Here is a 230,686-nt window from a genome sequence, read left to right on the forward strand (position 1 = left end):
GCAGCGAGAGCAGCAGGACGTGTTCCCGCGGCCCGATCGCGAACAGATAGACGTGGAGCGGCGGTTCGACGGTGAGGTCCATGCCGCGCTGGACGGCTTCGGACAGCACGTCCTGGAGCTGCTCCTCCGTGGTGTCGATGATGTCGACGACGGGCCGGGCGGCGACCGGGTCGAGCACGACCTGGTGGGGGACGCCGTCGGTCTCGGGGAAGACGGTGCGCAGGCTCTCGTGCCGGGTCACCAGGTCGGCGAGAGCCGCCTGCAGCGCCGCACGGTCCAGGTCGCCGGTGAGCCGCATGGCCAGCGGCATGTTGTACGTGGCGCTCTGGCCGTCGAAGCGGTTGATGAACCAGAGCCGGCGCTGGGAGAAGGAGAGCGGGATCCGCTCGGGCCGCTCCATGGGTTCGAGGGCGGGACGGGCGGGCCGCGTCTCGCTCGTCGCCTCGCTCATGCGCGCGGCGAGCCCCGCGACGGTCGGCTCCTCGAAGACGGCGCGGATCTGCAGCTCGGTGCCGAAGACCGAACGTACCCGGCTGACCAGACGGGTGGCGAGCAGCGAATGGCCGCCCAGGTCGAAGAAGTTGTCGTCGATGCCGACGCCGGGGACGCCGAGGACCTCGACGAACAGGCTGCACAGGATCTCTTCCTGGGGCGTGCGCGCGGTGCGGCCCGCGGACTCCAGGACGAAGTCGGGCGCGGGCAGGGCCTTGCGGTCGAGCTTGCCGTTGTGGGTCAGCGGCAGTACGTCCAGTTCGACGAAGGCGGCGGGCACCATGTACTCGGGGAGCGCGGCGGCGACCTGGTCGCGCAGCTCGCCGGTGTCGGCCGACTGTCCTGCCTGCGGGGTCACGTAGGCGACGAGCCGCTTGTCGCCGGGGCGGTCCTCGCGGACGATGACGGCGGCCTGGGCGACGGCGGCGTGCGCGGCGATGACCGCCTCGATCTCACCGAGCTCGATGCGGAAGCCGCGTACCTTCACCTGGTCGTCGGCGCGGCCGATGAACTCGACGGAGCCTTCGGCGGTGTGACGCACGAGGTCGCCCGCGCGGTACATGCGGCTGCCCGTGGGGCCGTACGGGTCGGCGACGAACCGTTCGGCGGTCAGGCCGGGACGGCCCAGATAGCCGCGCGCGAGCCCTTCGCCCGCGATGTAGAGCTCTCCCACGACCCCGGCGGGAACAGGGCGCAGCCCGCTGTCGAGGATGTAGACGCGCATGTTGTCCAGCGGGGTCCCGATGGGGATCTGCGCGGGCAGTTCGTCCACGGACTCGATGCGGTGACGGGTGGCGAAGGTGGTGGTCTCGGTCGGTCCGTAGCCGTCCACGACGACCGTGCCCGGGCAGGTCTCCATGACGCGGCGCACGGCCTCGGCGGGGACGACGTCGCCGCCGGTCCAGACCTCCTGGACGTCGGCGAAGCAGCCCGGGGACTCCTCGGCGGTGAGCCTGAAGAGACCCGCGGTCATCCACAGACCGGTGACGCCGTTCTCCTTGACGACCCGCTCCAGGGTCGCGATGTCGAGGTCGCCGGGCGGCGCCACGATGGTCCTGCCGCCGTTGAGGAGCGGCACCCACAGTTCGTAGGTGGAGGCGTCGAAGGCCTGCGGTGAGTGCACCAGCACCCGCTCGTGCGCCCCGCCGCGGAAGGAGCGGTCGTAGGCGAGGGCCAGCACATCGCGATGGGTGACGGCCGTGCCCTTGGGGATGCCCGAAGAACCGGACGTGTACATGATGTAGGCGAGCTGCTCGGGGTGCGCCGTGACGTCGGGGGCGGTGTCCGGCAGGCCCCGGGTGACGTCGTCCTCGCCGACGACGAGGGCCTGTGCCCCGTGGGTCAGCTCCTTGCCCTTGAGGGAGGTGTCGGTGAGCAGTACCGTCGCGCCGGTCTCCTCGAGCACCCGCTCCAGGCGCGAGCGGGGCGCCCGTGCGTCCAGGGGCACATAGGCGCCGCCCGCCTTGAGCACGGCGAGGGTGGAGACGACCAGGTCGGCGGAGCGCTCCTGGAGCACGGCGACGGGGGACTCGGCGGTGACGCCGAGCCCGATGAGCCGGTGTGCGAGACGGTTGGCGCGCGCGTCGAGCTGCGCGTACGTCAGCTCGCCCTCCCCCGAGACGAGGGCGACGGCGTCGGGGGTCGCCGCGGCCTGCTCGGCGAAGCGCCGCTCGATGCCGCCGGCGAGCCTCGGCTCGTCGGTGCGGGTGTCGTTCCACTCCTCGACGAGCCGGTGGCGCTCGGCGTCGCCCAGCAGGTCGAGCCGGGCGACCGGCAGCCCGGGCTGGGCCACGAGCGTGCTCAGTGCCTGCACCAGCCGGTCCAGCATGGTCTGCACCTGGTCCCGGCCGAACAGGTCCGGGCGGTACGTCAGGCGCAGGTGGAGCTGCTTGCCGGGGATGGCGAAGAAGGTGAGGGGATAGTGGCTGGCATCGGTGCCGTCGGTCGCGACGACCCGCAGGTCGGTGCCGGGGATCACGGCGGCGCCCTCGGCCACGGGGTAGTTCTCGAAGACCGTGAGAGTGTCGAAGAGCTCACCCTGCCCCGCGAGGTTCTGCACGTCGGAGAGGCCGAGGTGGTGGTGCGGCAGCAGCCGGGTCTGCTCCTGCCGCAGCCGGGTCACCAGACCGATCAGCGACTCCGCGGGCCGCAGCCCGACGCGGACGGGCAGTGTGTTGAGGAAGAGGCCCACCATGTTCTCGACGCCGCGGATCTCCGGCGGTCGGCCCGAGACCGTCGCGCCGAAGGTGACGTCGGTGCTTCCGGTGAGCCTGCTGAGCAGCACGGCCCAGGCGCCCTGCACCAGGGTGTTGAGGGTCAGCCCGTGGCCGCGGGCGAGCCGCGAGAGCGCCGAGGTGGCGTCCTCGGAGAGGTCGGCGTGCACCCGGTCGGGGGTGCCGGTGGCCGGGCCGGGGTCGGCGGGACCGAGCAGCGTCGGACCCTCCAGGCCGTCCATCGCCTCGCGCCAGGCCGCCTCGGCCGCCGGCTTGTCGCGCTTGGCGAGCCAGGCGAGGTAGTTGCGGTACGGGGTGACGGGGGGCAGCACGGACAGGTCGCCGCCCGATGCGTACAGCGTGAAGAGCTCACGCATCAGCAGCGGTATGGACCAGCCGTCCAGCAGGATGTGGTGGTTCGTCAGGATCAGCCGGTGCAGATCGGGGGCGAGCCGCAGCACCACGAAGCGCAGCAGCGGAGGCCGGGAGAGGTCGAAGCGGTGGTGGCGCTCCGCGTCGGCGATGCGCACCGCCTCGGCCTGCGCCGCGTCCTCGTCCAGCTCCGTGAGGTCGGTCTCCCGCCAGGGCAGGCGCACGGTCGAGGGGACGATCTGAAGCGGCTTGACGAGCTTCTCGTGCCGGAACCCGACGCGCAGGTTGGCGTGTCTGCGCAGCACGGCGTCGGCCGCCGTGCGCAGGGTCGCCGTGTCCAGGGTGCCGCGCAGGTCGATGGAGAGCTGCGTGGTGTAGAGGTCGGGCCCCTGCGCGTCGTAGAGGGCGTGGAAGAGCAGGCCCTCCTGCAGCGGCGTCAGCGGCAGGACTGCCTCGATGTCGGACTTGCTCATGCGTCTGCCCCCAGGTCGTCGTCGTCGAGGAAGTCGAGGTCCGTGCCGGAGAGACCGGACAGGGAGAGATCGACGGAGTCCTCGGATACGCGTTCTTCCGCTTCGGTGTGCGCGGCGTCCGCCACGTCGATGTGGCGCGCCACCGCGGCCAGTTCCTCGACGGTCTTGGCGGCGAAGACGTCCTGCGCCGTGATGTCGAGCCCGGCTTCCCGGGCCCTGCTGACCAGTTGGATCGAGATGATGCTGTCGCCGCCCAGCTCGAAGAAGTTCCCGTCGGCGCCGACCTGCGCCAGTCCGAGCACTTCGGCGAAGACTCCGCAGAGCACCTTCTCCTCGCGTGTGCGGGGCGGCCTTCCCACCGCCTCCGCCCCGAAGTCGGGTGCGGGCAGCGCCTTGCGGTCGAGCTTTCCGTTGGGTGTGACGGGCAGGGCGTCCAGGGTGATGAGCGCCGCGGGCACCATGTACTCGGGGAGGCGCTCGCCCAGATAGGTGCGGAGCGAGCGGACGAGGCCGCTCACCGCGCGGGACACCGCGGGCGCGTTCGTGTACGAGGTGAGCGGGGCGCCTGTCGCGGTGGCCGGCACGTAGGGCTCCGCGAGCGGCTGTGCCGCCCCGGGATCGGTGAACACGACGTCCAGGTCTTCGACCGACCCGGCGTTCCAGGTGATGTCCACGTGGAGGCCGAGCTCGGCGCCCAGCGCGTGGAACTCCTCCGGGTCCAGGTCGCCGGGGAGCGCCCGTCCGCCGTTGTAGACGGCGAGCACCGCGTCGATCGACTCGCCCGCCTCCAGGGCCCCGGCCGCGGCGATCTCCCGCGCCAGCCGCCCGTTGGGCACCCCGCTGACGCGCAGTCGCGCGGGCCTGAGCCCGGCGAGGCGGTCGGCGAGCGCGGCCGGGTCGGCCACGTCCGTGCCCCAGTGCACCACCGGGACGTCGGCCGCGGACTGCCGCGCGGCCGACTCCGCGTCCGCCGCGTCCTTGCGGAGCACCACGTCGTAGCGGTGCCGGCTCAGCTCGTTGTGGTGGGCGGCCCGCTTGAGGTGGATGCCGGCGGCCGCCAGCTCGTCGATGACTCCGTGCAGGGCGGGGAAGAGCTCCGGGTCGACCAGGAGTTCCTTCTCCAGCAGGACGCTCTGCTCGATGCTCCCGCGCAGGGTCGCCGTGTTCTGCGGCACTTCCTGGGCGCCGGTCCTGACGGCGGTCTGGAAGAGCTTCTGCGACGAGAGGTTGCGCAGGTCGCCGAGGAAGACGGCGCCGCCGGGCACGATCAGCGCCATCGCCCGGCGGATCACGTCCACCAGGTAGTCGGCGCCGGGGAAGTACTGGGCGACGGAGTTGACCACGACCAGGTCGAAGAAGTCCGCGGGCAGCCCCTCCGTCTCGTGGGCGGCGCTGGTGCGCAGCTCGACCTTGTCGCGCACGTCCTCGGCGCGGGCGACCTGGGCGCTCAGCTCCGCGATGGCCTCCGCCGAGAAGTCGGTGCCCCAGTAGGCCTCCACGTGCGGGGCGACCTTGGCGAGGATCAGGCCGCTGCCGACGCCGAGTTCCAGTACGCGCCGGGGCTTCAGGGACAGGATCCGCTCGACGGTGGCGTCACGCCACTCGCGCATCTCCTCCAGCGGGATGGGACCGCCGTCGTAACTGCTGTTCCAGCCGTCGAAGTTCTCGCCGAAGGCCGCGGGGCCCGATTCGCCGTACTCCGCCTCGAAGATGGCCTGCCAGTCGCCGACCTGGGTCTCCTCGTGGGACTCGTCGCGGCCGTCCCCGCCGCTCGGCACGATGTAGCCCACGAGCTGCCGCTCGCCCGGCCGGTCCTCGCGGGCCAGCACGGCGGCCTGCGCCACCTCGGGGTGGCCCGCGAGCAGGGACTCGATCTCACCCAGCTCGATCCGGAAGCCGCGCACCTTGACCTGCTCGTCGGCGCGGCCCGCGAAGTCCAGCTGCCCGTCGGGCAGCCAGCGCGCCAGGTCGCCCGTGCGGTACATCCGGGTGCCCGGCGGCCCGAACGGGTCGGCGGAGAACCGGCTCGCGGTCAGGTCGGGGCGGCCCAGATAGCCGCGGGCCAGGTGCACCCCGGCCACGTAGAGCTCGCCGACCACGCCGGGGGCGACCGGACGCAGACCGCTGTCCAGCACGTACACCCGGGTGTTGGCCATCGGGCGGCCGATCGGCGGGGTCCGCTCACCGGTGAGCGCCTCGCTCATCGTGGCGCAGACAGTCGCCTCGCTCGGACCGTACGAGTTGATCATGCGGCGGCCCTGTGCCCACGTGGCGACCAGCTCACGCGAGCTGGCCTCGCCCGCCACCGACAGGTTGGTGACGGAGGGCAGGCTGTCGGGCTGCATGGCCGAGAGGGCCACCGGCGGCAGCGTCACATGGGTGACACCGCGCTCGGCGATCAGCTCGGCCAGCGGTGCGCCGGGGCGCAGCCGCTCGGAGGGGGCCATCACCAGGGTGGCTCCGGACAGCAGGCCCATGCATATCTCCCAGAACGCCCCGTCGAAGCTGGACGAGAAGAACTGCAGGACCTTGGAGCCCGGCCCCACGTCGAACTTCTCGACCTGCGCCGCCGAGAGGTTGGCGACGCCCGCGTGGGAGACCAGCACGCCCTTGGGCCGGCCGGTCGAGCCGGAGGTGTAGATGACGTAGGCGGCGCTCTGCGGTGCGGGCGGGCCGGCGACGACGGTCGCTTCCGGCACCTCCGTGGCCGACGCGTCGTCCAGGAGCAGCCTGGGCACACCTTCGGTCTCGGGGAGCCTGGCCGCCGTCGCGGTGTCGGTGACCAGCAGGGCGGGGGCGGCGTCCTGGAGCATGTACGTGATGCGCCCGGCCGGGTAGCCCGGGTCCACGGCCAGGTAGGCGGCGCCCGCCTTGAAGATGGCGAGTACCGCGGTCACCAGCTCGGTGGAGCGCGGCAGCGACAGCGCCACGACGCACTCGGGGCCCACCCCGTGCGCGACCAGGCGGCGCGCCAGTCCGTCGGCGCGCGCGTCCAGCTGGGCGTAGCTCAGGACGGTGCCCTCGCACTCCAGGGCGGGTGCGTCGGGGGTTTTCGCCACCTGGGCGGCGAACAGCTGCGGCACGGTGGCGGGGGCCACGTCGGCCGCGGTGTTGTTCCACTCCTCGATCACTTGCCGCCGTTCGGCGTGCTCCAGGATGTCGATCCGGTCGATGGGCCGGCCGGGGTCGGCGATGACCGACGTCAGTACGCGCTCCAGGCGCCGTGCCATGCCCTCGATCGTGTCGCGGTCGAAGAGGTCGGAGCTGTACTCGATGAACCCGTACAGGCCGTCGGACTCGCCGTCGTCGCCGTACCGCTCGCGGAAGCTGAACAGCAGGTCGAGGCGGGCGACCTTCATCTCCACCTGGTGGCGCGTGGCCTTGAGGCCGGGCAGGTCCCACTCGTCCAGGTCGTTGTTCTCCATGCCCATGGCGATCTGGAACAGCGGGTTGCGGTTGGTCGCCCGGTCCGGGTTGAGGACCTCGACGAGGCGCTCGAAGGGCATGTCCTGGTGGGCGTAGGCGGCCAGGTCCGTGGAGCGCACCCGGGCCAGCAGCTCCCGGAAGTCGGGGTTGCCCGAGGTGTCGGTGCGCAGCACCAGGGTGTTGACGAAGAAGCCGACCAGATCGGTGAGCGCTTCGTCGGTGCGGCCCGCGATGGCGGTGCCGATCGGGATGTCCCCGCCCGCGCCGAGCCTGCTGAGCAGGGTGGCGAGGCCGGCCTGGAGCACCATGAAGAGGCTGGCGCCGTTCTCCCGGGCAAGGGCGGTGAGACCGCGGTGCACGTCCGGGTCCATCCGGAAGATGATCGACCCGCCTTCGAAGGTGGACGACTCGGGCCGCTGCCGGTCCGCGGGGATGTCCAGCTGGTCGGGCAGGTCGGCCAGTTGCCGGCTCCAGTAGGCGAGCTGGCGGGAGATGACGCTGTCCGCGTCGTTCTCGTCGCCGAGCGTCTCGTGCTGCCAGAGCGAGTAGTCCGCGTACTGGACCGGCAGCGCCGACCACTGCGGGGCCCCGCCGCGGCAGCGCGCCGCGTAGGCGGTGCACACGTCGTCGGCGAGCGGGCCCATCGACCAGCCGTCGCCCGCGATGTGGTGGAGCAGCAGCAGCAGGACGTGCTCGTCGGCGGAGACGGAGAACAGGTGGGCGCGCAGCGGCGGCAGGTGCTCCAGGTCGAAGCCCTGGTGCGACTGAGCGGCGAGCGCGGCGGCGAGCCCCTCTTCGGTGACCTCGGAGACGATCAGCTCGGGGGTCGCGTCCGCGACGTCCTTGACGAGCTGCCTCGGCACGCCACCGATCTCCGGGAAGACCGTGCGCAGCGTCTCGTGCCTGGCCACCAGGTCGCCGAGGGCGGCCTGCAGGGCCGCCCGGTCGAGCGTGCCGGAGAGCCGGACCGCGATGGGCATGTTGTACGTGGAGCTCTGGTTGTCGTAGCGGTTGATGAACCAGAGCCGGCGCTGGGCGTACGACAGCGGGATCTCGTCCGGCCGCGCCACCTTGCGCAGTGTGCTGCGGGAGCTGCGGGCGACGAGCACCTGGCGGGCGAGGTCGGCCGGGGTCGGCTCCTCGAAGAGGCTGCGGATCGGCACCTCGACCTCGAAGACGGACCGCACCCGGCTGACCAGCTTGGTGGCGAGCAGCGAGTGACCGCCGAGGTCGAAGAAGTTCGCGTCGGCCGCGACGCTCTCCAGCCCCAGCACCTCCGCGAACAACCCACACAGAATCTCTTCCTGCGGACTCCGCGGAGCCCTGCCCCCCACCACCCGATCCACCTCGGGAACCGGCAACGCCCGACGATCCAGCTTCCCGTTCGCCGTCAAGGGCAACCCGTCCAACACCACGAACGCCGCCGGAACCATGTAATCCGGCAACACCCCCGCCACATCACCCCGCAACACACCCACATCGACCGACCCACCCGACACCGGCACCACATACGCCACCAGACGCCGATCCCCAGGCCGATCCTCACGCACCACCACAGCCGCCCGACCCACCGACGACTGCCCCTCCAACACCGCCTCCACCTCACCAAGCTCAATCCGGAAACCCCGGACCTTCACCTGATCATCAGAACGCCCCACATACTCCAACGACCCATCAGCCAACCGCCGCGCCACATCCCCCGTCCGATACATCCGCGAACCAGGAACACCGAACGGATCAGCCACAAACCGCTCAGCCGACAGACCAGGCCGCTTCAAATACCCCCGCGCCAACCCAGCACCCGACACATACAACTCACCCGCAACACCCACCAACGCAGGCCGCAACGACGAATCCAGAACATAAACCCCAAGATCCGGAATCGCCTCACCAATCAAACTCCCCGCACCCGACCCCGCACCCACCCCATCCAACGCCACATACGTCACATGCACCGTCGTCTCAGTAATCCCATACATATTCACCAACACCGGCGCCACATCCCCATGACGCCCGAACCACCCCCCAAGACGCCGCACATCCAACGCCTCACCACCGAACACCACCCGACGCAACACCAACCCGGCCCCCACACCAGGAGACTCAACATCAGCCTGCATCAACTGATAAAACGCCGACGGCGTCTGATTCAGCACCGTCACCCGCTCACGAACCAACAACTCCAAAAAATCACCAGGCGAACGACTCACCTCATGACCCACCACAACCAACCGCCCGCCCGACAACAACGGACCCCACAACTCCCACACCGAAAAATCAAACGCATACGAATGAAACAACGTCCACACATCATCCGGACCAAACCCGAACCACGGACCCGTCGCCTCAAACAAACGCACCACATTCCGATGCGGCACCACCACACCCTTCGGCCGCCCCGTCGAACCCGACGTATAAATCACATACGCCGGCGAATCCCCCCACACCCGAGGCAACACCACACCAGCACCAGCACCAGCACCAGCACCAGCACCAGCCGGAAGATCATCGACAAACACCACCCCCGGCACCACACCCCGCACCTCAGCACCCAACCCCGCCCACACACCCGACGACGTCACCACCAAGGACGGACCCGCATCCCCCACCACGAACGCCAAACGCTCCGACGGATACGCCGGATCCAACGGCACATACGCCGCACCCGACTTCACCACCGCCAACAACGCCACCACCAGATCGACCGACCGCTCCAGCGCCACCCCCACAAAACCCTCAGGACCAGCACCACGACCCACCAACACACCCGCCAGCACCGACGCACGCGCATCCAACTCCGCATACGTCAACCGCTCATCACCACACACCACAGCCACCGCACCCGGCGACCGCACCACCTGCTCAGCGAACAACTCACCCAACGACACCCCACCCCCCACCACCACAGGCAGGGAGATCTCGGTCTCGATTCCGTCCGGCGCGCCGTTGACGCGGCCGACGGGCAGCCCGGGAGCCTCGACGACCTGCCGCAGCAGGCCCAGCAGATGGGCGCCCGTGTGCTCGGCGTCCCGGCGCGTGACCAGGTCGGGCCGGTAGTCCAGGGAGAGTTCGAGACGGTTCCCCGGGATGACCACGAGGGACATCGTGTAGTGCGTGGCGTTGCGCATCTCCACGTCGGCGACCGAGAGTCCGGTGCCGGGGAGCTCCAGTACGTCCGGGTCCAGCGGGTAGTTCTCGAACACGGCCAGCGTGTCGAAGAGTTCGCCCTGGCCCGCGAGCCTCTGCACCTCGGTCAGACCGAGGTGGTGGTGCGCCATCAGCTCGGTCTGCTCGGCCTGGACGCGGGCGAGCAGGGTGAGCACCGGCTCCGCGGGGTCCAGGGTGACGCGGACCGGCAGGGTGTTGATGAAGAGGCCCACCATGGACTCGAAGCCGTCGAGTTCGGCGGGGCGGCCCGATACGGTCGCGCCGAAGACGACGTCGTCCTTGCCGGTCCTGCGGCCGAGCAGCATCGCCCACAGGCCCTGGACCACGGTGTTCACCGTGAGTCCGTTGCGCCGGGCGGTGTCGGCCAGCCGCGCGGTCAGCTCCTCCGGCACCTCGACGGTGACCCGGTCGGGCACGGTCGCGGGCCGGCCAGCCGCGTCGGGGGCCAGGAGCGTCGGCTCGGCGATCCCGTCGAGCGCCTGCCGCCAGGCCTCCTGGGCCGCGGCGCGGTCCTGCTCCGTGAGCCAGGCCAGATAGTCGCGGTACGGGCGTACGGCGGGCAGGCCCTCGGCCCCTTCGTGCTGCCCGTACAGGGCGAACAGCTCCCGCACGAGCAGCGGCGTGGACCAGCCGTCGAGCAGGATGTGGTGGTTGGTGATCGCCAGACGGCTCCGCTCGGCCCCGAGCCGCAGCAGGGTGAAGCGGATCAGCGGAGGCGCCGACAGGTCGAAACGGCGGGCGCGGTCCTCGTCGAGGATGCGCTCCTGCTCGGCGTCGCGTGCCGCGTCGTCCAGCCCGGAGAGGTCGTGCTCCTGGTAGGCGGGCGGGAGTTCACGGAAGAGCAGCTGGACCGGCTCCTCCAGGCCCTCGTGGACGAAGCCGGCGCCGAGGTTGGGGTGGCGGCGCAGCAGCTGCTCCGCGGCCGCCCGCAGCGCGGTGCCGTCCATCGGTCCCGTCAGCTCGAAGAGGAGCTGGACGTTGTACGGGTCCTGGCCCCGCTGGTCGTAGAGGGAGTGGAAGAGCAGCCCCTCCTGGAGCGGAGCGAGCGGCAGCACGTCGGCCAGCTCGGGCCTTCCGTCCCGCAGCCGGGTCAGCTCGGACGCGGTGAGGTCCACCAGCGGGAGGTCGGCGGGGGTCAGTTCGGCGGAGTCCGTGCGGGCGGCGTGCGCCGCCAGAGCCTTCAGGGTGCGGAACCAGCCGTCGGCCAGTTCGCGCACCGCGTCCTCGGTGAAGACGCCGTCGGGCCAGATCCAGGTGGCCGTCAGCCGCGGCCCGTCCGGGTGGTCCTCGGTGAGCGCGCTGATCTCCAGGGAGTGCGCGAAGGGCATGCGCGGGTCGCCGCTGCCGCCGAGCAGACCGTCCTGCGTGTCGGTCGACCAGCCGGTGGAGCCGAAGGTCTCGTCGGCGGTGAACCTGCCGAGGTAGTTGAAGCCGATCTGCGGCTTGGGGAGCTGTGCGAGCATCGGCCCGGTCTGCGGGTTCAGATGGCGCAGCAGCCCGTAGCCGAGACCGTTGTCCGGCAGTGCGCCGAGCAGCTCCTTGATCCGGTCCACGGCTCGGGGCGCACCGGTCCCGCCGGCGCGCAGGTCGTCGGCGTCGATCCGGCCCGCGTCCAGGCGCACCGGGAACGTGCTGGTGAACCAGCCGACCGTACGGGTCAGCTCGGCGTCGGCGACGGTCTCCTCACGCCCGTGGCCCTCCAACTCGACGAGTACGCCGGTGGTGTCCGCCGCGGCGCCGCGGGCGCGGCGCCAGTCGGCGACCGCGAGCGCGAGCCCGGTCAGCAGGATGTCGTTGACCCGGCCGCGGTAGACCGCGGGGGCCTCGGTGAGCAGGGGCGCGGTGACCGAGGCGGGCAGCGTGAGGCTCAGCGTCCTGGCGTTGCCCGCCACGTCCCGCGTCCGGTCCAGCGGCCGGTCGCCCAGCAACGGGTCGACGCCCGCGAGGAGTTCGGCCCACAGCGTGGTCTCCGCCATGCGCGCCGGGTCCTGGGCGAGCTCGGAGAGCCGCTCGGCCCAGCGGCGGAAGGAGGTGCCGACGGGGGCGAGAGCGGGCTGCCCGCCTTCGGCGAGGGACTGCCACGCCTCGGCCAGGTCGGGCAGCAGGATGCGCCAGGAGACGCCGTCGACCGCGAGGTGGTGCACGACCAGCAGGAGGCGTCCCGCCCGGTCGGGTCCCGCGTCGAACCAGACGGCCCGTACCAGGGAGCCCGCCTCGGGGGACAGGAGTTCGCGTGCGGCCCGCGTGTGCTCGTCGACCGTCGCGCGCAGCGCGTCCTCGTCGAGCCCTTCGACGGACACCCGCTGGATCAGGTCCGCCGCGCCGACCGCGCCGCGCTCCGCCGCCGCCAGACCCCAGACGACTCCGCCGATGCGGGTCAGCCGCAGCCGCAGCGCGTCGTGGTGGTCCAGCACGGCCTGCAGCGCCGCGGCGAGCCGCTCGGCGCCCAGCTCCGCCGGCACCTTCAGGAGCGCGGCCTGGCTGAACCCGTCCACCGGGCCGTTGAGTTCGCGCAGCCAGTGCACGGCGGGGGTCAGCGGCACCGCACCGATGCCCTCGTCCGAAACCACCGTCGCCGTGCCGTCCGGGGTGCCTGCCGTGTCATCGGCCATAGCAGCCAGCGCCTCCACCGTCTTGTGCTCGAATACGTCCCGTGGTGTCAGGGTCAGTCCGGCCTTGCGGGCCCTGGACACCAGCTGGATGGAGACGATGCTGTCCCCGCCCAGTTCGAAGAAGCTCTCGTCCACTCCGACCGAAGCCACTCCGAGCACCTCCGCGAAGAGGGTGCTGAGCAGTTCCTCCACCGCCGTGCCGGCCGCCTTGGCCGCCACCGCGGTCCCCTGCTGGGGCGCGGGCAGCGCCTTGCGGTCGAGCTTCCCGTTCGCCGTCAGCGGCAGCGCGTCGAGCGAGACGAACGCCGAGGGCACCATGTACTCGGGAAGCTCCCGCTCCACGTGTGCCCGCAGCTCCGCGTGGTCGGCCGTGCCGCCCGCGGGCACCACGTAGGCGACCAGCCGGGTGCGGCCCGGCTGGTCCTCCCGGTCGATGACCGCGACGTGCCCGGTCTGGGGGTGGTCGGCCAGGACCGCTTCGATCTCGCCGAGTTCGATGCGGTGGCCGCGGATCTTCACCTGGTCGTCGATGCGGCCGAGGAACTCCATCAGCCCGTCGGCGCGCCAGCGCGCCACGTCGCCCGTGCGGTACATACGTCCGCCCGCCGGGTCGAACGGGTCGGCGACGAACCGCCCCGCGGTCAGCCCCGGCCTGCCCAGATAGCCGCGCGCCAACTGGCTGCCCGCTATGTAGAGTTCGCCGTTCACTCCGGCCGGTACGGGGCGCAGGCCCTGGTCCAGGATGTAGACGCGGGTGTTCCACACCGGGCGTCCGATCGCGACCGGGCCCGGGTCGACGGAGTCCTCGGGCAGCACCCGGTACTCGATGCAGCCCACGGTCGTCTCCGTGGGGCCGTACTCGTTGATCACGGCGGCGCCCGGTCGTGCGGCCCGCCACTCGTCCATGACGTCGCCGCGCAGCTGCTCGCCGCCCACCACGATCTCGCCACTGGGCGAGAAGCGCTCGGGGAGCGCGGCGAGCAGTGCCAGGTGGCTGGGCGTCACCTTGAGGAAGGTGCACGGTCCGGCCTCGGCCGGGGCCGGGGCGTCGTCCTCCAGCGCGGTCACGTGCACCCGGCCCCCGACGGTCAGCGGGCCGAAGAGCGCGGTGACGGTCAGGTCGAAGGAGACGGGGGAGTGCAGCAGCGCCGTGCCGCTCAGGCTCCGGTAGGTGTCCCTGGCCCACTGGATGTACGCGCTGAGGGCGCGGTGCTCGGTGACGACGCCCTTGGGGCGGCCCGTCGAGCCCGATGTGTAGATGACGTAGGCCGGGTGGAGCGTGGACAGCGGGCGGACCCGGTCCGCGTCCGTCAGATCGCCGGCCGCGTATCCGGCGAGCGCGTCCCTGGTGCCCGCCCCGTCGAGGGCGAGCCGGGGCGTGGTGTCCGTGCCGGGCAGGCAGGACCCGGCCACCGAGTCGGTGATCACCAGGGTGGGGGCCGCGTCGGTGAGCAGATAGGAGATGCGGTCGGCCGGGTAGTCGGTCTCGACCGGCAGGTAGCCGGCGCCGGACTTCAGTACGGCCAGTACGCAGACCACCAGGTCCGCCGAGCGGGGCAGGGCGAGCGCGACGAGCTGTCCGGGCGCGACGCCCCGGCCGACCAGGAGCCTGGCCAGCCTGTTGGCGCGGGCGTTCAGTTCGGCGTAGCTCAGCCGGACGGCGCCGTCGACCAGTGCCGTGGCGTCGGGGGTCCGCGCCACCTGCGCTTCGATCAGCTCGGTGACGGTCGTGTCGGACACGCTGTGCGCGGTGTCGTTCCACTCGGTGACCACCTGGTGCCGTTCGGCGGGCTCCAGGACGTCGAGCCGTGCGACGGTGCGCGCCGGGTCGGCCTCCACGGCCTCGAGCAGCCGCCGCAGCCGCAGGGCGATCCGCTCGATCTCATCGGGCCCGAACACATCGGCGCGGTAGCCGAGGCGCAGACGGAGCTCGGCCCCGGGTATCGCGGTGAGCGTCAGCGGGTAGTGGGTGGCGTCGCGTCCGTCCACGCCGGTGACGCGCAGGTCGCCCGAGGGCGAGCGGAGGCTGTCGTAGCCCTCGGGGTAGTTCTCGAACACCGCGAGGGTGTCGAAGAGTTCGTCGGCTCCGGTGAGCCGCCGGATGTCGGCGAGGCCCAGGTGGTGGTGGCCCAGCAGACGTGACTGCTCGTCCTGGATCCGGGTGAGCAGCTCCCGTACCGTCTCCTCCTCGCGCAGCCGTACCCGTACCGGAAGCGTGTTGATGAACAGGCCGAGGGTGGTCTCGATGCCGGGGAGGTCGTCGGGGCGGCCCGACACGGTGGTGCCGAAGACCACGTCGTCGCGTCCGGTCAGCCGGGCGAGCAGCACCGCCCAGGCGCCCTGCACCAGGGTGTTGAGCGTCAGGCCGAGGCTCCGGGCGCGCCGGGTCAGCGCGGCGGTGAACTCCTCGGACAGCGCGGTCATCAGGAGTTCCGGGGGCACCGGGGCGTGTGCCTCGGGCGCGGGCACCAGCAGGGTGGGCTCCTCGACGCCTTCGAGCGCGGTCCGCCAGGCCTCCTCGGCCGCGGCCCGGTCCCGGCCCGCGAGCCAGGCCAGGTAGTCGCGGTAGGGCGTGACGCGGTGCAGGCCGTCGGTCGCGCCGTCCTGGTCGTACAGCGCCAGCAGCTCCTGCACGAGTGCGGGCATCGACCAGCCGTCGAGGATGATGTGGTGGTTGGTGAGCATCAGCAGGTGTGTGTCGCCGTCGAGTCCGGCGACCGTCAAGCGCAGCAGCGGCGCGGCGGTGAGGTCGAACCTGACGGCGCGGTCCTCCTCGGCGAGCCGGGTGACGGCCGCCGCGCGCTCGGCCGGGGCCAGGTCCGTCAGGTCGTGCTCCCGCCAGGGCAGCACGGCCTCGCCGAGCACGACCTGCACCGGCCGGTCGGTGCCCGCGTGGCGGAACACGGCCCGCAGGCTCTCGTGGCGTGCGAGCAGCGCTTCCGCGGCCCTGCGCAGCCGGGCCCGGTCCAGCGCGCCGGACAGCTCGAAGAAGAACTGGACCTGGTAGACGTCCGGCGCCCGGTCGTCGTAGACCGAGTGGAAGAGCAGCCCCTCCTGGAGCGGGGCGAGCGGCAGTACGTCGGTGAGGCCGGGGTGGGCGGCCTCCAGCTCGTCGACCTCGGACTGGTCCAGCGTGACGTGCGGGAAGTCCGACGGGGTACGGCCTCCGGCTCCCGGCAGGTCCGCGTGTGCCACCAGCGTCTCCAGGGCGCGGAACCAGCCGTCGGCCAGCTCCCGCACGTCCGTCTCCGTCAGCAGCTCCCGCGCCCATGACCAGTGGGCGAGCAGCCGGGGGCCGTCGGGGCGGTCCTCGGTCAGCGCGTTGACCTCGATGGTGTGGGCCAGGGGCAGCGCGTCGTCGCTGCCGCCGCCGAGTGCGCCCGCCTCCGCCGCGGGGGTCCAGTCACGGCCTTCTCCCGCACCGGCCGCGGTGAACCGGCCCAGGTAGTTGAACCCGATCTGCGGGCGGCCGAAGCCGGCGAGCTCCGGTCCCGTGCGCGGGTCGAGGTAGCGCAGCCTGCCGTAGCCCAGGCCCTTGCCGGGTACGGAGGCCAGCTGCTCCTTGACGCGCTTGAGGGCGGTGCCGATGGCCGGGTCGTCGGCCGGGACGGTGCCGGGACCGACCGGGCCCGGGTCGAGGCGTACGGGGAACAGGCTGGTGAACCAGCCCACCGTGCGGGACAGGTCCATGCCCGCCACGAAGGGATCGCGGCCGTGGCCCTCCAGGTCGACCAGGAGTTCCGGGGAGTCGCCCAGGCCGCGCTCGCGCCGCCATGCGGCGACGGCCAGGGAGAGGCCCGTCAGCAGGACGTCGTTGACGCCGGCGTGGAAGGCGGCGGGGACCCGGGTCAGCAGGGCCTCGGTGCGGTCGGCGGGGAGTTCGAGCGTCAGCGTCCCACCCGTGCCCGCCGTGTCGCGCGCGGCGTCCAGGGGGCGGTCGGTGAGCAGCGGGTCCCGGGTCGCCAGGATCTCGCGCCACAGGGGCAGTTCGGCGTGGAGCGCGGGGTCGCCCGACTGCTCCGCCAGCTGCTGCGACCAGCGGCGCAGCGAGGTGCCGACGGGCTGGAGCGTGGGCTCGGCGCCTTCGGAGGCCGCGCGCCAGGCCTGTTCGAGATCGGGCAGCAGGATGCGCCAGGAGACGCCGTCGACGACGAGGTGGTGCAGCATCAGCAGCAGTCGGCCGGGCGTGTCCGGTCCCGCGTCGAACCAGACCGCGCGGAGCATGGTCCCGGCCTCGGGGTCGAGTCCGGCCCGGGCCGTCCCGGTCTGCTCGGCGATCAGCCCGGACCGCTGGTGGTCCGTGAGCCCGGCGGTGGGTACGCGGAGTACGAGGCCCTCGGCGCGCACCTGCCCCCGGGGGGCGACCGTCAGCCGCCAGCCGGCGTCGTGCTCGGCCCTGGCCAGGCTCGTACGCAGCGCGTCGTGGTGGTCGAGCACCGTCTGCAGGGCGTCGGTGAGCGTCGCGGTGGTGAGTTCCGCGGGGACCTGGAGCAGCGTCGACTGGCTGAATCCGGCTATGGGGCCGCCGCGTTCGCGCAGCCAGTGCACGATCGGCGCGGGCGTGAACTCGCCGATGCCGTCCTCGGCACGCTCCGCCCGCGGGGCCAGGTCGTCGGCGGGGACGGCGACGGCCGCGAGCGCCTCGACGGTCTTGAGGCGGAAGATGTCGCGCGGGGTCAGGACGAGTCCGAACTTCCGTGCCGCGCCGACCAGTTGGATGGAGATGATGCTGTCGCCGCCGAGGTCGAAGAAGTTCGCGTCGGCCGCGACGCTCTCCAGCCCCAGCACCTCCGCGAACAACCCACACAGAATCTCTTCCTGCGGACTGCGCGGAGCCCGACCCCCCACCACCCGATCCACCTCGGGAACCGGCAACGCCCGACGATCCAGCTTCCCGTTCGCCGTCAAAGGCAACCCGTCCAACACCACGAACGCCGCCGGAACCATGTAATCCGGCAACACCCCCGCCACATCACCCCGCAACACACCCACATCGACCGAACCACCCGACACCGGCACCACATACGCCACCAGACGCCGATCCCCCGGCCGATCCTCACGCACCACCACAGCCGCCCGACCCACCGACGACTGCCCCTCCAACACCGCCTCCACCTCACCAAGCTCAATCCGGAAACCCCGGACCTTCACCTGATCATCAGAACGCCCCACATACTCCAACGACCCATCAGCCAACCGCCGCGCCACATCCCCCGTCCGATACATCCGCGAACCAGGAACACCGAACGGATCAGCCACAAACCGCTCAGCCGACAGACCAGGCCGCTTCAAATACCCCCGCGCCAACCCAGCACCCGACACATACAACTCACCCGCAACACCCACCAACGCAGGCCGCAACGACGAATCCAGAACATAAACCCCAAGATCCGGAATCGCCTCACCAATCAAACTCCCCGCACCCGACCCCGCACCCACCCCATCCAACGCCACATACGTCACATGCACCGTCGTCTCAGTAATCCCATACATATTCACCAACACCGGCGCCACATCCCCATGACGCCCGAACCACCCCCCAAGACGCCGCACATCCAACGCCTCACCACCGAACACCACCCGACGCAACACCAACCCGGCCCCCACACCAGGAGACTCAACATCAGCCTGCATCAACTGATAAAACGCCGACGGCGTCTGATTCAGCACCGTCACCCGCTCACGAACCAACAACTGCAGAAAATCACCAGGCGAACGACTCACCTCATGACCCACCACAACCAACCGCCCGCCCGACAACAACGGACCCCACAACTCCCACACCGAAAAATCAAACGCATACGAATGAAACAACGTCCACACATCATCCGGACCAAACCCGAACCACGGACCCGTCGCCTCAAACAAACGCACCACATTCCGATGCGGCACCACCACACCCTTCGGCCGCCCCGTCGAACCCGACGTATAAATCACATACGCCGGCGAATCCCCCCACACCCGAGGCAACACCACACCAGCACCAGCACCAGCACCAGCACCAGCCGGAAGATCATCAACAAACACCACCCCCGGCACCACACCCCGCACCTCAGCACCCAACCCCGCCCACACACCCGACGACGTCACCACCAACGACGGACCCGCATCCCCCACCACGAACGCCAAACGCTCCGACGGATACGCCGGATCCAACGGCACATACGCCGCACCCGACTTCACCACCGCCAACAACGCCACCACCAGATCGACAGACCGCTCCAGCGCCACCCCCACAAAACCCTCAGGACCAGCACCACGACCCACCAACACACCCGCCAGCACCGACGCACGCGCATCCAACTCCGCATACGTCAACCGCTCATCACCACACACCACAGCCACCGCACCCGGCGACCGCACCACCTGCTCAGCGAACAACTCACCCAACGACACCCCACCCCCCACCACCACAGGCAGGGAGGGCAGGGAGTTCACGGACCGGTCGTCGCCGCCCGGCAGCTCGACGGTGCCGAGCGGCAGCTCGGGGTCGGCGGCACCGACACGGCCCAGGAAGTCGACGAACCTGGCGAGGTGCCCGGCCAGCTCCCGCTCGTCGTAGAGGTCGGGGTTGGCGTCGAAGTCGATCTGCAGACCCGCGCCGTCGGCCCGGTCGTAGACGACGATCGACAGGTCGTCGGCAGGACCGATCGACAGGTTGTGGACATCCGCCCGGTGGCCGCCGAAGCTCAGGTCGTAGTCGAACATCATGATGTTGACCTGCGGCCCGACCAGGGGCTGGTCCTCGTCGAGGAGGCCCAGGTCCTTGCGCAGGTCCTCGTACCGGTAGCGCTGGTGCTTGAGTACCGCGCGCATCTCGCCCGCCACGTCCCGCATCAGCTGGGCGACGCCGACGTGCGGGCTCACGGGGAGCCGCAGCGGCAGCACGTTGGAGAGCATGCCGGGCACCGCCCTGCGCGTCCGGCCGAGCCGGGTGGTGACCGGCATCCCGAGCACCGTCTCGGCCCCGCCGCCGATCCGCTGGAGGTACGCGGCGGTGATCGCGGTCATCGCCGCGGGCCAGGGCACACCGGCCGTGCGGGCCGTCTCGCGCAGCCGCTCCGTGTGCTCGGGCGCGAGCACCTCGCTCCTGCGGACCAGGCCGCGGGCCATGCTCGGCTGCTTGCCCGAGAGGCTCGTCGGCGGCTGGACCCCGGCCAGCCGCCCGGCCCAGAAGCGCCGGTCGTCGGCGAACTGCCCGGACGCCCTGTACGCCTCGTCGTCGGCGACGAGTTCGCGCAGCGGGCCGAAGGGGCTCTCCCCCACGGGGTCGCCCGCGACGAGCGCCGAGTACACGTCGGCCACACGGCGCGCGACCATCGCCACGGTGTAGCCGTCGACGACCACGTGGTGGTAGCGGTAGAACCACAGGAACCGGTCGTCGGCCTCCTGGAAGAGGGCGAACCGGAAGAGCGGGTCGCTCATCGGGTCCACGGGAGCGGCCAGGTCGGCCCGCATCCACGCCTCGGCCGCCGCCCTCGGGTCCCGCTCACCGCGCAGGTCCGCGATGTGCGGCGCCCACGCGTCCTGCCGCACCGACTGCCAGAGCCGGCCGTCCTCCTCCGACAGCACGACCCGCAGCGCCTCCGCCTCGGTCACCGTCCGACGGAGGGCCGATTCGAAGAGCGCGAGGTCGACCGCACCGTGAATCTCCAGATACTCGCCCGCGCTGTAGACCGGGTTCTCGGGGTCCAGCTTCTGGGCGAACCAGATCCCGGACTGAGCGGCCGTCAAGGCAAGTCGATCTTCCTTGTGTTCAAGCACGGTGATATTCCTCAATCGAATCGGGAGATCTGGCGCGAGAAACGGAGCGCAATACGGGATACACAGCGCGGAGCGCGCGATGCGGCGCGCGAAGGCATGAGGGAATGGACGAGCAGCGGCAGGCGTCCCAGTCTTTTCTACAGGGGCGCGCAAACGGCGAACAAGCAACTCTGCAGCAAGCTGCCAGAATGTGAAGCGGGACACCACGCCGTCTGGGGAAACGGCATGGGTCCCGTGTTTCAGGAGACCTTCGAGAGGTCTGAGGGACGGCCCTCAGCCCATGGCCTCCACCAGGCTCTTCGGGCGCATGTCGGTCCAGTTCGCCTCGATGTATTCGAGACAGGCCTTGCGGCTCTCCACACCGAATGCCGACGTCCACCCGGCCGGAATCTCGGCGAATGCGGGCCAGAGGGAGTGCTGCAGCTCGTCGTTGACCAGGACGTGGTAGGTGCCGTCCTCGTCCTCGAATGGGTTGCTCATGGCTGAACCTTCCGTACGGAATGGAATGACGGGCAGTCAGAGGAACCGGCCGGACGGTGACGGAGCCGTCGATCCGCAGGACGGCACCCGTGACGCGGTCGGCCCGGTCCGGGAGCGGAAGCGCGGCGAGGTCCGCGACCTCGCCGGACGGCGATCGAGCCGGCCCGCTGCTTCGTCATCGGGAAGACCACCGATCGGCACAGGTCGCGGACGCCGTCAAGACGGACGTCCAGTACCTGGTGCCACTCCACCCGCACTGCGCGGGCGGCCGGCTGCCGTGGGGCCACGACGCTCGCGGTCAAACGACTCACGCCCCTCCCTGTGGATCGGTGCTGGGCGGCACTCTCCGCACGCACCAACGGAATCCTCCAACGGCCGCGCGCTCGGTGCGAGCGCAGATGAAACATTTGAAAGCAGCCTGTACGGGGGAACCCTCGCGGGCAGGGAGACCGGCGTGACGTCCCGGTCGAGCCGCCGGCCGGACTCGGCGCCCGCGCCCCGAGTGCGCCGCCCGCCCGCCCCGCTCGGCGTCGCCGGCCGGGCGCGGCGGGAGGACGGGCCGGTCGCGCGGTGCCCTCCCGCCAGGACGTTCCGGAACCCCCTTTCACCTTGGTGCCGAGGAACTGCCGTCGTATTCACGTGACACTTCCGCCGAAGGGAAAGAGAACTCCCCATGTCCGACCCATTCGAGGGCGGTCATGGGGAGTTCTCTTTCGCCGGTGCGACAGCCCTCCGACTCCCGCGCGCACCGAAAGGGCCGCAATGCGGGAGGGCAGTATCGCTGGAGGACCGTGTCGTTCTCCGAGGCTGCGCCGACCGCCGTGAATTGATCGTTCACCTCTCCCGCGCGTGCCTGAGGGCTGTCCCGCCCGGAATTGCGGGACAGCCCTTACGCCACGGGCCCCGGTCTATCGCGCATGGTGAAGTCCACGCGCCGTACGCCGCGTACGCGCCGGTCAGAGGAGGACCTGGTCCGTTCCCTGCTCCAGCTTCGTGATCGCGGCCCGGCAGGCGCCGACGAAGCGGTCGAAGACCGGGGTGGTGCTGCCGGCCCGGCCCGCGCGGGTGTTGTTGGTGAACATGGCGGCGCGCAGCTCCGTGGTGAGCTCCAGCTGCCCGCCCTTGTCGAGCATGGTGCGGTTGACCGGGTTGGTGGGGTTGACCCCGGCCAGGTCGGGCACCTCGTTGCCGTCGCGCCAGGCGATGCCGACCGCGTCGAACTCGGCCTTGAGCAGCGTCTTGAAGCGGGTGTTCAGCCCTCCGACGACCACGGCCTGCGGGGCGGTGCCCGCCTGCGCGGCCGTGCAGCCGTGCAGGCTCAGGACGTTGAGGCTGCTCGCCGCCATGGAGAGGGCGATGTGGTCGTCGCAGTTCTTGGAGGTGACGTGCAGATCCCTGTTGCCGGAGGTGCGCAGCCCCTCGAACATCCAGTAGTCGAAGACCCCGTGGCCGTCCGTCAGCGGGGCGAGCGTGGCCGGGTGGTAGCCGGCTATGGCGAGGCAGAGCTCGGAAGTGCCCATCTCGATGCCGCCGCCGTGCAGCGCCATGACGGTGGTCCGGTTGTACGGGAATCTCTGCGGGAGCGAGTGGTCTGCGTACTCGTGTCTGCGGTAGCGGCGGGCGAACTCGACGCCCTCCTGGCCCGCGAGCTTCTTGTAGAGGTCGGTGTTGGAGGTGTAGATGTCCAGGTCACCGGTGGCGTGGGCGTCGGTCGCGGTGAGCGAGCCCAGCAGCGGGCCACTGACGGCTGCGGTGGCGAGGGCGGTGAGGACCGTACGACGGCTGGTGGAAGTCATGATCGATATCGTCGCCGACCCGGGCCCTGCCGCACAGGGGGTCTCCTGTGCCGTAGGTCACGGCCCGGTGTTCCCGGCGCGCTCCAGGAAGGGCTCCAGCAGGCCCGGCACCGCCTCGGCGGCGAAGGCGAGTCCCTCGGCCACGTCGGCGTCGTACACCGTGTAGGCGCCTCCGCCGGCGGCGGTGGTGGCCGTGATGCTCACCAGTCCGGCCCGCCGCTGGAACACCGACTGCCTGACCGTCCAGCCGATCACCCCGGCCCGCTCCAGGGCGGCGGTGGAGCGGCGGACCGAGCCGGAGCGGGTGACCAGGTAGCGCCCGGAGAGCGCGTGCCCGAGCCCCCGGTACGCGTCCAGGGCGAGCGCCACCGCCACGGGTGCGAGAACCACCGTGCAGCCGAGCGCGATCCACAGCAGGACGGGCGTGAGCAGCGCCCCGAGGACGGTCAGGATCAGGACCGGGCCTAGGAGCGCGGCGAGCGACCAGCGCAGTCTGCGCCCCCGGGCGGCGCGCGGGTGGCGCACGAGCGCGGCACCGGTCGGGGCGGCCGTCTCGCGCAGTACGTCGGCGGCGACGGCGTCGGCCCGGGTCCGGGGCACGGCCGGGAGCAGGGTGTTGTGGTCGGCGCTTTTGGCCTCGTTGTCCTTGGCGAGGCCGGTGGTGATGGCGTCCAGCCGGGCCGCGCCGAGCAGCCGTACGCCCAGCGGCTCGACCAGGTCGACGCCGCGCAGCCGGGCCTCCTCGACGGAGATGGACCGGGAGGTGAACAGTCCGCGCCGGACCCGGAGGGTGCCGCCCGGCTCGCGCTCCAGGCGGTAGTTCCACCACATCTCGACCCAGAGGCCGAGCGCCCCGACGACACCCGCGACCAGGGCGGCCAGGACCAGGACGGTGATCGTCCAGAGCAGCGGGGTGTCCCGGAGGCGGTCGCCGATCCACTCGATGACCTCACCCTGGGCCCCGACCCAGTCGCTGACCTGGAGCACGGCCCCGGCAGCGGCTCCCCCGAGCATGGGAGCGACGAAGGAGACCGGGGCGTAGCGGATCCAGCGGGGGTCCAGGACGGCCAGTTCCCCTTCGCGGTGGCCCCCGTCGGCCGGTGCGGTGGCGGCACGCTCCAGGAGGACGCGGCGCAGCCGTTCGCCCTCGGCACGGGCGACCGGGTCCAGTTCGAGCGTGGACTCGGAGCCCTGTTCTCCGGTGCCGATCCGGACGGTGACCAGGCCGAGGAGGCGAAGCATCAGGTTGGCGGTGAGGTCGACGGTGCGGATGCGTGTCCGGGCCAGCGAGCGGCGCTTCACGAGGAGGAGGCCGGTGTGGAGGTCCACGCGCTCCTCGCCGATCCGGTAGCGGGTGCGGTGCCAGCGGACCCGGTCGGCGCCCGCGGCGGTCCCGACGATCAGGACCGCGCCGGCGAGCACCTGGAGCCCGGCGGCCGGGAGGCTGAACCATCGGGTGAGTCCGAGCGTGACGGGGATGGCCGCGCCCGCGACGACCCCGGCGACGACGAGGGCGGTGACCAGGACCGTACGGGGGTCGAGGCGGCGCCAGTCGCCTTCCGGGGCGGCGGTGCTCATGTGGCGTCGCCGGGGGTGTCGCGGGTGATGCGGGTGAGCCGCCCGGCCAGGTCGGCGGCGACCTCGTGGTCCAGGCCCGCGATCCGTACCGCTCCCTTGGAGGAGGCGGTGGTCACCGTGACCGTGGCGAGGCGGAAGAGCTGCTCCAGCGGGCCCCGTACGGTGTCCACGGTCTGGATCCGGGACATCGGGGCGATCCGCCACTCCTGCCAGAAGAACCCGGTGCGGACGTACACCGCGTCCGTGGTGATCTCCCAGCGGTGCGTACGGAACCACCACAGGGGGAAGAGGACGGCGGCCGCCGTGCCCGCCGCGGCGAGGACCGCGGCGGGCAGCAGCAGCCAGAAGCGGGCGGGGCCGATCAGCGCGCCCAGGACCGCGAGCGGCACGACGGGCACGGCGGTCAGCAGCAGCCACTGGGCCCGCCACCAGCCGACGGCCCGCTCGTTCACCGTGTCGCGTGGCGGCCGCAGCACTGCCGTCGCCCCCTCCCCCTGTGGCACCGGTTCAGCGCCCGCGCAGCGTGCGGTAGGCGTCGACCAGGGCGGCGGTGGAGCTGTCCAGCTGCCCGGCGTCCGCTCCCCCGCTCTCCGTCAGGAGCGGTTCGATCTTCTTGGCGAGGACCTTGCCGAGCTCGACGCCCCACTGGTCGAAGGAGTCGATGTTCCAGATGGCGCCCTGGACGAAGACCTTGTGCTCGTACAGCGCGATGAGCTGGCCGAGGACCGAGGGGGTCAGCTTGTCGGCGAGGATCGTCGTCGTGGGGTGGTTGCCCCGGAACGTCTTGTGCGGGACCAGCTCCTCGGGCACCCCTTCCGCCCGGACCTCTTCGGGCGTCTTGCCGAAGGCGAGGGCCTGGGTCTGGGCGAAGAAGTTGGCCATCAGCAGGTCGTGCTGGGCGATCAGCCCGGGCAGCAGGTCGTGGACCGGGGCGGCGAAGCCGATGAAGTCCGCCGGGATCAGCTTGGTGCCCTGGTGGATCAACTGGTAGTACGCGTGCTGCCCGTTGGTGCCGGGCGTGCCCCAGACGACCGGTCCGGTCTGCCAGTCCACGGGGTTGCCGTCGCGGTCGACGGACTTGCCGTTGGACTCCATGTCGAGCTGCTGGAGGTAGGCGGTGAACTTGGACAGGTAGTGGCTGTACGGCAGCACCGCGTGCGACTGGGCATCGAAGAAGTTGCCGTACCAGACGCCGAGGAGGCCGAGTAGGAGCGGGGCGTTCTCCTCGGCGGGGGCGGTGCGGAAGTGCTCGTCGACGAGGTGGAAGCCGTCGAGCATCTCACGGAAGCGGTCCGGTCCGATGGCGACCATCAGCGAGAGGCCGATCGCCGAGTCGTAGCTGTAGCGGCCGCCGACCCAGTCCCAGAACTCGAACATGTTGGCCGTGTCGATGCCGAACTCCTCGACCTTCCCGGCGTTGGTCGACAGCGCCACGAAGTGCTTCGCGACGGCGTCCTGACCGGCCTTCAGCTCGGTCAGCAGCCAGTCCCGCGCGGAGGTGGCGTTGGTGATGGTCTCGATCGTCGTGAAGGTCTTCGAGGCGATGACGAACAGCGTCTCGGCCGGGTCGAGGTCGCGGACGGCCTCGTGCAGATCGGCGCCGTCGACGTTGGAGACGAAGCGGACGGTGAGCGCGCGGTCCGTGAAGGAGCGCAGCACCTCGTACGCCATGGCGGGGCCGAGGTCGGAGCCGCCGATGCCGATGTTGACGATGTTCTTGACGGGCTTGCCGGTGTGGCCGGTCCACTGCCCCGACCGGACCTTCTCGGCGAAGGCGGCCATCCTGTCCAGGACGGCGTGCACGGCCGGCACGACGTTCTCGCCGTCGACCTCGATCACCGCGTCGCGCGGGGCGCGGAGCGCGGTGTGCAGGACCGCCCGGTCCTCGGTGGTGTTGATCTTCTCGCCGCGGAACATCGCGTCCCGCAGCTCCGCGACCCCGGTGGCGGTGGCGAGTTCGCGCAGCAGGCGCAGCGTCTCGTCGGTGACCAGGTGCTTGGAGTAGTCGAGGTGGAGGTCGCCGACCCGGAGGGTGTAGGCGGTGCCCCGGTCCGGCTGCCGCGCGAACAGCTCGCGCAGCTGGGGTGCGCCGAGCTCCTCACGGTGCTTGGCGAGAGCCTGCCACTGGGGCGTCTGGTCGAGCTTGGTTCGGCTTACTGCGTTCATCCCGGATATCAGCCCACTTCTTCTCGTCACTCAGCATCCCCGCTGCCCCTCCAACCTAATTGATCGAGGAGGCGGACGGCGCGGAGGAGCGCGGTGGCGCGGGAACGCGGGACGGCCGGACACCCGTGGGGTGTCCGGCCGGTGAACGACTGGGTGGTCCGTGGAACGGTGGGGCCGCGAGCGGGCGTGCCGGGCATCGCCCGGCGGACGACCGTGTGACGACGGTCAGATCTCGCCCCGGAGTTTGGCCAGCGCCTCGGCGAGGATCGCCTCGCCGTCCTCGTCGCTCCGCCGCTCCCGTACGTACGCCAGGTGCGTCTTGTACGGCTCGGTGCGGGGCGGGTCGGGCGGGCTGTCCTTGTCCTGGCCGGCCGGGAAGCCGCAGCGCGGGCAGTCCCAGGTGTCCGGCACCTGCGCGTCATGGGCGAAGCTCGGCTGCGTCTCGTGCCCGTTCGAGCACCAGAAGGAGATGCGGGCGCGCGGCGCGGACTCGCCCCGCTCCGCCTCCCCCATCGGCCCCGCTCCGACCCGGCTTCCCCGGATCGCGTTGCCACTTGCCACGGTCGTAACTCCCTGCGTGATGGTGCTCGAGCGATGCCCCAGTCTACGTAAGGCCCAACGCGCGTCCAGTGGAAGGAGTTACACCGTCACCGGCAGGCGCGGACGACGGGTCAGTTGTCCAGCTTGATGAGCAGGCCGAGTACCACGACGCACGCGAACCAGACCAGACCGACCACGACGGTGATCCGGTCGAGGTTACGCTCGGCGACGGAGGAGCCACCGACGGAGGACTGCATTCCGCCACCGAACATGTCGGAGAGGCCGCCGCCCTTGCCCTTGTGCATGAGCACCAGCAGCATCAGCAGCAGGCTGAAGACGATCAGAGCGATCTGGAACGCCATAACCACGGCTGGTCCCTACTTTCCGGAATTCTCGACTACTGCGTGTACGTACACCGGGGGCCGAAGGGCGACTGGCCCCTCCGGCCCCCGCAAGGGTACGACGGATCCGCGCTACCGCATACTCACTGGTCGCGGAAGCGGACGATCTTGACGAACTCGTCGGCGTCCAGTGCGGCGCCGCCGATGAGGGCGCCGTCCACGTCGGGCTGCGCCATGATGGCCGCGACGTTGCCGGACTTCACCGAGCCGCCGTACTGGATACGGACGGCGTCGGCCAGCTCCTGCGTGTACAGCTCGGCCAGCCGGCCCCGGATCGCGCCGCAGACCTCCTGGGCGTCCTCGGGGGTGGCGACCTCGCCGGTGCCGATGGCCCAGACCGGCTCGTAGGCGATCACGATGGTCTCGGCCTGCTCGGCGGGGATGTCCTTCAGGGCCCCGTCGAGCTGCGCGAGCGTGTAGGAGACCTGGTCACCGGCCTTGCGGATGTCCAGGCCCTCGCCGACGCAGAGGATCGGGGTCAGGCCGTGCTTGTAGGCGGCCTTCACCTTGGCGTTGCAGATCTCGTCACTCTCGCCGTGGTACTGGCGGCGCTCGCTGTGGCCGACGGCCACGTACGTGCAGCGCAGCTTGGCGAGCATGGGCCCGGAGATCTCACCGGTGTACGCGCCGGAGTCGTGCGCCGAGATGTCCTGGGCGCCGTACTTGATCTTCAGCTTGTCGCCGTCCACCAGGGTCTGTACGGAGCGCAGGTCGGTGAAGGGCGCCAGGACGGCGACCTCGACGGCCTCGTAGTCCTTGTCGGCCAGGGCGAAGGAGAGCTTCTGGACGTGGGCGATGGCCTCGAGGTGGTTGAGGTTCATCTTCCAGTTGCCCGCCATCAGCGGGGTGCGGGTGGTCATGAAAGGTCAGTCCTCCAGTGCGGCGAGCCCGGGAAGCGTCTTGCCCTCGAGGTATTCGAGACTCGCGCCGCCACCGGTCGAAATATGTCCGAAAGCATTCTCGTCGAAGCCCAGGATGCGAACGGCCGCGGCGGAGTCGCCACCGCCGACGACGCTGAACGCCGACGAGTCGACGAGCGCCTGGGCGACCGCGCGGGTGCCGTCGGCGAAGTCGGGGTGTTCGAAGACGCCCATCGGGCCGTTCCAGAAGACGGTGGCCGCGTCGGCGAGCTTCGCTGCGTAGAGCTTGTTGGTCTCCGGTCCGTTGTCCAGCCCCATCCGGCCGGCCGGCATGGCGTCGGCGGCGACCGTGGTGGGGTGGGCCGGGGCCTTGGTCTTGAGGTCCGGGAAGGACGGGGCGACCACGACGTCGACGGGGAGCACGAACTCCACGCCCTTGTCCTCGGCCCGTCGCAGGTACTCCTGGACGGCCGGGATCTGGTCCTCCTGGAGCAGCGAGCTGCCGACCTCGTGGCCCTGGGCCTTGAGGAAGGTGTACGCCATGCCGCCGCCGATGAGGATGCGGTCGGCCCGCTCCAGCAGGTGGTCGATCACGCCGAGCTTGTCGGAGACCTTCGCGCCGCCGAGGACGACCGCGTACGGCCGCTTGACGTCGGTGGTGAGCTTCTTCAGGACGCCGACCTCGGTGGCGATGAGGTAGCCCGCGTAGTGCGGGAGGCGGGCCGGGAGGTCGAAGACCGAGGCGTGCTTGCGGTGCACGGCGCCGAAGCCGTCGCCCACGTAGAGGTCCGCGAGCTCGGCCAGCCGGTCGGCGAAGGCGCCGCGCTCGGCGTCGTTCTTGGACGTCTCACCGGCGTTGAAGCGGAGGTTCTCGACGACCGCGACCTGGCCGTCGGCGAGGCCCGCGACCACGGCGCGGGCGGACTCGCCGACCGTGTCGGTGGCGAAGGCGACCTCGGATCCGAGGAGTTCGCCCAGGCGGGCGGCGGCGGGCGCCAGCGAGAAGGCCGGGTCCGGGGCGCCCTTGGGGCGGCCGAGGTGCGAGGCGACGACGACGCGCGCGCCGGCCTCGGCGAGTTTGGCGATCGTCGGGACGACGGCGCGGATACGGCCGTCGTCGGTGATCGTGGTGCCGTCCAGCGGCACGTTGAGGTCGGCGCGGACGAATACCCGCTTGCCCGCGACCCCTTCGGCGAGAAGTTCGTCGATCGTCTTCATCTGTTCCGTTTACTCCTTGGAAGGACCGATGAGCATGCTAGGCCGTGTCGACAAACTGCCGTCGTCCGGCCGCCCGGCCGGGCCGCGCGGCGTCTGGTGCGTGCGATCGCAAGGCGCCGCAATGGTCTCGTAGCGGAGCTACTTGGCCATTGCGGCAACGCCGCGAGCGTGCGTGCCAGACGCCGCGCGGCAGGCGGAAGTTTGTCGACACGGCCTAGGGGCTCGACCGGCGCGTCGTTGCGCCGGTCGAGCCCCTTGCTCACATCGTGGTGCCGCCGACCCCGAGGATCAGAGCTGCTCGCCGACGAAGACCGTGAGGTCGACGAGGCGGTTGGAGTAGCCCCACTCGTTGTCGTACCAGCCGAGGATCTTCACCGTGCTGCCCTCCTGGACCATGGTCAGGGAGGAGTCGAAGGTGCAGGACGACGGGTCGCCGACGATGTCCGAGGAGACGATCGGGTCCTCGGTGTACGTCAGGAAGCCCTTGAGGGCGCCGTCGTCGGAGGCCTTCTTGAACGCGGCGTTGACCTCGTCCTTGGTGACCTCGCGCTGGAGGGTGACGACCAGGTCGGTGGCGGAGCCGGTCGGGACCGGGACGCGCATCGCGATGCCGTCGAGCTTGCCCTTGAGCTGCGGGAGCACCAGGGCGGTGGCCTTGGCGGCGCCGGTGGTGGTCGGGATGATGTTCTCGGCGGCGGCGCGGGCGCGACGCAGGTCCGAGTGCGGGAAGTCCAGGATCCGCTGGTCGTTGGTGTACGCGTGGACCGTCGTCATCAGGCCCTTGACGATGCCGAAGTTCTCGTCGAGAACCTTGGCCATCGGCGCCACACAGTTGGTGGTGCAGGAGGCGTTGGAGATGACGTTGTGGTTGGCCGCGTCGTACTGGTCCTGGTTGACGCCCATCACGATGGTGATGTCCTCGTCCTTGGCCGGAGCCGAGATGAGGACCTTCTTGGCGCCGCCCGCGATGTGCTTCTCGGCGTCGGCCTTCTTGGTGAAGATGCCGGTCGACTCGATGACGATGTCGACGCCCAGCTCACCCCAGGGGATGTCGGCCGGGTTGCGCTCGGAGAGCACCTTGATGGTGTGACCATCGACGGTGATGGTGTCGGCGGTGTGGCTGACCTCTGCCTTGAGACGACCCAGAATGGTGTCGTACTTCAGCAGGTGGGCCGTGGTCGCAGTGTCACCCAGGTCGTTGACAGCCACGATCTCGATGTCCGCACCCTGCTCCAGCAGAGCGCGGAAGTAGTTGCGGCCGATGCGGCCGAAGCCGTTGATGCCTACGCGGATCGTCACGAACCGATCTCCTCGTTAGGTACGCCGGTTTTCGACGCCGGCGAGTTGTATAGGGATGTCCCCGACCGCTTCCGACCCTACCTCTCCGAGGGCCCGGGGGTGACATCGAGAGGGCCGGTAAGCGCCACCGGAAACGACGAGAGGTCCGTACTCGCCAGTAGGAGTACGGACCTCCGTCCCGTCCCCCGGGACCTGGGTCCCGGGGGATCGGGACCCGGGTCCCGACGGGTGCGGGACCAACGTCCCCTGTCTGTCGCCGTCTCAGCCGACCAGGCCGTCGGCGAGCTCCTCGCTGAGGGTCGACTCGGTGCCCGGGATACCCAGGTCCTGGGCCCGCTTGTCGGCCATCGCCAGCAGCCGGCGGATCCGGCCGGCGACCGCGTCCTTGGTCAGCGGCGGGTCGGCGAGCGCACCCAGCTCCTCCAGCGAGGCCTGCTTGTGCTCCATGCGCAGCCGTCCCGCGGCGGCCAGGTGCTCGGGGACCTCCTCGCCGAGGATCTCCAGCGCGCGCCCCACCCGGGCCCCGGCGGCGACCGCGGCGCGGGCCGAGCGGCGCAGGTTCGCGTCGTCGAAGTTGGCGAGCCGGTTGGCTGTGGCGCGGACCTCGCGCCGCATCCGCCGCTCCTCCCAGGCGAGCACCGCGTCGTGGGCGCCGAGCCGGGTCAGCAGGGCGCCGATCGCGTCGCCGTCGCGGACCACCACACGGTCCACCCCGCGCACCTCGCGGGCCTTGGCGGCGATGGAGAGCCGGCGCGCCGCACCGACCAGGGCGAGGGCCGCCTCCGGTCCCGGGCAGGTGACCTCCAGGGAGGAGGAGCGGCCGGGCTCGGTGAGCGAGCCGTGGGCGAGGAACGCTCCGCGCCAGGCGGCCTCGGCGTCGCAGGTGGCCCCCGAGACCACCTGCGGGGGAAGCCCGCGGATCGGACGGCCGCGGCCGTCCACCAGACCGGTCTGCCGGGCCAGCTGGTCACCGCCCGCCACCACCCGTACGACAAAGCGTGAGCCGCGGCGCAGTCCGCCGGGGGCCATCACGATCAGCTCCGAGCTGTGCCCGAAGATCTCCAGGATGTCGCGCTTGAGGCGGCGGGCGGCGTTGCCCGTGTCCAGCTCCGCCTCGATCACAATCCGGCCGCTCACCAGGTGCAGGCCGCCCGCGAACCGAAGAATCGCCGAGACCTCTGCTTTCCTGCAGCAGGTCCGGGTGACGGGAAGATGAGAGATTTCGTTCTTCACCGCTGGCGTCATCGCCATGGGCCGATCCTTCCATGCATCCGAAAAATACGGTCGTACGCGGCGGCCAACAGCTCCTGATCATGGACCGGAACGCCGTCGGGCGATGCCACCGGCGCCAGCTCGACCGCGGCTCCGAGCCGTAGTGCGGCATCGGCGAGGGAATCACGGTCGGGCACGGCGGCCTCATCGGCCAGCACCACGTCCAAGGCGAGTTTAGGGGCGTGTCGTCCCAAAACCTCCAAATGACGCTGCGGTGAGAAGCCTTCTGTTTCACCGGGCTGGGGTGCGAGGTTCAACGAGAGGACCTTGCGAGCCTTCGTGGTGACCAGTGCGTCGAGCAGTTCCGGCACGAGCAGGTGCGGGATCACGGAGGAGAACCAGGAGCCGGGACCGAGCACCACCCAGTCGGCGTCCAGGACCGCCTCCACGGCTTCCGGGACGGCCGGCGGGTCGGGCGGGACCACGTGCACGGACTGCACCTCGCCGGGCGTGAGCGCCACCGTGGCCTGGCCGCGCACGGTGACGATCGCGTCGGGCAGGTCGGGGTCGTGGCCCTTGACCAGCGCCTGGAGTTCCAGCGGTACGGCCGACATCGGCAGCACCCGGCCGTGCGCGCCGAGCAGCTTGCCGACCAGGTCGAGCGCTTGCACGTGGTCGCCGAGCTGCTCCCAGAGGGCCACGATCAGCAGATTGCCGACCGCGTGCTCGTGGAGATCCCCCTTGGACTCGAAGCGGTGCTGGATGACCTGGGACCACGTACGGCCCCAGTCGTCGTCGCCGCACAGTGCGGCGAGCGCCTTGCGCAGGTCGCCGGGGGGCAGCACGCCCAGCTCCTCGCGCAGCCGGCCGCTGGAGCCGCCGTCGTCGGCGACGGTGACCACAGCCGTGAGATCGCCGGTGATCCGGCGCAGCGCCGCCAGGGACGCCGAGAGACCCATGCCGCCGCCGAGCGCGACGACCTTGGGCTGAGCACCGCGCTTGCGGCCGGAGAGCGCCGAGGTGGCGCGGCTCAGGCGGCGCATCCGCAGATTGCGTCCGGTCACTCTCGCCCCATGTCGCGGTGCACGAGGACGGTCTCGACGCCTTCGGCGGCGAGGCGGGCCGAGAGCTTCTCCGACATGGCGACGGAGCGGTGCTTGCCGCCGGTGCAGCCCACGGCGATGGTCACGTACCGCTTGCCCTCGCGGCGGTAGCCGGCGGCGATCAGCTGGAGCAGCTCGGTGTACTGGTTGAGGAACTCCTTGGCGCCCGGCTGGTCGAAGACATAGTCGGACACCTCCGCGTTGACGCCGGTGAAGGGGCGCAGCTCGGGGACCCAGTGCGGGTTGGGCAGGAAGCGGCAGTCGACGACCAGGTCGGCGTCGACGGGCAGGCCGTACTTGTAGCCGAAGGACATCACCGTGGCCCGCAGCTCCGGTTCCGACTCTCCCGCGAACTGGGCGTCCATCTTGGCCCGCAGCTCGTGCACGTTGAGGCTGGAGGTGTCGATGACCAGGTCGGCGTCGCCGCGCAGCTCGCGCAGCAGGTCGCGCTCGGCCGCGATGCCGTCGACGATGCGGCCGTCGCCCTGGAGGGGGTGCGGGCGGCGGACGGACTCGAAGCGGCGCACCAGGGCGTCGTCGGAGGACTCCAGGAAGACGATCCGCCGCGTGACGTGCTTGGCCTCCAGATCGGCGAGGGATTCGCGGAGGTTGTCGAAGAAGCGCCGGCCGCGTACGTCGACGACGACGGCGATCCGGGCCACGTTGCCCTGCGAGCGGGCGCCGAGCTCCACCATGGTGGGGATCAGCGCGGGCGGCAGGTTGTCGACGACGAACCAGCCGAGGTCCTCCAGACACTTGGCGGCGGTGCTGCGGCCGGCCCCCGACATCCCGGAGATGATCACCAGCTCGGGGATGGCCGCCTCACCCGTCTCGTTCGGGGTGTTCGTACTCACGTCTGCTGCTCCGTCTGCTCGGTCTGCGGTGTCTCGGTCGGTGCGGTCGAGGGCGTCGCGGTCGGTGACACCGCGGTCCGCGACATCGCGGTCGGTGTTGTCACGGTCGGTGATGTCGCGGTCCGCGGTCTCGTGCGCCGCGCTGTCCTGTGCGGTCCCGTGGCTCTTCTCGGTCATGAGCTGCCCCCGTCGTCCTCTTCAATGATCTCTCCTGTGGCCGTGTTCACGGCAGGTGCCGCGGGAGCGGTCGAGGCGAGGGCGGCGGCCACCGATTCCGCCGTCCTTCGCCCTATCCCGGGGACCTCGCAGATCTCGTCGATTGTCGCTTGCCGGAGCTTCTTCACCGAGCCGAAATGCTTGATGAGGGCCTGCTTCCGGGTCTCGCCGAGGCCGGTCACGTCGTCGAGGGGGCTGCTGCGGATGCGCTTGGCGCGTTTGGCGCGCTGGTAGGTGATGGCGAAGCGGTGGGCCTCGTCCCGGATGCGCTGGAGGAGGTAGAGGCCCTCGCTGGAGCGGGGCAGGACGACCGGATCGTCGTCCTCGGGGAGCCAGACCTCTTCGAGGCGCTTGGCGAGGCCGCAGACCGCGATGTCGTCGATGCCCAGCTCGTCCAGGGCACGCCGGGCGGCGGCGACCTGGGGCTGCCCGCCGTCGACGACGACGAGCTGCGGCGGGTAGGCGAACCGCTTGGGGCGGCCGTCGTCCTCCCGGGGCTCGGTCCCGTCGCCCGGCGGGGCGGCGGCCGGAGCCGGGGCGGGGACGGGACCGGTGACGGCGGGGACGGGGCCGGGGACAGAGCCGGTGGCGGCGGGGGCAGGGGCAGAGCCGGTGGCGGTCTCCGGTGTCTCCTCCCATTCCCCCGTGCGTTCCTTGTCCTGGAGGTAGCGCTTGAAGCGGCGGCCGATCACCTCGTGCATCGAGCGGACGTCGTCCTGACCCTCGAAGCCCTTGATCTGGAAGCGGCGGTACTCGCTCTTGCGGGCGAGGCCGTCCTCGAAGACGACCATGGAGGCCACCACGTCGTCACCCTGGAGGTGGGAGATGTCGTAGCACTCGATGCGCAGCGGCGCGGTGTCCAGCCCCAGCGCCTCGGCGATCTCCTCCAGGGCGCGGGAGCGGGTGGTCAGGTCGGAGGCGCGCTTGGTCTTGTGCAGTCCGAGCGCCTGCTGGGCGTTGCGCTGGACGGTGACCATGAGGTCCTTCTTGTCGCCGCGCTGCGGAATGCGCAGGCTGACCTGGGAGCCCCGGCGCTCGGCGAGCCACTGGGAGACGGCTTCGGCGTCCTCGGGCAGGGCGGGGACCAGGACCTCCTTGGGGACGGCGTCGCCGCGCTCTTCCCCGTACAGCTGCTGGAGGGCGTGCTCGACGAGGCCGGAGGTGTCGACCGCCTCGACCTTGTCGGTGACCCAGCCGCGCTGGCCGCGCACCCGGCCTCCGCGCACGTGGAAGATCTGGAGGGCGGCCTCCAGCTCGTCCTCGGCGACGGCGATCAGGTCGGCGTCGGTGGCGTCGGCGAGGACGACGGCGCTCTTCTCCATGGCCCGCTTGAGGGCCTCGGCGTCGTCGCGGAGGCGGGCGGCCCGCTCGTACTCCATCTCCTCGGCCGCCCGCATCATGTCCTTCTCCAGGCGGCGGATGTAGGTGCCCGTGCGGCCGGCCATGAAGTCGCAGAAATCCTCGGCCAGCTCCTGGTGTTCCTCGGGGGTGACCCGGCCGACACAGGGGGCCGAGCACTTGCCGATGTAGCCCAGCAGGCAGGGGCGGCCGGTGCGCGCGGCGTTCTTGAAGACCCCGGCGGAACAGGTGCGGACGGGGAAGACGCGGAGCATCAGGTCGACCGTCTCGCGGATCGCCCAGGCGTGGCCGTAGGGACCGAAGTAGCGCACGCCCTTCTTCTTGGCGCCGCGCATGACCTGGACGCGGGGGAACTCCTCGTTGAGCGTGACCGCGAGGTAGGGATAGCTCTTGTCGTCGCGGTACTTGACGTTGAACCGGGGGTCGAACTCCTTGATCCAGGAATACTCCAGCTGGAGCGCCTCGACCTCGGTGGAGACGACCGTCCATTCGACGGAGGCGGCGGTGGTGACCATCGTGCGCGTCCGGGGGTGGAGGCCCGCCAGGTCCTGGAAGTAGTTGGCCACGCGTTGGCGCAGGTTCTTGGCCTTCCCGACGTAGATCACCCGGCGGTGCTCGTCGCGGAACTTGTAGACCCCCGGGGAGTCGGGGATCTGTCCCGGCTTGGGGCGGTAGCTGGAGGGGTCTGCCATGTCTCACACCCTACTTGCGGGCAGTGACAGCGTGTCCTCCTCGGGTGGTGCCGCGCTCCGGGGTGCCGTGGGGGTGTTCGCACCCCGGGGCGCGGGCCCGCGCCCCGGTGGAGCCCACCGTCGGCGTGTTTCGAAAGCAGCGCCGTCCGCCCTGATGGCGGACGGCGATACTTCGGGGCCACTCCCTAGGCGTCCGTGGCCGGGGGCCGCCCGGCACGGTTCCGGCGGCGCAGCGCGGCGGCCCCGCACAGGGCCAGCGCGAGCAGCGCACCGGCCCCGGCGGTGGTGGAGACGGCGGTCAGGGCCGTGTCCGGCGCGCCGGACGCCGGGGCGGCGAGCACGGGGCTGTCGGCGGTGCCCGGTGCCCGGTCCGGGACCGGGCCGGGAGCGGGCGCGGCCGCCGGGGCTCCCCCGGTGCCGGTGGCCGCGTCGGGGCCGTAGCCGCCGGCCTTGCCGGAGCGGGCGTATCCGGAGCCGGGCAGCTTGTCGCCGTACGCCTCCTGGACGCGGGCCCGGTAGGCGCTGAGCGCGGTGCCGCGGGCGCCCACGGCGGCCTTCGCGTCCTCGTCCAGCGGGAGTACCCGGGAGCCGTTGTGGACGTACCAGGCGTCGATCTGCGGTTCGCGGAACACGGTGCCGCCGGGAAGCGCACGGGCCCCCTGCGCGGTGTAGCGGGCCTCGTCGTCGCCGGTGGCGATGTTCACCACCTGCCACCGGTCTCCCCCGTCCGCCCCGGGAACGGTCCACAGGGAGGCCTTCTGGCCGTCGGAGGAGACGGCGGTGCTGGCCAGGTAGTCCACGGTGCTCGGGGCGGCCCCCCGGTGTCCGGCGACGAAGGCGGCGGAGAGCGTGCGCACGGGAACGGCCTTCCCCTCGATCCTGGGGGCGCTCGCCGCCCTGCTCACCGCGCCCTCCCGGGCGAAGAACCGCGACAGGGTGTCCAGGGTCGCGGACTCGGTGGCGGCCTCGTGGGCCGCTTCGAGGGTGGCGGCGGTCAGCTTCGGCGGGACCGCCCGGCCGTCGTCGGCGAGGGCGGGGGCGGCGGTGGTGAACAGGGCAGCGCCGGTGAGGGCGGTGGCGACGGCGATGCGCCGGGTGGTGGAGTTCATGACCTCACGCCCCGATCCGGTAGAGCGAGTGGGTCCAGGAGAACTCGTTGTTGTTGACGTACCAGGCGTGCGAGGCCCAGTTGTAGCGGTCGCTGGAGGGCCACGGGTCGCCCCAGTAGACCCAGCTGTTGGCGTCGTCGTACCCGTAGATGACATGCATGTGGCCGCCGCCGGACGACCACTGGATACGGGTCTCGATGGGGCGCCGGGCCGATATCTCGGCCTGCACGGTCGGGTAGCGCAGCCAGCCGGTGACGTAGCTGCCGGGCCTGACCCCGGCCCAGGACAGTCCGGTCTGGACGTTGCCCAGGGTGGCCTGCGAGTTGGGGCACTGGGAGTTCTGGCCGCGGTTGAAGGCGGCGTTGCAGAACTGGTTCTGGGAGTAGTTGCGGCCGAACCAGGCGGCGATGGTGGTGCCGCCGGCCGCCCAGCACCAGTTGCTCTGCTGTTGCGCCTGCATGGTGATGTTGAGCCGCTGGGCGGCGGCGACGGTGGAGCCCGTCGCCCCGTCCGGGGACTGGGCGGCGGTGGCGGTGCCCGCGGGGACGGCGAGCAGGACGGCGGCCAGGAGGGCGGTGAACGAGAACCTTCCGGGCCTGACTCTTCGGTTGCGCATGGCGTTCCTCCCAATGCGGGGGTGGGGATCGGAGGAGCGCGTCCGGACGCTGACGATGAGCATCCGGCGTTGTCCGGAGCAGGTCAACACGCTTCAATGCGAGGTGACATCACGGTGTGAACGGCACGGCGTCCGTGTGAACGGTCTGTCCCGGTCACCTGCTCCCCCGCGTCCCCCGGGGGCGGTGTCGCCACTCCCCACGTGAACGTTCACCGGAGGCCCGCCATGCGGCAGACCGAGACCGAACTGGCAGAGGTTCTGCGCACCGGACCGTTCCATCTGGCGTTGCGCACCGCTCTGTCGGTGCGCGGACTGCCGCTCCAGCGGGTGCGGCACCATCTGGCGCACCGGGGCGTCAAACTCGGGGTGACCAGTCTCAGTTACTGGCAGCAGGGGGTGCGCCGGCCCCGGCGGGCCGAGTCGCTGCGGGCGGTACGGGCGCTGGAGGAGGTGCTCGCGCTGCCGGACGACTCGCTGTCGCGGCTGCTGCGCGACGGTGACGCCCCGGCGGACGGGGACCGCCCTGCCGCCCGTTCCTACCGGTCGCTCCTGGAGGCGTCGGGCTCGGTGGAGCGGCTCCTCGCGGCGATGGAGTCACCGGTGGACGGCGGCCTGCACACCGTGGGGCACCAGGAGCGGGTACGGATCGGGGCGCGGCGCGAGCTGGCCGGCCGCACGTCGCAGCACGTGGTGCGCGCGCACCGGGACGGCGTCGACCGCTATCTCGCGGTCCACCGGGGCGACCCCGGCTGCGACCCCTCACGGATCGCGGTGCGGGCCCTGGAGAACTGCCGGACGGGCCGGGTCCGCTGGGACCGCGACGCGGGGGTGCTGGTGGCGGAGCTGCTCTTCGACACCCGGCTGCGGTCCGGTGAGACGTACCTCTTCGGTTACGGATTCGAGGACGGTACGGGCGGGGCCGGCGGTGAGTACGTGCGCGGTTTCACCTTCGGGGGCGGGCAGTACGTGCTCCAGGTCGGCTTCGACGAGGCGGCGCTCCCGGTGCGGTGCCGCCGGTTCGCCCAGGCGTCGGCGGGGGCGGCGCGCGGGGCCCGCGAGGACCTCACCCTGAACGGCCGGCACCGGACCGTGCACCTGGTGGAGGAGAGCGTGCGGCCCGGTCTGATCGGGGTCGACTGGGACTGGGAGTGAGCCTCGACGCGACGGCGGGCCTTTCGGCGCCGGGGCACGGTCACGTGGTGGGCGCCGGGGCCCGACGGCGCGTCGGGGTGCTGTTCCGCGTCAGGCGTCGGGGGCCGCGACGAGCTTTCCGCCCTCGGCGGTGACCGGGACGGCGGGCAGCGGCACGGTCGCCGGACCCTTCACCGGCTTGCCGGTGGTCATGTCGAAGCGGCTGCCGTGGCAGGGGCAGTGGCCTTCGGTGCCCTCGACCTTGTCCAGGACACAGCCGCCATGGGTGCACTGGGCGCTGAACGCCTTGTACTCGCCCTTCGCCGGGCAGACGACGACCAGGCGCTGCTCGCGGTAGAGCTTGGCCCCGCCCACGGGCACCTCGGAGGCGGCCCCGAGGTCGACGGGGGCGGTGGGGGTGGGGTTCTCGGCGTGGCCGAGCTTGGACTCGGTGGAGCAGGCGGCCGCTCCCAGCCCGGCGGCGCCGGCGAGCGCGGCGCCCTTCAGCACGGTACGGCGGGCGGCGGGCAGGCCGGGCATGCGGACTCCACGGGTTGTCGTTCGGGGTGGATCACGGTGGGGCTGGTTGTTCCGGGGGCGGATCAGGGCGGATCCGCGTCGCCCGGCAGGGCGGGGCGGCGACGGCGGCCCTGCGTGCCGGTGACAGAACCGACGATACCGGTGGGGATCCCCAGCCCCGCGACCGGGCCGGAGCGGCCGCCCCGACGGGCGGCGGCGGCCCCCTTGGTGCTGTGGGGACCGCCGTCGGCGAGGCGCGGGCGGCTGCCGGGCCGGGCGACCGCTCGGGCCTCGCCCGGGCCTTGCTCAGGCCTCGGACTCGCTCAGGCCTCGGACTCGCTCAGGCCTTGCGGGCGCGGGTGGTCTTCTTCGCGGCGGCCTTCCTGGTGGCGGCCTTGGCCGTACCCGCCTTGGCGCCCGCGGCGTTCGCCTTGGTCACCGCGGCCTTCTTGGCCGCGGCTGCCGTCTTCTTCGCCGGGGTGGTCCTGCGGGCGGCCGCCTTGCGGGTCGTGCTCCGCCCGGAGGGCACCGCGGCCTCGCTGACGCGGTCCGCGTCCAGGATGGACTGGAGGAACTTGCCGGTGTGGCTGGCGGGGACCGAGGCGACCTGCTCCGGCGTGCCCTCGGCGACCACCAGGCCACCGCCGTTGCCGCCCTCGGGGCCCATGTCGACGACCCAGTCGGCGGTCTTGATGACATCGAGGTTGTGCTCGATGACGATGACCGTGTTGCCCTTGTCCACCAGGCCGGAGAGCACGGTGATCAGCTTGCTGATGTCCTCGAAGTGCAGACCGGTGGTCGGCTCGTCCAGGACGTAGACCGTGCGGCCGGTGGAGCGCTTCTGGAGCTCGCTCGCCAGCTTGACGCGCTGCGCCTCACCGCCGGAGAGCGTTGGCGCGGACTGCCCCAGCCGCACATACCCGAGGCCGACCTCGTTGAGAGTGCGGAGGTGGCGGGCGATCGTCGGGACGGCCTCGAAGAACTCCAGGCCCTCCTCGATCGGCATGTCCAGCACCTCGGCGATGGACTTGCCCTTGTAGTGGACCTCCAGGGTCTCCCGGTTGTAGCGCGCTCCGTGGCAGACCTCGCACGGGACGTACACGTCGGGCAGGAAGTTCATCTCGATCTTGATGGTGCCGTCGCCGGAGCAGTTCTCGCAGCGGCCCCCCTTGACGTTGAAGGAGAAGCGGCCCGGCAGATAGCCGCGCACCTTCGCCTCCATCGTCTCGGCGAAGAGCCGACGGACGTGGTCGAAGACTCCGGTGTACGTCGCCGGGTTGGACCGCGGGGTCCGGCCGATGGGCGACTGGTCGACGTGCACCACCTTGTCGACGAGGTCGTCGCCGTCGACCCGGGTGTGGCGGCCGGGGACCGACTTGGCGCCGTTCAGCTCGCGGGCCAGGTGGGTGTAGAGGATGTCGTTGACCAGCGTCGACTTCCCGGACCCGGAGACGCCCGTGACGGCGGTGAGGACGCCGAGCGGGAAGGAGACGTCGATGTCCTGGAGGTTGTTCTCCCGGGCGCCGTGCACGGTGAGACGGCGGTCCGGGTCGACCGGGCGGCGGATGTCGGGGGTCGGGATGGACCGCTTGCCGGACAGATACTGGCCGGTGATGGACTCCTTGTTGGCCAGGAGCTCCTTGAGCGAGCCGGAGTGGACGACCTTGCCGCCGTGCTCGCCCGCGCCGGGGCCGATGTCGACGACCCAGTCGGCGACCTTGATGGTGTCCTCGTCGTGCTCGACGACGATGAGCGTGTTGCCCATGTCGCGCAGCCGGACCAGGGTCTCGATGAGCCGGTGGTTGTCGCGCTGGTGCAGACCGATGGACGGCTCGTCCAGGACGTACAGCACGCCGACCAGGCCGGAGCCGATCTGGGTGGCCAGCCGGATGCGCTGGGCCTCGCCGCCGGACAGGGTGCCGGCCGCGCGGTTCAGCGACAGATAATCCAGGCCGACGTCGACGAGGAACCTCAGCCGCTCGTTGACCTCCTTGAGCACCCGCTCGGCGATCTTCTTGTCGCGGGCGTTCAGCTTGAGGCGGCCGAGGAACTCGGCGCACTCGCTGATCGACATCGCGGCGACCTCCGCGATGGACCTCTCCATCACCGTCACCGCGAGCACGATCGGCTTCAGCCGGGTGCCCTCGCAGGTCGGGCAGGGCACCTCGCGCATGTAGCCCTCGAAGCGCTCCCGGCTGGAGTCGCTCTCGGCCTCGGTGTGGCGCCTCTTGACGAACTGCACCGCACCCTCGAAGGCGGGGGTGGTGTAGGCGCGCTCGCGCCCGTAACGGTTGCGGTAGCGGACCTCGGTCTGGATCTTGTGGCCGAAGAGCAGGGCCTTCTTGGCCCGCTGCGGCAGCCCGGCCCAGGGGATGTCCGTACGGAAGCCGAGCGCTTCGGAGAGCGCGCCGATGAGGCGGCCGAAGTACTCCTTGGTGTGGCCGTGGGACCAGGGGTGGATCGCGCCCTCGTCGAGGGACTTCTCCTCGTCCGGGACGATCAGCTCCGGGTCAACCTCCATGCGGGTGCCGATGCCGGTGCAGTCGGGGCAGGCGCCGAAGGGCGAGTTGAAGGAGAAGGAGCGCGGCTCCAGCTCCTCGAAGGAGAGGTCGTCGTACGGGCAGTAGAGGTGCTCGGAGAACATCCGCTCGCGCTCGGGGTCGTCCTCGGGGAGGTCGACGAAGTCGAGCACGACCATGCCGCCGGAGAGGCCGAGCGCGGTCTCGACCGAGTCGGTCAGCCGGCGCTTGGCGCTGTCCTTGACCGTGAGGCGGTCGACGACCACCTCGATGGTGTGCTTCTCCTGCTTCTTGAGCGTGGGCGGCTCGGCGAGCTGGATGGTGGCGCCGTCGACCCTGGCCCGGCTGTAGCCCTTGGTCTGGAGGTCGGCGAAGAGGTCGACGAACTCGCCCTTGCGCTCGCGCACCAGCGGTGAGAGGACCTGGAAGCGGCTGCCCTCGGGCAGGCCGAGGACCTTGTCGACGATGGCCTGCGGCGACTGGCGGGAGATGGGGCGATGGCACTCGGGGCAGTGCGGCTTGCCGATCCTGGCGAAGAGCAGCCGGAGGTAGTCGTAGACCTCGGTGATGGTGCCGACCGTGGAGCGCGGATTGCGCGAGGTCGACTTCTGGTCGATGGAGACCGCCGGGGAGAGGCCTTCGATGAAGTCGACGTCCGGCTTGTCCATCTGGCCGAGGAACTGCCGGGCGTACGAGGAGAGCGACTCGACGTAGCGGCGCTGCCCCTCGGCGAAGATCGTGTCGAACGCGAGGGACGACTTGCCCGACCCGGAGAGCCCGGTGAAGACGATGAGGGAGTCGCGGGGCAGATCGAGCGAGACGTTCTTCAGGTTGTGCTCGCGCGCGCCACGGACGATGAGACGGTCGGCCACGCCGGTCCGCACCTTTCTAGAGAGAAGCGGGGGAACTGAGCCCCTCTCCCAGGGTATGGGGGGCGCCTCAGCGGTGTAGGAAGCTTTCGTTTCCGAGCGTATAGCACGCACATTCGATTTATGGCCACGCTCTGACTCCTTCACCCGAATGAGTGTCGGAGCTAGGCTCGGCCGCATGATTGATCATGCGCACGACCTGGGAGCTGTACGCGAAGCGACCGAACGGCTGCTCGACGCAGTCGGCAAACTGGACGACGCCGCTGTCGCCGAGCCGTCACGGCTGCCCGGATGGAGTCGGGGCCATGTTCTGGCCCACCTGTCACGTAACGCCGACGCGATCGGAAATGTTCTCCGGGGACGCCCGATGTACGCGAGCAGCGAAACCCGGGACGCCGACATCGCCGACGGCGCCCCCCGCCCGGCGGCCGAGCAGCTGACCGACCTGCGGGAGAGCGCGGACCGCTTCCTGGCGGGCGCCGCCGAACCCGCCGACTGGTCGCGTACGGTCACCCTGCGCAACGGGGTGACGGACTCCGCGGCCCGGGTGCCCTTCCGGCGCTGGGTCGAGGTGGAGCTGCACCACGTCGACCTGGACGTCGGCTACGAGCTGGAGGATCTGCCGGCGGAGTTCGTCACGCGGGAGATCGCCTTCCTGGCCGAGCGCTTCCTGGGCAACCAGGAGGTGCCCGCCACGGCGCTGACCGACCTGGACGGCCGCACCTGGAGCACCGGCGGCGGCCCGCCGAGCGCCCTGGTCACGGTGCAGGGGCCCGCCGCCGAGCTGCTGGGCTGGCTCTGCGGACGCCGTGACGGCTCCGCCCTGACCGTGGCCGGGGGCCCTCTCCCCGCGCTGCCCCCGCTATAGGCTGATCCGTATGACGTACAGCGGAGCGGTGAGGGTCGGCGGACCGGCGAGCGTGCACGAACTGACGGATCTGATGATCTCCAAGGTCGCGGTCGGCGGGATGAACAACAACGCCTATCTGCTGCGCTGCCGGGCGACCGGTGAGCAGCTGCTGATCGACGCGGCCGCCGAGCCGGAGACCCTGCTGGCGCTGATCGGTGACGACGGAATCGCCTCCGTCGTCACCACCCACCGGCACGGGGACCACTGGCAGGCGCTGGCCGAGGTGGTCGGGGCGACCGGCGCCCGGACGTACGCGGGCCGCTACGACGCCGAGGGCATCCCCGTGCCGACCGACGTCCTGGTCGAGGACGGCGACACGGTCACGGTCGGCCGGGTCGAGCTGACCGCCCGCCATCTGGTCGGTCACACCCCGGGCTCCATCGCCCTGGTCTACGACGACCCGCACGGCGCTCCGCATCTGTTCACCGGGGACTGCCTGTTCCCCGGAGGCCCCGGGCGGACAACAAACCCTAGTGAGTTCACGTCGCTCATGGACGGCCTTGAAGAAAAGATCTTCGGGGTCCTTCCGGACGAGACCTGGATTTACCCGGGGCATGGAAACGACACCACCCTCGGCGACGAACGTCCTCTGCTCGGCGAGTGGCGGACGCGAGGCTGGTAGACGCCTGGGGCCTCTCCGAACAGGAGAGAGGCCCTCATGCAGAACGAACCGAAGTACTTCCCTTACGGCTCGTCGCGCCCACTCACCCGGCTCCGCCAGTACAAGCGGTGGATCCAGAACGGGTGGGCGCTCGACCTGAACGACGCGGTCCGGCTCAACGGGCTGCTGCGCCGTAACGCTCACTACGCGCTGATCAACTACGAGGCCGACCGCTACCCGGTGCGGCAGGCTCAGATCATGGTCCGGCGGCGGGAGCACCTCACCAAGGTTGTGCTGGCCGCGGCTGTGTCGTGCACGGTGTGTGGTGAGACCGGGCCGACCCGGATCACGCACATCGTTCCGCCGTCCCAAGGGGGCACGGACTCGTTGCGGAACCTGGTCCCGTGCTGTGAGGACTGCTGCCAGCAGGTGGGCGAGTGGCCGGAGAAGCCGAAGTGGCCCCAGTCCTCGTTCGCGCGGGACGTGGCGTTCCGGTTGGGGCTGTGATGTTCGCGGCGAAGGACACCGAGACTGGGATGCTGTGGTTCCGGCTGCGGGACTGTGCCGCACTGTTCGGGTCGTTGTTCTGCAACGGGTGGACGTCGTTGGGGGCGCTGGTCCGGACGGACTGCACGTTCCTCCCCGAACAGGGGCCCCGTAAGGACTTCGATCACGCGATGGTCCGGGACCTGGGGCTGACGGTCCTGGCGGAGTGGAACGACCCGGACGTGTGGCTGTGGATGCGCGGCGAAGGGCCCTCCATGCCGCCCCCTCTGCTGAACGAGGTGTACGGGGTGATCCGGGAGCCGCAGCAGCTGTTCCACGGGTCGCTGCAAGGCAAGTCGTTCAGCCCGCAGGCGCAGGGGTGGAGGTGCTCCCGGTGCGGCCGGTTCCCCTCGCGGATGTCGATGGCCGGTCGTCTCGACGGTGTCCCTATGTATGTGTGTTCGGGGAGTGAGGTGTCCCTGTGCCTGTCCTGAAGTTCACGTACAACAAGGCGCTGCACCGCCGGGGAACAAGGGGCTATCAGGGGGTGTGTTCGTGGCATGCCGGGGAGTGCGAGAAGAAGCCGCGGTGGTCGATGTACACGCCGATGGGCTGGCAGGCGGTGTGTAAGGCAGGGCTGGAAGCGATCGAGAGGCGGTACGGGAAGCCGGTGAAGGGCTGACCTGTACGGAGGGGGACACGCACCGTGTCCCCCTCCTGCTTTGTCAGAGGCGCTTGGTGAGGGACTCGAACACCGGGGAGTTCTCGAACGGCTGGATGTCGCCGAGCTTCTCCCATCCCCACGCATAGTACGCCGACCGGGCGGGGGTGTTGTTCGGGTCGACGAGGATCGTTCCCAGCGTCTCGGAACGCCCGGCGAGCAGTTGGTCGTGGAGGAGGTGGGCGATGCCCTGGCGGCGTGCCTGCGGGCGGACCATTAGCTCGGAGATCGCGAAGACCTTCTCCTGCTTCGTCAGGTCCAGAACCTCGGCCGGTACGTCGCCCTTGAAGCCGCCCCACCAGCCGCCTGATGGAGCTATGCCGAACCCGAAGATGTACCCGAGGAGGGTGTCGTCGTCGAGGGCCTGGACGAGTTCGAAGCCGGGGCGCTGTACGTAGCTGGACAGCCGGTCGAGGAACCCGTTGCGGGAGCGGAACGCCCCGTCGAGCTTCTCGGCGTAAGCCTCCTCGTACACATCAGCGAGCACCTCACGGTCTCGGTCCGCTTGTGCACCATCGAGTCGCCGGAACGTCCAGTCCGCCATGGTTCTCCTTCGGTCTACGCCACCAGTGCCCGGGATTCGCTGAGGAAGTCCCGGACCAAAGGCTCATCCTTGTACGGCTCAACGTTCTTTCGGAAGCCCGCCAGGCGTACGAGGGTGCGTGTCGAGGAAACCTCCGCGATCAGCGGGAGGGTGTCGCGGGCGATCTCGCACGCCCCGTACAGGTCGCCGCGCTGCATGTGGGTTTCGGCGAGGACGACGGAGTACCAGGCCCGGTTACGTCCGTACCGCTGGTCCATGGTGGCGAGGGACTTCTCGCTGAGCTTCGCGGCGACGTCCATTTCACCCAGGTCGGCGTGGCACATGGCGGCGATGCCGTCGAGTTCGGCAAGGGAGTAGAAGTCGATCCAGCGGGGGTCTTCGTCGGACGGGCCGTGGTCGAACGACTTGTACGCCCGGGTGAGGGCGTTGCGGGTTTCCTTGGAGTCTCCGAGGCGGGACCAGCCGCACGCTTCCCTCAAGTTGAGGAGGGACATCATGCGGGGCGGTACGTGGCGGGCGGAGACTCGCTGTCCCATGCGGGCGAGTTCGACGGCATCGCGGGGCATGCCGGTGCGGGCTGCGGCCATCGACATCTGGGCGTAGGCGTGGACTTCGACTTCGTGGTCGTCTGCCATGCGGGCCTGGTACAGGGACTGGTTGTAGTAGTTCCACGCGTCGTCGGGGCGGTTCGCGTCGTACGACAGCCAGCCGGTGAGGACGGCGAGATCACCGTAGGCGGACCGCAAATGACGTCCGGTGGCTTCGGTGTAGCGGGCGGTGTTGATGAGCCGGTTCAATGCTTGGAGGGCGCGCAGGGCGTCCTGGGACAGGTTGTCGCCGCCCATGCGTTCGTCCAGCTGCTTCAGCTGCCGGACCATCTTCCGTACGGTCCGGACCTCGGCGGTGCCGATCTTGCGGGGGGTTCCGCGTTCGGGGTCGAGCCCGAGTGCGGCGAGGCCGGAGAGGAAACTACGGCGGTCCACTGGTTGCTCCTGGTCGTCGAGCTGGTCCAACGTGATGACCGTTGGTGTGCGCCCTGACGTGAAGCCGAGCGCGGTCATGTTCTCGCCGGTCAGCTCGGTCAGGATCCTGCGGTAGATCGGTCTCGGACAAGCCACATCCCCGTCCTCCCACGTCGCGATGACGCGGGAGGTGCAGCCGGTGTTCTCCCCCATGCGTAACCCGTGCTGGTTGATGAGCGAGGCGAACTCCGGCCGGCTCATCTGGAAGCGCTCCTCGCGCACAGCCCGGATCTTGCTGTTCGGTGTCTTGTCCCGGACCATCTCTACCCCCGGTGTCCAGTCGGCGTGAGCTGACCGTATGCGGTGGTTGGTAGCTACGCAGATGGATCAGCAGATCAACAAGCCTTAACGGCCGTTCTTGCATCGGAGTTGCATCGCGCGAGCATCGCTCGTGACATCAGTACCCCGGTTATCTGGTGGAGCCGACATCGCCCACCTTCGAGGTCCTGATGACTGTGACCGCCACGCCGCGCCCCACAGGGCACCCCGGGTACACCGAGACGCTGCCGTGCGAAACACAGAGCGCCAGGGCAGCACGTCGTCTCGTCCTCGTCGCGCTCGCCGTATGGGGTCAGGAGCAGCTCACCGACGACGGTCAGCTGATCGTGACCGAGCTGGTTGCGAACGCCGCTCAGCACACCTCCAGCCACCTGATCCGGGTGCGCATCACATACCAGGACGACGCGTTCGTCCGGATCGGTGTGGTCGACAAGTCCCGCCGCCTCCCGACGGCCACCCCCGCGGGCGACGGCGACACCAGCGGGCGAGGTCTGGCTCTCATCAACGCCCTGGCGACCCAGTGGGGCTGCGACCCGCTGCCCTGGGGGAAACGTGTCTGGGCTGATCTGACATGCGAGAGGAACCCGTGACGAAGAACAGCAGGCCATGGGTCGGGGACAAGGTTCACGACATCAGCCAGGGCCGGACCGGCATCATCACCGACGTCCGGCAGGGGAAGTACATCCTTCGCCCCGTGTTCGGTATGGGCCAGTGGGAGAGCGAGCGGGACACGAACCTGAACCTGATCACCCCCCGAGGCGAGGAGGAGCCCCCGCCCGAGGAGAAGACCCCGGCCGAGGACGCCAAGTGACGGAGCCCCTGCCGGTGCGGCTGGAAGCCCTTTTCACCGCCTACGAGTACGAGATGGGTCTCTGCTTCCGCTGCTATCGCAGCAACGTCCAAGTGACCCGCGTAGGGGAGATCACCAGCCCCGACGGCGAGACCCCACTGTACGGATGCCAGCGGTGCGTCCAGGAGCTGACCGTCATGCACGTCCGGGCCCACGACACCCCGGCCCGCCCCTACGTGCAGCTCCCCCGGATCCAGAACCCTTCCTGAACCCCCAAGCCCCCTCACTGGGAGCGGTAGCCCCCCGGCTAACCCCCGCCGCTCCCGGTGAGGGCCTCCCCTCTTGAGGACCTCATGCGCCGATTCTTCGCTGCCCTGATCTGCCTGCTCGCCATCGCCTGCACCACCCCGGCACAAGAGCCGGCTGCCGACCAACCCCGCCGCCGGACCACCCTCGTGCCTGTCTCTCCGGGTGGTGAGGGCACCTGCCCGAGGATCATCAACATCCTCCAGACCATCGAGGTGCCGCTCCAGCTGATAGCAGAGGGCGGCACCCCCGTGTCGTTCAGCGACGACCTGCGCAGTGCCGGAAGGGAACTCCAGGGCGCTACTTACACCACCTCCGGGGCTGTGAAGACCTTCGCGACCGGCCTCGGAGGTGACCTCCTGACCCTGACGGATGCCCTCGACGCCGGAGAGAACGGGGCGGCGGTCGCGACGGGTGATGTCGTCACGAACCGGGTGAGGAACCTCCGCCACGCCTGTACCAGCCCGTAACACCACCATGTGGTCTACGACGGGCCCGAGTTGGCGCTACGATCCTGCCCTCAACACCACCCGGGGGCAGGATCGTGGACTCTGAAGGCGAACAAAAGCGAGTTATTCATACACCGGAGGGGACCTTCTCCATAGGACGCGCCGCGCCCGCCATCACCATCAACCGAAAAAGCGGGCCAGAATTTCCGATCCTTTTCGCGTCATTCGTCGCCGTAGCCGCTAGCGTCGTAGGGGCCATTGGCTCGGATTTGGAAAAGGCAAACATCTCACCTACGGTCCTATGGATTGTGGGGGCAGTTGCTGTCGCCGCGTTCGTCGGTGTCGCCGTACCGTATTTCTTCGCCCGTCGGCGGTATCTCCAGAACGAGAACATGAGATTCGCCGACATCATGAAACACCAGAAAGAATACGAGAAGGAAGCACTCGACAAACTGAAGAAGTCCACTGAGCTGGCCACCTTGATGGAACTCAATCAAGGTCAGATCAAGGACTATCACACGATCGTCACGAATCAAGCGGACAAGTCCTTCCGCTCTTCCCAGACCGCCATGGCCATCGGGATCGCCATGCTCGTCGGGTGCCTCATCAGTGGCTTCTATGTCGACGCTGCACAGCTCCGATGGTTCGTTGCCGCCGTCGCCGCGATCAGTTCCACCATGGCCGCGTTCCTCAACCGAACGTACCTCTCTATGTACCGGGACTCGATCGCCCAGCTGAACCGGTACTTCGATCAGCCGGTTCTGAATAGCTACTACCTGACGGCCGAGCGCCTCAGCGAGAGCTTGGGCCCAGAAGCCCAGCACGAAGTACGCCGCCACATCATCGTCGAGGTCCTCAAGACCAGCGCCTCCATGAGCGACAAGCGCCGCGACACGGAAGAGTCAGCCCCCGAGGAGCCGAAGATCCCGAAGCAGAAGAAACGGAAGCAGAAGGACCCCGCATAGCCTCGAAACGGCTATCCTGAACCCGGGTTACTCCTCTTCTGGCAACCCCCTGAAAGCCCCCGTAGCTCGTCCCAGGCTGCGGGGGCTTTCCCATTCCCGAAAACCCTTGACCGTGGCGCCGCTGGAATACAAGCCCTCAATAATGTCACTCCACCGACCTACGATAAAGACCAGGAGGAAACGCCAGAAGAGAAAAGAGCACCACCGTGACGAAAAAGGTCTTCGGATGGATGGCTGACCGCGCAGGCTGCGGCTACTACCGCATCGCACAACCCCTCACCCAGCTCGCCGCCACAGGCCACGACACGTGGCACCACACCGTGATGCCGGACAACCACACCCGGTACGACGTCATCATCGGGCAGCGGGTCGTACAGCCTGGTCCCACGGCCACGTGGCAGGACCTCGCCCGAGCCGGCCAGAAGTTCCTCGTGTACGAACTCGACGACGACCTGCTGAACGTCGACCACACCAGTGCCGAGGCGCACGCGTTCTTCTCCCAGCCGCACATCAGGGAGAACATCGCCCGCAACGCCTCCATGGCCTCCGCGGTGACCGTGTCGACCGAACCTCTCGCCGCCCAGATGCGGGTGTTCAACCCGAACGTGCACGTCGTCCCGAACTTCATCCCGGCATGGCTGCTGGACCACACCCCGCCCCGGAACAACGGGAAGGTCACGATCGGGTGGGGAGGCTCCGGCACCCACAACATGGACTTCGCGGAAGCAGCACCGCAATTGCGCCGGTTCCTGAACAAGAACCCCCACACCGAATTCCACGCCATCGGCACGGACTACGGGACGTGGATGAAACTCCCCCCGGACCGTTGCCGGTTCACCCCGTGGGTGGCGGACGTCGAGGATTTCTACCGCACCATCGACTACGACATTGCTATCGCCCCTTTGCGGCCCCACGTGTTCAACCAGTCGAAGAGTTACATCAAGTATCTCGAAACGGCGGCGCTCGGAATCCCGATGATCGCTTCCGAAACCGGCCCCTATGCCGAATCGATTCAGCACGGCGTCACAGGGTTTCTCGTGAAACGTGACCACGACTGGGCCGCCTATCTCCGCGCCCTTACCAACGACGCAGAAATGCGACACGAGATGGGTGCGGCAGCGAAAGCATGGGCCAGCACCAAAACCATCGAAGGCAACATCAGCATCCTGGAGAAGGTGTTCACCGCATGAGTAAGCGAATTCTCCTCACCGGGGCAGGCGGGTTCGTCGGATCCCACATCCTCCGACACCTATTGACCCACACCGACTGGGATCTCGTCTGCCCCGTGACGTTCCGCCACCACGGGAACAGTGACCGGATCGCCTCCGCGATCGAAGACCGTCCCGAATGGCACCAGCGGGTCCAAGTCGTCATGTGCGACCTCACCGCCCCCATATCGACGACGACCGCCAGCCGGCTCGGGCCGATCGACTACATCCTGAACGTCGCGTCCGAGTCGCACGTAGACCGTTCCATCACCGACCCTGTGCCGTTCATCCGGAACAACGTCGACCTGATCCTGAACCTGCTGGAGTACGCCCGCATCACCCAGCCCGCTGTGTTCCTCCAGATGTCGACCGACGAGGTGTACGGGCCCGCCCCCGCCGACTACGCGCACCGCGAGTGGGACACCATCGCCCCGTCAAACCCGTACAGCGCCAGCAAGGCCGCCCAGGAAGCCATCGCGTTCTCCTACTGGCGGACCTACGGGGTACCCGTCGTCATCACGAACACGATGAACATCATTGGGGAGATGCAGTCGTCGGAGAAGTTCCTCCCCAAGACGATGCGCGCCGTCGCAGCACGCGAACCGGCGACCGTCCATGTGTCTCCGGAAGGGCAGCCCGGGTCGAGGTTCTACCTCCACGCCCGGAACCTGGCAGACGCGTGGCTGTGGCTGCTGAACCACCACACCCCGCAGATGTACCCCGACCACCCGCTGCCGTCCCGGTTCCACATCGTCGGGGAGCGGGAGATCAACAACGTCGAGATGGTTCACCTCGTCGCGGACACCATGGGCGTTCCGAACCCCGAACTGCACCTGGTCGACTTCCATGCCTCTCGACCGGGCCACGACCTGCGGTACGCCCTCGACGGGAGAAAGCTCGCCGCCGCCGGGTGGAAGGCCCCCGTCCCGTTGGAGGAGTCGCTGACCCGAACGATCGGGTGGACGCTCACCAACCCGGAATGGCTGGTGGCGTGATGCTCCCCGGAGTCACCGTGACGATCGCGACGATCCCCCCGAGAGCGAAGAGGCTCCGGCAGGCGTTCGCTTCCGTCGCCGCCCAGACGCTTCAGCCGCACGCGGTCGTCGTGGAGTACGACCACGACCGGACCGGGGCGGCAGCGACGAAGAACCGGGCCCTGGACAAGGTCACCACCGAATGGGTCGCCCCGCTGGACGACGACGACCTGTTCCTCCCCCACCACCTGGCGGCCCTCCACGCCCATGCCTTGGAGACCGGGGCGGACGTCGTGTACTCGCTGCCCCGAGTGATCGGCCCAGACGGGCAGGAGCAGCCGAGAGCGTGGGACTGGGGTGGCGGCCCCGAGTTCGACCCGGAGCTGCTCCAGACGAAGGCGTACATCCAGACGACGTCCCTTGTGCGGACCGAGGCGGCGTTGGCGGTCGGCGGCTTCGCGTTCATCACCGACCGGACCGGAGCCGTCAACGATGACCACGGCTTCTACCTGAAGCTCCACACGGCCGGTTTCCGGTTCGCGCACCTCCACGAGCCGACGTTCATCTGGAATCACCACGGCTACGGAACCCCAGGACGGCCTGGGAACACGAGCGGGCAGCCAAGCCGCTGGTGACACACGACAGGCCCCCACAGCGCATCGTGGGGGCCTTCGTGGTCAGGCCACGCGGTCCAAGCGGAGTGTCGAGTTCGTTCGGACGATCGTCGCCGTCGCAGACGAAGCGTTCTGGGCCCACCGGAACTGGATGCTGCCCGCCGTGCTGGACGTCACGACCGTCGCCCAGATCTGGAAAGCCACCTGCGTGCTTCCACCGGGGGCGCTGTAGAAGTCCGTGTCCGACGCCAGGCCCGACGTGCCGGTCTGGTCGGCCCACCGCAGCACCGTGCCCGCAGGGACCGCCCAGTCGAACTTGATGTCCCCCGCCGTGTCCCCGGAGAAGATGCACAGCAGGAACAAGCTGTAGCTGGCGTTCGCGACCACCGGGAGAACCAGGTGGTTGTCGTTCTGCAACACCGTCGACGACGTCACCGACTCATCAGCCGTCTTCCTGACCAGCTGAACCCTCCCGACCCCAGAAACGGTCAGGTTCCCGTCGACGTTCGTGTCCCCCGCAACATCAAGGTTCGCGGACGTCTCGATGTTGCCGGTCGCGGTGACCGTGCCGCCGACGATCAGAGAGTCGTCGGTCTTGAGGGTGTTCGCCCCCGACCGGTACAGGTTCGTATCCCTCGCCCCCGACCCCGCACCCCATTCCATCTGGCCGTCGTTCCGCAGATTGAACCGGGACACCGAGTCCCCGACCTGCTGCGCATCCACAGCGGTACTCGCCGCGGTGGCTCGGGACGACAGCAGCCGGCCCGGGAACGTGGCGGCACCGCCGGACCCGCCGACCGTGACGTTCGTGGACGCCAATCCGTTCGCCACCGGGTCGATCCACGACCCGGACAGCGGGGGTGTGCCGTTCGAGAGGAGGAACTTCCCGGTGTCGGTCTCGTAGATGCCCTGGCCTTCGTACGGGGTGGCGGGGCGGGTGCTGGACGTGCAGACCGTCGTCCCGACGACCACGTCCAGGAGGTCGGCGTTGTCGTTGAGGTCGGTGTCGACGTTGACGTTGTCGTCGCCGTCCGGCTTGTACAGGCCCAGGCGCGGGGTCGTTGTTCCGGTCATGGCCCCTCCTTACTTCGTGAACGTGATCGTGATGACGGGGGTGTTCGAACCTGACCCGGCCCCGGCGAAGCGGCCGTAGTCGGTGTAGCTGGACGTTCCGGGGCCGACCGAGATGCCGGTCGAGGTGCCGGTCTTGAACTCGTCGCCCACGCTGGTCGGCAGCGTGACGGTGCGCTTGCCGGGCTTCGGCCACTTCGTGGACGTCCACCGGTTCTGGTTGACCCGCGCGTCGGCCCACGTCGTCGGCCGGGACGTGTAGTTGTGCGTCCCGATCCGGGCCGTGCCGCCCGCGTTGTAGTACCAGTGGTTCGCGTACAGGGTGACCGTGACGTTCTTGATCGTGGCGCCTGCCAGATCGGACACCATCGACGCCGAGTTGAAGCCGATGAGGCCCCGCTGGTTGCCGTACGACGCCGGGGGCGCGTCGCCCTGGTTCGCGCTGTTGCCCCAGTACGAGATGTAGGCGTTCCCCGAGTCGTACGAGCCCGACCATGTCGCCTGGTAGGACTTCGTGTACGTCTGCACGGGCACCGTGCCACCACCACCGGCGGACTGGTCCACGCCCGTGTCGTCGATCAGCGGTCCGAGGTCCTCTACGGACAGCTGGATCGCGTTCACCGTCGCGGAGTTCGTCGTCAACGACAGGGTGCCCGTCCCGGTCAGGCGGGCCAGCGTCAGCAGGTAGTGGTGCTCACCGGAGTGGTAGTTCGTGAACGTCTTGGGGCTGGAGTCGTCGCACGAGATGATCAGGTTGAACGGGCCGACCGTGACACCGCCACCGCTGGTGTTCGTGATCCCGGCGGTGTGCATGGCCAGCTGGTCCGACGATGTCGACGGGGATCCGGCCCCGCCGTCCCGGACTCGGATGGCGGCCGTGTCGCCGATCACCGTGCCGGACAGCCGCATCGTCGATGTCGAGATGCGGTACATCCGGCCACTCACCAGGGTGGTGTCCAGCTCCAGAACAGCGATCTCCGTGCTGCCAGACGTCGTGTCGGAGTCCGCGCTCCGCTCCCCCCGGAACAGCAGGCCCTTCGGGAGACTGTTGATCAGATCCATGACGTTGGTGCCCGCGACGGTGAGGTCGCCGTTGACCGCGACGTTCTGCCCGGACAGGTTGCCGTCCTCGTCGATCGACGCAACAGCCACCCCGGCCTTCGTGAAGGTGATGTAGTTGCCGGTCTCGTCCGGGTCGGCAGACAGATTGATCGTCTGATCGCCTTCCTCCCCGTACGACTGGAGCCCCACAGCGTTCAGCTCGACCCGCTGCCCAGCAGTAGCAGTCTTGATCGAAGCGGCGAGCACCCAATCCGCGGTGATCTCCCCAGCCGTCACCTTCGACACCGACAGATCCGAGATGTGGGCGTCGTCGATGAGGAGCGCCGTAGCCGACGCAGCATCCGAAGCAGGGGACTTGTTGCCCGACCGGTCGACCGCGACGACCTTCACGAACCGTTCGTCGGTCTCCGTCACCGGGAACGTCCCAATGACCGGGATACCGGACTGCAACGCCGCTGCGCACACGAGCCGGCCGACGAGCGTCGTCTCGTCCGGGAGGTACACAGAGTCGTTGGAGACGTGGACTTCGAGGTGGTTGGTGTCAGCCTCCAGGTTGAAGGTGCCGCCCGCGCTGACGCCGAGGTCGTGCCGGACCTGCAACGCGATCGGAGAGCCCGCCACCAGGGGCGCAGCAGGAGTCGACGGGGGCATCGTGTCCCTGGGCGCGGTGAACGCCTGCGTCGACGACCACGTGGACCGGTTCGGCGGTGATGCCGTGTCCACCGCCCGGATCTGGAACTCGTACACCACCGACGGGGTCAGCTCCTGCACAACCTGGCTGTTCTGGTCGAACGGCACCGTGATCGTCTGCCAGTCGGTGCTGGTGATCGGAGCGACCCGAGGCTGGTTCCACGTGTGCAACTCGTTCCACGTGTCCTGCCCTGCCTCCGTCCACGTCGCCGCGTACGGGGCAGTGATGTTGGGCCGGTACCGGATCTCGTAGTGGGAGCCGTCCACGATCGCCGACCCGTCGGTGTTCAGCGGCTGCGCCCACGTGACCTGGATCTGGGCTTTCGTCTCGTCGCCGTTCGCCTGGTACGTGTTCCCGAAGAACGGCCCGAACACCGGGATGCCTGGGGTGGAGGTGTCGCCGTTGACTCGGTCCCCGACCGGGGTCGTGACACCACCGGTGAGGGGCCGGTCGTACCCGGACACCACGAGCGAGGTGACGCCGCCTTCCTGGCCGCCGGTGCGGTTGACCTCGAACTCCACATAGTCCGTCAGGTCGGTCCACGTGCCGTCCTTGGCACGGTAGGCGACCGTCATGCCCTGCTCGATCGGCCACGTGGTCTCCAGGACGCGCAGCTTGATCGGGTTGATCCGCTCGCCCCGGAAGTAGATCTCCTCGTTCAGGTCGATCAGGTCCAGGTCGGGGTGGTACACCCACACGAAGTCCCCGGCGGTGATGTCCCCGGCGAGGTCGTACTCCTCGGCGGACAGGGTGATCGCCCGGCGGATGCTCTGGAAGCGGCCGAGCTGCTGCGCCGCAAGGTTGTCGAGGTTCGCGTTCTCGGCGTCTGCGGCGTCGATCAGCCGCGTGAGGGTCACGGGGTTCCCGAACAGGTCCAAGTACGGGTTTGTCGCCCCGACATCGGAGAGGTCCGCCGACCCGGTGGTGATCGCGTCGCCTTCTCCCTGCGACAGGGCAACGACGCGGGTCGAGTAGTCCTCGACGTCCTGGTCGGCGGAGAACGCCCCCGGCAGGCCGATGAAGTCCAGGTCGTAGCCGGGGTTCCGGGCGGTGATGACACAGGTCGGGGTGGTGTCGTACAGGTCGGAGACGTACCCGGCGTCGACGGTGCCGTCATGGTTCACCCGGTACTCCACCGGGGCCGACGGGGTGCCGAAGATGTCACACAGAGCCGTCAGGGCTTCCCTGGGAGACTTCCACTGGAAGTTGTAGTTCGCGACCCCCGCCACCGAGTGCAGGACGCCTTCCTGCACAGAGTCCGGGAGAACCGCGCGGACCGCGTTCGCGAAGCTGCCGGAGGCCGCGGTGACCGTGTTCTCCAGAACGGCACCCTTGTTGTCCTCGTCGCCGAGCCAGAACGTCATCCCGGCACCGCCGACGCTGATGGACCGTTCCACCGCGTTGCTGCGCCGGTCGTCCTTCTGAATGCTCCGGGAGCGGACGACACCGACGTACCGGGCCATGCCCAGCAGCCGGTCGCCGTACTGGGCCGGATCCACACGGCCCGGGAGGATCGCCATGTGCCCGAAGTACCGGACAGCGTCCGCCACATCCGTCGGGGTCGCCGCAGACAGGGTGACGTTCCAGTCCCCGAGGGCTCCTGCTACCTGGTGAACAGCCATCAGCGTCGCACCCCATGGATCGTCTCGGGCATCGCAGCGAGGTACTGGTCACGCAAGGCCGCAGCACCGTCACCGGAGGCTGGTGAGGAGCCGTTCACGACGGCCCCGAGGAAGAAGTCCAGGCGGGTCGTCGCAGCGAGCGACAGGCCACCGGAGGCGTGCGGGGTGAAGTTCGACGCAGACCCGGCAACGAACCGGTTCCCCGCCGGGTCATCCCCGGTCGCGACGACGTACTCCCCCGACGCCGGGGCCGTGTTGTTCTCCATCGCCGCCAGGCGCACCGTGAGCGTGTCCGCCGTGCCGCGCTTCAGATAGCCCTCCACCAGCCGGGCTCCCCGGCGCATCGTGAGGTCCATGACGAACCGGCCCGGGTTCAGGCCCTTCGTCAGCCTGACCGTGACCATCTCCGGTTCGTTGTGGAGCAGCGTCACCGCATCCCACGACGTGACCTCCGTAGAGGTGTCGGAGAAGACTCGCCACAGCTTCGGCTGCCACGCCCCACCCGAGTACGTCTGCACGTCCAGCGACGCCGACACCGACGGGGTGACGTTCACCAGCCCGTTCGACAACGACCAAGAGGTGGTGGAGCACTCCTGGTCGCAGCCCACCAGCTCCTCACCACCGGAGAGGAACCGGACCCGGCCCCGCAGGTAGTCCGTCGGGTCACACCCCCACCTCGGGGCCGAGCCGGCTGGCACTTCCCGGTACACGAGGTGCGGTCCGTCTGCCCCGGTGCGGGTCATCACCCCGGGGTTCGTGGCCCCCGTGAAGTACCCGTAGTGCCCGATCGGCGGGGCGTGCCACCGCTCCCCCGCCAGGTTGTACGGGTTGGCCCTCACAGCCCCCGTGAGGCGCGACTGAAGGTCCAAGGACCCTTGGGTGCCCAGCCGGGTCAGGTCGAGCTTCCAGGTGCTGGTGACGACCTCTCCGGACCACTCGGCGTAGTCCGCCGACACGGACTTCACCGTGTAGTACCCGTTGCGCTCCGGCTTGTCGGTGAACGTCACCGGGATCACGGAGTCCTGCAACGCCAGCAGGTTGTCGTGCCGGACCACCAACTGGGCGCGCGTGAGGTCCGGGGACGACTCCTGGCCTGACAGGGACAGCTCCCGGCCGTCAAGCCCGGACTCCGTGACCGTGAACGTTTCCCGCAGGGTGATCCGGCCGACGGTGACCGTGCCCCAATCCGCACTCATCGGTACGACCTCTCTACGTTCCGCAGCTCATCGCGCAGGACGACCGCGACCTGGCGCAGCTGCCGGGGGTTGGACGGGTCGATGACGCCCTGGATGTTGACGTTCTCGATGACCGCGCCCCCGCCGCCGTTCGCCAGCCGCTCCAGCTGGTCGACGGCGCGGGCGAAGTTGCCCCACTGCTCGTTCGTGAGGACCGCTTCGGGCTTGCCGGTCTTGTTGACCGCCAACGTCGCCCCCGGCTGCAACAGACCACCCGAGTCGTAACCACCCGGCCGGTTCATCCCCGCCAACGACCCGTACCGCTGGATCGCATAGTTCGACCCGGCGAAAATGTTCGCCATCGGGTCCTTCGACACCCCGTACGCGAACGGGCCCCGGAACAGGTACTTCTTCGCGTACGCACGGAACGTCGGGCCGATCACCTGCATCAACCCGACCGACGGGTGACCGGCCCTCCAGTTCGAGTCCCACTTGTTGACGACGTTCGGGTCACCACCGGACTCCTGGTTCATCCGGCGCAGCACCGTGTCCTGCCAGCCCTGAGACTGGCCCAGCTGCTTCAGGACGTCAGCAACCTGCGGACGCCACCGGCCGACACCAGAGCCAGGGGCGAACACGGTGCCTTCCTTCCCACCGGCCCCGCCCATCGACGGCTTGAACCCGTACCAGGAGTCGAACAGCGAATCCCGGTAGCCACGGGCGTCCTTACCGACGACCACACCCCGCCCGCCCCGCGATTCGACGTTCACCCCGTTCAAGGTGCCCGCCGTGTGGCCCTTGTCCTTATTGGTGATGCCGATCATGAACGGGGCCTTCAGGTTGCGCTTCCAGCCCTCCGGAGCCGTGTTCCCCTGGAACGAGAACGTTGACCACAGCCGGCCGTTCGGAGACTGGCCCAGGATCTTCTTCTGGATGCCGGACATGAACCCGGAGCAGTCCCACGACGGGTTGCCCGCCCCACCCCACTGGTACGGCTTCCCGGCCTGCGTACGGGCCCACTTCAACGCGGCGGCGACCGCAGCACCGCCCCCGGCACCATCGCCCTTCTCACCCGCGCCCAAGAGCAGCTGGACGGCCTTCTTCATTCCGTCCTTCAGCAGGTCCACGAACTTCGTGTTGCCGCCAGGGATCTTGTTGATCAGCGGGTTCACGATGGACTTCGCCCCGGACTTCACGGCGTCACCGAAGGACTCCTTCAGCCAGGAAGCGCCCTTCTTCACCTTGTCCCACGCCCCGGACGCCACATCCCCGATCCCGTCGAAGATGCCGCCCAGGGCGAAGCCGCCAGTCTGGTAGCCGGTGAGGGGCTTGCCCATCATCGCGGCCTTGTTCACGGCGTGGAGGCGGGCCCGCTCGAACGGGTCGCGCATGGCCTCCGACACGTAGACGCCTTCGCCCTTACGCATCGGGACGAGCTGGTCATCACCCTGCCGGTAGGTGGAAGTACCGGGCAGGACACCACCGCGGGCCAGGCCCTTGACCTCGCCGAGGGTCTTCCCGCCGAACGCGCCGACGACGGCGTTCCAAACCTTCCTGATGCCCTTGTTGTAGACCGTGCCGATGATGAAGTTGACCGGCTTCTTCGCCAGGTCCTGGAGCTTCGCCCACGCCGCACCGATCCGGTCCTTGGCGGAGGTGAACGAGGCGACGACGGCGTCCCGGAAACGGTTGGCGCCATCCTTGATGCGGGCCCACAGGTCGTCGGCCTTCGTCTTCAGTCCGGTCCACAGCTCCGACCAAGTGCGGGACACCGCTGTCTTGACGTTCGAGAACGACGTCCGCAGCCACAGCCAGGCCCGGTCGATGGCCGTCTTGATGTCCGCCCAGGTGCTGGTGAACCGGTTCTTGATCGCGTTCCACTGGTCGGTCCACAGCTTCGTGACCGCGTTCTTCGCGTTGACGAACGAGGTCCGGTGCCACGCCCACGCCTTGTCGATGGCGGAGCGGATCAGCGCCCACGTGTCGGTGAACGCCTTCTTGATGGTGTTCCACTGGTCGGACCAGACCTTCGTGACCGCCGCCTTCAGCAGGGCGAAGGCCGTCTTCATCCAGTTGGTGACCGTCTCGATCTTCTTCTTGATGTCGTCGAAGACGTCCCGGGTCTTCGTCCACATCCCGACGAACCAGTTCTTCACGGAGACGGCGATCTCGCCGACCTTCCGCCCGAACTTCACCAGCCAGTCGATCACCTTGATCACGGCGTCGATGGCCTTGCCGATGGCCTTGATCAGCTCGGAGAACACCGGCCCGGCCAGGCGGATGATGATCGGAACGACCGTGCCGAGGATCGCGGCGGCGAGCTTCCCCAGCTCCTTCACGATCCAGATCACGACGTTGATGACCGGCTGGGCCTTCGTGACCAGCTCGCTGAGCTTCGCCCCGATCGACTGGACTGCCGGGACGACGCGCTCCCGGATGAACTCCGACAGGGCCTTCAGGATCGGCGACAGGTTCTTCAGGATCGCCCCGTAGACCTCCATCACCGCGGGGACGATCTTCTTCGTGAACAGCGACCACAGCGTCGACAGGACCGGCATCACCGCGTTCGCGACGGCCTGACCCAGCGCGAGGAGTGACGGCAGCAGCTGGGTCTTCAGCGTGGTCCACAGCTGCTTGATGGGCGGCAGGATCGTCGTCTGGAACTTCGACGCCAGCGTCTGGAGGGTGGCGAGCAGCTCCGACTTCAGCTTCGCCCCGATCTCGGACAGGACCGGGCCGAGCTTCTGCTTGAGGAGCGCCCACGTCTGGTTCACGAAGTCGTGGAACGGCTGGAACTTCTTGTACGCCAGGTAGAACGCCGCACCCAGGGCTGCGACAGCGACGACGACGAGACCGATGGGGTTCAGGGCCAGGAGGGTGTTCAACGCGGCCTGGGCGGTCGCCCACAGCTTCACGGCGACGGACACCGAGATGATCGCCCCGGCCAGCGCGGTCAGGACCGGCACCGGGATCAGCGAGATCAGCTTCGCGAACCCGTTAGCGATGGCCAGGGATATGCCGCCGATCGGGGCCAGGGCCTTCGCCACGTTGATGCCCGTCTGGACCAGATTCTTCAGCAGGTCCAGGACCACGGGGGCGTTCTTCTTCGCGTACGCCAGGAACTCCTGGAACCCCTGGTTGTTCTTGAGGGTCGCCCCCCACTTCGCGAACCGAGCCGTCATCGTTTCGAGGCCACCGGAGATCCCGACGGACATCGGCATGAACGCGTTGAGCATCCCGACGAACCCGGTCGCAACGTTCTTCACCGACCGCAGCAGCGACAGCAGCAGACCACCACCGAGGCGCTCCACGTTCGCCCCGAACTGGCGGAACACCGGCCCCGCATGGTTGTCGCCCAGAGTCGAGAGGAACTCGGTGACGCTGCCGCTGACGGACTTCACGACCGGCGTCAGTTTCGGTATGAGCCCGCGCAGCTTGTCGAACAACGTGATGAAGACGGGCAGCGTCGTCGGTGCGAGGGAGTCCGACCACTCCTTCATCGCCCCGCGCAACCCCAGGTACGACACCGTGAGAGCACGGGCCGGGGCGGACATGCCCTTCGTCGCCTCGGTCAGCGCCTTCGTCGGGGCAATGCCCTTCTCGATCTGCTTGTCGTACTCCTTAACCGCCTCGGTCATCGCCGCGAACTGAGGCTTCACCGCCAAGGCGAACACCCCACCGGCCGCACCAGCAGCTGCGAACGACGCACCCATCGCCCCGACCCCGGCGGTGACCGCAGCAGCCGCCGGAACGATCGCCGGAGCCAGCGCCCCGATCGCCGACGCGATCCCGCCCAAGCCCCGGGACGCCTGGTCGGTGTCCGCGTCGACCCGTACCCGGACCCGCTGCCCTGCCAGGTCGTTGACCTGGCGCTGCAACTCGGCGATCCGACGCTGCGCCAACGCAGTGTCCAGGTCCACGCGCAACGTGAACGGGCCGAGCCGGGACAGCTCCCGCTGAAGCTGCCGCAGCTGCTCCCGCACGGCCTGGGTGCTCAGGTCCAGACGGATCTGGAACGGGCCCATGCGCTGCAACGTGTTCCGCACGTCCCGGGTCTGCGACCGCAGGTGCAGCAGGTCCAGGTCCACCCGGATCTGCGGGAGTCGGCGCAGCGCCGAGCTGATGCCGTCGCGGATTCGGCCGCCGATCGACGCCCCCAGCCGGCCAGCTTCCGCATCGGAGGGTCGGCGGGCATCCCGAAGGGCGCGGAGGATGGTCGGAGTGACGCGGCCGGTGTCCGCGTCGACCCGGACGTAAGCGGAAGCGATCAGGAACGACATGTCACGCCTCCCCTGCCGGGACCGTCACCTGGTCGATCCAGCCGGGGAGCTGGACACTCATCGCGGTGAGCGTCACCTCGGTACGCCCCTGCTCGGAGGTGCGGGCAGGGCTGTCCGACTGCGGTGCCTGCTGCTCGACGCGGGCTGCCATGACGCCTCCGTAGGCCGTGACGCGGTGTGCAAGTGCGAGATATCGGGGGCCGGTGATGTCGTACGTTTCGAGGTCGATGCCGTACTGGGCGAGGAAGTCGGCATCCAGGTCCGCTTCGTGGTCGAGGACCCACAGGACTTCCGACAGGCGCTCGCCCAGACCAGGGATCAGGCTTTTCCCTCGGCTTCGCCCATGACCCGCTTCATCAGGTGGTCGGAGATCGCGTCGAACTGGTCGTCCGTGACACCGGGGCAGTTCATGAGGGCCAGGAACCCGTCCTCGCCCATCACGGCCTCCATGAGTTCCTGGCTGGCCGCCAGCTCTCCGTGGAGGCGGGCGGTGCGCATGACGCGCAGCGACAGGGACTTCGGGACCTTCAGCGGGATCGTGTACTCGACGTCGTCGATGACGAAGAGGGTTTCCCGCTCTTCCTCCACCGGGGTGTCCGAGGACAGCTGAGGCGGGACGAACGCTGTGGGGGCCTTCGGACGGTTGGTCGTCTTCTTACGGGTCGGGGGCATCGCAGTCTCCTTGGGGAGGAGCTGGGGGCCGGGTCGACGGCCCCCAGCGGTCAGGCGGTGGCGTCGACGATGTGGATCGGCGCGATGGACGCGGACACGTAGTGAGCAGCCCACTTGGCCGTCAGGACGGTCATGGTGTCCTTCGTGTACGCGACCTCGAAGGCGTCCGTGGACAGGGCGCGGCGGACGATGACGCGGCGGCGCAGCGACTCGTCGGCGTAGCCGTCGAACAGGAGCGCCCTGTACGCCGGGATCGTCGCCGAGGTCGCAAAAGACGGCTCGAACGACTCGAAGCCCGCACCAGAGGCCGTAGTGCCGCCGTTCATGACGAGCTTCAAGTTGTCCAGGGTCGGTTCGGCGAGAGTCGTCTCGACCATCACGTCCCGCTTGGTGAGGCGGGAGCCGACACGGTCGACGACCTGGTCGACCTCCAGCTCGGTGTACGTCTGGTCGACGGTCAGCTTCACGCCGTCGTTCGTCGCGCCGACGTCCGTCCATGCGGAGGCAGCCGGGGCGGTGTTCACCGCCGTGTCGGCAGGCTCTTCTGTCGGGAAGGTTCCGGTGTAGAGAGTCGCCGGGCCCAGCGTCAGATTGGTCGCAGTCAAACTCATGAGTCAGTCCTCCTAGATGCTTCGCTGCCAGTAGAAGAAGCCGTTGAAGTGGGCCTCGCAGACGAGAGTTCCGCCGCCGCTCTTCGCGGAGACCAGGCCGGGCACGCTGCACGGGTCCAGAGCGGCATGAGTGGGCAGCGGGTCGGGGTGCAGCACGGGCAGCCACACCCACGCACCGCTGAACGTCATCGGCTCGCACGTGACGTCGACCCCGTTCACGTCGGTCGTGAACTCGTATGCGGTGCTGCATGCCTGGTAGACCGCAGGGTCGGTGTCGGCGCTGGCCGTACTTGCGGTCAAGAGGCTGAGAGGCAGCGCCACGGCGGCGGCCACAACTCCGAGCTTGCGGAGCATCAGCTCTCCTTCTTCTCGTTCTTCGCCGCCTGCTTCGGCGGGTCCGGGGTCACGGCGAGGAGGCCGTGCCGCTTGAGGTCGGTGTATTCGGCCTCGTCGACTTCGATTTCCTCGTGGGGGCGCAGGATGGTGCGGACCTTCATCGGAAGGATTCCTTTCGGAGGGGCCACTCGACGGTGGTCAGATTTGGGTGGAGGCGCAGCGGGAACGTCTGCCCTTCAGGAATATCCGATGGGCATTCCACGGCTTTCGCGCCGACGGTCAGGTACTCCAGTTCGGCTTTGTTGTCGTGGACCAGGACGCGCCCCATGAAGGTGAGGAGCGTCCTCGACTTTTCGCCGTACAGGGCATAGCGCTTCATGACGCCTCCACCCAGTGCAGCTGAACGTCCAGGGAGTAATGGGCATACGACGACTGGTCGTCCGTGATCCGCCGGGACTCACTCACCGAGTAAGCCGACAGAACCCGCACGTCCGGAAATCCTCCGGGGAGTTCCAGACGCATGTTGATAGGCCCGTAGCAGGCGGCCTGAACGGTTTCCGCGAGGTTGTTCGCCTTTCCCCACGGCGGTTTCGCCGACTGGGGGTTCACCGCCCAGCAGTCGACCGACACGACCGGGGACCTCAGCGGCACGTACATGCCCGCACCACCGCCGACGACAGCCACGGTGATGAACCCGGTGTCCGCCCACCCCGGGGTGCCGTCGGCGGGCTTCGGAAGGGTCGTCGCGACGATCGGCTGGTCGAACAGGGTGTTGAGCCACGCGGCGGCGACCAGCTCCGTTGTGGCCCGCAGGACGGTCGCCATCAGATGATCACCCTCGGCTTGTGCAGAGCCGGCCGGAGGAAGGGCTGCGCCTGCGTTCCGGGGTGGTTGACCTGTGCGACGGGGTGCGCCGCTCCGGGCCACGACAGGGCCTGCTTGTTGCGGGGCTTGATGACGTGGGGGCGGGTTCCGAATTCGACCATCTGCGCGTACTTCACATCGCGGGAACCGACCCGGAGTTCTCCGTCCTCAACCTCGGCGAAGAGGGAGGCGCGAAGGCGACCGGTGTTCACTGGGCAATACCTCTTGGCGTCTTCGAGGATCTCCTCGCCGAGCTTCTCCATCAGGTCGTCTCGGACCATGTTGAGATGCTTCGGCCACGCCGTTTCGATACGGAAAACCAGTGTCACAGCCGCCCCCTTTTCGGGTGGTGGTAGTTCGGTGGATCCCCCTGCTTTTCGCAGGGTGTTGCATGATCCGGATTCAGTATGTGTTGGCCGGGTTCGACGGGGCTAGGTTGTTTGTTTCAAGTCCAGCCGCAGGTCGTTGACCATGCCGATACCCCCGGTCTGCGAGACGGCCTCCACGATGTAAATGCGGTCTGTGGATTCGTCTCTGATTCGGTCGTCCTCCAGAACATCCACATCAGCGCCAGTACGGGCGATGGAATAGCGAACAACCCGAGGCGTCGGGTTTTCCGGCGTGAAGGCGCGCCGCGTCACCTCGATAAGCGACGCGGGGATACCGGAGGCAACCGTGGTGGGTGCGTCGACAGGGTCGCCGAACTCGTCGGTGGTGGTGCCGCGCAGCACGCTGATGGTGGTGTTCGCCAGAGCTCTCATCGCAGCGGCTCCCACTCTTCCCACCCGTAATCGCGCACGGGGGCCCCTGCGGGCTGGACGCCTTGGCCGGGAAGCAGCCGGGAACGCTGAGTGCGGACCTGGACGCTGCGGGTGCCCTGCCACGACACCTGGTGCAGGGCTCGGCGCGCGAGAGGGGCAAGCGTCAAAGCGGAGGCCCCCATCTGGGCCTGCGCGGTGTCCTGGTTGACGCTCGTGAGGTTCAGGCGGGTGAACATGTCGGGCTGCGCGGCCATCCACGCGGCCTGGTAGGCAACGGCCTGCTTCAGCCACCGCAAGTCGCGGGTACGGCCCTCCTCCACGAGGACCGTGTGGATCTCGTAGGTGCGGCCGGATACCAGGTCGATGACGTACTGAGCGCGGCGCAGCTGGGCATCGGTGACGGTGGCACCGGTGATGTCGACGACGTCCTGAATCGACGCCCACGTGCCCGTGACGGCTTCGGTGACCGTGACGGTCTCGGACGCCTGGACGGCCTCCAGATCGCCGTCCACACCGCCCCAGACCACCAGGTAGTCCCCCGGGGCTGTCGCCGCTGTGGTAGTCCACGTGTAGGTGTACAGACCGTTCGCCGGGTTACTGATCCCCGCCGATACCGGGCCCAGCGTCGGGGTGCTGTCCCCGACCTTCGTGACCGTGACGGTGACCCCGGTCAGCACAGCCCCCGGACCGCCCGCGTACTCGAAGAACTGGGCGGTCAGAGGAATATCGGCACCCTGCAAGAAGGCCATGTCACGCCTCCAGGCTTACGGTCTCGGCGGCGTACACCGGGGCCTGTGTGGCGTCGAGGGCATCCCACTCGACGAGGTAGTCCCCCGGCCCGTCCCGGTCGTCCTCCGACCACGGGTAGCCGTACGCCCCCGCCGCGATGTGACCGATCCCGTCCCCCGTCGGGCCGACCAACGGCTCGCCCTGCCCGTCCTTCGTGACCGTCACCGTCAGCTCGGCGACGTCCGCAGCCGGCCCGCCCTCGTAGGCGTAGAAGTTCGCGTACAACGTGGCGAGCTGCGTGAAGATGAGGCCCTGGCGTTCCAGTTCAGCGAGTTCCCGGTCGGATACGTCGACGAGTTCCCACGGGCGGATCGTGAGGCGCACAAGGCTCATGGCAGCCCGCCTCAGACCGTGTACCGCATCACGTCCGCGACCGGCAGCACGGGAATCCCGTAGCTGTTGATCGCGTCGATGATGCTGTTGAAGTCGGACTGCTTGATGACCCCGGCGTCCCCGCCCTCGGACCCGGTGGTCAGGACGTGGAACGTCAGCTGCAACCAGGCGCCCTGCCGCTTGCACACGTCGAGGGAGCCCCCGGCCTGGGTGACCGAGGCGGGCAGATCCATGCCGACGCTGGCCCCGGAGATCGCGGACTGGGCGAGCATCCGGTAGGGGCGCGGCGGGGGCCACTGCTCCTTCAGGACGTTCGTGGAGGACCCGTAGCCGGTGAGGACAGTCCGGCCGGTCGCGAAGTACCGGGCGACGATCTGCTCGACCGGCACCCCGTCGATGGTGTTCTCGAAGTTCCCGCCCGGGTAGGCAAAGTTGTCGCCACGCAGCCCGTTCGACAGGAGCCACGACCGCAGGTTCCTCAGCTCGTCATCGACCTGCCGGGCGGTGAAGTTCGTGAAACGGCCGTCGTGCATGGCGTTGGTGTACGCGTGCCCGGCGATCTCCATCCCGGACTGGTCCTGCATCGTCCGCAGCTGCGCCAGCGTCATACGGTTCGCTGCGCCGATGGACTGGGCGATCGTGTAGAACGTGCCCCGGTACCCGTACTGGTCCATCTTCGGGCGGGCCAGCGCGTACTGGGAGTCCCACGAGTCATCGAACGTGATCGACACGACGCCGTTGGGGAACGTCGCGGTGATCGCGTCGATGATCTCGACGGACTGGAAGTGAACGGTGCAGTTCCCGCCCGTGGCGACGACCTGGAACCGGATGAACGTGAACCCGGACTTCGCGGACGGCACCCGGTTCGCGTCGAGGGAGAACGTTCCTGCGGCGGAGTGCACGTCCGACCAGCCGACGGTGACCGTCGTCCACTCCCCGGACTTGTAGAGCTTCGACGTTGCCGTGGTGGCGAGGGTCTGCCACTGGAACACGTTCGTCGCGCTGGTGCCGACCCGAATGTTCAGCTGCGACAGCTTCGACACGTCGTCGACCTTCACGACGAACCGGATCGCCTTACCGGTCAGGTCCATCGAGGAGATCCCCGACTTGTCGAGGTTCCCGTTCCCGGAGAAAACGACCTTCGCAGACTGGGTGCCCTTGCAGAAGTCCGTGGTGTCGTTCAGTTCCGAGGACGCCACACCACCCGACGTGGCCCACCCGTGGCCGGTCTGGAAGTGCTCCACGATTCGGGAGGGCTGCCGTACAGGGGTCGGGCGGCCCGGGTAGTGGGCGGGCAGAGCGAACCCAGCCGACTCCAGCCGGCCCGCGACGGACAGGCCACCGGAGATGCTTCCGGACCCGCCGACGGTCAGGTTTGCGGCACCACCGGACAGCACCAGGGGCCCGGTGAGGGTGTCCCCGGTGTCGTTGACCTTCCGCGGGTCTCCGGATGTGTAGCCGACCGCAGGCATGAAGTCCTCCTCCTAGACGTGACAGGGAGGGAAGAGGCGGGCCCGAGCGCAGGGGCCCGCCTCCGCCCGGTCAGGAGTTGTCCTCCAGGCACGCCCATGCCTTCTCGTGGGCGACGACGAAGCCACGGCGAGCGCGCATCTTCAGGACGGCCTCGTCGGTGAGGAATCCGACGCCGGAGTCAGCAGGGGCGGTTCGGGATTCGGGGCCGGAACGGACACCGAGGAACAGGTACTCGCGGTTGCCGACGAACAGGACCGGCTTACCGGTGGGGGCCGACGCTGCGGTCGCCGAAAGACGGCAGCCGTTGGACCATGCGACCTGGTAACCGAACAAGGTGTCCGGAGTACCGGCCAGGCCCTGCACGAAGATCGGCCGTCCCTGCACGTCCACGACACCGCGAAACTTCGCCTTGAACGCCGGGGATGCAATGACGATCGTGTTGCCGTCGTCGAAGTAGTCGGACTCTTCGTAGTCCGCGAGCGTGGCCGACAGGTTCGCGTACGTAGTGCCCCCGGAACCTGTCTGCGTCAGGTTCGAGTTCGCCGTGTATCCGGTGTCGGAGTTGTTCTGGGTCAGGCTGTAGTACAGCGACGCAAACGGAACCGTGGTGCCGTTCGCGGCGGCCGACGTAGCAAGGGTGGCGTTGTCGATGAACTTCGCGTACGACGTCGCCCAGTCGGTCTGCTTCGTCGAGATGATGTCGGCGACCTGACGGGTGTCCTGGAGGTCCTCATCGGCAATGCGGATCGCCCGGGTGAACTTCAGCGCGGTGAGCAGCACATCGTCGTTGACCGAGGTGTCCTCGGTGTACGCGCTGCCCTTCGCGGTGAAGTTGACGTCGACACCAGCCGAACGCGGCACATGCTTGGTGTCAGTGGCCATCGGGACGCGGCGGGCGAGACGCTCAACGGCCGACATCTGCTGGACTCGGGTGATGACCGGCCCGGAGTACTCCTCGGGAATCCAGTCCTCGTAGGTGTTGCGCGCCATGACGGCTCCTGGCTGTGAAGCCACCACCGCACATGACAATGGCGTGATGGCGAGGATTCGGAAATCCCCGGGGCATCACGCCACCTGTCGGGCTAAGTCGGGTTGTTCATCACGAGCAACCTGATATGACAATACCCGGTCATCGACCGCCGGTCAGCGCTCGTGCAATCAACGTCGCACTGGCCTTATCCGCGCCGCGCCGAAGGGCCTTGTCTCCACCGTCCACATCCTTCGCGGAACGGCGTCCAAAGAACTCGGGGAACTCCTTCTTGAAATCGTGGATCTGCTCATCGAGGCCCTCGATCTCACCGTCTTCAGACACTTCGATGTCGTCCATTTCCAGCATGCGGAGTAGCCGGTTCGGGTTCTTGATAAGCCCGGCTTCAGCGAGAGCGGCGCGGGCAGCCTGCTTCACCAGCATCGGCTTCCAGCGGGACTCCGCTTCCTGTGTCGCCTCTTCGCGGGCCTTCCTCTCCGTCTCCTCGACGGCGCTAGCCGCGTCCGTGCCGGACTTCCCGCGCAGGTCGGCAGCTTCCTTGTTGGCCCGCTTCAAGGCCCGCTGGACCTTCTTCCACTCGTACTCAGTGGGGGCCTTCCACGCGTCCTTGTCGTCGCCATCGTCCACATCCTCGGCGTCGTCGTCCTCACCCCCTTCCTCGTCGCCATCGACGTCCTCGTCGTCGGGGGCTCCGCCCGCGATCGGGTAGATCGGGTACAGCTCGTCGAGGCTTTCGCCAGGGCGTGCCTTGCGGTAGCCGACGATGTGGCGGGGCAGGGTGTTCGGGTTCATTGCGCTCTCCTACATGGTTGCTGCGGTGATGACTTCGGGGCGGTTCTGGTCTTCCGGCTCCAGGTCCTGCGCGGCCCCAGGAGCTGTGTTCTGCCGGTCGGGGGCCGCCTGTTCGGGAATGCCCCACGCGTCGAGTTGCTCGGCTGTGTAGCCCGCTTCCATGAGTGCCTGGCGAGCCGGCACTCCGGCGGAGATCTTCAAGGCGACGACTTCCCAGCCCTCCTTGTCGAGGAGAGACACTGCGGGCTTCCACCGCACGTCGACCGTGGCGCCCTTGGTTCCGAGGACCGTCAGGGCGAACTCGAAGACGTCAGCCCACGGGGTGGACAGGGCGGCCTGCCGGTCCTCGACCTTCTTCGTCAGCGTCGCGTCGGAGATGAGGCGGGACACCCCGGAGGGCTGCTCCCCACCGGGGTCGAAGAAGTGCAGCGGGGTGTCGGTGACCTGCGCCATCATCCGCATGTAGAACTGGGCAGGATCGATGAAGTTGCCCGGGTCGGACGGGTTGAACTCCCCCACTGCCTTCGCCCCGTGCAGCTCCCACAGCTGTCCTGGGCCGGTCGTCAGCTTCGACTTCAACGCCTTGGGGTCGAAGCCGTCGTCGTCCGGGTACGCGGCGCTGCTGCCGTCGGTCTCCGCGCCCACCAGGTCGGGGTCCATGAGGGCGTAGCGCTGCCGGAAGCCCTGGTAGTCCGTCGTGGCGAGCTGGGTGGCGAGCTGCTTCGTCACGGCGTTCTGCGCCCCGTAGGCGTCCTTGTGCTCAGGCCGCCCGTACGGGGTGTCGGTGCGGAGGTGGAAGACCGGGAGACGCCCGTACGGGTTCGGCTCAGGCCATACCGGGTCGCCGTCCTCGGACACGGTCCGGGTGTACGGCTCCCACGAACCCTCCTCGGTCTCCTTCGTGCCGGGCTTCGTGATGTACCGCTCGATCCGGTCCGGGTAGTACAGGGTGCAGCGCCACACCGGCTGCTCCCCGCGCTTCTCCTGCCACAGCTTCCCGGCGTACTGCGGGATCTGCTCGGTCTCCGCGTCGTAGAACACCCGGGTTGTCTTCGGGGAGTTGTAGATGACCTGGACTGTGCCGTCCTCGACTCCGTCCCACACGAAGACGTAGGCGTCCCCGTACTCGCAGGCCCGCAGGTTCATCTTCGCGGTGCCCAACGTCAGGTTGTTCGGCTCCCACACCTGCTCCTGCAACAGGCGGGTCGTGGTCTCGTTGCCCCGGACGGTGACCGCCTGGATGACGAGCCGGTTCGCGACGGCGTTCACCGGGGTCTTCGCCAGGTTGAACGTGTATTCCTCGCCTGTCTTCTGAAGGAGTGTGCGCAGCTTCGGGTTGCAGAAGATCTCGGGGACGTTGCCCTCGTAGTAGTCCTCGGCGATCTGGTAGTTCTCGTATGCTTCCCGGATTTCGGTTACGGCGTGGATCAGATCGGACGGCATTCCCGCCCCCTCACATGTAGCTCGTAGTTGTGGCACGGAATGTCTTCACCGGGGCGGGCTTCCCGAGGAAGAACCGAACTCCGGCACCCACAGCATCAACAAGGTCATCGTGCAGACCTCGGGGGAACGTGACCATTTGCTGCTCCGCTTTCTGATGCGGTGTCTCGTGCCACACCTTGCGCTTCTGATAGTGATGCAGTGCGTCGAGGGCACGGACTTCTTTCTTTCCTTCGACGTTGTGCGTCACGAGTTTCACCGGCAGATCGTGGAGGATCTCTTTCCATACGTCGCCGCCCTGGTTCGCTTCGATGTGGACCATGCGGATCTCTGGGTGGCGCTCCAAGAGGTCCAGGACGTGCCCACGGATTTGGCGTCCGGTGTGCCGGGCGGAGTGGGTGTAGCGGACGAGGGCGGTGCCGTCGGTGCGGTTGTGCCCGACGATCGCGTAGGCCGTCTCGTCGGATGTCGTCTTCGTCGTGACGGCCGGGTCGATGAACAGGGCGCAGCGGGTGATGGGGAGGGGCCCGTACTGGAAGTCCTCGGCGGACCAGTAGTCCCCGTCGTAGCCGAGGGGGTCGTTCTCCATGTTCTTCCGGAACGACCGCGTGTGCCGCTCCCCCTGGAGGAACTCGGTCGACCACTTCTCCGGCCAGACGGACTGCTCCGTGCCGTCGTCGGCGATAACGAACGGCCGGTGGTGGTGGGGGCGGAAGTTCTCTTCGAGGATCCAGTCTTCGGGCTTCAGGCCGTTCGCGGCCTGTACGAACTGGTGCACGATGGAACCGGGCATGGTGACGGTGCCGACGAGGACGACGCGGGCGTACACGTTCAGCGGCAGGATCGCGTCCTGCACCGTCCGCAGCCGCTTCTCCATCTGGTACGCCGAGTAGTTCGACTCGTCGGGCTCGATGTCGTCGAGGATCAGGAGGTCCGGGCGCTGCGCCCCGATCTTCGCCCCGAGGACCGCGGAGTCGACCCCCTGAGCGGTGAACGCGAAACCGCCCTTGGAGACGTACATGTCCTGCCGGTCGGCATCGGAGACACCGGTGAGTCGGCGGGCCGGCTGGCACAGAGTGGGGTAGTCGGTGCGGAGCAGCGGGTTGGCTTCCAGCTCGTGCTTGATGTCGCGGAGCCGCTGGCGGGCCTGTGCGGCTGCGGAGGCGAACCCGGCGATGTACTTCACGTGCCCGTGCGCGGCGGCCCACAGGGGCAGGATCAGCTGCCACCAGGTGGACTTGCCCATGGCTCGGGGGGCGACGTAGGCGTTCCGCTGTTCCTTCGGCACGGCGGGTGCCTGGGTCCACAGCTGGGCCTGTGCGGACCATTCCCAGTGCACCGGGGACAGGGAGATGTGGCCGCCGGTTTCGTCGCCCTGGAGGTGGTGGGCGAAGTACGTCAACGCGAAGAGGAGCGGGTTGTCGCGGGTGAGGATGCGCCTGCACTCCGGAACGCCGAACATCGCGGGGTCGTATCCCGCGATGTAGGAGTCCAGGCGTGTGGTCACGACAGGGTGTCCCCTGCCTGGATGAGGAACGCCCCGGCCATGGATGCGAGTCCAAGGGCCATGAGGTTGATGCGGCCTTGGTCGGTGAACGCGGCGATGACGAACAGGGCTGCGGCTATCGCGAGGAGGACGTACGTGACCATGTGGGTCTCCCGACGGTGAGCGTGTCCAAGTTGTCCGGGGTTCAGGCGGGCTTCGGCTTGGTCGGGGTCTTCTTCGTGCCGTTCTCGTCGCTCATCCCTGCGTCTCCTTGGTCAGCTGCGCCTTCGCCTGGGCGGCGCGGATCATGTCCTGCAACTCCAGGTCGTTCTGCGTGACCTCATGGATCTGGAGGGAGTGCTGCTCCGGGGCGTTCAAGCCCATGAGCTTGCGGTAGCTCTCGGACAGCCGTGCCGCTGTCTTGATGGCGTCGAGGTCTCCGGCTTCAACGGCGGGCTGGAGGCGCTCCAGGAGGTACAGGAGGCGTTCGCCTTCGCGGGTGCGGAGTTCTTCGACGGCGGGGACGATGACGGCGGTGAGGGCTTGTCGGACGCGTTTGTGGACGGTGGCGACGGACAGGCCGGTTTCTTTGGCCATGCCTCGGTAGGTGAGGCCGGAGAGTTGGAGGCGGAAGCATTCGGCTGCTTCTTCCGCGATGACGGCCTTGGGCTTGTTAGCTCCCATCGTTCACCTCCTCCCGCCGGACCGTGTGGGGTTTCTTGTTTGTTCTTGTTGGAATGGTATTCGACTTTGTTGTCTTTTTGGTGCGTGGGGAATCGTTGATCCCGGGGGCCCGGTAAAGGGTTCTGGCTACTGGGGAGTTCGCCGCTAGGGTGCCGGGATGGCGAGCGGTAAGAGGAACAGGAAGAAGAAGCCCAGGAAGGCTGGGGCTGCGGGGCCCAGGGATCCACGGGTTGTCATTGCGCCATTGACGCATTTGAAGCCGCTAAACAAGATCCTCACCGAGGTAGCGGCGGCAGCCGACAGGCTTGTTCTTGAAACACCTGTCGATCCTGACGATCTACTTGCCCGCTTCGATACCGAGATCTTGGTTCGGGCCATCAATAGCTTGAAGTCGGTGCAGCTGCTGCTGGAGAACGGGCATTGGGAGCATGCGTCGGGGATTACTCGGCAGCTGTTCGAACTGGTGGTGAATCTGGAGTACCTCGGGGCGCAGCCCGATCGCTTTCAGGCGACGTTTGAGTATTGCCACTTCGGGGTTCTCCAGTTCATACGGGAGAAGCACCGGGAGGCCCTGTATGGCAAGGAGACGGGGCGCCCCGTGAACGCGGAGCAGTTTGCATACCTGGAGAAGACGCTGGACACCGCTTTCGACCAGTTCAAGGGGCAGCCCAGGGCTGACGGAACAACTCGATGGGTGCCTTCGTGGAGCCGCAAGTCCACGAAGGCACTGGCTGAGCTGTCGCCTGACAAGATGCGGGTACACCAGTACGACCACCTGTTCACCGTCTGGTCGGAGCAGGCCCATGCGGCTCCCCGGAGTCTGATCGAGAATCTCTTCCACGATGCGGGCGAGCAGTGGGTTGAGACGGTTTTCGAGTCAGACACCAAGAAGATCATCGAGATTGCCAGCATGTCTCTGATGATGTTCCTGTCGCTGTGGCGTGAGCTTCCGAACACCGTGCCGTTGCCGCCCGAGCAGATGCTCTCGTGGACGCGTCGGATGATGGGGATCGTGGCGGTACCCGAGTTTGATGACCTTCCCGGGTACCGCGTCGACACGTAGTTCCGTCCTTTCGGTTACGGGGTGGCGAGGTCAGCGAAGAGGCGGCGTAGGCAAAGGGTCAGGTATTCAGCGGCGAGCTCTTCGCTGACGGTGGGGGACCATCCCCTTCGGTCGAGTTCGTTTCGGATGCCTTCGGCGGCGTCGAAGAGTGGGGCGCATAGGGCACCGACTTGGTGGAGTGTTTCGGTGAGTCGGTGGCCGAGTTCTTCGAGGGTGTCAGGGGGTGGGGTTTCCATGGGGGCCGTCCTTTTCGTTGATCGCGTTCAGGATGGCCTGTGTCTTGTTGGTGAGGTCTTTGCGGCGCTCGTGGAATGTTTCAAGGGCGGTGTTGAGTGCGGTTTCGGTGAGGTTCGTTTGCTTGCGGGTGTTCTTCTTCCAGAGGGTGAGTCGCATGATCAGGCTGCTTTCTGGTAGCGGGTGAGCTTCTTGGCGTGGCGGGCTTCGAGGCCCTTGAGCCGGCGAGTTCGGTGAACCCGCTTGTACTGGCGGTTGTGTTCGCGTCGGCGGCGGTCGGCCGCTTGCCGTGGGGCTTCGATGTCGATGAGCTTCAGCTGCTGCATGCTGACCTCCTTGTTACGCAGCGTGCTCGGACTGATGTGGACATCGGTGTGGACGTTTTCTTCGATGTGGACATGTGGACGTCCACATTCGTCCGCGTCTCTCGCCGCCCTATACGCGAAGCACCTTCTCTCTCTTTCTTTACATATATGCAGGTCAGGGGGGTGGTGACTTGATGGTGTTCACTCATGAATGTGGACGCTCGGGGGCCGGGCATGTCCACATGTCCACATCTGTCCACACGTCCACATGTCCGCATGCCCGGCCCCCTCATCACCGATAGTCAGCAGGTCGAGCGCCGCCGGGGACGATCTGGTCCCCCTCGTCAGACACCCAGTCCTCAGCCACGGCGTAGCTGAGACTTCGGGAGAACAGCCCCCGGTCAGTGCTCCGCAGCACCCTGCTGATAGCCCCTGGGGTCATCCCTCCGTTCTCGCTGACCTTCTTGGCGATGGTCCGGGCGACACGCTTGATGGCCCGGTCGGCGTCGCTCACCGCGCTGTGGGTGCGGACAGCCTGGTCGACCTTCTGCTTCGTCCTCTCCTCCTGCTCCTGTGCTGCCTTCCGCTTGGCCTTCTCCACCAGGGCGTTGCGGAGGGCGCAGGAGGCTTCCCAGATCACCTTGGACAGCTCCCAGTCCTCCAGGTTCACTTCGGTCCGCATGTCGAGGAGGGCGAGGAGCGCCGACACCTTGATGCGGGTGAGCTGTTCGTGGCCGTTCAGCTCGTCGACTTCGACTTCTCCCCGGGACCGCTTGATGTTGATGTCCCACAGCTCCTGCTGGACCTCGGGCGGGAACGTGATGTCGAGGTCTGCCCCCGGCTCCTTGAACTGCGGCTGGTGCTCCAGGACTCCAGGCCAGTCCGGCTTGTCCTGGATCCGTGAAGGGATCGCGGGGTCGGTGACCGGCGACCACAGGAACCGCTGCGGTGTCCCGAGGTGGGCTTCCTGCAACAGAGGCAGAGCGGTCTCGGGCTGGAACCCGACGACCATCCCCATCGCGTACTCACCCTTCGGAATGTGTCGGTTCCTGGCAGCCTCCGCGTTCGTCTGGCCGAGTGTCTCCCCGCCCGCAGCGCGTCGGATGGTCTCGCCGATCGTGGAACCCTGCCTGCCGTTGACCTTGGTGAGAGCTTCACCCTCGTCGGCGTAGAAGAACGCGTTGTGGCGTACCTGCTTGCGTACGTCCCCCTTCCTCGGCTGACCGTCCGGACCAATGACCTCCTCTTCGACGGTCCCCATGAACGTCTCAGCGATGCCCTCACCTGTTCCGATGGACAGGTCGTCGCGGAACTCGCGGTCGGGGATCGTGAGCAGCTTGCTGCCCGCGTCCTTGCCCGTGCTCTTACCGGCCGAGCTGGGCCCCACGATCGCCACGAAGACGTTCAGGGACGCCCTGCCGCGCATCCCGGTGTTCGCCTTGATGCGGTGGGAGATCATCGACGACAGCCGCGCCAGGACCGTGTACAGCGCCACCTCTCCGGAGCAGCACTGCGAGTGAGCAGCCTGCCGGATGTGCTGGAACACCGGACGTGCGCCCCAGAACGTCTCAGGCAGGAGACCGCGGGGCACGACGACTGTCGGCTCCTGGATCTCCTCGTCCGACTCGAAGACCTCTCCCGTCTGGGTGTTGACCCGCTCCTCCTCGACTGGGCGAATCGGCACAACGTCGGCTTCGACGCGCAGCGGGGCGGGCCGGCTGACCCTGAGGGGTACGAACTCGTGCCCCAGCATGTCGCCTTGATGGGTGGGCTCCATGTAGGTGCAGCCCGGGTATGTGCAGTACTTCGACTCGTCGATGCTGTAGACACTCATGCGACGCCCTCCCGCAGCTGGCGAAGGTCTGCTTCTTCGACGGCTGCCTGCCGGATCCCGTGGAGGATGGCTTCGAGGCCGTAGAAGTAGTGCTCGTCGCAGAAGCTCCGGCCGAGGTCGTCACCCTGCACCTGAATGTACGAGCAGAGGGCGAGGGCTTTTCCGACGATGCGGGCGGTGAACCGGTCCATGCGGTTTCCGACACCAACGTCGAGGACGACGACGGAACCGGCCGGGGCCATGATTCCGTCGTGGAATGCTCCGGCTTCAATAGCCCGCCGGGTGTTCGGAAGAAACACCGTGCGGACTACCCGACCGTCAGGCCCTAGCGGTACAATGACCGAAGGCTCGCCAGGCCGTTTGAAAGCCCCTTCGGGGGCTTTCTTCATTTCCTTGATCACCGTGTACCTCGCAGCAGGTTCCGGAGCTGAGCAATCTGGTGGGGGGTAAGGGGCGGCATGTCGGCCGCAACCTTCTGCGCCTTCTCGCGCAGCAGCTGCCGCATCTCGGGCGTCATCGTCCGACCTCCACGAAGAAGTCGTTGATGTCGCAGCTGAGAGCGTCGGAAAGAAGGATGAGGCTTTCCGAGCTGGGGGACCTACGGCCGCATGTCCAGGCGCTCAGGCTCCGCTGCGGGATGCCCGTCGCACGCCAGATGTCGCTGGCCTTGAGGTCGCGTTCCTTCCGGAGTTCCCGGAACTTCTCCCCCGAGAAAACTCGGGAGGGTTGCGCTTTCTGCATGCCGACGCCTTTCGGCTCGACACACCTCGCTCACTGCCCGAAGGCAGTTCCGCACGCGAACAGGGAGTCCGTCCGCGCCTTCACCGGATGCGTTCTTGAAAAGAATTAGACACGTTCGTGAGAAGGAAAGCAAGGCGACGTGAAGCATCTGCCGTGCATGTAAAGGGTTTTCCGTCTATGAGTCACGGAAAACCCTTTACATTTCCTTCGGTTGCCTCAAGAAGAAGCGAACGGCTCACCACCAGCCGTCAACACCTTCACGAAGTCCGGATCAAACCCAGGACCCCGCTTCCCCGTCGGCAAAATCACCACCCGCAAATTCAGCGCCTCCAACACAGCCCGGCGCTGAACCACATCCAAGCCCTCCCACGTCACCTCCGCGACCTCCAACGGGGCACCCACAAGATCACCCATCGACGCCAGATCCAACGTCGGCGTCTCCCTCTCGATCTCCTGCTCCACCCCCGCGATCTGCTGCTTCAACTTCACCGTGACCGCCCGCAACTGCTCACGGGTCAGCAACCCGTCCGCATAGTCATCGGCCGCTTCCTCCAGCCGCTTCTTCATCCCGTCAGCAGAAACCCGGAGCCGGCCGATCCTCTCCTCGTCCGGACCGAACACGGCAAGGGCGTCAGGACGCGACAGGCGGGCGAGGACGACCTCGGTGACCCATGCGTCCACGTACGCCTCGTTACGGCCTGTACAGCCCGCCATGGAGTCGCACACGTACAGCTTGTACCGGCTCTTCGTCGCAACCCTCAGCACACTCGCGCAGACACCGCACTCACCGATGCCCCACGACAGCAGGTGCTTCCTGGAGCCGTCTCGCTTCACCGACCGCTCAGGGGCGGTGAGGAGCTTCACGACCTGCCGCCACTTCTCCTCGTCCACCAAGGCGGGGAACGCCGCCGGGTACAGCACCCCACGATGCTGACGAAACCCGCCATTCGCCGGACGCAGCGCAAGCTTCTTCACCGACGTCTTGCTCCACCGCAGCCCGTCTTCGTTGCCCTTCGCCCGCTGCTTCTTCTTCATCACGAGGTTCGCGCCCGGAGGCAGAACCCGGCGGGTGTTCAGGTCAGCCGTGACCTTGATGACGGACTCCCCCGCCAGCAGACGCTTGATGACCTCCCGGACGATCTCGGCTTCCTCCGGGTTGATCTCGTCGTGGAAGCTCTCCACCTTCCCCTGCTGGTTGTAGGTGTAGACACGCCGCCACCCATAGGACACGGCCCCGTTCGCCCGGCCTTCCTCCGCCCGGGACAGAGCTTCGCGCGCTACCCGTTCGGCCTTGACCTCGGACTCCAAGGTGTCGGACTCACCGACCTGGGCGAGCTGGGAACGCTCGATGGCCTTGGTGCAGTCGAAGTACCCGCCGGTCTCGAACGCGACGGCTATCCCGTGCTGCTGGAACAGGTCGATGGCGATGGCCCGCTCGACCCGTCGTCGCCACAACCGGGATGGGTGGAGGGCCACGACCACGTCGATGTCGCCCTCCGCGACCCGGGCGATCAGCTTCACGTAGTCGGGTCGCTGTTCGCCGTTGTAGGCGGAGATGTCGTTATCGGTGAACGTCTCCAGGACGGTCCAGCCCCGCGCCTGCGCGTAGGCCCGGAGGTCCTGTACCTGGCGCTTGACACCCCGTTCCTGCTCCCGGGGGTCCTCGCTGATCCTCGCGTACAGCAAGCAGTTGGTCACAGTTGACATATTACCTACCAAGCGGGTTGGCTGTTCCCGGGCGGGGTGGGGAACACGAACAAGAACCCCGAGGCGTTCGCGAGCCTCCTGCGCGACGTCGAGACGAAGCTGTTCGACCGGCTGCCGGACGAGACGTGGGTCTATCCGGGCCACGGGCACGACACCACGCTCGGCGACGAGCGGCCCCAGCTGCCCGAGTGGCGCGCCCGCGGCTGGTAGCCCGCGCGCACACCACCCACCGCAGGTACCCACACGCACACGGCAGCGGCCGGAGCGGACGGCCTTCGCCGTTACCGCCCCGGCCGCTGCCGGTGTGTCCCTGTGCCGCCCGGGGCGGCCCCGGGTCAGTTGTTGACGCTCTTGCTCTCCTCGTCGGACGGACCGGCGGTCCCGGCCTTCGCGGCCTCCTCCGCCTCGGCCGCCACCTGCTTCTTGTTGGCGATCAGGCTGGTGATCGTGGTGATCACCAGGACGCCGCAGATGACGGAGAGCGAGAACGGGATGGAGATCTCGGGCACGTGCACCCCGGACTCGTGCAGGGCGTGCAGCACCAGCTTGACGCCGATGAAGCCGAGGATCACCGAGAGGCCGTAGCTGAGGTGGACCAGCTTCTTCAGCAGACCGCCGATGAGGAAGTACAGCTGACGCAGACCCATCAGCGCGAACGCGTTGGCCGTGAAGACGATGTACGGGTCCTGGGTCAGGCCGAAGATCGCCGGGATGGAGTCCAGCGCGAACAGCACGTCCGTCATACCGATGGCGAGCATGACCACCATCAGCGGGGTCATGATGCGCTTGCCGTTCTTCTGGATGAAGAGCTTCGTGCCGTGGTACTGGTCGGCGACGCCGAAGCGGTGCTCGATCTTCTTGAGGAGACGGTTCTCCTCGAACTCCTCGTCCTCCTCGTCGGCACGCGCCTCCTGGATGAGCTTCCAGGCGGTGTAGATCAGGAACGCACCGAAGATGTAGAACACCCACGAGAAGTTCGCGATCACGGCGGCACCGGCGGCGATGAAGATCGCCCGGAGCACCAGGGCGATCAGCACACCGATGAGCAGCACACGCTGCTGGAGGTGTGAGGGCACCGAGAACTTCGCCATGATCAGGACGAAGACGAAGAGGTTGTCGACGCTCAGCGACTTCTCGGTGATGAATCCCGCGAAGAACTCGCCGGAGGCCTGGGTCTCACCGAAGACCGCGAGACCGGCTCCGAAGAGGATGGCCAGCACGATCCAGACGATCGTCCAGATTCCGGCTTCCTTGGTCGACACGTCATGGGGCTTGCGCCCGATGAAGAAGTCGACGGCGATCAGGGCTGACAGACCAAGAATGGTCACAGCCCATAGGGTCCATGAAACGTCCACTGCGCCTCCGGCAGTTCGCTACGGCTACTGATCAGCGTCGTCGCTGCCGGAGGTCTCTTCCACCCCGCACGCGGTGTGCGCGCCTGGGCCGGCGCCCCGGGACCGATAACGGTCCGTATTGACGGGACGTCGCGTAAGGAGTACTCCCCTCCGTTCCCCAAACAGTACAGGCATCACCAAGGGTAGGTAAAGGGAAAGGTAAAGAGATCGTCAAAACCCCAGGTCAGTGGCGCTGCTCATCAGCGGCCGGCGGCTCGGCGGGCGGCTGCCACCGCCGCGAGCACCTGTTCCAGGACGCGGCTGCCCGGCGGGACGGTCAGCGGCTCGTACGTCCAGGCGTGCCCGACCCAGGGGTCGGCGAGGTGGCTGTCGGCGACGGGGGTGATCCGCAGCAGCGAACGCCACAGCGGATCGAGCACCGGCCCGTAGGCGGCGGCCTCCTCCCGGTCCGCGACCATCAGGAGGTGCACCCCGACCGCGGGGCCCTCGTCGGCGAGATAGCGGAGCTGGGTGACGGCCCGGTCGTCGAAGCCGTGCGGGAAGTCGTTGACCACCAGGAGCTGCTCGCCGGTGTCCAGATCGGGCGGGAGCGCATCGGCCGCCCCGGCCCGCACCGCCATCTGCACCAGGTCCACCCGCCGGGTGAGGTGGGCGAGGACCGAGGCCACTCCCCCCGGCCCGGCGGCGGGCGGTCCGGCGAGGACGCCCGCGTCGACCAGCGGCGCGAGCGGACCGGCCGCGGCGCCCGCCGGGTCGATGACGTGCACCGAGAACTCACCGGGGGGATACACCGCGAGCAGCCGCGCCGCGTGGGTGACCGCGGTCTCCACGGCCAGTCGGCGCAGCCGGTCCGGATCCATCGGGGCGGCCGCCTCGGACGCCGTCCGTCCGCTGTCCACCCAGATCCCGCGCTCCAGCGGCAGCCGGACGAGCAGCGGGACGCGCAGGTCCGTGCGCTCGGGAAGGTGGAGGTCGCCGATGCGCAGGGCCATCGGTATCTCCATCGGGACCTGGTGGGCGTGCCAGACGGGGTTGGCCCATCCGGCGTACGCGGCCGGGAGCGCGGGCTCGACGACGGCCGCCTCGGCGGCCAGCTGGGCCAGATCGCGGTCGAGGGCCTCCCGGGCCCGGGCGGCCAGCTCGTCGCGCTTGGCGCGGGCCGCCTCGCGGGCACGGTCGCCCGCCCCGCCGATCCGGTTGCGCGGGTCGGAGAGCGCCCGGTCGATCTCCTGGTCCATGCGGGACTCGGCGAAGTCCACGGCGGAGCGGTAGGCGGCGACGGCGCGGGCCAGGTCCTCGAACATGCCCCAGATCTGGTTGTAGAGGCGCTCGTCCATCGACCAGCCGGTGGCGTCCCCGGCCACCGGCTGCGCGGCCTGTCCGGGCTGGGCCGGGGGCGCGGTGGGCGGGGGCGACGGGGGTGCCGTGTGCTGCCGCCGCGGGTGCGCGTAGTTGATGGGGCCCTCGGAGGCGGGTGACGCGGCGGCCGGACCCTGGGCGGGGTGCGGCCGGGGGGTGGCGGCCGGGTCGGTCAGCGGCTCGGGGGCCGGGGGCGGTGCGGGCGGGCGGTGGTCCGCGGCGCCCGTCGTGTGCCGTACGCGGTCGCCTCCCTGGGGCCGGGGCGGCGGCGTCACCGAGCGGGACATGCCCCGGCTGACGGCCTCCTGAATGGATCCGGCCAGTCCGGCGGCCTCGGCCACGCCCTGGTCGGCGAGCATCTCGGCGAGCCCGCCGGCGTATCCCTGTCCCACGGCGCGGACCTTCCAGGCGTCCTGGCGGCGGTAGATCTCCAGGGCGCTGACCGCGGACTCGGCGTCCAGGCCGGTGAGCGTGAAGGTGGCGATCTCGGCGCCGTCGAGCCCGGTGACGGCGACGAAGGGGGCGGGGACGGCGCCGAACCGTGCCGGGCCGCCCGCTCCGACGGGGAGTGCCAGCAGCACGGTGACCCGGTGGACGCCGGCGGGCAACGCCTCCAGGTCGACGGCGAGGCGGTGGTCGGCCGCCGCCTGCTGGGAGACCTCAAGACCGGGGAGCTGGGGCGAGCCGGGGTGGGCGATCCACTCGACGCCGCGCACCGTGCCCCGTTCGTCGCCGAGGGTGGCCCCGGCCACGACGGGCGTGCCCGCCGACACCCGGATCTCCAGACGGGTCTGGGGCAAGGTGTGGTTCTGCCCCCGGACCAGTTCGGCCGTCATTGCCCTGTCCCCCTCGACGATGGCCCGCGCGCGTGGGCGCGGTGCCGTGCGATGCCGCGTCCTGCGATGCCGCGTTCTGTGATGCCGTGCGTGCGTGACCGTGTACGTGCGTGACCGTGTACGGGCGTGCGTGGCCCGGTGTCGCGCGTGTGGGTCCTGTGCGTGCCGCGTGCGGGGGCGGCTCCCGGCGGCGGGTGCCTCCGGGAGCCGCGCCCGGCCGTCGCGGTGTCGGCCCCGCCGGACCGGTGCGGGTCCTACAGGTGCGGGAGGATCGACGGCATCAGATCCTGGAACGTGCGGCCGTTGGCCGGGTTCCCCAGGGCCGTCATCTGCCATCCGCCGCCCGCGCGGTGCACCTTCGCCATGATCTGGGCGGTGTACTGGCCGCCGCCGTCGAGCGTGTACCGGGCGAGCTCCTGGCCGTTGGTCTCGTCCACGATGCGGCAGAAGGCGTGGCGGACCTCCTGGAACGTCTGCCCGGTGAAGGAGTTCACCGTGAAGACGATCTGGTCGATGTGGACCGGTACGCGCTGGAGGTCGACGAGGATCGCCTCGTCGTCGCCGCCGGCGCCGGCGCCGCCCACCAGGTTGTCCCCGGTGTGCTTGACCGAGCCGTCATCGCTGATGAGGTGGCGGAAGAACACGACGTCGACCGGCTGCTTCTCGGCGAAGAGCACCGCCGAGGCGTCCAGGTCGACCTCGCGGGTGCGCGAACCGAACAGGCCACGGCGCGGAGCCGCCTGCCAGCCGAGCCCCATCCGTACCGCGGTCAGGGTCCCCCCGTCGCTCTTCTGCAGGCTGATGGCCTGACCCTTGGTCATATTGACCGTCACGCGCTGTCCCCTCTCGGCATTGCCCCGCAACCATCCGTGTGCGGTTTCCCCGCACCCTACGCATTCCACCCCGGGCGGCAGCAGGCTCGGTCCGTTTTCGTGTCGGTCTTGCAACACACCCGGCGTGGTGGGCCCGGCGCCACGGAATCCACGCCCGCGTCCTCGCCGGAATCCACTCCGGAACCGCCGCGGGACCAGCACCCGTCGGTGGCGATCCCGCGCCGGGCGGGTCACCGGGATCAGGCGAGACCCGCTTCCTTCATCTGACGCAGTTCCTTCTTCAGTTCACCGACCTCGTCGCGCAGCCGGGCGGCGACCTCGAACTGCAGATCCGCGGCGGCGGCCCGCATCCGCTCGGTCATCTCCTCGATGATCCCGGCCAGCTCGGTCGCGGGCCGGTCGCTGAGAACCGCGCCCGGCGAGGCCGCCCGTCCCTTCGCCCCGCCCTTGGCGGCCTTGCCGCCGAGCGCGGGCACCGGCGCCTTGGCCTCCTTGCCCTGCCGGTAGCCGGTACCGAGCAGCTGCTCGGTGTCGACCTCCTCACGGGCGATGGTCGCGACGATGTCGTTGATCTTCTTGCGCAGCGGCTGCGGGTCGATGCCCCGTTCGGTGTTGTAGGCGATCTGCTTCTCGCGGCGGCGGTTCGTCTCGTCGATCGCCTGCGCCATGGCCGGAGTGATCTTGTCGGCGTACATGTGGACCTGGCCGGAGACGTTACGGGCGGCGCGGCCGATGGTCTGGATGAGCGAGGTGCCGGAGCGCAGGAAGCCCTGCTTGTCGGCGTCGAGGATGGCGACGAGGGACACCTCGGGGAGGTCGAGGCCCTCGCGCAGGAGGTTGATGCCGACGAGCACGTCGTACTCGCCGGAGCGCAGCTCGCGCAGCAGCTCGATGCGGCGCAGGGTGTCGACGTCGCTGTGCAGATAGCGGACCTGGATGCCGAGCTCCAGGAAGTAGTCGGTGAGGTCCTCCGACATCTTCTTGGTGAGCGTGGTGACCAGGACCCTCTCGTCGCGCTCGACGCGCTCGCGGATCTCGTGGACCAGGTCGTCGATCTGGCCCTCGGTGGGCTTGACCACGACCTCGGGGTCGACCAGGCCGGTGGGGCGGATGATCTGCTCGACGAACCCGTCGCCGCGCGAGAGCTCGTACTTCCCCGGGGTGGCGGAGAGGTAGACCGTCTGGTCGATCCGCTTCAGGAACTCCTCCCACTTCAGCGGCCGGTTGTCCATCGCGGACGGCAGCCGGAAGCCGTGGTCGACGAGGGTCCGCTTCCGGGAGGCGTCCCCCTCGTACATCGCGCCGATCTGCGGGACCGTGACGTGGGACTCGTCCAGGACGAGCAGGAAGTCGTCCGGGAAGTAGTCGAGGAGGGTGTTGGGGGCGGTGCCGGGCGCGCGGTCGTCGAAGTGCATCGAGTAGTTCTCTACGCCGGAGCAGGTGCCGATCTGGTGGAGCATCTCGATGTCGTACGTGGTGCGCATGCGCAGACGCTGGGCCTCCAGCATCTTGCCCTGCTTCTCCAGCTCGGCCAGGCGCTGCTCCAGCTCCTGCTCGATGCCGCTGACCGCCTTCTGCAGACGCTCGGGCCCGGCGACATAGTGGCTGGCGGGGAAGACGTGGACCACGGGGTCCTCGCTGATGATCTCGCCGGTCAGCGGGTGGAGCGTGGACAGGGCCTCGATCTCGTCGCCGAACATCTCGATCCGGACGGCGAGCTCCTCGTAGACCGGGAAGATCTCGATGGTGTCGCCCCGGACCCGGAAGGTGCCGCGGGTGAACGCCAGGTCGTTGCGGCTGTACTGCATCTCGACGAAGCGGCGCAGCAGCTGGTCGCGGTCGATCTCCTCGCCGACCTTGAGCTGGACCATGCGGTCCACGTACTCCTGGGGCGTGCCGAGGCCGTAGATGCAGGAGACGGAGGCGACCACGACGACGTCGCGCCGGGTGAGAAGCGAGTTCGTCGCCGAGTGGCGCAGCCGCTCGACCTCCTCGTTGATGGAGGAGTCCTTCTCGATGTAGGTGTCCGACTGCGGGACGTACGCCTCGGGCTGGTAGTAGTCGTAGTACGAGACGAAATACTCCACCGCGTTGTTCGGGAGGAGCTCACGGAACTCGTTGGCCAGCTGGGCGGCGAGGGTCTTGTTCGGCGCCATCACCAGGGTGGGGCGCTGCAGCTTCTCGATCATCCAGGCGGTGGTCGCCGACTTGCCGGTGCCGGTCGCGCCGAGCAGGACGACGTCCTTCTCATCCGCGCGGATGCGCCGCTCCAACTCGGCGATGGCCGCCGGCTGGTCGCCGCTGGGCTGGTAGGGACTGACGACCTCGAAGGGCGCCACCGAACGTTCGATCTTGGAAACGGGCCGCATGCATCCACCGTACGGCTCGCCACTGACAACGGCCCCGGATCAGCGGTACCGGGCCCCTCCCGCGCCCTCCCGGCCGGTGCTCCGCGGGCGCAGCCCGGCCCGTGGGTCCGGGGCGGCCCCGCCCGTCACGGCCCGGGGGTCGAACAGGAGCACCACGGCGGCGAGGAGCAGGAAGCAGCCGGGGCCGACCAGCATCGGGCCGATCATCTCGGCGGGCCGCTCACCGGGCAGGACGTCGGCCAGGTCGGACGGCAGGGTGGGCGGCAGATGCAGGTGCACGTCGAGCGCGGCCATGCCGGTGTAGTGCATCCCGGTCACGGCGACGGCCATCAACATGCTCGCGCCGATACCGGAGAGGGCTCCCCGGAGGGTGACGGCCGCCCACAGGGCGCCCGTGGCGGCGCATCCGGCGATCAGCACCGAGAGGACGACGAGCGGGGTGTCGTAGGCGAACCTCGCGGCCATGCGCATGCCCGCCATGCCGAGATAGTGCATCGAGGCGATACCGAGGCCGGTGATGGTGCCTCCCGTGATCAACGCCATGCGGGTCGCGCCCCGGTACCCGACAATGAAGATGCCGATGCCGACCATCACCACGGCCACGGCAAGGCCGGCGAAGGTGAGGGGCTTGTCGTAGGAGATCGGCGTCTCCCGGACGGTGAAGCCCGTCATCGCGACGAAGTGCATGGTCCACACCCCGGAGCCGATGGACAGCGAACCCAGCGCCAGCCAGCCGGCCCGCCAGGTGCGAGCGGAGTGAAGGGACCGGGTGGTGCAGCGGAGTCCGAGGGCGGCTCCCAGGGCGGCCATGAGGAAAGCCGCGACCGGGGTCACCAGGCCGTAGGTGAATCCGTCGACCGTTCCTTGCATGCGCGTACGCCCTTCGAGAAAGCCCGGGGTCGAGGAGGGTCCTTAAGGGGCGAGTCCCGGCAGGCAGACAAAGAAAGCACATTTTATCGGCACAGCCGGGTGCCCTGCTCCGGCGGTGGCCCCGGGTTCGAAGGTTCCGTTCATTTCGCGGCCATCGCCGCCCCGCCGGGCGTTGGCGGGCCGCTGTCACTCTCTGCGTGTCCGCACACTCCCGACGTGAGGAGTCCCCGTGTTCGTCCGCACCGCCACCGCCTCCGCCACGGCCGCCGCCCTGCTCGGCGCCGGCGCTCTGCTGCTGCCCGCCGACCGGCCCGAGGCTCCGGAGCGCCGGGACGCCCCGGTCGTCGTGGCCCACCGGGGGGCGTCGGGCTACGCGCCGGAGAACACCCTCGCCGCCGTCGACGCCGCCGACGCGCTCGGCATCGACTGGGTCGAGAACGACGTCCACCGCACGCGGGACGGCGTGCTCGTCGTGCTGCACGACACCAACCTGAAGCGCACGACGGACGCCGAGCAGGTCTTCCCCGACCGGGCCCCGTGGGCGGTCAAGGACTTCACCGCGGCGGAGGTGGCGAAGCTCGACGCGGGCAGCTGGTTCGGAGCGCGGTTCGCCGGGGCCCGGGTGCCGACGCTCACCCAGTTCCTGCACCGGATGGAGCGCAACCGGCAGAAGCTGCTCCTGGAGATCAAGAGCCCGGCGACCTACCCGGGCATCGAGCGGGACATCATCCAGGTCCTGGGGCGGTCGGGGTGGCTGGACCGCTCCCACGTACGGAGCCGGCTGGTCATCCAGAGCTTCGGCGCCGACAGCGTGAGGAAGGTGCACAGCCTGCGCCCCGACATCACGACCGGCTTCCTTGGCACGCCCGCGGTGGCGGACCTGCCCTCGTACGCGGCGTTCACCGATCAGATCAACCCCTCGTACGCGACGATCGGCGCCGACTACGTGGCGGCCGTCCAGCGGCTCAAGGGCCCGCACGGCAAGCGTCTGCGGGTGAACACGTGGACGGTCAACAAGGCGGCGGACGCGGTGAAGGCCCGCGACTACGGGGTCGACGGCATCATCACCAACTTCCCCGACGTGGTGCGCGACGCGACGAGCTGACGCGGGCAGGGGGGCGGGCCCGTCGGTTTTCCGCCGACGGGCCCGCCGCTGTCAGTGGCGGGTCGTACGGTGGTCGGCATGAACAGCTACGGGACCGGTGCCGGGCCGGCCGTCGAGTGGACCGTCGTGGACAGCGACGTCGGCCCGCTGCTGCTCGCGGCGACCGGGTCCGGTCTGGTGAGCGTGTCCTTCCATGCCCTCCCCGCCGTGCGGGACGCGGTCCTCGACCGGTTGCGGACCCGGTTCGGCGCGGAGCCGGTGGAGGCGCCCGCCTCCGCGCGGCTCGCCGGGCCCGTAAGCGCGCTCGCGGCGTACTTCGCGGGCGAGCGGCAGGACCTCGACCTCGCTCTGGACTGGTCGCTGACCTCCGGGTTCCACCGTGAGGTGCTCCGCGAGCTGGCGTCCGGGGTGCCCTACGGGACGGTCGTCGGGTACGGGGAGCTGGCCGCACGGGTCGGCCGGCCGGAGGGGGCGCAGGCGGTGGGCGCGGCGATGGGGGCCAACCCGCTGCCGGTGGTGGTGCCGTGTCATCGGGTGGTGGAGAGCGACGGAGGTCTGGGCGGGTTCGGCGGCGGTCTGGAGACCAAGCGGCGGCTGCTGGCGCTGGAGGGGGTCCTGCCGCAGCCGCTGTTCTAGGTCGTGCCCGACCGGTCACCGTCGGGATCCGTTCACCCTCCCGGGTGAACGGCGGCGGCCGGGCGGTGACACACTGCGCCGGTGACGCGACCCATCTCCCTCCCCCCGGTCACGGCCGCCGGTCTGCCCGCTCTTCAGCGCCGGACGTCGGCCGTGCTCATCGTCAGCCAGATACTCGGCGGCCTCGGCGTGGCCGTCGGCATCGCCCTGGCCCCGATACTGGCCGTCGAGGTGAGCGGGTCACCGGCGCTGTCCGGGCTGGCGCCGACCGCGTCCGTCGTCGGCACGGCGCTGCTGTCGCTGCCGCTGGCCGCCCTGATGGCCACCCGGGGCCGCAGGTCCGGTCTGACACTCGCCTATCTGATCGGTGCGCTGGGCGGTGGCCTGGTGGTCCTCGCCACGGTGCTGCCCAGCTTCCCGCTGCTGCTCCTCGGCATGGCCGCGTTCGGCGCGGGGTCCCTGGCCGGTCTCCAGGCCCGGTTCGCGGCGGCCGACCTGGTGGGGCCCGAGCGGCGGGGGCGGGCGATCTCCACCGTCGTCTGGGCCACCACGATCGGCTCGGTCGTGGGCCCCAACATCTCGGCCCCGGCCGGCCGGCTGTTCCGCGGTACGCCGGTGCCCGAGGCCGCCGGACCGTATCTGTGCTCGGCAGCCGTGTTCCTGCTCGCCGGGCTGGTCGTGGCGCTCGCGCTGCGTCCGGATCCGCTCCTCACCGCCCGCGCCCTGGCCCCGGAGGGCCCGGCGGGGCCGCCGAAGCGCTCCCTGCGCGCCGGAATCGAGGCCGTCCGGGAGTCGCCGATGGCGCGGCTCGCCCTGCTGACGGTCACCGTGTCGCACACCGCCATGGTGTCGATCATGGTCATGACCCCGGTCGACCTGGGCCGGCACGGCGCGGGTCTCCAGTTGATCGGGCTCGTGATCAGCGGGCACATCGCGGGCATGTACGCGTTCTCACCGGTGATGGGGTGGCTGGCCGACCGGTTCGGCCGGCTGGCCGTGATCGGGCTGGCCGTCGGACTGCTGAGCTGCGCCGCGCTGCTCGCGGGCACCGCCGGGCCCCGGCACGGGCAGACCGCCGCGGGCCTGTTCCTGCTGGGCCTCGGCTGGTCGGCGGGGATGATCGCCGGTTCGGCGCTGCTCACCGACGCGGTACCGCGCTCCGCCCACGCCGCGGTGCAGGGGCTGTCGGACCTGACCATGAACGCGGCGGCGGCCGTCGGCGGGGCGGCGGCCGGGGTGATCGTCGCCCAGTGGGGGTACGGCCCCCTCAACGCGATCGGCGCCGCACTGCTGCTGCCGGTCGCCGCGATCGCCCTGCGCCGGAGCCTGCGGCGGCCGGGAGCGGTCAGCGGCTGACACCCGCCGGACCGGCACCCCGGCCGCCGCCGCCGGTGCCACAGCCACCGCCCCGCAACTGCCGCCCCCACAACCGCCGTAGAGGCGGCCACAGCTACGAGCAACGGCCGTCAGAGGCTGATGTGGTACGCCTTGCGGAGCGTCTCATGAACCGTCCAGGTCGTCCGGTCGCCCTCGCGCAGGACGCAGGCGTCCCCCGGACCGATCTCCAGCGTCGCCCCGCCCTCCACCTCGACCGTCGCCCGTCCGCCGACGACCACGAACAGCTCGTTCGCCTCGGTGTCGGTGACCACGCCGGGGGTGATCTGCCAGATCCCCCGGAGCTGCTTGCCGTCGGCGGATTCCCACAGCACCTTGCCCGTCACCACGGGTTCGCCCGAGACGATCTGCGCCGGATCGAGAGGTTCCGGTACGAGTTCGGCGTCCGGGATGTGCACGGCGAAGGAGGCGGGGAGCTGGTCATGTGTCGTCATGGCCGGTCACCTTAGCGACCGCTTCCGGCCACCCCGCGGCCAGGACCCGCCACCGGTCCACCGTCCGTGGTTTGCGCCCCTCCCGGCCGCGACAGGGATGGGGGCATGCCTCAGAACCCACCGGACCGACGTCCCGCGGATACGAAGAACCCTGAGCCGGACGCCTACGAACCCGCGCTCTCGGCAGAGGTGCGCGCCGCGCTGGAGGCGGGTCTGCCCGTGGTGGCGCTGGAGTCGACGATCATCGCGCACGGTCTGCCGCGCCCCCGCAACCTGTCCGTGGCCCGGGAGCTGGAGGGGCTCGTCCGGTCCGCCGGCGCCGTCCCGGCCACCATCGCCGTCCTGGACGGGCGGGCCCTGATCGGCCTGAGCGAGGGCCAGTTGGGGCGGATCGCCGGGGACCCGGCGGTACGCAAGCTGGGGCACCGCGATCTCGCCCCGGCGCTCGCCGCCGGGGCGAGCGGGGCGACGACGGTGTCCGCGACGGCGTTCCTGGCGGCGCGGGCGGGGATCGGCGTCTTCGCGACGGGCGGGCTCGGCGGCGTACACCGGGAGTGGGCCGAGAGCCAGGACGAGTCGGCCGATCTGCGGCTGCTCGCCCGCACCGGGATCACCGTGGTCTGCGCGGGGGTCAAGTCGATCCTCGACATCCCGGCGACCCTCCAGCGGCTGGAGACCCTCGGCGTCTCCGTCGTCGGCCACGGCACCGGACACTTCCCCGGCTTCTACCTGAGCAGCTCCGGCGAACCCGTCGACTGGACGGTGCACAGCCCCGAGGAGGTGGTGGAGGTCATCCGGGCGAAGGAGGCGCTGGGCGGCCCGCCGGCCGCGCTGGTCGTCGCCAACCCCGTGGCGGAACGGGATCAGTTGGATCCCGTACTGCACGACCGGGTGCTGGCGGAGGCGCTGGAGGCGTGCCGGGAGCGGGGCGTCTCGGGGCAGGGCGTCACTCCCTTCCTGCTGGACCAGCTGACGCGGCGGACCGGGGGCGCGTCGCTGGAGGCGAACCTGGCGGCCGTCCGCGGGAACGTGGCTCTCGCGGCGCGGATCGCCGTCGCGGCGGCGGACGCCCGGTGAACCGTCCGGCGGCGGGCGATGGGCTGTTGGTGGTGGGGGACGTGGTGACGGATGTGGTGGCGCGGTACGGATCGGCGCTCGCCCACGGTACGGACACGGCAGCCCGGATCCGTACGCTGGCGGGCGGCGCCGGGGCCAACGTCGCCTGCTGGGCCGTGCGTTCGGGCTGCCCGGAGGTGCGGCTGCTGGCCAGGGCGGGGGCGGAGTCGGCCGACTGGCACCGGGAGGAGCTGGAGCGGGCGGGGGTACGGGCGTTCCTGGCGGTGGACGACGCGTTCCCGACGGCGACCGTCATCGCCCTGGTCGACGCGGCGGCCGAGCGCACGTTCCTGACCGACGGCGGGGCGGTACTGCGGCTCGCCGTCGAGGACTTCGCGCCCTCGATGCTCGACGGCGTCGGGAGGCTGCATCTGTCCGGCTATCTCCTGTTCGCCGCGGTGAGCCGGGCCGCCGCCCTCCTCGCGCTGCGCACCGCCTTGGAGCGGGGCGTTCCGGTGAGCGTGGACCCGGCGTCGGCCGGGTTCCTCGGCGAGCTGGGGCCCCGGCGTTTCCTGGAGTTCGCGGAGGGCGCGGAGCTGCTGCTGCCGAACGCGGACGAGGCCCGGCTGCTCACCGGGCTGCCCGGACCGGAGGCCGCGGCGGCCGAGTTGAGCCGGCACTTCCCGCGCGTCGTCGTCACCCTGGGGGCGCGCGGAGCCGTGGTGGCCGCCGGGGGCGAGGTCGTCGGCCGCGTCCCCGCCCCGCCGGTGCCCGAGCCGGTCGACTCGACGGGGGCGGGCGACGCGTTCACCGGCGGGTTCCTCGCGGCGCTGCTGGCCGGGGCGGACGACCTGGCCGCGGCGGCCGAGGGCTGCCGGGCGGGGGCGGTGGCCGTGGCCACGGTGGGCGGCCGGCCGCCGGTCCGGTGACGGGCGGCGCCGGGGCGGGCGCCGTTCACCCGCCCCCGGGCAGCCCCGACCAGGCGGGGCGCGCCGGGTCGTCGGCGCGGACCACCACGTCCGCGCGGTCCGTGGGCGCCACCTCGTCCTCGTACCGGGCGAAGGCGGGCAGGGTCCAGCGCTCCGGCTCCGCCGTGCGTCGCCGCAGCGCCCCCGGGGACAGTCGCAGATGGACGCTGAGCGCGAACGGGAACCAGTGCCCCAGCAGGAACGGGCCGTGCACGAGGACCACCCCTCCCTCGGGAAGGGCGTGGTACGGGGTGCGGGTGGCCCGGTCGGTCACGGGGTCCCACAGATCGGGCAGCACGCGGCCGGAGCCGCCGGCCTCCAGCGGCCCGAACACCTCGCGCCACAGCGCCCCGGTGTCGTACCAGCTGTGGGCGTACGCGTCCGGGTCCCGCTTCCCGTACTCGAAGCGCAGGCTCGCCGGGCGCAGGAAGCCCTCGGTGGAGATGACGAGCACCGCGCGGCCGAGCAGCCGCAGTTCCCGCGCGAGGCTCTCGGCGGCCTCGCCGGGGCGGGCGGCCGGCGCGCCGTCGATGCCGAGTGCGAGCCAGGGCCCGCCGTCGGCGGCGGACAGCCCGTCGCCGTACCGTGCCAGTTCGCCGGCCAGCCGTTCCCAGGTGATCGCTTCGAGTCGCACGGCTCCATCATCGCCGGACCGGCGAAGGGACGCTCGGGCGAGGGAGTCCGGGCGCCCGTGGGCGAGGTTCAGGCGCCCCGCAGTTCGGCGGCGAGCGGGCCTTCGCCGAACACCTCGACGCGGCCGTCCTTCACCGCCTCCGCGAGTGCCGCCCCACCGCGCGCGAGCTCCAGGCACACCTCGGCGTCGAGGACGATCCGGGCGTCGGGGCGGTCGGCGGGACCGTATCCGTACACCGCGGCGACCGCTTCGGCGTCCGGGAGCACGGCTCCCGCTCCCCCACCGACGTGGAGGTGGAACTCGCCCTCCTCCAGCCGGACTTCGAGGACGCCCTCCTGGGTGAGCCCGGCGAGGGCGCCGAGCAGGGGCAGGGCGAACCAGTGGGCGCGCACCGCGTCCGTGGGGCGGCGCTCGGCGAGGGCGGGCGCTCCCCAGTCGGCGAGGGCGGCGAGGACGGGCCGCAGGGCGCGTCCGCGCGCGGTCAGCTCGTAGACCGACGCCGCCGACGGGGGCGGCAGCTTGCGGCGCAGGGCCAGCCCGGACTGCTCCATGTCCTTCAGACGGGAGGCCAGCACGTCCGTGCTGACGCCGGGCAGGTCGGCGTGCAGGTCCGTGTACCGGCGCGGCCCGCCCAGCAGTTCACGGACGATCAGCAGGGTCCACCGGTCGCCGACGGAGTCGAGGGCGCGGGCGGTGGCGTCGAACTGGTCGTAGCTCCGGCGGCGGACGGGACGTGCTGCTGGCTGCTGCTGACGTGGCATGCGACGCAGTCTAGACATGTTGTTGGACTTTCCAAGCTCAAGCTTGGTAAAACCAAGTATCGCAATTCGGCTCGGGAGGCAGCGCATGGAGTTCCGGCAGTCCAGCAAGCTCAACGAGGTCTGCTACGAGATCCGGGGCCCGGTCATCGAGCACGCCAACGCCCTGGAGGAGGCGGGCCACAGCGTGCTCCGGCTCAACACGGGCAACCCCGCGCTCTTCGGCTTCGAGGCCCCCGAGGAGATCGTCCAGGACATGATCCGGATGCTGCCGCGGGCCCATGGCTACACCGATTCGCGCGGCATCCTCTCGGCCCGGCGGGCGGTGGTCCAGCGCTACCAGGCCATGGGCCTGACCGAGATCGGCGTGGACGACGTGTTCCTCGGCAACGGGGTCTCCGAGCTGATCTCCATGGCCGTGCAGGCCCTGCTGGAGGACGGCGACGAGGTGCTGATCCCGGCCCCGGACTTCCCGCTGTGGACGGCGGTGACCACACTCGCGGGCGGCAAGGCGGTGCACTACGTCTGCGACGAGGAGTCCGACTGGAATCCGGACCTCGCCGACATGGCCGCGAAGATCACCGACCGGACCAGGGCCGTCGTGATCATCAACCCGAACAACCCCACCGGCGCGGTCTATCCGCGCGAGATCCTCGAAGGCATCCTCGATCTGGCCAGGCGGCACGGGCTGATGGTGTTCGCCGACGAGATCTACGACCAGATCCTGTACGACGGGGCCGAGCACCACAGCGCGGCGGTCCTCGCCCCCGACCTCGTCTGCCTGACCTTCAGCGGGCTGTCGAAGACGTACCGGGTGGCCGGCTTCCGTTCCGGCTGGATGGTGGTGTCCGGCCCCCGGCAGCACGCCCGCAACTATCTGGAGGGCCTCACCATGCTGGCCTCCATGCGGCTGTGCCCCAACGCCCCGGCCCAGTACGCCATTCAGGCCGCGCTCGGCGGGCGGCAGTCCATCCGGGAGCTGGTCGCGCCGGGCGGGAGGCTGCACGAACAGCGCGACCGGGCCTGGGAGCGGCTGAACGAGATCCCCGGCGTCTCGTGCGTGAAGCCGAAGGGCGCGCTGTACGCCTTCCCCCGCATCGACCCCGAGGTGCACCCCATCGTCGACGACGAGAAGTTCGTGCTGGACCTGCTGCTGCGGGAGAAGATCCAGGTGGTGCAGGGCACCGGCTTCAGCTGGCCGCGCCCGGACCACTTCCGCATCCTCACCCTCCCGTACGCCGACGACCTCGACGCGGCGATCAGCCGCATCGGCCGCTTCCTGAACGGGTACCGGCAGTGATCCGCGCGCACCGTCCGGCCGGGGCCGGCTGAGGCGGATACGGTCGGGCCTCGGACGAGGCGGATCCGGTCGGGCGTCAGATGAGGCGGAAGAGATCCGCGGCGGCGTGGACGTCGGTGAGGTCCTCGATGGAGCGGAGGTTGTCGCACAGCGCGTCCAGGACCGAGCCGGCCTCGGCGGCCCCCGGGGCGCCGACGGCGAGGCCGAAGACGCGGAAGCCCAGCGCCCGCTTGGCGTCGTTCCAGCCACGCATCCATGCCTCGGTGACACCGCATTCGTCGTCGGTGATCATCACGATGTCGCCGCGCGGGGTGGCGGCGTCGTCGAACTCCTCCTCCAGCAGTTCGCGGGCCGCTGTCAGGGGCGTCTGGTAGCTGGTGCCGCCGCCGAGGAAGGTTTCCGCGAAGTCGAGCACCTGCTCGACGCCTGCGGGCGGGCCGGCCGGGAAGCGGTGGACCTGGATCCTGTCCTCGGCGGAGAACAGGATGCCGACGAAGTCGCGCCCGGCATGGCGGGCCTGGTCCAGCAGCGCCAGGGCGCACGCCTTGGACCACGCCTCCCGCGTGACCCCGCCGGGCCCTGCCGCGTACATCGAGTGCGAGGTGTCCACGCACGCGATGACCGCGCCCCGCCCTGTCGGCTGCTCTCCCTGGCTGTCGTAGAGCATCAGCTCCCCGGCGGCGTACCGCGCGGCGAAGACGGCCCGCAGTTCGGGCAGGCCGAGGTTGGCCAGCTCGGAGGGGATCAGGCGGGAGAGGTCGTCGCCGAGCGTGACGCCGACCAGCTCCCCGGCGGTGCTCTCCACCTTGCGGGCGCGCTCCCCGTCGGCCATCTGCCGGAAGCGGCCGATCAGTTCGGCCCACCGGGCGAGGCGGCCGGCGCGCAGCCGCTCGGCGAGCCGGGCGCGCCGTGCGTACGGCATCCGTTCCAGCTCGCCGGAGCCCATGCCCCAGGCCCGCATCAGTACGGCCTCCTCCCGCACGGCCTCGGCGGCCTCCGCCGCGGCGTGGTGCGCGTCGGTGCGGAGGCCGGGAACAGTGGCGGCGCCCTGTGCGGCGCCCTGCGCGGCCTGCCGAGCCGTGCGCCCGGCCGCCTCGGCGGCCTCGATCGCCCGGTGCACGGCGTCGGCGGCCGAGGCCGGTACGTCGCCGTCCGCATCGGTCTCCTCGGCGGCCCGCTGGAGCGCGTCGGCCACGGCGGTCGCCGCGTTCTCGGCGTCCTGGCGGGCGTTCGCCGCCTGTTCGGCCTGCCGCTGGGCGTCCTCGGAGCGCTCCAGCATCCTGCGCAGGGCGCCGGACTGGGCGAGGACGGCCATGGCGGCGGCGTACGGGTCCCCGACGGTTTCCCTGCGCAGTGCGGCGAAGTCGGGAGACTCCACCAAGGCGGTGACGATCACGTGGTTGACCAGCCGCGAGGGGTCCATCTCCGCACGCTCGCGCAGTCGGAGGCCGGCCTTGTAGGCGGCCAGGAACACATCGGCCAGGAGGTCGGCGGCGTGGTCGTGACGCGCGCCCAGTACCTCGGCCAGCTCGCGCAGTCCTTCGGACTGTTCGCAGGTGTCGCGCCAGGTGAGCCGTTCGAACCGGTCCGCGACGACGGCCCCGGCGCACCGCTCGGCGCTGGAGTGTCCGAGCCAGGTCCGGGCCCGGCCCGCCAGTGCGTCGAGCCCGGCCGGCGGTGTGCCCGTGCCGGTGTTCCCCCGGGCGTTCAGAGCTGGGCCCTGACCATGCTCGCGTCCATGCCGAGTGCCTCGGTGAGGACGCGGGCGCGGACGGCGCGCTGACGGCCGGCGACCCGGTCGATGGCGGCGGTGGAGCGGCCGGCGCCCGCCGCCTCGGCGCGCAGTCTCTCCAGCCGCTTGCCCGCCGTGGCGAGCCTGTTGTGGGCCTTCTTGATGACCCAGTCGCTCAGCGCCTCGCGGGACTGCCCCGCCATGGCGTCGAGCTGTGCCTCCAGCTCGTCGAGGGCGTCGGCCAGGTCGAGCGCCTCCTTGGCGTCGGGGTTGACCAGGTGCAGTACCTCGCGCTCGACGGTGGGGCGCTGGGCCGGGGAGTCCCACAGGACGTGGGTGAGCACGGACAGGTCGGTCTCGGCGACCGCCGGGCGTCCGTCGAGGTACGCGGAGGCCTGGAGCAGTCCCACCGCCTGCCGCCAGCGGCGGTCGGAGGCGACGAGTTCCTTGCGGCGCAGGGCCGCCCGCAGCGCGCACACGGCGTCCACGATGGCGTCGGGGACGTCCACGGCCGGAACGGACACGGTCACGGCGTACTGCAGCGCGGCCAGCTCGACGGTGGTACGGACCGGTGCCGCCGGCCGGCTGACGGCGGATCGGACCAGCGCGGCGAAGTTCGACGGGTCCGCCAGGTACCCGACCTCGATCCGCACCAGCAGCCGGTCGTAGATCGCGGCCGTGTCCTGTCCGGTGGGCAGTTCGTTGCTCGCCGTGATGGCGCCGATCAGGGGGCAGCGGATCGGTTCCCCGCCGCTCTCCGGGTGGTAGATCCGCTCGTTGAGATAGCCCAGGGTCTCGTTCAGCGCCGCCGTGGAGCACTTGAAGATCTCGTCGATGAACGCGACGTGCGCGGTCGTGGCGCGGCCCTCGTACACCTGGCGGTACTCCCCGCGGGCCAGCGCGGCGACGTCGACGGGACCGAACATCCTCGTCGGCGCGGTGAACTTCGACAGGAGGATCTCCCAGTAGGCCGCCCCCTCGACCCTGCCGGTGAGCTCCCGGGCGATCTCGGACTTCGCCGTCCCGGGCGGGCCGAGCACCAGCGAGTGCTGCCCGGCGAGCAGCGCCACCACGAGCGTGCGCACCACGTCGGCCCGCTCGTAGAAGCGGTCCGACACCTCTTCGCAGATCGCCCGCAGCCCGGCGGCGGTGCCCTGCGCGTCCCCTGCGTCTCGCACGTCTGTACCTCGCACGTCCCGCATTGTGCCCTGTCGGTCCCGCGCCCCGGTGGCCCGGGGGCTCCGCCGCCCCCGGGAACGGGAGCGGGCCCGGAGGCGTAGCCGGCCTCCGGGCCCTGAGTGTGCCGCCCATCGGGCACGCCGGCACGTTTAAGGATCCGGGTCAGTCTGATGTCGTCGCGTCCTGCCTTTGGACCACCGCAGATCGAAGCTCTGCGGGCCGGACTTGAACCGGCATTTCGACGCGCGCGGGCCCGGGCCCGTTCGATCCGGCGATCGGCGGCGAATGCTGAGTCTGGAGCAAGAGTCTGAGATTGACGGCGGTCTGCCTCTGCCTGCTTGGGCTACTCCGGCCCGTGCCGGAGGGAGGAGTCGAACCTCCGCTGGGACCGCGCCTTCACGACAAGCTTCAGTTTCAGCTTGCGCTCCTCGCGCACCCCGGCCGCCTTGAGCGGCGCCCGGGGAATCCATGGTCGGTCACCCGAAGAGGTAACCGAATACCGCATCACCCACCCGCTGGTCGGTGACCTCCGCGCCGTTGGCCTCCTCGCGGGCGAACTTCACGGCCTGCTGGAGCTTCTCGATCCGGTCCAGCAGTTCGTTGACGCGTCGCGCCGGCAGCGCCCCGGAGAACTTGACCGTCGTCCAGTACCCGATCGGGATGTCCTCGTAGTACACCTCGACCTGCGCCGGGTGCTTCTCGGTGGCCTCCGCCTTCACGTGGTTGCGGGGCACCTTCTTCGTGCGGACCGTGCGGACCGGCTCGGTCTTCCAGGAGTCGGTCGACGGGTCCTGGACCCAGGCCTCGGCCGCGTCCAGCACGGGCAGCTTGCGGACGAAGGTGTTGAGGTCGGTCAGCTGCTTCTCCAGGAAGAGCAGATACGACACCGGCACCTCGCTCACCAGCACCCGGCCGTCGACCGACACATCGGCCCTGGCCGAGCAGTTCGCCCAGTCCTTCGTGGCGGTCACATCGAAGAGCCGGGTCAGGGTGACCGCGGTCTCCCGCAGCACGTCCTCGGCCTTGACCTGGACGAGCGTCGACTCGGGCGGAAGCTGTTCGCCCTCCTCGTCCTTGGGCTGGTAGGTACGGGAGATCCCGGCCAGCAGTCCGGTCTTCTGGAGGCCGTGATGAGCCGCCGTCAGGTCCTGGTGTGCCTTGGACTTGACGCCCTTCTCCACTGCGATGATCTGATTGAGTTTCGCCACGTCGAGGACGCTAACAGGGGCAACACCCCTGCGGCCAAGGCTTTTACCGTACGTAGTGGGGGTCGTCGTCCCCGGTGGTGTCCGGTACGGAGTCACCGGCCAGCATCGCTTCGAGGACGGAGACCGGGTCGGGGCCCGGAGCGGCTCGCGGCCACCAGTCGTCGGCGCCGGGGTCGGATTCGTAGCCGTACCACCGGTGGTCGTGGCCGAAGCGGAGCTGGAGCGAACCGTCCGGGTGGGTGAGGTGGTTGCGCCGGGGCGTGAAGCGCGGGAAGCCGGCGGCGGCGAGGGCGGGCCTGGCCCGGTCGAAGGGGCCGGCCGGCGGGTCCCAGGGCGTCTCCAGGACCGCGAGGCCCTCGGCGTCGCCCTGTCGCCAGGCGGCGACGGCGCGGGCGAGGTCGGTGGTGGTGCGGCCGGTGGCGTAGGCCAGCTCCCGGTAGAGCGCGCGGGTGGTGGCGGTGAGCCCGGCGGTCCGCCGTGCGGCGGCGAGGCGGACCGCGTCCTGCCACGGGGTGAGCCCGGCCAGCGGATCACGGCCCGTGGTCAGCAGGGCGTGGGCGCGGGCGGCGGCGTCGGTGGCGAGGTGGTCCAGGGCCAGCGGGTCGCGGGCGCCGGGCAGATCGGGATACGACGGTGGCTGGCCGGGGTGCGGCGGTACGGGCAGGGGCGCCGGGAGCGGCGGCAGGAAGCGGGCGGCGAAGGCCTCCCGGGCCCCGACCGACGGAACGTCGGGGGCGGCGGGGCGCTCGCGGGCGGAGTGCTCGGCGTTGCGCCGGCCCAGCTCGTCCAGCAGCTCGCGCTCGCCCCGGCCCCGCATCAGCAGGAGGACGAACGGGTCACTGTCGAGCAGCAGGGCCGTCTGGAAGCAGAGGGCGGCGACGTGTTTGCAGGGCCGCCCGTGGTCGGGGCAGGTGCAGCTCGGGTCGAGGTCGTCGGCGGCGGGCAGCAGCCGGACACCGGCCTCCTCGGCGGTGTGGGCCAGGGAGTGCGGCATCTCCTTGGCCAGCAGCGCGGACAGGTGGCCGGGGTGGGCGGCGACCGCGTCGAGCAGGGTCTCCCAGCCGGGGTCGGTGAAGGTGCGCAGCCGCAGTTCGGCGCGGTAGGGGCGGGCCCGGCTGCCGTGCACATAGGCGACGACGCGTCCGGGGGTGACGGTGATCGCGGCGACCTGCCCGTCGTCGGCGTACGCGCGGCCGCGGGCGAGGCGGGCCTCGTCCATCGACAGCGACTCCAGCGCGTCCACCCAGGCCCGGCCCCACCAGCTGCCCGCGAACGGCTCGCCCTCGGCGGATGTGCGGGCGGGCACCGCCTCGAAGGTGCGCCGCAGATCGTCCGGGCCGGGCCGGGCGCGGGGGGCCGATCGCCGGGCGGCGGGGCCGGTGGCCGGGCGGGGGCTCATGCGGGCCTCCGCAGCGATACGAGGTCGGCGAGGTCACGGTCGCTGAGCTCGGTCAGGGCGCTCTCGCCGCTGCCGAGCACCGCGTCGGCGAGGACCCGCTTGGACTCCAGCAGCTCGGCGATCCGGTCCTCCACCGTGCCCTCCGCGATGATCCGGTGGACCTGCACGGGCTGGGTCTGGCCGATCCGGTACGCCCGGTCGGTGGCCTGCTCCTCCACGGCGGGGTTCCACCAGCGGTCGAAGTGGACGACATGGGCGGCGCGGGTCAGATTCAGCCCGGTGCCGGCCGCCTTGAGGGAGAGCAGGAAGACGGGGACCTCGGCGGACTGGAAGCGGTCCACCATCCGCTCCCGCTCGGCCACCGGCGTACCGCCGTGGAGGAGCTGGGAGGGAATCGCGCGGGAGGCGAGGTGTGCGGAGAGGAGCTTCGCCATCGCCACGTACTGCGTGAAGATCAGGACCGAGCCCTCCTCGGACAGGATCGTGTCGAGCAGTTCGTCGAGGAGGGCGAGCTTGCCGGAGCGGCCCGTGAGCCGGGTCGGCTCCTCCTTCAGATACTGGGCGGGGTGGTTGCAGATCTGCTTGAGCGAGGTCAGCAGCTTCATGACGAGACCCCGGCGGGCGATGCCCTCCGCCGCCTCGATCTGCGCCATCGTCTCGCGGACGGCAGCCTCGTAGAGCGTGGCCTGCTCACGGGTGAGGGAGACGGGGTGGTCGGTCTCCGTCTTGGGCGGCAGCTCGGGGGCGATGCCGGGATCGGACTTCTTGCGCCGCAGGAGGAAGGGCCGCACCAGCCGGGACAGCCGCTCCACCGCCTCCTCGTTGCCCAGGCCCGCGGCGGTGCCGGTGTTCTCCACGATCCGGGCGTGCCGGGCCCGGAACGCCTTGAGCGGGCCGAGCAGTCCGGGTGTGGTCCAGTCGAGGAGGGCCCAGAGCTCGGAGAGGTTGTTCTCGACGGGGGTGCCGGTGAGGGCGACCCGGGCCGGGGCAGGGATGGTGCGCAGCGCCTTGGCCGTGGAGGAGTGCGGATTCTTGACGTGCTGCGCCTCGTCGGCGACGACCAGGCCCCAGCTCTGCTCGGCGAGCTGGGGAGCGCTGGAGCGCATCGTGCCGTAGGTGGTGAGGACGAAGCCGCCGTCCGGGTCGCTCAGGGTGCGGTCCGTGCCGTGGAAGCGGCGCACGGGGACGCCGGGGGCGAAGCGGTTGATCTCTCGGTGCCAGTTGCCGAGGAGGGAGGCGGGGCAGACCACCAGGGTGGGCGAGGGGTGCGCCCGGTGCAGATGGAGGGCGATGAGGGTGATCGTCTTGCCGAGGCCCATGTCGTCGGCGAGGCAGCCGCCGAGCCCGAGCGAGGTCATCCGGTCCAGCCAGGCCAGACCGCGCAGTTGGTAGTCGCGCAGGGTCGCGTCGAGGCCGGGCGGGGGCGCGATCGTGGTGTCCTGGGCGAGGATCCGCGTACGGAGGGCGGCCAGCGCCCCGGCGGGCACGGCGTCCACCCGCTCGCCGTCCACCTCCGCGCTGCCGGTGAGGGCGACGGCGAGCGCGTCCACCGGGTCCAGGAGCCCCAGCTCCCGCTTGCGCGCCTTGCGTACGAGGGCGGGGTCGACGACCACCCACTGGTCGCGCAGCCGTACCACCGGGCGGTGGGCCTCGGCCAGGGCGTCCATCTCGGCCTCGGTCAGCCGCTCCTCCCCCAGGGACAGCTGCCAGTCGAAGGCGAAGAGGTGCTCGGCGTCGAAGAAGGACGTGCCGTCGGTGGCCGATCCGGGCGCGGGCCGCACGACGGCGGTCGCGGTGAGGGAACGGGCCAGCTCGCGCGGCCAGTGCACCTCGACCCCGGCGGCGGCCAGCCGGGATCCCGCGTCGCTCAGCAGCTCGTACAGCTCGTCCTCGGTGATCGCGAGCACATCGGGGACGGGCTGCCCCAGCAGCCGTTCCAGCGGGGCCCAGACGCGGGCGGCGCGGCGCAGCGCCAGCACCGCGTCGACCCGGGCGCGCGGCCCGAACGGCTCGCCCGCCCCGCCGTTCCACAGGGCGGCCGCGTCCACCACGTAGGTCGGGTCGGCGAGGCTGTGCACCTGGACGACGGCAGCGGCGGCGTGCCGGACCGCCGGGTCGTCCGGATGTTCCGGCGCAGATCCGTCGGCGGTCTCCGCCGCCTCCCCGGCGGCCGTGACCGCGTAGGTGTCGGCGGTGTCGAACAGTTCGTACGCGGAGAGGTCCAGCCGCAGCGAGACCCGCACGCCCGCGTCCAGGCCCGAGGCGACCTCCACGGCCCAGGCCGCGGCATGGGGCAGATGCTGGGGCTCGTGCGCGGCGAACGGCGCCCCCATCGCGAACGCGGCGGCGGGCGTGCGTGGCAGGGTGTCGGCGACGGCGTCCAGGAACGCCCCGATCAGGGTTTCGGGGTCGGGGAGCCGGGGCGCCCCGGAACCGGGGACCGGTGCCGCGTGCCCCTCGGGCGGCAGGGCGGCGGCGACCGCCCGCAGATGCGCGACGTCCTCGGCGCCCCTCGGGCCCGCCCGCCAGGCGTCGTGACCGTCCGCCGTGAGTCCGGGGAGGAGCCGGCCGCGGGCGACGAGCTGAAGTGCGTGCAGAGCGGCCGCGCCCCAGCAGCGCGTGGCGGGGTGGGCGGAGCTCTGGTGACGTGCCCGGAGGAGCAGGGGCAGCGCGTCGGCCACGGACAGCAACGCCACGGGCGTCACCACGGCGCGGACGCTCCCGGGGCCCGCCGCCGGGTCCGGCCGGACCATCGTGAGCCGGGCGTCGGTGTACGGGACGGAGTCGGGGTGATCGGGGGTCTCCACGTACGTGAAGGGCGTCCCGCTCCCTCCCCGCGCGTCGTCGTGCCACGGACCGGCGTCCGCGAGCGGGTCCCAGAAGGCGACGCGACCGTCCCGGGGCACCGGGCCGGGCAGGAAGACCGCCGCGCGGCGCAGCAGCCGTGCGGCGTCCGCGGTCCGGGGCGTGGCCCCGGTGTTGTCCCGCCGCTCGCTTTCTCGGGCCCCTGCTGTCATGTCCCCCACCCCCTCCCACCTGGTCCACCGTCTCCGTCGGCACGGAATGTGCTGACTCCGCGAGTCTAGGCGGGCGGTCTGACACCGCTGACGCCCGCCGCGTCACTCCAGGTCAGCGGCGGTGGAACCGGGCGGGCGGGCGTCCTGCTCCGCGCGCGGGCCGCCACGCTCAGTGATGGGCGAGGGGCTGTTCCGGTGAGGACGGTGCGGTCGGGGCGGGGGCGGTGGGAGGCGCGGCGGGGGCGAGGAGGTCGGCAGGTACGGCCGGGGCACGGGGTACGGCGGGTTCGTCGTGCCCCGTCTCCGCCGCCGACTGCTGCGCGCGCTCCAGGAACCGGAGCAGCTCCACCGGGAAGGGCAGCACCAGCGTGGAGTTCTTCTCCGCCGCGACGGCGACCACGGTCTGCAGCAGCCTCAGCTGGAGCGCCGCGGGCTGGGCGGACATCTCGCCCGCCGCCTGGGCCAGCTTCTTCGAGGCCTGGAGCTCCGCGTCGGCGTTGATCACCCTGGCGCGCCGCTCCCGGTCGGCCTCGGCCTGGCGGGCCATGGACCGCTTCATGGTCTCCGGCAGGGAGACGTCCTTGATCTCGACCCGGTCGATCTGCACGCCCCAGCTGACCGCCGGGCTGTCGATCATGACCTCCAGCCCCTGGTTGAGCTTCTCGCGGTTGGACAGCAGATCGTCCAGGTCGCTCTTGCCGATAATCGACCTGAGCGAGGTCTGGGCCATCTGCGAGACGGCGAACCGGTAGTCCTCCACCGCGATGACGGCGTTCGTCGGGTCGACCACCTTGAAGTAGATGACCGCGTCCACGCGGACGGTGACGTTGTCCCGGGTGATGCCGTCCTGGGCGGGCACCGGCATGGTGACGATCTGCATGTTGACCTTGTGCAGCCGGTCGACCACCGGCACGACCATCGTGAAGCCCGGCAGCCGCACGTCCTTCCGCAGTCTGCCGAGCCGCAGCACGACACCGCGCTCGTACTGCCGGATCACCCGCGCCGCCGAGGCCACGTACAGCGCCCCGGCGCAGACCACCGCCACCAGGGCGATCACTAGTTCCTCAACCATGACGGCCCCCCGGAAGGAAGGGGTGCGGACACCTGCGTGACCGCGGAACACTCTTTACGGCATAGCACCTTTTATTCGCTTATGCACCTTTTAGGGGTAGCGCGAATCTCGGTCGCTCCGCGGCTCGCCCGGTCAGCCGCGCATCGGGTGCGGGACCGCCCCCGGGCGGGCAGGGTGGCCAGCGCCAGCACGTCGTTCCGACGTACCCGATCGCCGGACGAGCACCGGACGAGCAGACGAGGACCCGCCCATGTCCGTGACCGCCACCGTTGCCCGCCGCCGACGCCGCCTCGGGGTCGCCGCCGGGGCCTCGCTCCTCACCCTCGCCGTCTCGGGCTGCTCCGGACTCGGCCGCACCGCGGTGGGCCCGGTGACGTACACGACGGAGCGCGAAGCGGTGCTGCAGGTGAACAGCCCGACCGTACGCGGCTGCCACCGGATCGCCCCGGCGGGAGCCCACGAGGTGGAGAACGGGACGCTGGTCGACGTCATCCTGTACCGCACACGTGACTGCACGGGCGGCAGGACGACGTACGTGCCGACCAGGTTCAGCGATGTGACGGCGCCGGGCAGCGGGCCGTGGCGCAGTTACCGCTTCGTGCACTGAGCGGCTGGGCCGGGCGGGACGGGATTCGGCCGACCGCGGCCCCTCAGAGCACGGGCCGGGCCAGCAGCCAGGTCCCGTCGTCGGTGAGGGTGCGGTCCAGCGTGAGTCCGGCCGTCGCCAGATGCCGGGCGATGTCCTCGTCGGACAGCTCCCGCGACAGGAAGGTCTGCGTCCACCGCGCGTCGTCGAAGTGATACTCCGCGCGCACCGAGCGCACTCCGTCGCCCACCGGATCCGCGGAGACGATCCGGATCAGACCGCCGGACGGGTCGGTCCGCTCCCACGGCAGCTCCGAGCGGTGCGCCGCCCCTTCGCGCTGGACGAGGACGATCCCGTCGTCCCGCACATGGTCACGGCAGACGCGCAGCATCCCGTCGCGCACCCGGTGCTCGCCCGCGTGGACCAGGAAGGAACCGAGCAGCACCACGTCGAACCGCTCGCCGCCCAGGTCCAGCGTTTCGATGGGGCTCCGCACCCTGCGTGCCCCGACGATCTGCTCCAGCATCTCCGGCGACTCGTCCACCGCCGTCATCCTGAACCCGCGCCGCACCAGCGGATGGGTCACCCGGCCCGCCCCGCAGCCCAGTTCGAGGATGCTCGCCCCGGCGGGGGCCGCGCCCGCGATCACGTCCGGCTCCTCGCCGACGGACAGCCTGCGATACAGCTCGACCGCGCACCCGTCCGGCGTGATGGCTCCGGGCCCGGTCCCCTCGTACCCTTCGCGTACCAGTGATTCGCTCATGAAGGACGAACGAGCCGTCGCCGGGCACGGTTCCCCGGCCGTGACGGCGGGTCAGCGCCGGACCCCGCGGCGTAGCCGCCCTCCCCGTGCGCCGCGTCCGGTTCCGCTCACCGCCGGACGGGGTCATGCTGGTGGAGTGAGGTGATCACCATGCGTACCGGCAGTGAACCCGCGACCGCCCGCAGTCCGCTGCGGATGCGGCTCTGGCTGAGCCTGTGGGGCATGCTCTGGGCCCTCTTCGGCCTGGTGGCGTTCTCCCTTGCCGGACGGCCGGGCTGGGCCGCGGCCTGCGGGGTGGTACTGCTGCTCGCGACCCTGGACCTCTGCGTGATCCGATACCGCATGCGCCAGGGCCCGCACTACCAGCCGGGCCGGGACATCCCACCGTACGAGCCGGACCGCGGCGACGGCCGTCCACGCCGGGCGGGGCCCGGCCCGGACAGCGGCTGGAAGAACGGGGGGCGGGCGGGCCCTTCCTCCGGGCGCCCCTAGGGCGTGCCGTCAGGACCGCCGTCGAACTTCGCGGCCCGGAGGTACTCCGGCTTCGGGTCGAGCGCCGCCGCCAGGCGGAAGTGCCGGGTCGCCTGCTCGGGACGCCCCGCCCGCTCGAAGGTGCGGGCCAGGGCGAAGTGGGCGAACGCGTTGTCCGGCTCGCGCTCCAGCACCAGCTCGAACTCCAGCTCGGCGGGGCGCAGCTGGGCGGCGGCGAAGAAGGCGCGGGCCCGGAGCAGCCGGGCGGCGGTGTTCTCGGGATGCGCGGCGATCACCGAGTCGAGGAGCTTGACGGCGCCTCGGGGGTCCCGGGCGTCGAGCAGTTGCTCGGCCGCGCGGAAGTCGATGACATGGGTCTCCGGATTCCTTTCGGGCACGGTCGCGTCCTTCCCTTCCCTCGCCGGTTTCCAACGTCCGCCCGGGAGCCGGTATTCCGGCACGTCCGGCCCGGAGCCGGCGTTCCCGCACGCCCGCGGGGGCGTCCCCGTACGCGGACTCAGCGGGCGGCGGCCCTGCGGACCAACTCCTCCCAGACCGCGCGGACCTGGGGTTCCAGCGCCTCCAACGGCCCGTCGTTGTCCACGATCAGGTCGGCGACGGCCCGGCGCTGGTCGCGGGTGGCCTGTGCGGCCATCCTGGCACGGGCGTCGGCCTCCGTCATCCCGCGCAGCGTGACGAGCCGTTCGAGCTGGGTCCCGGCGGTGGCGTCGACGACCACGACCAGGTCGTAGAGGGGCGCGAGCCCGTTCTCCGTGAGGAGGGGGACGTCGTGGACGACGACGGCGTCCTCGGGGGCCGCCCGTTCCAGTTCGGCCGCCCGGGCGCCGACCAGCGGGTGGACGATCGCGTTGAGCGCGGCCAGACGCCCGGCGTCGGCGAAGACGAGCGCGCCGAGCGCCGGGCGGTCCAGAGCGCCTTTGGCGGTCAGGACGCCCGGCCCGAACTCCTCGACGACGGCCGCGAGTCCGGGAGTCCCGGGCTCGACGACCTCACGGGCGATCCGGTCGGAGTCGATCAGGACGGCGCCGTACTTCACGAGCAGCCGCGACACTTCGCTCTTGCCGGCGCCGATGCCGCCGGTCAGGCCCACTTTCAGCATGGGCCGCAGCCTACGGGCCGGGCGGAGGCGTTCAGCCCTCGCCCTCCCGCTCGGCGAGGAAGCGCTCGAACTCGCGGCCGATCTCGTCGGCCGACGGCAGATCGACCGGCTCGGCGACGAGGTTGCCGCGCGTCTCGGAGCCGGCGACGGCGTCGTACTGGTGCTCCAGGCCCTCGACGAGGGAGACCAGCTCCTCGTCGCCCTGGCCGATCTGCCGGGCGATCTCGGTCTGGGTGCGGTGGGCCTCGGTGCGCAGGGAGTGCGCGAGCGCGGGCAGCACGAGACCGGTCGCGGCGGTGATCGCCTCCAGCGCGGTCAGCGCCGCGTCCGGGTAGGAGGACCGGGCGACGTAGTGCGGGACGTGGGTGGCGACGCCGAGGACGTCATGGCCGGATTCCATCAGCCGGTACTCGACGAGGGCCTCGGCCGAACCCGGCACCTGGGCCTCGTCGAAGGGGCTGCGGTGGCCGGGCATCAGGTCGGTGCGGTTGCCGTGCGGGGTGAGGCCGACGGGACGGGTGTGCGGGACGCCCATCGGGATGCCGTGGAAGTTGACCGCGAGCCGGACGCCGAGGCGCTCGACGATCTGCTCGACGGCGGCGGCGAACCGCTCCCACTCCACGTCCGGCTCCGGTCCCGACAGCAGCAGGAAGGGCGCTCCGGTGGCGTCCTGGACCACCCGCACCTCCAGGGTGGGGGCCTCGAAGGACGTCCAGCGGTCACGCCGGAAGGTGAGCAGGGGGCGCCGTGCGCGGTAGTCGACGAGCCGGTCGTGGTCGAAGCGCGCGACGACCTGGTGCGGCAGCGTTTCGAGCAGGCCGTCGACGATCTGCTCGCCGGTCTCGCCCGCGTCGATGTAGCCGTCGAAGTGGTAGAGCATGACCAGGCCGGCCGACTCCTGCGCCAGCGCCATGTCGACGACGGCCAGGCCCTTCGGCTCCCATTCATACAAACTCTGCGGATCAGGCACGGTTACCGCTCCTCCTCGTGTTCCTAGGGAAGAACGCGAACGGCGGCAGGCACATTCCCCACGCCCGGGTCTTTCCCGGCGGGGACGGGTCACGGCGCGTCAGCCGCCCGTGCCGCACAAGCGGTTCGGCCCGGCCGGCGTCGCCCGCCGATATTGGTCCAGACCTTGACGCGCCCCACCACCGTCCCTACCGTCACTGGGCAACACGTTCAGACACGCGCCTCATATTCATGTACGAGAACCGCGTGAGACGTCCGGACTCCTCCGACGGGAAGGCACCCCCCATGCGCACCCGCTCCCCCCTCACCGTCCTGCTCGCCGCCGCTCTGGCCGCCGGCGGTCTCACCCTCGCCGGCGCCGGGACCGCGAACGCCGCGGTCATCGACGTCAGCACCGCGACCCAGCTCAAGGCGGCGCTCACCACCGTCTCCCCCGGTGACACGATCCGGCTCGCCGACGGCACGTACACCGGGAACTTCAAGGCCACCCGGCCCGGCACGTCCGGGGCGCGGATCACTCTCACCGGCTCCAGCCGGGCGGTCCTGACCGCGGGCGGCGGCTACGGGCTGCACCTGAACGGCGCCTCGTACTGGACGGTCCGGGGCGTCACGGTCAAGGGCGGCCAGAAGGGCATCATGACCGACGCGGCCAACGGTGTCGTGATCGACTCGGTGACCGTGCACGACCTCGACATGGAAGGCGTCCACTTCCGTAACTCCAGCAAGAACGGCGTTCTGAAGAACTCCCGGATCTACGACACCGGGCAGAACGGACGCGGCATGGGCGAGGGCGTGTACGTCGGTTCGGCCGGCGGCCTCTCCGACCGCAGCGACAACGCGCAGATCCTGAACAACACCATCGGCCCCGGCGTCGGCGGCGAGAGCATCGACATCAAGGAGGGGACGACCGGCGCACGGATCATCGGCAACACCTTCGACGGCGACGGGCTGACCGGCGCCAACTACGACGATTCCTGGGTCGACGTGAAGGGCAACAACGTCCTGGTCGAGGGCAACAGAGGGTCGCGCACCACCAACAACGGCTACGAGACCCACACCCAGCAGAGCGGCTGGGGCTGCGGCACCGTCTTCCGCGACAACGCCTCGAACCTCTCCGGGGCCACCGGCGACAAGCAACTCGCCATCAACGTCACCAACCACAGCTCCGGTTGCCGCACCACCGTCTACGCGAGCAACACCGTCACCGGCGGCAAGGGGCTGACCAACATCGCCGTCACCCCGTAACCGCCCGGCACCCGGTCCCGTGAACGCGAGTGAGGCCCGCCCCCCGAAGGGGACGGGCCTCACTTACCGCTTTTCAGCTACCGCGGCCGATGGGCCGCCGGGGTCAGAGCGTCAGCTCTGGCCGCCCGCGAGCTTCTCGCGCAGCGCGGCAAGCGCCTCGTCCGACGCCAGGGCGCCGGAGTTGTCCGCCGACTCCGAGGAGTAGGAGCCGCCGCCACCGCCACCGCTGCCACCGGAGGCGGCCGGAGCAGCGCCGGCCGGGGCAGCAGCGCCCTCGGCCGCAGCAGCCTCGTCGGCCTCGCGGGACTTGATGACCTGGGCCTGGTGCTGCTCGAAGCGCTGCTGCGCCTCGGCGTACTGGGTCTCCCAGACCTCGCGCTGCGCCTCGAAGCCCTCGAGCCAGTCGTTGGTCTCGGGGTCGAAGCCCTCGGGGTAGATGTAGTTGCCCTGGTCGTCGTACGACGCGGCCATGCCGTACAGCGTCGGGTCGAACTCGACCGAGGCCGGGTCGCCACCGAAGGACTCGTTGGCCTGCTTCAGCGAGAGGCTGATGCGACGACGCTCGAGGTCGATGTCGATGACCTTGACGAAGATCTCGTCGTTGACCTGGACGACCTGCTCCGGGATCTCCACGTGGCGCTCGGCCAGCTCGGAGATGTGGACCAGACCCTCGATGCCCTCGTCGACGCGGACGAACGCACCGAAGGGAACGAGCTTGGTGACCTTACCCGGGACGACCTGACCGATCTGGTGCGTCCGGGCGAACTGCTGCCACGGGTCTTCCTGCGTCGCCTTGAGCGACAGGGAGACGCGCTCGCGGTCCATGTCGACGTCGAGGACCTCGACGGTGACTTCCTGGCCGACCTCGACAACCTCGGAGGGGTGGTCGATGTGCTTCCAGGACAGCTCGGAGACGTGCACGAGACCGTCGACGCCACCCAGGTCCACGAAGGCACCGAAGTTGACGATCGACGAGACGACGCCGGAGCGGACCTGACCCTTCTGCAGGGTGGTAAGGAACGTCTGGCGAACCTCGGACTGGGTCTGCTCGAGCCAGGCACGGCGGGACAGGACCACGTTGTTGCGGTTCTTGTCCAGCTCGATGATCTTGGCCTCGAGCTCCTTGCCCACGTAGGGCTGGAGGTCGCGGACGCGACGCATCTCGACGAGCGACGCCGGCAGGAAGCCACGGAGGCCGATGTCGAGGATGAGACCACCCTTGACGACCTCGATGACGGTACCGGTGACGATGCCGTCCTCTTCCTTGATCTTCTCGATGGTGCCCCAAGCACGCTCGTACTGAGCACGCTTCTTCGAGAGAATCAGGCGGCCTTCCTTGTCCTCCTTCTGGAGAACCAGGGCCTCGATCTCGTCGCCGACCTTGACGACCTCGTTCGGGTCGACGTCGTGCTTGATCGAGAGCTCGCGGCTCGGGATGACACCTTCGGTCTTGTAACCGATGTCGAGGAGAACTTCGTCCCGGTCAACCTTGACGATGACGCCGTCGACGATGTCGCCGTCGTTGAAGTACTTGATCGTCTCGTCGATCGCCGCGAGGAACGCGTCCGCGTCGCCGATGTCGTTGACCGCAACCTGCGGAGTGGTGGCGGTGGTCTCGGTGCTGCTCGTCATGTGGGAAAGGGCTCCGGTACGGACAGAGAGTCGTAGGTACTGCTACGCCGAAAGCCCGTATCGCCTCTGCAGAAGCCGGACAGCCGGGAAAGCGCGCAATCCGTTTCCGGAGAGACGCCTCGACAACCGAGGGGACATGCAACAGACGCGAGCGCGGCCTGCTAGGTCTGAGGCGCGCAGGCTCGCAGCGCAACTTGTAGCATACGGGGGCAGCCGGACAGGGTCAATGCGCGAAGGCGCACACCCGGGGCACATCGCCCCAATTCCGGCACAACTCGTGTTCGCCGAGGCCACATCGGCCTGAGAACACTACGGCACCACGCCGCGGACGCGCGTCCGTACCCCCGGGGTGCGCCCCCTGGTACGTACCGCGCGCGGCGGGTGAAGGCAAACTACAGCGACGGGCACGATGAGCCAAGACATCCACGGGGCCTCCTCCGCAGAACCCGCGGGACCCCCCGAGCCGGAGGCCACGCGCCGCGCGGCGGACGAGGCGGAGAGCAGCCGGGCCAGCCGCGGCTGGTGGGACCGGAACGCCGATGAGTACCAGAGCGACCACGGCGGCTTCCTGGGGGACGACCGCTTCGTCTGGGGCCCGGAAGGGCTGGACGAGGCGGACGCCGCCCTGCTGGGGCCCGCCGACTCCCTCAAGGGCCTCGATGTCCTGGAGATCGGCGCCGGGGCCGCCCAGTGCTCACGCTGGCTGGCCGGCCGGGGCGCCCGCCCGGTCGCGCTCGACCTCTCCCACCGCCAGCTCCAGCACGCCCTGCGGATCGGCGCGGACGTACCCCTGGTCGAGGCGGACGCGGGCCGGCTCCCGTTCCGGGACGGGTCCTTCGACCTGGCCTGCTCCGCGTACGGGGCGGTGCCGTTCGTCGCCGACCCCGTGCGGGTCTTCCGCGAGGTCCACCGGGTGCTGCGGCCCGGCGGACGCTGGGTGTTCTCCGTGACGCACCCGATCCGCTGGGCGTTCCCGGACGAGCCCGGGCCCGAGGGGCTGTCCGTCGCCGCCTCCTACTTCGACCGCGTCCCCTACGTGGAGCAGGACGAGGACGGCGAGGCCGTCTATGTGGAACACCACCGCACGCTGGGTGACCGGGTCCGGGACGTGGTGGCGGGCGGTTTCCGACTGGTCGACCTGGTCGAACCGGAATGGCCCGCGTGGAACGACCAGGAGTGGGGCGGCTGGTCCCCGCTGCGCGGCAACCTGATCCCGGGCACGGCGATCTTCGTCTGCGAGCGCGGCTGAGCCACGGCTGACGGGCCGGGGCGCGCGGAACTCCCGGGGCCGCTCCCGTACGACACTGGGGGCGTGATCCGTACCGAAGCCCTGGACCGACTGCCCGTCCGTACCGCTGTGCCCGCCCTGCGGCGCGCTCTCGACGACCGGGGCGTCGCCGTCCTGTGCGCCCCGCCCGGCACCGGCAAGACGACGCTCGTCCCGCTGGTGCTGGCCGGGCTGACCGGCCAGGGCCCGGTGCGCCGGGTCGTGGTCGCCGAGCCGCGCCGGATCGCCGCGCGGGCGGCGGCGCGGCGGATGGCGTGGCTGCTGGGCGAGCAGGCGGGCGAACGGGTCGGGTTCACGGTGCGCGGCGAGCGCGTGGTGGGACGGGACACGGTGGTGGAGGTCGTGACCACCGGGGTGCTGCTCCAGCGGCTCCAGCGGGACCAGGAGCTGGCCGGGGTGGACGCGGTGATCATCGACGAGTGCCACGAGCGGCACCTGGACGCCGACACGGTCGCCGCGTTCCTCCTGGACGTACGGGAGACGATCCGGCCCGATCTGCGGCTGGTGGCGGCGTCCGCGACGACGGACGCGGAGGGCTGGGCGCGGCTGCTCGGCGACGCCCCGGTGATCGAGGCGCAGGGGGTCTCGCACCCGGTGGAGGTCCTCTGGGCGCCGCCCGCCCGTCCGGTGAAGCCGCCGCACGGGATGAGGGTGGACCCCGCCCTGCTGACGCATGTGGCGGCGACCGTGCGGCGGGCGCTCGCCGAGCGGGCGGGGGACGTGCTCTGCTTCCTGCCCGGCGTCGGCGAGATCGGGCGGGTGGCCGGGCAGCTCGCGGGCGTGGACGCGGAGGTGCTCCAGGTGCACGGGCGGGCTCCGGCCGCCGTGCAGGACGCGGTGCTGGCCGGGTCCTCCGGGGGGCGGCGGGTGGTCCTGGCGACCTCGGTGGCGGAGTCGTCACTGACGGTGCCGGGGGTGCGGGTCGTCGTCGACTCGGGTCTCGCCCGGGAACCCCGTACCGACCATGCCCGGGGGCTGAGCGCCCTGAGCACCGTACGGGCCTCCCGGGCGGCCGGGCGGCAGCGTGCCGGGCGTGCGGGGCGGGAGGCCCCGGGGGTGGTGTACCGGTGCTGGGACCAGGCCGAGGAGGGGCGGCTCGCGCGGTTCCCCTCGCCCGAGATCAAGGTCGCCGACCTGGCCGCCTTCGCACTCCAGGCGGCGTGCTGGGGCGACCCGGACGCCTCCTCGCTGGCGCTGCTGGACCCGCCGCCCGCCGGGGCGATGGGCGCCGCCCGGGAGGTGCTGGAGGCGATCGGCGCGGTGGACGGCGGGGGCCGGGTCACCGAGCGCGGCGCCCGGATGGCCCGGCTGGGGCTGCATCCCCGGCTGGCGCGGGCCCTGCTGGACGGCGCGCGGGAGGTCGGGGCGCGGCGGGCCGCCGAGGTGGTGGCGCTGCTGAGCGAGGAACCGCCCAGGGAGTACGGGGACGATCTCGCGGCGGCGCTGCGGACCGCCCGCCGGGGCCAGGACGGATACGCGGCGCGCTGGAAGCAGGAGGTGCGCCGGCTGTCGTCGTCGCTGGGGGGCGGCCCGGCGGGCGGGAAGGACGGCGGCCGCTCCGACGACGCGGTCGTCGGCCTCGTCGCCGCGCTGGCGTTCCCGGAGCGGGTGGCGCGGGCCCGGGGCGACGGGGCCTTCCTGATGGCGTCGGGCACGGGCGCGGAGCTGCGGGACGCCTCTCGGCTGCGCAGCGCGCCCTGGCTGGCCGTGGCGGTCGCGGACCGGCCCTCCCACGCGGCGTCGGCGCGGGTGCGGCTGGCGGCGGTGGTCGACGAGCCCACCGCGCTGCTGGCAGCCGGGCATCTGCGGGTGCGGGGCGAGGAGGTCCGGTGGGTGGACGGCGAGGTGGTGGCCCGGTCGGTGGACCGGCTGGGCGCGGTGGAGCTGGCGGCACGGCCGCTGAGGCAGCCCGATCCGGAACTGGTGCGCGGGGCCCTGGTCGAGGGGCTGCGGCGGGAGGGGCTCGGGTTGCTGCGGTGGACCCGGGACAGTGAGCAGCTGCGGTGGCGCCTGGCGTTCCTGCACCGGGTGCTGGGCGCGCCGTGGCCGGACGTCGCGGACGGGGCGCTGCTCGCGGAGGCCGGGGCGTGGCTGGAGCCGGAGCTGTCGCGGGCCCGTCGGCGTTCCGATCTGGGCCGGATCGACGGGGGCCAGGCGTTGCGGCGGCTGCTGCCCTGGGCGACCGGGGAGGCCGCCCGGCTGGACGAGCTGGCGCCGGAGCGGATCGAGGTGCCGAGCGGCTCCCGGATCAGGGTCGAGTACGGCGGTGAGCAGCCCGTCCTGGCGGTGAAGCTCCAGGAGTTGTTCGGGATGGGCGAGACGCCCCGGGTGGCCGGGGTGCCGGTCCTGGTGCACCTGCTCTCCCCCGCCGGGCGGCCCGCGGCCGTCACGGCGGACCTGGCGTCGTTCTGGCGGGAGGGTTACAAGGCGGTGCGGGCGGAGCTGCGCGGCCGCTACCCGAAGCATCCGTGGCCGGAGGACCCCACGACCGTACCGGCGACGCGGTTCACCTCGGCGCGGCTCAAGCGGTCGTAGGACGCTCCGCCCGCCGGGACCGCGCCTTGAGCCTTGAGCCGGAGGGCGGGCGCGAGCAGTCCCACGCCGAGGCCGAGGAGGCCCCGGGGCAGGTACGAGGTGAGGGGGAGGACCGGGACGCGCTGCGGCTTCACCAGCTCCGTCACACAGCCCCTCGGCCGGACGGCCGGGGGGCTGTGCGATGGCTGTGCGGTACGGCGGGGTCAGGCTCCGGGGGTTTCCGTCTCCTTCGGAGCGGTCCCTTCCGAGGCCCCTTCCTCCGGGGCCCCTTCCTCCGGAGGAGCGGTCTCCGCCGGGGTCGTCTCCTCCGGGGCGGTCTCCTCCGGGGCCTTGATGGTGAGTTCGATGACGACCGAGGCGCCGCCCTCCGCAGTGAGACGCAGCTTGAATGTGCCCTCGGTGCCGTCCGCGAAGATCTCCGGGAGCCGGAGCATGCCCTCGGCGTCCGTCGTCAGCGTGGTCAGGGTGCGGACCGGCTTGCCGGCCGCGTCCTTGAAGTACGGGCCCTTGTCGTTGTCGAAGAGCCCCAGGGAGTCCTTGACCATGGTGGCGGTGACGGCCACTCCGGCCGCGGCGGCGTCCTTGTACGTGGCCTTGACGGTGACGGCGTCCGCGAACTTCTCGCCGGGTGCGGCGACGAGCGCCTTCTCGTCGGTCCGGGCGATCGCGTCGGCCTCGCGGGCGGTGACGGTCGCCGCGTAGGTCAGGGTGCGCGGCCTGCCGCTGCCCGCGACGGCGGTCACCGTGAACTCCCCGGCCTTCTCGCCCGCGCGGAGTTCCGGTGCGGTGGCGGTGCCGTCGGCCGCGGTCCGCATCGTGACGGTCTTCTTGGCGCCGGCGAAGAGCGTGCCGGTGTCCCCGGTGACGGTGAACGTGACGGACACCTTGCCGAGCGGGGCGCCGAGCGCGTTGCGGGCGAGGACGGCGACCCGCTCGTCGAACGCCTGGCCCGCGGTGGCGCGCAGCGGCCCGGTGCCCGCGTTCTCCAGGGAGCCGAAGGTCTCGGCCGGTGTCGGCTTGGAGGTGGGCGGCTTCGGCGTCGGGCTGGGGGAACCGTCGCCGGGCTTCGAGGGGCCTGTGCTCGGCTTGCCGCCCGGCTTGTCCGGGGAGGGCTTCGGGCTCGGGGTGGCTCCCGGGCTCGGGGTTCCCGGGTTCGGGCTCGGGGTGGAGCGGGAGGGAGTGCTCGGAGTGGTGGGCAGCGTTCCGGTGCCGTCGGGGATCTCGTGCGTACCGCGCTGGTAGTACGAGAACCAGGAGCGGACCGTGCGCAGGTACTCCGTCGACCGGTTGTAGCTCAGCACGGCCTTTTCGAGGTCGGCGGTGATGGCCAGATCGCGGTCGTTGGCGCAGAGGTAGCGGCCGGCGGCGAGCGCCGCGTCGTAGATGTTGTTGGGGTCCTTGCGGCCGTCGCCGTTCGCGTCCTGGCCCCAGGAGGCCCAGGTCGACGGGATGAACTGCATCGGGCCGACCGCGCGGTCATGGACCGCGTCGCCGTCGTACGCCCCGCCGTCGGTGTCCTTGATCAGGGCGAAGCCCTGCCCGTTGAGGGCCGGGCCGAGGATGCGGGGGCTGGCGGTGCCGTTGGCGTCGACGCGCCCGCCGCGTGCCTGGCCGGACTCGACCTTGCCGATCGCCGCGAGAAGTTGCCAGGGCAGCCGGCAGGAGGGGTCGGTCGTCGCGACGGTCCGCTCGGCCTGCTTGTACGCGGCCAGGATCGACGCCGGAATGCCCGCTTCCGCGCTCCCGGTCACCGGCAGATTGCTGGAGGATCCGGGCTTGTCGGGCGTGACCAGGGGCGGAAGGTCCGTGTAGTAGGGCGAGTTGCCGGTCGCGGCGCCGTCGTCCTCGGTGCCCGCGGTGTCCTCGCCGGCCGCCTTCGGGTCACCGCCGCCGGCGGATCCGTCGGCCAGGGTCGCCGCGGGCGCCTGCGAAGCCGCGAGTGCCGCCACGGCGGCCGCCGCCACCGCGGTGGTCGTGGCCCCCTTGCGCAGACGTCGGCGAATGTGGGCTGCCATACGTTCCGGTCCCTCCCCCTCGAAGGCTGCTCGCGCTCCCCAGCGCAAGGACTCCAGCGACCCTACGGCAACTTGTGTCGCCCGAGCATGGGCCCCTGACCGCTTCTTACTGTTTTTTCACGTTCACGGGCGCATGTTGTCCTGTCGGCCACAGAAGGGTGCCCGAACGGTCCCGCATACTTGCCGCCATGCCGTTCACGCTCAGTCATGCCGCGGCCGTGCTCCCGGTGATCCGCCGGAACGGGACGGCCCGGTGGCCGCTGTTCCCCTCCGCTCTCGTCGCCGGTTCGTTCGCGCCCGACATCACCTACTTCGCGGACACGGTGGTCCCCGGGGCGATGGAGTTCGGGTCGTTCACGCACACCTTCCTCGGGGTCGTCACGGTGAACGTGGTCATCGCGGCGGCGCTGGTGGCGGTGTGGGTCCTGCTGCGGGAGCCGTTGGCGGCGCTGCTGCCGGTACGGGTCAGGGGTCGCGTCCACGCCTTCGTCCGGGGGCAGCGGTGGACGCGGGCCTCGTTCGGTCCTTCCGCCTGGCTGTGGTTCGCCGTCTCCGGTGCCCTGGGCGCGGCCACGCATGTGGTGTGGGACGCGTTCACCCACCACAGCCGGTGGGGGACGGAGCTGGTGCCGGTGCTCAGCCGCGTCGTCGGCGGCTTTCCCGTGTACCAGTTCGTCCAGTACGGCAGTTCGGCCCTGGCCCTCGTGGTCATCGGCTGGTTCGCCGTCAGCGGGCTCCGGCTGACCCCGGAGGTGCCCGCGGCCGAGGAGGTGCCGGTGCTCGGCCGCCGGGAGAGGTGGGGCGCTCTCGGTCTGCTGGGCCTGTGCGTGCTGCTCGGCGCCGTCCACCGGTGCGTCCGCTGGTACGCCCGCTTCGGCCGGGTGGAGAGCCCGCTCGACATCATCCCCACGGCCTGCTTCGGCGCGGGCGCCGGACTGGCGGCCGGGCTTCTGCTGTACGGGGTGTGGATGCGGCTGCCGGGCAGACGGCCGGGGACGCGGGGCCCGGCGCGGACGCCGGCAGGGCAGGGGACCCCGGTAGCGGAGGGGGCCCGTACGGAAGCGGAGGCAGGCCGGAGGTAGGGCCGCGCGGAAGGCCCGGGCCCGGAACCGTGACGCGGCCCGGGCCCGGAACCGTGACGCGGCCCGGGCCCGGCCTGTGCCGGTGGCTCAGTGCGCGGCCGACTCCCAGTCCCCGCCGACGCCGACCGAGACGTCGAGCGGGGCACGCAGCTCGACCGCGTGGGCCATCTCGTGGCGCAGGATCTCCTCGACCCGCTTCCGCTCGCCCTTCGCGATCTCCAGGACGATTTCGTCATGGACCTGGAGCAGCATCCGCGAGGTCAGCTCCGCCTCGGTCAGCGCCCGGTCCACCCGCAACATCGCCACCTTCACGATGTCCGCGGCGGTGCCCTGGATCGGGGCGTTGAGCGCCATCCGCTCCGCGGCCTCACGGCGCTGGCGGTTGTCGCTGTTCAGGTCGGGGAGATAGCGGCGCCTGCCGAGAATCGTCTCCGTGTACCCGGTGGCCCTGGCCTCCTCGACGACCCGGTGGAGATAGTCCCGTACCCCGCCGAACCGCTCGAAGTAGGTGTCCATCAGCACCCGGGCCTCGGCGGGATCGATGTTCAGCTGCTGGGAGAGGCCGAACGCGGAGAGGCCGTAGGCCAGTCCGTAGGACATGGCCTTGATCTTGCGGCGCATCTCCGCGTCGACCGCGTCCTTCTCGACGCCGAAGACCTGCGAGGCGACCGTGGTGTGCAGGTCCTCGCCGGAGGTGAACGCCTCGATCAGACCGGCGTCCTCGGAGAGGTGCGCCATCACCCGCAGCTCGATCTGGCTGTAGTCCGCCGTCATCAGCGTCTCGAAGCCCTCACCGACGACGAAGCCCCGGCGGATCGCCCGGCCCTCGTCCGTACGGACGGGGATGTTCTGCAGGTTGGGGTCGGTGGAGGAGAGCCGGCCGGTCGCCGCCACCGTCTGATTGAACGTGGTGTGGATCCGGCCGTCCGCAGCGATCGTCTTGACCAGGCCCTCGACGGTGACCCGCAGCTTGGCCTGCTCGCGGTGGCGCAGCATCAGCACCGGCAGCTCGTGCTCGGTCTGCGCCGCCAGCCAGGCCAGCGCGTCCGCGTCCGTGGTGTATCCCGTCTTGGTCTTCTTCGTCTTCGGCAGGCCCAGCTCGCCGAAGAGGATCTCCTGGAGCTGCTTGGGCGATCCGAGGTTGAACTCACGGCCCACCGCCGCGTGCGCCTCCTTCACCGCCTGCTGCACGGTCCCCGCGAACTGCTGCTCCATCCCCTCCAGGTGGGCCCGGTCCGCGGCGATCCCGTGCCGCTCCAGACGGGCCAGGAGGATCGACGTCGGCAGCTCCATGTCGTGCAGCAGCTCCGCCGCGCCCACCTCCTTCAGGCGGGTGGTGAACGCGTCGCCCAGGTCGAGCACGGCCCGGGCCTGCGCCATCAGCGCGTCCGCCTCGGCCCGGTCGTCCGCGCCGAAGGCCAGCTGCCCGTCGGAGGCGGCGGCCGGGGCCAGCTCCCGGCCCAGATACTCCACGGCCAGCGCGTCCAGGGCGAAGGAGCGACGGCCCGGCTTCACCAGATACGCGGCGAGAGCGGTGTCCATCGTGACGCCTTCGAGCCGCCAGCCGTGCTCGGGGAAGACCCGCATCACGTTCTTCGCGTTGTGCAGGACCTTCGGCCGGGCCGGGTCCGAGACCCAGGCGGCGAACGCCCGCTCGTCGGCCTCCTCCAGCTGCGCCGGGTCCAGCCAGGCGGCGGCCCCGTCGGCGGCGGCGAGCGCGATCTCGGTGACCGTGCCGGCGCCCAGCGACCAGGTGTCCACCGTCATGACGCCGAGCGGCCGCGCGCCGTGCGCCTCCAGCCACGGGGCGACCTCGCCGGAGCCCAGCACGGCCCCGTCCAGCTCGATCCCGGCGGCGGGCGCGGGCGGCTCGGCCTCCGCCGCCCCGGGATCGACGGCGAGGAGGCGCTCGCGCAGGCTCGGGTTGCGGATCTCCAGTATGTCCAGGACACCGGTGACCGCCGTGCGGTCGTACGGAGCGCGCTCCAGGTCGGCCGGGGCCTTCGGCAGCTCCACGTCACGGACCATCTCGGTCAGCACCCGGTTCATCTTCACCGCGTCCAGGTGGTCGCGGAAATTCTGCCCGGCCTTGCCCTTGACCTCCTCGGCCCGCTCCACCAGCTCGGCGAAGGAACCGAACTGGTTGATCCACTTCGCGGCCGTCTTCTCCCCCACCCCGGGGATACCGGGGAGGTTGTCCGACGGGTCGCCGCGCAGGGCGGCGAAGTCCGGATACTGCTGAGGGGTGAGCCCGTACTTCTCGACGACCTTCTCCGGCGTGAACCGGGTCAGCTCGGAGACCCCCTTGGTGGGGTACAGCACGGTCACGTTCTCCGTGATCAGCTGGAAGGAGTCCCGGTCCCCGGTGACGATCAGCACCTCGAACCCGGCCGCCTCGGCCTGCGTCGCCAGCGTCGCGATGACGTCGTCCGCCTCGAAGCCGTCCACCGCGAACCGGTCCGCGCGCATCGCGTCCAGCAGCTCGCCGATCAGCTCGACCTGCCCCTTGAACTCGTCGGGGGTCTTGGAGCGGTTCGCCTTGTACTCCGGGAACTCCCGCGCACGCCACGTCTTGCGCGACACGTCGAACGCCACCGCGAAGTGCGTGGGCACCTCATCACGCAGCGTGTTCGCCAGCATCGACATGAAGCCGTACACGGCATTCGTCGGCTGCCCCACCGCCGTCGTGAAATTCTCCGCGGGCAGGGCGAAGAACGCCCGGTACGCCAGGGAGTGCCCGTCCATGAGGAGCAGGCGCGGTCGGTTGTCTGCCGTCTTCTTCGATGCCGTCTCAGCCACGCCCCCGATCCTGCCACGGCCCACTGACAATCCGGACCGGCGCGACACCCGGAGGTCCGTGGCAGGATCGACGGTGAGGACGCAGACACGCGGAAGAAGCGCTCGAAGGGGAGCAGCATCATGGCCACCAAGCCGCCGACCGGTGACCCGGTCCAGGACGCCCCGCAGGTCGAGCCGGCCCCGCACGCCGCCGCAGGACTGCCGGCCGTCGCCCACTCCCTGCGCATCGCCCAGCAGCAGATGGGGGTGCGCCGCACCGCGCGGACCCTCCTCAAGGTCAACCAGAAGGACGGCTTCGACTGCCCGGGCTGCGCCTGGCCCGAGGGCGACAAGCGGCACACCGCCGAATTCTGCGAGAACGGCGCCAAGGCCGTCGCCGAGGAGGCGACCCTGCGCCGCGTCACCCCCGACTTCTTCGCCGCCCACCCGCTGGCCGACCTCGCCGAACGCAGCGGATACTGGCTGGGCCAGCAGGGCCGGATCACCCAGCCGGTGTATCTCCCCGAGGGCGCCGACCGGTACGAGGCGGTGACCTGGGAGCGGGCGTTCTCAATCATCGCCGAGGAGCTGACCGCCCTCGACTCCCCCGACGAAGCCCTCTTCTACACCTCCGGCCGCACGAGCAACGAGGCCGCGTTCCTCCTCCAGCTCTTCGCCCGCGAGTTCGGCACCAACAACCTGCCGGACTGCTCCAACATGTGCCACGAGTCGTCCGGCTCGGCGCTCACCGAGACCATCGGCGTCGGCAAGGGCAGCGTCTCCCTGGAGGACCTGCACCAGGCCGACCTGATCATCGTCGCCGGACAGAACCCCGGCACGAACCACCCCCGGATGCTGTCCGCCCTGGAGAAGGCCAAGACCGCCGGGGCGAAGATCATCTCGGTGAACCCCCTGCCCGAAGCCGGCATGGAGCGGTTCAAGAACCCCCAGACCCCCCAGGGCATGGTCAAGGGCACCGCCCTCAACGACCTCTTCCTCCAGATCCGCATCGGCGGCGACCAAGCCCTCTTCCGCCTCCTCAACAAGCTGATCCTCGCGACCGACGGAGCCGTCGACACCGCGTTCGTCGCCGAACACACCCACGGCTACGAGGAGTTCACCAAGGCCGCCGAAGCGGCCGACTGGGACGAGACCCTCACCGCCACCGGCCTCACCCGCGCCGAGATCGAGCAGGCCCTCGCCCTCGTCCTCGCCTCGAAACGCACCATCGTCTGCTGGGCGATGGGCCTCACCCAGCACAAGCACTCCGTGCCCACCATCCGCGAAGTCGTCAACTTCCTCCTCCTGCGCGGAAACATCGGCCGCCCCGGCGCCGGAGTCTGCCCGGTGCGCGGCCACTCCAACGTCCAGGGCGACCGCACCATGGGCATCTTCGAACGGCCCGCACCGGCCTTCCTCGACGCCCTCGACAAGGAGTTCGGCATCACCTCGCCGCGCCACCACGGCCTGGACGTGGTGCGCTCCATCCAGGCCCTGCGCGACGGCGACGCGAAGGTCTTCTTCGCGATGGGCGGCAACTTCGTCGCGGCCACACCCGACACCACCGTCACCGAGGCCGCGATGCGCCGCGCCCGCCTCACCGTCCACGTCTCGACCAAGCTCAACCGCTCCCACGCCGTGACCGGGACCCGCGCCCTGATCCTGCCCACGCTCGGCAGGACCGACAAGGACGTCCAGGCAAGCGGCAAACAGTTCGTCACCGTCGAGGACTCCATGGGCATGGTCCACGCCTCACGCGGCAACCTCACCCCCGCGAGCCCCCACCTGCTCTCCGAACCCGCCATCGTCGCCCGCCTCGCCCGCGCCGTCCTCGGCGCCGGCTCCCGTACGGACTGGGAGGCCTTCGAGCGGGACTACGCCACCATCCGCGACCGCATCTCCCGCGTCGTCCCCGGCTTCGAGGACTTCAACACCCGCGTCGCCCGCCCCGGCGGCTTCACCCTCCCCCACGCCCCCCGCGACGAGCGCCGCTTCCCCACCGCCACCGGCCGCGCCAACTTCACCGCCGCCCCCATCGAGTACCCCGAACTCCCGCCCGGCAGGCTCCTGTTGCAGACACTGCGCTCCCACGACCAGTACAACACCACCATCTACGGCCTCAACGACCGCTACCGGGGCATCAAGGGCGGCCGCCGCATCGTCATGGTCAACCCCGAGGACGCCGCCGCCCTCGGCCTCGCCGACGGCACCTACACCGACCTCATCAGCGAATGGAAGGACGGCGTCGAGCGCCGCGCGGACGGCTTCCGCGTCGTCCACTACCCCACCGCCCGGGGCTGCGCCGCCGCCTACTACCCGGAGACCAACGTCCTGGTCCCCCTCGGCTCCACGGCGGACACCAGCAACACCCCGGCCAGCAAGTCGGTCATCGTCCGCTTCGAGGAGCACCGGAACGCCCCCGGCGGCGACTGAAAACCGCCACCCCCTAAGCGTCCGCTCAGCCGTCTGATAAGAACGGTGCAGACAGCAACGAACCAGCGCACCGAAACGGAGCCGGACCCATGGGCGAGCACACCACACCCCTCTTCCCGCAGGAAGTCATCGACGAATACGCGGCACTCGGCGTCGACCTGCCCGCCCTCTTCTCCGCCGGCCACCTCGGCGAGCGCATGGGCGTGACCATCGTCGAGGCCTCCGCCGACCGCGTCGTCGGCACCATGCCCGTCGAGGGCAACACCCAGCCCTACGGCCTCCTGCACGGCGGCGCCTCCGCCGTCCTCGCCGAAACCCTCGGATCCATCGGCTCCATGCTCCACGGCGGAGCCTCCAAAATCGCGGTCGGCGTCGACCTCAACTGCACCCACCACCGGGGCGCCCGCAGCGGCCTCGTGACCGGCGTCGCCACCCCCGTACACCAAGGCCGCTCCACCGCCACGTACGAGATCGTCATCACCGACGAACAGGACAAGCGGGTCTGCACCGCACGCCTCACCTGCCTCCTCCGCGACGCCCCCCGCCCCGGAGCGAACTGACCTCCACCGCGGACCGGCCCGCCACCTCCACCGCGGACCGACCCCTCCACGCACCGCCTCCCCCGCCCCGCGGCACAACCCCCTGCCCGGCCGGAACCGCACCTGCGCGTTCCGGCCGGGCAGTGTCATTTCCCCACCAAAAAACGACAGTTGGCCAACACACTCGGTCAACTTCCTTGACTCCACCGCGCGTTCCATGAGCCACTCAGCAGCCACATCGGCCCCCACGACCCCCGGGACCCCACCGCCGATGTAACACTGCGTAACGTGCAGGCAATGCGGAATCCAGCCGCGCACCCCGGCCACAGACACCCCGGGAGCTTCGCCGCACCCACCGCGACCACCGAACCGCGTCAGCACCAAGATCACCCCAAGCCCCTTAGCAGAGCTGCGCGTTCTCACCATGTGGTCCCTTCGCAGTCCAGGCGAAACCGCCACATGTCCTCACAGGAACCTCAAGCCTTGCTCAAGGGCATAACAAGAGAGTCACATCCGCCGCCGACCAGTCCCGGTGGCCCCCGGCTGCGCTTAGAGTCACCGCCAGTCACCGCGCCGCCGGGCGCGTCTGCTGCACGGCCCTGTACCAACCCAGTACGGCCCGGCGATCGTCACGGCACCTCAAGCAGAGGAGGCCGCGCCAGGGAAAGGACTTTTCGTGCGACACCGTTCTTTGCTCATACTCACCGCAGTGCTCACCACCGGAGCACTCACCCTCACCGCCTGCGGTTCGCGCGACGACAGCAAGAACAGCGGCGGCGGCGACGGAGGCAACCAGACGGTCGTCATCGGCCTCGACGCCCCGCTCACCGGCGACCTGTCCGCCCTCGGCCTCGGCATCAAGAACTCCGCCGACCTCGCCGTCAAGACGGCGAACAAGGAAAAGACCGTCCCCGGCATCACCTTCAAACTGGAAGCACTCGACGACCAGGCCCAGCCCTCCGTCGGCCAGCAGAACGCCGTCAAGCTCATCGGCACCAAAGAGGTCCTCGGCGTCGTCGGCCCGCTGAACTCCGGCGTCGCCCAGTCGATGCAGAAGCCCCTCAACGACGCCAAGCTGACCCAGGTCTCCCCCGCCAACACCGGCACCGAGCTGACCCAGGGCAACAAGTGGAAGACCGGCGACAAGAAGCGCCCCTTCGCCTCCTACTTCCGCACCGCCACCACCGACCAGATCCAGGGCGCCTTCGCGGCCAAGTACCTCTTCGAAACCGCGAAGATCAAGGACGTCTACCTCATCGACGACCAGAAGCCCTACGGCGCCGGACTCGCCGCCTCCTTCAAGGCGACGTTCACCGAACTCGGCGGCAAGATCGTCGGCACCGACCACGTCAACCCCGAGGACCGCGACTTCAACTCCGTCGCCACCAAGGTCAAGAGCTCCAAGGCCAAGGCCGTCTACTACGGCGGCGAGTACCCCGCCGGCGCCCCCCTGAGCCAGCAGATCAAGGACAGCGTCCAGATCCCCTTCATGGGCGGCGACGGCATGTACAGCGCCGACTTCATCAAGCTCAACAAGAAGGCCGAAGGCGACATCGCCACCTCCGTCGGCAAGCCCGTCGAGGAGCTGGAGTCCGCCAAGAAGTTCATCGCGGACTACAAGACGGCCGGCTACAAGGACGCCTACGAGGCCTACGGCGGCGGCACCTACGACGCCACCTGGTCCATCATCGAAGCCGTCAAGATCGTCGCCGCCGAGAACGACGGCAAGATCCCCGCCGAGGACGGCCGCGCCAAGGTCCTCGAAGCCATGGCCAAGGTCAAGTTCGAGGGCGTCACCGGCCCCGTCTCCTTCGACGAATACGGCGACACCACCAACACCCTGATGACCGCCTACCAGGTCACCGGCGGCAAGTGGGTCTCCAAGGTCAGCAGCACCGTCGAGTAACCACCGGCCGGGCACGGCCCCGCCACCACCACACAAAGCAACCAGACCGCGCGGGAGCGCTACGAGCCCTCCCGCGCGGTGCCATATCCGAACCACTCCACGGAGGCCCTGCGGTGAACGAACTGCCGCAACAGCTGGCCAATGGACTCATCCTCGGCGCGATGTACGGTCTCATCGCGATCGGTTACACGATGGTCTACGGAATCATCCAGCTCATCAACTTCGCGCACGGCGAGATCTTCATGATCGGGGGCTTCGGAGCCCTCACGGTCTACCTCGGGCTTCCGTCCGGATTCTCCCTCATAGCCGCGATACCCCTCATGATCGTCGGCGGCGTCATAGCCGCCGTCGCCATCAGCATGGCCGCCGAGCGCTTCGCCTACCGCCCCCTGCGCGGCGGACCACGCCTGGCACCACTCATCACCGCCATCGGGCTCTCCCTCGCCCTCCAGCAAGCGGTATGGATGTGGTACCCCGACGCCACCAAGGACCGCTCCTTCCCCCAGTTCGAAGGCGAAGCCTTCGACATCCTCGGCGCCACCATCCAGCGCGGCGACATCTTCGTCCTCGTCGTCGCCCCCCTCTGCATGCTCGCCCTCGGCCTCTTCGTCTCCAAGACCCGCGCCGGCCGCGGCATGCAGGCCACCTCCCAGGACCCCGACACCGCCAAGCTCATGGGCATCAACACCGACCGCATCATCGTCATGGCCTTCGCCATCGGTGCCGCGTTCGCCGCCGTCGCCGCCGTCGCCTACGGGCTCAAGAACGGCCAGATCGGCTTCCGCATGGGCTTCATCATGGGCCTCAAAGCCTTCACCGCAGCCGTCCTCGGCGGCATCGGCAACATCTACGGCGCCATGCTCGGCGGCATCGTCCTCGGCGTCGCCGAAGCCCTCGCCACCGGCTACATGAGCGAAGTCCCCGGCATGGAACTCTTCGGCGGCGGCGCCTGGAAGGACGTATGGGCCTTCGCGCTCCTCATCATCGTCCTCCTCGTACGCCCCCAGGGCCTGCTCGGCGAGCGCGTCTCGGATCGGGCGTGATGACCATGACTACCACCACCACACCCACCACCAGCGCTCTCATCCCGCTCCCCGCGAGCACGGCCCGCCACCTCACCACCGCCGGCGCGGCCATCGCCCTCATCGGCACCTTCCTCGCCTGGACCTGGACCGCCGAATTCCCCGGCGACCTCACCGTCACCGGCTACCCCGGCGGCCTCCAGGTCCTCACCCTCGTCGGCACCGTCCTCACCCTCCTGTTCGCCCTCTCCGGCTACGGAATCAAGGGACTCGGCTGGCTCACCCCCGGCGGCACCAACAGCCCCGTCCGACTCGCCGCCCTCGGCGTCCTCGGCACCACCGCCTTCACCATCGGCGCCATCGCCGCCAAACTCGGCGGCATCGTCAACCTCGAACCCGGAGCCTGGGTCGCGCTCGTCGGCGCCATCATCGCCACCGTCGCCTCCCTCGGCCTCCCCAGCGACCAGGAACTCGACGACACCACCCACCCCACCCCGCTCAACCGCCTGGTCAACAGCCTCCGAGCCCCCGCGCCCGGACGCGCCAAGGAACTCCCCAACTGGGCCGAGATCCTCATCATCGCCGGAGCCTTCGGCGTCGCCCTCCACGTCTTCACGTACGGCATCGACACCGAATACGCCGAACTCTTCATCGGCTACATCATCAGCGTCGCGTTCGGCTTCACCGCCCTCACCCGAGCCGGCCTCATCGCCCGCATCACCCGGCTGACCACCAAGCACCGCAACGTCACCATGGCCGCCGCACTCATCGCGGCCTTCTGCTTCCCCTTCACCCAGCAGAACGAGCAATACGCACTCATCGGCGCGAACATCCTCATCTTCGCGACCGTCGCACTCGGCCTCAACGTCGTCGTCGGCCTCGCCGGCCTCCTCGACCTCGGATACGTCGCCTTCCTCGGCGTCGGCGCCTACGCCGCCGCCCTGGTCTCCGGCTCCCCGCTCTCCCCCGTCGGCGTCCAGTTCCCCTTCTGGGCCGCCGTCCTCACCGGCGCCGCGGCCTCACTGGTCTTCGGCGTCGTCATCGGCGCCCCGACCCTCCGACTGCGCGGCGACTACCTCGCCATCGTCACCCTCGGATTCGGCGAGATCTTCCGCCTCACCGTCAACGCCCTCAACGGCGTCAGCGGCCCCGACCTCACCAACGGCTCCCAGGGCATCCCCAGCATCCCCGACCTCAACCTCTTCGGCTTCGACTTCGGCGTCAGCCACGACATCGCCGGATTCACCCTCGGCAGGTCGGCCAACTACTACCTGCTAATGCTCGTCTTCACCGCCGTCGTCGTCCTGGTCTTCCGACGCTCCGGAGAATCCCGCATCGGCCGCGCCTGGGTCGCCATCCGCGAGGACGAAACCGCAGCCACCGCCATGGGCATCAACGCCTTCCGGCTCAAGCTGCTCGCCTTCGCCCTCGGCGCCACCCTCGCCGGACTCGCCGGTACCGTCCAGGCCCACGTCTCCTACACCGTGACGCCCGAGCAGTACCAGTTCGCCGGCTCCGTGCCCCCGAACTCCGCCTTCCTCCTCGCCGCCGTCATCCTCGGCGGCATGGGAACCCTCAGTGGACCCCTCGTCGGCGCCGCACTGCTCTACCTCATCCCGGCCAAGCTGCAGTTCATGCAGGACTACCAGCTCTTCCTCTTCGGCATCGCACTCATCCTCCTGATGCGCTTCCGCCCCGAAGGGCTCGTCGCCGACCGCAGGAAGCAACTCGAATTCCACGAGACCGGCCAACTCGACGTCCCACCGGACACCCCACTCACCGACCAGGCCGCCGGCACCACGAAGGCGGGGGCGTGATCACATGACCACCACAACAACCACCCCGGCCAGCCCGGCCACCACGGTCCTCGACGCCAGCGGCGTCACCATGCGCTTCGGCGGACTCACCGCCGTACGCGACGTCGACCTCACCGTCAACAGTGGCGAAATCGTCGGACTCATCGGCCCCAACGGCGCCGGCAAGACCACCTTCTTCAACTGCCTCACCGGCCTCTACATCCCCACCGAGGGCAAGGTCAGCTACAAGGGCACCGTCCTGCCGCCCAAACCCCACCTCGTCACCAAGGCCGGCATCGCCCGCACCTTCCAGAACATCCGGCTCTTCGCCAACATGACCGTCCTGGAAAACGTCCTCGTCGGACGCCACACCCGGACCAAGGAAGGCCTCTGGTCAGCCCTCCTGCGCCTCCCCGGCTACCACAAGGCAGAAGACGCCAGCCGCGAACGCGCCATGGAACTCCTGGAGTTCATCGGCCTCCAGGACAAGGCCGACCACCTCGCGCGCAACCTCCCCTACGGAGACCAGCGCAAGCTGGAAATCGCCCGCGCACTCGCCAGCGACCCCGGACTCCTCCTCCTGGACGAGCCCACCGCCGGCATGAACCCCCAGGAAACCCGCGTCACCGAAGAACTCATCTTCGCCATCCGGGACCAGGGCATCGCCGTCCTCGTCATCGAGCACGACATGCGGTTCATCTTCAACCTCTGCGACCGCGTCGCCTGCCTCGTCCAGGGCGAAAAACTCGTCGAAGGCACCCCCGGCGACGTCCAGGCCGACGAACGCGTCGTCGCCGCCTACCTCGGCACTCCCTTCGAAGGCGCCCCCGGCGCCGAAGAAATCGCCGAGGTCGAAGCAGCCGAAGCCCACGCCGGAACCACCAGCACCACCACCCCGGCAAAGGACACCACGCCCGACACCACCAGCACCGATGAGGAGGGCACCCGATGACCGCACTGCTAGAGGTCGAAGACCTCCGGGTCGCCTACGGCAAGATCGAAGCGGTCAAGGGCATCTCCTTCACCGTCGAAGCCGGCCAGGTCGTCACCCTCATCGGCACCAACGGCGCGGGCAAGACCACCACCCTGCGCACCCTCTCCGGACTGCTCAAGCCACTCGGCGGCCGCATCCTCTTCGAGGGCAAGCCACTGGCCAACATCCCCGCCCACAAGATCGTCTCCCTGGGCATCGCCCACTCCCCCGAGGGACGCCACATCTTCCCCCGGCTGACGATCACCGAGAACCTCCTCCTCGGCGCCTACCTCCGCAACGACAAGGCAGGCATCGAGAAGGACGTCCAGCGCGCCTACGACCTCTTCCCCATCCTCGGGGAACGCCGGAAGCAGGCAGCGGGCACCCTCTCGGGCGGCGAGCAGCAGATGCTCGCCATGGGCCGCGCCATGATGTCCCAGCCCAAACTGCTCATGCTCGACGAGCCCTCCATGGGACTCTCCCCGATCATGATGCAGAAGATCATGGAGACCATCGTCGAACTCAAGGCCTCGGGCACCACGATCCTGCTCGTCGAGCAGAACGCCCAGGCCGCCCTGTCCCTCGCGGACCAGGGTCACGTCATGGAGGTCGGCAAGATCGTCCTCTCCGGCGCGGGCTCGGACCTGCTCCACGACGAGTCGGTCCGCAAGGCCTACCTCGGCGAGGACTGACACCCCGCCGCCCCGCCGTACGCGAGAGGCCCGCACCCCGGTTCACCCCGGGTGCGGGCCTCTCGCGTACGTACGTGTACGCGGCTACTCGGCCGACTTCTTCTTCTCCTCGGCGTCCTCGATCAGCGCCTCCGCCAGCTGCTGCATCGACATCCGGCGGTCCATCGACGTCTTCTGGATCCACCGGAACGCGGCCGGCTCGGAGAGCCCGTAATCCGTCTGGAGGATGCTCTTCGCCCGGTCCACCAGCTTCCGGGTCTCCAGCCGCTGCGAAAGGTCCGCGATCTCGCTCTCCAGTGCCTTCAGCTCCGCGAACCGGGAGACGGCCATCTCGATGGCCGGCACCACGTCGCTCTTGCTGAACGGCTTCACCAGATACGCCATGGCCCCGGCGTCCCGGGCCCGCTCGACGAGGTCGCGCTGCGAGAACGCGGTGAGCATCAGGACCGGGGCGATGGACTCCTCGGCGATCTTCTCGGCGGCGGAGATCCCGTCGAGGACCGGCATCTTCACGTCCAGGATGACGAGGTCCGGCTTGTGCTCCCGGGCCAGCTCCACGGCCTGCTGCCCGTCGCCCGCCTCACCGACGACGGAGTAACCCTCCTCCTCCAGCATCTCCTTGAGGTCGAGGCGGATGAGGGCCTCGTCCTCGGCGATGACGACGCGGGTCGTCAGCGGCGGGACGTGCGACTTGTCGTCGTCGACGGCGTCTACGGGCTGGGGCGACTCGGGGGTGGTCACGGGGCTCCTTGTTAGGACAGGGGTGCAGCTCCCAAGAGCCTACCTAGTTACGGTATGTTTGAGGCACGGAGGGTCCTCGGTATCCTTCGTTTCGAAGGGGCCCCGGTAGCCCAGCGGCAGAGGCGATGGATTCAAAACCCATACAGCGTCGGTTCGAATCCGACTCGGGGCACTTCTCCTTGGATTCCAAGGCGAAGCGACAATTTGACGATCTTCACCCTTGCTGGTGAACGCTCCTTCGATCCGGGCACGCCCCTTCGAAGGTCGCAGAAAACTACGCGGCATGGAGCAGCACAACCCCTCGATACGTGACGAAGCACTTGCCCTCTTGCGGAGCGGAAGCACCAATCGAGCAGTGGCAGAACATCTCGACGTGCCGCGCGGAACCGTCGGCTGGTGGCTGCACGAGGACCGCAAGCGACGCGGTGTGCAGTACGAACCGCCCACCGACTGCCCTGTGTGCACAGGCCGACAGGTCGATCGCGCCGCCTACGCCTACCTACTGGGGCTGTACCTCGGCGACGGCCACATCACGTCGAAGACCAAGCAGCATCATCTATCGATCTTCTGCGACGCCATCTGGCCGGGCGTGATCGACGAGGCGGAATCGGCCATGCGCACGGTCATGCCGATGCCGCGCATCGGTCGGCGTGAGCGAGACAACTGCATCGAAGTGAAGTCGTACAGCAAACACTGGACCTGCGCCTTTCCACAGCACGGACCGGGCAAGAAGCACGAGCGGCCGATCGTTCTCGAAACGTGGCAGCAGGAAATCGTCGGCACCCACCCGTGGCACTTCATCCGCGGCCTCATCCACTCCGACGGATGTCGGAACATGAACTGGACAACCAGGATCGTCAAGGGCGAACAAAAGCGCTACGAGTACCCCCGGTACTACTTCACCAACGTCTCCGACGACATCCGCCGCCTCTACACCGACACCCTCGACGGACTCGGCATCGTATGGACACACTGCACCCGCGCGGGCAAGCCGTACAACATCTCCGTAGCCCGACGGGCATCCGTAGCCCTCATGGATGCGCACGTCGGGCCCAAATACTGAGCTGATCCCGAGCCGCCCTACTTCGGGCTGTCGTCCTCGCCGATGTGGTGGACGCGGACCAGGTTGGTGGAGCCCGCGACGCCGGGCGGGGAGCCGGCGGTGATGACGACCACGTCGCCCTTCTCGCAGCGGCCGATGCGCAGGAGCTCCTCGTCGACCTGGGCGACCATCGCGTCCGTGGAGTCGACCTGCGGGCCGAGGAAGGTCTCGACGCCCCACGTCAGGTTGAGCTGGGCGCGGGTGGCCTCGTCGGGGGTGAAGGCGAGGAGCGGGATGGGTGAGCGGTAGCGGGAGAGGCGCTTGACGGTGTCGCCGCTCTGGGTGAAGGCGACGAGGAATTTCGCGCCGAGGAAGTCGCCCATTTCGGCGGCGGCCCTCGCGACGGCGCCGCCCTGGGTGCGGGGTTTGTTGCGCTCGGTGAGGGGCGGGAGGCCCTTGGCGAGGAGGTCTTCCTCGGCGGCCTCGACGATGCGGGACATGGTGCGGACGGTCTCGGTGGGGTATTTGCCGACGCTGGTCTCGCCGGAGAGCATGACCGCGTCGGTGCCGTCGATGATGGCGTTGGCGACGTCGGAGGCTTCGGCGCGGGTGGGGCGGGAGTTGTCGATCATCGAGTCGAGCATCTGGGTGGCGACGATGACTGGTTTGGCGTTGCGTCGGGCGAGCTTGATGGCGCGCTTTTGGACGATCGGGACTTGTTCCAGGGGCATTTCGACGCCGAGGTCGCCGCGGGCGACCATGATGCCGTCGAAGGCGGCGACGATGTCGTCGATGTTGTCGACGGCCTGGGGTTTTTCGACCTTGGCGATGACGGGGAGGCGGCGGTTCTCCTCGTCCATGATGCGGTGGACGTCGTCGATGTCGCGTCCGGTGCGGACGAAGGACAGGGCGATGATGTCGGCGCCGGTGCGCAGGGCCCAGCGGAGGTCGTCGATGTCCTTTTCGGAGAGGGCGGGGACGGAGACGGCGACGCCGGGGAGGTTGAGTCCCTTGTTGTCGGAGACCATGCCGCCTTCGATGACGGTGGTGTGGACGCGGGGGCCTTCGACGTCGGTGACTTCGAGGGTGACGCGGCCGTCGTCGACGAGGATGCGTTCGCCGGTGGTGACGTCGGTGGCGAGTCCGTCGTAGGTGGTGCCGCAGATGTCGCCGGTGCCTTCGCCTTCGAGGGGTTCGACGGTGATGGTGAAGGTGTCGCCGCGTTCAAGGAGTACGGGGCCTTCGCGGAAGCGTCCGAGGCGGATCTTCGGGCCTTGAAGGTCGGCGAGGATGCCGACGCTGCGGCCGGTTTCCTCGGAGGCTTTGCGGACGTGGTGGTAGCGCTGTTGGTGTTCGGCGTAGCTGCCGTGGCTGAGGTTGAAGCGGGCGATGTCCATTCCCGCTTCGACCAGGGCTTTGATCTGGTCGTATGTGTCGGTGGCGGGTCCCAGGGTACAAACGATTTTCGCTCGGCGCATGGTTCGAGACTAAACCTTACCTTCGGGTAGGTATTTGGCTCTGCGTGACACCTCAACAACCTTCTCATGAAGGGTTGTTGACAACTGTTGAATTGTGCGGCGGGGTGCTCTGATGAGCGTTTATCCGAGGTTCGGCGGGGCGAGTGTGAAGGAGGCTTCGACTTGGGCGTCGATGGTCTGGCGTACGGGTTCGAGGTCGACGGGTGCGGCGTCGGTGGCGGCTTCCGTGCCCGCGCCTCGGTGGGTCATCGCCTGGGTGGAGAAGCCTGCCCGGGCCATGTGGGGCCCGCTGTGGGTGCCGGTGTCGTTGAGTTCGAGGAGGGCGTCGAGTCGGGTGTCGAGGGCTTCGGCGTACTCGCGGGCGCGTTGGAGTGCTTCCTGGACGGCTTGGCGGCGGGCGGTGGCGTGGTGGGGGGAGGTGGGGCGCAGTGCCCACCAGGGGCCGTCGACGCGGGTGAGGTCGTGGTTGGCGAGGCGGGCGATGAGTTCGCCGAGTGCGGTGAAGTCGTTGAGTGTGGCGGTGAGTTGGATACTGCCGTGGTAGGCGCGGATGCGTTCGGCGCGGCCGTGGCGGGTGAGTTCGGGGCGGATGGTGAGGGTGCCGGTTTCCAGTTTGTCGATGGCGTCGCCGTAGGTCTTGATGAGGTCGAGGGTGGTGGTGTTGCGGCGGGTGAGGTCGTCGAGGGTGGTGCGGCGGTCGGTGGAGCGGGCGGTGAGGGTGATGGTGATGTGGGCGATTTCGGGGTCGACTTCGAGGTGGGCTTCGCCGCGGACGGTGACGTGGGGGGTGGTGGGGGTTCCGTAGGGGTGGTGGGTGGTGGGTGTGGGGGTCTGGGTCATGGGTTCACTGTGGCATGGGGTGGTGTGTGTCGTGGGGTGGTCGGATCGAAACCTGTGTGGGGTGTTTCAGCGTCTGACCGGTGGCGTCGCCCGTGGGCTGTCTCGTTGTCCGGATGCGGGGGGGCGAGCTGGGTGGCTGTGGTCGGTCAGGGTGTGACGATCGGGAAATTGGGGTCGGGTTCGTCGAGGACGGACATGAGGGTGGCCAGGGTGCCGGGGTCGCCGGTGTGGTCGATGCCGTCGAGGCTGCCGCTGGTGAGCATGTCCGTCAGCTGTGGTTTGGTCAGGGTGAGCGTCAGATCGGCGGTGTCGTCGGCGGAGGTGTCCGTGGCGGGGTGGTGGACGAGGACGCCGTTGTGCAGGCTCGTCCGGTATGTCTGGTCGAGGTCGGTGAATCGCCACAGCATGGTCAGGGAGTGGTTCCATGCCCGGGGGCCGTTGACGCGGATGGCGAGGGAGTCGAGGATCTGCTCGACGGAGAGCGTGGTGGTCATGCTGCCGGTGGTGATCGGTGTGGGTTTGACGCCGGTGCGCAGCTCTTGGGCGGCCATGAGGTAGTTGTTGCGCCAGGTGCCGCATTCGGCTCCGTGGCCGAGGCGTTCGAAGGTTTCGGCGAGCAGTTCCTTGGCCCGGGTCTCGTCGGGGGCGGCGAAGGTGGCGTGTTTGAGGAGCTGGGCGGCGAAGCGCAGGTCGTCGGTGTCCATGTAGGAGCGGGCTTTGGTGAGGACGGAGTCGATGCCGCCCATGCAGTCGACGTAGCGCTGGGCGGAGGCGGTGGGCGGGTGTTCCCAGAGGGAGGCGGGGTGGCCGTCGTACCAGCCCATGTAGCGCTGGTAGATCGCCTTGACGTTGTGGCTGACCGATCCGTAGTAGCCGCGGGTGTGCCAGGCGTTCGCCAGGCGGGGCGGCAGCTCGATCATCTCAGCGATCTCGGTGCCGGTGTGGCCTTGGTTGAGCAGACGCAATGTCTGGTCGTGGAGGTAGCCGTACAGGTCGCGCTGCTCGGAGAGGAAGGTGGTGAGGCGTTCGGTGCCCCAGGTCGGCCAGTGGTGGGAGGCGAAGACGACGTCGGAGTCGGCGGTGAACAGGTTGATGGCCTCGGTGAGGTAGCGGGACCAGATCCGGGCGTCGCGGACCAGGGCGCCGCGCAGGGTCAGGATGTTGTGGAGGTTGTGGGTGGCGTTCTCGGCCATGCACAGGGCGCGGCGTTCAGGCAGGTGGAAGTTGAGTTCGGAGGGGGCTTCGGTGTCCGGGGTGAGCTGGAAGCGGAGCAGGACACCGTCGAGGCGTTCTTCCTGGCCGGTGCGGGTGATCTCCACGGTGGGCGGCAGGAGGCTGGGCAGTCCGTGGGAGGCGGTGAAGCCGAGGCCGACGCCGATGAGGCCGCGCGGGCCGGGTTCGAGTTCGCCGCCGGTGTGGTAGGCACCGCGGCGCAGCATCGCGGTGCCGGCGTAGACGTTCTCGGCGACGGAGTGTTCCATGAAGCCCTCGGGGGCGACGATCGGTACGTTGTCGTCGGGGCTGATCACGCCGAGGATCCCGCCGAAGTGGTCGATGTGGGAGTGGGTGAACAGCACTGCGGTCACCGGCCGCTCGCCCCGGTGGGTCCGGTAGAGGGCGAGTCCTTCGGCGGCGCACTCCTGTGAGACGAGCGGGTCGATGACGACGATCCCGCGCTCGCCTTCGATCAGGGTCATGTTCGACAGGTCGAAGCCCCGGATCTGGTAGATGCCCTCGGTGACCTGGTACAGGCCGGCTCTGGCACAGAGTTGCGACTGGCGCCACAGGCTGCGGTCTGCTGTGTCGGGGCAGTCCTGCCGCAGGAACGCGGTCGCCTCGAAGTCCCAGACCACCCGCCCGTCCGGTGCCGTGATCCTCGCGTTCGCGGGGCCGGCCACCAGGCCCCGGTCGGCGTCCTCGAAGTCGGTTCGATCGGCGAAATCGGGGGCGGCGTCGGCAGGGCTCACAGGGGGACCTCCAGGTCGGGGCGGGCGTACCGGCGCGCTCCGGGGGCCGGTGCGAGCCCGGTCACGCCATTCTCGGCCGCCTTGAGGGCGACCGACCGGTGGGAGCGGACCGAACGGGTGATGGCAGGTGCCTGCGGCCGTCGGGGGGCGGAGTGTGGGCGGGCGCTCGGCCCGAAGCCGATCTAGGGTCCCGTGCAGATGCCGCCGTACGGCCCGACCTGCATCGGCCGCGTGGCACATCACCGCGGGGAGAAGGGGACTTCCGGTCGACCATGCGCACCCATGCCCTCACGACGATCAGGGTTCGCCGCCGCCTCGGCAGGCCCGTCCCCGCGGACCTCGGTTCGGGTGCCGTGACCGGCCTCTTCTCGATTCCTGAGGGGATGGCGTACGCGGCGATCGCCGGCTTCAACCCGGTCGCCGGGCTGTACGCGGGTGTCGTTCCCGCGATCGTCGGCTCGTTGTCCTCCCGCTCCGTTCTGATGGTCACCACCCTGACGAGTGCCATCGCGCTGACTTCGCAGAGCGTGCTGTCGGAGGCGGGCCTGGACCCGAAGGTCGCCGGGAACGTCGCCCTGCTGTCGGTGATGGTCGGAGCGGTGATGCTGCTGATGGGCATGTTGCGGCTCGGCGCGGTGATGAGCTTCGTGTCGAACGCGGTGATGACCGGCTTCTCCACCGGTATCGCGCTGCAGATCATCACCGGGGTGCTGAAGGACGCCACCGGCTACCAGCCCCAGGGCCACAACAAGCTCCATCAGCTCGCCGACTGGCTCTGGCACATCGGCGACTGGGAACTCGCCGCTACCCTCACCGCTCTCGCCACCGTCGCTGTCTGGGCGCTCGCCCGCGCGGTCAGACGCCTTGAACCCGTCGCCCTGCTCATCGCGATGGTGCTGGTCAGCCTGGTGGTGGCGGTCTTCTCCACGGACGTGGAGATGGTGAGGGACATCGCTTCCATCCCCGGCTCGCTGCCTTCCTTCTCCGCTCCCGATCTCTCCGCCGTCCCCGACCTCGCCTGGGGGGCGGTCTCGGTCGCTCTGGTCGCGCTCGCGCAGGCCGCCGGCATCGCACCGTCCATGCCCAACCCGGACGGGACACGCTCCGACATCAACGGCGACTTCCGCTCCCAGGGTTACGCCAATCTCGCCGGCGGTCTCTTCCAGGCGCTGCCGTCCGGCGGCTCGATGTCCCGCACCGGCGTCGCCGTCTCCGCCGGTGCCCGCACCCGCTGGGCGGGGGTCATCTCCGGCGTCTTCCTCGCTCTGGTCGTCCTGTTGTGCGGCTCGCTCGCAGAACGCATCCCCATGCCCGTCATCGGCGGGCTCATCCTCGTCGTCGGCGGCGAGCTCGTCTGGGGCAGACGCCACGACATCGTGCTGGTCCTCCGTACGTCATGGGTGTCGGCCGGAGCCATGGTGCTGACTTTCCTCGCGACCACCCAGCTCCCCCTGCAGCAGGCGATCGTCCTCGGTGCCGTTGTCTCGCTGCTGCTGTACTGCGCCCAGGCAGCCCGCCAGGCGAAGCTCGTCGCCCTCGTACGGAGAGACGACGGCCGCTGGGAGACGGCGCGGCCGCCCGCCGCCCTCACCCCCGGCAGGATCACCGTCCTCGACTACGCCGGCTCTTCGCTCTTCGCCGAACTGCCCCGCGTCGAGTCCCAGCTTCCCGCTCCCGACGGGGCCCGGGGCGCAGTTCTCATTCTCGTCGTCCGTGCCCTGCCTGATGTGCCGTCCTCGGCGATGCTCAAGCTTCTCGACCGGTACGCCGGACAGCTCGCCGACCGGGGCGGCCGGCTGATCCTGTGCGGCGTCCAGCCTCCACTCGTACGCCTTCTGCATCGCTCCGGGATCGCCGGCCGGCTCGGCGACGGCGGAATCGTTCCCGCCACGAGGGAACTGTTCGGTGGGCTCGACACGGCACTCGCCGAAGCCCACAGAACCATCGACGTCGGCCGGGACGGGCCGCGTCCCGAATAGTCTTCCGCTTCGACAGCGGCCCGGGTCTCTTTCGGGGGCCCGGGCGTTCGTTGTGCGGGGTCAGACGGATTGGCTCAGGGGGGCGAGGGCGGGTCCCTGGGCGGGGATTCCCGGGTGTCGGGGGGTGAGGCCGAAGGTGGTGAAGGCGGTGCGGTCGGGGAGGGGGTAGGGGTGGGCGCCGGTGAGGTTGTTGAGGATGGTGGCGCTGCGCCAGGCGGCGAGTCCGAGGTCGGGGGCGCCGACTCCGTGGGTGTGGCGTTCGGCGTTCTGTACGTAGACGTGTCCGGTGACGGCGGGGTCGAGGACGAGGCGGTACTGGTCGTCGATGCGGGGGCGGTGGGAGGCGTCGCGGCTGAGGTAGGGGCCGAGGCTGCCGAGGACGGCGTCGAGGGGGCGTTCGCGGTAGCCGGTGGCGAGGATGACGGCGTCGGTGGTGAGGCGGGCGCGGGTGCCCTGCTGGGTGTGTTCGAGGTGGAGTTCCACGCGGGAGTCGGCGACGCGTCCGGCGGTGCGGACGTGGACGCCGGGGGTGAGGGTGGCGTCGGGCCAGCCGCCGTGGAGGGTGCGGCGGTAGAGCTCGTCGTGGATGGCGGCGATGGTGTCGGCGTCGATGCCTTTGTGGAGCTGCCATTGGCGGGGGACGAGTTCGTCGCGGGCGGTTTCGGGGAGGGCGTGGAAGTAGCGGCTGTAGTCGGGGGTGAAGTGTTCGAGGCCGAGTTTGGAGTACTCCATGGGGGCGAAGGCCTGGGTGCGGGCGAGCCAGTGGATCTTCTCGGCGCCTTCGGGGCGGGCGCGCAGGAGGTCGAGGAAGATCTCGGCGCCGGACTGGCCTGATCCGATGACGGTGATGTGTTCGGCGGTGAGGAGCCGTGTCCGGTGGCGGAGGTAGTCGGCGGAGTGGAGTACGGGGACGGTTTCGGCTTCGGCGAGGGGTTTGAGGGGGTCGGGGACGAAGGGTTCGGTGCCGATGCCGAGGGCGATGTGGCGGGCGTAGGCGCGGCCGAGGGCTTCGGCTTCGCCGTCGCGGTCGAGTTGGGTGAAGTCGACTTCGAAGAGGGCGCGTTCGGTGTTCCAGCGGACGGCGTCGACCTGGTGGCCGAAGTGGAGGCCGGGGAGTTGTTCGCTGACCCAGCGGCAGTAGGCGTCGTATTCGGCTCGTTGGATGTGGAAGCGCTCGGCGAAGTAGAAGGGGAAGAGGCGGTCGCGGGTGCGCAGGTAGTTGAGGAAGCTCCAGGGGCTGGTGGGGTCGGCGAGGGTGACGAGGTCGGCGAGGAAGGGGACTTGGAGGCTGGCGCCGTCGAGGAGGAGGCCGGGGTGCCAGTGGAAGGCGGGGCGTTGTTCGTAGAAGGTCGCGGCGAGGGGGCGGGGGTCGTCGGTGCTCGCGGGGAGGTTGTGGGCGAGTGCGGCGAGGGAGAGGTTGAAGGGGCCGATGCCGATGCCGACGAGGTCGTGGGGCTGGTCGGGGGCGGGGGCGGGCCGGGCGGTCATCGCGGGGTGTCGCTTTCCGTGAGGTGAGGGGTGGGGTGGTTCGCGGTGGGGGTGGCGGGTGGGTGGGTGACGTGGTTGGTGATGAGGTCGGCGGTGGTGTCGGTGATGAGGTCGAGGAGTGCTCGGAGGTCCTGGGGGGTGGTGTGGGGGTTGAGGAGGGTTGCTTTGAGCCAGAGGCGGCCTTCGGCGTGGGCGCGGCCGAGGACGGCGTGGCCGCGTTGGAGGAGGGTGCGGCGGACGGTGGCGACGGTGTGGTCGTCGGCGTCGGTGGGGCGGAGGAGGACGGTGCTGATGGTGGGGCGGTCGTAGAGGTCGAGGGTGGGGGTTTGGGTGATGAGGTCGGCGAGGTGGTGGGCGGTGGTGAGGGTGCGGTCGATGAGGTCGGCGAGTCCGGTGCGGCCGAGGGCTTGGAGGGTGACGGCGATCTTGAGGGCGTCGGGGCGGCGGGTGGTGCGCAGGGAGCGGCCGAGGAGGTCGGGGAGGCCGGCTTCGGTGTCGTCGTCGGCGTTGAGGTAGGGGGCGTGGTGGTGGAGGGGGGTGAGGTGGTGGCGTTCGGGTACGGCGAGGAGGCCGGCGCTTGCGGGTTGCCAGCCGAGTTTGTGCAGGTCGAGGGTGACGCTGTGGGCGCGGTCGAGGCCGTGGAGGAGGGGGCGGTGGGTGGGGCTGAAGAGGAGGGGTCCGCCGTAGGCGGCGTCGATGTGGAGTTCGGCGCCGTGGGTGGTGCAGAGGTCGGCGATGGCGTCGAGGGGGTCGATCTCGCCGGTGTCGGTGGTGCCGGCGGTGGCGACGACGAGGAGGGGGCGGTGGAGTTCGGTGAGGGCTTCGTCGAGTGCGGCGAGGTCGAGGGTGCCGGTGGGGGCGGGGACGATGACGGGTTCGGGGAGGCCGAGGAGCCAGGCGGCGCGGGTGACGCTGTGGTGGGCGTTGGCGCCGCAGATGGTCTGTACGGGGCCGTGGCGTTCGCGGGCGAGGAGGAGGGCGAGTTGGTTGGCTTCGGTGCCGCCGGTGGTGATGACGGCGTCGGGTGAGCGGGTGTGGGGGTAGATCTCTGCGGCGAGTGCGGTGGTGAGGTCGGCTTCGAGGGTGGAGGCGGCGGGGGCCTGGTCCCAGGAGTCCATGGAGGGGTTGAGGGCGCTGGCGGCGAGGTCGGCTGCTGCTGCCAGGGCGAGGGGTGGGGTGTGGAGGTGGGCGGCGCAGTGGGGGTGGGCGGGGTCGGCGGCGCCTGCGGCGAGGGCGGTGACGAGGGTGCGGAGGGCGTGGTGGGGGCCGGTGCCGTGGTCGGGGATGAGGGGGTGGGTGGCGGTGCGGGTGCGGGGTGTGACGGTGTCGGGTCCGCCGGCGGGGAGGGGGCCGCCGCGGAGGGTCGCGCCGTCGTGGAGTGCGGTGAGGACGGTGTCGATGAGGGGGCGGAGGGCGGCGGGGCCCGTGGTGCCTCCGGCGAGGGGTGGGGTGGGCATGGGTGGGGTGGTCCTTCGGGTGCGGGGGGTCTCTTGTCGGCCTGTCCCGGGTTTCGGGCGGCGCGGCCGAAGAGCCCAACGATCCGAACTCGCATGGGGTACTGGTGATCGGTGTGGCCTGGTTGGGGAGGGGCGGGATGGTAGGGGCGTGCGGTTGTGGGGTGGGGGTGCGGTTGTGGGACGGACGGGGGTGCGTGTGGGGGCGGGGGCTGGGCGGGTTTCGGGCCGAGCGGCCGGGGCGGGGTGGAGGGGCCGCCCCTTTCTCCCTTCCTCGCCCACGCTCTTGCTCTTGCTCTTGCTCGATGAGTGAATTGCAGATTTCGGCAATTCACTACATGCTGTACGGGTCGTTTCGCCGTCGGCGCGCGGCCCCCGCGCGGCTCTCCGGCCCGCGGCGGTGGTTTTCCTGTCCGGGAGTCCGCCCGATGATCACGCCGCCCGACACGTTGCCGTACCGGCATGTGCTGACGCTGCCCGCGATGGGGCCGGCCGTGCGCATCGCCCGTGAGACGGCCGAGCAGGTGCTGCTGGAGTGGGGGGTGGGCGACGCGTGCCGGGATCCGGCGTTGCTGATCCTCAGCGAGCTGGTGGCCAACAGTGTGCGGCATGCGGCGGTGCTCTCGCCGAACGTGACGGTGGTGTTCGCGGGCGGGCCGGGCACCTTCGCGTTCGGCGTGCACGACCGTCACCCCTATCGGCCGGCGCTGTTCGCGTCCGCCGGGACGGCGCCGGGCCGGGGTCTGGCCACCGTCATGGAGCTGACCCACGGTCTTGGCGGCAGTGCGGTGGTGCGGGGCGATGTCGACGAGGGCGGCAAGAGCATCTGGATCACCCTTCCGCTGCGGCCCGGCGGCCGGTGAGCGGACTGTCGGGGGGCTGCCCGGACTGTCGGGCGGCTGCCCGGGCCGTTGGGTGACTTCGGGGGCGGGTGTGGTCCCCGGGTGCGTCCGTGGAGCGCGAAGGCGCGAGGATGACCCCATGGAGAAGAGTTCTGGTCAGCTGGGGTGCGCCGGGTTCCCGGTGTGCGGAACGGGGCCGCGCCGGTGAGCACGCCGCTGTACCGATTGAAGGCGGAGTTCTTCAAGACGCTGGGGCACCCGGTCCGGATCAGGGTGCTCGAACTGCTCAGTGAACGTGAGCACGCGGTCTCGGAGATGCTGAACGAGGTGGGGGTCGAGGCCGCCCATCTCTCCCAGCAGCTCGCCGTGTTGCGCCGCGCCGGTCTCGTGACGGCCCGGCGGGAGGGATCGGCGGTCCACTACACGCTGGCCGACCCGGGGGTGGCGGAGCTGCTGCGGGTGGCGCGGACGATCCTGACCGGGGTGCTGGCGGGCCAGGCGGAGCTGCTGGCCGATCTGCGGGCGGCGGGCGGCTCCGGGGACGACGCCCCGGAGGACGCCCCGGACGAGACCCCGGACGCGGGCCACGACGACGGCGGCCGCTGATCTCCGTACGGTCCGGGTGGGCCCGTCCCGGCCGCGGGGCGGGAAGCGGTTCCTTCCCGCCCCGCGGCCGTACGCGTCGGGTCAGCCGGTCGCGGCGGCGGCGGTCCGTACGGCGAGGGCGCGGCGGAGGTCGTCGAGCTGGTCGACGAGCTTGCGGCGCAGGGCGGGGATGAGGTCCGGGTCGTCCAGGGCGCGGGTGCCGGTGCCGAGGCTCCCCGGGTCGACGGCGAACGCGGGGAAGGCGTGGCGTCCGGCGGCCTCGGCGATGGCGGGTCCCCGGCGGGCTGCCAGTGCGATCGCGTCGGGGTAGAAGCGGGGCACGTATGCGGCGAGGAGCTCTTCCTGGCCGGGCTGCCAGAAGCCCTGGGCGGTGGCGGTGAAGAGGTAGTTGGACAGGGAGTCGTCGGTGAACAGCGCGTCCCAGGCGGCGGCTTTGGCCTCGGCGGTGGGCAGCGCGGCACGGCAGCGGGCGGCGCCTTCGCGGCCGGTGGCGCTCGGGTCCGCGGCCAGCGCGGTGGCGATGGCGGACTCGTCGGTGGCGCCGAGGACGGCGAGCCGGGTGAGGATGCGCCAGCGCAGCTCGGGGTCGAGCTCGGGGCCGCCGTGGACGGTGCCTTCGTCGAGCCAGCTCCGGAGCGTGTCGGGCTGGGTGGCGGCGTCGATGAAGTGGCGTACGGCGATGAGGCGGAGGCCCGGCTGTGAGCCGTCCTCGGTGCGGCGGATGAGGTCGCGGCAGAGGTCGGTGAGGGTGGCGCGGGCGGCGGGCAGGTCTTCGGGGTTGGTGTAACGGTCGACGACCTGGCCGGCGGCGAAGGACAGGACGCCCTGGACGAGCGCGAGGTCGGTCTCGTGCGGGAGGTGCCTGCGGGCGGTCGCGAGGTAGGTGGCGGGAGGGAGCTGCGCGTCGCGGACCATGTCGCGCGCCGTGTTCCAGAGGACGGCCCGGGTGAGGGCGTCGGGGATGCCGGAGAGGCTGGTCAGGACGGTGTCCCAGGAGGCGGTGTCCAGGCGGACCTTGGCGTAGGTGAGGTCGCCGTCGTTGAGGACGACGAGGGCGGGGCGGCGGCCGGGGCGGATCGTGGGCGTTCCGTCGCCGGGTACGTCGATCTCGAAGCGGTCGCGGGGGGCGAGGTGGCCGGGGCCGGCCTGGGTGTTCAGGGCGTGGTCGTAGGCGCCGACGGTGATGCGGTGGGGGCGGGAGCCCTCGCGGGTGACGGTGAGGGCCCAGGACTGCCCGGTGCCGTTGCCGTTCGGCGCGGGTTCGGCGGTCTCGGGGGTGCCGATCCTGGCGGTGAGGGTGTCGATGCCGGTGGTGCGCAGCCACTGCTCGGCCCAGGCGTGGACGTCGCGGTCGGTGGCGGAGGCCAGGTTGTCGATGAAGTCGGCGAGGGTGGCGTTGGCGAACTTGTGGCGGGCGAAGTGGGTGTTGATGCCGGCCAGGAAGTCCTTCTCGCCGAGCCAGGCGACGAGTTGGCGCAGTGCGGACGCGCCCTTGGCGTAGCTGATGCCGTCGAAGTTGAGGAGGGCGGACGCGGTGTCGGGGACGGCGTCGGGGTCCGGGGCGACGGGGTGGGTGGAGGGGCGCTGGTCGGCGTCGTAGCCCCAGCCCTTGCGGGCGACGCCGAAGTCGACCCAGGTGTCGGGGAAGGGGGTCTCTCCCGCGGAGACGGAGTGGAGGGCTCGGGGAAGGGTCGCCTCGGTGAGCGTCTGGTAGCCCATGTACTCGGCGAAGGACTCGTTGAGCCAGATGTCGTCCCACCAGGTCAGGGTCACGAGGTCGCCGAACCACATGTGGGCCATCTCGTGGGCGATGACCATGGCGCGGGTCTGGCGCTCGGTGTCGGTGACGGCGGAGCGGTAGACGAACTCGTCGCGGAAGGTGACGAGTCCGGGGTTCTCCATGGCGCCCGCGTTGAACTCGGGGACGAAGGCCTGGTCGTAGGAGTCGAACGGGTAGGGCTCGTCGAACTTCTCGTGGTAGCGGTCGTACAGGGCGCGGGTGATGTCGAGGATCTCGTCGGCGTCGGCGTCCAGGTAGGGCGCGAGGGAGCGGCGGCAGTGGATACCGAAGGGCAGCCCGGCGTGCTCGGTGGTGATCGAGTGCCAGGGGCCCGCGGCGATCGCGACGAGGTAGGTGGAGACGAGGGGTGTGGCGGCGATGGTCCAGCGCCCCTGGCCCGTGTGTTCGGCGACGCCGTTGCCGAGGACGGTCCAGCCTTCGGGGGCGGTGACGTCGATGGCGAAGACGGACTTGAGGTCGGGCTGGTCGAAGGCGGCGAAGACGCGTTGGACGTCCTCCATGAACAGCTGGGTGTAGAGGTAGGTCTCGCCGTCGGTGGGGTCGGTGAAGCGGTGCATGCCCTCGCCGGTGCGGGAGTAGCGCATCGCGGCGTCGACGTGCAGTTCGTGGGGGCCGGCGGTGATGCCGGTGAGGGGGTAGCGGTTGCCGTCGAGGAGGGCGGGGTCCAGGGGGTGTCCGTCGAGACTGATCGAGCGCAGGGTGGCGGGCTTGACCTCGACGAAGGTGTCTCCGGCCGCGCGGGCGGTGAACCGGATGACGGTGCGGGAGTCGAAGGTCTCCTCGCCGGTGGTGAGGTCGAGGGCGATCGTGTACCGCTCCACGTCGAGGAACTGGGCTCGGGTCTGCGCTTCGTCGCGCGTCAGTACGGACATGGCCCCATGCTGCCGTACGGGGGGCGGCGCGCGCAGTGGGGTTCTCCGTGGGCGGACGGGGCGGTCCGGGCGGGCGCCGCGGGGCGGGTCTCGCGGTGGGCGTCCCCCGGAGCGGACGGGGCGGGTTTCGCGGTGGGCGTGCGTCCCCGGGGTCTCGCGGTGGGGTGTCCTCGGGGCAGGCGTGGCGGGTCTCGCGCGGGCTCTCCCCCGGGGCGGGCCGGTCAGGCTTCGGCGGCGGTGCCCGTCGTGCCCCCGGTCCGGCCGGCGGCGTAGCCGTTCTCCGCTTCGTCGGCGATGCGCTCGTGGTGGCGGATCACCTCGGCGATGATGAAGGTGAGGAGCTTCTCGGCGAACGCCGGGTCCAGGTTCGCGCTCTGCGCCAGCTGCCGGAGCCGGGCGATCTGGCGGGTCTCCCGGGCGGGGTCGGCGGGCGGCAGTTTGTGGTCCGCCTTGAGGCGGCCGACCTGCTGGGTGGCCTTGAAGCGTTCGGCCAGCATGTGGACGACGGCGGCGTCGATGTTGTCGATGCTCTCCCGCAGCCGGTTCAGCTCGGCGCGTACGGACACGTCGGTTTCGCTACTCATGGTCAGCGAGCTTAGACGTACCGGAGATCGAGGGAATCTTCGACCGCCGCGCTCACGTGGTGATCGTCGGTGGGTCGCCGGGATCGGGCACCCGGTCGCTCCAGCCGCCGGGCACGCTGCGGCCCTGCTGTTCGCGGAAGCGGACGGGGGCGGTGCCGACCCGGCGGGCGAAGAGCCGGGAGAAGTAGGCGGGGTCGTCGTAGCCGACGCGGCGGGCCACGGCGGCGACGGGGAGGTCGGTGGCGGCGAGGAGTTCCTTGGCCCGGCCCAGGCGGATGCCCAGCAGGTAGTCCTTGGGGCTGCACCCGGCGCCGCGCCGTACGGCGGTGCGCAGTTCGGCGGGGGTCATGCCGTGCCGGGCGGCGTGCTCGGCGACGGTGAGCGGCTGGTACGCGTCGCGGGCCAGCGCCTGGAGCACCGGGTCGCCGTCGGGGCCGATGTCGGCGCGGGCGCGGCGCAGGGAGACCAGGAGTTCATGGACGGCGGCCCCGGTCTCCACCTCCAGGAGGGGGTTGCCGCGCCGGGCGGCGCGCACGATGCGTCCGACGGCGGCGCGGGGTGCGGCGGTGTCGGAGAGGGGGACGAGGGGGCGCTCGGGCTCGATGTAGCCGAGTTCGGTGTACGTGGTGGTGGCGGGGCCGGTGAAGTCGACGAAGCTCTCGTCCCAGCCGGTGCCGGGGTCGGCGCCGTAGTGGTGGGGGGTGCCGGGGGTCAGCCAGATGAGGCTGGGGCCGGTGACGGGGGTGCGGCGGCCGTCGGGTCCCTTGAACCAGCCGGTACCGGAGTTGACGATCACGGCGACGTGGTGGTCGAGGGTGCGGGGTCCGATGGTGGGCAGCGCGCCGTGCTGGAGGCCGACGCCGAGGCAGACGAGGCCCAGGCGGTGGTGGAGCGGGCTCGGGGTGAAGAAGCGCATCCAGGTGTGGTACATCGCGGTCCTTCCTCTCCCTGCCGGTCCGTGGTGCCCGTGCCCGCCGGTCCGTGTCCGTGGTGTCCGAGTGCGCGCCGGTCCGTTGCGTCCAATCAGCAGCGATCTTTGTCCATGGACCGGGTGCGGCGCCAGAGGTGAAGGTGGTCGGACCGATCCACCCGAGGGCCGCCGGGTGCGGCCGAGCACAGGAGCGTACGAGCACCATGACCGAGTTCACCGTGGGGGACGACTGCTTCCGGCTCGACGGGAAGCCGGTACGGCTGCTGTCGGGCGCCCTGCACTACTTCCGGGTGCACGAGGCGCAGTGGGAGCACCGGCTCGCGATGCTCGCCGCGATGGGGCTGAACTGCGTCGAGACGTACGTACCGTGGAATCTGCACGAGCCCCGGGAGGGCGAGGTCCGGGACGTGGGGGCGCTCGGCCGGTTCCTGGACGCGGCGGAGCGGGCGGGGCTGTGGGCGATCGTGCGGCCGGGCCCGTACATCTGCGCCGAGTGGGAGAACGGCGGCCTTCCGGTGTGGGTGACGGGCCGGTTCGGGCGGCGGGTGCGCACCCGGGACGCGGAGTACCGGGCGGTGGTGGAGCGGTGGTTCCGGGAGCTGCTGCCCCAGGTGGTGCGACGGCAGGTGTCCCGGGGCGGCCCGGTGATCCTCGTGCAGGCGGAGAACGAGTACGGGAGTTTCGGCAGCGACGCGGTGTATCTGGAGTGGCTGGCGGGGCTGTTGCGGCAGTGCGGGGTGACGGTTCCCCTGTTCACGTCGGACGGGCCGGAGGACCACATGCTGACCGGGGGTTCGGTGGCGGGGCTTCTCGCGACGGCGAACTTCGGTTCGGGGGCGCGGGAGGGTTTCGAGGTGCTGCGCCGGCACCGGCCGAGGGGCCCGCTGATGTGCATGGAGTTCTGGTGCGGCTGGTTCGGCCACTGGGGGGCCGCGCCGGTGCTGCGGGATCCGGGGCAGGCCGCCGGGGCGTTGCGGGAGATCCTGGAGTGCGGGGCGTCGGTGAACATCTACATGGCGCACGGGGGGACGAACTTCGCCGGCTGGGCGGGGGCGAACCGGTCCGGCCCTCTGCAGGACGAGGCGTTCCAGCCGACGGTGACGTCGTACGACTACGACGCGCCGGTCGACGAGTACGGGCGGGCCACGGAGAAGTTCCGGCTGTTCCGGGAGGTCCTGGAGCCCTATGCCGAGGGGCCGTTGCCCGCGCTGCCGCCGGCGCCGGTCGGGCTCCCCGGGCCGGTGGGGGTGGAGCTGACGGAGTGGGCCGGGCTCGGGGACGTACTGGAGGCGCTGGGCGGTCCGGAGACGGAGTCGGGGGTGCCGCCGACGTTCGAGGAGCTGGGGGTGGACCGGGGGGTCGTGCGCTACCGGGTGGCGGTGCCGGGGCCGCGCCAGGCGTATCCGCTGGGCGCTTCGGGGTTGCGGGACCGGGCTGTGGTGTACGTGGACGGGGTCCGGGCCGGGGTGCTGACCGAGGAGTCGGGGGCGCTGCCGGAGCCGGTGGCGGGCCCGGCGGAGGTCGAGCTGTGGGTGGAGTCGCTGGGCCGGGTCAACTACGGGCCGCGCCTGGGCGAGCCGAAGGGCGTCACCGGCGGGGTGCTGCACGAGCGGCAGTATCTGCACGGGGTACGGGCCCGGGGGCTGCGGCTGGATGCGTTCGAGGGGGCGGACGCGGTCGCGGCGGTGCCGTTCGGTCCGGTGGAGGCCGCCGCCGGGGCGGGTGACGCGGGGCGGACGGGCCTGTTCCGGGGGACGTTCGCCATGGAGGGGGCCCCGGGCGCTTCAGACGCCTCCGGCACTTTCAACACATCCGGCACTTCCGGCACCTCCGGCGCTTCCGGCGTCGATCACGCCGGGCTCGAACTGCCGGGCTGGACGCGCGGGTTCGTCTGGGTGAACGGCTTCTGCCTGGGCCGGTACTGGTCGGTGGGCCCGCAGCGGACCCTGTACGTGCCGGGCCCGGTGCTCCGCGCCGGCGCCAACGAGGTGTGGGTGCTGGAGCTGGAGGACGCGGGCGAGCCGCGTGTGGAGCTGGGTCCGGGGGCGCCCGTCGATACGGACACCCCCGGGGTGGTTCAGCCGTGATCACCGGGCGGGCGTACGGTGACCCGGTGCCGAGCCCGGACCGGGGTCCGGGCTCCGACCGGGGCCAGGGCCCGGATCGAGGTCAGAGCGAGTCGGCCGCGGAGGCGATGTCGCCCGCGAAGTGCGAGACCTCGATGTAGACGCCCGGGTAGTCCGGGCGGGCGCAGCCCCGGCCCCAGCTGACGATGCCGACCTGGATCCACTCGTCGGCGTCGTCCTTGCGGAACATCGGGCCGCCGGAGTCGCCCTGGCAGCTGTCGACACCGCCGGTGTCGAGGAGGCCGGCGCACAGCTCCTCACCGGGGACGAGGTCGCTGTAGGCGCTCTGGCAGTCGGCGTCGGAGACGAACGGGACGTCGGCCTTGAGCAGGTGGCGCTGCTGGCTGCCGCCCTCACGGTCGGCGCCCCAGCCCGCGACGGTGAAGGTGCCCTCGTCGTAGGTGCTGTCGGTGGCGATCTTCAGGGTGGGCTGATCGATCGGGCGGGCGAGCTTGATCAGCGCCCAGTCCTTGCCGGTGCCGTTGTAGCCGGGGGCCTGGAGGACCTTGGTGGAGCGCACCTTGACCGCGTCGGGCGACTGGAGGTCGGCGACGCCGCCGGTGACGGTGATCGAGGTGTTGTCGCCCGAACCGTCCACGCAGTGGGCGGCGGTGAGGACGATGTCCTGGGTGTAGAGCGCACCGCCGCAGCCCATGGAGAGCCGGACCATGAAGGGGAACTCGCCCTGTTCTGCGCGTTCGCCGCCGACGATCGGCTGGGGGGCGGCGGAGGCGGGCTGGAGACTGACGGTCGCGAGGGCGACGGCGGCTATGGCGACGGAACACCGTTTCAGCGCGCTCAGAAGCTTCACGGAGGCCTTCTTTCGTGTGGGGGGATTTCGTGTGGGGGTTGCTGTGGGAGGTTGCCGTGCCGCGTGGTGGTGCAGGAGTCCCTGGAGTACGGGAGTCACGGGAGTGCTGTGGGTCGCGCGGTCCGGCACGCGTGTCCCGGCCGGGTGACGACCTCCGGCATCGCAGCCGAACTAGTCATGTACCCGACAAGAACGTTCCGATTATCGGTGCGTGATGACCGCTGACACAAGGTGTGCTTTTCGGCCACGGCCATCAGAGTGCTTTCGGAACCTCTCCCCCGGCCCGGCATACAGTGGAGGTCCGTCGACCGTCACGGATGGGGGGTTCCGACGTGGCGAACGGCCCTCCGGGCGCACCCGTCGTCCATGGCTTTCCACATCTGGACACGGTCCGTTCCGCCATCACCGCCCTCTACCGGCGGCTCTCCGCGGACGGCGTCCACGCCTATGCCACCAGCCTCCCGCCCGCCGACGCCGCGTTCACGGACCAGGACGATCTGCACCTGGGAGCCCAGCGGGTGGCGCGCTCCCTGGTCCAGCACCTCCACCTGCCCGAGGCCCGCATGATCGTCGGCTTCCGGGCGATGGAGCACGCGGCGAGCGTGGAACTCACCGCGGGCCCCGAGTACTTCATCGAGCTCAACGACCGCTTCCGCACCCACCGCAGGGACGTCGGCGCGGCGCTCGCGCACGAGGTCACCCATGTACTGCTGCACCGGCTCGGCCTGGAGTTCCCCGGCACCCGCGCCAACGAGATCCTGACCGACACCACGACGGCCTACCTCGGCGCGGGCTGGCTGCTGCTGGACGCGTTCCGACAGGACGCCACGTCCCGTCAGAAGCTCGGCTACCTCACCCCGGAGGAGTTCGGATACGTCCTGGCCAAGCGGGCGTTCGCCTTCGGCGAGGATCCCTCCCCCTGGTTCACCAGCCCCCAGGCGTACACCGCGTACACCAAGGGGCGGGAGCGGGCGCTGCGCGATCTGCGCAGACCCCCGCTGACCGCCGCCGGCTGGGCGAGCCGCCGCCGCTACACCAAGGACCGGCGGTACGCCCAGGACCACCCCGGCACGAGCGCGGACCCGAACGTTCCCTACGCCTTCGAGACCGGCGACCCGCACCTGCGCGTCTCCTTCCCCTGCCCCACCTGCCATCAGCGCATCCGGGTCCCCGTCCGGGGCCGGTTCACCGCGCGCTGCGGGCTGTGCCGGACCGCCCTGGAATGCGACACCTGAGCGCCGTTCCGGCCACCGTAGGATCGAAGCATGACGAACGAGCCGATCAGGGACGAACTACTCCTGTTCGACGCGCTGTACGAGGACGAGAACGCGATCGTACGGGCGCTGCGCTCGGGCGCACCGGCCGAGTCGAGCGACGAGGAGGGCACGACGGCGCTCTACCTGGCGTCGGTGCAGGACCGCCTGGAGGCCGTGCGCCTGCTGCTCGCCGCGGGGGCCGACCCGAACCGGGCGAGCGGCCCCGGGGCGAGTGACCTGCCGCTGTGCGGGGCGGCGTGCGGCGGGCACACCGAGGTGGTGGAGGCGCTGCTGTCCGCCGGGGCACGGCCGGATCTGCGCGAGGAGTTCGGCTTCACCGCGCTGCGGTGGGCGGTCGGCCTGGGGCACGCCCCGACGGTGGAAGTGCTCCTCGCCCACGGCGCCGACCCGCTGCTGCCGGGGCCCCGGGGCGAGGCGATGCTGGTGCTGGCGGCGCAGCGCGGATCGGTGCGGACGGTACGGGCGCTGCTCGCGCACGGTGCGGGGGCAGCGGGTCAGGAGTCCGTGGTCGCCCTCGCACGGGCCGAGGCGCGGCGCATCGCCGCCCTCGATCCGGAACGGGAGTTGCGGCGGCTGCTGGAGGAGTCGTACGGCTCCGATATCGAGACGGTGACGCTCCGCGACCGCAGGGACGGCGAGGAGACGCTGGCGGTGGAGCTGCTCCGGGACGGGGTGCCGACGGCCGGCGCGGACCAGCACACGGGGCACGGAGAGATCGCGGACCTCCTCGGCGGGCCGTCGTCGTAGTCGTCACCGGGGTCCTTACCGGCCTCGCTCCCATGCCTCACGGGTGAGTACGTACTCGACCTCGCCGTGCTCGGAGCCCTCGATGGCCTCCGGCCAGTCCTCGGTGTACGCCCGCAGGAAGGTCAGCCCCGTCTTCTCCATCACGCGCCGGGATCCCGTGTTGACGGCCATGGTGTTGGCGGTGACCTGCTGGACCCCGAGGTCGGTGAACCCCTTGGCGACCAGGGCCCGCGCGCCCTCGGTGGCGTAACCGCGGCCCCAGGCGGCCCGGTTCAGCCGGTAGCCGAGCTCGACCACGGCGGGGTCGTGGTCGTCCAGCGGCCGGAGCTCGAACCAGCCCAGAAAGGCTCCGGTGTCCTTCTCCCGCGCGGCCCAGAAGCCGCGGGTTCCGGTGCACGGGTGGTCGTGGAGCAGCCTCGGCAGGGTCCGCTCCCGGATGTCCTCGGGGCTCGTCGGCCGGCCGCCGTTGATGTACCGCATGACGGCGGGGTCGTTGTCGAGGGCGAGCAGGTCGGGGGCGTCGGCGTCCGTGACCGGGTGCAGGACGAGCCGGTCGGTCTCCAGGAAGGTGCGCATCCGGCGATCCTCACAGCCGGCGGCGAGGCCACGCCACCCGATATCCGCGTCGCGGGCGTCAGCGATCCAGGGCCGGGCCGGGCCCGGACGCTCGGCCCTGGACCGGGTCCCGGCCCTGGATCAGTGACCCCGGCCCCGCCCTACGCGGCCCGACGTCCCCGTGCCGGTGCCCCGGAGCGCCCCGTGCCGCGGGACTCGCCGCCCGACCGCGCCCCGCCGCCGGAGCGCGCAGCCCCGCCGCCGCCACCGGCGCCGGCGCCCGTACCGGCCCCGCGACGCCCACGTCCCCGGCTGCCGGACCGTACCGTGCCCCCGCCGGTGCCGGAACCGCCCGACCGGGTCCGCTGCTTCGGCGGCGTCGGCTGCGGTACCTCGATGACGATCGCGATGCCCGACGGCTCACGGGCCCCCGTGATCCGGCCCAGCTCCGCGTCGTTGGAGGTGACCCGTGTGGTGCGCGGCGCGATGCCGGCGTCCTGCATCAGCCGGGTCATCTCGCGCTTCTCCTCGGGCAGGACCAGCGTGACGACGCTGCCGGACTCCCCGGCGCGCGCCGTGCGCCCGCCGCGGTGGAGGTAGTCCTTGTGGTCGGTCGGCGGGTCCACGTTGACGACCAGGTCGAGGTCGTCGACGTGGATGCCGCGGGCCGCGACGTTCGTCGCGACGAGCGCGGTGACCTGCCCGTTCTTGAACTGGTCGAGCGTCCGGTTGCGCTGCGGCTGCGAGCGCCCGCCGTGCAGGGCGGCGGCCCGTACACCGCTGGCGAGCAGCCGCTTGGCGAAGCGGTCGGCGGCACGCTTGGTGTCGACGAACATGATCACCCGGCCCTCGCGGGCGGCGATCTTCGTGGCGACGGCCTTCTTGTCGGTCTCGTCCAGGACGTGGAGCACGTGATGCTCCATCGTGGTCACCGCACCGGCGGACGGGTCCACGGAGTGCACGACGGGATCGGTGAGGAACATCTTCACGAGCCGGTCGATGTTCTTGTCGAGGGTCGCGGAGAACAGCATCCGCTGCCCGTCCGCCTCGACCTGCTTGAGCAGGGCGACGACCTGCGGCATGAAGCCCATGTCCGCCATCTGGTCGGCCTCGTCGAGGACGGTGATGGAGACCTCGTCCAGCCGGCAGTCGCCGCGCTCGATGAGGTCCTTCAGCCGGCCCGGGGTGGCGACGAGCACTTCGGCGCCGCGCCGCAGGGTGGCGGACTGCTTGGTGATCGACATGCCGCCGACGACGGTGGCGAGCCGCAGGTTCACGGCGGTCGCGTACGGGGTCAGCGCGTCGGTGACCTGCTGGGCCAGCTCACGCGTGGGCACGAGGACCATGGCGAGCGGGGCGCGCGGCTCGCTGCGGCGGCCGGCGGTGCGGGCCAGCAGCGCCAGGCCGAAGGCGAGCGTCTTGCCGGAGCCGGTGCGCCCGCGGCCGAGGATGTCGCGGCCGGCCAGCGAGTTCGGGAGGGTCGCGCCCTGGATCGGGAACGGCTCGGTGACGCCCTGCGCGGCGAGCGTCTTCAGCAGCGCGGCGGGCATGTCCAGGTCGGCGAAGGCGTCGACGGCGGGCAGCGCGGGGGTCAGGGTCTCCGGCAGGGCGAACTCGCCCTGCGGCGGAGTGGCGCGGCGGCGGGCCGGGGGCTTGGAGCCGCCCTGGGCCCGGGAGCGGGGTGCGCCGCCCCGGCCGTTCGCGGGAGCCTGCGCGCCGGCGCCCTGGCCGCGGCCTCGGCCACGGGCCGGTCGCGAGCGGGGGGTGCGGTCCTGGCGTTCGGAGCTGGTCATACGGAATTGCCCTCCTGGGGGATTCCTGGGCAACTGCCGAATGGGATTACTGCGATGTGCCGGCCCGGCCGTCCGGGTGCGCCCCCAGGATGTGCGCACAGAACGGGTTGTTGCGACGGGTTGTCGCTCGGACAGCACAAACCGGGGCCCGCACCTTCACGGTGCGGGCCCCGGTCAGCGAGGTACGCGTCCGGCAATTAGGCCGGGACGATGTTCTCCGCCTGCGGGCCCTTCTGGCCCTGCGTGACGTCGAAGGAGACCTTCTGGCCCTCCTGGAGCTCACGGAAGCCCGAGGTGGCGATGTTGGAGTAGTGGGCGAAGACGTCGGCGCCGCCGCCGTCCTGCTCGATGAAGCCGAAGCCCTTTTCCGAGTTGAACCACTTCACGGTTCCAGTAGCCATGTCATTCTCCTAAAAGAGGTGCAGTGCCGAGAATCCGCACTTTACGGATTCCAAGTCGCCGCATTGAGCCCCACCCGGAGAAAGCCGGAAAACAATAAAGCGCCTGAGGAAGCATTCCCGTCAGGCGCACATAAAGTTCATGGGTACCAAAACTGCAACGGGAAACACCTTAGCACGTCCTCTCCTCCGGTGGCGGGGCACGCCGCACCTCCCGAGGGAAAACTTTGCTGACCAGAGGGTGTACGAGCGGGGTCACCGAGGCCCGGGGCCGGGTTCTCGGAGCCGCTCGACGATGGGGCGTACGCGGTGGCGGGGGTCGGGATCCGGGTCATGTGACGGGGGTGCGTACCGCTTCGCCGATGTGGGCCTCGGCCATGGCTGCTGCTCCCCGGTGCGCTCGGGACGGACCGGTACCGGCTACCGGGTGCCGGGTGCCGACTACGTACGCAGGGCGATTCCGTCGAGCACCATCGAGAGGTACTGACGGGCGATCTCCTCGGGGCTGTGGTGTCCGCCGGGCCGGTACCAGGAGGCCGCGACCCAGACGGTGTCGCGGACGAAGCGGTAGGTGAGGCGGACGTCGAGGTCGGCGCGGAAGGCGCCTTCGGCGACGCCGCGTTCCAGGGTGCCCAGCCAGGCCTTCTCGAACTTCGTCCGCGAGTCGACGAGGTAGGCGAAGCGCGGCTGGGTGGCGAGGTGCTTGGACTCCTTCTGATAGATCGCGACGGCGGGGCGGTGCCGGTCGATCTCCCGGAAGGACTCGGTGACCAGGGCCTCGATGGTCTCGCGGGGGCCGAGGCCGGCCTCCAGGACCGCGTCGTAGCCCTGCCAGAGCTCGTCGAGGAAGGTGGAGAGGATCTCGTCGATCATCGATTCCTTGGAATCGAAGTGGTAGTAGAGGCTGCCCGCGAGCATCCCGGCCTCGTCCGCGATCCGGCGGACGGTGGTGGCGTTGTATCCGTGGGCGGCGAAGACCTCGGCGGCGGTGGCGAGCAGTTCACGGCGTCGCTCCGGCGTGGGGGTCACCTGGGGCTTCTTCTTGGTAGGCACCCGGCCATTGTCCGCCCGCGGCCCGTGTGTTCACGCATGCCGGCTGCTGACGGGGACCACCTCCGAAGGCCTCCTTCGCGGTGAGTTCGGCGAGCAGCTCGGCGGAGGTGGCCTCGGCGAGGCGGGGTCGGTTCAGGGCACGTCGGCCGGCGTTCAGGACACGTCGGTCGGCGGGGTGTCGTCGCCGGTGCGGCGGACGGTGCGCAGCGGCTGCCCGGGACGCCAGGACCGGATGACCAGCGCATCGCCGTCGAGCCCGATGCGGACCACCTCGGTCAGCTCCGCCCGGAAGAGGTGGAAGGGCTCGGGCGGGCTCGCCTCCTCGATGAAGCGGGCGATCACCCGGGGGTCGGTGATCTCGACGGCCCGGCCGCTGACGCGGACGTCCCCGTCGTTCAGCTCGGCGTCGGGGCCGGGGTTGGCCTGGAGCGCGAAACGCGGATCGCGCCGCAGGTCCAGGGCCTTGCGCGAGTTCGGCATCATGCCGAGGAGCAGCTCACCGAAGCGGAAGTCGGCCTCCAGGCCGGTGACCCGGGGCGAGCCGTCCTTGCGCAGGGTGGCCAGGACGTGGTGCTTGTAGAGCCGGAAGCGCCGTTGCACGGTGTCGGCGAATTCGGGTTCGGCGGCGGCGAAGCCGTCCCAGGAGACCGCTGCGGGTGAGGGCGATGAAGGCGTCATGGGCGCCATGGAACACCGGATACCCGACATCTCCTGTCGGCTTTTGCGCGCGACAGGCTGACGGACCCCGGGATGGGTCAGACCGGCCCGTCCGCCGCCCCGCTCCGGGCCGGGTTCTCCGGGGCCGGGCGGCGGAGCCTGAGCATGACCTCGTCGTACTCCTCGTCCAGGCGGCGGCTCTCCTCAACGAAGCCCATGCGGGCGTAGAAGCTCCGGGCCCCCGAGTTCTTCTCGTACACCTCGAGGGTCAGTGCGCCGTGCAGGGCCGCCGCGTGCTCGACGAGGCGTCGGCCCACCCCGGTGCCCTGTGCCTCCGGGGCCACGAAGAGGCCGCCGATCTCGGCGTCCAGGAGTCCCAGGAGGGCCACCACACGGCCGTCCGTCTCGGCGACCCAGTTCTCGGCGTGGACGAGGTAGATCTCGCGCATCTTGCGGGCGCGCTCGCCCTCGCCCTCGCCGGGGATGAAGGGGTGGGCGGTACGGCCGGCCCGGGACCAGACGTCCATCGAGGCGTCCTCGTCCGCGGCGGCGTAGCGGCGGATCACCGTGTTTCCGGATACGTTTTCGGGCATGCGCGCGACCGTATCGGGTGGCGGCCAGATCGGCAGCCGAGTTTCCCCCTGCCGCCCGCCGGGGCCGGGGCAGGGGCCGGTCGGGGCGGGCCGGTCACGCGTCCGAGAACGTGATCAGCACCGCCTGGCCCATCGTCCGCAGGACGCCGGGCGGCCTTCCGGTCGCCAGCACCGCGTCGTAGCGGTCCAGCCGGACGCTTCCCTCCTCCGGCTCTCCCTCCTCCAGCTCCGCGCCGTCGTCCAGGGAGACGGCCAGCACCGCGCCGCCCTCCGGCGGCAGCAGGCGGACCGTGCCGCAGACGACGGCGGTCTCCGCCCGCGTACGGGCCCTGCGGTACATGACGTTGAGATTGACGACGGGGCCGCCCAGCAGGAAGCCCTCGGTGGGCAGGTCCCCGGGGAAGCCGTGCGGCCACAACGGCTCGTCGACGATGTGGTGCTCGCCGCCGACGAGGAGGTCCATGCCCGCGCCCTCGACCACGGTCAGGACCCGCTCCACACCCGGGAAGGCGGAGAACGGCCCGTCGGCGGTGACGTCCGCCAGGCTCACCCGCCAGTCGAAGGCGTCCGTCCCCGCGCCCTCGGGAGCGGCGGCGATCTCGCGGACGGTCCCGCCGCCGTTCTTCCAGGGGACGGGCGCGCGGTCGGCGGCGCGCAGGATACGTACCGTCACCGGACGATCCCCTGCTCCCGGGCGGCGGCCAGCCAGAGCGGGAACTCGGCGACCAGCCGGTCGTACAGCTCGGGGTCCGGGACCTTTCGGGGGTCCGGGCCGGCGTGGAAGTACCCGGCGTTGTCGACGGTCCGCTTGGCGGGGACGGCCAGTTCGTCGAGCTTGCGGAGGAAGTCGAACTGGCTGCTGCGGGTGTTGCCGAAGCCGATGAACTGCCAGAACAGGGGCAGCTTCGCGGCCTTGCAGAGGTAGCGCTCGGCGGCGAGCTTGTTGATCGGCCCGCCGTCCGTCTGGAAGACGACCAGGGCGGGCGCGGTGGAGCCGCTGTCGAGGTAGTGGTCGATGACCGCGTCCATCGCCAGGTGGTAGCTGGTCTTCCCCATGTGCCCGAGGCCCGCCCGGATCTCGTCGATCCGGCCGTGGTGGTTGTCGAGGGCGATGCCGGTGACCGCGTCGACGTCGGTGGAGAAGAAGACGACCGGCACCGTGCCGTCGTCGTCGAGGTGGGCCGACAGGCCCAGCACCCGGTCGGCCAGCGCCTGGACGCTGCCGTCGTTGTAGTACGGCCTCATCGAGCCGGAGTGGTCGAGGACGAGGTAGACGGCCGCGCGGTGACCGCCGAGGCCGTGCTTCTCCAGCGAGGTCCCGGCGCTCCTGTAGGGGCCGACCAGGGCCGGAGCCGTCTCCCGCACCTTGGTGAGGCTGATGGCCGGGCCGGTGCCTACGGCCGTGTTCGCGCCGTTCATGACGGGCCCCCGTTCTGTGCTCCGCGGACTTCGAGCGTAGGCCACCACGGGCCCGGACGTAACGCCCGTCCTTCCGGTTCGCTATCTTGATCGCCGCCGCCCCCACCGGCCCCGTTGCACATTCCCAGTGAAGGAGCCGGCCATGGAGGCCGCCGCCACCGCGTGTTACCGCCATCCGTCCCGCGAGACGTATGTCCGCTGCACCCGTTGCGACCGCTACATCTGCCCGGACTGCATGCGGGAGGCGGCCGTCGGTCATCACTGCGTGGAGTGTGTGAAGGAGGGGCAGCGCTCGGTGCGCCGGGCCCGTACGGTCTTCGGCGGCGCGGTGTCCCGGGCGACGGCGCCGGTCGTGACGTACGTCCTGATGGCGCTCAACGTCCTGGTCTACATCGGCGAGGTGGTCAGGCCGGAGCTCGTGGACCGGTTCGCGGTGCTCGGGGCGGCGCTCACGGGGCCGGACGGTGAGCGGTACTACTACCGGGGTGACACGTATGCCGGGTACGGGCTGACGGGGATCGCGGACGGGGAGTGGTACCGGCTGGTGACCGGGGCCTTCCTGCACCTTCCGCCGGACGCCTCGTTCGGGGTGATGCACCTGGTGTTCAACATGTTCGCGTTGTGGAACATCGGCCGGGCGGTGGAGGGGCAGCTCGGGCGGGCCCGCTATCTGGCGCTGTATCTGCTGTCGGCGGTGGGCGGTTCGGTCCTGGTGTACCTGCTGGCCCCGGACACCTCGACGGTCGGCGCCTCCGGGGCGGTCTTCGGGCTGGCGGCCGCGTACTGGGTCATCCACCGGCGGCTCGGCCATGACATGGCGGCCGTCAACCGCTTCATGGCCGGATTTCTGCTCTGGATGCTGATCTCGGCCGCGTTCACCTCGTGGCAGGGTCACCTGGGCGGGCTGCTGACCGGGGCGCTGGTGACGTACGGGCTCGCCTTCGCACCGGCGAAGCTGCGGGTCTGGCCGGTCCAGCTCGCGGGCGGGCTGGTGCTGGCGGGCCTGTTCGCGGTGGCGGTGGTACTGAAGACCTCGGCTCTGACGGGCGGCTGAGGCCGGGCACCGCGGCAGGGGCCCGGCGGAAGGAGTCCGGCCCCGGACGCGCCACGGCGCCCGCTTGAGTCCGGTCGGGGACAGGCAGGCGCCGCGTTCAGTTCCGTACGCCGTTGTACGGGACGTCTTGGGGGGCTCCCCCGGGCCGCGTGGCCCAGGGGGAACCCGGGTGGTGCTCAGACCAGCAGTGAGCGGTCCGTCGGGCGGATCGGCGCCGGCAGGGCGCTGGTCCCGGTCAGGAAGCGGTCCACTCCGCGGGCGGCGGAGCGGCCCTCGGCGATCGCCCAGACGATCAGCGACTGGCCGCGTCCCGCGTCACCGGCGACGTAGACGCCGTCGACGTTGGTCGCGTAGTGCTCGTCGCGGGCGACGTTGCCGCGCTGGTCGAGCTCCAGGCCGAACTGCTGGACCAGACCGTTGGACTGGTCGGTTCCGGTGAAGCCCATGGCGAGGGTGACGAGCTGCGCGGGGATGCGCCGCTCCGTGCCGGGCTTCTGCTCCAGCTTACCGTCCTTGAACTCGACCTCGACCAGGTGGAGGGCCGCGACGTTTCCGTCATCGTCGCCCTCGAAGTGGGTGGTGGAGACGGAGTAGACCCGCTCGCCGCCCTCCTCGTGCGCGGAGGTGACCTTGTAGAGCATGGGGAAGGTCGGCCACGGCTGGTTCGGGTTCCGCTCCTCGCCCGGCTTCGGCATGATCTCCAGCTGGGTGACGGAGGCCGCGCCCTGGCGGTGGGCGGTGCCGACGCAGTCGGCTCCGGTGTCGCCGCCGCCGATGACGACGACGTGCTTGCCGCCGGCGTGGATCGGGGAGACCGTCAGGTCGCCCTCCTGCACCTTGTTGGCGAGCGGCAGGTACTCCATCGCGAAGTGGATGCCGCCCAGCTCACGGCCGGGGACGGGCAGGTCGCGGGAGACGGTGGCGCCGGCGGCGATGACGACGGCGTCGTAGCGGCGGCGGAGCTTCGCGGCGTCGATGTCCTTGCCGATCTCCACCTCGGTGCGGAACTTGGTGCCTTCCAGGCGCATCTGCTCGATGCGGCGGTTGATGTGCGACTTCTCCATCTTGAATTCGGGGATGCCGTAGCGCAGCAGGCCCCCGATGCGGTCCGCGCGTTCGTAGACGGCGACGGTGTGGCCGGCCCGGGTCAGCTGCTGGGCGGCGGCGAGTCCCGCCGGGCCGGAGCCGATGACCGCGACGGTCTTGCCGGAGAGGCGCTCCGGCGGCTGCGGGGTGACGTCGCCGCTGTCCCACGCCTTGTCGATGATGGAGACTTCGACGTTCTTGATGGTGACGGCGGGCTGGTTGATGCCGAGCACGCACGCCGACTCGCAGGGGGCCGGGCACAGCCGCCCGGTGAACTCCGGGAAGTTGTTCGTGGCGTGCAGCCGCTCGGAGGCGGCGGTCCAGTCCTCGCGGTAGGCGTAGTCGTTCCACTCGGGGATGAGGTTTCCGAGCGGGCAGCCGTTGTGGCAGAACGGGATGCCGCAGTCCATGCAGCGGCCGGCCTGCTTGCTGATGATCGGGAGCAGCGAGCCCGGAACGTAGACCTCGTTCCAGTCCTTGACGCGCTCGGCCACGGGGCGGGTCTGGGCGACCTCGCGTCCGGTGGTCAGGAAGCCCTTGGGGTCAGCCATGGGTCGCCGCCTCCATCATCTTCTCGGTGGTCTCCTGCTCGGAGAGACCGGCGAGCTCAGCGGCGTCCTTGGCGGCGAGCACGGCCTTGTACGTGGACGGGATGATCTTGCTGAAGCGGGTCACGGAGGTGTCCCACTCGGCGAGGAGCTTCTCGGCGACGGTGGAGCCGGTCTCCTCGTGGTGGCGGCGCACGACGTCGTGCAGCCACTGCCGGTCGGTGGCGTCCAGTTCCTCGACAGCGCCGAGGTTGCCGACGTTGACGTTGTCGCGGTTCAGGTCGATGACGTACGCGACGCCGCCCGACATGCCGGCGGCGAAGTTGCGGCCGGTCTCGCCGAGGACGACTGCCTGGCCGCCGGTCATGTACTCGCAGCCGTGGTCGCCGACGCCTTCGGAGACGACGAGCGCACCGGAGTTGCGGACGCAGAAGCGTTCGCCGGTGCGGCCGCGCAGGAAGATCTCGCCGCCGGTCGCGCCGTAGCCGATGGTGTTGCCGGCGATGGTGGAGTACTCGGCGAGGTGGTCGGCGCCCCGGTCGGGGCGGACGACGACCCGGCCGCCGGAGAGGCCCTTGCCGACGTAGTCGTTGGCGTCGCCCTCCAGGCGCAGGGTGATCCCGCGCGGCACGAACGCGCCGAAGGACTGGCCGGCCGAGCCGGTGAAGGTGAGGTCGATGGTGTTCTCGGGCAGGCCGGAACCACCGAACTTCTTGGTCACCTCGTGGCCGAGCATCGTACCGACGGTGCGGTTGATGTTGCGGATGGCGACCTGGGCGCGGACCGGCTGGGCGGCCTCGGGGGTCTCGGCCCCGAGCGCGTCGGCGGCCAGCTTGATCAGCTGGTTGTCGAGCGCCTTCGTCAGGCCGTGGTCCTGCTCGACGATGTGGTGGCGGACGGCGCCCTCGGGCAGGTCGGGGACGTGGAAGAGCGGGGCGAGGTCGAGACCCTGCGCCTTCCAGTGGGTGATCGCGCGGTCGGTGTCGAGGAGTTCGGCGTGGCCGACGGCCTCTTCGAGGGTGCGGAACCCCAGCTCGGCGAGGATCTCGCGGACCTCTTCGGCGATGAACTCGAAGAAGTTGACGATGTACTCGGCCTTGCCGGAGAACCGGTCGCGGAGCACCGGGTTCTGGGTGGCGATGCCGACCGGGCAGGTGTCCAGGTGGCAGACGCGCATCATGACGCAGCCGGAGACGACGAGCGGCGCGGTGGCGAAACCGAACTCCTCGGCGCCGAGCAGTGCGGCGATGACGACGTCGCGGCCGGTCTTGAGCTGGCCGTCGGTCTGCACGACGATGCGGTCGCGCAGGCCGTTGAGGAGCAGGGTCTGCTGGGTCTCGGCGAGGCCGAGCTCCCAGGGGCCGCCCGCGTGCTTGAGCGAGGTGAGCGGGGAGGCGCCCGTTCCGCCGTCGTGGCCGGAGATGAGGACGACGTCCGCGTGGGCCTTGGAGACACCGGCGGCGACCGTGCCGACGCCGACCTCGGAGACCAGCTTCACGTGGATCCGCGCCCGCGGGTTCGCGTTCTTCAGGTCGTGGATCAGCTGGGCGAGGTCTTCGATGGAGTAGATGTCGTGGTGCGGCGGCGGCGAGATGAGGCCGACACCGGGCGTCGAGTGCCGCGTCCTGGCGACCCACGGGTAGACCTTGTGGCCGGGCAGCTGGCCGCCCTCGCCGGGCTTGGCGCCCTGGGCCATCTTGATCTGGATGTCGTCGGCGTTGACCAGGTATTCGCTGGTCACGCCGAAGCGACCGGAGGCGACCTGCTTGATGGAGGAGCGGCGCGCCGGGTCGTAGAGGCGGTCGGGGTCCTCACCGCCCTCGCCGGTGTTGGACTTGCCGCCGAGCTGGTTCATCGCGATGGCGAGCGTCTCGTGCGCCTCGCGGGAGATGGAGCCGTAGGACATGGCGCCGGTGGAGAAGCGCTTGACGATCTCGGAGGCGGGCTCGACCTCGTCGAGGGAAATCGGCTCGCGGCCGGAGTCGAAGCCGAAGAGGCCGCGGAGCGTCATGAGGCGCTCGGACTGCTCGTTCACCCGGTCCGTGTACTGCTTGAAGATGTCGTAGCGCCGGTTGCGGGTGGCGTGCTGGAGGCGGAAGACCGTCTCCGGGTCGAACAGGTGCGGTTCGCCCTCGCGCCGCCACTGGTACTCGCCGCCGATCTCCAGCGCGCGGTGCGAGGCCGCGATGCCGGAGGCGGGGTACGCCTTGGTGTGCCGGGCGGCGACCTCCTTGGCGACGGTGTCCAGGCCGGCGCCGCCGATCTTGGTGGCGGTGCCGTTGAAGTACGTCGCGACGAAGGCCTCGTCGAGGCCGACGGCCTCGAAGACCTGGGCGCCGCGGTAGGAGGCGACGGTGGAGATGCCCATCTTGGACATGACCTTCAGGACGCCCTTGCCGAGCGCGTAGATCAGGTTCCGGATGGCCTGCTCGGACTCGATGTTCTCGATGAAGGTGCCGGCGCGGACCAGGTCCTCGACGGACTCCATGGCGAGGTACGGGTTGACCGCGGCGGCGCCGTAGCCGATGAGCAGCGCGACGTGGTGGACCTCGCGGACGTCCCCGGCCTCGACCAGCAGGCCCACCTGGGTGCGCTGCTTGGTGCGGATGAGGTGGTGGTGGACGGCGGAGGTGAGCAGCAGCGAGGGGATCGGGGCGTGCTCGGCGTCGGAGTGCCGGTCGGAGAGGACGATCAGGCGGGCGCCGTCCTCTATGGCGGCGTCGACCTCGGTGCAGATCTGTTCGATCCGCGCGGCCAGCGCTTCGCCGCCGCCGCCGACCCGGTAGAGACCGGAGAGGGTGGCGGCCTTCATGCCCGGCATGTCGCCGTCGGCGTTGATGTGTATCAGCTTGGCGAGCTCGTCGTTGTCGATCACCGGGAAGGGCAGCGTGACGCTGCGGCACGCGGCGGCGGTCGGCTCCAGGATGTTGCCCTGGGGGCCGAGCGAGGAGCGCAGCGAGGTGACGAGTTCCTCGCGGATGGCGTCCAGCGGCGGGTTGGTGACCTGGGCGAAGAGCTGGGTGAAGTAGTCGAAGAGCAGCCGGGGGCGCTCGGAGAGCGCGGCGATCGGCGAGTCGGTGCCCATGGAGCCGAGCGGTTCGCCGGCGGTGCGGGCCATCGGCGCGAGGATGACGCGCAGTTCTTCCTCGGTGTAGCCGAAGGTCTGCTGGCGGCGGGTGACCGAGGCGTGGGTGTGCACGATGTGCTCACGCTCGGGCAGGTCGCTCAGCTCGATCTCGCCGGTCTCCAGCCACTCCTGGTAGGGCTGCTCGGCGGCGAGGGACGCCTTGATCTCGTCGTCCTCGATGATGCGGTGCTCGGCGGTGTCGACGAGGAACATCCTGCCGGGCTGGAGGCGGCCCTTGCGGACGACCTTCGCCGGGTCGATGTCCAGGACGCCGACCTCGGAGGAGAGGACGACGAGGCCGTCGTCGGTGACCCAGTAGCGGCCGGGGCGCAGACCGTTGCGGTCGAGGACCGCGCCGACCTGGACGCCGTCGGTGAAGGTGACGCAGGCCGGGCCGTCCCAGGGCTCCATCATCGTGGCGTGGTACTGGTAGAACGCGCGGCGGGCCGGGTCCATCGAGTCGTGGTTCTCCCACGCCTCGGGGACCATCATCAGCACCGAGTGCGGCAGGGAGCGCCCGCCGAGGTGGAGCAGCTCCAGGACCTCGTCGAAGGAGGCCGAGTCGGAGGCGTCCGGGGTGCAGACGGGGAAGATCCGGTCGAGCTGCGCCTGGCCGAAGAGCTCGGAGGCGAGCTGGGACTCGCGGGCCTTCATCCAGTTGCGGTTGCCCTTGACCGTGTTGATCTCGCCGTTGTGCGCGACGAAGCGGTACGGGTGGGCCAGCGGCCAGCTGGGGAAGGTGTTGGTGGAGAAGCGGGAGTGGACCAGCGCGACCGCGGAGGCGAAGCGGCGGTCGGAGAGGTCCGGGAAGAACGGCTCCAGCTGCCCGGTGGTGAGCATGCCCTTGTAGACGATGGTGCGGGCGGAGAGCGAGGGGAAGTACACCCCGGCCTCACGCTCGGCACGCTTGCGCAGGACGAAGGCCTTGCGGTCCAGGACGATGCCGGTGGACTCGCCGTCGGCGACGAAGACCTGGCGGAAGGTGGGCATGGTGGCGCGGGCGCCGTTGCCGAGAAGTGCGGGGGCGACCGGGACGTCGCGCCAGCCGAGGACCTTCAGGCCCTCCTGCGCGGCGATCTGCTCGATCGTCCGGACGGCCTCGGTGGAGTCGCCCGCGGGGAGGAAGGCGATGCCCACGGCGTAGGAGCCGGCCTCGGGAAGCTCGAAAGGGGTCTCGGCGCGGAGGAAGGCGTCCGGGACCTGGCAGAGAATGCCGGCGCCGTCGCCGGAGTCGGGCTCGGAGCCGGTGGCGCCGCGGTGTTCGAGGTTGCGCAGCACGGTCAGCGCCTGCTCGACCAGCTCATGGCTGGCCACACCGGTCAGAGTGGCCACGAACCCGACACCACAGGCGTCGTGTTCGTTACGGGGGTCGTACATCCCCTGCTGGGCGGGGCGACCGTCCATGGGCGACCAGGCGTCGATACGCATCGGCTCTCCCGTCGTCGTCGTGGCATTTGCGGTGCCGAGGGACGACGTTGGCCCTCTGCGAAATTTCGTGCAGGTTACATGATGGGGCGCTTCTCAAGAAGCGGAAGGTGTGTTCCAACATGCGGACACCGTGGTGACCGGAGGTGACTGGGTGACCAGAGGTGACCGGCTGAACCAGGGGGTGGGTCGCTGTCGGAACGATCGGCGCCCGGGGACCCGCGGAGAGAGCAGGCGTCGTTGCCTGCGGTGCCTACGGCTCATGCCCGGCGGCAAAGGAAACGAAACCACCGGAAATCGGCTACTTATGTGGAGCCCTGCATAGGGTCTCATTTTATGGCCGCCGGGCCCGTCGCGCCCAGTGGGCGGTGCCAGGACGTACGTCACACGGGTTGCGGCGCCGTTGCGCCGTTCGGGCGGCCCTGTCCCCGTCCTCCCGCTCCCCCGCACCGCCCGCGTCACCCGACGACGACGCCGAACAGGGTGCCGAGTCCGTACGTCAGGGCCGCCGCCGCACCACCCAGCGCGAGCTGGCGCAGCCCGCTGAACCACCAGCTGCGGGCGGTCACCCGGGCCACCACCGCACCACAGGCGAACAGGCCGATCAGCGCGAGGAGCACCGCGGGCCACAGGGCGCTCGCGCCGAGGAGGTAGGGCAGGACGGGCAGCAGGGCGCCCAGCGCGAACGCGCCGAACGAGGAGACGGCGGCCACGAGCGGCGAGGGCAGGTCGCCCGGGTCGATGCCGAGCTCCTCGCGGGCGTGGATCTCCAGCGCCTGTTCCGGGTCGCGCGACAGCTGCCGGGCGACCTCGCGGGCCAGCGGGGCGTCCACCCCGCGGGACTCGTAGAGGGCGGCCAGCTCGGCCATCTCGTCCTGGGGGTGCTTGACGAGCTCGCGGCGCTCGACGGCGAGCTCGGCCTCGACCAGCTCGCGCTGCGAGGCGACGGAGGTGTACTCGCCCGCCGCCATGGAGAAGGCCCCGGCCGCGAGCCCCGCCAGGCCGGTGATCACGATGGTCTGCTGGGAGACCACGCCGCCGGCGACCCCGGTCATCAGGGCGAGGTTGGAGACCAGGCCGTCCATCGCGCCGAAGACGGCGGGGCGCAGCCAGCCGCCGTTCACATCCCGGTGGGTGTGGTTGTCCCGGTGTGCCTCGTGCAGGACGGCGTCGGTCTCGATGATGGCCACGGCGTGCTTCTCCCCTTCGCTCCGGCGGGCCGTCACCCCGCCGTTCCCCGTTGAATACAACTTTCGACAAAGTCCAAACTACGCCGTCCGAGCGACCCCCGCCAGCAAGGCAGGCCTGGCTTACCACCGCTCTGACCTGCGAAGAAAGGCCAGCCTCAGCTATCCGGGCCGTCATCCGCCTGGCCCCTTTCCCGGCGTTTCCCGCCTCTCCTCGCCCGCCGCGTGGCACAGATGCGAACAGGGCCCAGCCTCGGGATCGGATGCGGACGCGTCGCGGATGCGGATGCGGATGCGTCGCGGACGTGTTGCGGACGCGGACGCGGATGCGTACGCAGATGCGCTGCGGAAGCGGATGCGTATGCGGACCCGGACTCGGACTCGGACTCCCCGGACGAGCGGAAGGGCGACGCGATGAACACGGCCGTCGGCAATGACCGGGCCAGGGGTGCGCTGCTGGGACTGGCCGTCGGGGACGCGCTCGGCGCCCCGGCGGAGAACCTGCGGCCCTCCGAGATCCGCCGCCGCTGGGGGCGGATCGAGGGGTTCGTGAGCGACGACCCGGCGGGCACCGACGACACGGAGTACGCCATCTTCTCCGGACTGCTGCTGGCCCGGCACGGCTCGGCGCTCGACGTCTCCCATGTGGAGCGGGCCTGGCACCACTGGATCGCCGATCTGGACGAGGGCCCGTTCCGGGGGGCCGGGTTCAGCGAGCGCGGCACGCTGGAGAACCTGCGCCGGGGCCTGGCGGCCCCCATCTCGGCCCAGCACCGGCACGCCTGGAGCGACGGGCTCGCGATGCGGGCGGCCCCCTTCGGGGTCTTCGCGGCGGGCCGCCCCGCCGAGGCGGCCCGGCTGGTCGCGGTGGACGGCCGGGTCAGCCACGAGGGCGAGGGGATCTACGGGGGCCAGGCGGTGGCGGCCGGGGTGGCGGCGGCCATGGTCGGCGCGGGCCTCGCCTCGGTGATCGCGGCCGCGCTCTCGGTGGTCCCGATGGACTCCTGGACGGCCCGGTCGCTGCGCCGGGCGGTGGCGGCGGCCCAGCGGCCCCACCCCGACCGGCTCACGATGGAGCGGGCGGTGCGCTCGGCGGTGGTGATCGCCGGCTACCCGTGGACGGACCTCGCGCCGGAGGCGGTGGGCCTGGCGTTCGGGGCGTTCACGGCGGCGCGCGGGGACTTCCGGACGGCGGTGCTCACGGCCGTCAACATGGGCCGCGACGCGGACACGACGGCGGCGGTGGCGGGCGCCCTGGCCGGGGCGCTGAACGGGGAGAGCGCCATCCCGCCGGACTGGGCGGGCGCGATCGGCCCGGTCCGGGGCAGTTGCCTGCCGTCGATGCGCGGCTACCACGTGCTGGACATCGCGGAACTGCTGACCCCGGAGGACCCGGCCGGGGCCGGACCGGCCGGCACCCCGCAGGAACGGGTCGCCCACGGCCGGGACCCTTCGACCGGGGCCGACCCGGCGTCGGTGGCGGCCCCCTGCGAGCCGGTACGGGACCCGGCGCCGGTGGCAGCCTCCCCCGGGTCAGCACGGGACCTGGCGACGGCGGCCCCCTCCGTACCCGTACGCGACCTGGCGACGGCGGCAGCCTCCCCCGCACCCGTACGCGACCCGGCGACGGCGGCAGCCTCCCCCGCACCCGTACGGGAGGACCGGCGATGACGACGTCGGGCGGGCGGGCGACCGGAGGGGGACCAGCCGTGACCACACCCCGTGGAGGGCTCGCGGGCGGCCCGGCGGAGACGGGACGCGACGCGGCCGGACCGGCGGTCGCCCCCGGGGGCCCCGCCCCCTCCCGCCGCGCCCGGATCGAGGGGCTGCTGCTCGGGCTCGCGGCGGGCGACGCCGCCGGGTGGCCCGCCGCCCGGCACCGGGCCGCCCGGATGCCCGAGTGGACCCGGCGGCTCACCCGGGAGCTGGACACCTTCGCCGAGCAGAACGCCACCACCACACTCCCGGTGCCCATCGCCCTCAACCAGCCGCCCGAGCCGCTGCGGCTCGGCCCGTCCGACGACGCCGAGTGGGCCGCGTTCGCCGCCCGTACGGTGCTGGCCGCGGCGGCCGACGACGCGGTGGGGCTCCCCTCCGGCCGCCGGATGCGGGACGCCGTCGACCGGGCCTGGAACGCACTGGCCGCCACCGTCGCCGCCGCCAGCGCCCGGGCCCCCGAGGTCGAGGCGGCCGTGCTCCCGCTACGGGCCCGGATCTCGGTGCGGGCCGGGCTCGGCAACCTGGCCGCCGGACTGCGGCCCCCCGCCACCGGACACGACAACCCGCACTACTTCGACGACGCCGCCTGCGTGCGCGCCGCCGTGCTCGCCGTGGTCCACCCGGGCGACCCGGAAGAGGCGGCGGCGCTCGCCGAGTTCGACGCCCGCTACACCCAGGACGGCGACGGGGTGCACGGGGCGCGGGCCATGGCCGCCGCGATCGCCGTGGCCCTGGCCGGGGCGGACGTCGACACCGTGGTGAACGCGGCCCTGGACCGGCTCCCCGAGGGCACCGAGATCGCCCGCAACGCCGCGCACGCGGTCCGCCTGGCCCGGGAGTTCGCGGACGAGCCCGCCGGGGCGTTCGCCCTGGTCCCGGTGGTGGAACACCAGATCGTGGACCACGTCTACAGCTACGGGATCGCGGCGGCGGAGACCGTGCCGGTCGCGCTCGCCCTCACCACCGCGGCACGGGGCGAGATCGCCCAGGCGATCCCGGCCGCCGCCTGCCTGTCCCGGGTCGCGGACTCCGCACCCGCCCTGGCCGGGGCGCTGACCGGGGCGATCGGCTCGGTCACCGCCGTGCCGGCGGGCTGGCGCGAGGCGTGCCGGACGCTGGCGGGCTGTGCGCTGCCCCGGCTCGCGGGTACGGACCTGATCGAACTCGCCGGGCTGCTGGCAGCCACGGAACCGGCCACCCCGGGTGGACAATTCCGACATGACGCCCACAACGGCCACGGAAGCCGCCCTCGCGACACCGCGCCCCTCCCCCACCACGCCCCGACTCGATGAACGCGTCACCCGGGCCCTCGTCGGAGCCGCCGTCGGTGACGCCCTCGGCGGCCCGGTCGAGGGCTGGACCCCCGAGCAGATCGCCGAGCGCCACGGCGGCCGGGTGACCGGCATCGTCGGCCCCTGGCACGGCGCGGACTGGCGCACCGCGCGCCCCATCGCCCCGTACCACAAGGGCGACGGGCACGTCACCGACGACACCCTGATGACCCACGCCCTGATCCGGGTCTACGACCGGGTCCGCGACCACCTCGACGCGTACGCCGTCGCGGACCACCTCGTCCCGGATCTGCTGTCGCCCCGCTGGATCCCGGAGCTGGAGGCGGACGCCCTCCCCCTCCAGCGGATCTTCCTGGCGGAGAAGTGGATCGTGGCCCGGCTGCACTACGGGCACATGGACCCGCGCGAGGCCGGTGCGGGGAACATCGTCAACTGTGGTGCGGCGATGTACATGGCCCCGGTCGGCCTGGTCAACGCCGGCCACCCGGAGGCCGCGTACGCCGAGGCGCTGGAGGTCGCGGCGCCCCACCAGTCCTCCTACGGGCGGGAGGCCGCCGGGGTCTTCGCGGCCGCCGTCGCCGCCGCCTGCCGTCCGGGCGCCACCCCCGGCACCGTGGTCGACGCGGCCCTCTCCCTGGCCAAGGACGGCACCCGGTCGGCGATCGAGGCGGTCGCCGAAGTGGCGGTGCGCCACGAGGACTTCGAGTCCGCGCTCGTCCCGCTGCGGGCGGCCGTGGAGCCCTTCGACACGGTCGGCCCCGACTACCGGAGCCCCTCGCTCGGCGCACGCCGCCCCTCCCGGCTGCACGCGATCGAGGAACTGCCCATCGCGCTCGGGATGCTGCTGGTCGGGGGCGGCGACTACCGGCGTACGGTGCTCGGTTCGGTGAACTACGGGCGGGACTGCGACTCCATCGCGACGATGAGTGGGGCGATCGTGGGCGCGCTGGGCGGCGAGGCCCCCGCGGGCTGGGCCGCCACGGTCGCGGAGGCGAGCCGACTGGACCTGGACGCCCCGGCGGGGGTGCTGGCGCAGGTGGCCCGGGAGGTGTTCGCCCGGGACCTGGAGCGCCGCCGGGCCCATGAGCAGGCGTTCGGCGCGCTGGCCGGTGCGCGGTGAACGTCCGCCTCACCTGGGTGCAGCCCGAGGACCTGGTCGGTCACGAGCTGCGGCAGGCCGTGCAGGACGGCCGGGACGCCCGGGAGATCGAGGAGCGGTGGTACGCGGCCGGGGGCGCCCCCGGCCCGGTCCGGGCGGGTGCCTCCGAGCCGCCCGCACCGCCCCGCCTGCGTGCGCTGGCAGAGCGGCTCCTCGACGAACTCGCGATGCTCGACGCGCCGTTGGAGGCCGAAGAGCCGACCGGGCTGGACGCGATCGTGGCCGCGTGCCCGCACTGGCCGGGCCCGGTGGACAGCGCGCCCGCCGTCGGCCGGGACCGGCTGCACGCGGCGTGGCTCGGCCGGGCGGCGGGCTGCCTGCTCGGCAAACCGGTCGAGAAGCTGCCGCTGGAGGGCATCCGCGCCCTGGGCCGCGCCACCGGCGACTGGCCCCCGACCATCTGGTTCACCGCACGCGGGGTCCCCGGCGAACTGTTGGCCGCGTACCCCTGGAACCGCCGCTCGGCCCCCACGTCGCTGGCCGAGAACATCGACGGCATGCCGGAGGACGACGACCTCAACTACCCCCTTCTCACGCTGCTGTTGCTCCAGCGGCACGGCCGCTCCTTCACCACCGGCGACCTGGCCCGGCTGTGGCTGGAGGAACTCCCGGCGGGCCGTACGTTCACCGCCGAGCGCATCGCGTACGGCAACCTCTTGGCGGGCGTCGAGCCGCCGGAGACCGCCCGCCGCCGCAACCCGTTCCGGGAGTGGATCGGCGCGCAGATCCGGGCCGACGTGCACGGCTGGACCCACCCCGGCGACCCGGCCGGGGCCGCCGCCCAGGCCCACCGCGACGCGGTCCTCACCCACACCGGCAACGGGGTGTACGGCGCGATGTTCACCGCCGCCGCGCTCGCCGTCGCGGCCGGCGGCGAGAGCGATGTGCACGGCTGCCTGGCCGCCGGGCTGCGGGTGGTGCCGCCGCATTCGCGGTACGCGCGCGCGATCCGCCTCGGCATCGGGGCGGCCCGTACGGAAGGGGACTTCGACGCCGTCGTCGACCGGCTGCACGCCGCCTACGCGGACACCCACCACTGGGTGCACGTCCTGCCCAACGCCGCGCTGCTGGCCGCCGCCCTCACCCACGCCGACGGCGCCTTCACCCGGTCGATCGGTCTCGCGGTCTCCGGCGGCTGGGACACCGACTCCAACGGGGCGACCGCCGGATCGCTGGCCGGACTCCTGGCGGGCGGGCCGGACGCCCTGCCCGAGCACTGGACGGCTCCGCTGAAGAACCGGCTCGCCACCTCCGTACCCGGCTTCGACCGGACCGGGTTCGACACCCTCGCCGCACTGACCCACCAGGAGGCTCTGCGCCCATGACCCGCATCGCCGTGCTCGGCAGCACCAACATGGACCTCGTCGCCCACACCGCCCGCGCCCCCGGACGCGGAGAGACCGTCACCGGACGGGAGTTCCGGACGGTCCCCGGCGGGAAGGGCGCCAACCAGGCCGTCGCCGCCGCCCGCGCGGGCGGGGATGTGACGATGATCGGCGCGGTCGGCGACGACGCCTACGGGGCGCGATTGCGTGACGGCCTCGAACACGCGGGGGTGGACACCGACCTCCTGCACACCGCCGAGGGCCCCAGCGGCACCGCGCACATCGTGGTCGACGACACCGGGTCCAACGCGATCGTGGTGGTCCCCGGCGCGAACGGCGTCGTCACCGCGCTGGGGCCCGGGGAGATCGCGGCGATCGCCGCGGCCGATCTGCTGCTCACGCAGCTCGAACTCCCCCTGTCCGCCGTCGTCGAGGGCGCCCGAGCGGCCCGGGCCCAGGGCGTACGGACCATCCTCACCCCCTCCCCTGTGCAGCCCCTGCCCGATGAACTCCTCGATTGCATCGACCTGTTGGTGCCCAACGAGCACGAGGCGGCCGAGCTGTCCGGGCAGGCCGAACCGCACGCCGCCGCCCAGATCCTGCTGCGCCGGGTGCCCGAGGTCATCGTCACGCTCGGCGCGAAAGGCTGCCTGTACGCGGCCCGGGGCGGCGAACCGGTGCTCTTCGAGGCCCCCTCGGTGACCGCCGTCGACACGACCGGCGCCGGGGACACCTTCGTCGGGGCGCTGGCCGTGGCGCTCGGCGAGGGACGACCGGTGGCCGAGGCCGTGGCGTTCGCGTCCTCGGCCGCCGCGCTCTGCGTCCGGAAGCCCGGCGCGTCCACGTCCATGCCCTACCGCAGCGAGATCGAGGCCTCATGAGCACCACCGCGGCTGGACCCCTGACCGGGCTGCGCGTCATCGATCTGGCCACCCTCTTCGCCGGACCGCTGGCGGCCACCATGCTCGGGGACTTCGGCGCCGATGTGATCAAGGTCGAGCACCCCCGCAGGCCGGACCCCTCGCGCGGGCACGGGCCCGCCAAGGACGGGGTCGGCCTGTGGTGGAAGCTGCTCGGCCGCAACAAGCGCACCCTGACCCTCGACCTGTCCGCGCCCGGCGGCCGGGACGTGCTGCTGGAGCTGGCCGCCGGGACGGATGTGATCATCGAGAACTTCCGGCCCGGCACCCTGGAGCGCTGGGGCCTGGGCCCCGAGGAGCTGCACGCCGTCAACCCGCGTCTCGTGCTGGCCCGGGTCACCGGCTTCGGCCAGTTCGGACCGTACGCCCACCGCCCCGGCTTCGGGACGCTCGCCGAGGCGATGAGCGGCTTCGCGGCGATCACCGGGGAGCCGGACGGGCCGCCGACCCTGCCGCCGTTCGGGCTGGCCGACTCCATCGCGGCGCTGGCCACGGCGTACGCGGTGATGGCCGCCCTCGCGGGACGGGAGAAGACCGGCGAGGGCCAGGTGGTGGACCTGGCGATCATCGAGCCGATCCTCACCGTGCTGGGCCCGCAGCCGCTCTGGTACGACCAGCTCGGCCACGTCCAGCCGCGCACCGGCAACCGCTCCCGCAACAACGCCCCGCGCAACACCTACCGCACCGCCGACGGGCACTGGGTCGCGGTCTCCACCTCCGCCCAGTCCGTCGCGGAGCGGGTGATGCGTCTGGTCGGCCGCCCGGACCTGATCGAGGAGCCCTGGTTCGGCACGGGCACCACCCGGGCCGAGCACACCGAGGAGCTGGACGGGGCGGTCGGGCACTGGATCTCCCGCCACAGCCGCGAGGAGGTCCTCGACCGCTTCGAGAAGGCGGAGGCGGCCGTCGCGCCGGTCCACGACGTACGGGAGGTGATGGAGGACCCGCAGTACCGGGCGCTGGGGACCATCGCCGAGGTCGACGACCCGGAGCTGGGGCCGCTGCGGATGCAGAACGTCCTCTTCCGGCTCTCCCGGACCCCAGGGGGGATCCGGTGGGCGGGCCGCCCGCACGGCGCGGACACCGAGGAAATCCTGGCAGGGCTCGGCCTCCCGGAGTCGCGGATCGCGGCGCTGCGGGACCAGGGGGCGCTGTGACCGGCCGGCCGATCCCGGCCCCGCCGCTGCCGGAGGGCCCGCCGCCGCCCGTCGGGCGGCCACCGCTGACCTGGCTGTACGTGCCCGGGGACCGGCCGGAGGTGGTGGCCAAGGCGCTGGGCTGCGGGGCGGACGTGGTGATCGTCGACCTGGAGGACGCCGTCGCCCCGGACCGTAAGGGATACGCGCGCTCCGCCACCGCCGAGCTCCTCGGCGACCAGGTCACGGCGGCCCCGGACGCGGTGCCGGTCCATGTGCGGGTGCACGGCGAGGACGACATCCGGGCGCTGGCGGCGCTGCCGGGCCTGTCCGCGTTCCGGCTGCCGAAGATCACCCACGCGGTCTCGGTGTCCCATGTGGCGGCCGTGGCGCCCGGCGTGGCGCTGTATCCGCTGCTGGAGTCGGCGCTCGCGATCGAGCACGCGTACTCGATCGCCTCGGCCCATCACGCCGTGCACGGCATCGCCCTGGGCGAGGCGGACCTGCGGGCGGATCTGGGCGTACGGGAGGACACCGGGCTCGACTGGCCGCGCAGCCGCGTCGTGGTGGCGGCACGCGCGGCGGCCCTTCCGCCACCCGCCCAGTCGGTGTTCCCGGACGTCCGGGACCTGGACGGGCTGTGGGCCTCGTGCGGGCGGGGGCGGGCGCTCGGGATGCTGGGCCGGGCGGCGATCCACCCGCGCCAGCTGCCGGTGATCGAGCGGGCGTTCCGGCCGACCGCCGAGGAGATCGAGGCGGCCGAGGAGATCGTCGCGGCCTCGGCGGTGGAGGCGGGGGCGCTGGCGCTGCCGGACGGGAGGTTCGTGGACGCGGCGGTGGTGGCGTCCGCCCGCCGGACGATCGCGCTCGCCGGGCGGGCCTGAGACTGCGGGCCCGCCCGGCGAGCGGGAGGTGCGCCGGGGGGGGCGCCCCCCGAGGGGGCGCTGCGGTCAGCTCTTCTCGGCGGCTTCGGGGCTCTCGGCGGTGGCGCCCTTGCCGGACTGGCCCGGCTCGCCCTTCGTGAGCGGGTCCTTCTCGGCGGCGTCCGCCTTCGCGGAGCCGTCCTCGTCGGAGCCGTCCTCGTCGGCGGGGCCGTCGTTCTTCGCGGGGGCGGCGTTCGTGGGGGCGTCGTCCCGTTCGGGCTCGACGATCTCCTCGCGGCCCGGACGGACCTTGGCGGAGATCACGATGTAGGCGACGGCGAGGACGAAGACGATGATCGCGGTCCACACGTTCAGGCGGAGGCCGAGGACGTGGTGGGCCTCGTCGACCCGCATGTACTCGATCCAGCCGCGCCCCGCGCAGTAGGCGGCGACGTACAGCGCGAACGCCCGTCCGTGGCCGAGCCGGAAGCGCCGGTCGGCCCAGATGACCAGGAGCGCGACGCCGATGCACCACAGCGACTCGTACAGGAAGGTCGGGTGGTAGGTCCCGGCGACCCGGTTCGGGCCCTCGCTGATCTCCAGCGCCCAGGGGAGGTCGGTGGGCTTGCCGTACAGCTCCTGGTTGAACCAGTTGCCCCAGCGGCCGATGGCCTGGGCGATGGCGATCCCCGGGGCCAGCGCGTCGGCCCAGGCGGGCAGGGGGATGCCCCGGCGGCGGCAGGCGATCCAGGCGCCGACGGCGCCGAACGCGATGGCGCCCCAGATACCGAGGCCGCCCTCCCAGATCTTGAAGGCGTCGACCCAGTTCTCACCGTCGCTGAAGTACAGCTGGTAGTCGGTGATCACGTGGTAGAGCCGGCCGCCGACGAGGCCGAAGGGCACCGCCCAGACGGCGACGTCGGCCACGGTGCCGGCTCTGCCGCCCCGGGCTACCCAGCGCTTGTTGCCGAACCAGACGGCGACGAAGACACCGATGATGATGCAGAACGCGTAGCCGCGGAGCGGGATCGGGCCGAGCTCGATCACGCCGGTCGACGGGCTGGGGATGAAGGCAAGATTCATGGCGAGGTCGACGCTACCCTGCCGGGCGGTGGGTACGGCAAGCCACCCGGCAACGTCTGGGTAACGAGGAGCGCCTCGCGGGCGGCGCCGGGGCCCGGTCGGGGGCGGGCCCGGTCAGGGGGCAGGAGCCGTCAGGGGGCGGGGGCGGAGGACGCGTCGGCCGGGGCCGGCGGGGTGGCGGTGCCCGGCTTCTTGCCCTTGTTGGCCGCGGCGACCCACTTCTTCAGGTTCTCCGGGGAGATCTGCTCGTCGCCCTTGCTCGGGAAGACGGACTCCCCGTTGAGCAGCACCGTCGGCGTGCCCTGGAAGCCGCCCTCGCGGAACGCCGTGTCGGACTTCTTCACCCAGCTGTCGTGCTCGCCGTCCTCCACACAGCTGCGGAAGCCCGGTGTGTCGAGCCCCTCGACCTCGCCGGCCAGCTCGATCAGCCGGCTGTTCTTGCCGAAGGCGTCGTCCGGCTCCGGGGGCTGGTTGGCGAAGAGCACGTCGTGGTACGGCGCGAACTTGCCGGCGTCCTGGGCGCAGGCGGCGGCATTGGCGGCGCGCAGTGACCCGGTGCCGCCGAGATTGCCGTCGATGATCGTGGCCAGGTGGTACTCGACCTTGACCTGGCCCTCGTCCGCCAGCTCCTTGACGGTGTCCCGGAAGGCGGTCTCGAACTGGGCGCAGACGGGGCAGCGGAAGTCCTCCCAGATCGTGAGGGTGGACGGGGCGTCCGCGGCGCCGACCGGCACGGTCAGGGCGTCCTCGCCGATCGCACCCGAAGGGGCGACCGCCGGGCCGGAGGCGGTGTCGCCGCCGTCGTCCTTGCCCGCGTTGGCCGCGATCAGGCCGACCACGGCGGCCAGGGCGAGCACCCCGACCACCGCCGAGGCGACGATCAGTGTCCGGCGGCGCTTCTCGCGCCCCTTCTCCCGCTCGCGCTGCTGGGCCAGGCGCTCACGCGCGCTTCTGTTTCCCTCTGGGATCTTGTCGCTCACACCCGGGGAACGAACCGGGGAGGCGCCTCCGCGCCTCCCCGGTCCATAATCCACCCATTCGGGTGATTCAGGGGGTCAACGCTTTCGAACACCCTCGGCCAGTTCGCCCGCCAGGGAGCGGACGGCGGCGAGACCGGCGGCCTCGTCGGGGGCGTCCAGCAGGGCCTTGACGAAGGCCGAGCCGACGATCACGCCGTCCGCGAACCCGGCGACCTCGGCGGCCTGCGCCGCGTTGGAGACGCCGAGGCCGACGCAGACCGGGAGGTCGGTGGTGGCGCGGGTGCGGCCCACCAGGTCCTGCGCCTGGGCGCCGACGGAGGCGCGGGTGCCGGTGACGCCCATCAGGGACGCGGCGTAGACGAAGCCGCTCCCGGCCGCCGTGATGGTGGCGAGACGGGCGTCCTGGCTGCTGGGGGCGACGACGAACACGGTCGCGAGGCCGTGCTTGTCGGCGTGCTCGCGCCACAGCGCGGACTCCTGGACCGGCAGGTCGGGCAGGATGCACCCGGCGCCGCCCGCCTCGGCCAGCTCGGCGGTGAAGCGCTCGACGCCGTAGCGGTCGATGGGGTTCCAGTACGTCATGACCAGGATCGGGACGCCGGTGGCCTCGTGCGCCTCGCGGACCGTGCGCATCACGTCGGCGATCCGGACGCCGCCGCGCAGGGCGATGTCGTCGGCGGTCTGGATGACCGGCCCGTCCAGGACCGGGTCGCTGTGCGGGAGCCCGATCTCGACGATGTCCGCGCCGCCCGCGATGACGGCCTTGACCGCCTCGATGGAGCCGTCGACGGTCGGGAAGCCCGCAGGGAGGTAGGCGATGAGCGCCGCCCGGTCCGCGGCCCTGGTGGCAGCCAGGGTGGTGTTCAACAGCTCGATGTTGCCGCTCACTTGGCGTCCCCCTCGATCTCGGCGCGGTCGCTGTCGGCATCCGCTTCGACGGCGGCGTCGGTGTCGTAGAGCCCGAAGTAGCGGGCGGCGGTGTCCATGTCCTTGTCGCCGCGGCCGGACAGGTTGATCAGGATCAGCCCGTCCCTGCCGAGCTCCTTGCCCAGGTCCAGGGCGCCGGCGAGCGCGTGGGCGCTCTCGATGGCCGGGATGATCCCCTCCGTGCGGGACAGCAGGCGCAGCGCCCGCATGGCCGCGTCGTCGGTGACCGCGCGGTACTCGCCGCGCCCGATGTCCTTGAGGTAGGAGTGCTCGGGCCCGATGCCGGGGTAGTCCAGTCCCGCCGAGATGGAGTACGGCTCGGTGATCTGGCCCTCGTCGTCCTGGAGGACGTAGGAGCGTGAGCCGTGCAGGATGCCGGGCTCCCCCGCGGTGAGGGTCGCCGCGTGCTCGCCGGTCTCCACCCCGTGCCCGGCGGGCTCGCAGCCCACCAGGCGGACGTCGGCGTCGGGGATGAAGGCGTGGAAGAGGCCGATGGCGTTGGAGCCGCCGCCGACGCAGGCGACCGCCGCGTCCGGGAGGCGGCCCGCGCGCTCCAGGATCTGGCGGCGGGCCTCGACGCCGATGACGCGGTGGAAGTCGCGGACCATCGCCGGGAAGGGGTGCGGGCCCGCGACCGTACCGAAGAGGTAGTGCGTGCGGTCCACGTTGGCGACCCAGTCGCGGAACGCCTCGTTGATGGCGTCCTTCAGCGTCCGCGAGCCGGACTTCACGGCGACGACCTCGGCGCCGAGCATCCGCATCCGGGCCACGTTCAGCGCCTGGCGTTCGGTGTCGATCTCGCCCATGTAGATGGTGCATTCGAGGCCGAAGAGGGCGCAGGCGGTCGCGGTGGCGACGCCGTGCTGGCCGGCTCCGGTCTCGGCGATGACACGGGTCTTGCCCATGCGCTTGGTGAGGAGAGCCTGGCCCAGCACGTTGTTGATCTTGTGCGAGCCGGTGTGGTTCAGGTCCTCGCGCTTGAGGAAGATCCGGGCGCCGCCCGCGTGCTCGGCGAAGCGCGCGACCTCGGTCAGCGCGCTGGGCCTGCCCGTGTAGTCGACCATGAGCGCGCCCAGCTCGGCGGCGAAGGCGGGGTCGGCCTTGGCCTTGTCGTACTCGACGGCGACCTCGTCCACGGCGGCGACGAGCGCCTCCGGGATGAACTTGCCGCCGTACGCGCCGAAATAGCCCTCGGCGCTGGGAATGAGACCCTCGGGGTCCGGAATGAAGAATTCGGACGTCATGCGACGTGCTCCTTGGCATGGCAACGGGTGGGTTCACCGGATGCGCGGAGGGGCGAGCGCCACCGGGACCGGCTTGCGGTCGCGGCGGTGCGGTCGTACGTACGAGAGTGCTGCGGGTACTGCGGTACGTCGGCCGGGGCTCGCTACTGCGCGGACCCCGGGCGCCATCGCATGCCGTTGACCTGGCCGGGCTCGTCCCCGATGACGTACCGCACACGCCGGCCGTGCACGCGCCGGGCGGGGGCGCGGCAGCCACGGGGGCGGCAGCCGCGCGCCAGCGGGGCGTGCGGGTCCCGGGCCGGGGCCCCGGCGGGGCCGAGGCCCGGCCGGGTACGGGGCACGGGACGGTCGGTCATGGTCGTCGGTCCCCGGTCAGCCGCGGCCGTGGCGGAGCGCCGGGTGGGCGCCCGCGGCGACGAGGTCGGCGACGGCGGCGCGCGGGTCGCGGCCGGTGACCAGCGACTCGCCGACCAGGACGGCGTCGGCGCCGGCGTTGGCGTACGCGATCAGGTCGTGCGGGCCCCGGACGCCGGACTCGGCGACCTTGACGATGTGGTCGGGGATCTCGGGGGCGACGCGCTCGAAGGTGGAGCGGTCGACCTTGAGGTCCTTCAGGTTGCGCGCGTTGACACCGATGATCCTGGCTCCGGCGTCCACGGCGCGTTCCGCCTCCTCCTCGTCGTGCGCCTCGACGATCGGGGTGAGCCCGATCGACTCGGCGCGCTCGATGAGGGAGACCAGGGCTTCCTGGTCGAGGGCGGCGACGATCAGCAGGGCGAGGTCGGCGCCGTAGGCGCGGGCCTCCCACAGCTGGTACGAGGTGACGATGAAGTCCTTGCGCAGGATCGGGGTGTCGACCTTGGCGCGGACGGCCTCCAGATCGGCGAGCGAACCGCCGAAGCGGCGCTCCTCGGTGAGGACCGAGATGACGGACGCGCCGCCGGCCTCGTAGTCCGCGGCGAGCGCGGCCGGGTCGGCGATGGCGGCCAGAGCCCCCTTGGAGGGGGACGAGCGCTTGACCTCGCAGATGACGGTCACGCCCTCGCCGCGCAGGGCGGCGACTCCGTCCTTGGCCTGGGGAGCGCGGGCGGCGCGCTCCTTCAGCTCGTCGAGGCTGACGCGCGCCTGCCGCTCCGCGAGGTCGGCGCGAACGCCGTCGATGATCTCGTCGAGCACACTCACGCGAGCGGCCCCCTTCCGAACGGTTGACGGTGAACAGGATCAGCCACACCGATGGTATCCGCAGGATGCCCCGGGGCTCGCATCCGGCCACCTGGCATCCCACTTCGTGGTCATTCCGCGGTCCGGCCCGGCCCGGCCCGCGGAGTTCAGGGGGCCAGGGCCGAGCCGAACGGCAGATTCCGGACCACGGTGAAGATCAGCAGGACGGCCCCCACGCCCCACCACCAGACGGGTGCCAGGCCGATGCGCAGGGGCTGTCCGCGCCAGGCCCTGACCAGCCAGAGGACCCAGACCGCGGCGAAGAGGAAGTAGCCGACGGTGGCGATCGCGTTGGCTTCGAGCGCCGCGCCGAGATCGCCGTGGATGAAGGCGTGGGCGCTGCGCAGCCCGCCGCAGCCGGGGCAGAGGACACCGGTCAGCTGGAGCAGCGGACAGACCGGGTAGTGGCCGGGCTCGTTGGGATCGACGGTGCCGACGTACGCGAAGGCGCCCGCGACGGCGGCGAGGATGCCGACGGGGGTGGCGAGGCGCCGCACCCGGCCGGTCGGGCCTGCCCGGCCCGTCCGGTGTTCGGGGGCGGGCGGCCGGCCTGCGGGGGGCGTGGCCATGTCGGGGGTCGGGCAGACCGTCAGCGGCGTGGGTCCGTGGTCCGGCGGGGACTCCGATTCCGGGTCCGGCGGCTGGGCGGCAGAGGGGGCAGGCGAGGCGTCCACCCGCCGATTGTCCCCCGCCGACGCGAAAAGGCGCAGCCCGGTAAGGGCTGCGCCTGTCGGCGTGTCGGTCGCCGGGACGGGCCGGCGCCGGGTCAGTGGGAGATCTGCGCCCGCCCGGCGCGCTCCCGGGCCTCGACCAGCTCGGCCGACTCCTTCGGCATGCCGAGGCCGGCCACCTTCATGGCGAGGCCCACGAGGCCGCCGGCGAAGATGACGGCGATTCCGGCCCAGAAGCCGAGGGGGTTGGCCGCGACCATGAAGACGCCTGCGACGCAGAAGCCGATGAAAGCAATGATGACACCGGTCCAGGCGGCCGGGGTGTGTCCGTGGCTGCTGCCCGCCATGAGTTGCTCCTCGTTGGTGTTGCGCTGTGGGTGACGCTGTGCGTGGGGCCGCCGCCCGGGGGACGGCTCGGGTCCATTGTCCCGTACGGGGCTGCCGGGCGTGAGCCTGGGGTCACACCTCGCGCGTCGGGTCCTCGCCGCGGTCCAGGGCCTTCCACAGGTCCTCGGGCCGGTCAGGGTCGGGGGCGGTGCGGGGCGCCTTGCCGGGGCGGGGGGTGCCGTCGCGCTCGTACTTTCCGGACATGGCGGGCCAGCGGGTGCCGTAGCGCAGCGCGAGGAGCCCGGCCAGCAGGATCAGCAGGCCGCCGACGGCGGTGACATAGGGCCACGTGGTGTGGCCGATGGCGTGGATGGTGGCCGCCGCGTCGCCGGTCGCCCTCGCGGCCTCCTCGTCGAGGGCCGTGCTGTCGGACCCGCCGGCCCAGGCGCTGAGGGCGGCTCCGAGGCCGCTGAGGGCGAGGAGGGCGGCGACGATCCGGCGGGCGGCGCCGCGTACGGCGAACACGGCGACGAGCGCGGCGAGAGAGACGACGGCCAGGGCGGCCGGGACGCCGGTGACGTCCCGGCCGTCGACGGCCAGCGGAAGGGCGCCCCCGCCGGTGGCCGCGTCACCCTCGGCCCAGGTCTGCCCGGAGGCGAGGAGGACGACGGTCGCGCCGACCGCGCCGAGGAGCAGACCGGCCGCGAGACTGCGGCGGCTCCCTGCGGAGTCGGGCGCGGCGCCGGACGCGGAGTCGGCGGTTCGGGCACGGGGCGGGGGTACGGGGACAGCGCTCACGCCCTCCACTATCCCCTACCGGTTCAGCGGTCGTGGAGCCGGTTGGCCGTATGGACGGCGCGGAGCACGGCCGCCGCCTTGTTGCGGCACTCGGTGTCCTCGGCGACCGGGTCGGAGTCGGCGACGACCCCGGCTCCGGCCTGGACGTACGCGGTGCCGTCGCGGAGCAGGGCGGTCCGGATGGCGATGGCGGTGTCGGAGTCCCCGGCGAAGTCGAGGTAGCCGACGCAGCCCCCGTACAGTCCGCGGCGGCTCGGCTCCAGCTCCTCGATGATCTGCATGGCGCGGGGCTTGGGGGCGCCGGAGAGGGTGCCCGCGGGGAAGCAGGCGGTCAGGACGTCGAAGGCGGTGCGGTCCTCGGTGACGCGGCCGGTGACGGTGGAGACGATGTGCATCACATGGGAGTAGCGCTCGATCGACATGAAGTCGACAACCTCGACGCTGCCGGGCTGGCAGACCCGCCCCAGGTCGTTGCGGCCCAGGTCGACGAGCATCAGGTGCTCGGCGCGCTCCTTGGGGTCGGCGAGGAGTTCGTCGGCGAGCGCCTGGTCCTGCTGCGGGGTGGCGCCCCGGTGCCGGGTCCCGGCGATCGGGTGGACCATGGCCCGGCCGTCCTCGACCTTGACGAGGGCCTCGGGGCTGGAGCCGACGACGTCGAACCCGTCGAAACGGAAGAGGTACATGTACGGCGACGGGTTGGTGGCCCGCAGCACCCGGTAGACGTCCAGGGCGCTCGCCGTGCACGGGGTCTCGAAGCGCTGGGAGGGGACGACCTGGAAGGCCTCGCCCGCCCGGATCCGCTCCTTGATGTCCACGACGGCGTCCTGGTAGGCCTCGCCGCCCCACAGCGCGGTGTACGGCGGCAGCTCGGACGGGGGCAGGACGGCCGGGGCGTTCTCGACCGGGCGGCGGAGGTCCCGCTCCATCGCGTCGAGGCGGGCGACGGCGTCCGCGTGGGCCTCGTCGACGCCGGTGTCGAGGTCGTTGTGGTTGATCGCGTTGGCGATCAACAGGACGGTTCCGTGGCGGTGGTCGAGAACGGCGAGGTCCGAGGTGAGGAGCATCGTCAGCTCGGGCAGCCGCAGATCGTCGCGGCCGTGCTCGCCGATCTTCTCCAGGCGGCGTACGACGTCGTAGCCGAGGTAGCCGACCATGCCACCGGTGAACGGCGGCAGGGCCGCGTCGCCGACCAGGTCGCGCGGGGTGTGCAGGGTCTCGACGGTGGCGCGCAGCGCGTCCAGCGGATCGCCGGTCACCGGGACGCCCACGGGCGGGGTGCCGAGCCAGTGGACCTCGCCGTCGCGGGCGGTGAGGGTGGCGTCGCTGCGGACGCCGATGAACGAGTAGCGCGACCAGGTCCGGCCGTTCTCGGCGGATTCGAGCAGGAAGGTGCCGGGGCGTTCGGCGGCGAGCTTGCGGTACAGGCCGACCGGCGTGTCGCCGTCCGCCAGGAGGCGGCGGCTGACCGGGACGACGCGCCGGTCGACGGCCAGTTTGCGGAAGGTGGCGAGATCCATGGCCGGTGACCTTACTTTCCGAGAGGCAGGACGTCGGCGTCGAAGCAGGTGCGGTCGCCGGTGTGGCAGGCGGCGCCGGTCTGGTCGACCTTGACGAGGACGGTGTCGGCGTCGCAGTCCAGGGCGACGGACTTCACGTGCTGGACGTGGCCGGAGGTGTCGCCCTTGACCCAGTACTCCTGGCGGCTGCGCGACCAGTAGGTGCAGCGGCCCGTGGTGAGGGTGCGGTGCAGCGCCTCGTCGTCCATCCAGCCGAGCATGAGCACCTCGCCGGTGTCGTACTGCTGGGCGATGGCCGGGACCAGACCGTCGGCGCCGCGCTTGAGGCGGGCGGCGATGGCCGGGTCGAGGCTGCTGGCGGGCGGCGTGGCGCCGGGCGGGCTCGTCATGGGCCCATTGTGCCGTGGCGGCGAGGGCGCTCCGGGAGGACGTCCACTGGGCGGACCCCGGGCGCCGGTCGTACGCTGGCGGGCATGTCGACCCATGCGAAGCGTGAACGTCTTCTGCTCGCCGATCTGTTGGAAGCGGCCGGTCCCGAGGCCCTGACCCTGTGCGACGGCTGGAAGACCCGCGACCTGGCCGCCCACGTGGTGGTCCGCGAACGCCGGGCGGACGCGGCGGGCGGGCTGCTGGTGGGCGCGCTGAAGGCGCGGCTGGAGCGGGTGCAGGCGGAGTTCGCGGCGAAGCCGTACGAGGAACTGATCCAGCTGATCCGTACCGGCCCGCCCCGGTTCTCCCCGATGTCCCTCAAGCAGATCGACGAGGCGGCGAACACCGTCGAGTTCTTCGTCCACGCGGAGGACGTGCGCCGGGCCCAGCCCGACTGGTCGCGCCGCGAGCTGGACCCGGTCTTCGCCGATGTGCTGTGGTCACGCACCGAGCGGACGGCCCGGCTGCTGGGCCGCAGGTCCCCGGTGGGGCTGGTGCTGCGCCGCCCGGACGGCCAGACGGCGGTGGCCCACAAGGGGGCCCCGGTGGTGACGGTGACCGGGGAGCCCGCCGAGCTGCTGCTGTACGCGTTCGGCCGGCAGGACGCGGCGGACGTCGAGGTGGAGGGCGACCAGGCGGCGGTGGAGCGGCTGAGGGCGGCGGAGCTGGGCATGTAGGACCGGGGTCCGGGGTTCCGGACCCCTTCGAGCGTCGCGGACCGCTTCAGTCGCCGAGCAGTCGCCGCGCCGCCAGGGCGAGCGAGACCTCGACCGCGTCCCGGGGGCGGGTGAGGCAGCGGCCGGTGAGCTGTTCGAAGCGGCGGAGCCGGTTGAGGACGGTGTTGCGGTGGCAGTAGAGCCGCGCGCCCGCCCGCTGCGCCGAGCCGTCCGCGTCCAGCCAGGCGGTGAGGGTCTCCACGATGACGTCGCGGTCGGCGGGGTCCAGCCGGTCCAGCGGCCCCAGCACCCGGCCCGCGAGCGCGGCGGCGAGCGCGGGGGAGGACACGACGAGGGCGTCCGGGAGGTTCTCGTCGAGCAGGATGGTGCCTCCGGACGCGGGGCAGGCGCGCAGCGCGGTCTCCGCCAGCCGGCGGGCATCGCCGAGGGCGGCCAGGCCCTCGACGGCGGAGCCGATCCCGGCCCGGGCGCCGGGCGGTACGTCCAGCGCGGCGGCCAGCGCGCTCAGCTCGCCCGGCCGGCCCGTCAGCGGCAGGATCGCGAACTCGGCGTCCGGGCCCGGGTGCCAGAGCACCGGGACCTCCGTGGCGGCGACGGGCAGCGCCGCCGGGCGGCCGGCGGGCCCCGGCCCGCTCGGGGCCCCGGCCACCGCGAGCACGGCGTACCGGCCCTGTTCCGGCAGCCCCAGCATCGCGGCCGCCTCGGCGAGGTCCGCGATCCGGGCGGTTCCGTCCAGCAGGGCCGCGATCATCAGCCGCTGCCGGTTCTCGCGCCGCCAGGACAGCCGCCGCTCGGCCTGCCGGTAGGCGTCCGCCACGATCCCGCAGTGCTCGTCGACGAAGTTCCACACGTCGGCGGCGACATGGACGAGCAGCCGGACGTCGTCGGGGTCGCGCCGGGCGGTCTCGTCCACGAGGTCCTGCCAGACCATCGCGCCGCCCATCCGGAAGGCGTGCAGGACGGCGTCGAGCGGCACGCCCTGCTCGGCCCTGATCTCGCCGATCCAGCGGGAGGTGCGATGGGCGGACTCCCGGAACTCCCGGGGCTGGATCAGAGAACCGACGTTGTGCCGCAGCGAGTGGTGGACCTCCTGCCAGACCTCGGCCCGGCCGGAGTCGATGGCCGCCCGGTAGCCGGGCTCCTGGGCGTACAGGGCCTCGACGAGCCGGTCGGTGAGGGCCGGCAGCGACGCGACGAGGACCCGGGCGGCCCGGTGCAGCACCTCGACGGCCTCACGGTCGGCCAGGGACCGGAAGCGGTGCGGCAACGGCGTTGCCGTGGACGGGCCGCGCAGCGCCCCGATCCGCGAACGTACGACCTGTGGCATGGCGGCCTCCACCGGGAATCGGCCGACCGCGCGAGCGGCGGGCCCGGCGCACCCGGCCCGGTCGGGGCGCGAGCGCGGCGTACACGATCCTGACGCCCGCAGAATGACATACCGCCCAGTCGGTACCTAGAGGTCTGCGCGGAACTCGTCATCACGGTCTCGCAACCTCCCGGCCTTCACGGGGCCCGGAGAACCGGCGTGAGCAGGTGAGACCGTCACCGCGGCCGGCTCTTCGGGGCCGAGCGGGAGAGGGAGGAGGTTTCACTCGGTCAGGACCGTGCCCGTGGCGTCGGATACGAACGGCCGCGTCCACCACCGTGCCCGCGCGGGCACGACCAGGGCCGCGTCATACTCGGCGACCAGGTCCCGTTCCTCCCTGGCGGGTACGTCCCTCATCCGCAGTGCGGAGGCAGTGCGGAGACGGTCCGCCGCGGGGGACGATGCGCGGTGCCATGCCCAGGACCAGCATGTGCGTCATGACGTCGGTGACCCTGCCTCTCCCCGCCTCCGCGCCCGCGCCTGTCTGGGCTCGCCGCGCCGCCCACGCGATCGCCCTGTGCGCCGTCCCGTCCGGCCTGTGGCGCATCGCCATGGCTTTTGGTGTTCCTGTGGGCTACAGCGACCAGGTGCTGCGCGACGTCTTCGACATCCCGGGCTGGGGCATCGCCTACGTCGTCGGCCTCTCCGTCCTCGCCGAGCTGGCCGCTCTGTTTCCGCTGCTGCTCGTCAGCGACCGGTGGCGACCGCTGCGTCCCGGGGTCCTCGCCCCGCTGGCCTGGACCGCCTCGGGCGCCCTGGTTCTGATGGCGTCGTGGCAACTCGTGGTCGCCGTCACCGTCGAGAGCCGGACGTACCTGTCGAGCGGTACGGCACAGACGGTCTGGGGCCTCGCCTTCGCTCCGCTGTTCGCCATCCCGGCCCTGATGACCGCGGTGACCTGGTCGTACGCCAAGCGGCACCGGACACGGGGACAAGTGCGTGCGGACACCCCTTAGGGGCTCAGCAGCCTGGCCAGTTCGGTGCGGGAGCGGATGCCGAGGGCGGCGAAGACATTGCGGAGGTGATGGTCGACCGTGCGGGGGCTGAGCGACAGCCGCAGCGCCACTTCCCGGTTGGTGGCCCCCTCCGCGACGCAGCGGGCGATGCGTTGCTGCTGGGGAGTGAGCGCCGCCAGCGGTTCGTCCGCCGCGTTCCGCCGGGCCGGGGCCTGCTCCCCCGCGGCTCGCAGCTCCCCGGCCGCCCGGTCCGCCCAGGCGCGGGCCGAGCAGCGCTGGAAGGCGACCAGGGCGTCGCGCAGCGGGCCGCGGGCCTCGCGGGTGCGCCGGCGGCGGCGCAGCCACTGTCCGTACAGCAGCTGGGTGCGGGCCCGTTCGAAGTCGCCGCCCGCGCGGCCGTGGTGGGCCAGGGCCTCGGCGTAGCGGGCGTCGGCCTCGTCGGCGGGGGCCAGCAGGGCCCGGCAGCGGGCCAGTTGGGCGGGCGCTCCCGCGTCGGCGGTCCGGGCGGCCCAGGACGCGAACTCGTCGACGGCGGCCCGGAGTTCGCAGGACTCCTCGGGCAGGCGACCGCCCAGCACCGCGGCCTCGACCCAGCAGGGCACGGCGAGCATCCGGGCGGCGAAGTGGCCCCGGCCGGGGCCGGTTCCCACGAGGGGGGCCAGCCGGGCGGCGGCTTCGCCGGGCCGCCCGGAGGCCAGGTCCGCGCGGGCCCGTGCCCAGGTGGCGAGGGTGACGGCCTGGGACAGTCCGTGCGGCCCCGCCCCGGCCAGCGCGGCGTCCCCGTGCGCGGCGCACGCCTCCGCGGGGCCCTCCACGGACGCGGCGAGGGCGAGCACGGCGTGCAGACGGGCGGAGCTGTTGGGCTGCCCCGCAAGGCGGGCGGCGTGCAGCCCTTCCAGGGCGTGGGCCCGCGCCCCGGCGTGCCGGCCGGCCCGCAGTTCGGCGTAGGCGAGGTGTTCGAGGGCTCCGGGCAGCAGCGCGTCGGGCCCCCTGGTCCGTACGGCGGCGAGCGCGCGGGCGCCCGCGCGGCAGGCGGCGGCCACGTCCCCGAGGACCAGGGCGGCGACCCCGGCCCGGAGCAGCGCGGCCGGGTCGCCGGGTTCGCGGGCGGGGTCGAGGCAGCGGCGGAGCAGGGCGTGGCCCTCGGCCGTGCGGCCTTCGAGCACGGCGCACATGCCGGCCCGGTAGTGCTCCAGGCCCGCCTCCAGCGGGGAGCGGGCGAGGCGGTTCATGGCGTCGAGGTAGCCGAGCGCGTCCCCCGCCGCCCAGGCGGCCTCGGCCGCGCCGAGAAGGGCGTCGAGGGCCCGGCGGGGATCGTGCGGGCCGAGCAGCCCGGCCGCGGCGAGCAGCGCTTCGTGGGCGTCGGCCGCGGGCCCGGAGCGCAGGGCCAGCATGCCGTGGACGTAGGGGGCGAGGCCCCGTGCGGGCTCGGCGGCCGGCCCCGCCGTGCCGGGCGCCCGAGGTCCGGTCCTGGCCAGCAGGGCCCGGGCCAGGGACGGGTCGCCCGCCAGCCCTGCCTGCTCGGCCGCCGCGGCGAACCGGGCCGCCCGCAGCGCGGGTTCGGCGGAGAGCAGGGCGGCGCGGACCAGGGCGGCGGAGCGTTCGGCGTGCGGGAAGGGGGCGTCGGCGGCTGCTTCGAGCCGTGCGGCCAGCGCGGCATCCGGTCCGGGCGCGGCACAGGCCCGCTGGACGAGTGCGGCGAGCGGGACGGGCGGGGGCGCGGGGACCCGGGCGGCCGGAGGGTGCGTAAGGGCTCTGCCCGGAGAGGCCGTCGTGGCCTCCGCCGGTGCGCCGATGATGGCCGGGGCGGCCGGAGGGGGTGGGGTGCCGGTCCCCGGAGGGGCCACCGCGGGCGCCGCCGGAGCGGCGTCCGGCCGTGCGGCCCGGGCCCGGTCGCCGGTCTCCGTCAGCAGGGTGGCGAGCAGTTCGTGGGCGGCGCGGCGGTGGGCCCAGGGGGCGTGGTGGAGCACGGCGCGGGCGACCAGGCGGTCGGCGAAGTGGACGCGGCTGCCCGCCCGTTGGAGGAGGCCGGCGGTGGCGGAGGCGCCGAACAAGGCCCGGTCCAGGAAGTCCCGGGGCAGTCCGCCGCGGGTGCCCGCGCGCAGCAGGAGCAGGGCGTCCGCCCCGGCGCCGTCCGGCTCGTGCTCCTGGGCGGCGGCGGCGAGCAGGAGCAGGGCCCGGGTCCGGTCGGGCAGGCCGTCGAGGCGTTCGGCGTGGGCGGCGAGCACCGCTTCGGCGCCGGGCAGGGGGAAGGGCAGCGGGGTGCGGCCTGCTAGCTGGTCCGGGGTGAGGCGGCCGGTGAGCCCGGCGAGCAGGCGGGGGTTTCCGGCCGCCTCACGGAGAAGCTCGGCGCGCACGATCGGGTCGATCCCTTCCGTACCGGGGGCCGTGCCGGGGGCCGCCCCGGGGGCCAGCCGGTCCAGGAGCGCCGATGCCGCGGCCTGGCCCAGGGGCCCGAGAGGGAGCGCGGGCAGCCCGGCGAAGACCGTGCCGTCGACGGCCGAGAGGAGGACGGCGATCCGGCTGCCCGCGCCCAGTCCGCGGGCCACGAAGGCGAGGGCGCTCCGGGACGCCTGGTCCCAGGTGTGCGCGTCGTCGACGCAGACCAGCAGGGGCCGCCCGGCGCCGAGTTCCCGCAGCCGGGCGGCCAGTGCGTCGGGGGTGATGGCCGGGGGCGGGGCGGCGGGCGGCCCCTGCTGGTCCGCGTCAGGGGCGGCGGGCGAAAGGGCGGCGGCGTGGCCCGAGCCGAGCAGGGCGTGCAGCCCGCCGCAGGGCACGGCACGCGCCGCGGGGTCGGCCGTGGCGTAGAGCACGGGGCCCCGGGCGCGGTGCGCTTCGGCGGCGGCGCGCAGCAGCGCCGTACGGCCGAGACCGGGGGACGCGGCCAGCACGAGCGCCCCTCCGTCACCTCGCCGCAGATGGGCCAACAGGGTTTCCAGGATGGCGAGTTCATCGTCCCGGCCGTACAGCCGGAGCGGACTGCGCACGGTCGTCGATGGGGTCACACCGGCACCGTACGTTCGTGCCGGCGAGGGTGGAAGCGGCGCGTCCGGGGCGCGGTCGGGGACGGCCCGGTGCGGTGCGCGCTCCCAGCCGGAGCCCTGCCGCGCTGTGCCGGAGCACAGTGCGGCAGGGCCCCGGGGCGCCGGGATTACGCGGTGTGCGGGCAGTTGCCCCGGTACTCCGCGATGGTCAGGCTCGGCTGCGGGAGCGGGCAGAGGAACTGCTCGTAGCGGGTGTCGTTGTCGATGAAGCGCTTCAGCCACGAAATGCTGTATTTCGCGATCGTGGTGTTGGACGTGTTGGGCGTGAAGTGCGAGGCCCCTCGCAGCTCCAGGTACGCCTTGTCCAGCGACGCGGGCAGCGACCGGTAGAACGGCTCGGAGTGCGTGGCGACGGAGGCGACGGTGTCACCGTCCGCGCCGACGATCAGCGTGGGCGTGCGCAGTTCGGGCCAGGTCTTGTCGGTGTTCCAGCCGGTCAGCGGGATCGCCGCCTTCAGCGAGGGGCGGCTCTTGGCGGCCTCCAAGGAGCCGCCACCGCCCATCGAGTGGCCCATCACACCGAGCCGGGAGGCATCGACCCGGGCCCGCACCGAGCTGCGCTGGGTGAGGTAGTCCAGTGCGGCGAGGAGTTGGCGGCCACGGCTGTCGGGCTGGTCGAGCGTGGTGTTGGTGTCGATGGTGAAGACCACGAAGCCCTGCGAGGCCAGGCGCGGTCCGAGCCAGGCGATGGAGGACTCGTAGGCGGTGAAGCCGGGCGAGATGACGACCGCGCCGAAGGTGCCGTCGGCGGTGGACGACGGGTAGTAGATGGTGCCCCCGCCGAAGCCGCTCGCGGCGAGCGAGGAGACGGAGGTCTGCGAGGTGGCGTAGGAGCCGCGGCTCGCCTCGATGGAGGCGTTGGTGGGGGCCGGGCCGCGCTCGTAGGGGTTGTCGGCGGCCTGGGCGCCCGGGACCAGAGCGGTCATCAGGAGACCGGCGGTGGCCGCGGCTGCGGTCAGCAGACCCGCGAGCGTACGGGGGCGGCTCGGGCGCGGGGGGACGGTGCCGGAGGGGAGGTGCTGCTGCACGGGGGGGGTCCTCTCGGTGGTGGCGGGAACCTCACCACGCGAGGCCCACGAAGCCCGTCGTCCGGGGGCTCGGGGTGCGCCGCGTGGCCACCGACGTCGTCCGTCGGCGTTCGCCACTCTCACGCCGCGTCCCGTGAACACGCATCGGCGGTATCACCGGCCTCGGGCGGGCCGGTGATACCGCCGGTTCTCGTCGCGGAGTCAGCGGACCGGGTGGCCCGCTTCCCGCAGGGCGCCCTTGACCTCGGAGATCCGCAGGTCGCCGAAGTGGAAGACGGACGCGGCGAGCACCGCGTCGGCCCCCGCCTCGATCGCCGGGGCGAAGTCGGCGAGCCGGCCCGCGCCGCCGGAGGCGATGACGGGGACGGTGACGTGCTTGCGCACCGCCTCGATCATCTCGGTGTCGTAGCCGTCCTTCGTGCCGTCGGCGTCCATCGAATTGAGCAGGATCTCGCCCGCGCCCAGCTCGGCGGCCCGGTGGGCCCACTCGACGGCGTCGATGCCGGTGCCCTTGCGGCCGCCGTGCGTGGTGACCTCGAACGTGCCCTCCGGGGTGCGGCGGGCGTCGACGGAGAGCACCAGGACCTGGCGTCCGAAGCGTTCGGCGATCTCGCGGATGAGGTCGGGGCGGGCGATGGCGGCGGTGTTGACGCCGACCTTGTCGGCCCCGGCGCGCAGCAGCTTGTCGACGTCGTCGGGGGTGCGGACGCCGCCGCCGACGGTGAGCGGGATGAAGACCTGCTCGGCGGTGCGGCGGACCACGTCGTACGTCGTCTCGCGGTCGCCGCTGGAGGCGGTGATGTCGAGGAAGGTCAGCTCGTCGGCGCCCTCGGCGTCGTACAGCTTGGCCATCTCGACGGGGTCGCCCGCGTCGCGCAGATTCTGGAAGTTGACGCCCTTGACGACCCGGCCGTTGTCGACGTCGAGGCAGGGGATGACGCGTACGGCGAGGGTCACCGCGCACCTCCTCGGTAGGCCTCTACCTCGACCTCGACGACCAGGCTCGGGTCCACGAAACCGGACACGATGATCATGGAGGCGGCGGGGCGCACGGCGTCGAACAGCTCCTTGTGGGCGCGGCCGATGTCCTCCACGTCCCGGGCGTGCGTGAGGTACATGCGGGTGCGGACGACGTCCTCGCGGCCGAGGCCCACCTGCTCCAGCGCGGCGAACGCGACGTCGAAGGAGGTGATCGCCTGCTCGTACGGGGAGCCCGCGGAGATCTGGCCGTTGATCACGGAGGTGCAGCCGGCGACCAGGACGAGCCCGTTGGGCAGTTCGACGGCGCGCGAGTAGCCGAACTTCTCCTCCCAGGGCGCGCCGGTGGAGATCCGGCGTACGGCGGCAGCGCTGGTGGACTCAGCGGATTCGGTCATGCGGCGACCGCCTTGAGGGCTTCTTCCAGCGTGAACGCCTTCGCGTACAGCGCCTTGCCGACGATCGCGCCCTCGACTCCTTCGGGGACGAGGAGGGAGATGGCGCGGAGGTCGTCGAGGGAGGAGACACCGCCGGAGGCGACGACCGGGCGGTCGGTGGCCGCGCAGACGTCGCGCAGCAGGCCCAGGTTGGGGCCCTGGAGGGTGCCGTCCTTGGCGATGTCGGTGACGACGTAGCGCGCGCAGCCCTCGGCGTCGAGGCGGGCGAGGGTCTCGTAGAGGTCGCCGCCGTCGCGGGTCCAGCCCCGGCCGCGCAGGGTGGTGCCGCGGACGTCGAGGCCGACGGCGATCTTGTCGCCGTGCTCGGCGATGACCTTGGCGACCCACTCGGGGGTCTCCAGGGCGGCGGTGCCGAGGTTGACCCGGCGGCAGCCGGTGGCGAGGGCGGCGGCGAGCGAGGCGTCGTCGCGGATGCCGCCGGACAGCTCGACCTTGATGTCCATGGCCCCGGCGACCTCGGCGATCAGGGCGCGGTTGTCGCCGGTGCCGAAGGCGGCGTCCAGGTCGACGAGGTGCAGCCACTCGGCACCGGCGCGCTGCCAGGCGAGGGCGGCCTCCAGCGGGGAGCCATAGGAGGTCTCGGAGCCGGACTCGCCGTGCACGAGGCGGACGGCCTGGCCGTCACGGACGTCGACGGCGGGGAGCAGTTCAAGCTTCGGCATTACAGCGTCTCGATCCAGTTGGTCAGCAGCTGGGCGCCGGCGTCGCCGGACTTCTCGGGGTGGAACTGGGTGGCCCACAGCGCGCCGTTCTCCACGGCGGCCACGAACCGTTCGCCGTGCGTGGCCCAGGTGATCCTGGGGGCACGGATCTTGGCGTTGGTCACTTCTAGGGACCAGTCGTGCGCCGCGTAGGAGTGCACGAAGTAGTAGCGCGCGTCGGCGTCCAGGCCCGCGAAGAGCCGGGAGTCCTCGGGGGCCTCGACGGTGTTCCACCCCATGTGCGGGACGACGTCGGCCTTCAGGGGGCCGACCGTGCCGGGCCATTCGTCCAGGCCCTCGGTCTCCACGCCGTGCTCGATGCCGCGCTCGAAGAGGATCTGCATCCCGACGCAGATGCCCATGACGGGGCGGCCGCCGGAGAGCCGGCGGCCGACGATCCAGTCGCCGCGGGCCCTCTTGAGCCCGTCCATGCAGGCGGAGAACGCGCCGACGCCGGGGACGAGGAGCCCGTCGGCGTTCATCGCGCGGTCGTAGTCGCGGGTGATCTCGACGTCCGCGCCGACATGGGCGAGGGCCCGCTCGGCGGAACGGACGTTGCCGAAGCCGTAGTCGAAGACGACGACCTTCTTCTTGTTCTCACTCATGACGTACCTGTCCTCAGTCCCACAGTCCCTGGATCCGCAGGATGCCCGCCACCAGGCACATCACGGAGCCGATCGACAGCAGCACGATGACGCCCTTGGGCATCCCCTGCTTGGCGAAGGAGTAGACGCCACCGGCCAGGAAGAGGCCGACGACGATCAGGATGGTGTTGAGGCCGGTCACAGGGCGCCCTTCGTGGAGGGCAGGATGCCGGCGGCGCGCGGGTCGTGCTCGCTGGCGTACCGCAGGGCGCGGGCGAGCGCCTTGAACTGGCACTCGACGATGTGGTGCGCGTTGCGCCCGTACGGCACGTGGACGTGCAGGGCGATCTGCGCCTGGGCGACGAAGGACTCCAGGATGTGCCGGGTCATCGTCGTGTCGTACGCGCCGATCATCGGCGCCATCTTCTCGGGCTCGGTGTGCACGAGGTAGGGGCGGCCGGAGAGGTCGACGGTGACCTGGGCGAGCGACTCGTCCAGCGGCACGGTGCAGTTGCCGAAGCGGTAGATGCCGACCTTGTCGCCGAGGGCCTGCTTGAAGGCGGCGCCCAGTGCGAGCGCGGTGTCCTCGATGGTGTGGTGGCTGTCGATGTGCAGGTCGCCCTCGGTCTTGACCGTGAGGTCGAAGAGGCCGTGGCGGCCGAGCTGGTCGAGCATGTGGTCGTAGAAGCCGACCCCGGTGGCGACATCGACCTTGCCGGTGCCGTCGAGGTTGATCTCGACGAGCACGGACGTTTCCTTCGTGGTGCGTTCCACGCGGCCTACGCGGGGGCTCATGCGTCGTGCTCCTTCTTCAGTTCGCGTACCGCATCGAGGAACGCGTCGTTCTCTGCCGGGGTTCCCGCGGAGACCCGCAGCCATCCCGGTACGCCGTTGTCCCGGACCAGGACGCCCCGGTCGAGGATCCGCTGCCAGACGGCGTGGCTGTCGTCGAAGCGGCCGAACTGGACGAAGTTGGCGTCCGAGTCGGTGACCTCGTAGCCGGTGGCGCGCAGCTCGGCCACCAGCCGGTCGCGCTCGCTCTTGAGCTGCGCGACGTATGCCAGCAGCGTATCGGTGTGCTCCAGGGCGGCGAGCGCGGTGGCCTGGGTGACGGAGGAGAGGTGGTACGGCAGCCGCACCAGCTGGACCGCGTCGACCACGGCCGGGTCGGCGGCGAGGTAGCCGAGGCGGAGTCCCGCCGCGCCGAACGCCTTGGACATGGTCCGGGAGAGGACCAGGTTGCGGCGGCCCTCGATCAGCGGGAGCAGGGAGGGGTGGTGGCTGAACTCGCCGTAGGCCTCGTCGACGACGACCATCGAGGGGCCGGCGGCCTGGGCGGCTTCGTACAGGGCGAGGACGGTGTCCGCGTCGACGGCGGTGCCGGTGGGGTTGTTGGGCGAGGTGATGAAGACGACCTCGGGCCGGTGCTCGGCGATGGCGGCGCGGGCGGCGTCCACGTCGATGGTGAAGTCCTCGTTGCGCGGCCCGCTGATCCAGCCGGTGCCGGTGGACCGGGAGATCAGGGCGTGCATGGAGTACGAGGGTTCGAAGCCGATCGCGGTGCGGCCGGGCCCGCCGAAGGTCTGGAGCAGCTGCTGGAGGACCTCGTTGGACCCGTTGGCGGCCCATACGTTGGCCCGGCTCACCGGGTGTCCCGCCGTGCGGGACAGGTAGCGGGCCAGCTCGGTGCGGAGCTCGACGGCGTCCCGGTCGGGGTAGCGGTTGAGGCCGCGGGCGGCCTCGCGGACCCGCTCGGCGATCCGGTCGACCAGGGCTTCGGGGAGCGGGTACGGGTTCTCGTTGGTGTTGAGGCGTACGGGGACGTCGAGCTGGGGTGCTCCGTACGGGGACTGGCCGCGCAGTTCGTCGCGGATGGGAAGCTCGTCCCAGGGGTTACGGGGGGTGGTGCTGCCGTTCGTCACTGCTGCGGAACCTTCCAGCCACTGTGTTCGTCGAGTTCGCCTTCGGCGAAACGTGCCTTGAGGGCCGCGCCGTGGGCGGGGAGGTCCTCCGCCTCGGCGAGGGTCACGACGTGGTGGGTGACCTCGGCGAGCGCGTCGCGGCTGTAGTCGACGATGTGGATGCCGCGCAGGAAGGACTGCACGGAGAGGCCCGAGGAGTGGCAGGCGCAGCCGCCGGTGGGCAGGACGTGGTTGGAGCCGGCGCAGTAGTCGCCGAGCGAGACCGGCGAGAAGGGGCCGACGAAGATCGCTCCGGCGTTGCGGACCCGGTCGGCGACGGCGGCGGCGTCGGCGGTCTGGATCTCCAGGTGCTCGGCGCCGTACGCGTCGACGACCTTGAGGCCGTCCGCGATGGAGGAGACCAGGACGATCGCGGACTGGCGGCCTGCCAGGGCGGGCTCGATGCGGTCCTTGACGTGCTTGGAGGCGGCGACCTGGGGGGCCAGCTCGGCCTCGGTGGCGGCGGCCAGCTCCTCGGAGTCGGTGACCAGGACGGCGGCGGCCATCGGGTCGTGCTCGGCCTGGCTGATCAGGTCGGCGGCCACGTGCGCCGGGTCGGCGGTGGCGTCGGCGAGGATCGCGATCTCGGTGGGCCCGGCCTCGGCGTCGATGCCGATGCGGCCCTTGAGGAGGCGCTTGGCGGCGGCGACGTAGATGTTGCCGGGGCCGGTGACCAGGTTGACCGGGAGGCAGTCCTCGGTGCCGTAGGCGAACATCGCGACGGCCTGCGAGCCGCCGGCGGCGTACACCTCGTCGACGCCGAGCAGGGCGCACGCTGCGAGGATCGTGGGGTGCGGCAGCCCGCCGAAGTCCTTCTGCGGCGGGGAGGCGACGGCGACGCCCTCGACCCCCGCCTCCTGGGCCGGGACGACGTTCATCACGACGGAGGAGGGGTAGACCGAGCGGCCGCCGGGGACGTAGAGGCCGACGCGCTCGACGGGCACCCACTTCTCGGTGACGGTGCCGCCGGGGACGACCTGGGTGGTGTGCGTGGTGCGGCGCTGCTCGCGGTGGACGAGGCGGGCGCGGCGGATCGACTCCTCCAGGGCGGCGCGGACGGCCGGATCCAGCTCCCGCAGGGCACGGGAGAGCGCGTCGGCGGGCACCCGGACCGACTCGATCCGGACACCGTCCAGTTTCTCCCCCCAGTCGATCACTGCCGCGGAGCCACGATGGCGCACGTCCTCGCAGATGGGCCGCACCGTCTCCAGGGCGGCTTCCACGTCGAACTCGGCACGGGGCAGCAGGTCGCGCAGGGCGGCACCCTCGGGGAGGGCGTCACCGCGCAGATCGATTCGAGAGATCACACGGCAATTCTCTCAGACCGCCCGGAGCGGCCGGTCGTCCGTATCACTGGCTGATACCGGTCGCCCGTACCACTGGCCGATACGCGTCTCGGCCATGTCCGGCTGTCACTGCTGACCGCTAGCTTTCGTGGCGTCACGCAGAGGGAAGAACAGCACTACAGCATGTGTGCACGGAGGGAGCGGCCGTGACCGAGCCGCACGAAGGCGACATCCCGGACGGCCTCAGCGCAGCGGAGCTGGGCATGTGGCAGTCCTTCCGCAACGGGACCACCTACGACTTACGCAGCTACGACCCGACCCACAACGATCCGTTCACCCCCCAGGTGTGGGGGCCCGAGCGGAGCGTCGGCGCGCGCACGGTGGCGCGGCTGCTGCTGAGCGGTCCGCCGGCCCGGCCGGGCCGGGTGGCGGCGCTGAAGCTCCGGGGGGTGCGGATCACCGGAAAGCTGGATCTGGCGGGCGGGCGGGTGGCTCCGTACGTGGAGCTGACCGGCTGCCGCTTCGAGCAGGAGGTGGTGCTCCCCGAGTGCCACTTCACCACACTGCGGCTGGTGGGCTGCGCGCTGCCCCGGCTGGAGGCCGCACGGCTGCACACGGAGGGCGATCTGCATCTGCCGCGCTGCCGGATCGACCGGGGGATCCGGCTGACCGACGCCCAGATCGGCACGGATCTGCTGATCAACCAGCTCAGCGTCGGCCCGGACCGGCACGGGCGGGCCGTCGTCGGGGACGGCATGGCGGTCGCCCAGGACCTCCAGGCCGAGATGATCGAGACGCTCGGCGAGCTGAGCCTGCGCGGGGCGAAGGTGGGTGGTTCGCTGAGCCTGCGCGGCAGCCGGCTGCGCGCCGCGGAGGACCGCCGCGCGCTGAACGCCCCGCAGCTGACGGTGGAGCGCACGCTCTACATGACCGAGGCGTGGGTGAGCGTCGACACGGGGAACCAGGGCACCACACCCCCGTACGGCGTGGTCTACGCCCCGACGCCGGCGCGCGGCACCCGCTCGCAGATCTTCGAGTGCCGGGGCGGGGTGCGCCTGGACGACGGGCGGTTCGGGGACGCGGTGGACCTGCACAAGGCCCGGTTCACCATGACCCGGCAGGAGGAGCTGTCGCTGCGCAGGATCGTGACGCCGGAGCTGCGGTTCAACGCGGAGCGCCCGGAGGAGGGCCGGGTCGTCCTGAACGGCGCGAAGGTGGTGACCCTGATCGACCTGTCGACGAGCTGGCCGGGCCCGGGCGGTCTGGCGATGGGCGGCTTCGTCTACGAGAACCTCGTCCCCTACGGCCACTTCCCGCTCTCCCGGCGGCTGGAGTGGGTGCTCGCCGCGACCCCGGAGTACGTCCCCGAGCCGTACGAGCGGCTGGCCACGGTGATGCGCAGTTGCGGCGAGGACGCGGACGCGCGCGAGGTGCTGCTGGCCAAGCAGCGCCGCCGCCGCGAGACGCTGCCTCCCGCCGCGAAGGCGTGGGGCTATCTCCAGGACTGGACGGTGGCGTACGGCTACCGGCCGGGGCGGGCCGCGGTGTGGATGGCGGTGCTGTGGGCGGCGGGCACGGCGGCGTTCGCGCAGCACGTTCCGCCCTCCATCAAGGGCGAGGAGCATCCGCAGTGGAATCCCGCCCTGTACGCGCTGGATCTGCTGATCCCGGTGATCAACCTGGGGCAGGACGGCTACTGGCGGATGGAGGACGCCTGGCAGTGGGCCGCGGCCGGTCTGGTGCTGGTGGGATGGGTTCTGGCCACCACCGTGGCGGCGGGGGCGTCGCGGACGCTGCGCAGGGGCTGACCTCTCCGGGGCGTTCGCGCGGCCATGGGCGGCCGGGGCCGGGAGTCCGGCCGCCCGCGGCCGTGTGAGCGGAGGAACGCGCGAGCGTCACGGAGGGGTGCGATCAAGCCAACGAAGAGCATTTCCTTTGCCTTTTCTTGACCCTGCCCGATACAACCCATTCACTCGGCACAGAAGCTTCACAGCACACCTCTGGCGCGGCCCTCACCAGCGCTTTTCAATGGTCTGCACCATGGCATTCCTTCGCGCTCTGCTCAGTACCGCGCGCATGATCCGGCACAGCCCTCCGCTGTCCGCCGGGCTGTCCGCGGATGACGCGGTGCTGCTCGACGCCCCCGACGAGCGGCTCTCTCCCGCGCTGGTCGCCGCTGCCCTGGGCGACTACGAACCGGCCGCCAAGCTGCTCGCCACCACCCGGGACCGCGCCGACTGGGAGAACCGGGACCGCTATCTCGGCCGGCTCGTCACCTTCGCCCGCGGCCGGGACGGCTGGCTCGTCGACTGGCTGGCCGCCGCCCCGCGCGACCCGGACGCGCTGCTGGTCAAGGCGGAGCTGTCGGTCCGCCGGGCCTGGGAGTCGCCCGCCCGCGCGGAACGGCTCCGTGAGGTCGGCCCGCTGATCACCGCCGCCGCCGAGGCGGACCCGCGCGACCCCGTGCCGTGGCGGCTCGCCCTGGACCACGCACGCGGCACCCACGCCACGCACACCGCCTTCGAAGCGTTGTGGGAGCAGGCCGTACGGCGTTCCGCACACCATTACGGCTGCCATGTCGCGGCCCTGCGCTACCTCTCCGCCGCCTGGTACGGCTCGCACCGCGAGTGCTTCGACTTCGCCGAGCGGGCGGCCGAGGACGCGCTGCCCGACTCCCTGGTGCAGGCCCTGCCGATCCGGGCGGCCTTCGCGCTGCTCCTGGACACCCAGGCGGCGGGCCGGACCACCCCCGTACTGGAGGAGCGGATCGACGCGGCGGCCGACCTGGCCATCAGGCTCTCCGCCGCCTACCGGCCCGGCGATCCGTGGCCGGCCGAGGTCCGCAATCTCCTCGCGTACGTCCTGCTCGCCCGGGGCCGCTGGGCGGAGGCGCTGCACCAGTTCAGCCTGATCGGCGTGCACGCGACGTCGTTCCCGTGGTCGTCGGTGTCCGAGGACGCGCTCGGCCGGTTCCTGGACGCGCGGGACGGCGCACGGCTCCGGGCGGCCTCCCTGACCCCGTTGCGCAACCGGGCAGACCACGGCCGCCCCCGGGGCCATTACGCTTGACCGTTGTGACCACCGCCCGCCTTCCCCTTTTCCCGCTCAACGCGGTGCTGTTCCCCGGCCTGGTGCTGCCGCTCAACGTCTTCGAAGAGCGATATCGCGCCATGCTGCGGGAGCTGCTGAAGAGCGACGAGGACGAACCTCGCCGCTTCGTCGTGGTCGCGATCCGCGACGGCCGCGAGATCGCCCCCACGGCCACCGGTATGCCGGACACCGTCGCGGCGGCCCCTCCCTCCGAGCGCGCCCCGGCGGAGGGCTTCGGCCCCGACCCCATCCAGACCTTCCACCGGGTCGGCTGCGTCGCCGACGCGGCGACGGTCCGCGAGCGCGCCGACGGCAGCTTCGAGGTCCTGGCCACCGGCACCACCCGGGTCAGGCTGCTGTCCGTCGAGGCGAGCGGCCCGTATCTGACCGCCGAGGTGGAGGAGCTGGCCGACGAACCGCTCGGCGAGGACGAGGGCGACGAGGCGGGAGCGCTCGCCGAGGGCGTCCTGCGGGCCTTCCGCACCTACCAGAAGCGGCTGGCCGGGGCGAACGAACGGTCGCTGGCGACCGGCGCCGACCTCCCCGACGACCCCTCCGTGATCTCCTACCTGGTCGCGGCGGCCACGGTCCTGGACGTCCCCACCAAGCAGCGCCTGCTCCAGGCCCCGGACACCGCGACCCGGCTGCGCGAGGAGCTGACGCTGCTGCGCAAGGAGACCGCGGTCATCCGGCACCTGCCCTCGCTGCCCGCGACCGACCTGACCCGGGTCCCCACCCACCCCAACTGATCGAGGACCTCTCCCGGTGGCGAAGAAGTCGAAGAAGCAGCCGGGCGGCACCCCCGCCACGGTCGCCCTGACCGCGGCGGGCACCGCCTTCACGGTCCACGCCTACGACCACGACCCGGCCTCCCCCTCCTACGGGGAGGAAGCCGCCGAGGCCCTGGGCGTCTCCCCCGACCGGGTCTTCAAGACCCTGGTGGCGGATGTGGACGGCGCTCTGACGGTCGCGGTGGTCCCGGTGGCCGGTTCCCTGGACCTCAAGGCCCTGGCCTCCGCGGTGGGCGGCAAGCGCGCCACGATGGCGGACCCGGCCGCCGCGGAGCGCACCACGGGCTACGTACGCGGCGGCATCTCCCCCCTGGGCCAGCGCAAGCGCCTGCGCACGGTGCTGGACGCGTCGGCGCGCGCCCACGCCACGATCTGTGTGTCGGCGGGTCGGCGCGGTCTGGAGGTCGAGCTGGCGGCGACGGATCTGGCGGAGCTGACGGGGGCGGTGTTCGCGGAGATCGCGCGAGGCGCCTAGGCACTGTCCGGCGGATCATGGGCGGAGCCATAAGCGGACTGCCGCTGCGGTGACCGTGCCGTGGAAGACGTTGGCCCGCTAGTCGTAACGGGTGGCGACCGCACGGGAGTTCTTGATAGGGCGACGGCCAGACCGCAGGTGCAGAGCGACATCACCAGCCAGCAGCCCGGCCGGGTTCTGGGAGCGGGAGGCGTAGTGGAAGCCGGTCAGGGTGAGCGACTTGTCCCGGTCGCCGGTGTCCGGGCAGGTGCGGGCGACGGCCTGCGGCCGCCGCTCCCCGGCTGACACGAGCACGGGTCCAGTGCCGTGGTGGCGCAGGCTCTCACTCTCCTCCCGAGGCGCGTGAAATTGCGCGCAGGGCACCACTCAGACAGCCCCGGTGCTCCGTTCGAGTGAATGCAGTAGATGCGCTCGATAGGGATGGCGGGTACCGGAAGGTCACACGATTGCATCATCCGATCGCCTGGTTGACGTTGTTGGTGCTTTTGATTCGAAAACTCTCTATCGGGGTGGGTACAAAGGCCGCGACCTCCAGGACCGGAATCTACGCATTCCGCTTTCACGGCTGCGTTGGGCGTGGTGTGGACCGACAGGCGTGACTACCGTTCGAGTGCCTGGCTCGGACATGCACCTGGACATGGAGGGCCCCACCACCTACACCGGACTCAATGGGCTCCCCACCGGATTCCGCGACCTCGACGCCATCACCGGCGGGCTCACCCCCTGATCCCTCACCGTCATCGCCTCCCGGCAGCACATCCTGAGCGGCATCATGACCGACGACGACCGGGTCCGGCTCGCCCGCCGTGTCCCAGACGTCTCCGCAGCACCGCTCCACCTCAAGACCCCGGGCCGGATCATGGCGAAGCTGCCTTGACACAGGGCGGACCCCGTCAAGGACGTGGCCACTCTCAGCTCGCGCGTTCTTGCGCCTGGCCCTCAGCGTTCTCGAAGCTCAGCGGTCTTCCGCGGATCGTCCGCCAGAATGCGGGCCGCAAGCTGCCGTACCTGCTCCTCCAGGGGCTGATCGTGGGTGACGAACAATTCGTACGCGTAGGAACATGCACGCTCTCCTGGTGCCTGCACGTCGTGGAACTCGACATCGACCCCCTCCGGTCTGGTGAGTTTCTCGGGGTCTTCCGGCTCCACGCGTCGTGGCCAGACGCCCGTGAGGACGCAGCCCCCTGATCGAACCAGCCGCTGTCCGTAAGGGTCTGCCCGAGCCGCCGGGCAACGGTGTCTACCGGCTCCTCCCAGCTGCGGTCCGCTGCGGCCCGCGCGAGTTCGACCTCGTACTGGGCGGCGTCGAAGGTGATGTCCGCGGGCAGGGCGGTGATGTCGCTGCTGTTCTCCCAAGCGTCCCAGATCACTCGGTCGCCCTCGGCGCACGGTGACGTACAGGGCGCCGCAGCAGCCGGCGGTGCAGGTCGGTTCGGTGATCACGATCCTGCGCGGTTCCCGCGTGACCGCCAGCATCCACTTTTCGGCCGGGCCTGTCCAATGCCGACAGCTGGGCGTCAGCCCTTCCGGGTGGACTTCTCTCAGGATGTCCACCCGGAAGGGCAGAGGACGCACCTCGGCCCATGGGTCCGCCGCCCAGTCGTCCGGGATCCTGTGCTGCAAAGTCAAGGTACTGATCGCCAACTGATCGGTCATGCTCACATAGCCGGTGACGCCACGCAGCCTCGCACTCATTATTTGGCCCGCTCAGCTCCGGCTGATCGCGTCAACGCAACCACCGCTCGTGATTGATAAACTTGCCGAACTCACCACGTGAGACAACCTCTAAAAGCCCGCGCGAGCGGGAGGGGCCTGCGAGCAGTGCCTGACGGAATGTACCTGTGGAATTAGAGCCTGCGCGAGCGGGAGTGACTCTGACCGCATGACCGGCCACTTCATCCGCCTCCGAGGATAACCACACTCACCGCCCCGGCCCCGCCTGGCACGGCCGGTGGGTCCCACCCCTGGTTAAAGACCACACGCGCACCAGTAATCACCTCTACGGACCACTGCCCCTCCCGCGCCGGGTCGGGTCCCGGCGCGGGAGGGCGCTCAGCCTGCGATTCGCCGCTCGTGGGTGCTGTGGGGCCTGACTTCAGCTCGGGTAGACGACCGGTGCGGCGACTGTGTAGGCCCAGTGCCCATCCACTGCCAGTCTCGAAACCGCCCTGACCGCAGATCCGGAGAGGTCAGCGGTGGAAGCGAGGCAGCCTGCCCCGTATCCGCTGCTGAGGGTGGACTCAACACAGTCCCCGTTGTGTGCCGTGTAGCCGTTGGACCACTCGGCGGTAACTGTTACCTCGCCTTGGACCTTGATGGAACGGCCCGAGTTGTTCCGTACAACGAGCACGCCCTGGGTATTTCCACCAGGTCGGCTGACGATACAGGTCTGGAAGAGTACACCCCCGGCCGGATGTGTTGTGGTGCTGCCGCAATTCCAGTTCGAGTCCGGCGATATCTGGCTCCAATTCGGTGCGGCTACGGCGGGACTGGCTGCAAGCATTCCGGCTCCGGCAGCGAGTGCTACAGCTGCCAGCCCCTTGCGCGTACGACTCATGTCCATACTCCAAGACTCGGGGCCCGTTCTTTTGACCGGCACAGACTGCCCGTAGGGATCATGACCGAAACCCAGGTGAACACAGAAAAATTGAATGGCCGAAAAAGGGAGCTACTCCGCAGAGGCCGGAATAGATAATTCCACTTGACTGCAGCCCACTGCAGCGGGCCGTACATTCCGCTGCCGAATACAGGAGGAATGACGCAGGATCGGAGCCGCCGCCTCTGGCCTGCGCGGCCGAACACCCCCGCGCGGGGGAGAGTTCACCGCAGGAACGCTTCCGCACCCTCTCGGGGAGTTCATGGAGCTGGAAACGCAACATCCAACTCGGACTCGCCACGGCCCTACGGCGCGAGGTCCATCGGGTCACCGGCCGCCTCTGTGCCCCGCCAGGTCTTGTCGGCGGCTCGCCAACCGGCGCGCGCATGGGTCCAGGCAGGGAGTCGATGGGCTTCATACGTGAGTGCCGGAGTACCGCGCGCATGAGCCCCGGTCCCGCGTCCGGGCGCACGGGTACCCCCGCAGCGAACTCCTTCGCCTAGGGAGGGGCGGGCGGTCGAAGTGGGCGTTCCGCAGTCCTGCTCCGATCAGCCACAGCAGTGCGCCGTCGCTCACCGCCTGCGCCCACTTGGCGTCGATGTCCTCCGGGCCGAGCGGGTTGACGAACTCGAAGCCGAGCCGTCCGTCCGGGAGCGGCTCGAAGTCCACCCGGTGAACACCGCGAAGCTGCCCATGCAACTGGGCCGGGTGTAGCGGACGTGGACCTCGCGGCGGGCTTCGGCGGGGAATCGCATGCCGGAAGCGTGCCCGTCCGGCGGCCGCCGGGGCAATGGATTCCGGATGCCTCGGCGGCGACAGAATCGTGGTCAAGCGTCGAAGGTGCCTACCGGGTCCTGTATTGACCCGCAGGGTTGTTGACGCGGCTGATCGGGGGCTGGCCTCCGAGTGCGGTGTGGCAGCGGTGGTGGTTGTAGGTGTGGAGGAAGTCTGTCAGGGTTTCGGCCCGGTCGGTGTTCGAGGTGCAGGGCCGGATATAGGCCCATTCCTCGAGCAAGGTGCGGTTGAAGCGTTCGACCTTGCCGTTGGTCTGGGGCCGGTAGGCCCGGGTCAGTCTGCCTGTGGCATCGAGGTCGGCGAGGACGTTCTTCCAGGCCAAGCCCTTGCGGTAGGCCCAGGCGCTGTCCGTCAGGACCCGCTCGACGCGGGGTATGCCCTGGCGGTGGAAGAACGCGGCTGCGCGGGTGAGGAAGCCCGCGCAGGTGGTGACCTTCTCGTCGGGGTGGATCTCGCTGTAGGCGAGGTGGGAGTGGTTGTCGACGGCGGAGTGGATGTAGTAGAAGCCCATGTTGCTGCGGGTGGCGCGGCCGGCCTGGCGGCCCAGGGTCCAGTGGCCGCCGCCGTCGGGGATCCGGCCGAGTCTCTTCACGTCGATGTGGATCAGCTCGCCGGGCCGGTCGCGTTCATAGCGGCGGATCAGGGTGCCGGTCGGACGGTCGGTCCAGGACAGCCGGTCGAGGCTGTGGCGGGTCAGGATCCGGGGCACGGTCGAGGCGGGCAGAACCGGGCCGATGCGGGCGGGGGCCGAGCTTGCGGGTCCTGCGGAGGTCGCAGACACGAGCCTCGACGGCCCGTGGGGTGCGGTGCGGTGTGCGATGGAGCCTGCTGGAGCGGTCGGCCAGGCCCGTGTCGCCCTCAGCGCGCCAACGGCGGATCCACTTATGGGCGGTAGGCCTCGGTATGCCCATTTCGGCTGCCACATGAGCAACTGGCCGCCCACCGAGGAGGCGATCGACCAGGATTCGCCTGCCGTGAACGGTCAGCCGGGCATCACGGTGGGACACCAAGACCTCCGTGTGCGGTGTGGAGCCTAGACACCTCCACCACACCGGAGGTCTTCGCCATGATCAAGCCGGTCGGCGTTAACAACGCTCGTGATCAATACACCTAGCGCCTCTGCTTCTCCGCACACGAGAAGCAGGCCCCCGGACAACGCCCCACACCCCAGCCCCTCCGGCGTTTGAGGAGCGGGGTCCGGGGCAGCGCCCCGGTTTCGGGAAGGGGCGGGCAGGGGAAGAGGCCCGCCGCAGGCGACCTAGGCCGCCCCGCCGCCCCCGCCCGCAGGAGGCGTCCCGGCCGGAGACCCGGAGGACGGCCCCGCCAGGGGCCCCCGCACCGGCCCCCCGTCATACTCCGCGTACCCCGGCCAGCCCGGCTCCGCGTCCCGAGGCCCGAACGCCGCGGTGAGCAGCAGATGGACCCCCATCGCCACGAACGGCCACGCCAGCACCGCCACCCACACCGAGCGCAGCTCCAGCGGAGCGTCGAACGTCACGCCCTGGCCGGCCTCCCGGGCCCGCCCCACCACGTCGGAGGACGGCCCGAGCCAGATGCCGACCCGCCACGCCACCAGCGAGGCGAGCAGCGCGCCCAGCGCCAGCCCCACGACCACGAGGACGCCCCCTCGGCGCAGCCGCCAGAAGACCGCGGCGGCCGAGAGCGCGCCGAAGCCGATGGCCAGCAGGACGAACGTTCCGTCCGCCCCGATCGCCTCCTCGCCCTCGCTGTTCCCGAGGAAGACCGCCGTGTCGTCGGAGACCAGCGGTACGCGCGGCGCGAGCCACAGCCACAACAGACCGAGGGCGATACCCGCGAGCGCGACCAGGACGACGACGGCGGCGGCCTGACGAAGCTCTGTGGCCGTGTCCGGGTCGGCCGGATCGCCCGTCGGGGGCGCGAGGTAGGAGCCCGAGGGCGGGGCCTGCCACGGGTCGTGGGGGCCGGGCTGGTCGGGCGGCGTCAGAGGTGCGGTCACCGTGCCATCGTGCCAGGCCACCCGGTGAGGCGCCTCACCGGATGCCGCACCCGGCCGCGCCCTGCCCGGGCCCGGCGGGCCCGGGGCCGCTACCGTACGGCGGCCCGCCGGTACGCCCACGTCGCCACGGCCAGGGAGAGAACCCCCACCGCCGCGCAGATCGCGAGGAAGAAGGCGATGAGCCCCCAGTCCGGGCGGGCGTCGAAGGACCGGGCGAGCGCCTCGACCCCGTACGTCGAGGGCAGCAGGTCGCGCGCCCACCCCACCGGCTCCGGCAGCCGGTCCGCCGGCAGCACCCCGAGCAGCAGGGCGGCGGACATGCCCAGCTGGCCCAGCAGGGTCGCCAGCTCCGGGCGCGGGGCGAGCAGCCCGAGGGCCGCGCCGAGACCGGCCAGGGCGGCGCCGGAGAGCGGGACGACGGCCACCAGGACCCACAGATGGGTCATCGGCAGCTGGAACAGCACGCTTCCGGTGATCGCGGTGAAGACCGTGCCGGGCACGGTGAACGAGGCGTAGGCGGCGGCAGCGCCGAGCACCACCGCGGCGGGCGGCACGGGCAGGGTGGCGTAGTGGTCGAGTCCGCCGCCCGCCCGCAGCTGCCCGAAGTACTGGGCGAGCAGGTTGAGCGCCACGAACGCGACAACCAGGACGCTGGACCCCGCGACCACCGCGCGGGCCTCCGCGCCGCCGTCCACGACACCCCGCATCAGGACCATGATCCCGACGGACTGGAAGGTCGCCACGAAGAGCAGCGGGATCCGGGCGACCCGCGCCCGGGAGAGCTGGGCGCGGTAGACGGCGGCCAGCGAGGGCAGCAGCCGGGCGCGCGGCGCGAGGGGCGCGGCGACGGTACGGACGGGGCCCGTGCCGGAGGGGCCGGCCGCGTGCCGGACACGCGGCGGCGCGGTCCTGGCCGGAATGATGCTCGTCACCTGCGGCCGCTCCCCTGAGACACGTCCAACATGTCCAACACGTCCAAACCGTCCGGCCTGCCGCGTACTTCCGCCACGTCCGCGGCGTTCACGTTCCCCACGCCCTTCACACCTCTCACGCCTTCACCAGCCCCTTGGTCGCATTGGCCGCGTCTCCCCCGAGCGCGAGATAGACATCCTCCAGGCTGGGCGTGGCCAGGGTGAAATCGTCGAGCGCGGCGAAGGCCGCACCGCCCGTCACCGCGGCGACCGCGGCCCGCGCCTCGTCCGGCCCCAGCCGCAGCACCCAGCGCCGCCCGGACTCCTGGGCGGACGGCCGCAGCGCCGCCACCTCCGGGACGTCCAGCGGGGCCCGTTCGCGCCACACCAGCTCGACGCGCACCTCCCCGGCGACCTTCTCCTTGAGCCCGGCGGGGGTGTCGCAGGCGATGACCCGGCCGCGTTCGAGGACGGCGACCCGGTCGAGAACCGTCTCGGCCTCGATCACGTTGTGGGTGACCAGCAGGACCGTGGCCCCGCGCTCCGCCCGGCGGCGGTCGACGGCGGCCCAGACGGCGCGGCGGGCGACCGGGTCCATTCCGGTGGTCGGTTCGTCGAGAACGAGGACGGGCCGGTCGCCGACCAGGGTGGCGGCGAAGCAGGCGAGACGGCGCTGACCGCCGGAGAGCCTCTTCAGGGGCCGCCCGGCGATCGCGGTGAGGCCCAGCTCCTCCAGGACCGCGTCGCGCTCGGCGCGCGCTTCCCGGGCGGCGAGACCGCGCAGCCGTCCGGTGGTCTCGGCGGCGAGCGAGACGGTCAGTTCGTCGAGGGCGGTGGATTCCTGCCCGAGGTAGCCGATCAGCCGGGAGGCCCGTTCGGGGTGGCGTACGAGGTCGTGGCCCAGCACTTCGACGCTGCCGGAGTCGGGCCGCATCAGCCCGGTGAGCTGGCGGACCAGCGTGGACTTGCCGGCGCCGTTGGGGCCGAGCAGTCCGAAGATCTCGCCGCGCTCCACGTCCAGACCGATGCTGTCCGTGGCGCGGACCTCGGGCGTCGCGGGCGCACCCCGGCGGCCCCGGACGGCGGGATAGGTCTTGACCAGATCGCGCACCGCGCACACGGTGCCGGTGCCCCTCTGCGCCTGCGCTGTGCCCGTACTCACGAGGTACGAGGGTACGGGGTCACATGCCCCGGTCCGCGTCCGGGGCCACCCCGCGTCGCCCCGCGAAGGAGCGGCTACTCCCCCGCCGGTACGTGCTCGGCGGCGGCCCGCACGTCGATCTCCCGCCAGAAGCCGGCCCGGATCGCGTAACGGTCGTGTTCGTCGATCTGGTCGTCCTTGTGGGCGAGGAGCCCGAAGCGGGCCGCGTACCGCAGCAGCTCGCCGTCGATCCGGTGCGGGATGCGCGGGTACATGGTGGAGAGTTTCTGCAGGTGGACGGTTTCCGGCAGGCGCTCCATCCAGCGGCGGGCGAACACCTGGCCCACTTCGAAGGGGTCGCCGCCGACGGTCGTGATGTCCTCCTCGCGGTCCGCCCAGCGCTGTTCGGCGCTGGTGACCTGGGCGAGGGTCGGCAGGGACGCGGTCTCCGCCGGCTCGCCGAGGGGGCCGCCGCGCTCCACCCAGCCCCTGTCGGAGGACCAGCGCAGCGTGGCGTTCGCCGGCTGGGGCGGGTGCTGGCGGTCCGGGTGGGTGGCGTGGGCGCGCAGCGCGGCCAGGTCCTTGGGGGTGGGGACGGTCTTGTGGCCGGGGGCGGACGGGGTGCCGGACGAGGTGGCGGCGGTGGTCTCGGCGGGTGCGGCGGCGCCGTCCCTGGCCGCTGCGGCCTGGGCCTCGGAGGCGCGTTCGGCGGAGGCGGCGAGGGCCGCCTCCGGCAGCGGCGCGGAGAGGATCGCGGCGATCTCGGGGCGGGGGACGGGCGGCGGGGCGCAGGTGCCGCCGAGGTCCTTGGCGCGTACGGCCTTGGTGATCCAGGCCCGGTCGAGGACCCGCCGTTCATCGGCCTCGGCGACGAGGTCCTCGGACTGGTTGTAGTCGCCGTCGGCGGCCTGCACGGCCCAGAGGTGGACGGCGACCCCGTGTTCCTTGGCGGACATCAGACCGGGCAGCAGATCGCCGTCACCGGTCACCAGGACCACGTCCGAGCAGGCCCGGTTCCTGGCCAGTTCGGTCAGCTCGGCGTGCATGGCGGCGTCGACGCCCTTCTGCGCCCAGCGTCCGTCGCTGCGGGTCAGGGCGCCGAGCCGGACGGTCACGCGGGGCATCACGCGGAGCCGCCGGTGCTCGGGCTGGGGCACCCGGTCGGGGGCGCCGTCGAACCAGTAGATGCGCAGCAGGGGCTGTTGGGTGTCGGCCTCCGCGCGCTCGCGCAGCCCCTGGATGAGGGCCGCGTGGTCGACGGTGATGCGGGAACGGGCGGGCTCTCCGGCCAGCAGACTCGCGGCTGCGCCCAGCAAGTAGCCGGCGTCCACCAGGACGACGCAACGGTCCACGCGTTCCACCCTCTTCCGAATTCGGGAACGGTTCAGCGGCCCGCTCCTCGATGACCGGGTCCGCTTACCCAGGGTTTCCTTCGAGTCTGCCCGACCGGGAAGGGGTTCACGGCCGGAACTGGATCATCGGCGTGGCGGATCCGGAAAGGAAGAGGGAGGGAGGAAGGACGAGAGAGGGAGGCGGGAGGGAGGAGAGAAGGGACGAGGGCGCGGAGAGGCCGGCCGGAGGCGGCGGAGCGGGACCCCACTGCGGGAACCACTACGTACGGTAATGATCCAACATGCGGCGTTTGCGGCCCTATGTGAGTCTGACAGCGGTCCTGGCCCACCAGGATTCCCCACAGGAGGCACTCACCATGGCCAAGAACAAGAACCGCAAGCAGGGCAGCCAGCACGACCGCGCGTCCGCGTCGGAGCGGAGCGCGGAGCAGGCCAAGTCGACGGCGTACGAGTCGCAGAACCAGCCGCAGGCGCAGGCCCAGGGCAGCCCGTCCGACGTGGCGCGCAAGCATCAGCGACGCTTCGGCCACAACTGACCCGTCGGCCGCTCGCGGTAGAGACTGGCATCGAGGACAGCGAGAGGGGCGCCCCGCACGTGCGGGGCGCCCCTCCTGCCGTTCGCGTCGCCGGTGGCGCGCCCGCTCAGCCGGCCAGGCAGGCGGGGCCGAGCAGCACCTTCAGGTCCCCGAAGAGAGCCGAGTCGGCCTTGACCCGGTGCCGGTCGAGCCGGAGCACCGTGGTCTTGCGGGGGCCCTGGAGCCTGATGCGTACCTCGGTGTCGCCCCGGTGGTGGCTGAGCACCTCGCCGAGCCGGGTGACCATGGGCGGGGTGATCTTCACGGTGGGGATGGTGAGGACGACGGGCGCGTTGGTCCCGGCGTTGGAGATGTCGGGGACCTGCATCTCCATGGCGACCAGCCGGGGCACGTCCTCGCGCTTGTCGAGGCGCCCCTTCACGAAGACGACGGTGTCCTCGACGAGCTGGGTGGAGACCAGCTGGTAGGTGGCGGGGAAGAACATGCACTCGATGGAGCCCGCCAGGTCCTCCACGGTGGCGATGGCCCAGGCGTTGCCCTGCTTGGTCATCTTGCGCTGGAGCCCGGAGATGATGCCGCCGACGGTGACGATGGCGCCGTCGCCGTAGTCCCCGCTCATCAGCTGGGAGATCGAGGAGTCGGCCTTGTCGGACAGCACGTGCTCCAGGCCGAACAGCGGGTGGTCGGAGACGTACAGGCCGAGCATCTCCCGCTCCTGGGCGAGCAGGTAGGCCTTCTCCCACTCGACGTCGGAGAACTCCACGTCGAGCCCGAAGCCCGGCTCGTCGCTCTCCTCCTCGCCCATGCCGCCGAAGAGGTCGAACTGCCCCTCGGCCTCCTTGCGCTTGACCTGCACCACGTTGTCGATCATCGGCTCGTGGTGGGCGACGAGGCCCTTGCGGGTGTGGCCCATCTCGTCGAACGCGCCGGCCTTGATGAGCGATTCCACGGTGCGCTTGTTGCAGACGACCGCCTCGACCTTGTCCAGGAAGTCGGGGAAGGTGCTGTACTTCCCCTTCGCCTTGCGGGACCGGATGATCGAGTCGACGACGTTCTGGCCGACGTTGCGGATGGCGGTCAGGCCGAAGAGGATCACGTCGTCGCCCTGGGCGGCGAAGTTGGACAGCGACTCGTTGACGTTGGGCGGGAGCACCTTGATGCCCATGCGGCGGCACTCGTTGAGGTAGACCGCGGACTTGTCCTTGTCGTCCTTGACCGAGGTCAGCAGCGCGGCCATGTACTCGGCCGGGTAGTTCGCCTTGAGGTAGGCGGTCCAGTAGGTGACCAGGCCGTACGCCGAGGAGTGCGCCTTGTTGAACGCGTAGCCGGCGAACGGCACCAGGACGTCCCACAGCGCCTTGATCGCCGCGTCGGAGAAGCCCTTCTCCTTGGCGCCCTTCTCGAAGAGGACGAAGTTCTTCGCCAGCTCCTCGGGCTTCTTCTTGCCCATCACGCGGCGCAGGATGTCGGCCTCGCCGAGCGAGTACCCGGCGACGATCTGGGCGGCCTTCTGGACCTGCTCCTGGTAGACGATCAGGCCGTAGGTGAGGCCGAGGACCTCCTTGAGGGGCTCCTCCAGCTCCGGGTGGATCGGGGTGATCTCCTGGCGGCCGTTCTTGCGCTCCGCGTAGTTCGTGTGCGAGTTCATGCCCATCGGGCCCGGCCGGTAGAGGGCCGAGACGGCGGAGATGTCCTCGAAGTTGTCGGGCTGCATCTGGCGCAGCAGGGAACGCATGGGCCCGCCGTCGAACTGGAAGACGCCGAGCGTGTCGCCGCGGCAGAGCAGTTCGTACGTCTTGGGGTCGTCCAGCGGGAGGGAGAGCATCTCCAGGTCGATGCCCTTGTTGGACTTCACCATCTTGATGGCGTCGTCCATGATCGTCAGGTTGCGCAGGCCGAGGAAGTCCATCTTCAGCAGGCCGAGCGACTCGCACTGCGGGTAGTCCCACTGCGTGATGGTGACGCCGTCGGTGTGCCGCGTCCAGAGCGGCGCGTGGTCGACGATCGGCTCACTGGACATGATGACGCCTGCGGCGTGCACGCCCATCTGCCGGACGAGGCCCTCGACGCCCTTGGCGGTGTCGATGACCTTCTTGACGTCCGGTTCGCTCTCGTACATCCCCCGGATCTCGCCCGCCTCGCTGTAGCGCGGGTGCTTGGGGTCGGTGATGCCGTTGAGGTCGATGCCCTTGCCGAGGACGTCGGCGGGCATGGCCTTGGTGAGCCGGTCGCCCATCGCGTACGGGTAGCCGAGGACGCGGGCGGAGTCCTTGATCGCGTTCTTGGCCTTGATCTTGCCGTAGGTGCCGATCATGGCGACCTTGTCGGCGCCGTACTTCTCGGTCACGTACCGGATCACCTCGACGCGCCGGCGCTCGTCGAAGTCGATGTCGACGTCGGGCATGGAGACGCGCTCGGGGTTGAGGAACCGCTCGAAGATCAGCCCGTGCTCGATCGGGTCGAGGTCGGTGATGCCCATCGCGTACGCCACGATGGAACCGGCGGCGGAGCCTCGGCCGGGGCCGACCGCGATGCCGTTGTTCTTGGCCCACATGATGAAGTCGGCGACGACCAGGAAGTACCCCGGGAACCCCATCTGGATGATGATGTCCATCTCGTACTCGACCTGCTTCTGCCGGTCGTCGGGGACACCGTTCGGGAAGCGGCGGGCCATGCCGACCCGGACCTCCTCCTGGAACCAGGTGATCTCCGTGAAGCCGTCCGGGATCTCGAACTTCGGCATGAGGTTCTTCGCCTCGAACATGCCGGTGGTGTCGATCTGCTGGGCGACCAGGAGCGTGTTGGCGCAGCCCTGCTGCCAGGCGTCGGAGGAGTCGACGGCGTACATCTCGTCCGTCGTCTTGAGGTAGTAGCCGGTGCCGTCGAAGCGGAAGCGGTCGGGGTCCGAGAGGTTCTTGCCGGTCTGGATGCAGAGCAGGGCGTCGTGGGCGGTGGCCTCGTGGGCGTACGTGTAGTGGGAGTCGTTCGTCACGAGCGGCGGGATGTCGAGCTTCTTGCCGATCTCCAGCAGCCCGTCGCGGACCCGGCGCTCGATCTCGATGCCGTGGTCCATCAGCTCCAGGAAGTACTTGTCCGCCCCGAAGATGTCCTTGTAGTCGGAGGCCGCCTGGACCGCCTCGTCGAACTGGCCGAGCCGCAGCCGGGTCTGCACCTCGCCGGAGGGGCAGCCGGTGGAGGCGATGAGGCCCTCGGACCACTGGGAGATGGTCTCCTTGTCCATCCGGGGCCACTTCTGGAGCCAGCCCTCGGCGTACGCGTCGGAGGAGAGCCGGAAGAGGTTGTGCAGCCCGGTCTTGTTGGACGCCCAGATCGTCTTGTGGGTGTAACCACCGGATCCGGACACATCGTCGCGCTTCTGGTGCGGCTGCCCCCACTGCACCTTGCGCTTGTGTTTGCGCGACTCCGGGGCGACATACGCCTCGATGCCGATGATCGGCGTGACGCCCGCCTTGGTCGCCGAGTGGAAGAAGTCGTAGGCCCCGTGGAGGTTGCCGTGGTCGGTCATCGCGATGTGCGACATGCCCATCTCGTTGCAGGCCTCGAACATGTCCTTGAGCCGCGCCGCACCGTCCAGCAGCGAGTACTGGGTGTGCACGTGCAGGTGCGTGAAGGGCGGCTTGGTCACGGCGTCGGGCCTCCGGGATGTCGGGCGATGACGGACGGGGGGACAGCGTGGAAGTCTACGACGTGACGGAGTCGGACGACGGGCACTCCCGGCTCCCGCCGAGCGTTGGAGAGGGCGGAACACCTGTCCGTTTTGTCATGCGCTCAGTCATGACGTGGTCACGTGGGCCCACGGTTCGGCCAGACACGGCAGCTACAGCAGGAGGCAGCAAGAAATGTCGGAAACGCAGACCGGCGCAGCGCGGCGCGGGGAGCAGATTCTCGCCGTTTTCGACACCGCCTTCGGGGAGCTGCTGGCCGCCGACCCGGCCGCCTTCCGGGTCAAGTTCCGCAAGATGGCGGGCTCGGCCTTCGCCTTCTACCGGGGCACGGCCTGCCTGTTCTACGGCGACCTGGAGCGGGAGCGGCACGGCGGCCCGTTCCTGGACGAGCGCACGGGCCGGGTGTGGATCCACGGCGATCTCCACGCGGAGAACTTCGGCACCTACATGGACGCCAACGGCCGCCTCGTCTTCAACGTCAACGACTTCGACGAGGCGTACGTGGGCCCCTTCACCTGGGACCTGAAGCGCTTCGCCGCCTCCGTGGCGCTGATCGGCTACGCGAAGGCGCTGGCCGACGAGCAGATCAGCGAGCTGGTGACGATCTTCGCCCTCTCCTACCGCGAGCGGATCCACGCGCTGGCGACGGGCGCGAAGAACGACGAGGTGCCGCCGTTCACGCTGGACACCGCGGACGGTCCGCTGCTGGGCGCGCTGCGCGCCGCCCGGTCGCGCACGCGTTTCTCGCTGCTGGACTCGATGACGGTGATCCGGGACTTCGAGCGCCGGTTCGCGGACGGTGGCGGGTCGATCGACCTGGACGCCGCGACGCGCTACAAGGTGCTGGCCGCGTTCGACGGCTATCTGGAGACGCTGCCGGAGTCGAGCCTGACCCGTCCCGACTCCTACCGGGTCAAGGACGTGGTGGGCCGCCGGGGCATCGGCATAGGGTCCGCCGGGCTGCCCTCGTACAACATCCTCCTGGAGGGCAACAGCGACGCCCTGGAGAACGACGTGGTGATCTACCTCAAGCAGGCGCAGACCCCGGCGGTCTCCCACCACATCACGGACGCCGCCGTGCGGGAGTACTTCCAGCACGAGGGGCACCGCACGGTGATCTCGCAGCGCGCGCTGCAGGCGCACGCGGACCCGTGGCTGGGCTGGACCGAGCTGGACGGCTCGGGTCAGCTGGTCGCCGAGGTCTCGCCGTACGCGGTCGATCTGGACTGGTCCGACATCGACGAGGCGGACGAGATCGCGGCGGTCGTCGCGGATCTGGGCCGGGCCACGGCCACGATGCACGCGGCCGCCGACGACGAGAGCGGGCACTCGCTGGTGCCGTTCTCCACCGAGCGGGCGATCGACGCGGCCATCGCGGCCGACGAGGAGGGCTTCGCTCCGATGCTCGTCGACTTCGCCCACAGCTACGGGGCGAGGGCCCGCGCGGACCACCAGATCTTCGTGGACCTCTTCCGCAACGGCCGGATCCCGGGGCTGTAGGGGCCCCGGGCCCAAGGGCCCCGGGCGGGGACTCTCAGCCTCTTTTAAGGTCCGCTTACCTCGGCGCATGACACACTTTCCGGCGATGGACATCTCAGGGACGCAGCTCAGGGTCGCGCGCGCGGCGGTCTTCACCGCGCTCGCCGTCACCCTGTCCACGGCGTCCCATGTGCTGCTCTCCCGGGTCCCGCTGCCGCTGACCGCGGTCGCGCTGCTGGCCGCCGCGGTCTTCGCGGTGGCGTACGCGCTGGCCGGCCGGGAGCGCGGCTTCGGGGCGATCGCGGGCCTGCTGGTCCCGCTGGAGCTGGCCGCCGACACCCTCTTCACCACGGGCCAGCACCTCTGTTACGGGGCGGCCGGCGGTCCGGTCGCGGGCACGCTGCGCGCGGTGGGCTTCGACGTCCTCTGCGGCGGCGAGGTAGGGGTCGGCGGGGCCCGGATCGCGGGCGTCGGCGCGGTGGGCACCCCGCTGGCCGAGGTGGCCGGAGCGGGCGACCGCGCGGCGGCGCTGCTGGCGCAGCCGGGACCGGCCGTGCCCTGGCTGCTGCTCGTCGCGCATGTGGCGGTCGGGCTGCTCGCCGCGGCCTGGCTGCGACGCGGCGAGGCGGCCCTGGCCGGGCTGCTGCGCGCGGCGGCCCTGCTGGCGTTCCGGCCGCTGCTGGTAGCGGTCGCCGTGGTGCGCTCGGGCGCCCGGGCCGCGGCCCGCCGCTCCCGGCCCGCCGGGCGTCCGCATCCGCCGCTGACCGCCCGCTTCCTCGTGCACTGCGTGGGACTCAGGGGCCCGCCGCTCGCGACGTACGCCGCTGCCTGACACGGGCACGACGGCACGACGACGGCAGCACCGCCCCTCCCCCACACACGTACTCACGGAGAACGATCATGAGCAAGCGCAACACCCAGGCGAACAAGGCAGCGGCCCGCGAGCGGCTGCGCGCCGAGCGCGAGGCCCAGGCCAAGAAGGACAGGACCCGCAAGCAGCTCGTCGTGGCCGCCTCGGTCGTCGCGGCCCTCGCCGTGGTCGGCGGCATCAGCTACGGGGTGACGCAGCTGAACAAGCCGGACGCCTGGGAGGCGGCCGCGGACGCGAAGAACGTCACCGCGCCGAAGAACACCTCCGGCGACGACGGCACCACCGTGGTGATCGGCAAGTCGAGCGCGAAGAAGACCCTGGAGCTGTACGAGGACTCGCGCTGCCCGGTCTGCGCCACGTTCGAGCAGGGCGTCGGCGAGACCGTCTCGAAGGACGTCGAGGCCGGCAAGTACAAGGTCCGGTACGTCGGCGCGACCTTCATCGACAACACCGACAACGGCGAGGGCTCCAAGAACGCCCTGAGCGCGCTCGGTGCGGCGCTGGACGTGAGCCCCGAGGCGTTCATGGAGTACAAGGCCGCGCTGTACTCGGCGAAGTTCCACCCCGAGGAGAGCGACGACAAGTTCGCCGAGGACAGCTATCTGATCGAGGTCGCGGACTCGGTCGACGCGCTGAAGGGGAACAAGGACTTCCAGAAGGACGTCGAGGACGGCACGTACGACGCCTGGGCCATGAAGATGTCCGAGTCGTTCGACAAGAGCGGGGTGCAGGGCACGCCGACGCTGAAGATGGACGGCAAGAAGGTCACGGCCGAGGGCAGCGAGAACGCCCCGATGACGGCCGACGAGTTCACGAAGGCCCTCGACAAGGCGCTCAAGGCCTGAGGCCCCCGCTTGCCGCGGCACCCGGCGCACCGGACGCACCGGGCGGGCCGACCGCCCGGTGCGCCGGGTGCCGCGCCCTCTACAGGGTGGCCAGGAAGCCGAGCGCGACCTTCCAGGTCTGGTCGGCGGCCGCCTGGTCGAAGTCGTGCAGATCGGGGTCGGTGAACAGGTGCCCGGCCCCGGGGTAGCGGTAGACCTCGACGTCCGCGCCGGTGCGCTGCATCTGCAGGTACCAGCTGTTGAGCCAGTCGTGGGACTCGAAGGGGTCCGGGTCCGCGACGTGCAGCTGGACGGGGAGTTCGTCCACCGAGGCGTTCTCGGCGATGTCCGAGGTGCCGTGGAACAGCAGCAGCCCGCGCGCCTTCGCGTCGCCGAGCGCCAGGGTCTGCGCGGTCGCCGCCCCGAGGGAGAAGCCGGCGTAGACGAGCCCCTGGTCGGAGTAGGGCGCGGCGGCCAGCACGGCGCGCTTCAGCAGCTCCTCCTTGCCGACCTCGTCCTGGTAGGCCATGCCCTCTTCCACCGTGTCAAAGGTGTGCCCCTCGAACAGATCGGGCACGCGCACCTCGTGGCCGGCGTCCCGGAGGCGCGCGGCCGCGGCGTGCACGGCGGGCCGGAGCCCGTACGTCGAGTGGAAAAGCATGATGTTCATGAGGCCCATGGTGCCATTTGTGCCCTGGTGGCTGCCCTACAGCTTGGAGGACGAGGGAATGGAGAGCGTGCTGCGCCCGCTGATCGTCATCGGCGGTTCCGTGGTGATCACCCTGCTGGTCGGCTGGCTGGTCGACCGGCTGCTACGGCGGGCCGACAGCCGTCACCACGAGACCCCGCTGTGGGGGCTGCTGCGACGCTGCCGGCCTCCGCTCCAGGTGGTGATCATCACGGCGCTGCTGCGCGGCAGCTACCGCCAGATGGGTGTCTCCTGGGTGTGGGACCACCGGGCCGGGATCGGCCAGGTGCTGACCCTGGTGCTGATCGGCGCTTCCGCCTGGCTGGTGGTGCGGGTCGCGGCGACGGTCGTGGAGGCAAGCTACGCCCGGTACGCGACGGGCAGCCGCGACCCGGCCCGGGTCCGCCGGGTCCGTACGCAGGTCACGCTGATCCAGCGGGTGGTCATCGCGGTGGTGACGGTGGTCGCCATCGCGGCGATGCTGCTGACGTTCCCGCCGATGCGGGCGGTCGGCACGTCGATGCTCGCCTCGGCCGGTCTGCTCGGCATCGTCGCGGGTGTCGCCGCCCAGTCGACGCTCGGCAATCTCTTCGCCGGATTCCAGATCGCGTTCGGCGACATGGTGCGGCTCGGCGACACCGTGGTGGTGGACGGCGAGTGGGGCACGATCGACGAGATCACCCTGACGTTCCTGTCGGTACGGACCTGGGACGAGCGGCGGATCACGATGCCGGTCTCGTACTTCACCAGCAAGCCGTTCGAGAACTGGTCGCGCGGCGGGGCGCAGATGACGGGCACGGTCTTCTTCCACCTCGACCACTCCGCTCCGGTCGCCGCGATGCGGGAGAAGCTGCGGGACCTCCTCGGGGACATCGCCGCCTGGGACGGCCGGGACTGGTCGCTGGCCGTCACGGACACGACGCCGTCCACGATCCAGGTGCGGGCGGTGGTCACGGCGAAGGACGCGGACGACATCTGGACGGTGCGCTGCGCGGTGCGTGAGCAGCTGATCGGCTGGCTGCGCGATCACCATCCGTACGCGCTGCCGCGGATCGCCACCGGGCCCGCCGTACCGCCGCCGGGCGAGCAGTGGGCGGAGCCGACGGGGGCGGGAGGCCGGGCGGGCCGTGATCGGACGGTGCCGCCCGCCGAGGGGGACGACTCCAAGGCCCCGCGCACGGGCCGCGGCTGAGGCCGCCCCGCGACGGCCTTCAGCGCAGCGAGCGGACGTCCAGATACCGCAGCACCCGGTCCACGACCTCCGGGTCGGAGCCGGGCTCGCTGCGCGCGGACAGCACCTCGTGGCGGGCGGCCGACATCATCTCGCGCTGGACACGGCCGACCGCCTTGAAGCGCTCGGCGCGCTTGGCGTAGGCCTCGCGGCGCTCCTCGTCGACCATGTCCGGGCTGATCCGGGCCCCGATGTCGTACGCGGCGCGCTGCAGCCGCTCCAGGACCTCCTCGGGGAACTCCTCGGCGTCCTGGATCTCCTTGAGGCGGTACTTGGCGGCCCTGGCGGCCCGGATCGCGAGCTCCCGCTCCAGTGACTCCTCGGCGGCGGTGTCGGCCCGGACCCGGAGCTTGCGCACCAGCCAGGGCAGGGTGAGCCCCTGGAAGACCAGCGTGGCCATGATCACGGCGAACGCGATGAAGATGATCTCCTCGCGGCCGGGGAAGGGCTGCCCGTCGTCGGTCTCCAGCGGGATCGCCAGCGCCAGAGCGACGGAGGCCACCCCGCGCATCCCGGCCCACCACATCACGACGGTCTCCCGCCAGCTGGTGGGGATGTCCTCGCTGACGTCGCGTCGGGCGTGCAGCTTCTTGGCCAGCCAGGTCGCGGGCAGCAGCCACAGCAGCCGTACGCCGACGACGACGGCGACAATCGCGAGCCCCCAGCCGGCCATCTCCGGGGCGCGCCCGTCGGCGGTGCCGAACACGCCGTGCAGCTCCAGGCCGATCAGCCCGAAGGCCACACCGGTGACCAGGGTGTCGACGATGTCCCAGAAGGTACGTCCGGTGAGCCGGCCCAGCACGTCGTCGGCGTCCGCGGTGTGCTCGGCGAGGAACAGCGCGACGGTCAGCACGGCCAGCACGCCGGAGCCCATCAGCTCCTCCGCGAGGGCGTAGGAGACGAACGGCACCAGCAGGGTCAGGCCGACCTGGAGGGTGGCGTCGCCCAGCAGGCCCATCAGTTTGATGGTGAGCCAGCCGAGCGCGAGGCCGACGGCCACCGCGACGACGGCGGAGAGGACCAGCAGGCCGAAGGCCTCGGGGAGCGAGAAGGTGCCGCTGACGGCGGCGGCGACGGCCACGTGGTAGAGCACGATGGCGGTCACGTCGTTGAAGAGCCCCTCGCCCTCCAGGATCGACACCAGCCGGCGCGGCAGCCCCACGGAGCCCGCCACCGCCGTCGCCGCGACCGGGTCGGGCGGGGCGACGAGCGCGCCGAGGGCGACGGCTGCGGCGATGGGCAGCCCCGGCACGATCGAGCCCGCGACCGCGGCGACGGCGGCGGTGGTGACGAAGACGAGGGCCACGGCCAGCAGGAAGATCGGGCGTCTGTTGGCGGCGAACTGCCGCCAGGAGGTGCGCTGCACGGAGGCGTAGAGCAGCGGCGGCAGCAGCGCGGGGAGGATGATCTCCGGCGGGATGTCGACATTCGGCACGAACGGCATGAACGCCATCGCGACGCCGATGAGCGTCATCAGAACCGGCGCGGGGAGCCTCAGCCGGTCGCCGAGCGGCACCGTGACCACGGCGCCGAGCAGCAGCAGGAGCAGGAGGGACATCTGTTCCACGAGGCGCCTTCCGGAGCGGGCGGTTCCGGCACACCACGAGCGGCCGACCAAGGCCCCCACCCTGCCACGCGAAACGCGTGATTCGGCCGATACCCTCCGTTGTCCGGCGCTCAGGCCGGGCGGATCTCCCGCCGCATGGCCCGGTGCGGCATGCCCGCGTCGGGGAACTCGGGTCCGTACGCGACGTATCCGAGCCGCTCGTAGAAGCCGAGGGCGTGCGTCTGTGCGTGCAGGTCGACGGCGGCCAGGCCCAGCGCCCGCGCCTCGTCCTCGATGGCCCGTACGAGGGCCGCGCCGACCCCGAGGCCGCGGGCCTCCCGGCTCACGGCGAGCCGGCCGAGCGATCCGACGGACGGGTCGCCGCCGGTCTTCCCGGCCGCGTCGGCGCCGTGCAGCAGCCGCCCCGTGCCGAGCGCTGTGCCGTCCGCCGCGACCGCCAGGACATGCGCCGCGGTCGCGTCGTGGGCGTCGTACTCCAGCTCTTCGGGCACGTTCTGCTCGCCGACGAAGACCTCCTTGCGCACCTGGAAGCAGGCTTGGAGGTCGCTCTCCTCGACGGCCCTGCGGGTGCTGTACGAGGAGGGGGCGGAGCTCACTGGCTCTCCGCGGCGATGGTGTCGAGGGCGTGCTGGAGGTCGGCCGGGTAGGTGCTGGCGAACTCCACCCAACTGCCGTCGCTCGGGTGCTCGAAGCCCAGGCGCACGGCGTGCAGCCACTGGCGGGTCAGCCCGAGGCGCTTGGCCAGGGTCGGGTCCGCGCCGTAGGTCAGGTCGCCGACGCAGGGGTGGCGGTGGGCGGACATGTGGACCCGGATCTGGTGGGTGCGCCCGGTCTCCAGCTTGATGTCGAGGAGGCTGGCGGCGCGGTAGGCCTCGATCAGGTCGTAGTGGGTCACCGACGGCTTGCCCTCGGCGGTGACCGCCCACTTGTAGTCGTGGTTGGGGTGACGCCCGATGGGGGCGTCGATGGTGCCGCTCATCGGGTCCGGGTGGCCCTGGACGAGGGCGTGGTACTTCTTGTCGACGACCCGGTCGCGGAACTGGGCCTTGAGCAGGGTGTAGGCGCGCTCGGACTTGGCGACGACCATCAGGCCGGAGGTGCCGACGTCGAGGCGGTGGACGATGCCCTGGCGCTCGGCGGCTCCGGACGTCGAGATCCGGTAGCCGGCGGCGGCGAGGCCGCCGATGACGGTGGTGCCGGTCCAGCCGGGGCTGGGGTGGGCGGCGACGCCGACCGGCTTCATGATGACGACGATGTCGTCGTCGTCATGGACGATCTCCATGCCTTCGACGGGCTCGGCGACGATCTGGACGGGAGCGGGCGCCCCCGGCATCTCCACTTCCAGCCAGGCGCCCCCGTGGACCCGCTCGGACTTCCCGGCCACCGAACCGTCCACCTGGACCTTCCCGGCAGCGGCCAGCTCGGCGGCCTTGGTGCGGGAGAAACCGAACATCCGGGAGATGGCGGCGTCGACGCGCTCGCCTTCCAGGCCGTCCGGTACGGGCAGGGTGCGGATCTCGGGGTGCGTACTCACCTGTCGAGTATGCCTTGCGCGGAACGCTCTCCGCGCCGGGCGGTCAGTCCTTGTGCACGGTCCCGTCGGGGTCCAGACCCTTGAAGGAGAGGATCACGATGAGGATGCCGCCGCACACGATGGCGGAGTCGGCGAGGTTGAAGACGGCGAAGTGCTTGGGGGCGATGAAGTCCACCACCGCGCCCTCGAACACACCGGGCGCCCGGAAGAGCCGGTCGGTGAGGTTGCCGAGCGCACCGCCCAGGAGCAGACCCAGGGCGATGGCCCACGGCAGGCTGTAGAGCTTGCGGGCCAGCCGGACGATCACCACGATCACGCCGGCGGCGATGATGGTGAAGATCACCGTGAACGCCTCGCCGAACCCGAACGCGGCGCCCGCGTTCCGGATCGCCCGGAACTGCAGCCAGTCGCCGATGATGTCGATCGGCGGCTGATGCTCCAGCTTCGCGACCACGATCATCTTGGTGACCAGGTCCAGCAGGTAGGCCACGACGGCCACACTCAGGAGAACGAGGACCCTCCGCTTGCCCCGGCCCGCGTTCACGGCCGCGTCGGCGGCCGTGCTGCCGCCTTCGTCCGTGCCCTCGGCATCGGGATCTTCCGGCGTACCGATGATGCGCTCCGCCTCTGCCACGTGAGTCCCTCAACCTAGGTGCCTGCCTGAGGATGAGGGTACGACACACCCGCGCGGGTCAGCCGCGCCGCTCCTGCTTCTGCTTGTCCTCGACGCACAGGGTGGCCCGGGGGAAGGCCTGCATCCGCGCCTTGCCGATCGGTTTGCCGCAGACCTCGCAGAGCCCGTACGTCCCCGCCTCCAGCCGGGCGAGCGCCCGCTCGGTCTGCTCCAGCGTCTCCTGGGCGTGGGCGGCCAGCGACAGCTCGTGCTCGCGGGTGATGTTCTTGGTGCCGGTGTCGGCCTCGTCGTCGCCCGCGCCGTCGCCGGAGTCCCGCATCAGCCCGGCGAGCGCCGCGCCGGAGGCCTCCAGCTCGCTGCGGAGCCGCAGTGTCTCGCTCGTCAGCAGGGTGCGCGCCTCGGTGACCTCCTCGGGCGTCCAGGGGTCCTCCCCGGGCCGGACGGCCAGCTCCTCGGGGGCGGCGGCGCGGGCCGGCGGCACGGGGGCCGTGGCCTGTGCGCCTGCTGCGTGACGACTCGCGCTCTTCTTGGCTACCACCGTGTGGGCTCCCGTCTGCTCGGCGGCCCGAGCCGCCTCCGTGGCCGCCGCCGCGCCCTTTTCCGACGCCTTCTCGGCGGTGCTCTTCCTGGCGGCGGCCTTCTTCGCCGTCGCCTTCCTGGCCGCCGCCGTCGTCTTCCTGGCGGTGCTCTTCTTGGTGGTGCTCTTGGTGGTGCTCTTCTTGGCGGCGGCCTTCTTCGCCGCACTCTCCGCGGGCGCGGGCGCCTGCTCGGCCGGTGACGCGTGGGCGCCGTCACGCTCGGCCACGGTCTCTTCCGCCGTCTTCTTCGCCACCATGGCCGCGGCCCCTTCACATATTGTGATCTTGCTCGCGAATCGTGCTGGGACGATAAATCGACTCCAGCCCCGCGGCAACGGGGCACGCCGCCCTCTCGCCCCTCCCCCTGTCCGGTCGCGGCGCGCCTGCCTCCGTTGTTCCCTGCTCCCCGCCCGGTAATCCGGCTCCCCGGGCCCCGCCGGGAAGTCCTTGTACCCCGTCCCGCCACTCGGGTCACACCCACGCGCCGGTGATAACCGGTCGGCCGTCGCCCGTACGGGCCCGTACACTGAGCCCAGCGAGAGGCTTGGATGGGACGAGTAGCGCCGTACGCAGCCAGCAGCGACCCGGGGACGGTGGGAGCCCGGGGGCGAGCGCGTCGTGAAGATCACCCCGGAGCCGCCGGAAGAACGCCTTGCGACCGTGGGCTCCGCCCAACGGCGCAGGGCCACTAGACCCGGCGTCGCGACCCCAATGAGGGGGCCACGGGCCTGTGCCCGGGGCCAAGGAGGGTGGTACCGCGGGAGCCGAGACGCTCTCGTCCCTCCGACGGAAGTGGAAGACGTCCGCCGGAGGAAGCCGCACATGACATCGCCGCAGTACCGCCAGGTACCCGCCCAGGTCGACCTGCCCGCGCTCGAGCACGCCGTGCTCGACTTCTGGCGCGAGAGCAAGATCTTCGCCAAGAGCCTCGACCAGTCCGAGGGCCGCCCCGAGTGGGTCTTCTACGAGGGCCCGCCCACCGCCAACGGCATGCCCGGCGCCCACCACATCGAGGCCCGCGTCTTCAAGGACGTCTTCCCCCGCTTCCGCACGATGCAGGGCTACCACGTCGGCCGCAAGGCCGGCTGGGACTGCCACGGCCTGCCGGTCGAGCTCGCGGTCGAGAAGGAGCTGGGCTTCAACGGCAAGAAGGACATCGAGGCGTACGGCATCGCCGAGTTCAACGCCAAGTGCCGTGAGTCGGTGACCCGGCACACCGACGCGTTCGCCGAGCTGACGACCCGCATGGGCTACTGGGTCGACCTGGACGACGCGTACCGCACCATGGACCCGGAGTACGTGGACTCCGTCTGGTGGTCGCTCAAGGAGATCTTCAACAAGGACCTGCTGGTCCAGGACCACCGCGTCGCCCCCTGGTGCCCGCGCTGCGGCACGGGCCTGTCCGACCACGAGCTGGCCCAGGGGTACGAGACGGTCGTCGACCCCTCGGTCTTCGTCCGCTTCCCCCTGACCTCCGGCCCCCTGGCCGGCGAGGCGGCGCTCCTCGTCTGGACGACCACGCCGTGGACGCTGGTCTCCAACACGGCGGTCGCCGCGCACCCCGAGGTCCGCTACGTCGTCGCGACGAACGGCGAGGAGAAGCTCGTCGTCGCCGAGCCGCTCCTGGAGAAGGCACTGGGCGAGGGCTGGGAGACCACCGGCCAGTCGTTCACCGGCGCGGAGATGGAGCGCTGGACCTACGAGCGCCCCTTCACCCTGGTCGACTTCCCGTCCGAAGCGCACTACGTCGTCAACGCCGAGTACGTCACGACCGAGGACGGTACGGGTCTGGTCCACCAGTCCCCCGCGTTCGGCGCCGACGACCTCGTGGTCTGCCGCTCCTACGGACTCCCGGTGGTCAACCCGGTCCGCCCCGACGGCACCTTCGAGGAGGATCTCCCCCTGGTCGGGGGCGTCTTCTTCAAGAAGGCCGACGAGGCGCTCACCGCGGACCTGGACGCGCGCGGCAAGCTCTTCCGCCACGTCCCCTACGAGCACAGCTACCCGCACTGCTGGCGCTGCCACACCGCGCTGCTCTACTACGCGCAGCCCTCCTGGTACATCAGGACGACGGCGGTCAAGGACCGGCTCCTTGAGGAGAACGAGAAGACCAACTGGTTCCCGGACTCGGTCAAGACCGGCCGCTTCGGCGACTGGCTGAACAACAACGTCGACTGGGCGCTCTCCCGTAACCGCTACTGGGGCACCCCGCTGCCCATCTGGCGCTGCGAGGACAATCACCTCACCTGCGTGGGTTCGCGCGCCGAACTGACGGAACTGACGGGCGCCGACCAGTCGGAGCTCGACCCCCACCGCCCGTTCATCGACGAGATCACCTTCACCTGCTCGCACGAGAACTGCCAGCTGGAGGCGTACCGCGTCCCGGAGGTCATCGACGCCTGGTACGACTCGGGTTCGATGCCGTTCGCGCAGTGGGGCTACCCGTACAAGAACAAGGAGGTCTTCGAGAGCCGCTACCCCGCGCAGTTCATCTCGGAGGCCATCGACCAGACCCGCGGCTGGTTCTACACGCTGATGGCGGTCGGCACCCTGGTCTTCGACAAGTCGAGTTACGAGAACGTCGTCTGCCTGGGCCACATCCTCGCCGAGGACGGCCGCAAGATGTCCAAGCACCTGGGGAACATCCTCCAGCCGATCCCGCTGATGGACCAGCACGGGGCGGACGCGGTGCGGTGGTTCATGGCGGCGGGCGGCTCCCCCTGGGCGGCACGGCGCGTGGGCCACGGCACGATCCAGGAGGTCGTCCGCAAGACGCTCCTCACCTACTGGAACACGGTCGCCTTCCAGGCCCTGTACGCGCGCACGTCGGGCTGGTCCCCGTCGGCCGCCGACCCGGCCCCGGCGGACCGAACGGTCCTGGACCGCTGGCTGCTGAGCGAACTGAACGCGCTGGTCGACCAGATGACCGTCGCGATGGAGGGCTACGACACCCAGCGCGCGGGCAAGCTGCTCTCGGCGTTCGTGGACGACCTCTCCAACTGGTACGTACGCCGCTCGCGCCGCCGTTTCTGGCAGGGTGACAAGGCGGCGCTGCGCACGCTGCACGAGGTCGTCGAGACGGTGACCCGGCTGATGGCCCCTCTGACCCCGTTCATCACGGAGCGGGTCTGGCAGGACCTGGTGGCGCCGGTGACCCCGGACGCCCCGGAGTCGGTCCACCTGTCGACGTGGCCGAAGGCCGACCTCTCGGCGATCGACCCGACGCTCTCCACGCAGATGGCGCTGGTGCGCCGCCTGGTGGAGCTGGGCCGGGCCACGCGCGCCGAGTCGGGTGTGAAGACCCGTCAGCCGCTGTCGCGCGCGCTGGTGGCGGCGGCAGGCTTCGATGGCCTCTCCGCCGAGCTGCGCGCCCAGATCACGGAGGAGCTGAACGTCACCTCGCTCGCCTCGCTCTCGGAGGTGGGCGGCTCCCTGGTCGACACGACGGCGAAGGCCAACTTCCGCGCCCTGGGCAAGCGGTTCGGCAAGGGCGTCCAGGCGGTGGCCAAGGCGGTGGCGAACACGGACGCGGCCGCCCTGTCCCTGGCCCTGCGCGAGGGCACGGCCTCGGTGGAGGTCGACGGCGAGCAGATCACCCTCTCCCCCGACGAGGTCATCATCACGGAGACCCCGCGCGAGGGCTGGTCGGTCGCCTCGGACGCGGGCGCGACCGTCGCCCTGGACCTGGAGATCACCCCGGAACTGCGCCGCGCGGGCCTGGCCCGTGACGCGATCCGCCTGATCCAGGAGGCCCGCAAGAACAGCGGGCTGGACGTCGCGGACCGCATCGCCGTCCGCTGGACCTCGACGTCCCCGGCAACGGTGGAAGCCCTCACCGAGCACGCCCCGCTGATCTCCGAGGAGGTGCTCGCCCTGGACTACGCGGAGGGCGAGGCGGACGAGACGTACGGCGAGGTGTTCGAGGACGAGGGCCTGGCGCTGACGTTCCGCCTGCGCAAGCGGTAGCGGTAGCGGTAGCCCGCAGGACCAGAGGGCCCGCCGGACCTGATTCCGGCGGGCCCTTCCGCGTACCCCCTCGGGGGCCCCGCCCCAAAACCCAGCCCGCCCGGCGCTTGAGGGCAAAGGGGCCCGGGCAGCGCCCCGGTTTCGGGAAGGGGCGGGTAGGGGAACAGGCCCGCCGCAGGCGCACCCCATCCGCACCACCCCAACGGGCCCGGCCCACGCCAAAGGGCCGGGCCCCGGGAAAGATCCCGGGGCCCGGCCCTCTGCCTGCCGACGGCTACGCGCTCAGCGAGCGCGAACCGCTCAGTTGTCGTCCTCGTCGATCAGGAAGCCACGCATCGGCGAAGGCGCCTGCTGCTGCATCGGCTGCGGCGCCTGCGGCCGCACCGGCGCCATCGGCTGCGTCATCGCCGGCGACATCTGCTGCTGGCCACCGTAGGACGGCGCACCGCCCATCGAGGACGGGCCGCCACCCATCTGCTGGCCGCCGTGGCCACCGTGGTTGGAGCCGCCCATGGAGTGCCCCATCGCACCCGCGCCGGCCGGGGCCAGCGAGGGGGACGGCGGCAGCGAAGCGGCTGCCGGAGTCCGCGGCGGGGCGAGCGAGTCGTCCGCCTGGGTCTCCAGCTGACGCAGCTGGCTCTCCAGGTAGGACTTCAGCCGCGTGCGGTACTCGCGCTCGAAGCCACGCAGATCCTCGACCTTGCGCTCCAGGGTCGCGCGGGCCGACTCCAGCGAGCCCATCGCCACGCGGTGCTTCTCCTGCGCGTCCCGCTCCAGCGCGTCGGCCTTGGCACGCGCGTCGCGCTCCAGACCCTCGGCACGGCTGCGCGCCTCGCCGACGATCTTGTTGGCCTCGGAACGGGCCTCCGCGATCGCCTGGTCGGCGGTCTGCTGTGCGAGCGAGAGGACACGGGCGGCGCTGTCGCCGCCGGGGCCCTGCCCCTGCTGCTGCATCTGCGGCGGCTGCATCTGCTGCATCTGCTGCTGCTGGGGGTGCTGACCCATGGGGCCACCCTGCATCGGGCCACCCATGGGACCGCCCTGCATCGGGCCGGGGCCGTGCGGGCCCTGCGGACCGGGGCCGTGGCCGCCCTGGGGGCCGTGGCCGCTGGGACCTGCGGGCAACTGCGGCGCGCCACCGGGCAGCTGGGGCGGACCCATCTGCGGGGGCTGCTGCTGCTGCGGCGGTCCTGATATGGCGGCGGGAACGGGGGCACCGGGGCGGTCCTGCTGCTCCGGAGGCTTGCGCATACCCTGCTGCTGTTGCTGCTGCTGGTTCTGCGCGGCGGCACGCGTCGCGGCGGCCAGCTTGGCGCGCAGGTCCTCGTTCTCACGGAGCAGACGGGTCAGCTCCGATTCGACCTCGTCGAGAAAGGCATCGACCTCGTCCTCGTCATAGCCTTCTCGGAGGCGGACGGTCGTGAACTGCTTGTTCCGCACGTCCTCGGGGGTCAACGGCATCTCTTCTTCACCTCTACGTAGTCGTCGGCAGTCGGCAAGACCGTATCGCTCACAACCTGACCACAACGCTG

At 70.9% G+C, this 230,686-nt stretch carries 191 protein-coding genes, 1 tRNA gene and 5 pseudogenes (2 of these 197 cut by a window edge); 64 read left to right on the top strand and 133 right to left on the bottom strand.

Annotation, left to right across the window (positions count from 1 at the left end; all coding sequences use genetic code 11):
* From PSQ21_RS06295 to PSQ21_RS06380, 18 genes are all read right to left on the bottom strand, one after another.
* Positions 1-3,550, bottom strand: the start of a protein-coding gene (locus PSQ21_RS06295; protein WP_274029409.1) for a non-ribosomal peptide synthase/polyketide synthase. Its footprint begins 14,615 nt before the window's first position; 3,550 of the gene's 18,165 nt are visible here — the first part of the coding sequence; its start codon is at positions 3,548-3,550; the stop codon falls past the left edge of the window.
* A complete protein-coding gene (locus PSQ21_RS06300; protein WP_337961668.1) occupies positions 3,547-20,727 on the bottom strand; it encodes an amino acid adenylation domain-containing protein in 17,181 nt (5,726 codons plus the stop codon). The genes PSQ21_RS06295 and PSQ21_RS06300 overlap by 4 nt, the downstream gene beginning before the upstream one ends.
* A gap of 66 nt (positions 20,728-20,793) precedes the next feature.
* Positions 20,794-21,000 carry an MbtH family protein gene (locus PSQ21_RS06305; protein WP_274029411.1) on the bottom strand — a complete coding sequence of 69 codons (207 nt, stop codon included), beginning with the start codon at positions 20,998-21,000 and terminating at the stop codon, positions 20,794-20,796.
* Positions 21,001-21,956: 956 nt separating this feature from the next.
* A complete protein-coding gene (locus PSQ21_RS06310) occupies positions 21,957-22,796 on the bottom strand; it encodes a poly-gamma-glutamate hydrolase family protein (protein ID WP_274029412.1) in 840 nt (279 codons plus the stop codon).
* A gap of 57 nt (positions 22,797-22,853) precedes the next feature.
* Positions 22,854-24,374, bottom strand: a complete 1,521-nt coding sequence (locus PSQ21_RS06315) for a PH domain-containing protein (protein ID WP_274029413.1) — start codon at positions 24,372-24,374, stop codon at positions 22,854-22,856.
* Positions 24,371-24,877, bottom strand: a complete 507-nt coding sequence (locus PSQ21_RS06320; RefSeq protein WP_274029414.1) for a PH domain-containing protein — start codon at positions 24,875-24,877, stop codon at positions 24,371-24,373. The genes PSQ21_RS06315 and PSQ21_RS06320 overlap by 4 nt, the downstream gene beginning before the upstream one ends.
* A 4-nt stretch (positions 24,878-24,881) precedes the next feature.
* The gene (gene pgi, locus PSQ21_RS06325) at positions 24,882-26,540 is read right to left on the bottom strand and encodes a glucose-6-phosphate isomerase (RefSeq protein WP_274029415.1); all 1,659 of its coding nucleotides are present in this window, start codon (positions 26,538-26,540) and stop codon (positions 24,882-24,884) included.
* 225 nt (positions 26,541-26,765) lie between these two features.
* Positions 26,766-27,101, bottom strand: coding sequence for an RNA polymerase-binding protein RbpA (locus tag PSQ21_RS06330; protein WP_006123681.1), 336 nt, complete (start codon positions 27,099-27,101; stop codon positions 26,766-26,768).
* Positions 27,102-27,211: 110 nt separating this feature from the next.
* On the bottom strand, positions 27,212-27,442 hold the full coding sequence (gene secG / locus PSQ21_RS06335; protein WP_397988897.1) for a preprotein translocase subunit SecG: 231 nt from the start codon (positions 27,440-27,442) through the stop codon (positions 27,212-27,214).
* A gap of 122 nt (positions 27,443-27,564) precedes the next feature.
* Positions 27,565-28,341, bottom strand: coding sequence for a triose-phosphate isomerase (gene tpiA / locus PSQ21_RS06340; RefSeq protein WP_274029417.1), 777 nt, complete (start codon positions 28,339-28,341; stop codon positions 27,565-27,567).
* 6 nt (positions 28,342-28,347) lie between these two features.
* Entirely contained in the window at positions 28,348-29,559 is a 1,212-nt protein-coding gene (locus tag PSQ21_RS06345) for a phosphoglycerate kinase (protein ID WP_274029418.1), read from the bottom strand.
* Between the two features lie 288 nt (positions 29,560-29,847).
* Positions 29,848-30,858 carry a type I glyceraldehyde-3-phosphate dehydrogenase gene (gene gap, locus PSQ21_RS06350; RefSeq protein WP_274029419.1) on the bottom strand — a complete coding sequence of 337 codons (1,011 nt, stop codon included), beginning with the start codon at positions 30,856-30,858 and terminating at the stop codon, positions 29,848-29,850.
* A gap of 261 nt (positions 30,859-31,119) precedes the next feature.
* Entirely contained in the window at positions 31,120-32,109 is a 990-nt protein-coding gene (gene whiA, locus PSQ21_RS06355; RefSeq protein ID WP_003969868.1) for a DNA-binding protein WhiA, read from the bottom strand.
* A complete protein-coding gene (locus tag PSQ21_RS06360) occupies positions 32,100-33,134 on the bottom strand; it encodes a gluconeogenesis factor YvcK family protein (protein ID WP_274029420.1) in 1,035 nt (344 codons plus the stop codon). The genes whiA and PSQ21_RS06360 overlap by 10 nt, the downstream gene beginning before the upstream one ends.
* Entirely contained in the window at positions 33,131-34,204 is a 1,074-nt protein-coding gene (gene rapZ / locus PSQ21_RS06365) for an RNase adapter RapZ (RefSeq protein WP_274029421.1), read from the bottom strand. Before rapZ ends, PSQ21_RS06360 begins: the two co-directional genes overlap by 4 nt.
* A complete protein-coding gene (gene uvrC, locus PSQ21_RS06370) occupies positions 34,201-36,294 on the bottom strand; it encodes an excinuclease ABC subunit UvrC (protein WP_274029422.1) in 2,094 nt (697 codons plus the stop codon). The genes rapZ and uvrC overlap by 4 nt, the downstream gene beginning before the upstream one ends.
* A gap of 185 nt (positions 36,295-36,479) precedes the next feature.
* Positions 36,480-37,403: a hypothetical protein gene (locus PSQ21_RS06375; protein ID WP_274029423.1), complete on the bottom strand. Its 924-nt coding sequence runs from the start codon at positions 37,401-37,403 to the stop codon at positions 36,480-36,482.
* Between the two features lie 4 nt (positions 37,404-37,407).
* Complete coding sequence (locus tag PSQ21_RS06380) at positions 37,408-38,019, bottom strand: papain-like cysteine protease family protein (RefSeq protein WP_274029424.1); 612 nt, start codon at positions 38,017-38,019, stop codon at positions 37,408-37,410.
* A gap of 225 nt (positions 38,020-38,244) precedes the next feature.
* Between PSQ21_RS06380 and PSQ21_RS06385 the strand changes: the two genes are divergently transcribed.
* A complete protein-coding gene (locus PSQ21_RS06385; RefSeq protein ID WP_274029425.1) occupies positions 38,245-39,171 on the top strand; it encodes a hypothetical protein in 927 nt (308 codons plus the stop codon).
* Positions 39,172-39,261: 90 nt separating this feature from the next.
* Here the strand turns inward: PSQ21_RS06385 and PSQ21_RS06390 are convergent, their stop codons facing one another.
* The gene (locus PSQ21_RS06390) at positions 39,262-39,690 is read right to left on the bottom strand and encodes a Rieske (2Fe-2S) protein (RefSeq protein ID WP_274029426.1); all 429 of its coding nucleotides are present in this window, start codon (positions 39,688-39,690) and stop codon (positions 39,262-39,264) included.
* A 319-nt stretch (positions 39,691-40,009) separates the two neighbouring features.
* Positions 40,010-43,060, bottom strand: coding sequence for an excinuclease ABC subunit UvrA (gene uvrA / locus PSQ21_RS06395; RefSeq protein WP_274029427.1), 3,051 nt, complete (start codon positions 43,058-43,060; stop codon positions 40,010-40,012).
* Positions 43,061-43,235: 175 nt separating this feature from the next.
* On the opposite strand from uvrA, the gene PSQ21_RS06400 reads away from it, so the two are divergent.
* The 5 genes from PSQ21_RS06400 to PSQ21_RS06420 are packed head-to-tail and all read left to right on the top strand — an operon-like array spanning position 43,236 to position 45,736.
* Positions 43,236-43,925 (top strand): maleylpyruvate isomerase family mycothiol-dependent enzyme, encoded by a 690-nt coding sequence (locus tag PSQ21_RS06400; RefSeq protein WP_274029428.1) that lies wholly within the window; start codon positions 43,236-43,238, stop codon positions 43,923-43,925.
* 10 nt (positions 43,926-43,935) lie between these two features.
* The gene (locus tag PSQ21_RS06405; RefSeq protein WP_274029429.1) at positions 43,936-44,589 is read left to right on the top strand and encodes an MBL fold metallo-hydrolase; all 654 of its coding nucleotides are present in this window, start codon (positions 43,936-43,938) and stop codon (positions 44,587-44,589) included.
* Positions 44,590-44,625: 36 nt separating this feature from the next.
* Positions 44,626-45,075, top strand: a complete 450-nt coding sequence (locus PSQ21_RS06410; protein WP_266403951.1) for an HNH endonuclease signature motif containing protein — start codon at positions 44,626-44,628, stop codon at positions 45,073-45,075.
* Complete coding sequence (locus PSQ21_RS06415) at positions 45,072-45,548, top strand: hypothetical protein (RefSeq protein WP_274029430.1); 477 nt, start codon at positions 45,072-45,074, stop codon at positions 45,546-45,548. The genes PSQ21_RS06410 and PSQ21_RS06415 overlap by 4 nt, the downstream gene beginning before the upstream one ends.
* Positions 45,536-45,736: a hypothetical protein gene (locus tag PSQ21_RS06420; RefSeq protein WP_274029431.1), complete on the top strand. Its 201-nt coding sequence runs from the start codon at positions 45,536-45,538 to the stop codon at positions 45,734-45,736. The genes PSQ21_RS06415 and PSQ21_RS06420 overlap by 13 nt, the downstream gene beginning before the upstream one ends.
* A 43-nt stretch (positions 45,737-45,779) precedes the next feature.
* Here PSQ21_RS06420 and PSQ21_RS06425 read toward each other — a convergent pair whose 3' ends face one another.
* The gene (locus PSQ21_RS06425) at positions 45,780-46,319 is read right to left on the bottom strand and encodes a GNAT family N-acetyltransferase (protein ID WP_266403958.1); all 540 of its coding nucleotides are present in this window, start codon (positions 46,317-46,319) and stop codon (positions 45,780-45,782) included.
* A gap of 14 nt (positions 46,320-46,333) precedes the next feature.
* Positions 46,334-47,563: a hypothetical protein gene (locus tag PSQ21_RS06430; RefSeq protein WP_274029432.1), complete on the bottom strand. Its 1,230-nt coding sequence runs from the start codon at positions 47,561-47,563 to the stop codon at positions 46,334-46,336.
* Between the two features lie 227 nt (positions 47,564-47,790).
* Here PSQ21_RS06430 and PSQ21_RS06435 point away from each other — a divergent pair, with 227 nt between their 5' ends.
* The 8 genes from PSQ21_RS06435 to PSQ21_RS06470 all read left to right on the top strand — a co-directional run bounded on the left by PSQ21_RS06435 (position 47,791) and on the right by PSQ21_RS06470 (position 52,947).
* Complete coding sequence (locus tag PSQ21_RS06435; RefSeq protein WP_274029433.1) at positions 47,791-48,210, top strand: ATP-binding protein; 420 nt, start codon at positions 47,791-47,793, stop codon at positions 48,208-48,210.
* Positions 48,207-48,431, top strand: coding sequence for a hypothetical protein (locus PSQ21_RS06440; RefSeq protein ID WP_274029434.1), 225 nt, complete (start codon positions 48,207-48,209; stop codon positions 48,429-48,431). Before PSQ21_RS06435 ends, PSQ21_RS06440 begins: the two co-directional genes overlap by 4 nt.
* Complete coding sequence (locus tag PSQ21_RS06445; protein WP_274029435.1) at positions 48,428-48,679, top strand: hypothetical protein; 252 nt, start codon at positions 48,428-48,430, stop codon at positions 48,677-48,679. The genes PSQ21_RS06440 and PSQ21_RS06445 overlap by 4 nt, the downstream gene beginning before the upstream one ends.
* Positions 48,680-48,763: 84 nt before the next feature.
* Entirely contained in the window at positions 48,764-49,186 is a 423-nt protein-coding gene (locus PSQ21_RS06450) for a hypothetical protein (protein ID WP_274029436.1), read from the top strand.
* Positions 49,187-49,260: 74 nt separating this feature from the next.
* On the top strand, positions 49,261-50,130 hold the full coding sequence (locus PSQ21_RS06455) for a TRADD-N-associated membrane domain-containing protein (RefSeq protein WP_274029437.1): 870 nt from the start codon (positions 49,261-49,263) through the stop codon (positions 50,128-50,130).
* A gap of 206 nt (positions 50,131-50,336) precedes the next feature.
* Entirely contained in the window at positions 50,337-51,320 is a 984-nt protein-coding gene (locus PSQ21_RS06460; protein ID WP_274029438.1) for a glycosyltransferase family 4 protein, read from the top strand.
* Positions 51,317-52,333 carry a dTDP-glucose 4,6-dehydratase gene (locus PSQ21_RS06465; protein WP_274029439.1) on the top strand — a complete coding sequence of 339 codons (1,017 nt, stop codon included), beginning with the start codon at positions 51,317-51,319 and terminating at the stop codon, positions 52,331-52,333. Before PSQ21_RS06460 ends, PSQ21_RS06465 begins: the two co-directional genes overlap by 4 nt.
* 17 nt (positions 52,334-52,350) lie before the next feature.
* On the top strand, positions 52,351-52,947 hold the full coding sequence (locus PSQ21_RS06470; protein ID WP_274029440.1) for a glycosyltransferase family A protein: 597 nt from the start codon (positions 52,351-52,353) through the stop codon (positions 52,945-52,947).
* A gap of 42 nt (positions 52,948-52,989) precedes the next feature.
* Here the strand turns inward: PSQ21_RS06470 and PSQ21_RS06475 are convergent, their stop codons facing one another.
* From PSQ21_RS06475 to PSQ21_RS06580, 22 genes are all read right to left on the bottom strand, one after another.
* Positions 52,990-54,000, bottom strand: coding sequence for a hypothetical protein (locus tag PSQ21_RS06475; RefSeq protein WP_274029442.1), 1,011 nt, complete (start codon positions 53,998-54,000; stop codon positions 52,990-52,992).
* A 9-nt stretch (positions 54,001-54,009) separates the two neighbouring features.
* The gene (locus PSQ21_RS06480) at positions 54,010-57,372 is read right to left on the bottom strand and encodes a fibronectin type III domain-containing protein (protein WP_274029443.1); all 3,363 of its coding nucleotides are present in this window, start codon (positions 57,370-57,372) and stop codon (positions 54,010-54,012) included.
* Complete coding sequence (locus PSQ21_RS06485) at positions 57,372-58,568, bottom strand: hypothetical protein (protein ID WP_274029444.1); 1,197 nt, start codon at positions 58,566-58,568, stop codon at positions 57,372-57,374. The genes PSQ21_RS06480 and PSQ21_RS06485 overlap by 1 nt, the downstream gene beginning before the upstream one ends.
* Entirely contained in the window at positions 58,565-62,827 is a 4,263-nt protein-coding gene (locus PSQ21_RS06490; RefSeq protein ID WP_274029445.1) for a transglycosylase SLT domain-containing protein, read from the bottom strand. Before PSQ21_RS06490 ends, PSQ21_RS06485 begins: the two co-directional genes overlap by 4 nt.
* A 1-nt stretch (position 62,828) precedes the next feature.
* The gene (locus tag PSQ21_RS06495) at positions 62,829-62,978 is read right to left on the bottom strand and encodes a hypothetical protein (protein WP_274029446.1); all 150 of its coding nucleotides are present in this window, start codon (positions 62,976-62,978) and stop codon (positions 62,829-62,831) included.
* A gap of 167 nt (positions 62,979-63,145) precedes the next feature.
* Entirely contained in the window at positions 63,146-63,499 is a 354-nt protein-coding gene (locus PSQ21_RS06500; RefSeq protein ID WP_274029447.1) for a hypothetical protein, read from the bottom strand.
* A gap of 50 nt (positions 63,500-63,549) precedes the next feature.
* A complete protein-coding gene (locus PSQ21_RS06505) occupies positions 63,550-64,110 on the bottom strand; it encodes a phage tail tube protein (RefSeq protein ID WP_274029448.1) in 561 nt (186 codons plus the stop codon).
* A 12-nt stretch (positions 64,111-64,122) separates the two neighbouring features.
* A complete protein-coding gene (locus tag PSQ21_RS06510) occupies positions 64,123-64,464 on the bottom strand; it encodes a hypothetical protein (RefSeq protein WP_274029449.1) in 342 nt (113 codons plus the stop codon).
* A complete protein-coding gene (locus PSQ21_RS06515; protein WP_274029450.1) occupies positions 64,464-64,607 on the bottom strand; it encodes a hypothetical protein in 144 nt (47 codons plus the stop codon). The genes PSQ21_RS06510 and PSQ21_RS06515 overlap by 1 nt, the downstream gene beginning before the upstream one ends.
* Positions 64,604-64,825: a hypothetical protein gene (locus PSQ21_RS06520; RefSeq protein WP_266404011.1), complete on the bottom strand. Its 222-nt coding sequence runs from the start codon at positions 64,823-64,825 to the stop codon at positions 64,604-64,606. Before PSQ21_RS06520 ends, PSQ21_RS06515 begins: the two co-directional genes overlap by 4 nt.
* Positions 64,822-65,271: a hypothetical protein gene (locus PSQ21_RS06525; protein WP_274029451.1), complete on the bottom strand. Its 450-nt coding sequence runs from the start codon at positions 65,269-65,271 to the stop codon at positions 64,822-64,824. Before PSQ21_RS06525 ends, PSQ21_RS06520 begins: the two co-directional genes overlap by 4 nt.
* Entirely contained in the window at positions 65,271-65,591 is a 321-nt protein-coding gene (locus PSQ21_RS06530; protein ID WP_274029452.1) for an HK97 gp10 family phage protein, read from the bottom strand. The genes PSQ21_RS06525 and PSQ21_RS06530 overlap by 1 nt, the downstream gene beginning before the upstream one ends.
* A 150-nt stretch (positions 65,592-65,741) precedes the next feature.
* Positions 65,742-66,071: a hypothetical protein gene (locus tag PSQ21_RS06535; RefSeq protein ID WP_274029453.1), complete on the bottom strand. Its 330-nt coding sequence runs from the start codon at positions 66,069-66,071 to the stop codon at positions 65,742-65,744.
* A complete protein-coding gene (locus PSQ21_RS06540) occupies positions 66,068-66,820 on the bottom strand; it encodes a hypothetical protein (RefSeq protein ID WP_274029454.1) in 753 nt (250 codons plus the stop codon). Before PSQ21_RS06540 ends, PSQ21_RS06535 begins: the two co-directional genes overlap by 4 nt.
* 1 nt (position 66,821) lies before the next feature.
* Positions 66,822-67,193, bottom strand: a complete 372-nt coding sequence (locus PSQ21_RS06545) for a hypothetical protein (RefSeq protein ID WP_274029455.1) — start codon at positions 67,191-67,193, stop codon at positions 66,822-66,824.
* An 11-nt stretch (positions 67,194-67,204) separates the two neighbouring features.
* Positions 67,205-68,665, bottom strand: a complete 1,461-nt coding sequence (locus PSQ21_RS06550; RefSeq protein WP_274029456.1) for a polysaccharide deacetylase family protein — start codon at positions 68,663-68,665, stop codon at positions 67,205-67,207.
* Positions 68,666-68,735: 70 nt separating this feature from the next.
* Positions 68,736-69,656, bottom strand: a complete 921-nt coding sequence (locus tag PSQ21_RS06555; protein ID WP_274029457.1) for a phage major capsid protein — start codon at positions 69,654-69,656, stop codon at positions 68,736-68,738.
* Positions 69,657-69,795: 139 nt separating this feature from the next.
* Positions 69,796-70,446, bottom strand: a complete 651-nt coding sequence (locus tag PSQ21_RS06560; protein ID WP_274029458.1) for a phage scaffolding protein — start codon at positions 70,444-70,446, stop codon at positions 69,796-69,798.
* Between the two features lie 9 nt (positions 70,447-70,455).
* A complete protein-coding gene (locus tag PSQ21_RS06565) occupies positions 70,456-71,889 on the bottom strand; it encodes a phage portal protein (protein ID WP_274029459.1) in 1,434 nt (477 codons plus the stop codon).
* Positions 71,890-71,899: 10 nt separating this feature from the next.
* Complete coding sequence (locus tag PSQ21_RS06570; RefSeq protein WP_274029460.1) at positions 71,900-73,393, bottom strand: hypothetical protein; 1,494 nt, start codon at positions 73,391-73,393, stop codon at positions 71,900-71,902.
* Entirely contained in the window at positions 73,390-73,536 is a 147-nt protein-coding gene (locus PSQ21_RS06575; RefSeq protein ID WP_274029461.1) for a hypothetical protein, read from the bottom strand. The genes PSQ21_RS06570 and PSQ21_RS06575 overlap by 4 nt, the downstream gene beginning before the upstream one ends.
* 91 nt (positions 73,537-73,627) lie before the next feature.
* The gene (locus PSQ21_RS06580) at positions 73,628-74,056 is read right to left on the bottom strand and encodes a sigma factor-like helix-turn-helix DNA-binding protein (protein WP_274029462.1); all 429 of its coding nucleotides are present in this window, start codon (positions 74,054-74,056) and stop codon (positions 73,628-73,630) included.
* Between the two features lie 157 nt (positions 74,057-74,213).
* Here PSQ21_RS06580 and PSQ21_RS06585 point away from each other — a divergent pair, with 157 nt between their 5' ends.
* A complete protein-coding gene (locus PSQ21_RS06585) occupies positions 74,214-75,119 on the top strand; it encodes a DUF5677 domain-containing protein (RefSeq protein WP_274029463.1) in 906 nt (301 codons plus the stop codon).
* Positions 75,120-75,335: 216 nt separating this feature from the next.
* Here the strand turns inward: PSQ21_RS06585 and PSQ21_RS06590 are convergent, their stop codons facing one another.
* The 6 genes from PSQ21_RS06590 to PSQ21_RS06615 form a co-directional block, all read right to left on the bottom strand.
* On the bottom strand, positions 75,336-75,512 hold the full coding sequence (locus PSQ21_RS06590) for a hypothetical protein (RefSeq protein WP_274029464.1): 177 nt from the start codon (positions 75,510-75,512) through the stop codon (positions 75,336-75,338).
* Between the two features lie 2 nt (positions 75,513-75,514).
* A complete protein-coding gene (locus PSQ21_RS06595) occupies positions 75,515-75,679 on the bottom strand; it encodes a hypothetical protein (protein ID WP_266404054.1) in 165 nt (54 codons plus the stop codon).
* 271 nt (positions 75,680-75,950) lie between these two features.
* A complete protein-coding gene (locus PSQ21_RS06600) occupies positions 75,951-77,492 on the bottom strand; it encodes a hypothetical protein (protein WP_274029465.1) in 1,542 nt (513 codons plus the stop codon).
* On the bottom strand, positions 77,489-77,893 hold the full coding sequence (locus tag PSQ21_RS06605) for a hypothetical protein (RefSeq protein WP_274029466.1): 405 nt from the start codon (positions 77,891-77,893) through the stop codon (positions 77,489-77,491). The genes PSQ21_RS06600 and PSQ21_RS06605 overlap by 4 nt, the downstream gene beginning before the upstream one ends.
* 112 nt (positions 77,894-78,005) lie before the next feature.
* The gene (locus PSQ21_RS06610; RefSeq protein WP_274029467.1) at positions 78,006-78,233 is read right to left on the bottom strand and encodes a helix-turn-helix domain-containing protein; all 228 of its coding nucleotides are present in this window, start codon (positions 78,231-78,233) and stop codon (positions 78,006-78,008) included.
* Positions 78,234-78,449: 216 nt separating this feature from the next.
* Positions 78,450-79,931: a recombinase family protein gene (locus PSQ21_RS06615; RefSeq protein WP_274029468.1), complete on the bottom strand. Its 1,482-nt coding sequence runs from the start codon at positions 79,929-79,931 to the stop codon at positions 78,450-78,452.
* Between the two features lie 30 nt (positions 79,932-79,961).
* Between PSQ21_RS06615 and PSQ21_RS06620 the strand changes: the two are divergent.
* Positions 79,962-80,150 (top strand): annotated as a pseudogene (locus PSQ21_RS06620) (MBL fold metallo-hydrolase); the annotation flags it as partial.
* A 125-nt stretch (positions 80,151-80,275) separates the two neighbouring features.
* On the opposite strand, the gene PSQ21_RS06625 reads toward PSQ21_RS06620, so the two are convergent.
* The 5 genes from PSQ21_RS06625 to PSQ21_RS06645 form a co-directional block, all read right to left on the bottom strand.
* Positions 80,276-81,295: a TerC family protein gene (locus PSQ21_RS06625; protein WP_274029469.1), complete on the bottom strand. Its 1,020-nt coding sequence runs from the start codon at positions 81,293-81,295 to the stop codon at positions 80,276-80,278.
* 239 nt (positions 81,296-81,534) lie between these two features.
* Complete coding sequence (locus PSQ21_RS06630) at positions 81,535-83,490, bottom strand: TerD family protein (protein ID WP_274029470.1); 1,956 nt, start codon at positions 83,488-83,490, stop codon at positions 81,535-81,537.
* A gap of 254 nt (positions 83,491-83,744) precedes the next feature.
* A complete protein-coding gene (locus PSQ21_RS06635; RefSeq protein ID WP_274029471.1) occupies positions 83,745-84,323 on the bottom strand; it encodes a TerD family protein in 579 nt (192 codons plus the stop codon).
* Positions 84,324-84,562: 239 nt separating this feature from the next.
* Positions 84,563-86,692 carry an excinuclease ABC subunit UvrB gene (gene uvrB / locus PSQ21_RS06640; protein WP_274029472.1) on the bottom strand — a complete coding sequence of 710 codons (2,130 nt, stop codon included), beginning with the start codon at positions 86,690-86,692 and terminating at the stop codon, positions 84,563-84,565.
* A gap of 39 nt (positions 86,693-86,731) precedes the next feature.
* Positions 86,732-87,562 carry an MHYT domain-containing protein gene (locus tag PSQ21_RS06645; RefSeq protein WP_274029473.1) on the bottom strand — a complete coding sequence of 277 codons (831 nt, stop codon included), beginning with the start codon at positions 87,560-87,562 and terminating at the stop codon, positions 86,732-86,734.
* A 229-nt stretch (positions 87,563-87,791) separates the two neighbouring features.
* Here PSQ21_RS06645 and PSQ21_RS06650 point away from each other — a divergent pair, with 229 nt between their 5' ends.
* The 3 genes from PSQ21_RS06650 (at position 87,792) to PSQ21_RS06660 (ending at position 90,659) form a co-directional block, all read left to right on the top strand.
* Positions 87,792-88,667 carry a glycerophosphodiester phosphodiesterase family protein gene (locus tag PSQ21_RS06650; protein WP_274029474.1) on the top strand — a complete coding sequence of 292 codons (876 nt, stop codon included), beginning with the start codon at positions 87,792-87,794 and terminating at the stop codon, positions 88,665-88,667.
* Positions 88,668-88,745: 78 nt separating this feature from the next.
* A complete protein-coding gene (locus PSQ21_RS06655; protein ID WP_274029475.1) occupies positions 88,746-89,303 on the top strand; it encodes a methylated-DNA--[protein]-cysteine S-methyltransferase in 558 nt (185 codons plus the stop codon).
* 81 nt (positions 89,304-89,384) lie between these two features.
* Positions 89,385-90,659 carry an MFS transporter gene (locus tag PSQ21_RS06660; RefSeq protein WP_443334374.1) on the top strand — a complete coding sequence of 425 codons (1,275 nt, stop codon included), beginning with the start codon at positions 89,385-89,387 and terminating at the stop codon, positions 90,657-90,659.
* 110 nt (positions 90,660-90,769) lie between these two features.
* Here the strand turns inward: PSQ21_RS06660 and PSQ21_RS06665 are convergent, their stop codons facing one another.
* Positions 90,770-91,132, bottom strand: coding sequence for a cupin domain-containing protein (locus PSQ21_RS06665; protein WP_274029476.1), 363 nt, complete (start codon positions 91,130-91,132; stop codon positions 90,770-90,772).
* A 105-nt stretch (positions 91,133-91,237) separates the two neighbouring features.
* Between PSQ21_RS06665 and PSQ21_RS06670 the strand changes: the two genes are divergently transcribed.
* Positions 91,238-92,209 carry a pseudouridine-5'-phosphate glycosidase gene (locus PSQ21_RS06670; RefSeq protein ID WP_274029477.1) on the top strand — a complete coding sequence of 324 codons (972 nt, stop codon included), beginning with the start codon at positions 91,238-91,240 and terminating at the stop codon, positions 92,207-92,209.
* Positions 92,206-93,117 carry a carbohydrate kinase family protein gene (locus PSQ21_RS06675; RefSeq protein WP_274029478.1) on the top strand — a complete coding sequence of 304 codons (912 nt, stop codon included), beginning with the start codon at positions 92,206-92,208 and terminating at the stop codon, positions 93,115-93,117. The genes PSQ21_RS06670 and PSQ21_RS06675 overlap by 4 nt, the downstream gene beginning before the upstream one ends.
* A gap of 25 nt (positions 93,118-93,142) precedes the next feature.
* On the opposite strand, the gene PSQ21_RS06680 is transcribed toward PSQ21_RS06675, so the two are convergent.
* Together PSQ21_RS06680 and PSQ21_RS06685 are read right to left on the bottom strand one after the other, a co-directional pair.
* Positions 93,143-93,790, bottom strand: a complete 648-nt coding sequence (locus PSQ21_RS06680; protein WP_274029479.1) for a uridine kinase — start codon at positions 93,788-93,790, stop codon at positions 93,143-93,145.
* A 68-nt stretch (positions 93,791-93,858) separates the two neighbouring features.
* Complete coding sequence (locus PSQ21_RS06685; RefSeq protein ID WP_274029480.1) at positions 93,859-94,551, bottom strand: winged helix-turn-helix transcriptional regulator; 693 nt, start codon at positions 94,549-94,551, stop codon at positions 93,859-93,861.
* An 85-nt stretch (positions 94,552-94,636) separates the two neighbouring features.
* Here PSQ21_RS06685 and PSQ21_RS06690 point away from each other — a divergent pair, with 85 nt between their 5' ends.
* Positions 94,637-95,848, top strand: coding sequence for a pyridoxal phosphate-dependent aminotransferase (locus PSQ21_RS06690; RefSeq protein WP_274029481.1), 1,212 nt, complete (start codon positions 94,637-94,639; stop codon positions 95,846-95,848).
* 76 nt (positions 95,849-95,924) lie between these two features.
* On the opposite strand, the gene PSQ21_RS06695 is transcribed toward PSQ21_RS06690, so the two are convergent.
* From PSQ21_RS06695 to PSQ21_RS06725, 7 genes and pseudogenes are all read right to left on the bottom strand, one after another.
* Complete coding sequence (locus PSQ21_RS06695) at positions 95,925-97,322, bottom strand: VWA domain-containing protein (RefSeq protein ID WP_274029482.1); 1,398 nt, start codon at positions 97,320-97,322, stop codon at positions 95,925-95,927.
* Positions 97,323-97,555: 233 nt separating this feature from the next.
* Positions 97,556-98,782 carry an AAA family ATPase gene (locus PSQ21_RS06700; protein WP_274029483.1) on the bottom strand — a complete coding sequence of 409 codons (1,227 nt, stop codon included), beginning with the start codon at positions 98,780-98,782 and terminating at the stop codon, positions 97,556-97,558.
* Between the two features lie 333 nt (positions 98,783-99,115).
* Positions 99,116-99,201 (bottom strand): annotated as a pseudogene (locus PSQ21_RS06705).
* A 34-nt stretch (positions 99,202-99,235) separates the two neighbouring features.
* The gene (locus tag PSQ21_RS06710) at positions 99,236-99,967 is read right to left on the bottom strand and encodes a DUF7873 family protein (protein ID WP_274029484.1); all 732 of its coding nucleotides are present in this window, start codon (positions 99,965-99,967) and stop codon (positions 99,236-99,238) included.
* 43 nt (positions 99,968-100,010) lie between these two features.
* The gene (locus tag PSQ21_RS06715; RefSeq protein WP_274029485.1) at positions 100,011-101,366 is read right to left on the bottom strand and encodes an SWIM zinc finger family protein; all 1,356 of its coding nucleotides are present in this window, start codon (positions 101,364-101,366) and stop codon (positions 100,011-100,013) included.
* Entirely contained in the window at positions 101,363-104,383 is a 3,021-nt protein-coding gene (locus PSQ21_RS06720; protein ID WP_274029486.1) for a DEAD/DEAH box helicase, read from the bottom strand. The genes PSQ21_RS06715 and PSQ21_RS06720 overlap by 4 nt, the downstream gene beginning before the upstream one ends.
* A gap of 169 nt (positions 104,384-104,552) precedes the next feature.
* Positions 104,553-105,455: a slipin family protein gene (locus tag PSQ21_RS06725; protein WP_274029487.1), complete on the bottom strand. Its 903-nt coding sequence runs from the start codon at positions 105,453-105,455 to the stop codon at positions 104,553-104,555.
* A 250-nt stretch (positions 105,456-105,705) separates the two neighbouring features.
* Between PSQ21_RS06725 and PSQ21_RS06730 the strand changes: the two genes are divergently transcribed.
* Positions 105,706-106,062 carry a hypothetical protein gene (locus PSQ21_RS06730; protein WP_274029488.1) on the top strand — a complete coding sequence of 119 codons (357 nt, stop codon included), beginning with the start codon at positions 105,706-105,708 and terminating at the stop codon, positions 106,060-106,062.
* 43 nt (positions 106,063-106,105) lie between these two features.
* On the opposite strand, the gene PSQ21_RS06735 is transcribed toward PSQ21_RS06730, so the two are convergent.
* Positions 106,106-106,804 carry a class I SAM-dependent methyltransferase gene (locus PSQ21_RS06735; protein WP_274029489.1) on the bottom strand — a complete coding sequence of 233 codons (699 nt, stop codon included), beginning with the start codon at positions 106,802-106,804 and terminating at the stop codon, positions 106,106-106,108.
* Between the two features lie 150 nt (positions 106,805-106,954).
* Here PSQ21_RS06735 and PSQ21_RS06740 point away from each other — a divergent pair, with 150 nt between their 5' ends.
* Positions 106,955-107,296, top strand: a complete 342-nt coding sequence (locus PSQ21_RS06740; protein WP_274029490.1) for a DUF6343 family protein — start codon at positions 106,955-106,957, stop codon at positions 107,294-107,296.
* Here PSQ21_RS06740 and PSQ21_RS06745 read toward each other — a convergent pair.
* The 3 genes from PSQ21_RS06745 to PSQ21_RS06755 form a co-directional block, all read right to left on the bottom strand.
* The gene (locus PSQ21_RS06745; protein ID WP_274029491.1) at positions 107,293-107,673 is read right to left on the bottom strand and encodes a tetratricopeptide repeat protein; all 381 of its coding nucleotides are present in this window, start codon (positions 107,671-107,673) and stop codon (positions 107,293-107,295) included. The two genes, PSQ21_RS06740 and PSQ21_RS06745, sit on opposite strands and share 4 nt — an antisense overlap.
* Before the next feature lie 119 nt (positions 107,674-107,792).
* Entirely contained in the window at positions 107,793-108,395 is a 603-nt protein-coding gene (coaE, locus tag PSQ21_RS06750) for a dephospho-CoA kinase (protein ID WP_274029492.1), read from the bottom strand.
* 31 nt (positions 108,396-108,426) lie between these two features.
* Positions 108,427-109,365, bottom strand: coding sequence for a PAC2 family protein (locus PSQ21_RS06755; RefSeq protein WP_274029493.1), 939 nt, complete (start codon positions 109,363-109,365; stop codon positions 108,427-108,429).
* A 284-nt stretch (positions 109,366-109,649) separates the two neighbouring features.
* Between PSQ21_RS06755 and PSQ21_RS06760 the strand changes: the two genes are divergently transcribed.
* The gene (locus PSQ21_RS06760) at positions 109,650-110,609 is read left to right on the top strand and encodes a right-handed parallel beta-helix repeat-containing protein (protein WP_274029494.1); all 960 of its coding nucleotides are present in this window, start codon (positions 109,650-109,652) and stop codon (positions 110,607-110,609) included.
* A gap of 111 nt (positions 110,610-110,720) precedes the next feature.
* Here PSQ21_RS06760 and rpsA read toward each other — a convergent pair whose 3' ends face one another.
* A complete protein-coding gene (rpsA, locus tag PSQ21_RS06765; RefSeq protein WP_030593748.1) occupies positions 110,721-112,241 on the bottom strand; it encodes a 30S ribosomal protein S1 in 1,521 nt (506 codons plus the stop codon).
* Positions 112,242-112,650: 409 nt separating this feature from the next.
* Here rpsA and PSQ21_RS06770 point away from each other — a divergent pair, with 409 nt between their 5' ends.
* Together PSQ21_RS06770 and hrpB are read left to right on the top strand one after the other, a co-directional pair.
* A complete protein-coding gene (locus tag PSQ21_RS06770) occupies positions 112,651-113,490 on the top strand; it encodes a class I SAM-dependent methyltransferase (protein ID WP_274029495.1) in 840 nt (279 codons plus the stop codon).
* A 63-nt stretch (positions 113,491-113,553) separates the two neighbouring features.
* The gene (hrpB, locus tag PSQ21_RS06775) at positions 113,554-116,064 is read left to right on the top strand and encodes an ATP-dependent helicase HrpB (RefSeq protein ID WP_274029496.1); all 2,511 of its coding nucleotides are present in this window, start codon (positions 113,554-113,556) and stop codon (positions 116,062-116,064) included.
* A gap of 203 nt (positions 116,065-116,267) precedes the next feature.
* On the opposite strand, the gene PSQ21_RS06780 is transcribed toward hrpB, so the two are convergent.
* Positions 116,268-118,079, bottom strand: coding sequence for a lytic transglycosylase domain-containing protein (locus PSQ21_RS06780; RefSeq protein ID WP_274029497.1), 1,812 nt, complete (start codon positions 118,077-118,079; stop codon positions 116,268-116,270).
* 188 nt (positions 118,080-118,267) lie between these two features.
* Between PSQ21_RS06780 and PSQ21_RS06785 the strand changes: the two genes are divergently transcribed.
* Positions 118,268-119,161: a DUF4184 family protein gene (locus PSQ21_RS06785; RefSeq protein WP_274029499.1), complete on the top strand. Its 894-nt coding sequence runs from the start codon at positions 118,268-118,270 to the stop codon at positions 119,159-119,161.
* 87 nt (positions 119,162-119,248) lie between these two features.
* Here the strand turns inward: PSQ21_RS06785 and polA are convergent, their stop codons facing one another.
* Positions 119,249-121,960: a DNA polymerase I gene (gene polA / locus PSQ21_RS06790; RefSeq protein ID WP_274029500.1), complete on the bottom strand. Its 2,712-nt coding sequence runs from the start codon at positions 121,958-121,960 to the stop codon at positions 119,249-119,251.
* A 120-nt stretch (positions 121,961-122,080) separates the two neighbouring features.
* Here polA and PSQ21_RS06795 point away from each other — a divergent pair, with 120 nt between their 5' ends.
* The 7 genes from PSQ21_RS06795 to PSQ21_RS06825 all read left to right on the top strand — a co-directional run bounded on the left by PSQ21_RS06795 (position 122,081) and on the right by PSQ21_RS06825 (position 131,300).
* The gene (locus PSQ21_RS06795) at positions 122,081-124,372 is read left to right on the top strand and encodes an FdhF/YdeP family oxidoreductase (RefSeq protein WP_274029501.1); all 2,292 of its coding nucleotides are present in this window, start codon (positions 122,081-122,083) and stop codon (positions 124,370-124,372) included.
* An 89-nt stretch (positions 124,373-124,461) separates the two neighbouring features.
* Entirely contained in the window at positions 124,462-124,932 is a 471-nt protein-coding gene (locus tag PSQ21_RS06800; protein ID WP_274029502.1) for a PaaI family thioesterase, read from the top strand.
* A gap of 670 nt (positions 124,933-125,602) precedes the next feature.
* On the top strand, positions 125,603-126,817 hold the full coding sequence (locus PSQ21_RS06805) for a branched-chain amino acid ABC transporter substrate-binding protein (RefSeq protein ID WP_274035657.1): 1,215 nt from the start codon (positions 125,603-125,605) through the stop codon (positions 126,815-126,817).
* Between the two features lie 113 nt (positions 126,818-126,930).
* The gene (locus tag PSQ21_RS06810; protein WP_274029503.1) at positions 126,931-127,860 is read left to right on the top strand and encodes a branched-chain amino acid ABC transporter permease; all 930 of its coding nucleotides are present in this window, start codon (positions 126,931-126,933) and stop codon (positions 127,858-127,860) included.
* A complete protein-coding gene (locus tag PSQ21_RS06815) occupies positions 127,860-129,656 on the top strand; it encodes a branched-chain amino acid ABC transporter permease (RefSeq protein WP_274035659.1) in 1,797 nt (598 codons plus the stop codon). Before PSQ21_RS06810 ends, PSQ21_RS06815 begins: the two co-directional genes overlap by 1 nt.
* A gap of 4 nt (positions 129,657-129,660) precedes the next feature.
* Entirely contained in the window at positions 129,661-130,587 is a 927-nt protein-coding gene (locus tag PSQ21_RS06820) for an ABC transporter ATP-binding protein (RefSeq protein WP_274029504.1), read from the top strand.
* Positions 130,584-131,300: an ABC transporter ATP-binding protein gene (locus PSQ21_RS06825; RefSeq protein WP_003969811.1), complete on the top strand. Its 717-nt coding sequence runs from the start codon at positions 130,584-130,586 to the stop codon at positions 131,298-131,300. Before PSQ21_RS06820 ends, PSQ21_RS06825 begins: the two co-directional genes overlap by 4 nt.
* An 84-nt stretch (positions 131,301-131,384) precedes the next feature.
* On the opposite strand, the gene PSQ21_RS06830 is transcribed toward PSQ21_RS06825, so the two are convergent.
* The gene (locus PSQ21_RS06830; protein WP_003969810.1) at positions 131,385-132,041 is read right to left on the bottom strand and encodes an ANTAR domain-containing response regulator; all 657 of its coding nucleotides are present in this window, start codon (positions 132,039-132,041) and stop codon (positions 131,385-131,387) included.
* Between the two features lie 99 nt (positions 132,042-132,140).
* Here PSQ21_RS06830 and PSQ21_RS06835 point away from each other — a divergent pair.
* Both PSQ21_RS06835 and PSQ21_RS06840 read left to right on the top strand, forming a co-directional pair.
* Positions 132,141-132,213, top strand: a tRNA-Leu gene (locus tag PSQ21_RS06835).
* A gap of 111 nt (positions 132,214-132,324) precedes the next feature.
* Complete coding sequence (locus PSQ21_RS06840; RefSeq protein WP_274029505.1) at positions 132,325-133,104, top strand: helix-turn-helix domain-containing protein; 780 nt, start codon at positions 132,325-132,327, stop codon at positions 133,102-133,104.
* Between the two features lie 17 nt (positions 133,105-133,121).
* On the opposite strand, the gene pyk is transcribed toward PSQ21_RS06840, so the two are convergent.
* From pyk to PSQ21_RS06855, 3 genes are all read right to left on the bottom strand, one after another.
* The gene (gene pyk / locus PSQ21_RS06845) at positions 133,122-134,561 is read right to left on the bottom strand and encodes a pyruvate kinase (RefSeq protein ID WP_274029506.1); all 1,440 of its coding nucleotides are present in this window, start codon (positions 134,559-134,561) and stop codon (positions 133,122-133,124) included.
* 120 nt (positions 134,562-134,681) lie between these two features.
* On the bottom strand, positions 134,682-135,401 hold the full coding sequence (locus PSQ21_RS06850; protein ID WP_274029507.1) for an SIMPL domain-containing protein: 720 nt from the start codon (positions 135,399-135,401) through the stop codon (positions 134,682-134,684).
* Between the two features lie 146 nt (positions 135,402-135,547).
* Positions 135,548-137,368, bottom strand: coding sequence for an alkyl/aryl-sulfatase (locus tag PSQ21_RS06855; protein ID WP_274029508.1), 1,821 nt, complete (start codon positions 137,366-137,368; stop codon positions 135,548-135,550).
* A gap of 272 nt (positions 137,369-137,640) precedes the next feature.
* On the opposite strand from PSQ21_RS06855, the gene PSQ21_RS06860 reads away from it, so the two are divergent.
* Complete coding sequence (locus PSQ21_RS06860) at positions 137,641-139,347, top strand: SulP family inorganic anion transporter (protein ID WP_274029509.1); 1,707 nt, start codon at positions 137,641-137,643, stop codon at positions 139,345-139,347.
* A 60-nt stretch (positions 139,348-139,407) separates the two neighbouring features.
* On the opposite strand, the gene PSQ21_RS06865 is transcribed toward PSQ21_RS06860, so the two are convergent.
* Both PSQ21_RS06865 and PSQ21_RS06870 read right to left on the bottom strand, forming a co-directional pair.
* Positions 139,408-140,835: a lysine N(6)-hydroxylase/L-ornithine N(5)-oxygenase family protein gene (locus tag PSQ21_RS06865; RefSeq protein WP_274029510.1), complete on the bottom strand. Its 1,428-nt coding sequence runs from the start codon at positions 140,833-140,835 to the stop codon at positions 139,408-139,410.
* On the bottom strand, positions 140,832-142,292 hold the full coding sequence (locus PSQ21_RS06870) for a pyridoxal phosphate-dependent decarboxylase family protein (RefSeq protein ID WP_274029511.1): 1,461 nt from the start codon (positions 142,290-142,292) through the stop codon (positions 140,832-140,834). The genes PSQ21_RS06865 and PSQ21_RS06870 overlap by 4 nt, the downstream gene beginning before the upstream one ends.
* A gap of 425 nt (positions 142,293-142,717) precedes the next feature.
* On the opposite strand from PSQ21_RS06870, the gene PSQ21_RS06875 reads away from it, so the two are divergent.
* Together PSQ21_RS06875 and PSQ21_RS06880 are read left to right on the top strand one after the other, a co-directional pair.
* Positions 142,718-143,152 carry an ATP-binding protein gene (locus PSQ21_RS06875; RefSeq protein ID WP_274035661.1) on the top strand — a complete coding sequence of 145 codons (435 nt, stop codon included), beginning with the start codon at positions 142,718-142,720 and terminating at the stop codon, positions 143,150-143,152.
* A 183-nt stretch (positions 143,153-143,335) separates the two neighbouring features.
* Positions 143,336-143,737, top strand: a complete 402-nt coding sequence (locus tag PSQ21_RS06880; protein ID WP_274029512.1) for an ArsR/SmtB family transcription factor — start codon at positions 143,336-143,338, stop codon at positions 143,735-143,737.
* A gap of 81 nt (positions 143,738-143,818) precedes the next feature.
* On the opposite strand, the gene pepN is transcribed toward PSQ21_RS06880, so the two are convergent.
* The 3 genes from pepN to PSQ21_RS06895 form a co-directional block, all read right to left on the bottom strand.
* Positions 143,819-146,410: an aminopeptidase N gene (pepN, locus tag PSQ21_RS06885; RefSeq protein WP_274029513.1), complete on the bottom strand. Its 2,592-nt coding sequence runs from the start codon at positions 146,408-146,410 to the stop codon at positions 143,819-143,821.
* A 221-nt stretch (positions 146,411-146,631) separates the two neighbouring features.
* A complete protein-coding gene (locus PSQ21_RS06890) occupies positions 146,632-146,994 on the bottom strand; it encodes a chorismate mutase (protein WP_274029514.1) in 363 nt (120 codons plus the stop codon).
* A 52-nt stretch (positions 146,995-147,046) separates the two neighbouring features.
* Entirely contained in the window at positions 147,047-147,925 is an 879-nt protein-coding gene (locus tag PSQ21_RS06895; protein WP_097869568.1) for an AraC family transcriptional regulator, read from the bottom strand.
* Between the two features lie 203 nt (positions 147,926-148,128).
* Between PSQ21_RS06895 and PSQ21_RS06900 the strand changes: the two genes are divergently transcribed.
* Positions 148,129-150,012, top strand: coding sequence for a glycoside hydrolase family 35 protein (locus PSQ21_RS06900; protein ID WP_274029515.1), 1,884 nt, complete (start codon positions 148,129-148,131; stop codon positions 150,010-150,012).
* 82 nt (positions 150,013-150,094) lie between these two features.
* Here PSQ21_RS06900 and PSQ21_RS06905 read toward each other — a convergent pair whose 3' ends face one another.
* Entirely contained in the window at positions 150,095-150,862 is a 768-nt protein-coding gene (locus tag PSQ21_RS06905) for a S1 family peptidase (protein WP_274029516.1), read from the bottom strand.
* A gap of 317 nt (positions 150,863-151,179) precedes the next feature.
* On the opposite strand from PSQ21_RS06905, the gene PSQ21_RS06910 reads away from it, so the two are divergent.
* Positions 151,180-152,097, top strand: coding sequence for a hypothetical protein (locus PSQ21_RS06910; RefSeq protein WP_443334375.1), 918 nt, complete (start codon positions 151,180-151,182; stop codon positions 152,095-152,097).
* Between the two features lie 30 nt (positions 152,098-152,127).
* A complete protein-coding gene (locus PSQ21_RS06915; RefSeq protein WP_274029518.1) occupies positions 152,128-152,886 on the top strand; it encodes an ankyrin repeat domain-containing protein in 759 nt (252 codons plus the stop codon).
* Between the two features lie 15 nt (positions 152,887-152,901).
* On the opposite strand, the gene PSQ21_RS06920 is transcribed toward PSQ21_RS06915, so the two are convergent.
* The 8 genes from PSQ21_RS06920 to PSQ21_RS06955 form a co-directional block, all read right to left on the bottom strand.
* The gene (locus PSQ21_RS06920) at positions 152,902-153,462 is read right to left on the bottom strand and encodes a GNAT family N-acetyltransferase (RefSeq protein ID WP_274029519.1); all 561 of its coding nucleotides are present in this window, start codon (positions 153,460-153,462) and stop codon (positions 152,902-152,904) included.
* A 140-nt stretch (positions 153,463-153,602) separates the two neighbouring features.
* A complete protein-coding gene (locus PSQ21_RS06925) occupies positions 153,603-155,234 on the bottom strand; it encodes a DEAD/DEAH box helicase (RefSeq protein WP_274029520.1) in 1,632 nt (543 codons plus the stop codon).
* Positions 155,235-155,431: 197 nt separating this feature from the next.
* On the bottom strand, positions 155,432-155,635 hold the full coding sequence (locus PSQ21_RS06930; protein WP_003969786.1) for a cold-shock protein: 204 nt from the start codon (positions 155,633-155,635) through the stop codon (positions 155,432-155,434).
* 438 nt (positions 155,636-156,073) lie between these two features.
* Positions 156,074-156,685: a TetR/AcrR family transcriptional regulator gene (locus PSQ21_RS06935; RefSeq protein WP_274029522.1), complete on the bottom strand. Its 612-nt coding sequence runs from the start codon at positions 156,683-156,685 to the stop codon at positions 156,074-156,076.
* A gap of 153 nt (positions 156,686-156,838) precedes the next feature.
* Entirely contained in the window at positions 156,839-157,372 is a 534-nt protein-coding gene (locus tag PSQ21_RS06940) for a pyridoxamine 5'-phosphate oxidase family protein (protein WP_274029523.1), read from the bottom strand.
* Positions 157,373-157,440: 68 nt separating this feature from the next.
* Positions 157,441-157,935 (bottom strand): GNAT family N-acetyltransferase, encoded by a 495-nt coding sequence (locus PSQ21_RS06945; RefSeq protein WP_274029524.1) that lies wholly within the window; start codon positions 157,933-157,935, stop codon positions 157,441-157,443.
* Positions 157,936-158,029: 94 nt separating this feature from the next.
* Positions 158,030-158,608, bottom strand: a complete 579-nt coding sequence (locus PSQ21_RS06950; RefSeq protein WP_274029525.1) for a HutD/Ves family protein — start codon at positions 158,606-158,608, stop codon at positions 158,030-158,032.
* Positions 158,605-159,354 (bottom strand): vWA domain-containing protein, encoded by a 750-nt coding sequence (locus tag PSQ21_RS06955; RefSeq protein ID WP_274029526.1) that lies wholly within the window; start codon positions 159,352-159,354, stop codon positions 158,605-158,607. Before PSQ21_RS06955 ends, PSQ21_RS06950 begins: the two co-directional genes overlap by 4 nt.
* A 142-nt stretch (positions 159,355-159,496) precedes the next feature.
* Between PSQ21_RS06955 and PSQ21_RS06960 the strand changes: the two genes are divergently transcribed.
* Complete coding sequence (locus PSQ21_RS06960) at positions 159,497-160,408, top strand: rhomboid family intramembrane serine protease (RefSeq protein WP_274029527.1); 912 nt, start codon at positions 159,497-159,499, stop codon at positions 160,406-160,408.
* Between the two features lie 176 nt (positions 160,409-160,584).
* Here the strand turns inward: PSQ21_RS06960 and PSQ21_RS06965 are convergent, their stop codons facing one another.
* From PSQ21_RS06965 to PSQ21_RS06975, 3 genes are all read right to left on the bottom strand, one after another.
* Positions 160,585-162,045 carry a glutamate synthase subunit beta gene (locus PSQ21_RS06965; protein WP_274029528.1) on the bottom strand — a complete coding sequence of 487 codons (1,461 nt, stop codon included), beginning with the start codon at positions 162,043-162,045 and terminating at the stop codon, positions 160,585-160,587.
* Positions 162,038-166,597 carry a glutamate synthase large subunit gene (gene gltB, locus PSQ21_RS06970; protein WP_274029529.1) on the bottom strand — a complete coding sequence of 1,520 codons (4,560 nt, stop codon included), beginning with the start codon at positions 166,595-166,597 and terminating at the stop codon, positions 162,038-162,040. The genes PSQ21_RS06965 and gltB overlap by 8 nt, the downstream gene beginning before the upstream one ends.
* A gap of 455 nt (positions 166,598-167,052) precedes the next feature.
* The gene (locus PSQ21_RS06975; RefSeq protein ID WP_274029530.1) at positions 167,053-167,784 is read right to left on the bottom strand and encodes a VIT1/CCC1 transporter family protein; all 732 of its coding nucleotides are present in this window, start codon (positions 167,782-167,784) and stop codon (positions 167,053-167,055) included.
* 411 nt (positions 167,785-168,195) lie between these two features.
* Between PSQ21_RS06975 and PSQ21_RS06980 the strand changes: the two genes are divergently transcribed.
* Genes PSQ21_RS06980 through PSQ21_RS07010 form a run of 7 tightly spaced genes read left to right on the top strand, consistent with a single transcriptional unit; the run spans position 168,196 to position 176,216 of the window.
* The gene (locus PSQ21_RS06980; RefSeq protein ID WP_274029531.1) at positions 168,196-169,452 is read left to right on the top strand and encodes an ADP-ribosylglycohydrolase family protein; all 1,257 of its coding nucleotides are present in this window, start codon (positions 168,196-168,198) and stop codon (positions 169,450-169,452) included.
* Complete coding sequence (locus PSQ21_RS06985; RefSeq protein ID WP_274029532.1) at positions 169,449-170,792, top strand: ADP-ribosylglycohydrolase family protein; 1,344 nt, start codon at positions 169,449-169,451, stop codon at positions 170,790-170,792. The genes PSQ21_RS06980 and PSQ21_RS06985 overlap by 4 nt, the downstream gene beginning before the upstream one ends.
* Entirely contained in the window at positions 170,719-171,912 is a 1,194-nt protein-coding gene (locus PSQ21_RS06990; protein WP_274029533.1) for an ADP-ribosylglycohydrolase family protein, read from the top strand. Before PSQ21_RS06985 ends, PSQ21_RS06990 begins: the two co-directional genes overlap by 74 nt.
* Positions 171,909-173,276: an ADP-ribosylglycohydrolase family protein gene (locus tag PSQ21_RS06995; RefSeq protein WP_274029534.1), complete on the top strand. Its 1,368-nt coding sequence runs from the start codon at positions 171,909-171,911 to the stop codon at positions 173,274-173,276. Before PSQ21_RS06990 ends, PSQ21_RS06995 begins: the two co-directional genes overlap by 4 nt.
* On the top strand, positions 173,273-174,157 hold the full coding sequence (gene rbsK, locus PSQ21_RS07000; RefSeq protein ID WP_274029535.1) for a ribokinase: 885 nt from the start codon (positions 173,273-173,275) through the stop codon (positions 174,155-174,157). Before PSQ21_RS06995 ends, rbsK begins: the two co-directional genes overlap by 4 nt.
* On the top strand, positions 174,154-175,353 hold the full coding sequence (locus PSQ21_RS07005) for a CaiB/BaiF CoA transferase family protein (protein WP_274029536.1): 1,200 nt from the start codon (positions 174,154-174,156) through the stop codon (positions 175,351-175,353). The genes rbsK and PSQ21_RS07005 overlap by 4 nt, the downstream gene beginning before the upstream one ends.
* Positions 175,350-176,216 carry an HpcH/HpaI aldolase/citrate lyase family protein gene (locus tag PSQ21_RS07010; RefSeq protein WP_274029537.1) on the top strand — a complete coding sequence of 289 codons (867 nt, stop codon included), beginning with the start codon at positions 175,350-175,352 and terminating at the stop codon, positions 176,214-176,216. Before PSQ21_RS07005 ends, PSQ21_RS07010 begins: the two co-directional genes overlap by 4 nt.
* A gap of 66 nt (positions 176,217-176,282) precedes the next feature.
* On the opposite strand, the gene lgt is transcribed toward PSQ21_RS07010, so the two are convergent.
* The 11 genes from lgt to hisI form a co-directional block, all read right to left on the bottom strand.
* Entirely contained in the window at positions 176,283-177,278 is a 996-nt protein-coding gene (gene lgt / locus PSQ21_RS07015; RefSeq protein ID WP_274029538.1) for a prolipoprotein diacylglyceryl transferase, read from the bottom strand.
* A 131-nt stretch (positions 177,279-177,409) separates the two neighbouring features.
* Positions 177,410-178,258 (bottom strand): DsbA family protein, encoded by an 849-nt coding sequence (locus PSQ21_RS07020; protein WP_274029539.1) that lies wholly within the window; start codon positions 178,256-178,258, stop codon positions 177,410-177,412.
* Between the two features lie 75 nt (positions 178,259-178,333).
* A complete protein-coding gene (gene trpA, locus PSQ21_RS07025) occupies positions 178,334-179,146 on the bottom strand; it encodes a tryptophan synthase subunit alpha (protein ID WP_274029540.1) in 813 nt (270 codons plus the stop codon).
* Positions 179,143-180,429: a tryptophan synthase subunit beta gene (gene trpB / locus PSQ21_RS07030; protein ID WP_274029541.1), complete on the bottom strand. Its 1,287-nt coding sequence runs from the start codon at positions 180,427-180,429 to the stop codon at positions 179,143-179,145. The genes trpA and trpB overlap by 4 nt, the downstream gene beginning before the upstream one ends.
* Positions 180,430-180,572: 143 nt before the next feature.
* A complete protein-coding gene (trpM, locus tag PSQ21_RS07035; protein ID WP_274029542.1) occupies positions 180,573-180,785 on the bottom strand; it encodes a tryptophan biosynthesis modulator TrpM in 213 nt (70 codons plus the stop codon).
* A gap of 16 nt (positions 180,786-180,801) precedes the next feature.
* Positions 180,802-181,611 carry an indole-3-glycerol phosphate synthase TrpC gene (gene trpC / locus PSQ21_RS07040; RefSeq protein WP_073217709.1) on the bottom strand — a complete coding sequence of 270 codons (810 nt, stop codon included), beginning with the start codon at positions 181,609-181,611 and terminating at the stop codon, positions 180,802-180,804.
* A 146-nt stretch (positions 181,612-181,757) separates the two neighbouring features.
* The gene (locus PSQ21_RS07045) at positions 181,758-182,324 is read right to left on the bottom strand and encodes a DUF2752 domain-containing protein (RefSeq protein WP_274029543.1); all 567 of its coding nucleotides are present in this window, start codon (positions 182,322-182,324) and stop codon (positions 181,758-181,760) included.
* 92 nt (positions 182,325-182,416) lie between these two features.
* Positions 182,417-182,668 (bottom strand): HGxxPAAW family protein, encoded by a 252-nt coding sequence (locus PSQ21_RS07050; protein ID WP_228926656.1) that lies wholly within the window; start codon positions 182,666-182,668, stop codon positions 182,417-182,419.
* A gap of 112 nt (positions 182,669-182,780) precedes the next feature.
* A complete protein-coding gene (locus tag PSQ21_RS07055; protein ID WP_274029544.1) occupies positions 182,781-183,455 on the bottom strand; it encodes a TIGR02234 family membrane protein in 675 nt (224 codons plus the stop codon).
* Between the two features lie 14 nt (positions 183,456-183,469).
* Positions 183,470-184,963: an anthranilate synthase component I gene (locus tag PSQ21_RS07060; RefSeq protein ID WP_274029545.1), complete on the bottom strand. Its 1,494-nt coding sequence runs from the start codon at positions 184,961-184,963 to the stop codon at positions 183,470-183,472.
* A gap of 11 nt (positions 184,964-184,974) precedes the next feature.
* Entirely contained in the window at positions 184,975-185,352 is a 378-nt protein-coding gene (hisI, locus tag PSQ21_RS07065; RefSeq protein WP_274029546.1) for a phosphoribosyl-AMP cyclohydrolase, read from the bottom strand.
* An 84-nt stretch (positions 185,353-185,436) separates the two neighbouring features.
* On the opposite strand from hisI, the gene PSQ21_RS07070 reads away from it, so the two are divergent.
* A complete protein-coding gene (locus PSQ21_RS07070) occupies positions 185,437-186,069 on the top strand; it encodes a TIGR03085 family metal-binding protein (protein ID WP_274029547.1) in 633 nt (210 codons plus the stop codon).
* 46 nt (positions 186,070-186,115) lie between these two features.
* Here the strand turns inward: PSQ21_RS07070 and PSQ21_RS07075 are convergent, their stop codons facing one another.
* Together PSQ21_RS07075 and PSQ21_RS07080 are read right to left on the bottom strand one after the other, a co-directional pair.
* A complete protein-coding gene (locus PSQ21_RS07075; RefSeq protein WP_274029548.1) occupies positions 186,116-187,396 on the bottom strand; it encodes a PucR family transcriptional regulator in 1,281 nt (426 codons plus the stop codon).
* 261 nt (positions 187,397-187,657) lie between these two features.
* Positions 187,658-187,792: a hypothetical protein gene (locus tag PSQ21_RS07080; protein ID WP_274029549.1), complete on the bottom strand. Its 135-nt coding sequence runs from the start codon at positions 187,790-187,792 to the stop codon at positions 187,658-187,660.
* 71 nt (positions 187,793-187,863) lie between these two features.
* Between PSQ21_RS07080 and PSQ21_RS07085 the strand changes: the two genes are divergently transcribed.
* Positions 187,864-188,391 (top strand): hypothetical protein, encoded by a 528-nt coding sequence (locus PSQ21_RS07085; RefSeq protein ID WP_337961694.1) that lies wholly within the window; start codon positions 187,864-187,866, stop codon positions 188,389-188,391.
* Here the strand turns inward: PSQ21_RS07085 and PSQ21_RS07090 are convergent.
* The 10 genes from PSQ21_RS07090 to hisD all read right to left on the bottom strand — a co-directional run bounded on the left by PSQ21_RS07090 (position 188,388) and on the right by hisD (position 198,452).
* Entirely contained in the window at positions 188,388-191,396 is a 3,009-nt protein-coding gene (locus PSQ21_RS07090; protein ID WP_274029551.1) for a helix-turn-helix transcriptional regulator, read from the bottom strand. The genes PSQ21_RS07085 and PSQ21_RS07090 overlap by 4 nt on opposite strands.
* Before the next feature lie 146 nt (positions 191,397-191,542).
* The gene (bdeA, locus tag PSQ21_RS07095; RefSeq protein ID WP_274029552.1) at positions 191,543-192,463 is read right to left on the bottom strand and encodes a bis(hydroxyethyl) terephthalate hydrolase; all 921 of its coding nucleotides are present in this window, start codon (positions 192,461-192,463) and stop codon (positions 191,543-191,545) included.
* 201 nt (positions 192,464-192,664) lie between these two features.
* Positions 192,665-193,420, bottom strand: a complete 756-nt coding sequence (gene hisF / locus PSQ21_RS07100; RefSeq protein ID WP_015607959.1) for an imidazole glycerol phosphate synthase subunit HisF — start codon at positions 193,418-193,420, stop codon at positions 192,665-192,667.
* On the bottom strand, positions 193,417-193,839 hold the full coding sequence (locus PSQ21_RS07105; RefSeq protein ID WP_274029553.1) for a RidA family protein: 423 nt from the start codon (positions 193,837-193,839) through the stop codon (positions 193,417-193,419). The genes hisF and PSQ21_RS07105 overlap by 4 nt, the downstream gene beginning before the upstream one ends.
* Complete coding sequence (gene priA / locus PSQ21_RS07110; protein ID WP_274029554.1) at positions 193,836-194,561, bottom strand: bifunctional 1-(5-phosphoribosyl)-5-((5-phosphoribosylamino)methylideneamino)imidazole-4-carboxamide isomerase/phosphoribosylanthranilate isomerase PriA; 726 nt, start codon at positions 194,559-194,561, stop codon at positions 193,836-193,838. The genes PSQ21_RS07105 and priA overlap by 4 nt, the downstream gene beginning before the upstream one ends.
* Positions 194,561-195,205 (bottom strand): imidazole glycerol phosphate synthase subunit HisH, encoded by a 645-nt coding sequence (gene hisH / locus PSQ21_RS07115; protein ID WP_274029555.1) that lies wholly within the window; start codon positions 195,203-195,205, stop codon positions 194,561-194,563. The genes priA and hisH overlap by 1 nt, the downstream gene beginning before the upstream one ends.
* Before the next feature lie 13 nt (positions 195,206-195,218).
* Positions 195,219-195,386, bottom strand: coding sequence for a hypothetical protein (locus tag PSQ21_RS07120; protein ID WP_003969742.1), 168 nt, complete (start codon positions 195,384-195,386; stop codon positions 195,219-195,221).
* Entirely contained in the window at positions 195,383-195,979 is a 597-nt protein-coding gene (gene hisB / locus PSQ21_RS07125; RefSeq protein ID WP_030583332.1) for an imidazoleglycerol-phosphate dehydratase HisB, read from the bottom strand. Before hisB ends, PSQ21_RS07120 begins: the two co-directional genes overlap by 4 nt.
* Positions 195,976-197,106: a histidinol-phosphate transaminase gene (locus PSQ21_RS07130; RefSeq protein WP_274029557.1), complete on the bottom strand. Its 1,131-nt coding sequence runs from the start codon at positions 197,104-197,106 to the stop codon at positions 195,976-195,978. Before PSQ21_RS07130 ends, hisB begins: the two co-directional genes overlap by 4 nt.
* Positions 197,103-198,452 (bottom strand): histidinol dehydrogenase, encoded by a 1,350-nt coding sequence (hisD, locus tag PSQ21_RS07135; protein ID WP_274029559.1) that lies wholly within the window; start codon positions 198,450-198,452, stop codon positions 197,103-197,105. The genes PSQ21_RS07130 and hisD overlap by 4 nt, the downstream gene beginning before the upstream one ends.
* A 185-nt stretch (positions 198,453-198,637) precedes the next feature.
* On the opposite strand from hisD, the gene PSQ21_RS07140 reads away from it, so the two are divergent.
* From PSQ21_RS07140 to ybaK, 4 genes are all read left to right on the top strand, one after another.
* On the top strand, positions 198,638-200,239 hold the full coding sequence (locus PSQ21_RS07140) for an oxidoreductase (protein WP_274029560.1): 1,602 nt from the start codon (positions 198,638-198,640) through the stop codon (positions 200,237-200,239).
* A gap of 220 nt (positions 200,240-200,459) precedes the next feature.
* A complete protein-coding gene (locus PSQ21_RS07145) occupies positions 200,460-201,500 on the top strand; it encodes a hypothetical protein (RefSeq protein ID WP_274029561.1) in 1,041 nt (346 codons plus the stop codon).
* Between the two features lie 5 nt (positions 201,501-201,505).
* The gene (locus tag PSQ21_RS07150) at positions 201,506-202,270 is read left to right on the top strand and encodes an LON peptidase substrate-binding domain-containing protein (RefSeq protein ID WP_274029562.1); all 765 of its coding nucleotides are present in this window, start codon (positions 201,506-201,508) and stop codon (positions 202,268-202,270) included.
* A 16-nt stretch (positions 202,271-202,286) separates the two neighbouring features.
* On the top strand, positions 202,287-202,787 hold the full coding sequence (ybaK, locus tag PSQ21_RS07155) for a Cys-tRNA(Pro) deacylase (RefSeq protein ID WP_274029564.1): 501 nt from the start codon (positions 202,287-202,289) through the stop codon (positions 202,785-202,787).
* 15 nt (positions 202,788-202,802) lie between these two features.
* Here the strand turns inward: ybaK and PSQ21_RS07160 are convergent.
* Positions 202,803-202,904 (bottom strand): annotated as a pseudogene (locus PSQ21_RS07160) (IS5/IS1182 family transposase); the annotation flags it as partial.
* Between the two features lie 478 nt (positions 202,905-203,382).
* Between PSQ21_RS07160 and PSQ21_RS07165 the strand changes: the two are divergent.
* Complete coding sequence (locus PSQ21_RS07165) at positions 203,383-203,514, top strand: hypothetical protein (RefSeq protein ID WP_274029565.1); 132 nt, start codon at positions 203,383-203,385, stop codon at positions 203,512-203,514.
* 212 nt (positions 203,515-203,726) lie between these two features.
* Here the strand turns inward: PSQ21_RS07165 and PSQ21_RS07170 are convergent.
* The 7 genes and pseudogenes from PSQ21_RS07170 to PSQ21_RS07200 all read right to left on the bottom strand — a co-directional run bounded on the left by PSQ21_RS07170 (position 203,727) and on the right by PSQ21_RS07200 (position 211,569).
* A pseudogene (locus tag PSQ21_RS07170) lies at positions 203,727-204,443 on the bottom strand (hypothetical protein).
* 1,354 nt (positions 204,444-205,797) lie between these two features.
* Positions 205,798-206,052 (bottom strand): hypothetical protein, encoded by a 255-nt coding sequence (locus PSQ21_RS07175; RefSeq protein ID WP_274029567.1) that lies wholly within the window; start codon positions 206,050-206,052, stop codon positions 205,798-205,800.
* A 175-nt stretch (positions 206,053-206,227) separates the two neighbouring features.
* Positions 206,228-207,185: pseudogene (locus PSQ21_RS07180) on the bottom strand (IS481 family transposase).
* A 251-nt stretch (positions 207,186-207,436) separates the two neighbouring features.
* Entirely contained in the window at positions 207,437-208,177 is a 741-nt protein-coding gene (locus tag PSQ21_RS07185) for an ABC transporter permease (RefSeq protein WP_274029570.1), read from the bottom strand.
* A gap of 68 nt (positions 208,178-208,245) precedes the next feature.
* Positions 208,246-209,088, bottom strand: coding sequence for an ABC transporter permease (locus PSQ21_RS07190; protein ID WP_274029571.1), 843 nt, complete (start codon positions 209,086-209,088; stop codon positions 208,246-208,248).
* Between the two features lie 115 nt (positions 209,089-209,203).
* Positions 209,204-210,187, bottom strand: a complete 984-nt coding sequence (locus PSQ21_RS07195; RefSeq protein WP_274035663.1) for an ABC transporter ATP-binding protein — start codon at positions 210,185-210,187, stop codon at positions 209,204-209,206.
* A 116-nt stretch (positions 210,188-210,303) separates the two neighbouring features.
* Positions 210,304-211,569, bottom strand: a complete 1,266-nt coding sequence (locus tag PSQ21_RS07200; protein ID WP_274029572.1) for an NYN domain-containing protein — start codon at positions 211,567-211,569, stop codon at positions 210,304-210,306.
* 347 nt (positions 211,570-211,916) lie between these two features.
* Here PSQ21_RS07200 and PSQ21_RS07205 point away from each other — a divergent pair, with 347 nt between their 5' ends.
* Positions 211,917-212,096 carry a hypothetical protein gene (locus tag PSQ21_RS07205; RefSeq protein WP_018957500.1) on the top strand — a complete coding sequence of 60 codons (180 nt, stop codon included), beginning with the start codon at positions 211,917-211,919 and terminating at the stop codon, positions 212,094-212,096.
* A 106-nt stretch (positions 212,097-212,202) separates the two neighbouring features.
* Here the strand turns inward: PSQ21_RS07205 and dnaE are convergent, their stop codons facing one another.
* Complete coding sequence (dnaE, locus tag PSQ21_RS07210) at positions 212,203-215,742, bottom strand: DNA polymerase III subunit alpha (RefSeq protein WP_097869062.1); 3,540 nt, start codon at positions 215,740-215,742, stop codon at positions 212,203-212,205.
* A 214-nt stretch (positions 215,743-215,956) separates the two neighbouring features.
* Between dnaE and PSQ21_RS07215 the strand changes: the two genes are divergently transcribed.
* The 3 genes from PSQ21_RS07215 to PSQ21_RS07225 all read left to right on the top strand — a co-directional run bounded on the left by PSQ21_RS07215 (position 215,957) and on the right by PSQ21_RS07225 (position 218,977).
* Entirely contained in the window at positions 215,957-217,282 is a 1,326-nt protein-coding gene (locus PSQ21_RS07215; RefSeq protein WP_274029576.1) for a DUF2252 domain-containing protein, read from the top strand.
* 85 nt (positions 217,283-217,367) lie between these two features.
* Positions 217,368-218,093 carry a hypothetical protein gene (locus tag PSQ21_RS07220; protein ID WP_274029578.1) on the top strand — a complete coding sequence of 242 codons (726 nt, stop codon included), beginning with the start codon at positions 217,368-217,370 and terminating at the stop codon, positions 218,091-218,093.
* A 68-nt stretch (positions 218,094-218,161) separates the two neighbouring features.
* The gene (locus PSQ21_RS07225; protein WP_274029579.1) at positions 218,162-218,977 is read left to right on the top strand and encodes a DsbA family protein; all 816 of its coding nucleotides are present in this window, start codon (positions 218,162-218,164) and stop codon (positions 218,975-218,977) included.
* A 79-nt stretch (positions 218,978-219,056) separates the two neighbouring features.
* On the opposite strand, the gene PSQ21_RS07230 is transcribed toward PSQ21_RS07225, so the two are convergent.
* Positions 219,057-219,635 (bottom strand): dienelactone hydrolase family protein, encoded by a 579-nt coding sequence (locus PSQ21_RS07230; RefSeq protein ID WP_274029580.1) that lies wholly within the window; start codon positions 219,633-219,635, stop codon positions 219,057-219,059.
* A 49-nt stretch (positions 219,636-219,684) separates the two neighbouring features.
* Here PSQ21_RS07230 and PSQ21_RS07235 point away from each other — a divergent pair, with 49 nt between their 5' ends.
* Entirely contained in the window at positions 219,685-220,836 is a 1,152-nt protein-coding gene (locus tag PSQ21_RS07235) for a mechanosensitive ion channel family protein (RefSeq protein ID WP_274035665.1), read from the top strand.
* Between the two features lie 19 nt (positions 220,837-220,855).
* Here PSQ21_RS07235 and PSQ21_RS07240 read toward each other — a convergent pair whose 3' ends face one another.
* From PSQ21_RS07240 to PSQ21_RS07260, 5 genes are all read right to left on the bottom strand, one after another.
* On the bottom strand, positions 220,856-222,442 hold the full coding sequence (locus tag PSQ21_RS07240; RefSeq protein WP_274029581.1) for a Na+/H+ antiporter: 1,587 nt from the start codon (positions 222,440-222,442) through the stop codon (positions 220,856-220,858).
* A gap of 110 nt (positions 222,443-222,552) precedes the next feature.
* Positions 222,553-223,038, bottom strand: a complete 486-nt coding sequence (locus PSQ21_RS07245; protein ID WP_274029582.1) for a GNAT family N-acetyltransferase — start codon at positions 223,036-223,038, stop codon at positions 222,553-222,555.
* Positions 223,035-223,976, bottom strand: a complete 942-nt coding sequence (locus PSQ21_RS07250; RefSeq protein ID WP_274029583.1) for an RluA family pseudouridine synthase — start codon at positions 223,974-223,976, stop codon at positions 223,035-223,037. Before PSQ21_RS07250 ends, PSQ21_RS07245 begins: the two co-directional genes overlap by 4 nt.
* A gap of 43 nt (positions 223,977-224,019) precedes the next feature.
* Positions 224,020-224,610 (bottom strand): signal peptidase II, encoded by a 591-nt coding sequence (lspA, locus tag PSQ21_RS07255; protein WP_097868819.1) that lies wholly within the window; start codon positions 224,608-224,610, stop codon positions 224,020-224,022.
* A gap of 58 nt (positions 224,611-224,668) precedes the next feature.
* A complete protein-coding gene (locus PSQ21_RS07260; protein WP_274029584.1) occupies positions 224,669-225,445 on the bottom strand; it encodes a TraR/DksA family transcriptional regulator in 777 nt (258 codons plus the stop codon).
* Positions 225,446-226,010: 565 nt separating this feature from the next.
* Between PSQ21_RS07260 and ileS the strand changes: the two genes are divergently transcribed.
* On the top strand, positions 226,011-229,154 hold the full coding sequence (gene ileS, locus PSQ21_RS07265; RefSeq protein WP_274029585.1) for an isoleucine--tRNA ligase: 3,144 nt from the start codon (positions 226,011-226,013) through the stop codon (positions 229,152-229,154).
* A 300-nt stretch (positions 229,155-229,454) separates the two neighbouring features.
* Here the strand turns inward: ileS and PSQ21_RS07270 are convergent, their stop codons facing one another.
* Both PSQ21_RS07270 and PSQ21_RS07275 read right to left on the bottom strand, forming a co-directional pair.
* Positions 229,455-230,615 carry a DivIVA domain-containing protein gene (locus PSQ21_RS07270; protein ID WP_274029586.1) on the bottom strand — a complete coding sequence of 387 codons (1,161 nt, stop codon included), beginning with the start codon at positions 230,613-230,615 and terminating at the stop codon, positions 229,455-229,457.
* Positions 230,616-230,664: 49 nt separating this feature from the next.
* On the bottom strand, positions 230,665-230,686 hold the 3' portion of the coding sequence (locus PSQ21_RS07275; protein ID WP_006123846.1) for a YggT family protein. 263 nt of this gene lie beyond the right edge of the window; 22 of the gene's 285 nt are visible here — the last part of the coding sequence; its start codon lies off the right edge, out of view; its stop codon occupies positions 230,665-230,667.

The organism is Streptomyces sp. MMBL 11-1, assembly GCF_028622875.1.
Classification (GTDB): domain Bacteria; phylum Actinomycetota; class Actinomycetes; order Streptomycetales; family Streptomycetaceae; genus Streptomyces.

Bases quoted from the DNA above. Each gene is read 5' to 3' on its own strand.
- PSQ21_RS06305 (WP_274029411.1), bottom strand. From the start codon at position 21,000: ATGAGCAACCCATTCGAGGACGAGGACGGCACCTACCACGTCCTGGTC.
- PSQ21_RS06310 (WP_274029412.1), bottom strand. From the start codon at position 22,796: ATGACTTCCACCAGCCGTCGTACGGTCCTCACCGCCCTCGCCACCGCA.
- PSQ21_RS06315 (WP_274029413.1), bottom strand. From the start codon at position 24,374: ATGAGCACCGCCGCCCCGGAAGGCGACTGGCGCCGCCTCGACCCCCGT.
- pgi (WP_274029415.1), bottom strand. From the start codon at position 26,540: ATGAACGCAGTAAGCCGAACCAAGCTCGACCAGACGCCCCAGTGGCAG.
- secG (WP_397988897.1), bottom strand. From the start codon at position 27,442: ATGGCGTTCCAGATCGCTCTGATCGTCTTCAGCCTGCTGCTGATGCTG.
- tpiA (WP_274029417.1), bottom strand. From the start codon at position 28,341: ATGACCACCCGCACCCCGCTGATGGCGGGCAACTGGAAGATGAACCTC.
- PSQ21_RS06345 (WP_274029418.1), bottom strand. From the start codon at position 29,559: ATGAAGACGATCGACGAACTTCTCGCCGAAGGGGTCGCGGGCAAGCGG.
- whiA (WP_003969868.1), bottom strand. From the start codon at position 32,109: ATGGCGATGACGCCAGCGGTGAAGAACGAAATCTCTCATCTTCCCGTC.
- rapZ (WP_274029421.1), bottom strand. From the start codon at position 34,204: ATGACCGAGAAGAGCCACGGGACCGCACAGGACAGCGCGGCGCACGAG.
- uvrC (WP_274029422.1), bottom strand. From the start codon at position 36,294: ATGGCAGACCCCTCCAGCTACCGCCCCAAGCCGGGACAGATCCCCGAC.
- PSQ21_RS06375 (WP_274029423.1), bottom strand. From the start codon at position 37,403: ATGAACTCCACCACCCGGCGCATCGCCGTCGCCACCGCCCTCACCGGC.
- PSQ21_RS06380 (WP_274029424.1), bottom strand. From the start codon at position 38,019: ATGCGCAACCGAAGAGTCAGGCCCGGAAGGTTCTCGTTCACCGCCCTC.
- PSQ21_RS06385 (WP_274029425.1), top strand. From the start codon at position 38,245: ATGCGGCAGACCGAGACCGAACTGGCAGAGGTTCTGCGCACCGGACCG.
- PSQ21_RS06390 (WP_274029426.1), bottom strand. From the start codon at position 39,690: ATGCCCGGCCTGCCCGCCGCCCGCCGTACCGTGCTGAAGGGCGCCGCG.
- PSQ21_RS06400 (WP_274029428.1), top strand. From the start codon at position 43,236: ATGATTGATCATGCGCACGACCTGGGAGCTGTACGCGAAGCGACCGAA.
- PSQ21_RS06405 (WP_274029429.1), top strand. From the start codon at position 43,936: ATGACGTACAGCGGAGCGGTGAGGGTCGGCGGACCGGCGAGCGTGCAC.
- PSQ21_RS06410 (WP_266403951.1), top strand. From the start codon at position 44,626: ATGCAGAACGAACCGAAGTACTTCCCTTACGGCTCGTCGCGCCCACTC.
- PSQ21_RS06425 (WP_266403958.1), bottom strand. From the start codon at position 46,319: ATGGCGGACTGGACGTTCCGGCGACTCGATGGTGCACAAGCGGACCGA.
- PSQ21_RS06435 (WP_274029433.1), top strand. From the start codon at position 47,791: ATGACTGTGACCGCCACGCCGCGCCCCACAGGGCACCCCGGGTACACC.
- PSQ21_RS06450 (WP_274029436.1), top strand. From the start codon at position 48,764: ATGCGCCGATTCTTCGCTGCCCTGATCTGCCTGCTCGCCATCGCCTGC.
- PSQ21_RS06465 (WP_274029439.1), top strand. From the start codon at position 51,317: ATGAGTAAGCGAATTCTCCTCACCGGGGCAGGCGGGTTCGTCGGATCC.
- PSQ21_RS06475 (WP_274029442.1), bottom strand. From the start codon at position 54,000: ATGACCGGAACAACGACCCCGCGCCTGGGCCTGTACAAGCCGGACGGC.
- PSQ21_RS06480 (WP_274029443.1), bottom strand. From the start codon at position 57,372: ATGGCTGTTCACCAGGTAGCAGGAGCCCTCGGGGACTGGAACGTCACC.
- PSQ21_RS06485 (WP_274029444.1), bottom strand. From the start codon at position 58,568: ATGAGTGCGGATTGGGGCACGGTCACCGTCGGCCGGATCACCCTGCGG.
- PSQ21_RS06490 (WP_274029445.1), bottom strand. From the start codon at position 62,827: ATGTCGTTCCTGATCGCTTCCGCTTACGTCCGGGTCGACGCGGACACC.
- PSQ21_RS06495 (WP_274029446.1), bottom strand. From the start codon at position 62,978: ATGGCAGCCCGCGTCGAGCAGCAGGCACCGCAGTCGGACAGCCCTGCC.
- PSQ21_RS06500 (WP_274029447.1), bottom strand. From the start codon at position 63,499: ATGCCCCCGACCCGTAAGAAGACGACCAACCGTCCGAAGGCCCCCACA.
- PSQ21_RS06505 (WP_274029448.1), bottom strand. From the start codon at position 64,110: ATGAGTTTGACTGCGACCAATCTGACGCTGGGCCCGGCGACTCTCTAC.
- PSQ21_RS06510 (WP_274029449.1), bottom strand. From the start codon at position 64,464: ATGCTCCGCAAGCTCGGAGTTGTGGCCGCCGCCGTGGCGCTGCCTCTC.
- PSQ21_RS06515 (WP_274029450.1), bottom strand. From the start codon at position 64,607: ATGAAGGTCCGCACCATCCTGCGCCCCCACGAGGAAATCGAAGTCGAC.
- PSQ21_RS06520 (WP_266404011.1), bottom strand. From the start codon at position 64,825: ATGAAGCGCTATGCCCTGTACGGCGAAAAGTCGAGGACGCTCCTCACC.
- PSQ21_RS06525 (WP_274029451.1), bottom strand. From the start codon at position 65,271: ATGGCGACCGTCCTGCGGGCCACAACGGAGCTGGTCGCCGCCGCGTGG.
- PSQ21_RS06530 (WP_274029452.1), bottom strand. From the start codon at position 65,591: ATGGTCCGAGACGACCTGATGGAGAAGCTCGGCGAGGAGATCCTCGAA.
- PSQ21_RS06535 (WP_274029453.1), bottom strand. From the start codon at position 66,071: ATGAGAGCTCTGGCGAACACCACCATCAGCGTGCTGCGCGGCACCACC.
- PSQ21_RS06540 (WP_274029454.1), bottom strand. From the start codon at position 66,820: ATGGCCTTCTTGCAGGGTGCCGATATTCCTCTGACCGCCCAGTTCTTC.
- PSQ21_RS06545 (WP_274029455.1), bottom strand. From the start codon at position 67,193: ATGAGCCTTGTGCGCCTCACGATCCGCCCGTGGGAACTCGTCGACGTA.
- PSQ21_RS06550 (WP_274029456.1), bottom strand. From the start codon at position 68,665: ATGCCTGCGGTCGGCTACACATCCGGAGACCCGCGGAAGGTCAACGAC.
- PSQ21_RS06555 (WP_274029457.1), bottom strand. From the start codon at position 69,656: ATGGCGCGCAACACCTACGAGGACTGGATTCCCGAGGAGTACTCCGGG.
- PSQ21_RS06560 (WP_274029458.1), bottom strand. From the start codon at position 70,446: ATGAACCCGAACACCCTGCCCCGCCACATCGTCGGCTACCGCAAGGCA.
- PSQ21_RS06565 (WP_274029459.1), bottom strand. From the start codon at position 71,889: ATGCCGTCCGATCTGATCCACGCCGTAACCGAAATCCGGGAAGCATAC.
- PSQ21_RS06575 (WP_274029461.1), bottom strand. From the start codon at position 73,536: ATGGTCACGTACGTCCTCCTCGCGATAGCCGCAGCCCTGTTCGTCATC.
- PSQ21_RS06580 (WP_274029462.1), bottom strand. From the start codon at position 74,056: ATGGGAGCTAACAAGCCCAAGGCCGTCATCGCGGAAGAAGCAGCCGAA.
- PSQ21_RS06585 (WP_274029463.1), top strand. From the start codon at position 74,214: ATGGCGAGCGGTAAGAGGAACAGGAAGAAGAAGCCCAGGAAGGCTGGG.
- PSQ21_RS06590 (WP_274029464.1), bottom strand. From the start codon at position 75,512: ATGCGACTCACCCTCTGGAAGAAGAACACCCGCAAGCAAACGAACCTC.
- PSQ21_RS06595 (WP_266404054.1), bottom strand. From the start codon at position 75,679: ATGCAGCAGCTGAAGCTCATCGACATCGAAGCCCCACGGCAAGCGGCC.
- PSQ21_RS06600 (WP_274029465.1), bottom strand. From the start codon at position 77,492: ATGAGTGTCTACAGCATCGACGAGTCGAAGTACTGCACATACCCGGGC.
- PSQ21_RS06610 (WP_274029467.1), bottom strand. From the start codon at position 78,233: ATGCAGAAAGCGCAACCCTCCCGAGTTTTCTCGGGGGAGAAGTTCCGG.
- PSQ21_RS06630 (WP_274029470.1), bottom strand. From the start codon at position 83,490: ATGACGGCCGAACTGGTCCGGGGGCAGAACCACACCTTGCCCCAGACC.
- uvrB (WP_274029472.1), bottom strand. From the start codon at position 86,692: ATGCGGCCCGTTTCCAAGATCGAACGTTCGGTGGCGCCCTTCGAGGTC.
- PSQ21_RS06645 (WP_274029473.1), bottom strand. From the start codon at position 87,562: ATGCAAGGAACGGTCGACGGATTCACCTACGGCCTGGTGACCCCGGTC.
- PSQ21_RS06655 (WP_274029475.1), top strand. From the start codon at position 88,746: ATGAACAGCTACGGGACCGGTGCCGGGCCGGCCGTCGAGTGGACCGTC.
- PSQ21_RS06665 (WP_274029476.1), bottom strand. From the start codon at position 91,132: ATGACGACACATGACCAGCTCCCCGCCTCCTTCGCCGTGCACATCCCG.
- PSQ21_RS06670 (WP_274029477.1), top strand. From the start codon at position 91,238: ATGCCTCAGAACCCACCGGACCGACGTCCCGCGGATACGAAGAACCCT.
- PSQ21_RS06685 (WP_274029480.1), bottom strand. From the start codon at position 94,551: ATGCCACGTCAGCAGCAGCCAGCAGCACGTCCCGTCCGCCGCCGGAGC.
- PSQ21_RS06690 (WP_274029481.1), top strand. From the start codon at position 94,637: ATGGAGTTCCGGCAGTCCAGCAAGCTCAACGAGGTCTGCTACGAGATC.
- PSQ21_RS06700 (WP_274029483.1), bottom strand. From the start codon at position 98,782: ATGCGGGACGTGCGAGGTACAGACGTGCGAGACGCAGGGGACGCGCAG.
- PSQ21_RS06715 (WP_274029485.1), bottom strand. From the start codon at position 101,366: ATGAGCCCCCGCCCGGCCACCGGCCCCGCCGCCCGGCGATCGGCCCCC.
- PSQ21_RS06720 (WP_274029486.1), bottom strand. From the start codon at position 104,383: ATGACAGCAGGGGCCCGAGAAAGCGAGCGGCGGGACAACACCGGGGCC.
- PSQ21_RS06725 (WP_274029487.1), bottom strand. From the start codon at position 105,455: ATGGTTGAGGAACTAGTGATCGCCCTGGTGGCGGTGGTCTGCGCCGGG.
- PSQ21_RS06730 (WP_274029488.1), top strand. From the start codon at position 105,706: ATGTCCGTGACCGCCACCGTTGCCCGCCGCCGACGCCGCCTCGGGGTC.
- PSQ21_RS06735 (WP_274029489.1), bottom strand. From the start codon at position 106,804: ATGAGCGAATCACTGGTACGCGAAGGGTACGAGGGGACCGGGCCCGGA.
- PSQ21_RS06740 (WP_274029490.1), top strand. From the start codon at position 106,955: ATGCGTACCGGCAGTGAACCCGCGACCGCCCGCAGTCCGCTGCGGATG.
- coaE (WP_274029492.1), bottom strand. From the start codon at position 108,395: ATGCTGAAAGTGGGCCTGACCGGCGGCATCGGCGCCGGCAAGAGCGAA.
- PSQ21_RS06760 (WP_274029494.1), top strand. From the start codon at position 109,650: ATGCGCACCCGCTCCCCCCTCACCGTCCTGCTCGCCGCCGCTCTGGCC.
- rpsA (WP_030593748.1), bottom strand. From the start codon at position 112,241: ATGACGAGCAGCACCGAGACCACCGCCACCACTCCGCAGGTTGCGGTC.
- PSQ21_RS06770 (WP_274029495.1), top strand. From the start codon at position 112,651: ATGAGCCAAGACATCCACGGGGCCTCCTCCGCAGAACCCGCGGGACCC.
- PSQ21_RS06780 (WP_274029497.1), bottom strand. From the start codon at position 118,079: ATGGCAGCCCACATTCGCCGACGTCTGCGCAAGGGGGCCACGACCACC.
- PSQ21_RS06785 (WP_274029499.1), top strand. From the start codon at position 118,268: ATGCCGTTCACGCTCAGTCATGCCGCGGCCGTGCTCCCGGTGATCCGC.
- PSQ21_RS06795 (WP_274029501.1), top strand. From the start codon at position 122,081: ATGGCCACCAAGCCGCCGACCGGTGACCCGGTCCAGGACGCCCCGCAG.
- PSQ21_RS06800 (WP_274029502.1), top strand. From the start codon at position 124,462: ATGGGCGAGCACACCACACCCCTCTTCCCGCAGGAAGTCATCGACGAA.
- PSQ21_RS06815 (WP_274035659.1), top strand. From the start codon at position 127,860: ATGACCATGACTACCACCACCACACCCACCACCAGCGCTCTCATCCCG.
- PSQ21_RS06820 (WP_274029504.1), top strand. From the start codon at position 129,661: ATGACCACCACAACAACCACCCCGGCCAGCCCGGCCACCACGGTCCTC.
- PSQ21_RS06825 (WP_003969811.1), top strand. From the start codon at position 130,584: ATGACCGCACTGCTAGAGGTCGAAGACCTCCGGGTCGCCTACGGCAAG.
- PSQ21_RS06840 (WP_274029505.1), top strand. From the start codon at position 132,325: ATGGAGCAGCACAACCCCTCGATACGTGACGAAGCACTTGCCCTCTTG.
- pyk (WP_274029506.1), bottom strand. From the start codon at position 134,561: ATGCGCCGAGCGAAAATCGTTTGTACCCTGGGACCCGCCACCGACACA.
- PSQ21_RS06850 (WP_274029507.1), bottom strand. From the start codon at position 135,401: ATGACCCAGACCCCCACACCCACCACCCACCACCCCTACGGAACCCCC.
- PSQ21_RS06860 (WP_274029509.1), top strand. From the start codon at position 137,641: ATGCGCACCCATGCCCTCACGACGATCAGGGTTCGCCGCCGCCTCGGC.
- PSQ21_RS06865 (WP_274029510.1), bottom strand. From the start codon at position 140,835: ATGACCGCCCGGCCCGCCCCCGCCCCCGACCAGCCCCACGACCTCGTC.
- PSQ21_RS06870 (WP_274029511.1), bottom strand. From the start codon at position 142,292: ATGCCCACCCCACCCCTCGCCGGAGGCACCACGGGCCCCGCCGCCCTC.
- PSQ21_RS06875 (WP_274035661.1), top strand. From the start codon at position 142,718: ATGATCACGCCGCCCGACACGTTGCCGTACCGGCATGTGCTGACGCTG.
- pepN (WP_274029513.1), bottom strand. From the start codon at position 146,410: ATGTCCGTACTGACGCGCGACGAAGCGCAGACCCGAGCCCAGTTCCTC.
- PSQ21_RS06890 (WP_274029514.1), bottom strand. From the start codon at position 146,994: ATGAGTAGCGAAACCGACGTGTCCGTACGCGCCGAGCTGAACCGGCTG.
- PSQ21_RS06895 (WP_097869568.1), bottom strand. From the start codon at position 147,925: ATGTACCACACCTGGATGCGCTTCTTCACCCCGAGCCCGCTCCACCAC.
- PSQ21_RS06900 (WP_274029515.1), top strand. From the start codon at position 148,129: ATGACCGAGTTCACCGTGGGGGACGACTGCTTCCGGCTCGACGGGAAG.
- PSQ21_RS06910 (WP_443334375.1), top strand. From the start codon at position 151,180: ATGGGGGGTTCCGACGTGGCGAACGGCCCTCCGGGCGCACCCGTCGTC.
- PSQ21_RS06915 (WP_274029518.1), top strand. From the start codon at position 152,128: ATGACGAACGAGCCGATCAGGGACGAACTACTCCTGTTCGACGCGCTG.
- PSQ21_RS06920 (WP_274029519.1), bottom strand. From the start codon at position 153,462: ATGCGCACCTTCCTGGAGACCGACCGGCTCGTCCTGCACCCGGTCACG.
- PSQ21_RS06925 (WP_274029520.1), bottom strand. From the start codon at position 155,234: ATGACCAGCTCCGAACGCCAGGACCGCACCCCCCGCTCGCGACCGGCC.
- PSQ21_RS06930 (WP_003969786.1), bottom strand. From the start codon at position 155,635: ATGGCTACTGGAACCGTGAAGTGGTTCAACTCGGAAAAGGGCTTCGGC.
- PSQ21_RS06940 (WP_274029523.1), bottom strand. From the start codon at position 157,372: ATGGCGCCCATGACGCCTTCATCGCCCTCACCCGCAGCGGTCTCCTGG.
- PSQ21_RS06945 (WP_274029524.1), bottom strand. From the start codon at position 157,935: ATGCCCGAAAACGTATCCGGAAACACGGTGATCCGCCGCTACGCCGCC.
- PSQ21_RS06955 (WP_274029526.1), bottom strand. From the start codon at position 159,354: ATGAACGGCGCGAACACGGCCGTAGGCACCGGCCCGGCCATCAGCCTC.
- PSQ21_RS06960 (WP_274029527.1), top strand. From the start codon at position 159,497: ATGGAGGCCGCCGCCACCGCGTGTTACCGCCATCCGTCCCGCGAGACG.
- PSQ21_RS06965 (WP_274029528.1), bottom strand. From the start codon at position 162,045: ATGGCTGACCCCAAGGGCTTCCTGACCACCGGACGCGAGGTCGCCCAG.
- gltB (WP_274029529.1), bottom strand. From the start codon at position 166,597: ATGCGTATCGACGCCTGGTCGCCCATGGACGGTCGCCCCGCCCAGCAG.
- PSQ21_RS06980 (WP_274029531.1), top strand. From the start codon at position 168,196: ATGAACACGGCCGTCGGCAATGACCGGGCCAGGGGTGCGCTGCTGGGA.
- PSQ21_RS06985 (WP_274029532.1), top strand. From the start codon at position 169,449: ATGACGACGTCGGGCGGGCGGGCGACCGGAGGGGGACCAGCCGTGACC.
- PSQ21_RS06990 (WP_274029533.1), top strand. From the start codon at position 170,719: ATGACGCCCACAACGGCCACGGAAGCCGCCCTCGCGACACCGCGCCCC.
- rbsK (WP_274029535.1), top strand. From the start codon at position 173,273: ATGACCCGCATCGCCGTGCTCGGCAGCACCAACATGGACCTCGTCGCC.
- PSQ21_RS07005 (WP_274029536.1), top strand. From the start codon at position 174,154: ATGAGCACCACCGCGGCTGGACCCCTGACCGGGCTGCGCGTCATCGAT.
- lgt (WP_274029538.1), bottom strand. From the start codon at position 177,278: ATGAATCTTGCCTTCATCCCCAGCCCGTCGACCGGCGTGATCGAGCTC.
- trpB (WP_274029541.1), bottom strand. From the start codon at position 180,429: ATGACGTCCGAATTCTTCATTCCGGACCCCGAGGGTCTCATTCCCAGC.
- trpM (WP_274029542.1), bottom strand. From the start codon at position 180,785: ATGACCGACCGTCCCGTGCCCCGTACCCGGCCGGGCCTCGGCCCCGCC.
- PSQ21_RS07050 (WP_228926656.1), bottom strand. From the start codon at position 182,668: ATGGCGGGCAGCAGCCACGGACACACCCCGGCCGCCTGGACCGGTGTC.
- PSQ21_RS07060 (WP_274029545.1), bottom strand. From the start codon at position 184,963: ATGGATCTCGCCACCTTCCGCAAACTGGCCGTCGACCGGCGCGTCGTC.
- hisI (WP_274029546.1), bottom strand. From the start codon at position 185,352: ATGACGAGCCCGCCCGGCGCCACGCCGCCCGCCAGCAGCCTCGACCCG.
- PSQ21_RS07070 (WP_274029547.1), top strand. From the start codon at position 185,437: ATGTCGACCCATGCGAAGCGTGAACGTCTTCTGCTCGCCGATCTGTTG.
- PSQ21_RS07075 (WP_274029548.1), bottom strand. From the start codon at position 187,396: ATGCCACAGGTCGTACGTTCGCGGATCGGGGCGCTGCGCGGCCCGTCC.
- PSQ21_RS07080 (WP_274029549.1), bottom strand. From the start codon at position 187,792: ATGAGGGACGTACCCGCCAGGGAGGAACGGGACCTGGTCGCCGAGTAT.
- PSQ21_RS07085 (WP_337961694.1), top strand. From the start codon at position 187,864: ATGTGCGTCATGACGTCGGTGACCCTGCCTCTCCCCGCCTCCGCGCCC.
- PSQ21_RS07105 (WP_274029553.1), bottom strand. From the start codon at position 193,839: ATGACCGAATCCGCTGAGTCCACCAGCGCTGCCGCCGTACGCCGGATC.
- priA (WP_274029554.1), bottom strand. From the start codon at position 194,561: ATGCCGAAGCTTGAACTGCTCCCCGCCGTCGACGTCCGTGACGGCCAG.
- hisH (WP_274029555.1), bottom strand. From the start codon at position 195,205: ATGAGTGAGAACAAGAAGAAGGTCGTCGTCTTCGACTACGGCTTCGGC.
- hisB (WP_030583332.1), bottom strand. From the start codon at position 195,979: ATGAGCCCCCGCGTAGGCCGCGTGGAACGCACCACGAAGGAAACGTCC.
- PSQ21_RS07145 (WP_274029561.1), top strand. From the start codon at position 200,460: ATGGTCTGCACCATGGCATTCCTTCGCGCTCTGCTCAGTACCGCGCGC.
- PSQ21_RS07205 (WP_018957500.1), top strand. From the start codon at position 211,917: ATGGCCAAGAACAAGAACCGCAAGCAGGGCAGCCAGCACGACCGCGCG.
- PSQ21_RS07215 (WP_274029576.1), top strand. From the start codon at position 215,957: ATGTCGGAAACGCAGACCGGCGCAGCGCGGCGCGGGGAGCAGATTCTC.
- PSQ21_RS07220 (WP_274029578.1), top strand. From the start codon at position 217,368: ATGGACATCTCAGGGACGCAGCTCAGGGTCGCGCGCGCGGCGGTCTTC.
- PSQ21_RS07225 (WP_274029579.1), top strand. From the start codon at position 218,162: ATGAGCAAGCGCAACACCCAGGCGAACAAGGCAGCGGCCCGCGAGCGG.
- PSQ21_RS07230 (WP_274029580.1), bottom strand. From the start codon at position 219,635: ATGGGCCTCATGAACATCATGCTTTTCCACTCGACGTACGGGCTCCGG.
- PSQ21_RS07235 (WP_274035665.1), top strand. From the start codon at position 219,685: ATGGAGAGCGTGCTGCGCCCGCTGATCGTCATCGGCGGTTCCGTGGTG.
- PSQ21_RS07260 (WP_274029584.1), bottom strand. From the start codon at position 225,445: ATGGTGGCGAAGAAGACGGCGGAAGAGACCGTGGCCGAGCGTGACGGC.
- ileS (WP_274029585.1), top strand. From the start codon at position 226,011: ATGACATCGCCGCAGTACCGCCAGGTACCCGCCCAGGTCGACCTGCCC.
- PSQ21_RS07270 (WP_274029586.1), bottom strand. From the start codon at position 230,615: ATGCCGTTGACCCCCGAGGACGTGCGGAACAAGCAGTTCACGACCGTC.